This window comes from Clostridium sp. HGF2, assembly GCF_964240115.1.
Classification (GTDB): Bacteria; Bacillota_I; Bacilli_A; order Erysipelotrichales; family Erysipelotrichaceae; genus Clostridium_AQ; species Clostridium_AQ innocuum.
Window position 1 is genome coordinate 537,170 of sequence record NZ_CAXSSO010000001.1, and the last position, 228,710, is coordinate 765,879.

The window sequence follows — 228,710 nt, forward strand, 5'->3', positions numbered from 1 at the left end:
CTCCACCGACAATGGCGATCCGCTTTCCGGTGGATTTTGCACAGGGCTCTGGCGGCACATAGCCGGCATGATCGACAGCATAGCGCTTGATACCGCGGATATTGATGGAATCATCCAGCATGTTTCTCCTGCATCGCGCTTCACACGGATGCTCACAGATATAGGCACAGACGGCAGGGAAGGGATTATCCTTCCGTATCAGTCGGACAGCATCGGCATTTCTTCCTTCCTTCACCAATGCGATATAGCCGGGAATATCCACACCGGCCGGACACATGGAAACACAGGGAACCGGCTGATTGAGACTGGCCGTACAGCGTCCGTGCAGGATATGCTCCTCATAATCATCCCGAAATCCCTGCACACCCTTCAGCACCATGTCGGCAGCCTCCTGTCCGATTGCACAGTCCGCACTCCATGAGATATTCTGTGCAGTCTTTTCAATCAGATCGATAGTGGAAAGCTCCGCTCTTCCCTCCAGTACATCCTCCAGCAGCATCTGCAGCTGTGCCAGACCGACACGGCAGGGTACGCATTTCCCGCATGTCTGTGCATGACACAGCTTCAGAAAAGCACTTGCCATATCAACCGGACAAAGGCCCGGCGGACTGGCGATGATTCTTCGTTCCAGATCCTTGTAGAGATCTTCTATGACCCGCTGCGCATTGGTAGCGGTCATAATCGTTAATCTGCTCATAGCATTCCTCCATAACTTGTTAACGGTTACATCTCCTTCAGTATAAAACAAAACGGGAACTTTTCCAACTGCTTTTGAAAGAATTCCCGTTTCTATGTCTGGTGTTATCAATTGCTGTTACATACTGCCGCTGTTATATGACCTCCACATCCTGTGTCAGTACCTCCAGTGTCCGTACGATACCATCACCTTCATTGCTGTGCGTAAGGAAGGCGGCATCCTTTCTCACCTCATCCTCTGCATTCGCCATAACGCTTACACAGCCTGCATACGGTGCCATCGCCTTGTCATTGGTACTGTCCGCAATCAACAGCACATCCTCCTTCTGAATGTCCATATCCTGCATAATACACTGTAATGCGGTTCCCTTATCCACATCGGCATGGACAATGCTGCACATATTTCTGCCGCTGCGAATCAGCTTGATTTCTTCCTCCAGGGTTTTCGGCATCCAGCTGATAAAGCCGTTTAAGGCGCTGCTTTCTCCGGTAACATAGAGCTTCAATACCGTATCACTGATGTCCTCAAATGCCTCCCAGGGACACAGCCGCATATCGTTCAGTAAAGCCTCCAGCTGTACATAAGGGTCAATGCCACTCGCATACAGACAGCCGTTTTCCACAATCGACAGTGTGACATCCTGTCCTTCGGCAAGTGCCTTGATTCTATCCACCAGCTTCAGCGAAACCTCTTTCTTCCGCAGTACGCGTTCACTGCCCATTTCCTGCAGAAAGGCTCCGTGACAGGCGGCGATATAACCCTTATACGTATTCATCTGCAGCTTTTCTGCGATCTTTTTCAGATTTTGCGGAGAACGGCGTGAGATCAGAGCCAGACGTGCACCGGCCTGCTGGGCCTGCAGCAGTGCTTCCTTTGTATCCTCGCTCAGTGTGTGATTGTTGGTTAGCAGTGTATCATCGACACTGCAGACGATCAGTTTATACATAAGATTGTCCTCCTTTTGACATATGCAGTGTAACGCAGAAACTCCTATCCTGTAAACAGACAAGGGAACGGTTGAAAAAAGGTTGACACGGTTTCGCTGTGGAAAACGGAAAATATGAAAAAAAATTGTCAAAGCACGAAAGAGGAATGACAAAGTTTTGTCATACCGCTATAATGAAGAGGAAAGGACGGATGTGTATGCATATACGGGAAACCTTACAGAATACCCGCAGCTGGAGTGCGAACGAGCAGGCCCTGTGTGATTATATTCTAAAAAACAGCATAGAGGTCATACGTATGAACGGCACACAGCTGGCACAGGCAGCTGCAGTCAGTACCTCCTGTGTCTATCGCTTCTGCCATAAGCTCGGCTTTGAGGGCTTTTCCGCCTTTCGCATTCAGCTGGCAAGTGAGCTGAACGAGAAGCTGAGCAGTCCCAGTGAGGTGAATTACGATTACCCCTTTACGGAAAAGGAATCCACCGCACAGCTGATTCAGACACTGGGCAGTCTGTATAAAACCTCGATTGATGAAACCATACGGCTGCTTGATATCACACAGCTGGAAACGTTCGCAGAGCATATTTATCAGGCACGCTTCACCTATATTCTTACGACGAATACCAATCTGCAGGCAGCGGAGAATTTTGCACGCAAGATGGAGGAAATCGGCATGCATATCCATGTCGCGGGGGAATTGCTGCAGCAGCGTCTGTACTGTGCCTCCGCCAAGCAGGGGGATGTGGCAATCATCCTTTCCTACGCGGGAATCTCCGATCATGTGCAGGAATGTGTAAAGCAGCTGTATGAGAATAAGGTAACCGTCCTGCTGTTATCCAGCAGACACGATAAGACACTGCATTATTTTGCCACCTGCCGTCTGTATCTTTGCGGCTTTGAATCTTCCTATCAGAAAATAACAACCTTTTCCTCTCATGTATCTGCACAATATCTGCTTGATCTTGTTTATTCCGTTATCTACCAGAAGAATTATGAGAAAAATATCGAGCATAGAGACCGTGCCTATCATGTATGCCGGCTGAAGGCGAAGGAGGAATCTGGGATGAAGCGTATGGAAACGAATAAAGGAGAGGAAACATGACATTTGAAACAATGAATGATGCATCCTATAGGCAGGAGGATGGAACGATTATCCTGCATGCCAGCGCGAAAAGCGACTTTGTAGTGGGTCCGATTACTGGAAAGGCTCATGCCAGTGCAGCCTTTCTGTTTCAGCGGGTGAAAGGGGATTTTGTCCTGCAGGCAAAGGTGTCCCAGCGCTTTCTTTCCACCTATGATGCACCGGCTCTTATGGCAATGGAGTCTGAAACACGCTGGGTGAAGGCCTGCTTTGAGTATACCGATCTGCATACCAGAGCTGTTGTATCTGTTATAACGGATACAACCTCAGATGACTGCAATGGAGTGGAAACAGACAGCGATTCCATATGGCTGCAGCTATGCCGCAAAGATCATATATTTGCGATTCATTATTCTCTGGATGGGTTGCACTGGAGGATGCATCGCATATTACGCATGGAAATGGAAGAAGAATTAAAGGTCGGTCTGGTGGCGCAGAGCCCGCTGGGAGACGGCGGAGATTTTATCTTTGAAAAGGTATCACTGAAGCCGGAGCGAAAAGCGGATATACGAGGTGGAAACTGATTCCATACAGAACGGCTGAATACTGCAGGGAAAACGTGAGGTCAATAGGGCTGCACGTTTTCTTTTCTTGGCGCAAGCAGTGAAACATGTGCACATTCCACGGCTATGTGTGACATTTGTAGCCGGTATTCTCCCCTTCGGACAGGAAAAAGACTTCCACAGGATACGTTCCCGCAAAAGTCTATCGCTATCGTATTCTATTGTGCACTGAATGCCAGCTCATCATCGAGAGCATCCAGCATATTCAGGGAATTAAACTTCTCAATCAGCTTTTCCACTGTCAGCTGTTTCTTTTCCTCTTTTGGTATATCCATAATAATTTCCCCCTTGTGAAACATCAGCAGACGATCCCCGTAGGTGATGGCATGCTTCAGGTTGTGGGTGATCATGATGGTAGTCATTTTCTTTTCTTCCACAATTTTCTTGGTCAGCTGGATAATCAGATCGCTTGTTTTCGGATCAAGGGCAGCCGTATGCTCATCCAGCAGCAGAAGCTGCGGTGTAATCAGGGTTGCCATCAATAACGATAATGCCTGCCTTTGTCCGCCGGACAGGGAACCGACACTGACATGCAGCTTGTTTTCCAGCCCCAGCTGCATATCTGCAAGCTCTCTTTCAAACAGTGGAATCAAAGCCTTATCCACTCCCTTAGTAAGACCAAAGCTTTTTCCCTTATGATAGGCCATTGCCATATTCTGCAATATTGTCAGAGAAGGGGAGGTTCCCTTCTGCGGGTCCTGAAATACACGTCCTATAAACTGGGAGCGTTTATGCTCAGGAAGACGGGAAACATCCTTTCCGTTAAAGGAGACACTTCCTGCATCCTGTCGGATATTTCCGCTGATAACATTGAAAAACGTTGATTTTCCACTGCCGTTGGAACCGATAATCGTGACAAATTCACCGTCGTGGATTTCCACATTCAAATCCCTGTACAGGATGACCTCATTGGCACTGCCCTTGTTGAAGGTCTTTTTTACATGTTCTAGTTTCAGCATACTCTCACCTCACGATTCCTGAACCTTGCGATGGAAGAATTTCCCCATCACACCATTGCCGAGAACAAGCACCGCGATAAAGATGACAGCCATGATCAGCTTCAGATAGCTTGGCGGCAGACCCACCTTTAAGGTAGCCGCAATCGTCAGCCGATAGGTGATGGCACCGAGAATTACACTTGTTGTGAAGCCGATGAATGTAAAGCGTTTGAACAGCGTCAGCCCCATGATGACAGAAGCCAGTCCCATAACGATCATTCCGGTACCCAGCGTGATATCAAAATATTTCAGAAACTGAGAAACCACTGCACCGGACACAGCGGCATAGCCGTTGGAGATGGCAAGACCGTTCATTTTGATATGTCCGATATCCTTTCCCAGTGTCGCAATCAACTGCGGATTGTCTCCTGCAATACGCATAAGAAAGCCGTATTTCGTATCCAGAAACCAGTCCATCAGCAGCTTCAGGAATAAAACGAGAACCAGCAGGATGAAAATCGGCCACAGCTTCACGATCCAGGTGCCCAGTGATCCTCCTGCGGAATTGCCAAGCAGCGCCCCGTAGGAGAAAATCGTGTCATAGGTAAACAATGGAATGTTGCTCATATCTCCCGCTACAATCAGATTGATTGAATACAGCCCTGTCATGACGAGAATACCGCTTAAAAGGCTGGAGATACCGAATTTAACATGCAGGAAGCCGGTCGCATAACCGGCCGCAAGTCCTGCAATAAATGCCACAATTAGGGAAAGAAACGGATTGATGCCATGCATTACACACATGGCACCCGCAGCAGCACCGAGAGGAAAGCTGCCCTCAACGGTCAGATCTGCATAGTCCAGAACCTGATAGGTCAGCAGGACTCCGATGGCGAGGATACTGTAAGCCAGACCCTGCGCCGTAACGTCTAATATAAAATCCATACGTATTCACACCTTACTTTATTCTTCTACAAACGTTGCACGTTCTGCCAGTGAATCCGGGATTTTAATACCCAGCTGCTCTGCGACCTTTTTGTTGATATACAGAGTGGTATCCTTTGCGGTTTCCACAGGGATATCGCCTGCTTTTTTACCATTGACAAGAATATCGTAGGCAACACTGCCTGCCTGCTCTCCAAGCTTTTCATAGCTGATGGAATCACTTGCCAGCAGCCCGGCCTTCATCTGCCCGTCCTCAGCCGCAAATACCGGAATATTCTTTGCATTTGCCTTATCTGTAATGGAGGCAGTAGCGGAAACGACCATATTGTCGGTAATATTATAAATACAATCAACATCGCCTGCCAGCTGTTCTGCAGCGGTTGCGATTTCTGTAGTAGCACTGACGCCTTTCTTGACGATTTTAAAGTTATATTTTGAAGCCAGCTTTTCCACCTGTTTCACCTGAAGCTTACCGTTTACTTCTCCGATATTGTAGATCATACCGATCTTCTTTGCTTCGGGCAGGAATTCACGAATCATCTCCAGCTGCTTTTCCAGCGGTGCGGCATCGCTGACGCCGGTAACATTGCCACCAGGCTTTTCATTGCTGGTGACCAGCTTTGCTTCCACACCATCCGTTACTGCATTGAATACAACCGGAATATCTGTTCCACCGGTCGCATTTACGGCAGCCTGTGATGCGTTGGTCGCAATGGAATAAATCAGATCCACATCATCGGAAACAAACTGCTTGGCAATCGTATCTGCCGTTCCGTTGTCCCCCTGTGCATTTTTTACCGTAATCTCAAACTTCGCATCGCTCTTACCCTTCAGATATTTCTCCAGTCCCTCTCTGGCACTGTCGAGCGCAGGATGCTCCATCTGCTGGATGATGCCGATTTTATATGTCTTCTTTCCATCATCCGTTTTTTCTTTGTCGCTGTCGCCACTGTTTCCACATCCTGCAAGAAGCAGTGCCAGTGCAAGTCCTCCCAATAATTTTTTCTTCATAAGACTAACCTCTCTTTTCTATATGATATTATGATGATACCTTGTTTTGTACATAAAATCAATATTTTCATGAAAAACTTTCACATTTTTACCACGAAGTTTCACAAATTTGCATTTATAGCTGAAACCGTTACACAATATGCACACCTATGGTATAATAGCGGATGAAATGGCATAAGGAGGATGTACGGATGCTGCATATATACAGTGGAAACGGAAAGGGAAAGACGACTGCCGGCTTCGGCCTGGTTCTGCGTCAGGCGGGATATGAAAGGCGTGTTGCGGTAGCGCAGTTTTTAAAAGATGGCACAAGCGGGGAGCTGCGTGCTTTGCAGGCTTTATCCTGTGTAAAGGTGCGTGCGACACGAATGCCGCAGGGGTTTTATTTTCAAATGCAGGAGCAGGAGCAGCTGGCAACCAGACAGGGCATACAGGAGCTGTTCGCATGGGTAAAGGACAGGGCAAAGGAATGCACATGCATCTTTCTGGATGAGGTTCTGGATGCTGTACAGCTGGGACTGCTGAAGGAGGAAGAACTCCTGCACTTTTTACAGGAGCATTGGGATTTGGAAGTCATCCTCACCGGCCGCAATCCCTCGCAGGAGCTGCTGGATATATGTGACTATCATACGGAGATGGTGGAACACAGGCATCCTTATCAAAAAGGCATAGCTGCACGCAAGGGCGTGGAGTATTAGAAAATCAGGAGGATAAGAAAATGGCAATGGAACAGGCAAGAGCATACCTGAAGCAGTATCATAAGGAACAGGACATCCTGGTGCTGAACGCATCCAGTGCGACCGTGGAACAGGCGGCACAGGCCCTTGGAACACAGCCGGAGCGCATCGCAAAATTGCTTTCCTTTATGGTGAGGGAGCATGCTGTTATCGTGGTAGCTGCCGGTGATTGCAGGGTGGACAATCATGCATATAAGGAAACCTTCGGCTGTAAGGCGAAAATGCTGAAGGGGGATGAGGTGGAAGCCTATACGAATCATGCCATCGGCGGTGTATGCCCGTTTGGTGTACCTGCGGATATCCGCATATATCTGGATGTTTCGTTAAAGCGGTTTGATTTTGTATATCCTGCCTGCGGTACACCGAATTCCGCAATCAGGCTGACCATTGCGGAGCTGGAGACACTGCTTCCGCAGGCAGCGTGGGTGGATGTGTGCAGGATAGCTTAGGATGAAGGCAGATCGTCTGTACGCGATAACCCTGTATCTCTTGAATCACAAACGGGCAAGCGGACGCTGTCTTGCGGATACCTTTGAGGTGTCCCTGCGCTGTATTCAGCGGGATATGGATACCCTGTCCATGGCAGGTGTCCCCATCATTGCGTATAGCGGCGTGAATGGAGGCTATGAGCTGCAGGAGGGATACAAGCTGCCTGTGGCTCTGGTAAAGGAACAGGATCACGCTATCATTGCGGCATCCCTGGACAGTATGGAGAGTGCCGGTCTGCATAAGGAGGTACAAACCGCGAAGCTGCTTTTTCCAAAGCATGAGGAAGACACCTTGGGGGTGCAGCTTGATTTTTCCGTTGCGAATGAAACGGCTATCGAACAGCGCAGGCTATTACAGTCTGTGATTGCCGCAAGGCACAGCGTTACTTTTCAATATACGGACGCTCAGGGGAAGCAGACAAAACGCTTCTGCGAGGCGGTGGCACTGATTTTTCGCTGGTATGCCTGGTATCTGGTCGGCTGGGATGTGGATAAGCAGGCCTATCGGATGTATAAGCTGGTACGGATGGAACAGCTACAGGAAGCTGAACATACAAATCGTAAGCATCCCTGTCTGCGTGAAATTCTGAAGCAGCTGGATGAAACGGATACGCAGGTTATCTGGACGATCAAGCTGCACTGTCAACCGGAGGCCAGAGGCAGAGTGCTGGAATATTTTCAGGGAACAATCATGGAGGTATATGCGGACACATCCTTTCTGTATTGCATGCAGGTACCAAAGCAGGAGCATTTCTGGTATGCAAGCTTACTCGGCATGGGAAATACTGTACGGGTGCTGGAGCCGGAGGAGCTGGTGGAACGCATAAAAGCAGACTGCAGGGCAATGCTGAAGCAGTATGAGAAATAAACAGGAAACTATGACATAGTGCTGTCGTAGTTTTTTTGGTATGATAAAGCAGGAAATGAGGTGCTTTATGAGAGAGGATAGAGGAATGGCATACTGCGGTCTTGCCTGCTGTGTGTGCTCGGAATCAGATTGCCCAGGCTGTCATGCGAGGGGCTGTGAGCATAAGGATATGTGCGGTATTTTGGCCTGCTGCCTGAGAAAAGGAATGGACGGCTGTTATGTGTGTGACGAGTTTCCCTGCGATGAGGATATGCTGAAGAAAAGAAGAGTGCGTGTTTTTAATCAATGCCTGCAAAAAAGCGGACCGGCAGAAATCATGCGTTGTTTAAAACGCAATGAAGAGGCGGGGATACGGTATCATCATACAGGGCAGTTGATTGGCGACTATGATCTGGAAAATGATCGTGACATTGAGGAGCTGTTGATGAAAGGCGGTGTGCATAGCAGAGGGTGATGGAACCAAAGGAAACACCTCGCGACTAAGCCACGAGGTGTTCCATAGAAATTCACATGTATTTCTACAGGAGCGTACGTTAGATACAATGAAGCTTTTCATCATGATTCTCTTGGATGCAGCTTAATACGCAATAAGGAAGCAGATATAAAGTATCATTATGCAGGACGAGAAGACTGATTCACTGCGAGATGGAATATGACACATTCATCAAAAATTTGAAAGATGTTATGATACATCAGAAACCACAGAAGAGCATTGCCGTTTGGATTATCCAGGTCTGTCGGGAAAGAGGAAAGGCGAATGCAGTAGGAGCGAGGGTTTCCCCTTGAGTGGTTTCCTGTACAAAGTAATTTATATACCCCTATCAACAATAATGGCAAGGAATTCTATAGACCGTTGACAGCGGGCCTTGGCGCAGAATTAGCATTTCACTAAGTGTATATTTTCAGAGTGATCCGGGACACTGTAACACGATTGCATTGGAAAAAGATCACGCCTGTATTTATACCGGATGAAGGGAACTGGGCGACTGCGTAAATGATTTGGATATCCATGTGTTTGAATGGGAGACAAGGATATCCAGAGTTCAGGTAGATTATAAAAACGGGTATGAAAATGAGGAAGATGATGAGCTGTCACATATGTCAGTACAGCTGCCGGTTTATGCATATACAGATAATGAGTTACCCTTTTCGTAGGAAATTATCCCTGCTTTTTTTCAAACAATTTGACATCAAAGAGGTGAATGGTTAGACTTTCTTTAAATAAGTACCGATTTTAGCTTTATTCCGTTAGATACTGTAGCTATTAAGAATAGTATACCATAAAAAGTTGAATAATGTAATTCTATATTTTAAAAATTATTTTGATATGATATAGGTGAAAGAAGTACTATTTAAAGGAGGCGAATCATATGAAAAAAATAGCAGCTATCATCGTATCATTATGTCTTTGTGTTGGAGTGTTAGGAGATGTAAAGTATACTGTTAGTTCAAAAGAAATACCGGAAAAGTACATTGTAGAAACAGGCTCATACAGCCAAAATCAAAAAGAGCAGCTTGAAAACGCAAATTATGTATTCTCAGAGAAGGAATTGAAAGACACTCCTTTTGAGGGTCAAAAAGTTGAAGTAATTAAAGGTGAATTATATGTAAATGGAAGAATCATTTGGACCATTAAAATTTGGATTTTATTTAAAGGTATTCCAATTTTAATAGGATGGATGGCAGCAGGTGGTGTGGTAAAACAGGCTACAAACAAAATAATAAAAGCAGAGTTAATAAATAAAGTTAAGTTTGCATGGAACAAATACAGCAACATGACTGATGCTTATGCAGATGAACAGCAGAATTTACAGTCTGTAAAACTTTCTAATGGCAACCAATGTGTTTTAGCCCCAAGTGGTAAATACTTTAATTGTATGTATTCCGCTTAACTTGTAAGTGAGAAATAAAATCAAAAAACAAGTGCCTGATAGAAATAAGCCATTAGTTGAGAAAGAAGAGCTGGAGAATCTTATTAAAGAAATGATGACTGATAAAGAGGTAGAAGATCTGCTGAAGGAAGGCTTTACCCGAGAACAAATTGCATATGTGGCCAATGAAAAGAAGAAATGTGATGAGCAAGGTAGGGTTATAGGTAAAATCATAGATATCCTAACATGGATATTTCCGGATTTTAAATAACCTCAATTAAGCCGAGTTTGGCAAGAAAAATAAGAAAAGAGAATGAAATCCTACGCGTTATTCGTAGTTTAAATTCTCTTTTTTGCTTATATTATACCAGGAGGTCTCTTTTATACACTGAAGCTATGAACGTAACGCCTTATACATGTAAAAACGGACGATATTTTAAGCTCAGCTGCTCGTATTGAACGAATGCTTCTTCACCTATCACAGATTTTCACCATTTGAATCAATCACACTTCGATACCAGTCGTAGCTGTCTTTTTTTAGCCGACGCTTTGTTCCGTTTCCATAATCATCCTGATCGACATAAATGAATCCGTAACGCTTACTCATCTCGGAGGAGGAACAGCTGATGATATCTATGGGACCCCATGGATAATAGCCGATGACCTCTACTCCATCCATGATCGCTTCCTTCATGTTTCGGATATGTTCCCGAAGGTAAGCAATTCTACGCTCATCATGAATGCATCCGTCCGAACTGATTTCATCAAAGGTCCCAAATCCATTTTCTGCAATGATAATCGGCTTTTGATAACGATCATAATAATAATTCAACACCGTTCGCAGACCAAGCGGATCGATTCCCCAGCCCCATTCACTAGCCTCTATATAAGGATTGGATACCGCCCCATCATCATTTACATCAGCACAGGAATTGCTTTCGCTGGAAGATGCACACGTGTAATAATAGGAAATCGCCAGAAAATCTGCAGGGTTTTCCTTTAACATGCGCTCATCCTCCTCCCGGATATCCAGCCGTATATCGTGCTCCTGAAAATAGCGAAGCATATATCCCGGATACTCTCCGCGCAGCAGAAGATCAGAGAAGAAATATTCACGCTGATTACGCTGCATATTCGCAAATACATCCTCCGGTTTACATGTCAGCGGTTCGCTTAGACCATCGTATACCATCATCCCAATCTGAAAATCCGGATTTATTTCATGTCCTATTTTTGTTACGATAGCACTTGCTGTGCATTCATTGTGTATTCCCTGATATTTCGCTTCCATAAGGTTAGAAACGCGATCACTGGGGATTCCCAGATGATTGAAGGATTCGTGATGAATCAGGTTGATCTGATTGACGACAATCCAGTACTTTACCTTATCTTTATATCTTCGCATAACCGTATCAGCATATTTTACAAAGAAATCGATGGTTTTGCGATGATTCCATCCATTATAAGCAGTTGCCAGATGCAGCGGCATTTCATAATGTGATAAGGTAATCAATGGCTCCATGCCGTTTTTAATAATTTCATCGATCAGATTATCATAAAAGCGTAGACCTTCTTCGTTTGGAATAGTCTCATCTCCGTTAGGAAAGATTCTTGACCAGCTGATCGAGGTGCGGAAGGAGTTCATTCCGATGCCTGCCAGCAGCTTTAGATCTTCCTTGTAGGTGTGATAAAAATCAATTCCATAGCGCTTAGGATAATAACCTTTTGTATCCTGCAGAGCAGCTTCGATATCCTTCATGGATGTCTCCTTGTTTGATTTCTTTTTAAGATCACCCTTATCCTGCACCTTGAGAATATCCGCAACACTCCATCCTCTCCCGCCTTCCAGAAAAGCACCTTCTGCCTGATTCGCTGCAATGGCACCTCCCCATAAAAAATCTGCTGGAAATCCTTTTTTTAATTGCTTCATATATCTGTCTGATTCTGCGTTTCTTGCAGAATTTCTCCTTTCCATTTATAATAAAGGGATGCATACGGCATCCCTTTTTGCTTTACAGTTCTTCACCGTTTGTTTGAATTACATGCTGATACCAGGTAAAGGAATCCTTTCGAATTCGTGCATTGCTGCCGTTACCGCGATCATCACGATTCACGTAAATATAGCCATAGCGCTTGCTCATTTCTCCCTGTGAGCAGCTGACGATATCGATTGGTCCCCAGGATGCATACCCAAATACCTGAACCCCGTCGAGGATGGCTTCCCTCATGGCCTTGATATGCTCACGCAGATAAGCAATACGGTACTCATCATGAATGTGTCCGTCAATGACCGTATCAATCGCACCAAGTCCGTTCTCCGCAATGAAGATAGGAACATGATAACGGTCCCAGTACTGATTCAAAGAGTTTCGGAATCCGAGAGGATCGGTAGCCCAGCCCCAGATAGAGGTTTCCAAATACGGATTTTCTTTAGGCTGAGGCTGCGACGCATCTACGATTCGGGTGAAGTAATAAGAGAAGGAGAGAAAATCTGCAGGGTGTTCCTTTAACAGCTTCAGTTCTTCCTCCTTTGCATGGATCTGTATCTGATGATCCTTGAAATAACGAAGAGCATAACCGGGATATTCCCCGCGCAGTAAAACATCACTGTAGAAATAGATGCTCATCTGCATCCGCTGCGTATTAGCAAAAACATCCTCCGGGCGACAGGTGGCAGGATATAATGCATCATCTCCCAGCATCATACCAATCTGCATTCCCGCATCGATTTCATGCGCCAGCTTTGTGGCTTTTGCACATGCGACAAACTGATGATGCGTAGCCTGATATTTTGCGCTCTCCCAATCCTCATATCCGTCTTCCACCATACCCAGACTGGCGAATTCTCCCCAGCCGCCAAGGGAATTGATCTGATTCAATAGTATCCAGTATTTTACTTTTTTATGATACCGTTTAAACAGTATCTCACAGAAGCGGACAAAGAAATCAATCATTTCAGGCGCATACCAGCCCTTGTATTTTGTAATAAGATGAACCGGCATTTCATAATGAGAAACGGTCATGACAGGCTCAATCCCGTTTTTCAACATTTCATCAAGGAGTGCATCGTAATATCTCAGTCCTTCTTCATTCGGCAGATCCTCATCCCCGTTTGGGAAAATGCGGGTCCAGTTGAAGGATGTACGAAAGCAGCTGAATCCCATTTCCTTCATCAGTGCAAGATCTTCCTTATAGGTATGATAGAAATCAATGCCGTGCCTTCTTGGATAATAGCCATCCTTATCCTGCAGTGCTTCTTCGATTTGCTGAGCGGTATGTGTAAATCCAACGACATGCTTGCGGTCATAGTGTTCCGGAAGAATTTCAATATCAGCCATGGACGGCCCTTTTCCATCGATATTCCATGCGCCCTCCGCCTGATTTGCGGCAATAGCACCACCCCATAAAAAGCCCTTCGGAAATCCGGTTGCTGTTTTCCACATATTATTTCTTCAGCTTTCTATACAGACGTATCATATTCTGTGTTAAGTTGACCTCGCTGTTGATGGTCATCAGTGTATCCTGTGCATGTGTGAAAAGCAATGTTGTTTGCAGTTCATCCTCATTGATGGAGCTTTGTATCATTTCGGTCTGAATCACATGAGCCTTCGTTATTTCTTTTTTTGCAGCGGTTATTTTAGCCTTTATATCCTCCTCACTTTTATCTTCCAGGAGGGCATTGACTGCCTCATTCAACAGATTGCGACAATCACCTGCATGTAAGATGATTTGCATAGCGGCACTGTTAAGCTGTTCGATCGTAGTTTTTTTCATAACACCCTTCCTTTCTATGCTTCTTCTGTACGCTCACGCATTGCTTTGCGCTTTGCCAGCTGATCCTTTTTCTTTTCATCCTCTTCTTCCTTTTGCATACACTGTCTGTCATATACCTTGAAGAACGGATAATAAATAATCCAGGATAAGACGAATATGAAGAAGGTAAACAACAGACCGATCATGCCGCCAACTGCATAGGAGCAGATTGGTCCAGGCAGATACCAGAAGGAGAATAAGGTCGTTATTTTCGGCAGGATATCAAAGTATAAGGCAAGCCAGGTCAATGCAGGGGCAAGCAATCCGACTATCCACATAGGAACCATTAGAATCGGATTAAATGCGATTGGTGCACCAAATACAAGGGGTTCATTGATATTGCATAAATTCGGTACCAGGGAAGCCTTGCCAATGACCTTGCATTTCTTTGATTTTGCCATAAACAGCATCATGAGTCCAAGCGCCAAGGTACAGCCGCCTCCGCCGAGGGTGAAATAATAGGAAACTCCGTCTGCATTTATGACAGATGCTGCGTTTCCGGCAGCGACAGCCGCCTGATTTGCGGCAATCCCCTGTAAAATCAAAGCTGATTCAATTGGATAGATGACCCATGTGGAAATACCGAAGGTGTACAGAAAGGTATAGCCGAAGAAATACAGTACCACAAAGCCGAGAAAGCTGTCACCCGCACTCAAGATCGGAGAGAATAAGGTATAGATACAGTCAAAGATATTGATGTGCAGCTGGAAGATAAACAGCCATCCGACGAACAGGATAATGAGAATCGGAATCAGTGTATCAAACCAGACTGTGATGAAATCCGGAATAGCGCTGTCTTCTTTAAAGAAGGAATGTGTAGAGAATGCGTTCATCACAAAGCCTACAAACAAGCCTGCCATTAAGGCCGCAATCATACCGCCGTTACCAAGCGTGGAGCTTTGAAACAGAATGTTACCCGCTTCATCAAAGGTGGGACCTACTAGCATCAGGAAAAAACCGATACCTGCCAGACCTGCTTCCTTCTTTGTCTTATTGTGCCGTTTCTTTTCCATAAGCAGGTAAGGCACCAGATAGGCAAGGTACAGGGACAGCAGACCCAAAGAGAAGGTTGACAATGGACTGAAATCCGGGAACCCGTCAATCAGACCTCCAAAGGCTGTTAGTATTGTTGTAAATGATCCGATAAAGATCATTGGCATTGCAGTTAGGATTGCTTCCTGTACAGACGCAATCCAGGGATTACGCGCAAGCTTGTTCATTTTCGGAGCAAATTTGTTCGTCATCCAATCCATGAATTTTTTCATATGTTTCTCCTCATTTTTTCATTTTGTTTAAGTTACTTTAAAAGCGAAAGCTTTTGATGCATTAGTCTTCAAGGAAGGGTAATGCGAAATCAAGAACGGCATCCCCGTCTAACTCGCCGTAGGCATCCTTCGGTATGATTTGTACAGCTACGCCATGGGGCTCTGCGATGTCCTCCAGATCCTGCAGCATATAGCTCAGATGCGGACCTACCAGCAGCAGGTCGATATCCTCGATGTAGTCCTCTACAACAGAATCACTTCGTGCCTTTACTCCGATTTTGATGTTGCGTGCTTTTGCGGCCTGTCGGATGTTCTTCGCCATAAAGCCGCTACTGGCTCCTGTACCGCAAACTAATAAAATGTTTTTCATAATGATCTCCTTTGTGTCCGTAAGCTTCTTAACATTCTACGGACTTTTTTTAATAATGAATGAAATTTTTCTGGATTGGTGTTAGAATATAGAAGAGATGTATCAAAGTATTCCCGTACTTGGCTGAAGCGATTCAGCGTGTGATATGTCTCTTTTTCTTATACCAATCAGTGTGACTGCCCTCCTTTCTTATCGACACCCTCAGTATAACGAATGCAGCCGAAACAGACAAATTTTAAAAGTTCCTAGCGCACGGAACTTTTTTAAGTTGAGCGGATTTTCGAATTCACGTATACTTATCATGTAATACTATCATTGTTTACAGGGGGATAAGGCAGGAGAGTGATTGAACATGAAAGATAATATATCGACATTGCTGGATTATTTATGGCATCACTATGAAAGCTGGATTTCCGCAGCTGAGCTTTCCCAACTGCTTCACGTTTCCACCCGCCAGATTCGCAAATACATCAGTATCCTGAATGAAGAGCATGTCGAAGAACCACTGGTCATTTCCACAAACAAGGGCTATAAGCTAAGCAGCACGGAGCAGTATCTGCGTTATCGGGAGAGCGGAAAGCATAATCTGGAAACCCCGCAGACACGGCAGAATCTGATAATACAGAAGCTGATTTCCTCCAAGAACGGCATTGATATCTTTGATCTGGCACAGGAGCTTTATGTCAGTGAATCTACAGTGGATAACGATATCCGCAGTATTCGCAAAATGATATCCGCCTATCAGATCGGTATTCGCAAGGAAAAGGATATGCTATTTATCGATGGCAGTGAAAAAGAAAAGCGCCAGCTGATGAGCCGGCTGATTACCAGTGATTCCTATGATAATTTTGTTTTAAAGGATGAAGTGCGGCTGCTGACCTATCATTATCACTTCTGGGATTTCCGGAAGAATCTTTCCGATATTTTTTCACGCAACAATCTGTTTGCGAATGACTATACGCTGAACAATACAGCCCTGCATTTGATTGTGATGATTGATCGCATCCGCAGCAGCTGTATCCTGCATGAGCAGGTGGACCTCACACCGTTTTTCGAAACGCCGCAGTATACGGTGGCAAGAGAAATCCGGGAATATATTGAAGAGGCATATGCGATACAGATCAATGATGCGGAATTATATAATCTTACCCTGATTATTATGAATAACACCACGATGATCGATTATTCCTTCATTAACGGCTCCAACATTTCCTCCTTCATTGAACAGAGGTATATAGATATCGCCCATACCGTTATACACAATGTGGAGGAATGCTATCTTCTGGACCCCTTTGATGAGGAATTTATCGCAAAGTTTACGATTCATGTCAAGAATCTGTTTAATCGCGTAGAGCATAATTACTATGCTAAAAATCCGCTGACGGCAAAGATAAAATCGACCTATCCCCTGATCTATGATATTGCCGTTTATATCGCACAGCAGTTTAAGGATATGTATGACATCATTTTGAATGAGGATGAAATTGCTTTTATCTCCTTCCATATCGGCAGCTATTTTGAAAATAATGTACAATCAAAAAATAAGCTGACCGTATTGTTTCTCTATGCGGATTACTATAGTCTTCATCAAAACACGCTGGAAAAGATCAGTCGCCGCTTTGAGGACAAGGTGACGATCAAGTATGCGATGTCCATCCATTCATATCAGCCGAGTCTTCTGCATGCGGATTTGATTATATCGACTGTAGAAACACCATTCCCTCAGCCATCCATCATCATTCATCCCTTTTTAATTGAAAAGGACATGAATCAGCTTGAAAACACAATTACCAAAATGCTGGCTGAAAAAAATAAGAATAAGCTGAAGGAGTTTTTATTTGATCTGTTTGATCCCAGACTGTTTTATACAAATATGAACATGGATCGCACCCAGCTGATTCAGACGCTGTGCAATGATGCCATCCGTCTAGACTATGCCGATGCTTCTTTTACAACGGATGTCTTTGCGCGTGAGCATATGTCTTCGACAGCTTTTGAGGATGCCGCCGTACCGCATTCACTGGCAAGCAATGCAAAGAAAAGCTTTATCAGTGTGGTTTTGTGTCCGCAGGGTATGGAATGGGGAACGCATGAGGTTCATATTGTCACACTGCTGGGGGTACATGATGATTCCAGAAAGCTGTTTGCGCAGATATTCGATCATCTGATTGAGATTTTAAGTGAGCCCTCCTTTCTCAATGAGCTGGTAACCTGTCAGGATTATGATTCCTTTATTCAGAAGCTGACACATTATATGGATGCAGTCGATGTATGAAGCAGACTGCATCTTTTCAACGGTAAGCTGACAAACTGTTCGCGAGGCGCAAAAGCAGACAGTTGTGTAGAAGGCTGCTGTGCTTTTATGATGAAAGGAAGCATAGCGGATGTAGTCTGCCTGTTTTTATATGGAAGCAAAGAATCCTGCAATGCCTATGCACAGTTGAGGACATTTTTCAATTTGTTCATGAGAATAGGGATGCCGCAAAGTCGAAGACATATGGCAGCCAGTGAAAAAAACAGCATCTGTCAAAACAGCGCTGTTTGCTTTTACGTGTTATGTTTTTACCAGAATCTGTATGGTCTCTATGCAGGATTTTTTGTATGCATTCTAAGGTAATCTCCCTGTATATTGGCGAAAGTGCACAAATTCCGTACGAATTCATTCTGATATGTGCCAATGCGAATTCCTCCCTCTAGATCCTATGGTCAATTCTCAAGGAAGCAAGTCAGCTGGTTGCTGTGCTGGTATCATCCTCTGTGTTTGAGGCAGTATCTGAACCTGTCACCTCCTTTTTAAGCCCTTGTATGCCAGATTGATTTTTTATCGGCAGGAATCGGTCATACCAGGGAATGGCATCCTTATCGAACAAAGACAGGATACACTGATACATGGTCACCATATATAAGACAGCCAGAATGAGTACAGCTCCTCCGTACATCCAGTACGCTGCAGCGCTTTGCGTTAGAAAGGCCAGCACACAATGAAAAATATAAAACGGTGCAGGCAGGATGAGACCGTAAAGAATCATAAAATGAAGCAGATACTGATACCAGTGCGGTGGGTGCCCATCCAGGGTCACAAGCTTGATTTTCACAGTGCCTTACCCAGCGTTCTGCCATGCATAAGTATCGGAAGAATGAACAGATACAGAAATACGACTGCCAGATATAAAAGACAGATGCGTATGGCAGGGCTTGTCAGCAGGAATTCATCACGTAATAACAGAATCAGTGCAGTGATGATGGCTGTTGTCAACAGGATGATGAGGTTATCAAAGAAAAATGCCAGTGCTCTGCGCAGTGGGGATACGCTTCTACCGCGGTCATATGCTTTTTCATCCATACGGCTTCGTGAAACGAGAAAATGAGCAAATACCGGTGTGATTGCATATCCCAGCATGCCGCCCAGTGTATTGGTAATCAGATCGTCAACATCAAACAGACGGTAAGGGCGTGGATAGTAACCGAACAGTGCACTCAGCTGCAGACATTCGAAGGATAAGGTCAGAAGAAAGGTAAACAGCAGAGTCTTTTTCCAGCTGCATTGAAAATAGTAGCGAAGATAAACACCGAAGGGAACGGTAAGCAGAATGTTGAAGATGATCAGATACAGACTCGGCTCATTCAATGCTGTCAGATAGGTGGCGGGATCATTCCAGATTAGGGAGCTGTTCATGGTGAACTCTTTTAAAGAGGCAAATGGAATCAGCTGCATAATCGGCTTTGTATAGCTAGCTACTTCTTCCATTGGCGGCAGGGGAAGCAGAACGAGAAAATATGCACACAGCAGATAAAATATAAAGGAATACACGATCAGAACACGAATCGGTAGTATCGATCCGTATTTTCGATATTGAATAATGATATAAGGCAGCGTGATAATTGCCGCAAGAAATGGAAACAGCAGCAGTGCTGACTGCAGGGGAATCAGATATACAGACATGAGAACATACCTCCTGTTCTATTATAGCACGATGAAAGAATAAATTAGAAAAGGTGACAGAAGTGATAGTTTATCAAATGGTAAAAAAGCGATGCTTTCATCGCTTTTCTGGACACCATATACTGAATGACTCCTAAATGTAATACATATAATCACCTGTATCAACGGGTGCTTCCTTTTGAGGCTGCGGCTTTTCGATAGGGCTGTGTACAGCCTTCCGCTCGTTAATCTGCTTTTCATAATCCTTCCAGCTTTTGAAATACTTGCCTCTTGGCGGCCTGCCCGGCTTGAGAAGGACGGTGCTTTGTTTGATTTCGTCACTGTCTTCAATATCCCTGCCAAGCTTATTCGCCATGGTCATTCTCGGCTCACAGCCATCCTGAAACAATACAGCAGTGAGAAGCTGGTAATTGAACTGTACCTGATCTTCACAGTAATAGCTGATTTCGGTGAGTAGATTTTCCAGAAATTCTATTAAGAGCTTCTTTGTCAGATTATCCTTGAAAATGATAAAGGTTTCCTTATGGAGGGAGAATATTCTTGTGGCCTGACAGGTCGTAAAGTTGCCTTCAATCTGCTCGTACAGCTTTTCTCTGGTATCCTGCAGCCAGATACCGCGCTGTTCATCCTGTGAAAGAAAGCCCATGTCCTCATAGCTGACATGAAGCACCTGAACCTTTTTACAATGCTTATATAAATTAGGTAAAAACCTGGTTCGCAATACCGGATATTTCATGTGTGTCTCCTTTTTTTTCAATGTTATTTTATATGTATAAGTATAACACGATGGAAAAGGTTTTGCGACATACAATCATATATCACTAAAATTCTAGGATTTCAATTTTCACATAAGTATGGTATACTTGTACGGGTATTTCCATTCTAAACACGCCGATAACGTGTTTTTATTTGGGCTTTTCAGCGAATGAGGCGATGGATGCGGGGTACGATAAGAAGAAAGGAAGTGAATGCGTGAATTTCATTCAGGAACTATTAGGAAATCTAAACACATTTTTATACAGTAATATATTGATCATTCTGCTGGTCGCAGCAGGACTGTATTTCAGTATACGGACAGGCTTTGTACAGTTTCGCATGCTGGGGGAGGCACTTCGTCTGCTTGGGGAGAAGGCACATCACCATGACGGTGTATCCTCTTTTCAGGCACTTATGATATCAACGGCCTCCCGTGTAGGAACCGGTAATATCGCCGGTGTCGCAACCGCTCTAGCTGCAGGAGGAGCAGGCTCTATCTTCTGGATGTGGGTGATTGCACTCATTGGAGGTGCCAGTGCCTTAGTGGAATCCACGCTGGCACAGATCTACAAGGAGCGTGATGGTGATCAGTTTCGCGGAGGTCCTGCATATTATATAGAGAAGGCATTGCATAAGAGATGGCTCGGTATTCTGTTTGCGGTATTGCTGATTGCCTGCTTCATCTTCGGTTTTAACGGATTGCAGGCATATAATGTAAGCAGTGCTCTGGAGTATTATGTAACGGATACACAGACTGCCTCTATGCTGGTAGGTCTTGTTCTTGCGGGTGCTACCGCAGCGGTCATCTTCGGAGGTGTTCATCGCATCGGTATCATCAGCTCTACGATTGTTCCCATCATGGCAGTGTTGTATATTCTGCTGGGACTTTACATAACGATAGCCAATATCAGCGGACTGCCGGCAATATTTGCACAGATATTTCAGGAAGCCTTTGATCTGCAGGCTATCTTCGGAGGCTTTGCAGGCTCCTGTGTTATGTATGGCATCAAGCGCGGACTGTTTTCCAATGAAGCGGGTATGGGGTCTGCACCAAATGCCGGAGCAACAGCAGATGTGTCCCATCCGGTTAAACAGGGGCTTGTACAGACAATATCCGTTTTTATAGATACGATCCTCATCTGCTCGACAACAGCGTTCATGCTGCTGAATTTCGGTATTCGGGACGGACTGACGGGAATGCCGTATGTGCAGACAGCGGTTTCCGCAGAGGTAGGAACCTGGGGTATTCATTTCATAACGATTTCCATTATCCTGTTTGCCTTTTCCTCCCTGATTGGCAATTACTGCTATGCGGAAAGCAATTTGAAATTTATCATCAACGATAAGAAGGCACTTCTTGTATTCCGATTGCTTACGGTTGCCGTAATCTTTTTCGGGGCACAGGCGGATTTTTCCACCATATGGGATTTGGCCGATGTTTTGATGGGCTTTATGGCGATAGAAAACATCCTGGTGATTCTTCTGCTGGGCAATGTTGCTTTCCTTGCTTTGAAGGATTACACGAAGCAGAAAAAGCAGGGGAAGGACCCGTTGTTTGAACCGCAAAAGCTGGGAATCCGGCATGCGGAATGCTGGGAGGGCATCGACGAGGAATATAAAGAATCCTGAGGGTATTTATAGCTGGAGGTTCCTTACATAAGAAAATCATGGAAACACCCTGCTTCTGCGTATGCAAATGCAGGGGTTTTAATATATAGGAAAGGTCGTGATGCTAATTCTATAAGATGCTGCTTCAAATAATAGGATAGTAAAAATGACAGAGCCATCATTAAATATTTTGACTGGGAACGCGGATGCCTTTTGTACCGATAAGAATCAGCTGATAAAGAGTATAGTTCCAATTGTCATGGAATATGGTCTTTATGATAAGGAAGGGCAAAGATGGAGTTAGCATTTCCTTTCAGCATTACGAGGAGGATGGTTTTGTATTTGAAAGTTTCGCATCCTGGTGTTATACTAACAGACGTTGGGAATACTGCAAAGGAACAGGAAAGAAGGTTATTGGAATGACGAAAATCGATATTATCTCCGGCTTTCTGGGAGCTGGAAAAACAACGCTGATCAAGAAGCTGATCAAGGATGTATTACATAAGGAAAAGATTGTTCTGATTGAAAATGAATTTGGTGAAATCGGTATTGACGGTGGTTTTCTGGAGGATGCAGGAATAGAAATCCGGGAAATGAATTCCGGTTGTATCTGCTGTTCTCTGGTTGGTGATTTTTCCGAGGCATTGAAGAAGGTGCTTGCGGAATATCATCCGGAAAGGATCATCATAGAGCCTAGCGGTGTCGGCAAGCTGTCGGATGTAATAAAAGCGGTACAGGGAGTGGCGGAAGAAGCCGAAATTTGTATGAACAGCTTTACGACGGTTGCGGATGCACAGAAATGTCGCATGTATATGAAAAACTTCGGTGAGTTTTTCAACAATCAAATTGAATATGCCAATACGATTATTTTAAGCCGTACGCAGAATCTGAGTGAGGAAAAGCTGCAAAGTGTAATCCATGATATAAGAGGGCATAATGCACATGCGACCATGATAACGACACCATGGGATGAGCTGAACGGAGAACAGATTCTGGAGGCAATGGAGCAAAAGAAATCACTGGAAAAGGAGTTGCTGGAGGAAGCGGACATCTGTCCGACATGCCATCAGCACCATGACCACCATCATGAGCATGGTGAGGAATGCAGTCACGACCATGGCCATCATCACGAGCATGGGGAAAGCTGCAGCTGTGGGCATCATCATGATCATCACCATCATCATGCGGATGAGGTGTTTACCAGCTGGGGAATGGAAACCGTACGCACCTATGGGGAAGAGGAGCTTCGCCAAATTCTGGAGAAACTCTCCAATAGTGAGGAATACGGTATCATCCTGCGTGCTAAGGGAATGCTGAAAACTGAAAGTAAGGAATGGCTGTATTTTGATCTGGTTCCGGAAGAATATGAAATTCGAAAAGGGCAGCCAACCTATACCGGAAGATTTTGTGTCATCGGCTCCAAGCTTGAAGAAGATAAGCTGAAAGAGCTGTTTCATGCGGAATAGGAGAAGGCTATGACAGTACCTGTATATCTGTTTACCGGATTTCTGGAAAGCGGTAAAACAACACTGATTAAGGAAACACTGCTTGATACAGGATTCAATACTGGAGAGCGCACACTGCTGCTCGCCTGTGAAGAAGGTATGGAAGACTACGATGATGATTTTCTGACAAAAACAAATACCGCACTGGTTACTGTGGATAATGAAGCGGCGATGAGCTATGAGTTTTTAAAGAAATGTGACAGTCTGATTGAACCTGACCGAGTGATGATTGAATTTAACGGAACCTGGAATTTAAATAGCTTTATGGATGTAGAATATCCCTTTGACTGGCTGCTGGTTCAAATTCTTTCTACTGTGGATGCCTCCACGTTTGAAGTTTATCTGAATAATATGCGCTCCCTGATTTACGATCAGCTGCTGCATTCGGAAACGATTATCTTTAATCGTTGTGATGAAACAACGAAAAAGCTGTATCTGAGAAACAATATAAAAGCAATCAATAAGGGTGCGCAGCTGATTTATGAGACAAGAGATGGGCAGATCGTGGAGCTTGGCGATGACGAAATGCCGTTTAATCTACATGCGGATGTAATACGCATAGCGGACGGCGATTACGGTCTGTGGTATATGGACGCTCTCGAGCATCCCCGTAAATATGAGGGAAAAAGCGTAGAGCTGAAAGGAAAGGTCATCGCAACGCATGTGGATGGAATACCGAATGCATTTGTCTTTGGACGCTATGCCATGGTCTGTTGCGCAGATGATACCTCACTGATCGGGCTGCTGTGTCATTATGAGCATGCAAGTAATCTGATACCGAAGGACTGGGTCAGCATTACGGCGCAGATTGCGGTCGAATTTGATGAGGAATATCAGGGAGATGTCCCGGTTCTATATGTAAAACAGCTGACCGAGGTGCTGCCGCTGGATGACGAACTCGTTTACTTTAATTAAGTGGTTATCGGAAATTGTCTTACCTGTGGTCATATAAGCAAAACAGTGTAATGAAAAGGTCGAGGGTATCGTGTTTAAAAAATGATAGGCTTGACCTTTTTTTCTATATCTTTACGGAATAGAAACTGCTTTTACGATACCTTCACGGAAAAGGTATCTGCAGCAAGCTTTGAGTTTAGGCATGAAATATAAAATGTGCTGCGCCCGGGTGATATTGCCGGACGAATCGGTGGGGAGGAGTTCAGCATATATCTGAACGGGATACAGGATGAGGCACAGCTGCAGCATGTTATAGATACCCTGCTCGAGCGTATTCGCACCATCCGCCTGCCACAGCTGCAGAAAACGCTGACCATAAGCATAGGCTGCTGTCTCGTTGAACATGCACAGGTCTGCTTTCATGATGTGTATGAACGAAGTGAACAGGCACTTTACAGGGCAAGGAAAAAGGTAGAAATCAGGCTGTTGTTTGTACGGCAGCCTACTTCAAAACTTGCAAGCCGGCTATATGTATTGCATGTAAAAGCATAAAATACAGTCGGTTTTTTGTTATTCCCTCTTAACTTGTGGTATAGTATACCTGTTGAGAAAAGAAGGGAGCAGCTATGCGTAAAACAAATTATCACATGCATACCCGGCGCTGTATGCATGCCTCAGGCAGGGATGAGGAATATGTAATAAGTGCCATAAAAAACGGTTATGAGGAAATTGGATTTTCCGATCATTCCCCATGGAAATATGACAGCGATTTTGTGGCGAATATGCGGATGCCGTTGTCGAAGTTCGATGACTACTATGCCTCCGTTTCATCTTTAAAAGAGAAATATAAGGATCGCATATCCATTAAAATCGGTTTGGAATGCGAATATTTCCCCAAATATATCGATTGGCTGAAGCAGTTTCTGATCGACAAAAAGCTTGACTATATCATTTTCGGAAATCATTATTTTAAGACGGATGAGGAACGCGTGTACTTTGGGACCGCATGTGAGGAGGAGGCATGGCTGATCGCCTATGTGGATGAAGCCATCGCCGGGATGAAGACCAATCTATATTCCTACCTGTGTCATCCGGATCTGTTCATGCGGGGCCGTCGTGTGTTTGATGAAGTCGCAAAGCGCGAATCGATACGTCTGTGTCAGGCTGCAAAGGAATTACATATACCACTGGAATACAATCTGGCAGGTGCTGCCTATAATGACATCATGCATACCATGCAGTATCCGCATATTGATTTCTGGAAGACTGCGGCAGAGGTTGGCAATACGGCGATCATCGGAGTTGATGCCCATGAGCCGGCTGCACTGGAGACAGATACATATCGTGAGGAAGGCATTGCGCTGCTTTCGGGCCTTGGCATGAAGATAACCGACACACTGCCCTTAAAGGACTTTACAAAGCTGTGAGTGAAGAACATATATTGATTGTGGAGGATGACGAAACCATCCACAATATGATCGATGAATATTTGGAAAAGGACTATATCTGTGTGGACGCATATTCCGGAACAGAGGCACGTCTGATTTTGCAGCACACCGAAGTATCGCTTGTACTGCTTGATTTGATGCTGCCGGGAGTCAGTGGAGAACAGCTTCTCAGAGAGCTGAAGCAAAAGCAGCTTCCGGTTATCGTGCTATCCGCAAAGGATGGAATCGACGACCGCGTGGCTCTGCTGAATGAGGGTGCCGATGATTATTTGTGCAAGCCGTTTGATTTAAAGGAGCTGAAGGCCAGAATTCAGGTTCAGCTGCGCAAACGAATGCCGAAGCAGGAGCATGCCATTGCTGTAGACGGTGTTGTTCTTCTGCCGGATTTCTGTCATCTGGAAATTCAGGGGATGAAAATTCGTCTGACAAGACATGAATACAGGATTCTGGAGCTGCTGATGCGGGATGTAAAACGGGCACGTACGAAAAAGGAAATCTATGAATATGCATGGGAAGATGATTATCTGGGAGATGACAAGACCATCAATGTTCACATCAGTAATATCCGAAGCAAGCTGCATGCAGTTTCGAAACAGGAATATATTGAAACGATATGGGGCATCGGATTCAAATGGAAGGACTAAGGTCCTTTTCTTTATTCTTTCTTAACCTTTTCCAGACAGTTTCTGAAACTTCATTTGCTATAATCTTCATGTACAAGGAAGGAATGATAATATGAAGGAATGGATCGTAGAAACGAAGGCCCTGACAAAGAAATTTCATAATTTCACAGCAGTAGATCAGGTATCTTTTCATATGAAAAAAGGATCGATTACCGGTCTGATCGGACCAAACGGTGCAGGAAAGTCCACGCTTATGAAGCTGATGAGCGGTTTGCTGCATGAAACACAGGGGGAATTGAAGCTGTTTGGCAAGCATCCCGGTGAGGATCCGTTTGTATTCCGGCGTGTAGGGACGCTGATAGAACATGCGGGACTGTATCCGGCGTTGAATGCGTATGATAATCTGAAAATGAAGGCACTTATGCTTGGGTGCTGCAGCCATGAGCTGATAACAGAGCTTTTAAAGCTTTGCTCACTCTCGACTACAGGAAAGAAAAAGGCAGGCGATTTCTCAATGGGAATGAAGCAGCGTCTGGGAATTGCGATGGCATTGCTGGGGGATCCCGAGCTGCTGATTCTGGATGAGCCGACAAACGGCCTCGATCCGCAGGGAATCTGCGATATGCGTGATCTGCTGAAGCGTCTGCAGGAGGAACGCGGCATGAGTATCCTGATCAGCTCCCATATGCTGGCGGAGCTGGATAAGGTTGCTACGGATTTCGTTGTGATTCGTTCTGGTAAAATTATTGAGCAGTTCACAAAAGAGGAATTGCTGGAACGCTGCAGGGACTGCTTTCAGCTGCGGGTGGATGATGTGAAAAAGGCAAGTGTTATCCTGGAGGAAACATGCTTTGTTCAAACCTATGAGGTGCTGCCAAAGGGGATTCTGCGTCTGTATGATCATTATGAGGACCCCTCCCATATCGCACGACAGCTGGTACTGCATGATGTGGCACTTTATGGCATGGAGGATCATCATCAGGATTTGGAAGCCTATTTCCTGAAGGAGGGAGAAGAACATGTGGAATAATCTGAAAATGGATTTATATCGTATGGTGCGGCAGAAGTCCTTTTATATTTCGATGACCGTTATGCTGCTGTTGTATTTATGGCTGACAACTGCTGTGGGGTTGCAGAACAATACACCGTTTGCGACCTTTCATCAGGGGAAGGATACACTTGTTGATTTTCTTTATTACTTTCCTAAAAGCTCTTTTTATCAGATAGCGGTACTGATTTTTCTGTCTCTGTTTTTCTGTGAGGAATATGCCAGCGGCTTCGTGAAGAATATCTATCCGATGATGCACCGTAAGGAGCTGCTGTTGCTGGAACGCTTTGTGTTTTCATTTATCACCGCGTTTATATACTGGGCTGTGATCATTGTCATGGTTGTAGTGGAAAATCTGTGGCAGCAGGATTCCTTTGCCTCCTTCTCCATCCTGCAGTTTATATGCTATTCCCTGATGCAGATGCTGATACTGACTGTAATTGCATCCTTTCTGAATCTGCTCATTCATGCGACTGGAAGCAAGGTGCTTGCTATTCTGGTGGCAGTAGGCTATGGCAGTATGACGATATTCATGCTGCATGCCGGGGTTATGGCGTTACTGAAGGTGGAGTATACAGATTATATTCTGTATGCGATATCCGGTCAGCTTCCGTATTCCTGGGATGCACTATTCTACAGCCGGGCTGCTATGGTGGCAATTACAAGTGCAATCCTGTATAATGTAGGCAGCTATATACTGCTGCGGAAAAAAGATTTGAAATAAGAAAGGGAGGGAACAGTATGCTGGAAATTATCGTGCTTGTATTAGGCATTCTGTGTCTGTTCCTTTTGCTGCTTCTCTTACTCCAGCATAAAAATGTCCGCTGCATCAGAGAACAGCTAACCTATACCAACCGGGAGCATAGTACCTTCCGGTTTTATTCAGCATCTATGGATCCGCAGATGAAGGCGCTTTGCGAGGAGATGCAGAAGCTGCGGGAGTATTATATGCAGGAGAGTGTGCGGGCAATGCGGATGGATCATAATTTTAAACATATGATAACCAATATATCACATGATATCCGCACTCCACTGACAAGTATCAGCGGCTACCTGCAAATGCTGGAAACGGCAGAGGGCGAAGAGGAACGGCAGCATTGCTTTCAGGTGATCCGGGCACGTATGACATATTTGCAGGATTTACTGGAGGAGCTGTTTTTGTATACGCGTCTGAGCAGTTCCAGCATTGAGTTTCATCCGGAGCCGATTCGTATTCATGATATGCTGAGTGAAGTGCTGCTGCATTATTATGAGGATTTCAAACAGCAGGAGCTGGAGGTTCAGCTGGAGGTGGATCCTATGACAATACTGACAGGTGATCCGGTATATCTGAAGCGAATGCTGCATAATCTGTGTGTCAATGTACTGCGTCACGGCTTTGGGACCTTTGTTATCTCTGCAAAACGAACAGACAACACATGCGAGCTTGTGTTTGAGAATGACCTTGTGGATGATGTAGATGCAAAGGCGATTTTTGAACGCTTTTATACAAAGGACAATGGTGGTAGCGGCAGAGATACAGGTCTTGGGCTTGCTATTGTAAAGGAGCTGTGCGAGGGAATGCAGGGTACCGTGTTTGCGCAAAAGGAAGCGCATCGGCTGGCCATTCATACGATTTTCCCGCTTGCTTGATTATTTTAGAATGATAGCCTGCATTAGGTGAGAACACCAGCAGGAATTACTGTTATGAGGTGAATAATGAAAAACATATGAACGGCGTTTATAATTGGCTGCTTGGAAATAGGGATCCTATATGTTGTTTTGTATATTGCAAAAGTGGCAGGTGTTGATCTGCGTGTTTTATCCATATCATCAGTAATTACACAAATGATAGCGGTGATGCTGCTCCCGATTATCTGCTTACTTGTATTTCGAAAGGATACAGGTTCGCTTTTCAGAATCAAACATACGTATCTGTTATTGTTATTATGCATTATGTATTGTGTTTTTTTTTGTTGTACATCAGCAATTTAACATGCCTGGCTTCTATCTGTTTATACAGGATTTAATCATCATCGGGTTTTCAGAGGAGTATTTGTATCGGGGTGTGATGTATTCCATAATGAAAAAAGAGAATACAGCTTTGGCAATTGTATTGAGCAGTTTATTCTGGGGAATCACACATGCCGTATATCCAACGGTAGTGGTTGGTGGTGATCTGTCTGTATTTCTGACAGATTGCATATCGAATATAGGATTTGGTTTGTTTATCGGATATGGCTTTATCTATGTATTTGAGGAATCTAAAACGTTATGGATTCCTATCTTACTCCATGCTGTATATGACTATAGTATGGGGTATGGCTGGATTATATTTGTTGGAACTGTTATGTATTTGTATATCGTAAATAAAGTAGGACATACCAGACAAAAGTAGCTGTATGATAAGCACCCTTGTTCATACTCTTCTATCTTAATAAGGCGCAAACATTCCTTAGCTGGCATCATGGCGAAATCTTTTTGTGTAAAACAGGGGACGTGGTATAATAAAAACAAGGAGCTGATGATCATGAAGCGCTTGCCGATAGGAATCGAGGACTTTAAAGAACTGATAGAAAAAGAGTATTACTATGTGGATAAAACAATGTTTATCAAAAATGTTCTGGAGGAAAAGGTGGTCCTATATACAAGACCGCGCCGGTTTGGTTAGACACTGAATATGAGTAGGCGCTGCCCGCCCATGGCGCGATGTACCCTTGCAAAGTGCCTATCTGCATGGCTACTATGATCAAATGGTGGAATTTTTAAGAAATGTTTTCAGTGCTGCATTAAAAACAAACGATGCCCTGGAAAAAGGGGTATTAACAGGCTGTCTGAGGATTGCAAAAGAATCGATTTTTACAGGTCTTAATAATTTTAATGTCTATTCTGTTTTTGACAAACAGTCCAGTTCAGATTTTGGCTTTACACCTGAAGAAGTGATGTGTCTACTGAATGACTATGAGCTTAGAAAGTTTGAACGTACTGTGAAGGAATGGTAGGCGCTGCCCGCCCGTGGCGCGATGGTTATCGATGTGGTAATCAGGATATTTACACTACTAGTGGGCAGAGCCTAATCCCTGGAGTGTATTGATGTATGTAAAAAAATCATTCAGAAGGATGATGAACCTGAATCCTTCTGGGCAAATACGAGTGGTAATGATGTGATGTATCGTTTCATGCAGCAGGGGAATGCGGAAATGAAACAGGATTTTGACATCTTGTCCAGCGGCGGCATGATTAAAAAAATAATCAAACCGGAGCTGACGTATCGGGAACTGGATGATACAGACAATCTATACAGCTTTCTGTTGTTTACCGGTTATCTGAAGGCTATAAGCAAAACGGACACAAACACCTATCAGCTTATGATTCCCAATAAAGAAATACAGTACATCTACACAACCATTTTTGAAGAATGGTTTAAGCAGCAGATCAGAAGCTACCAGGCATCGTTTCTGGAAGCACTTCTGCAGGAGCATGTGGAAGAAGCGAATGAAATTCTGAATACCGTATTATTTCAATCTATGAGCTATTTTGACTATGATGAGTGTATTATCATGGATTTCTAAACGGCATGCTGCAGGGGAAGGGCAGCTATCGCATTGTTTCCAATCAGGAATCGGGATTTGGAAGGTGCGCACTGCGCGCCACGAGGCGCGACCTTGCAGTTCTACCGGCGTATAACAAGAACAGAGGACTGCTGTTTGAATTAAAGGTGGCAAAGCGTGAAGAGGATGTGGAAAAGAGTGCAGAGCTGGCAATACAGCAGATAAAAGAAAAGCAGTATATCGAGGGTCTGCACAGAAAGGGCTATACCGACATTCTCGGGTACGGCATCGCCTTCTACAAGAAAACCTGTGTAATAAAAAAGATGGAATAGAAAGCCGTTAAGCATAAAACAACTGGTTGTCCAGAAAAAGAAATTACAAATGAAAAAGAGAATTCAAAGATACCTTACGTAAAATTTGAATTCTCTTCTTTTTTGTAGTGCTGTGCAAAACAGGCTGTATCGTTTTGACTAATTCGCATGCAATCGGAAGGTACTGGTTTTTACATACTGTCGTATGAAGCCGATTCCGGCCGCAAGCAGTGCGCAGCCAAGACCGGTATAGAAGGACTTGATACATACATCCGGCCAAAGATGCGATGCACGCAGGGCAATACCAAAGCTCATCATACAGATCATGATAATATAGGATTTTGCATCAAAGAAGCGCAGGATATGCATACGATCTTCTGTATTGGCAAGAATGCGCTCTGTATGCTTATGAATCAGCTTTTTAAAAATCATATGGTAGAAAATCAGGAAGGTGATAACCGCGGTAGCAGCAGTTGCTATGCTCATATAGCTGGTACTCAGCCATCCGATCCTGACAATATTGAAGCCTGCGGCTGCCCATACAATGCCTGCTGTCAGAAGCAGATATTTCTTCGCTACGTGCATTATTCCTTCACCTTCTCCTTCAGCATTAGGAAGAGGAGAATCATACCGATACCAACCAGAATGTGTCCAATACCTGCAAAGCCGGAAATTATACCGTTTGCCGCAGAAGTCAGTGTGCTGCCATTTACCTGAAGAACACCACGGACCGCCAGCATCAGGGAGGTCAGAAGAACACCGATATTATATACGATGATAAACGCCCTGTACTTCTTTGATTCCTGAATGGCAAACAGCTTGATACAAAAGGTGACAATCAGAAACATAACCATTCCCAGCAGAAACAAATGGGTGTGCACAAAGGATAATGCCGTGCGTCCATCAAAGCCGCTCAGCTTTGTAAATTCTCGATAAAAGACTCCGCCAATCATGGCGAGAATCGCATATAAAAATGCAAGATTGATTGTTTTTTTCATAAATAATTCAGCTCCTTTTTCATCAGTTGATATCCCATCCATACAACCCATACATAGGCGAGTGTCTTGGGAATCATCAGCATTCCAATCATTGGCAGGGTATCAGCCCATAAGACGACCGGAATGTAAAACAGAAAACTCAGTGTGATGGCAAGCCACATGTATTTGAAAACGAAATCCTCCTTCTGCTTTGCCTGCTGATAAAACAGCACGATGATCCAAAGTCCCATCAATGCAAACGGCACATTTCTAAGGATACCCCAGCTAAGCGGTGCATTCGGACTTGTCCATGCATTCTGCGGAAAGAAGCAGAGTGCCATGCGGAGCAAGGCAAGCAGATACATGCCTGTGCGAAGCAGGGGACGGTGTCTGTTATAACGCAGCTCCCATATGCGAAACAGCAGCAGGTAGAAAATGGTCATTGTAATGGATGTGATAAATTTTCCGATTCCCAATGCTGCCGTGTGAGCCGCAAGTCCGTCAGTGCATAATGCATAGGCTCTGGGGATAAGATGAAAGGCGTCTCCCAGCCCGAGGGTTACCGCCATGATGCCAAATAAGAAAAGCATACGGTTTCCTCTTGCCTTTCGTATCATGGTGATTCCCAGTATACATACGGTGCATAAATATAAAATATCAAAAGCAGTTTCCATAACAGCCTGCATGTGTCTTCCTCCTTATTATATGAACATGGTTTATTTTGTGCCGTGAGTAGTTGTTCCGTGCGTTACCTGAAGCAGCCGGCAGATAAGCTCCTTTGTAAAGGTACAGCTCCTTCTTTGGTGCGATAAATCATTCATCATATGCTCCATCAGAAAATCGATGAAGGCAGCCTTTGTGAAGGTAGCATTCCAGATATGCTCAGGGATATCGCAATCCTGCTGCAGGGCATAAAGGAAACCCTCGCGGATATGCTGCTGATAACGTTCCTCCATCAGCTTTCCACGCTCTTTTTCAGTATTGCGTAATATATCCAGCTGACCCAGCAGTACGGAAAAGAAATCCTCCATATGCTCTGCAAGCCGATGATATACAACCTCATAGAAATCCGCAAAGGGAAGTGTTTCACTGAGAATGCAGATATCCTTGTGAAAAATTCCTTTCCAGAAGCTTTCCACAATGGCAAGCAGCAGGTCGGACTTTGACGGGAAGTAGTTGTAAACAGCACCAACGGAAATATTCAGTTTTTTAGCAAGTACCCGGATACTGAGCTGATCAATGCCTTCTTGAAATACAATCTGTCTGGCAGTATCCAGAAGCTCCTCTTTTGAGGTAACAACCTTGTTCATAAACCACCTCCAACTTGAACACCGTTCATTATGAACTTCTCCGATACAGATGTCAAGCGATTTGAATCTTGAAAAATAAGCGGCGGTTATTCATAAAATGTATATGTTTTTTTAAACAATGTGATATTGTGTGATATAATAATTTACATGAATAGCTTTTTTGCTGTTTGAAAGGGGAATGAAATGGAATTGTTAAAAAAGTATGCAACAAGAAAATATCTGATGTATGGTAGTATTGCGGGAGGTATTCTGGCAGTAATTATGCTGATTATTTACCTCACAGCGGGACAGGGACTGGACAGCTTATCCGGATTATCAAGTGCATTGTCTTCCTTACGCAGTCTGTGTGTGCTGTATTACATCGATTTTGTCATCCTTGTAATACTGGTTGGAGGATATGCGTTTCGAATCGGTTATCTGAAGGATGCTTCATTTATGGGAAAGCTTTTGCTTGGCTGCAATGGTGCTGCATTGCTGATGGGGCTTTTCTGCTTTTCGGCAATACGGGCTGTACATGCTTTGGCAAGTGGTGATTTCACAGCCGCGATGGCGTATTCCGGCAGTATGGATAACAAGGGAATCATGCTCGTCATCATGGTGCTTGCACAAATTGCAGCAGCAGGAATCAGTATCTATATCCTGTTTGTGAAAAGGAATGAGCAGGTAGAAGCCGAGGAGGCAATGAAGGATTTAAGTGAGGGCGCAAAAGCTGCCGGAGAGGCTGTATCAAAGGCATCTGCAGCAGCCCAGGATCATGCTCTTAAGCTTTCTGAGAAATGCAAGGCATATTACAAGACGGAAAAAGGCAGACGGAATACAATCATAGGCGGTATTGCGGCGGCAGTCGTTATCGTTTGTATTGCTGGATTCAGTATTTATCAGAGTGTAAAGAAGACACCGATTGATTTGACCTCTGCTTGTACCGTTACCTTTGAAGGCGTATCCGGTGAAGGAACGGCGGATATCAATTGTAATCCGGATTATGATCATACAAACGAGGATATCCGTATGTTTATGAGCGATGTTACCTATAAGGTGGAAAAGGATGGCGAACTGAAAAACGGCGATGATGCAGTTTTGAAAGCTGAATACAGTCAGGCTACCGCAGACAGCTGTAAAGTAAAGGTGGAAAATCCAGAGAAGAAGGTAAAGGTAGAGGGATTGGAAATCGTATATAAAACCTTCGCAGAGATTCCAAAGGCAAGCTCTGATAAATTCGAGGCAGCGGCAAAAGCAGCATTGGAAGCCTATATAAAAGACAGAAGCACATCTTTTTTCTCTTCAACCAAGGTAACTGTTGAACATGTCGCGCTGATCGCTGTGTATTATGAATATCGTTCCTATGATCATACCGGTACAGCACATTATGTTTATCGCACAAAGGTTACAGAGGATAGTAAGTATTCCACAGAAAAGAATACAGATTATTACGATGTGAAGATCACCGGTATCAGCTCTGCAAAGGAAACGGATCTGTCTGAGGAATCTGATATGATAAATGTTGATTCAATTTACCTTTATGAGGATGAAAAGACGGATGCGATGGCACTTGAGAAATTCAAGCAGTATAAAACAAATCTGGAAACTATCAAGGAACAGGCAGAAAAAACGGTTTTTAAAGATGAAAGAAAAAGCAAATAACATGATGTAAAGGTTCTTTCTAACATTAGGGTGTATGCAAAAGGGAGATTTCAACTACTATTGACAAATACAATAATGTTGAATCTCCTGTTTTGAGTTTATCCATAATCGAGAAAGGAACTATGAAATTCATACTGTAAAAAATCCCTTATTCACAGGCAGTCGGATGAAACAAATCTATTGTTTGAAATAAGGGTTTTTTTTATCCCAAGGCACAGAGAATACTGCCATAAAGCGAAAATAAACGATGCATTTTTGCTTCTGCATGTATTCTGTTAGTGCTTAGCTGAAAAATCATTACGACAGGGCAGAGAAGCCGCCGGTTTACGTGAGCTGAAGAAGGTGGCTGGTATAGGAGGTACATCTGTAGAAGTGGTGAAGCGTTCGTTGCAATCGGTACAAAAAAAGGACGCATTGTCCCTTTCTAGGCATGTGCCGCATCCGCAAGTGTTTTCACAAAGCTGCCGATCTCTTCCAGCGTGATTTCCTGCTTCGCCAGTCGCCCGATCTGCCGCACAATGGCACTGCCGACAATCACACCGTCCGCATAGGACTTCATCTCGGTAATCTGCTGTGGAGTGGAAATACCGAAGCCAAGTGCCTTTGGCGTATTGCTGTAAGCGGAAAGCTCGTTTAGAAATGCCTTCAAATCCGCCTGAAATTCCGTTCGCTCGCCGGTTACACCAAGGGATGTCACGCAATACAGAAAGCCTTCACTTTGTTCTGCAATGCTTTTCTTACGGACACTGGAAACAGGTGTTACCAGGGAAATCAGCTGTATATGATGTGCATCCGCAAGCGGCTTTAATTCCTCACGGTGCTCCATGGGAAGATCGGGTATGATCAGCGCATCAATACCGGCAGCTTCGCTTTCTCTGAGAAACCGGTTTGCCCCATATTTGAAGATTTGGTTGTAATACAGGAGGAAAACAAGAGGAATCTGGGAGAACTCGCGAATGTTCGACACCATACGCATAACAGTCTCTGTTGTGATATCATTCTGTAAGGCGCGAAGACTTGCCTCCTGAATGACAGGTCCCTCCGCAATCGGATCGGAAAAGGGGATTCCGATTTCAATGATATCACAGCCGTTTTGTTCCAGCTGCTTCACACATTCCATACATGTGGGAATATCCGGATCACCTGCTGTCAGAAAGCCGATGAAGGCCGTTTTTTGTTCCTGCTTCAATCTCTTGAATACTGCATCGATTCTATTCATGAATGTCCACCTCCAGATATTCCGCAATACTTTTTACATCCTTGTCACCACGTCCGGACAGGGTGACTGCGAGTATGCTGTCCTTTGACATGGTCGGGGCAAGCTTCATGGCATAGGCCAGCGCATGACTGCTTTCAATTGCCGGTATGATGCCCTCTGTTTTTGTCAGATACAGAAAAGCCGCAACCGCTTCATCATCTGTGACTGGCACATATTGCACGCGCCCGCTTTGGGCAAGGTCGGCATGCTCCGGTCCGATTCCGGGATAATCCAGTCCTGCGGAAATGGAATACACCGGCATGATCTGACCGTCATCATCCTGTAGAAACAGTGATTTCATGCCATGCAGGACACCGACACTGCCGCGTGCAATGGTTGCGGCATGCTGTTCGGTATGGATCCCTTTTCCCGCCGCCTCACATCCGATCAGGGCAACATCCTCATCCTTCAGAAAATCATAAAAGGTACCGATAGCATTGCTGCCGCCGCCCACACAGGCGATGACCGCATCCGGCAGACGACCTTCCTTTTCCAGACACTGTTCCTTCATTTCCTCTGAAATGATTTTCTGAAAATCACGGACAATCATCGGATACGGATGAGGTCCGACAGCGGAGCCCAGAACATAAAAGGTATCATCACAGCGGGAAGCCCATGCACGCATGGCCTCATTGCAGGCATCCTTCAAGGTGCCAGTGCCGCTGGATACCCCGGTAACCGTTGCCCCCAGCAGCTCCATCTTGAATACATTCAGCGACTGTCTGCGCATGTCCTCAACCCCCATGAACACCTCACATTCCATACCGAAAAGAGCCGCCGCTGTTGCGGAGGCAACCCCATGCTGCCCGGCACCCGTCTCCGCAATGATTTTCGTTTTTCCCATTCGTTTTGCCAGCAATGCCTGCCCCAGCACATTATTGATCTTGTGCGCACCGGTATGATTCAGATCCTCCCGCTTCAAATATATCTTTGCACCGCCCAGTTCCTCGCTCATCTTCCTTGCATAATACAGCAGAGAAGGACGGTTCGCATATTCCCTTAAATAAAACTGAAGCTCCTGCTGGAAATCCGCATCATCCTTTACCTGCTCATAGGCATTCTCCAGCTCCTCCAGAGCAATCATGAGTGTTTCCGGCGCATATTGTCCGCCAAACGCTCCATACATTCCTTTTGTCATACTGCCTCCCATCTCCCGCTTTTTACGGGCATCTATCTTGTAAAATGCACGCCATTGCAGTATTCCTTTACAGTGCTTGGTCTGCTTCTGTTCAACCCTTCAGCTGCTTCATAAACGTGCGCACTTTTTCCTTATCCTTTTTGCCATTGGTCTCCAGTGCACTGGAGACATCAATGCCGTAAGGCTGCAATGCCAGAATTTCCTTTACGTTATCCCTGCAGATTCCACCGGCAATGATGAGTCTGGACACGTCCAGCTTCTGTAACAATTCCATAGCGATCCGCTTTCCGCTTCCTCCGCGCAGGCCCTGTACATAGCTGTCCACAAGCAGACGATCCGCATGCGGAAACGCTGCAGCATCCATATCCTTGATTTGACCGATACGCAGAGCCTTCCATATTTCACAATTGCAGCTTTTTTTCAGCTGCCGGATATCCGCATCGCTTTCATCTCCGTGCAGCTGAATAACATCCAGACCTGTCTGCTTGGCAATTTTAGCTATGACGGCAGGCTGTTCATTCACAAAAACACCGACAAGCCTGCTGTATCGGATGATATTTGAAAGCCTGCAGGCGGAGGCTGCGGATATCTGGTGCTTTCCGGGAGCGAATACAAAGCCGACATAGTCCGGCTTCACCTCATTCATCAGTGCCGCATCCTCTTCGCTTTTAATACCGCACAGCTTTACAACTGCCATACTTCAGCTCCTGCAGGTGGGTACGGATATCCAGACAGCGCATGAAGCTCTCTCCGATTAAAACAGCATCTGCACCTGCTTTTCTTACATACTCCATATCCTCATGGGTGAAAATTCCACTTTCGGAAACGATGCTGATATCCGCAGGAATTCTGGAAGCTAGACGCTTTGTTGTTTCCAGAGATACTGCAAAGGTATGCAGGTCGCGGTTATTGATACCGATGATTTCCGGCTGCAGCTGCAATGCCCGCTCCAGCTCCTTTTCATTGTGTACCTCCACGATACACTCCAGATCGAGAAAGCGTGCCAGCTGATAGAATTCACGCAGGGTTGCATCCTCCAGCATAGCCACAATCAGCAGCATCATGTTTGCGCCAATACGCTTTGTCTGCACAACCTCGCGGGCATCCATAATGAAATCCTTGCGCAGAATAGGAAGATCGCTCACGGAACGGGCAATTTCTATATTTTCCAAGCCGCCCTGAAAGAAATTGCGTTCTGTCAGTATGGAGATGGCATTGATACCTGCCTCATCATACGCATTCGCAAAGCGCGCAGCGCTGAAATCCTCTACAATGACACCCTTGCTGGGACTTGCTTTTTTTATTTCTCCGATAACGAATAATGAATCATACAGCTTCATCTGCTTGGCGATCTTACCCTGTTCTCTTGGAAGCATCCGCATCAGCTCCTCCTCCAGTGTAGTTTTTTTCTTTTCTATGATCGTATCCAGTATCATGCACCTACCTCCTGTGACAGCTGTTGAAACATCCTGAATTTCGCCAGCGCCTGTCCGCTGTCGATACTCTGCTCAGCCAGCCTGATTCCGTCTTCCATGGTGTCAGCACGTCCACTGATATACAGGGCAAGGCCGCTGTTCAGTAAAACGGCATCCCGTTTGGCACTGTGCTCTCCCTGTAAAATATCCATGAGAATTTTGGCGTTTTCCACACTGTCTCCGCCGACAAGCTCCTGCAGCTGACAGCGCTTTCTGCCGAATTGCTCCGGAGAAATCGTATACGTACAAATCTGATTGTCCTTTAACTCATGTACAAGGGTATCTCCGGTCATGGAAACCTCATCCATACCGCAGTTCCCATGCACAACCACTGCCTGTTTAACACCCATTTCCTGATAGACATGAATCATGACATCTGCCATTTCCTCATTGTAGGCACCGATGACATAGGTATCGGGATGTGCCGGATTCGTCAGGGGTCCGAGAATATTAAACATTGTCTTTAATCCAAGCTGTCTGCGGATCGGGCCGACATGCCGCATGCTTTCATGATAGGTCTGGGCAAACAGAAAGGTGATGCCGACCTTCTCCAGCAGATAGGCTGCTTCCTTTGGCGGAAGGGTGATGTTGACATGCAGTGCCTCCAGGGTATCCGCACTTCCGCTTTTACTCGATACGCCGCGGTTTCCATGCTTGGCAACTGCCAGTCCTGCACCGCACAATACAAAGGAGGAGGTGGTGGAAATATTAAAGGTATTCAGACAGTCACCACCGGTGCCTACGATATCGACAATACCTTTCACATCGGTTGGAAGCGGTGTCGCCTTGCTTACCATGACCCTGGACGCTGCTGCGATTTCCGCAGGACTTTCCTTTTTCATCTTCATTGCGATCAGAAATGCGCTGACCTGTTCACTGCTTGCTCTGCCATCCATAATGATATTCATAGCAGTTTTCATTTCCTCTGTTGTCAGATCATGGTGTTCACTGACCTTTTTAATATATTCCTTTAACATACATAGCTCCTCGCTTTCGTTATAAAATTCTCAATAATTCGCATACCGTCCGGTGTCAGAATCGATTCCGGATGAAACTGAATGCCGTATACAGGATAGCGGTGATGCTGAATCGCCATGATTTCCTTTGTGCTGCTTTCAGCAGTTACGATGAGCTCCTCACCCGGCTGTTCAACAACCAGAGAATGATAGCGGGCTGCCAAAAATGTGGTGGAAAGACCATCGAACAGCGCGCAGGGTGCTGTTTGCGTGATTGCATCGCACTCACCGTGCCGAATCACTCTTGCATAGGTGATTCTGGAAGAAAACACCTCAGCTATGGCCTGATGCCCCAGACAGATTCCCAGCATGGGAATATCCCTGTAACACTGCTGAATGATAGATTCCATATTTCCGGCAGCATGGGGATGACCTGCCCCCGGTGAAAACACGAGAGCAGTCGGCTTCAGCTTTTGCAGCATAGAGGCATCAACAGCATCATTTCGCAATACGATGACATCTTGCGCATATACGGCAACTGCCTGATAGAGATTGTAGGTAAAGGAATCATAGTTATCGATGATTACAATCATACCGTCACCTCACCGTGTACTGCACGAAGCATGGCTTTAGCTTTATGCAGCGTTTCCTCATATTCCTTTTCCGGTACGGAATCCTTTACGATTCCGGCTCCTGCCTGTAAATAGACCTTATGTTTATGAAAGACAAAGGTACGGATGGTGATACAGGCATCAAATTGTTTATTGTAGCCTAAGAAGCCGATAGCCCCACCGTAAATTTCCCGTTTTACCGGCTCCAGCTGTTCAATGATATTCATTGCACTGATTTTCGGCGCACCGGACAGAGTTCCTGCCGGTAGGACACTGGCGAGTGCGTCATAGATATCACAACTTTCCTTCAGCCGCCCGTGTACCTCGCTCGTCATATGCATGACATGGGAATAACGCTGCACCTGCTTCATATGCCGAACCTGAACACTGCCGATATCCGATACCCTGCCGATATCGTTCCGTCCTAAATCAATGAGCATGCTGTGCTCTGCATTCTCCTTGGGATCCTCCAGCAGGGATTGTGCTGCTTTCAGATCCTCCTGTTCATCAGCTCCTCTGGGACGGGTGCCGGCAATCGGCATCGTCATAATGGAACGTCCGCGACCCTTTAACAGCAGCTCCGGTGAAACACCGGCAATGACATATTCATCAAAATCAAGATAATACATATAGGGGCTTTTCCCCAGTGAACGAAGCTGAACATACGCATCCAATGGATCCTCTGTATACGAAGCCTCCATACGCTGACTCAGTACAACCTGAAAGATATCGCCTTCCTGTATGTGCTTCTGCGCCTGTTCCACGTTAGCCATGAATTGCTGCTTATTCATGGAGCTTGTGACGGTTCGCCTTGCAAGTGGCTTTCCACTATACGGCTTTCTGTGTGACAGGAAAGCCCGCAGCTCGTAAATACGTTGAACCGCTTTGTCATAGGCGTTGTCCAGACATCCGTTTTGTGTCTGCATATTCACAATGACATACAGCCGGTGCTGTTCATGATCAAGCACCAGCAGCTCTTCCACAAATGCAAACTGCATCAGGGGAAGCTTTAGAGAGGGAAGCCGGTTATCCTGAATGGCTTCAAATAAGCGAATCATATCATAATTGAAATGACCGATTGCTCCTCCTGTAAATACAGGCAGCTCCGGATAGATGGGAGCACATTCCTGCATTTCTTTCTTTAGGATGTCCAGTGGATTTCCATCCAGCTGTATTGTTTCATCGTATTGAATGAGAGCTGTAGTTCCACCTCTGCTTACCAGGCGTTGCCTACAGGGTAAAGCGATGATGGAATAGCGGCCATACGAGTTCAGAACACCGCTTTCCAGAAAAAATGAATAGGGTCCCCGCAGCGCTGCATACAGATCAAGCATATCGTCTGCTTCATAATCCAGTGCTGTGTAAACGGGAATTCGTGTATATGTGTCTGCGTAAATACGCACAGTTTGTAAATCGGGATAGATCATAGGGTTCCTCCTGTCCTCTGCATAGGCGGCTGTTAAAAGCTGCGCCATCGTCTGCTGTGACAGTAGAGAATTGCTTCTGTATTTTCCATTCTATTTTCCTTTCCTGCTACTGTATAAGAGTGAGAATAAAAATAAAAACCTCCGCCCTGTATCATAGGACGAAGGATCTTCGTTTAGCCACCTATACGTTTTGCGAAAAGACAAATGCAAAACACTCTTATACAAACACCAACATGTCTGCTTCCTCAGATAACGCGGGAATTGCGTCATCAGCTACTCATCACTTTTCGCCGATGCTTCTCTTCAGGGCCATTCACAAGATCTCTTCACGCTGAATTTCCACCGTCATCAGCTCTCTTTGGATCCGAGGGTTCTGTTACTCTTCCTGAATCAATCGAATTTATAGTCTTGATTATAAAGCTGATTTACATGATTTGTCAATAGGTTTTCAAATTTATTTCATTTTCTTTCAATATAAATGAAAATAATGCTGATAAAGAACATGTAACAAATGAATATTAAGTGCCGCGAACATCTGTTTCTATTTATGCAGGCTTTATACCTTGATAAAAATAGCAGACACCAATTATTTTCTATATGCAACTGTCGAAAAACTGTTTTTATGAATTTGGGTTCTTTCTCGAATGTGGGTAAACTCAAAACAGGGAGACTTTAACTTCTATTGATAAATACAATAGTGGAAGTCTCTTGTTGCATACACCCTGAAGTAAGAAGGAACCTGAATTTGAAACAGTCTTTTTGTGTACTTTATATGTATTATTTGTGAACAGCAGGCTGATTTTTCAGTTTTTGTAAGGTATCACAGGTGAATAATAAATTGGATACAAGATCGAGCTGTTCCATTGATAAAGAGCATAGCCATGTTGAGCAGTCTTGATGATATTTACTTTTCATTAGTCGATTTAAAAGCAATCTTTCACCTCTTTTTTCTCTGTTCAACGCCTTGTTTAATTCCCTGTTCAACACCATCTTCAAAACTATCCAAAATAGCATTTTTTTCGCGCTGCTCCTGTATCTGCGTTGCCATCCCTATCGACCGGAGATCTTCTGCATCATGAAATTTTCTGTACGTTTCCACTTGGTGTCTTTTGGGTATAACCTTCTTCACCAGCCTTTCCTCTGTTTTTAATATACCATCTTCATCATTGTTTTTAAACAGGTACCCGAAGGGTAGAACCTAGCATAATTGTTCAAAGTCATTCAGCTTCCCGAATCCCTTGCGCTTAACAATTTCATTTATCTCCGGGAGATAAATGTAAATCCTCCTCATCAGGCTTCGCTTACTTTCCACCTCGCCTTCCTCATTTCTCATCTGATAGGCATCAATCCATTTTCTAGTGTGTTCGGCATAGGAATTGAGAAAGATAATTTGATAAACAGGAAGAAGAACGATAAATATAAAGTTCATATGCTTTCAGACTGTTTCCATATCGTGGAGGTTATCTGCATTTGTAGGGTATATGGAAACAATACGGATAGGAAAGGGAGGGGACGCATAAAGACCTGTTAACAGAGAAAGCTTTCTGTGGTTGGTGTTGCATGAAAAGGACTTGGTGGTGTTCCTGGTTAGGCAGGGCAGACTAAGAAAAAGCAGGCAGTGCTGTGAACCAAGGATAAATTGCATAGGGGAATCAATTACGCCGGCAAACCGGATTTCATGAAATCCATACCGTGTGGTACACTATAAGCAGGAGGTGTTTTTATGATACAAATCTTAAATGCACGCATACTCACTATGAAGGACAGACAAACAGCATCCTGTATGTGCATCGAACAGGGGAGTATTGTTTACATCGGTGATCACATACCGGAAGAATATAAAGCCGCAGATTGTGTGGATATGGGCGGCAGAGTCATCATCCCGGGAATCATAGATGCTCACAGCCATCTGGTATCCTGTGCGAATACATTCCGTCAGGCGGATGTAAGCAATGCAAGAAGCTTTGCGGATATTCAGCACATACTTACTGATTTCATACAGCAGCATCATTTGAAGGAGCAGGACTGGGTGAGTGGTGTCGGCTATGATCATACACTGCTTAAGGAGCGCCGGCATCCGGATGCCGATGTCCTAAAGGCTGTCGGCAGGCGGCCAATCGTGATTACTCATGCATCCTCCCATATGGGTGTTGCATCATATACAGCAATGCAGCTGGCCAATATCCCCCCTGATGCACCCGATCCGGATGGCGGCAGATATGGACGAAATACGGATGGTATGCTGAACGGCTATATGGAGGAAAATGCCTTTACATCATTTCTGCATCATGTGCCGATGCCATCCATGGAGGAGATGATGCGGCTGCTGGAGGATGCTTTGCAGCTATATGCCAGCTATGGAATTACCACCATACAGGACGGGATGATGAATGCGGCGGTATATGCCATATTGAAAGAGGCCGCAGCTCGTAATATATTGAAACAGGATGTGGTCGGCTATGTGGGAATCCGGGACAGTGAGGCACTGCGAAAGGAAAGCAAGCCAAAGGGAGTGCAGTATCATAAGCATTTTCGCATCGGCGGATATAAGATGTTTCTTGACGGCTCTCCACAGGGACGAACTGCATGGATGCAAACACCTTATCAGGGGGATGCCAACTATTACGGATATGGAACGATGAGTGATGAGGAAGTGGCTGCCTGTATTCGCAAAAGTCTGCTGGAGCATCAGCAGCTTCTCGCACACTGCAATGGTGATGCAGCAGCTGAGCAGTATCTGACACAGTTTGAAAAGGTTGTAAGAGAGCTGGATGCTAAGGATACCTTACGTCCTGTCATGATTCACGCACAGCTAGTGCAAAAGGAACAGCTGGAACGGATGAAGCCGCTGCAAATGATTCCTTCCTTCTTTGCGGCACATGTATGGCACTGGGGAGATGTGCATATTGAAAACTTCGGAGTACAGCGGGCTTCGCTGATTTCTCCATTGCGGGATGCGTTGCAGCTTGGACTTGTGTTCACCCTGCATACCGATACTCCCGTTATCGCACCGAATCTGATGGAATCCGTATGGTGTGCCGCTGTTCGCCGTACAAAAAACGGAGTGCTTCTCGGGGAAAAGGAACGTATTGATGTTTATGAGGCCCTGCGTGCGATCACGCAGTATGCGGCTTGGCAGTACCATGAGGAGGATCAAAAGGGAACGCTGGAAGCAGGTAAGCTGGCGGACTTTGCCGTCCTTGATCAAAATCCGCTGGAAATTCCGGTGGAGGAGATACGAAATATTCAGGTGCTGGAAACCTGGAAGGAGGGGACCTGTATTTATAAGCGGCAGGTGCAGGAATCGCAGAATATATAATTTTACATTTTCTTTCAATACTTTCTGAGGTATTTCATTGAGATACCGCATTCTTACATTTTCTTACAAAATGCATTGACATTTCATTTTTCATCCCGTATACTGTAACTACAGTACAAGCGATGAAAAGAAATAGTACACATGTCCAGGCATGAAAGAGAGTTCCCGTTTGCTGAGAAGGGAATCATGAGTTGGCTGTGGAACACGTCTTGGAGCTGCAGATGCGAAACAACAGTAGTGTCTGCCGGTTGATTCCGTTACCGATCAAAGTGATGCTTCCATGACGATGAGCATGATCATCACTTACTGAGGTCAGTTTCCGCAAGGAGCTGATAAATTGAGGTGGAACCACGTAAGCAACAGCTTTCGTCCTCTGGACAAAATCCGGAGGATGGAAGCTTTTTTTCATCAGACGCTTGAAATTGAGGAGGAAAAACGTATGAAAAGGATAGCTTTAACAATGCTCGCACTGCTGTGCACACTCACTTTAACTGCCTGTGGATCAGATGCAGCAAAGGGGGATGACAAGGAGGTACTGACCATTGGTATAGATGATACCTTTGCGCCAATGGGATTTAAAAAGGATGGAAAGCTGGTCGGCTTTGATGTGGAGCTGGCAGAAGCCGTTTCAAAGAAAATCGGTAAGAAGGTTGAGTTTCAAAACATTGACTGGGATTTAAAGGAAACAGAGCTGGAGTCCGGGAATATCGATTTGATCTGGAACGGATATTCCATCACGGAGGAGCGTAAAAAGCAGGTGCTGTTCTCTGATCCATATATGGAAAACCGTCAGATAATTATCACAACGGATAAGACGGGAATCAAGACAAAGGCGGACATTAAGGATAAAACCTTGTCGGTTCAGAAAAATTCCAGTGCGTATGATGCGGTCATGAAGGATAAGGACTTTGTCGCAGGCTTAAAGGATGGCAAGCCGACCCAGTTTGATACCAACAATGACTGTTTCATGGATTTGGAATCCGGAAGAAGCGATGCCATCGTTGTAGATGAGACTCTGGCGCGTTACTATATGAAGCAGCAGGATAACGGAGTGAACTATGTGGTACTGGATGAAAACTTCGGTACAGAGGAATATGCAATCGGAATGCGCAAGGATGATACAGAGCTGTGCAAACATATCAACAAGGCAATGCAGGAATTAAAGGACGATGGAACCTTCGATAACATCAAGGATACCTGGTTTAAATAAGCTATGGACTTCTTTATACAGCTGCTTCCGGCCTTTGTAGAAGGGCTGAAGATCACCCTGTTCTTCTGGGTGGTAACGCTGGTCGGCTCCTTTGTTCTGGCACTTCCCATGGTCTATGTCAGACTGTCAAGGAATGCGGTTGTCTCTACCATCGTTCGTTTCTATATTTATATCATGAGAGGTACACCGCTACTTCTGCAGCTGATGTTCGTCTATTTCGGTCTTCCTTATCTGGGCATCCGTCTGGATCGGACAACAGCAGCTATACTGGCATTTCTTCTGAACTATACCGCATATTTCACAGAAATTCTGCGTGGTGGCATACAATCCATTGATGAGGGACAAAAGGAGGCAGCCAAGCTTCTCGGCTATTCCAACTCCTATACGTTTCTGCATATCCTGCTTCCACAGGCGCTGCGCAACTGTATTCCTTCCTTTATCAATGAGAGCCTGACGCTGTTGAAGGATACCTGTCTGGTTTCCATTCTGGGAATCGACGAGCTGCTGCGTTATGCCAAAATCGCAGCCGGTACCTATGCGACAGGACTTCCTTTCATTTATGTTGGTATGATTTATCTGGTCTTGAATATGCCGATTTCCCGCGGATTGAATTATCTGGAAAAACGGCTGAACTATTATAAGTAGAGGTGGCCGTATGAGTATACAAATTCAAAATCTATGCAAATCCTTTCACGATAATCAGGTGCTTCGCAATGTCGATCTGGATGTGAAGGAAAGGGAAATCGTTGTTTTAATGGGATTGAGTGGAAGTGGAAAGACAACTCTGCTACGCTGTCTCTGTGATCTGGAAACCGCTGACAGCGGAGAAATTCTCATCAATGACAGCTACCTTCTGAAAGAGGAAAACGGAAGGAGTGTCTACGCGGATAAGGAAACAAAAAAGGCGCTGCGCAAGGAGGTCGGCATGGTGTTTCAGAACTACCAGCTGTTTCCGCATCGCAATGTACTTCAGAATCTGATTGAGGCACCCGTTTATCATAAGCTGATGAGTAAAGAGGATGCGGTTCAAAAGGCAGAGAAATTACTGGAACGGCTGCAGATCAGTGATAAGCTGCATGCCTATCCCTCTACTCTGAGCGGTGGACAGAAACAGCGGGTGGCGATAGCCCGTGCCTGCATGCTGCAGCCCTCTGTTCTGTGCTTTGATGAACCAACCAGTGCGCTGGATGTGGAATCCATTGCTTCCGTGACCTCCATTATCAAAGACTTAAGCAAAGAAATGGCGATTCTCATCATTACACATGATGAAGGCTTTGCCCAGCGTGTTGGTACGCGTGTTGTGAAAATTACGGATATCAATCGATAAGCTGGTGCTGATAGCGGCTATGTAGCATAAGGAAAATCAGTATATATAGGGTATCGTAAGGTATCCTTTTTATTTGGAAAATTTAATATATACATGATTCTACATACAAAGTCTTTTGAGATAAAGAAGGTTGGTATCAAATTTACATGCTTTTATGATAAGTATCATATACTGTATTTCTCAGTTTTTGAGAATAATGTGCTTATTTAATAAAAGGGTGTAAGCCTTATGTCGAACATAACTGCATCAAAGAAAAAACGCATAACTGCAATTGCAGAAATGCATTTATATGAAACTAGGCTATCTTTCATCTTCCTGCTCATTTAAAACCAGAAGATCCTCTTTTTGATATACGTGCGGTCCCGGTATGGCTTTTCGATGATTCCAGCACATGATAGATTCCTTTAAAGAACGCCCCGGATTATCCGCAAAGAAGGCTCGAATATATGTGTTGTATTCAAACTGCGGACTGATAACAGTTTTTTTATGCTTCTTCTGTTCCTGTATGGCATACCATGCATCCACGGCATCCTGATATGTCTGTCCTGCGTGGGTTTTCAGCCAGTCCTGAAATTCCACATGGAAGGAAAACTTACTGCCAATCACAGATTTGAAAAATGCTCTGTGCTTCTGTGAACAAACAAGATCTTTCTCAATGATGGAATCGGGACACAGCGTGTCTGTGCGGTTGTTTTTTACTTTTCTTTGCTTTACGGCAGAACATATCGCATTTCCATGTAATATCTGAAGGATACGTTCGTTTAAATCAGCCTTGCTGCCGGATGCAGATACACCGCATGCCTTTAAAAACGCCTGCAGCTCCTCCTTTAGATAATAGTTTTCCTGAAACTGTTCCGGTGTTAAGGCTCTTGATAATTCCGGTCGCTTCATAAATACCTCCCATCTTCTTTTTCAAGCATTCGTTTTCCCTTTGTCCATGTATTTCAATCGTCGGGGACATAGAGGGAGCTGATGAAATTCTCTTATTGCTCAATTCGCAGTAGGGATAGCATCTGTATCGCTCTACAGCTTCAGCTGTCCCTGCTGAACCTGCTGCTTTTTATAGCCCCGGATTATATCATTCATACGGTAGCGGATACCGTATTTCCGACACTCTGTCTGAAACAGCTTATACAGCTTTGCGGCATGTGGAGAATCACAGCTGTAAACATTATGATAGCGCTGTTCATACAGTCTGCGTTTTCCCGGGAAATAATGATCCAGCTGATAGTAGTAATAATCCCTCTGATTATCCCGCAGAGTCATGCCAAATGCAGGGTAGATAAATTTCGCATGATGCTTTGCCGCAAGCTCGACGATACCGGTGATGTTTTCCGGTGTGTCATTGATGAAGGGAAGAATGGGCATCATCAAAATCCCCGCATAGATACCGGCCCTGTGCAATTCCTCCAAAGCCAGAAAGCGTTCACTTGAGCTTGGGGCATACGGTTCAATCATCTTTCCCAGAGCATCATCCGCACAGGTGATTGTCAGCTTGATAATAACAGGATTATGTGAGGCAATGCGTGCCAGCAAATCCAGATCACGGAGCACCAGGGTGCTTTTGGTATCGATTCCCACACCGTAGCCATAGCGGTCGATCAGCTGTAATGCACCTCTTGTAATTTCCTGCTGCTTTTCAAAAGGGTTATAGGTATCCGACATGGCTCCGATGCCTATCACTCCTTTTTTCCGTTTACCCTTTAACTGACGCTCCAGAATAAGCAGCTCATTCTTCTTTTTCCGTACACGGTCAAATTCCTGTACCTGATAGCAGCTGCTTCTGGAATCGCAATAGATACAGCCGTGATTGCAGCCCTTATACAGATTCATATTAAAATCCATACCAAACCAGGAAAACTGCCCGATGGTATTTCCGCCCCCCTGTAAAATTGTCTTCGCCTCAATCTCCTCCATGGGCTTGCATGCATTTCCTGCGAGTGGAATATATAGCTCAATAACCGAAGCGTCCTGACGGTAGTGAAACCGCTCATCATACTTTTCGAAATAAACAAGCGCTCCCTTTGCAGGTGTCAGCTGTCTGTCCTTCAGCTCCTGCTTGAATATTCTATCGATGGTTTCCGGAAGCTTTGCCATATCACCATGATGCTCCACGCACAGATACTCCCCTTTGGGAATACGGTAAATCTGAAAGTGATCCGGATACAGCTGAGCACTGGGAACAGCACATGCATAGGTCAGACCCTGTGATCCGCGCCGGGTAAGGGCATATTTCACAAACTGCTTTCCCTGCTTCACATGATACATTTTCAGCTGTTCATTAAACCTTTTCCAGAATGCCATGGAAATGCCGGCATTTCTGCTCAGGGATGTTCCCAGTTTTGTTTCACAGCCTACCAGGAAGATATCATCCAGCCTGCACAGTCTTGCTTCCATAGGTTTTCCAAAGCTTTTCAGCCTTTTTCTCCGACTGGATTTCATTTGTCAGATACGTATTTCCATAAAACAGCGCATAGCCGCTCACCGGTCCCGGACAGCTCTGGGCAGCTTCCCGTGTGGTTATATGATGAACAACACAGGACTGTTCCCAGTTGTTCATCCATTCCGCGAATTTGAGCGCATACTGACTGGCAAACGGACATTGATCGGTATAATACAATACAAAGGTGTTTTCCGGATGCTGAGGTCGCAATACACCATCCGCAAAGCGCGGCTTCTCTCCACCCGCATGAAACGGCAGATGCATCAAAACATACTCACCTGCTTCATCAGCAGGGATGAAGCCTTTATATTTCAGATACGAGGGATCGCTCAAATAGGGCAGCTTCTTTTTTCCTGATAAAATCGTAAGACCATGCATTCCCTTCGCTTTGGCATCCGCAATGCAGTGCTCCAGCAGCTCATCGGAATAGCCGCAGCCCTTAAAGCTTCCGGAAACCCACAGACAGTTGATGTGCATCCAGTTGTCTGCCTGAATAGGGAACCATGCGGCTTGAGCAGGTATATATTCAATAAAAACCTTACCGCGTACATCGGCCTTATAAAATACAAGCCCCTCCTCCATGCGTTCCTTCAGCCAAGCCTTTTTATCCGTGACGCTGTGATCCCCTTTTTTCTCTGTCATACTGCAGCAGATATGCTCCTTCTGTAAATTTTCCTGTGTCAGCTGTATATATTCCATGCTCTTTTTCTCCTTTACGGATGGTTTCCGTTATCGTTTTCTTACCGGTATGCGCAATACCGTTTTCAGATTTTCCGGCTTGCACTTTCTCGGATCTCCCAGATAGATTTCGTGATGCTTTCTAAGCTGTCCGCTGGCTGCAGTTGAGCCGATATCCACACAGCAGCCGTTTTCTTCAATAAAGGTATGCAGCTTCTTTAGGGATGCCGGTTCCTCATCATAGGAGCCCTTGTGCAGTATTTGTGCGCAGAGCCCCTCCTCATACCATTCCATACGTACGCGGTTGATATCTGCCTCCGGGTGCTTTTTATGAAACTCCTCACATGCCCATGCGAACACATCCTCCGTTACATATTCTGGAAGGCGGAGCATGGATGTCCACAGGAAATCCTCCTTACGGGAATAATCCATTCCCTTGATTCCCTTCATTTCCCACAGTCCCTCCAGCGGCGGCACCACATAATCGTGATAGCCCTCCAGAGCCTTAGTCCCCTTTCTGCTCATTTTGATCGTGAAGGTGATACCGTAAAGCAACTGCATCGCCTTGCTGTAATCACCATCCTCCTCATTCGGATTTCCTTTTCCATCCACCATCAGAAAGGGAATTGCCGCTATATCGATCAGCATACCCGTGGTTTTCGGCTGATAGAGGTCCTTATACTTTTTCTTATAGTCAAGCTTTATATTCTTTTCCATCGCTTCCATCTCCTTTTTCTATATCCTATCACACCATATAGGACATCAGTATGTCATATTACTCATACTGCTTGACTGCATGTCGCATTCTATTGATAACCTCATCCCGTATATCCACAGGCTCCAGGATGCGTAGGGAATCTCCAAAGGACATGAGATACCCGTATATCCATTCGCTTTTTGGAAAATCAATGGTAACAAGAAAGCTTCCATCCTCTCTTCGCCGGAAGCAGGAGGAATCATATTCATCGAAGATGCGATAGGCGACATTTTCCTTCATTTCCAGAACCAGATGGATCAAATCCTTCTTATATTCATTCTGATCATGCGGCAGACTGGATGTATCCAGCTCCCGCTCAAAATGTTCCTTTGTGTTATACAGGTTCTCCATGCGGTTCAGCTTGAAATAACGCTGTGCCTGTTTTCCTGTACAGTAGCCGATCAGATACCATGCGGACCCCTTAAACAGCAGCTGCAATGGTTCAACCGTTCTTGTAGTGCTGGCGCCATAGGAGGAATGGTAGGAAAACTGTATCCTCTGTTTATCAAGAATCGCATCCTTCAACAGAAGGAATTTGCGATTGGCACTGTGGTCGGATCCCCAGTCCACAAAGTCAACATCAATCCAGTTGGTCAGCTTTGCGGAAAAGGTGGAGCTTAATTTTGTAAGCAGGGAATCCACATCCTGCGGGTCTGCAATATGATAGCTTTGCAATGCAGCCATCAGCTTTTGCTGTTCCTCTTCACTGAACATGGAACGGTGGAGTACATAATCCTCCATCAAAAATATACCACCCTGATGTCCCTTATTGGTGTACAGCGGTATTCCCGCCATGGAAAGTGCGTCAAGATCACGGTAAATCGTACGCGTGCTGACTTCAAAATGCTCTGCGAGCTCCTTGGCAGTTACTCTTCGTTTCTGTAAAAGGATATAGACGATTTCAAACATTCTCTGTATCTGCATGCGATCCCTCCTTTCTGACTCCATTGTATCAGACATAATATGACAATGCTATGTCATATTTGAGGTATACGCATAAAAATAAAATCATCGCATATACTGAAGCGAGAATAAAAGGATTTCAGGCATATATCTTGTACTTTCCATCACGCAGGACTAGAATACAGATATAGAAAGAAGGCAGCTTATGAAAAAAATAAAAATTGCAGCTGTGGTTGGTTCTCTTCGCAAAGCATCCCTGAACCGTCAGCTGGCAGAATCAGCCGCAGCTCTTTGCGGTGACGAGCTTGTATTTGAAATACTCGATTATCAGGATCTACCTTTTATGAATGAAGATATTGAGTTTCCGGCACCTGCTGCTGTACAGCACCTGCGTGCGCAGCTTCAGGAGGCGGATGGCATATGGTTCTTTTCACCGGAATACAATCATGGCATTTCCGGGGTATTAAAAAATTTTCTGGATTGGATGTCTCGTCCGGATGAAGCACAGAAGCGGGTTTTTAATGGAAAGCCGGCAGCCGTAAGCGGTATTACACCCGGCATGTCCGGTACGCTGATTGCACAGGATCAGCTGGTCACCCTGTTGAGCTTTCTCAATATGAGGGTTATGAATGTGCCGCGGCTTACGATACCAAATGCACTGGAACAGGTGACAGATGGGAAACTGGTTTTAAAAGAAAGCGAGCCCTTTCTGGCAGAGCAGTGCAGGGCATTTATAAATTTCATTGAAAATAACGAATTCTTTAAATAAGAAAATGTTCAGCTGTAAAAAATAATGAAAGGCGATTTCCTTCTCTTGATGCAATGGGAAATCGCTTTTTCATATACGGTGTAAATCGTGCATTCTCTGACAAGAAGCATACAATCGTGGTGTGATTTCAAACACAATTACCTTATATGCTTATACTGTAAGGAAATGTGCATGCTTTTCCCATTGATGAAACATATTGAAAACAGCTGCCCTCAATGAGTGGATAGCTTTTATCGAATGCAAACAAATCCATCTCTTATGCTAATAAAACTGTTATCTTTTATTTTCATAAAACTGTTCATTTTTCAATATACAGTTTAATGGTAGAATGTATACAATTTCATAGAGAGGAGAGCTTGTATGCAGCATGAAAAGACAAAGGAGCTGGCAATGACAGCACTTATGACAGCTTTGATATTTACCGCAACCTATATTATAAAGATACCCAATCCGGCAACCGGAGGGTACACGCATATGGGGGACTGTATGATTTTTCTGGGGGTGATGGTTCTGGGGAGAAAACAGGGGGCGTTGGCCGGCGGCCTTGGTGGTGCTTTATCCGATTTGCTGAGCGGTGCCGCTGTCTGGGTGCTGCCAACCTTTATTATAAAATATGCCATGGGCTGGATCATGGGACTTTTACTGGAGAAATCACGATTAAAAAACAGACTGATCGCAGCGGGAACGGGAGGCGTTTTTCAGATTATTGCTTATACACTTGTTAAAATACCCCTGACCGGGGTTGTACCTGCAATCGCCTCTGTTGCGAGAATCTGTATGCAGACAGTCATCGGACTCGTCCTTTTTACGGTACTATCTGCGATGCTGTCCCGCACGGAGATGCTTTCATTTTTTGAGGAGAAACGTATATGAAAAAAATAGATGCACATGCGCATATCGGTGAAATCGGCGGCTGGGCAAATGTAGCGGCGACTCCACAACAGCTTCTCGAGCTGATGGATATGTATGAGATTGAGAAAACGGTTATCTGTTCCCAGAATAATGAGGCCGTATACCGGGCAATCAGCGAATGGCCGGATCGTTTTGCTGGTGCTGTGTATGTTAACCCGCTCAAGGAAAACTGCACACAGCTGCTGATGCAGTATCTGGAGAAAGGCTTTCAGGCAGTAAAGCTGAATCCGCTCAGGCATGCCTTTGTGGCGGACGATGTATGTGTTGATCCTATCATGGAGATGGCAGAGCACTATCAGGTTCCTGTCTGTATTCACTGCGGACATCCACCCTATTCCCTTCCCTGGAGTATTGCGCTTCTCGCAGAGCGCTTTCCCAATGTCAAGGTGATGATGATTCATATGGGACACGGACACGGTGTGTATATCGACGCAAGCCTGAAAATGGCTCGTCGCTATGCGAATCTGTATCTGGAAATGAGCGGTATGCCGATGCATACAAAAATCAAAGAGGCATACGAGAGTGTCGGTGCAGATCGTATCCTGTTCGGCACTGATGGCCCGTTTCATCATCCGTCAGTGGAAATGCAGAAGGTGATCGTCAGCGGTCTGGATGAAGAAGCACTTCAAAAGGTATTCTATGACAATGCCAAAGCCTTTTTTCAAATTTCCTAAATGTTCAAGAAAGTTTCAAGCCATCCGGTTTTCCATGTTTTGTCATTCACTTTTCTGATACAATATACAATAAGAATGACATGGAGGATGGATCATGAGTAAGATTCTTATCATTGATGATGATAAAGATGTACTGTTTGCTGCAGAGCAGTATCTGCAGAAGAACAATGAGGATGTATTTACTGCCACCGGCGGTTCACAGGGTCTTCGGGTGCTGAAACAGGAAACGATAGACTGTATCGTTCTGGATGTGCTTCTTAAGGGGGAAAGCGGGTTTAATCTGTGTCGGAAAATACGCAGCTTCAGCTCTGTGCCCATCGTGTTTTTGACGAATCTTTCCTCACAGGAGGATTTGAAGAATGGATTTCTGATGGGAGCGGATGATTATATTACCAAACCGTTTTCTCTGGAAGAGCTGTATCTTCGCATACAGGCAAGGATACGGCAGTATTATCAAATACCCTCCAGACAGAAGATTTTGAATTTTTTCCCACTCCGGATCAATCTGGATGCCAGAACCATACAGATTCAGGATAACAGGGTTCCGTTAACCATGTCGGAATTTGATATCCTGGTACTGCTGGCACAGACACCGGAGCATGTGTATACCATATCGGAAATCTACCAGCGGGTATGGAAGATGCCGGATATGAATTCCACACATACAGTGCAGGTACATATCGCCAATCTTCGTAAAAAGCTGGAGGAGGCCTGGGCGGATCATATGTTTATTCAGACCGTCTGGGGCAAGGGCTATAAGTTCGTGGAACCACCTGTTTCAGGATGAAAAAACATCGTGTACGTTTCAGAAACAAACACGATGTTTTAATTTGGCTGTGGATATCTACTGTGGTCTTGATATGGAAACAAAGCACTGTGCTTATATCAAATATTCATAAACATCGTGTCTTTTACGAGCTTTGATTGCTACGCTGTATGTACTAGCCTCAGGCTGATACGTGATGACGGCTTACGTTTTACGATAGGCAGGGCAGTCGCTTTATGACTTCATGTCAGCTGTTGTTTCCGATAGATAATCCTGTCTGCTTAACGATTATGAGCCGGGTCATGGTTAAGCAGAACAGGAAGCTTGTACCTGAAGATTTCCCTGCAGCACGGCGCCGCATTCCACCTCCAGACACTGCGTCTGAATGTCACCGGAAATCGCAGAGGACGCCAGAAACTGGGATTTCCCCTCGATTCGGGTATCCCCGATGATCTGACCGCCGCAGAGTATTTGCTTGGCGTTCACATTGCCGTGGACACAGGAGCCCTGACTGATTTCAAGATGTGTATCACACACGATATCCCCTTCTATTTTGGCCTGCTGTATAACAGCATTCTTACAGCTTATATTTCCCTTCACGCTGCCGCTGATCGTCAGATCGCCGCCACAGCTGATATTTCCAATGAAAACACCATGTATGGTGATATTGTCTTCCGTATTCATATCTCCCTGTAAGGTTGTGTGCTCCTGAATAACCGTGGTTTCTTTGCTTTTAAAACTCTCTGCCTCATCGTTTTTTCCGGTTTGCAGCTGCTCGTTTTGACTCTTTAAAGACTCCTGCACAGCAGCCGATAAAGCTGCATGGTCGACTGCGTCGTTCCCCCTTATAGATGCACGGTCCCCAAAAGGGGTGTTTTTTTGTTCCTCCTGATTCTGTGTATACAGCTTTTTCTGCTTTTCGTACCATTTCATATGCGTTCATTCCTTTCTGTGTATTGTAATCATTCTTCAAACGTTGACTTTATTATAACAGAAAAGTCACACATACCCAGTCTCTGCCTTATGGTTTGACAGATTCTTGAAGGTTGCTGTAGGCAAGCGGAAGCAGGATATGAAAGGCAGAGCCGTGCTCACCGTCAGACTCCACCCAGATGGAGCCGTTATGCTCGGCAATTATACTTTTGGTGATGTAAAGACCAAGACCGCGCTCTGTGGAATCCTCCCGCAGAGATACACCCTTGTGGAAAATCTGTTCCTGTCTGTCCGGTGCAATTCCACAGCCGGTATCCTCCACAACGATATGCGCATTGCTGTCCTCTGTGGAAAGGGACAGGGTGATGGTTCCTTCCATCTCCGTGAAGGATAAGGCATTGTACAGCAGGTTTTCAAGCGAACGCGTTAGCTGCTTCTCATCCGCAAATACAGGACAGGGCTCCCTGGCAGAGAGATACAGAAAGTAGATTCCCGCCGCATCACAATCTGCCTTGTTAAAATCATGAAACTGCTTCAGAAACTGTGTCAGATCGAGAACATGCTTATCCTGACTCCCCTTATCCATAGAGGAGAATTTCTGTAGGACGGTCATTCGATTTTGTAATTCAGCTCCCTTTCGTTCCAGTATTTTTAAATACCCATCAACCTCATCATCAATCAGGGTATCCTGCATACGGATCAGCTCGATAAAGGATTGCATACTGCTGAGGGGAGCTTTCAGATCATGGGCAAATTCTGCCAGCATGGCCTTTCTTTCACTTAACAGTGTGTGCAGCTGTTCCGTTCGCTGTTCTACGGTTTCCTGTAAATGAATTGTCAGCCGTTCGTTTTCCCTTGCCATCTGTTCACTGCGCTGAATCATGAGGGCTGCCAGAGACAGTACAATGAAAAAGGAAAAATAGTCATTCGGCCATCCATAGCAAAGGGGTTCAAAGAGATTTGCGCCAAGCAGCGTGTAGAGAATACCGAAAATATAAAAGGTATTCGCTCCCAGCAGCCATAGCTCCATGCGTCGGTATCGGCTTCCATACAGCGTGGTATACAAAATATAAAGCACACTGATGTATTTAAAGCCGTCTACGATCCAGCCATATGCAAGCAGGGCATCCGCATTTTTGCCGAGCATAAACAGGTTGGCAAAGGGCAGGATACACATACCGATGGAAAGCAGTCGCATTCCTCTGGTAATCAGATTTTTCTTCGATAAAGGAGAAAGCAGGGTATTGATTTCCAGAATCTTATACATCATAAGAAAATAAGCCGCGTCCATGAAGGCATAAAATATGGTCACATGAGAGATTCCAGACATACGGAGAAGCTCTCTGGATGCAAACAGAGAAAAGGCAAGGGTGGCTGTCGCAAAGCAACGGGAAACGCTGTCTCTGCGGTTTCTGATCCATAAATTCAGGGAATACAATCCAATGCTTAAAGAGGAAAATACAAGGAATCCGTAAAATAAGACTTTTCGCAGAATCATGCTCTGTATCCCCTGCGGGGTGGATAATATGCATGGATAATACATACCGCTGTAATAATGCGTGTCGTTTGCCGCAATGACATAAAGGGTATGTGTTTTTTCTGTGGAAAAGGTAATGACGGTATTTTGTATGCGGGCCTTGATGGGAGCTGTTTTCACATTGCCATTGGAAGCAACCAGTGTATCATCCAGCCATATTTCAGAGGCAATATCGATTTCAGGAAAATAGATGGATATCGTCTGTCCGCTTTCTGTCGCCGGAATGCTCAGCTGATAGCTGGATACACCGTAAGGGGAGCGTGAAGCATCACGCATGGAGAAATCCGGGTACTGGCCAAGGTAGGTATAGACACCTCTGGCATCCTGATTGGTTGTTGCATTGCGGTAGATGTGTGGATAAAACAGCCAGTTATCCACCAGAGAATACAGTGCATTATCCTCCAGCCTCAGCTGATTGCTTAAAAGCTGTCCGTTTTTTACTGGAGCCTGTACATTGTAATATTTGTTATCATAGCGGTTGATAAAGGAAAGGAAGAATGAGGAGCTCAGGATGATGAGAACAATCATAAAAAAGGGGCGTATCCTGCTCATAATCGTAGTTTTCACCGGGAATGCTGTTTCCGGCGGTCCCGTTTGTAAAAGAGAAGCGCCTCATGCGGTGCATGTGGTGAATACAGGGTATAGATGTATGGTTTAGGATACGTGCGTAGCTGTTTTTTCATGATAATCATCCTTTTCTTTATTTTAACATTCCTGCGTAATTATACAAATATAAATCGTTTTTTTATGCGTTCGCTGCTTTGGCTTTACGTGTGGAAAGCCATGTTGCACACGGCATGTTTAGCTGGCATTGTGGAATAAAAGCTCCTGCGGAAGCCTTTGCTACGCGAGCGTATAGGGAAAGTCACAGTATTGTTTGATGCGCTTGTGCAGAATCACGACTTGCCATTTTTCCATCATACGTTTATAATTCAGAAGGAAAAGAACTCCGATAAGCTTTATCACGCAAGACGGCTTCTTCGCTGTACAGAACAGCCGGAAGCTCGTTCGACAGTCGATTAAATGACAGAAAACAAAAGATTACAGGAGGCAGGTATGCAGATAGATACGTGGATAAAAAAAGAGCAGAAGTCTTTGATTGCACTTCGCCGCTGGTTTCATATGCATCCGGAGCCAAGCATGAAGGAATATGAGACAGCCGCAAAAATAGAGGAGGAGCTGACGCGGATTGGCGTTGCACACCGCCGAATCAGAGAAACCGGGGTTTTTGCCAGCATAAGCGGAGAAAAAGGAAGTGGAAAGGTTCTTGTTTTGCGTGCGGATATGGACGCTTTGTCCATGGAGGATTTGCTGGATAAAAGCTATCGCAGTGTGAATTCCGGGTATGCACATGCGTGCGGCCATGATGCCCATACAGCGGTACTGCTGCATGCGGTGAAGCTGCTGCAGGAGCGAAGGCATGAATTCGCCGGTGAAATCCGTTTCTTTTTTCAGCCGGGAGAGGAAATCGGCCAGGGGGCACGCACCTTTATCGGGGAAGGATGTCTGGATGGGGCAGATCGTATCTTTGGAGCCCATATGTGCAGCAGTCTGGATGTCGGGACAATCTCTCTGACACCGGGACCAATCAATGCAAGCTGTGATTATTTCCGTATCGTTGTGCAGGGAAAAGGGGCACATGTGTCCACTCCGCAAAAGGGCGTTGATGCGCTGTATATCGCATCACAAATCGTGATAAATCTGCAGTCCATCGTATCGCGTTCCCTGTCTCCGCTGGATACTGCGGTTGTCGGAATCGGTACGCTGCATGCCGGAACGCAGTATAATATTGTGGCAAAGGAAGCGCTGCTGGAGGGGACAACACGCAGCTTCTCATCCCGGACAAGAGCCAATATCAATCAGCGGGTATGTGAGATTGCACAGCAGACAGCTTCCTTATACGGTGGTAGTGCTCAGGTGGAATTCCGGGATTTTGCGGCACCCCTGATCAATGACTATCAGGTAGTTGAAGAACTCACACCGGTTGCACAGGCAGTGGTTGGTAAGGATAGGGTAATTCATAATCAGGAGAAAATGATGCAGGCGGATGATTTTGCCGATTATCTGGCACATGTGCCGGGCTGTTATGCGTTTATCGGCTCCAGAAATTCTCAATCGTGTCATACCGGAATGCCGCATCATCATGCACAGTTTGATATTGATGAGGATGCCATGCTGCTGTCACTGGCTGTCTTTGTGGGATATGCATTGCAGTATCTGGCATAAGCAGAGATCATAAGATAACAGAAACTAAGGAAAGAGGGAAGCGTTTATGAATGAAGCAGTGAAGAAGGAACAGCTGCGCAGCTATGCGGAAGGGATTTTGAAGCCGGAGACTGTGGAGAGCATCATGTATGTGGAAAGCTTTGCGGATGAAGCGGGCGATAGCGAGGTATGGCTTCTGGAGAGTGATACAGGGAATGAATACTGGCTGATCGAGGGGGCATACCCGGCGAATATCATCCGAAAGAGCGGTATCTATCAGTCTGCTGAACGAGCCTTTGCGGCATATGTGGAAATGCTGCAGGAAGCACATGAGGCAGAAGAGCTGCCGGATCGGTTTCATCAGAATATAAGGTTAGATAATAAATCATAGAATGCGACGGGAATTTCCCGTTTTTTTTGCAGACTTTTGCTTTTTGAAAAGAAAAATAGTGTAGATTGCTTCCTGTTAAAGCACACACATGAAGAAGATATGTGTTCCTCTGTTTTCTTTATGTGTCCTTTACCTGTATTATGATTACACAGTAATTACGGATGATAAAATGTATGCAAAAATAACAGTACTTTCACGACCACACATTCCATTTTTGTGTAAAAGCTGAGCAGTTTGACAGCGGAAAAGGAGATGATTAAACTATGAGTGTAGCAGATGTAATCGCTTTCTTGATCGGACGCTTGCTATCTTGCATCGTGCTATAGAACACATAGGAATATACAAAGTAATTGATTACTTTAGTCAGGAGGAAGCATGGTTGGATTTTTAATTGCAACCCATGGAGGCTTTGCCAGAGGAATTCTTGACAGCATTGAGCTGATTGCGGGAAAACAGGAACGTATTGATACGATTTCCATTCTGCACGAAACCAGCATCGATGTCTTCGGAAAAGAACTCACTGATAAAATCGTCGAGCTGGATGATGGTGACGGTGTGGTCGTATTCTGTGATCTGCTGCTGGCAAGTCCTTATAACCAGGCGACAATGAGCTATCGCGCTCTGCAGGGAAAACATGAATACCGAATTATGTCAGGCGCTAATCTGCCAATGATTCTGGAAGCCTTAAGCGGACGCATGCAGGACCTTGGTCTTGATGCAATCAGTCGTATGGCACAGAATGCCGGAAAGGAAGGAATTCAGGAGTTTTTCGAAGAATTCGCCAAGGTTTCTAATACTGATATGATTCAGTAAAAGGAGAAGCGTTATGAGCAATATTCTATTGGCACGAATTGATGACAGACTGATTCACGGCCAGGTGATGACATCCTGGGTACGCTTTGTAAAATCAAAAAATATTCTGATTATCGATGATGAAACCTATCACGACACCTTCATCCGTTCCTTTATCACTATGGTGGTACCAAGAGGTATTCAGATACAGGTGCTGGATACAAAAGCAGGAATTGCATATCTACGAGATTATGACGGTGCCGGACTTGTTTTACTGGCAAAATATCCGCAAACCTTTTATCTGTTGCTGGAGGGAGGCATCGAGCTTCATGAAATCATCATCGGCGGTATGGGGGCAAGGGAAAACCGAAAGGTACTATACAAGAATATATGTGCATCGGATGAAGAACTGGAAGTATTAAAAAAGCTTTGTCACAGCGGTATATCGGTAAAAATACAGATTGTTCCGGAAGAAAAAGAGATTCCTCTGGACACGCTGCTGTAAGTCAATCGTGGGAATGGAAGAATTCGCACAACGTAAAGGAGAAGAATTATGAAACAAATTGTATTTGCAAGAATTGATGACCGTCTGATACACGGACAGGTCATGACTGCCTGGCTGAAGCAGTGTGATGCCAATGAGGTTGTTATTATCGACAACGAGCTTTGCAAGGATACCTTTGTGGTCATGATGATGAAATCACTAATACCATCAACGATTTCCCTGAAGGTATTCAATGATACAGATGCTGCAGCCTATCTAAAGGAGGATGGAAAAGGGGAGAAAATTCTGATTCTGGTCAAAACACCGCAGGTAATTCTGACTTTGCTGAACAACGGCGTAAAGCTGGAATATCTCAATGTCGGGGGTATGGGGATGAAAGCCGGAAGAAGCAAGCTTTATAAAAATATTGCCGCTTCTGATGAGGAACGTGAGGTTTTTCGAGAGCTTCGAAAGATGGAGCTGATGATGAAGGTACAGGTCGTTCCTACGGAAAAGGCTGAGGATTTAGGGAAATATCTTTAATACAATAAATTATTTGAAACGAAAGGAGAAACGGCTGTATACTGTATAGCTAACAGCCGTAAGGAATACGTATGCATATAAATGTAATTCAGGCGATTCTGATTGGGTTTTTATACTTCCTGTGTCAGAGTGGTACGCCATGGCTGACAGCATTCATGGGGAATTATGTCCGTCAGCCGCTGGTAAACGGGGCGATTGTCGGTTTGATTATGGGGGATCCTGTGCAGGGCTTGATCATCGGTTCTGCTATCAATCTTCCGTTTATCGGCGTGATCATGGTCGGCAGTACGATGCCGACTGACTCTGCGCTTGCAGGTATCGTGGGCACAGCTCTGGCTCTTGCCAGTGGTGCTTCTCCGGAGGTTGCAGTATCCATGGCGGTACCGATAGGTCTTTTGGGAAATCTGCTTTGGACGGTACACATGACGAAAAACTGTATCTTTGTTCACATGATGGATAAGGCAGCAGAAACCGGTGATGTGAAACGGATGAACTTTCTGCATGTATGGCCGCCACAGATTACGACTGCGTTTTTGATGACCATTCCGGTGGCACTGGTCGTATACTTTGGTGCAGATGTTGCAAAAACCGCAATTGATTCACTATCCGGTATGCCACTTCATATGCTGGAGGTCATCGGGGGTGTGCTGCCTGCTGTTGGTATCGGGATGACATTGCGTATGCTGATGTCCAAGAAATCGGTTATTCTATTCTTTCTGCTGGGTTTCCTGATGGTGACCTATCAGGGATTCTCAATGATCGTTGTAGCATTGTTTGCAATCATCATTGCCTATTTCTATACGGATCTATCTTCAAAAAGGACAGGTGAATAATCATGGAAGAAATAAGGAATGAAGTAAAACAGGAAAAGAGAATTACCAATAAAGACCTCATGAAGGTCTGGTGGAGATGGGTGTTTTTTCAGGAAGCGAGTGTCAGCTATGAGCGGCTGCAGGCTCCCGGTTTCTTCTATGCCATATCTCCGGTGCTGGTGAAGCTGTATGGGGATAATCCGGAAGAGCTGACAGCTGCCTGTAAGCGGCATATGCAATTTTATAACTCTGAGCCTTATTGCGGTCTTGCGATTCACGGTATTACACTGGCGCTGGAGGAGGAGCGTGCCAATGGAGCACCTATCAGCGATGAAGCAATCAATTCTTTAAAAACAGGTCTGATGGGACCGCTGGCAGGCTTGGGAGATTCCGTTCGTGCCGGTACCATTGCGCCAATCGTTACTGCCTTTTGTATCAGTATCGGTCAGACAGGTAATCTGATTGCGCCTTTCCTTTTAGAGGGTATTCTGGTAGCGATCGTTTGGCCGTTTGCCATCTGGCTCCTTAAGAAATCTTATCATACAGGAAAAGAAGGTATTCAGGAAATTTTCTCCAGTGGTAAGCTGAACTGGATTACAACTATGACCTCCACATTGGGTGGAATTACACTTGGGGCACTGGCTGCCAGCTATGTTACGCTGAGCTCACCGCTTGAATTTGTTCTGGGGAAGGGAAGCAAGATTGCCTTGCAGGCGGATGTGCTGGATGTGATATTAAAAAACATACTGCCATTGAGTATGGTTCTGCTCTCTGTATATCTTCTTAACAAAAAGGTATCCGCAGTAAAAATCATACTGATTCTGGCTGCTGTATGTGCGCTCGGTGTACTGATTGGAATATTCTAATGTAATTTGGGTCTATGCACAGCATTGATCCATTTTTTCAAAAAGGCGAAGGAAAGGAGAGGTATGAGGCGTATCTTACATGCTTCATACGTGAACAATATATGAAGGTATTACCTTATCGCACCTATGCAGAGGTGAATCTGCAACAGCTGAAAGAAAATACAAGAAAAGTAAGAGCTCTGCTTTCAAAGGATACCAAGCTGTTAGCTGTGCTGAAGGCTGATGGCTATGGACACGGGGCAGTCCGTATCGCAAAAGCAATCGAGGATATGAGTGACTGGTTTGCGGTAGCATCCTTTTATGAGGCCAGAGAGCTGCGTGATCAGGGCATCACAACTCCCATTCTGGTATTCGGCTTTCTTGATGACAGCAATATAGAGGAGGCAGCACAGAAGAATATCACCTGCAGTGCTCTATCCTATTCATATGCTCTGCATATTGCAGAGCTGTGTGAACAGAAAAAGCTTCGCCTGTCTATGCATATCAAGCTGGATACCGGCTTTCATCGCTTGGGGATCGCATGCGAGGAGGAGCGTATTACAGAGGCCTACAAAGAAGTGCGGACATTATATGAACTGCCACAGCTACAGATTACCGGCATTTACACACATTTTTCAACTGCCGGCAGTAAAGCATTGCAGGATGAAGCCTTTCTTGCTCGGCAGTATCAGCTGTTCTGTGATATGTTGCATCGTCTTGAAGAAGATCATATAGATCCCGGTATTCGTCACTGCTGCAATTCCAAGGCAACGCTCACCAATCCGGAAATGCATCTGGATATGGTGCGGGTGGGACTGTATCTGTATGGACTGGGATCGGATGCGGATATCGAATATCTGAAGCTGGAACCGATTGTCAACTGGAAAGCACGCATCTATGCAATACGTGATGTAAAGCAGGGAGAAGGCATCGGCTATGGCAGAACCTTTATCACCCCACAGCCAATGCGCATCGCTGTTGTATCACTGGGCTTTGCGGACGGATATTCCCGGTGTCTGTATGCTTCGGATCAGGTGTATGTATTAGTACACGGTAAACGCACACGTATTCTTGGTAAAATTTGTATGGATGTTATGATGGTCGATATCACTGATATTCCAGATGTTAGGGTGAATGATACCATTACAGTGTTGGGCAGTGAGGGAACACAGCGCATCAGTGCCAATTTGCTTGGACGGGAAACCGGTGGAACGGCGGTGGAGGTTACCTGTGGAATGGGGAAACGCGTTCAACGGGTTTATGTACATGACGAAGGAAACTGTTAAGGATATCCTGCAGGTTTTGCTGGGTTCAGTATTGTTTGCAATATCGTTGAATATATTTTTGATACCTGTACAGGTGTATAGTGCGGGTTTCATGGGGATTGCTCAGCTGCTCAGAGATTTCATAACGGTATGCAGCGGTATGCAGTTTCCCTTTGATATTGCCGGTATCATCAATTTTCTTTTAAATATTCTCATTTTTTTGTTTGCCTTTCATTATGTATCCAGGCGCTTTGCCGTAATGACGCTGCTGACGATTGCTGTGCAGAGCCTGATGCTATCTTTGATACCTGTGCAGCGTGAGCTGCTCCTGCAGGATCCGCTGGTTGCTGTCATTGTGGGCTCTGTCTTATGTGCGATTGGTACAGTGATGACCTTTAATGGAAAGGGAAGCGGAGGAGGCATTGACGTGATTGGTATTTATCTTTCCCAGAGCAACAAGGGAAGCGTTGGCAGTATTTATATGTTGGTGAATACATCCGTCTATCTGCTCTGTTTACTATTTTATGATTTCCAAACAGCTGTGTATTCTATGATCCACTCTACACTGCTGTCGTTTGCCGTGGATCGTATCCATAAAAGAAATATTGAGGTTGAGCTGATGATTTTTACAGAGAACAGTGCTCTTTTGCGTCAGCGTCTGCTTGCTTACAGTGAGCGTGGGATCACCTGCTGGAACGGCTTTGGTGCATATACAAAGGCCGAGAAGGAAATCCTTCTCAGTGTCGTGACAAGGGATCAGATGCAGAATATGGTGAAGCTGATTCAGACAACAGATCCGGAAGCGTTTGTAATCGTCAGCTCACAAATTCAGGTATATGGAAACTTTCGGAAACAGATTGTATAAAAAGGAGGAAGTATGGAGCATATAAAAGAAATACAAAGCTTTATGCGGCTTGCGGAGGCGCAACTGCACGAGGCGGTGAAAGCATATGATATGAAGCAGCTGGAAATGGCTGGAAATCTCATTCAGGAAGCGGAACAGAAAGGCTGTCGTATTCATGTGACGGGAATCGGAAAGCCTGCGCATCTTGCAGGCTATGCTGCATCTCTGCTCTCGTCAACCGGCACACCGGCTTATTTTCTGGATGGGACAGAGGCGGTTCATGGAAGTGCCGGTCAGGTGGCCGAGCAGGATGTGGTCATCGTCATCAGCAATTCCGGGAATACTGCGGAACTGAAGCAGACGGTAACGACGCTGAAGCAAAATCGTGCCGTAATCATTGCAGTCTGTGGAAATACTGATTCCTGGCTGTATGCAAACAGTGATGCACAGCTGTATGCTCATGTGGAGCAGGAAGGCGATCGTCTTAATAAACCGCCGAGAGCCAGTATTTTGGTAGAGCTGCTTGTGCTGCAGAGTCTCAGCGTTCTGCTGCAATATCGTAAAAATATCACCGGAAAGGATTATTTAAAATGGCATCCGGGAGGAAGTCTTGGTGAACGCACACGAAGGGAGGAACAGCAATGACAGTTAAAGGATTGATAACTGCAATGGTCACACCGATGAGAAATGGCAGTATTGATGAGGAAGCGGTACGCGGGCTGGTGGAACGTCTCATTCAAAAGGGGGTTAATGGAATATTTATATTGGGAACAAACGGTGAATTTCATGTTTTAAGCAGAGAAGAGAAAGTAAAGCTAGCCGCAATGGTGGTAGAATATGCTGATTGCAGAGTTCCTGTGTATGCAGGAAGCGGCGGCAATTCCACACAGGAGGTTATCGAGCTATCGCAGGCTTTGCAACAGACGGGTATTACTGCACTCAGTGTAATTACACCGTTTCTTGTACCGCTGAGCCAGCAGGAGCTATTACAGCATTATGAAGCGGTCGCAGATGCTGTTAACATACCGATTATACTTTATAATATTCCTAAAAATACAGGAAACAATATCGAACCGCAAACCGCAGCAGCACTTGCCTGTCATGATAATATTGTCGGAATTAAGGACAGCAGTGGTAATATCGAACAGATTAAACAGTATATAGAGCTTACAAGGGAGATGGAATTTGCCGTCCTCAGTGGGAGTGATTCCCTGATACTAAAGGCATTGAAGCTGGGGGCACAGGGGGCAGTGGCGGCTACCAGTAATCTGCTAACCGATATTGATGTGGCTATCATTAGATATTTTGAACAAGGAAAGCTGGCAGAGGCGCAGATGATGCAGGAAAAGATCGAGCCTTTGCGTAAGGTGTTGAAGCTGGGGAGTATACCGTCGGTATTAAAGGCTACTATGAATATGGCTGGAATAGCGGCTGGAGAATGCAGAAAACCAATCATTATGCCGAATGAGGCTGTATTGGCTGAAATTCGGGAAATGCTGCAGTACTATGTGCAGGAAGGAGAGATGTAATATGTTTAAAGCAGATATAGTGAACCGTATGGAGGCATGCGGTGCTATGGCAATCGTTCGTACAGAGAGTATTGAACGGGGAAAGGAAATTGCAAGAGGCTGTTTGCAGGGTGGTGTTGATGTGATGGAAATCAGCTATACACTCCCCAATGCAGGAGATGTCATTGCGGCACTGAATTATGAATTTGGAAAGACTATGCTAGTCGGAGCCGGAACAATACTGGATGCGGAAACCTGCCGTATGGCAATTCTGGCAGGAGCGAAATTCGTCATTGCTCCGAATTTCAGCAGGGAGGTCGCGCGTATGTGCAATCGCTATCAGATACCATACGCACCAGGCTGTACGACCATTACAGAGATGCTGGAGGCGTTAGAGGTTGGTGCCTCCTATATCAAAGCCTTTCCGATTTCCAATTTCTATGGGCCGCAGCTTGCGAAAATCATTCAAACACCGATTCCGGAAATGCCGTTAATGGCAAGTGGCGGTGCAAGTCTTGATAATTTAGAGGAGTGGCTGGAAAACGGGATTTCCTGTGTAGGCTTCGGTGGCTTGCTTACAAAAGGGACACAAGCGGAAATCGCGAATAATGCAGCGGAAATACGCCGCATTATTGATATTTATAGAAAATGAAAACAGGGTGCAGAGATGCATCCTGTTTTCCATGTAGTACCTGCGTTTGATTAAGCTGCATTGATTTTAAAAAATATGCTGCCTATACGGTATTAAGGTTAAGAATCAAGCAGAAGCGGTCTGCAGTACCTGCAATAAGGAAACATTTATCATGTGTTGGTAGTAATAAAAAACGTATTTAAAACGTGATGATACGAACAGAAATAGAAGATAAAAGGCTGACTTTTCAGGATCAGCCTTTTACTGGTGCTTATCAGGAATCGCCTTAGAATGATCTATGATAGTTGATATCGAAACAATAAGTGCATTGCGATATGAGATGATTATGATGGCTTTGTCTGGTATCAATCAATGCCTGTCCTACATTCCTCCTGTTCACAACCATTGATAAGATCAACAAAAATTTCAGAAAGTCGTGCAATTTCACTGGATGGAATGCTGATACCGAATACATCATTCACCAGCTCCATGTTGCGGTCAATGGAAGTATAAACCTCACGGTTTGTGGAAATGATACTGTTTGTATTTTTATAGATCAACGGTTCTCTACGAATTACACGCTCAATCATAAACGCACTGTGAAAAATAAAACGGATGGATATTTCATCAGTATAATTTAGTCCGAGATCCTCATAAATTTTCATCAATACTCGAAACAATGCCATTGTAGCTTTCATCGGATTCAGGAATACAAGAGATTCTGATAGAATTTTGTCCGCTACATCATCCAGCGTTTTCTGTATCTCAATACCATAGCCTGTCGAATCGCTCTGCGGTATCTGCAGGGTGGTTCCATAGTCATAATTCCGTATATCCTCCAGCTGTATAGATGGATTGTTCACCATATTCATCACCTGAATCAGAAGCGGCAGTGAGGTTGGGGAAAGCGTTACCGTTTCGATATCTGTCCTGCTGCGAATTTCGGAATCAAAATCAAGCAGAGGATTAAAATCGGTAATGATGACAACACCGCTTCCCTCATCAATTTCCCTTACCTTATCCACAACGGTACTGAGAAAGGCTGTCAGATTTCTTGTGGATGCTGTACCAGTTTCATCGATGTACCGGCATTTCACCTGATACTTCATAGTATTTACATGGGTGGCATATTTTTCAGCAATTCCCTCACCCTGACAGGCAACCAAAACAGCGATGCTGCCCTTTATGTGATGCTCTCTGGAATACAACAGATAACAATACATGAACAACTGCTCCATATCCGGAAGCTTTCTATCAAAGGTTTGTTTTAATGCTTCACATATTTCCTCACAAAGCAATTGTATAGCAGTATCCTGCATATCCATATCGGGGACGAACGCGGTGGAATAGGAGTGATGCTTCAATATGGAAAATAGATTGTTTATACGTATGCACAGCTTATCCAGCTGCTTTTCCTGTATTGTGAAGGCATGTTTATCCAAAACCTGCTGTATGCAGTCCCGTATCTTCTGTAATGACAGTGAATACAGCTGATTGATTTCCAGCTTTGCGGCATTGCGCAGCTCCTGCTTACAGTATTCGGACAGTCTTGGCTCCCGGTGTGTGAATGCCTGCAGGATACCATCCTCCTGAATACAGCTGTGCAGCAGCTTTTGCAGGGGAATACATTCTGTCTCCGGAATCAGAAAGTGATTTTTTTCCTGCAGTGTGGAGGTAATGCTTTCTATGATGGGAAGTATATCGGATACATTGCGGATACTGGCAAGCAGTTCATCTGAGAGATGCTGATAATCAATAGTGATAAAGGTTTCCTGCTGTTGTGAGGATTGTATGTATGCATAGGAAAGGGCGTGTCGCAGTTCCTGCATCAGATTCTGTAGATTCCCCGGATAGCATGCAGTCGCAAAGCAATTTAGAATGGAGGAGGATAGAGAAATCGTCTTACCGATTGCATCTGCTTCATTTTGCATAAAATACAACACAAACTCATACTTTTCCTTTAATGTTCTGCTATTCAAATCAGGGAGCTCATATACCTTCTGAAACAGCTTTTGCAGCTGTAGAAAGTGTTCATTCATTGCAGTCACGGCAAGAAATAGCAGGTTCAGCTCATTGCTCTCTGCCATTCGCTGATAAAAGCGGAGCAAGGTTTCCATCGTCGTAATGCTTGCAGGGAGTTCCGTGAGTGCATCCAGGTTTTCAAACAGGATGATGTTGCTTTTTTCCTGATCAAGGCTTGTATCGATTCGCTGCATAATGTCAGAAATTGTCAGCTTTCCTAACGCGATTGCTGCGCAGTCAATATGAAGTAGCTGTTCTGTGTCAATTTTCAGATATTGCATGATACAGCGTAATAGATGATGCTTTCCGCTTTTGTGCGGACCGCAGATCATGATGGAGCGCATGGTCTGTGGATAGGTGAGAAAGACCTTGATGTCCTCAATGATGGGATACATACTCTCCCGAATGGAATGCCCAATGCAACTGGTAAATGCTTCCTTCGCTGTTTCCTGAGAGAGTACAAGCGAGTGCTCCAGATAAGTGGCAAGCTCTTCATTTTTAGGTATGAGCGCTGGTATATAGGAATTGGGATAGCGCTTCAGCAGTGTTTTACGGTGCAGATAAAAGGTGGGGCGTCCCTGTATTTTGATAAGAATATTTTCCCGCCACAGATCATTCAGCATACGACTGACATTAGCACGGTCAAGATTCAGATCGAGACTGATGGTAAAGGCGTCGGTATTGATACCAGTATATTCTTTATTCGCAATAGCGATGGATGTGATTTCTGCAATATGCTGCAGAAGCTGACTTCTTCTTGATTTTTTCATAAACCCTCCTGATGGAAAAAAGGAAGAAACATTGCTTCGTTTCTTCCCCGTAGTGATTACATACTTACAGTTTACCACATTTCTCTTCAATTAGGGATTTGTAGAGCATTTGGATTTTTTTGGTTATTTCACCGCGTGCACCATTCCCGATAATGATATCATTGACTTTGATAACAGGAACAATTTCACTGTTGGTATCGGTTACCATGACCTCATCCGCATGCAGCAGCTCTTCCTCGCTAAATTCCTTTTCCCATACCGGAATATTGTGCTGATGGAGAAGCTCGATGATCAGCTGTTTCGTAATACCCGGAAGAATTTTTCCGCCATTGGGATGAGTAAGAACTATGCCATCCTTTACGATGAAGATATTGCCGGACTTTTCCTCTGTAACGATATTGTCACGCACCATGATTGCCTTACTGACACCTTTTTTCTGTGCTGCATGCTTGGCCAGACAGTTTGGCAGCAGATTCAGTGACTTCACATTACACATAAGAGAACGGCGATCCTCCACTGTTATCGCATCAGCCCCCTTGACCATCTTTTCTTCACTGCGTGTACTGCTTTGCGCAAAACCGCAGAATACCGGCTGCTGCTCCTCATACATGGAGAATCCATGATTGCGCAGCGTTCCATCACCACGTGTTACCTGCAGGTAAATATACCCGTTTTCAATGTGATTCTGTTCTACAAGTCCTCTACAGAATGCAGCAATTTCATCCTTTGTATGCCGTAAATTTAATTCGATAAAGGCAGCGCTGTTTATCAATCTGTCGATATGCTCATCCAGTGCAAATAGCACGCCATTGTAAACATGTGTTACCTCGTAGATGCCATCTCCAAACTGATACCCGCGATCATGCAGATCGATGTGGATATCCTCCTTGTCCACAAAGGAACCCTTCCATAAATATTTCATGTTGCTTCACTATCAGATATATAAGGAATATCTGTACTCCTTTCTACCACAGATAATAAAACGCTTTGATCGAACGTGATTGCTATCTCACGTACATATCATAAGACAAGCGAGAGTGATTGTCAAAATGACAGAAAAATACACAGTGGTCATGAGTGTGCAGTAGAACAAGCTGCAGGAAAAGACGATAACAGAAGAATTCGCCAAAGTGTGTATGTATGAAAGCAGTAAAGTACACAGAAGAATTGTGTCGAAACAAATGAACAGCATTCGGTGTGTGATAATTTCTTATAGAAACTACACGATTTCATGAAATATTTAGTTAAGAAGCTTATATGCTTTCTCTTTCACAGACCAAAACAAACTTTAATTTTCATTTCCGAGTAATTTGGTGTAAAATAGGAGTGTGTTATGAATAAGTAAGTTTATGAAAGAGGTGTCAGGATATGAAAACAGCAATATTAACGGACAGCGGAAGTGCTATGACGATTCAGCAGGCACAGGAGCATGGGATATTCCTTCTACCATTACAGGTAATTGATGAGGAACACTCATATCAGGATGGTGTGGATATCAGTACGGAAGAATTATATGAAGCTTTGCGTAAACAGCATACTCCGAAAACGAGTATGCCGGTGGGCAGTGTTATCGAGGCTACACTACGTACAATCAAGGAACAGGGCTATGAAGAAATCGTATCGGTTCCCTTATCATCCGGTCTTTCATCGACCTTCAACACCATTCAGGTAATGGCAAGAGAGATTGGTATACCAGTCATTCATATTGAGGATTTTACAACCTGTGATCTGCAGGGACATGAAGCACTGCTGGCAAAACGATATGCAGATGAAGGAAAAAGCGGTGCCGAAATTAGTGAGCTTTTGAGTAAGCTGATCAGGACGAGCGGAACATTGATTCTGCCGAATGATATTCAGCATCTGAAACGGGGAGGCCGTTTGACACCGCTGGCAGCCGCAGCAGCTAGTCTTTTGAAAATCAAGCCTGTGCTTATTATCGATCCTTCCACGCAGGGAAAAATCGACGTATTGGAAAAGGTGCGTACAGAGAAAAAGGCAGCTGCTCATGCTGTGGATACGATTAGTGAAAAGCTGGCAGGCAGGGAAGGCTATGTGTATGTGATTCACTCCGGCTGTCTGGAAAAAGCGGAGGATATCCGCAGACAGCTGTTGGAGAGAAACAGCCGCCTAGAAATCAGAATCAATACCATCAGTGCCGTAATTGCGGCGCATACGGGTCTGGACTGTATCGCAATACAGTATATTGAAAAATAGTATGAAGCTGAAGCAGGATATTCAGGATTGTCTGTGGAAAACGGATACGCATACGTATCTGTTGCCGCACCCCCTGCTGCGACCATATATTGCACACTATACGATTTGTCACAGCCACTACATGATAACCGAGCAGCTGCATCTGGTTCCGGATATCAGCGGCTGTATTGTCATGAATATGAAGCAGGATAGCAGTCTGGATTTGGAATACTGGGGACCGACAACCAGAATGGTGACCGTCTGGAAAAAGGAGGGTGAGGATCAGGTTCAGTATTTTGTGGAATTTCGTCCCTCAGGCTCCCATGCGTTATTCTTGGCAGACCAATATCCGTATCGTGATATGCGCATCGAGCTGAAGCAGGTGAATCACCGATGTCATGCATTGATTATGGAAGCCTATGACAAGGCGGAAGGGGAAGCGTCCTTTTTTCAGCAGCTCGATACCATTTTTCTCTCCATGATGAACAAACAGGATGATGCAATGGCAGCTCTTATGCAGGGACTTTCCGGTAAGGCGCGTATCGCCGATGTAATGGATAGCTTCGGCTACAGCCGCCGGCATCTGCAGCGTCTGGTGCAGCAGCGCCTTGGCTGCAGTATGAAAACCATACAGAAAATACAGCGCATCAATCAGGCTGTCAGTCTTTTGAAGGAACAAAAGCTTACTTTGACTGCCATTGCCCAGCAGTGCGGCTTTTATGATCAGGCACATTTCATTCATGATTTTCGTGAAATCTGTAATGTGACCCCACAGCAATATCAAAAGCAGCTGCAGGATTACTATAATGAGAGCTTCAAGTTTTAAACAATTCTCAAACAGATGATGACATGCAAATGCCGGTTGGAAGCTGAGCGCGAGCATGAAAAAAGTGCTTATGGAATGCGCATTTGAACATCGGTGTGTTCCTTCTTCTCTTTCTTCAATGCCTTATCTTGAACAATATTTGCAGTCACAGCGTAGGAAAGCAAACATGAGGTGTCTTATTATCTTATAGGAACAGCAAAGCAAGCACTCTGATTATGAACCCTTGCTTAAAGACGGAAAAGATACAGCTCATGCATAGCAAAAAGGATCAGATTCATCGTTTTCTTTTCATAAAAGCGATGGAATTGATCCTTTTATGTAATCTTTATGATAACCAAATGGATAAGTCTCTTGTGACTATTGTATGTCTTTCAACACTCTGAAAGATACCTTATGCATTGCATAAGAAGAGCAGGCGCCGTATGCTATGTATACAGCTTTCCGTTTTTACTGTTTTGTTCTTATCAAAAGGCTTGGCTTCATTTCTTCTGTTCTCGACAATCACAGGACTTCTGCGTACAGAATACTCAGGCATCGAAGTGCTTTTTTGCTTTTAATTTCGGCAGCGGGCTGTCATGCTCACTGTCCAGTCCGTATTTGTCCATGTACTGCTCAATCATTTGACTGAAGCCTTCCAGCTGGTGTTCATCGAGCTGATCGAGAAACTGATAAAATTCCTCCTCACTCATACCTGCCAGCGTATTCAGCATTTCAAAGTCGTGGTGCAGGTCCTCCTCCATCATGAGCTTTTGTGCCTCACTCATAAAGTCTTCAATACGCAGCTTTATTGATAAATCCTCACATAGTCCGCTGAGCATCTGTGCCATATTATCATTATTAACGATGAGTGTGGTAATCCTTCCATACTCTTCCATAAATCCGCAGAGTAAGGATACGACACTTCTGCTCATCTCCTCAAAACCGCGATAGCTCTCATCATCCAGCGGTATTTTCAGCTGATAATCTTCATTTTCAAGAGTCAGATACAGGGGCAGGCGGATATCTGCTACTGTTTCTAACAAATCCGCAATCAGATCGACCTGCAGCTCCCTGATCGTTTTTTTCTTCCTGTTCAGCAGAGCAGCCTGATCCGGTTGCAAATGCAGTGTGATGTTTTCATTCAGCATTCGGATTTCCGGATAACTGATATCCAGCGTGCCATCCTTTTTCCATATACCCGACAGCATTCGCCCCTCGTTGTAATCCGGCAGGTTGCGGTGGCCGCAGGACTGCAGGATATCCAGAAAATCGTGCAGGTCATTCGCAATTTCATAAGCCGCCTCATCATCCGGATCCATAGGAAGATAGCCTGTCTGCATGATTTTGACAATACAGGTTCCATCCTCGCTTACCCAGCCATCTCCCCTTTGAAAGCCCTGATCCAGACAGATGATGCTTACACCGTTGGCATACAGATTATAGCCGGGCAGCTCAGGTGTACTTTCCACGCCGCGCATATAATCCGTCTCATTCTCGTACAGCTGCATATTATAACCTTCCTCATACTGAGCGATTACAAGCACCTTTTTTGTTTCCTGATCATCTGCTGTTATCAAACTCATACCGCAAAGCTCCATCTTGTCCAGCTGGTTGATGAATGCGGCAAGTGCTTCATTAAGAACCATTCCGGCTTCCGGACTCAATGTGAAATACATATCCTCCTGCGTGATGGAGGCAAGATCCTCCCTCACCATTTCCTCATCAAAGGGAATATGCTGCATTTCCAGCCAGTTTTTCATTTTCTCATGCTCTTCGTTTGTTTCATCTGCCGCTTTCGCAACGATTTCCTGATAGCCGTCCACATTTCCGGCATCCTCCGCAAGATTATCCTGCTTCCATTTCAGAAGCTTTATCTGGGACAGTGCCTCCTCATTCTGCTTTTCAACCAGAATGACATGTTCCCAGTTATCTCCATAATCGTAGGTATATACAAGCTTCATCTTTTCTTTCAGATAGGTATGCAGCGGGGTATCCATATCTTTAAAAACCGTATCTCTTTCAAATTCAAAGGCTTCTCCATCATCGCACAGGATCTTCACATGCTCCCGGGCAATTTCAAAATCGTATAAATGATAATCCATCCATCCAAATAAATATTGAATCGCCTCATGCAGATTTCGGAATGTCATATCTGCCGGAATCCAGATACGGCGCCACACGGGAGGCGATGTACCCTTCAGGGTGATTTTCAGCTGATAGCCTTTCATACAATACCACCTTCCTTTAAATTATTGTATCATGTTTCTTATAGGTTTTATGCAATTTGCGCACTTTTTTACATATGCTGATGAAAAAATATACAGGATATACATAGGAAGTCCAAAAGAAACATATTTTCTGCAAAATAGAGTCCTGAACACTGCTGAACTGCCGGGTTTTCCACACGTGTAAAAGGAAGGAGACGGCGTCCGTGCGGAAAATCCAGGCAGTAGGTCATGACCTGTATATAGTATAAAAAAAGCAGGAGGAATAAGCAACTGCGCATATTTGCCATATACTTTTTAGAAGAAAGCAGCTGACAGCGGTACAGCTAACATAAAACAGCACAATACACAAAAAAAGGCAGATAGTGGAATGCTATGAGCAATTTTATAGCAGTTATGAGGCGGCAGTCACGCAGAAAACAGGAAGGTGTTTTCGTTTACGGACAGCTGCATCCTATAGTATAATGCAGTTTGAAAAGATGAGGAGTGATGCAGATGTTAAAGGTTTATGTAGCAGGGTCGCTGTTTAATGAGGCAGAGGTTGCCCAGCGTAAAGCGGAAGGGGTCATGTTACGAAGAGAATTTCCAGAGCTGGATATTTTCAATCCGATCGATCAGCCGTTTAACGAAAACAAGCAATCCCTGCCGACACCGGAAATGATTTATGAGGGAGATACACAGGCTGTGGAAGCGTGTGATATCTTCATAGCGGATTTGACAAATGAGGATGCCGGTGTCATGGTGGAGCTGGGAATCGCAATCAAATCGGATACGAAAATTATTATCGGTATCAACAGTGATATCCGTCTGCAGTCTGCCAACTGCTATGCGGTACCGACGATGGGGATGAATCATTATGTTCTGGGTGCAATCCTGAAGCACGGATATTTTGTGCGTAGCTTTGCGGAGGCTGTGGAAAAGCTGAAAGAGCTATTAAAGGAAGCGTAAGAAAATCAGACTGTAAGCAAAAAAATAGGAAATCCCTTTCCATGCCGTATAAAGGCTGGCTTGAGATTTCCTTTTTCTTCAGATGAACAGCAATTCTGCTGTTTTTTCAAAAGCTTATGTAATTATGTGCACAGATTGTCCGGCTTCCTGCGCTGCTGGCTTCCGGCAGGCACAGTGTCAGATCGAGGAGATAAGTCATTCTGCATTCATAATAAGGGCATAGGCAGCTTGTTTACAATTCCTCCCGAATAAACAGGCAATCCTGTGGAAATGTCTGCTTCCCAAGCTGTTTTACCATCATACAGGTTTCCGGCTTCCTGCGGCCCTCCACCTGTGCCTCTGTATCCAGATCGACATAAACCGTTTTTTCTTCCTGTGCCAAATACCGCATCATATGCTGCAGGGCTTCCTCATCCGCATAGATGCACTCACGAATATGGAGCTCCTGTGCTGATTCCTCCTGTACGATGTATCCCCTTGGCTGGTTATCCTCCCAATAGACGAGGATTTTCTGATTCCAGATTGCCGCATTGGGAAGAAACTGATTCTTATAATATGCCAGATCACGTCGCCGCCAGCCGTTTTTCTGTTCACAGAAGTGCAGATACATGGTTAAGAGATCCTGTGCATCCTCTACCTGCTTCCATGTGCCGCCGTCGGCAGCGTCACTCTGTTTTTTCAGCTTCCAGCGAACCCGTTGATACTGCTCAATAAATCCGAAGCTCTTGTACAAATCCCAGTTATAAGCCTGCAGTAATACAAACGGAGCCTTCCCTTGTACCGTCTTTAAGGCATACCGCAGCAGCATCCCCATATAGCCGCAGCCTTCATACTCCGGATTGGTGGCGACTCCTACAATAAACGGTACACGGACATCCTTTCCATCCAGAACGATTGTCATGGGGCGAAGCTGCAGCATGCAGATCAGCTCCTCCTCACTGACCAGCAGAAGGCAGTTTTCCTCACGGTAGAGGCGCTCAAAATAAAACTGGGTGCTTTCTGCCGTTTCCTCCTGAAACTGCTGTTCCCACAGGGAGCGGATTTTCCTTGTCCAGGCAGCATCTGCCTGCTGGATTTTCAGCGCCTGATGTACGCTTCCGAATTTCTGAATTTTACATACCGGCTGCATATCCGTCTTTGCCTTTCGCAGCTTGGGCAGTCCCATATCATCCTCGCGGTTGACATACACGATGTCCTCCTCCAGTGTTTCCAGATACAGCTTTAGAATTGCGATATACAGACCGCGAATTTCACGATTCGCTTTTTCCACATGAATCTGAATCATATCCTTCGACAGCCGTGATGCAATGTTAAATGCTTCCAGTCTGCCGTCAATATAGATACAGCCGCCCTCGATCGGAAGCTCCTTTATATGCTCCAGCAAAAGATGAATTCCGGTATCCTCGGCGGATATGCTGTCATCCACATCCTTGAAGGACTGCCAGTAGCGCAGAAAGGCATAGACATCCTCTCTGGTGCTTTCATCAAGCTGCCGGTAAACAAAGCGTCCTTCATACTGCTTTAAAAAGGCGTGGAAGTGATTTCTGCGCTTTTGCATTTTTTTACCGGACAATGTTTCCTGCTGCCTGCGGTCATATACATAATCTCTTGCGTCATAGCAGTCCCATATAAGGAATTCCATCGGATAGGTATCCACCAGCCAGTTTTTAAATTCCTTGGTCATGGAATGAATTTCAAAGGCGATTCCATGCTTCTGAGAATAGGTGCGGATCGCATGAACAGCCTCAAAACGATGATCCCTTGTGCAATATGGCATCAGCCAGACCGGTTCACGGTGCGGCATGCAGGTATAGGCGATGGCATAGTTGGGATAAGTTTCAAAATAGACCTCATACATGCTGGTCCACATCAGCATTGTCATGGTATTGGAATTGTATTCATGATAATCGGCAAGTGCAATATACGGCTGCAGCTCCTGCCAGTTTTCCAGTGTTAGTTTTTTCATAGAACCTCGCTTTTCCTGTACATTATAGGACCAGAACACTAAATTTTCAAGATGTTTGCACAAGGAATGTTTACCTGTCTGTTCTTCGGTGATACAGCCGCACGGCAATGATTCGAAAGAATCCATCTCTTCTTATGATGAAGCGGATTTTTCAGGATATGCATGCAGACGTACTTTATATTGGCAAAACGTGACTTCTATGTGATAAATTGTTCAAGATTTGTTCAAGAAAGGGCGTGCCGTATCGCTATTATTCTTCTGAGATATTATGATATATATAGAATTTTATCAGGGTATGTAGCATTTAAACATTCACATGGGGAACTGTGATGTCAAAAGCGTCATTGTTTTTCTAAGAGAGGAGAAACCATGTATGAGGGCTTTTATGAAAAGAGTAGCGGATATGCGATGGCGGCCGATATGCTGCTGAGTACGATGTCACTGCTTCATGCAAATGACAATCCGCTAGGCGGATGAGGGGGGCAAAAGGCACAACGTAGGAACAGGAGCATTCAGGGTACTCTAAAGGCGGAAGAAGACATGAGCGCAAGGCATCCATCCGGGTGGAAAATGATAAAAGGGCTGTGACACCAAATGAAAAAACGAATGCCGCTGCACCGAATACAGCAGCTGCGACTTCCGCAGGAATGCTGCTTTGCGCATTTACGATTTCCGCTGCCGGTATTGCAGTTCTATATAAATAAAGAAGAGCGCTGAGCAGACCGTAGCTTCATACAACACCTGATACGGAAAACAGATGCGATCAGACAGCGAGTAGCTGTCGGAAAGGACAAGGATATGAAAAGAAGATTGTTGGAAAGAACAGGAGCATCCTGTATGGCGCTGGCCATGCTGTTCATGATGAGCGGGGGTGTAAGCATCCATGCGGATGAAGTGAGTGCCGAAACACCACTTACAGCACAGGAGAAAGCAGCACCTGCGGCATCACTGGACACAACGGCATTAAAAAATGCGGACGCAGCCTTAAAGACAGAAACCGATGGTAAGCTTACCCTGACTGTCAGGGCGAAGGACGGATATTACTTTACGGACAGTCCGCTTGCTCGTAGCGATAACAGCAACGTAACAATACGAAGGGAAAGTGATAGTACCGCCATGGTTTATAACTATGACGTCTCTATATACGGCGATGTCACTGATTCCTACACGATTTCAGTGAAGGGGGAAGCAGTCGTACTGACTTCTTCCAAATTGATTCTGAATACTGATAACTTAAAAAATGCAACTGCCACGTTGGAAAAAAATGAAGGTGTCACCCCACTGGATAATGTAATTCTTACGCTGAATGCAGATGAGAAAACAGCATTTGAATCCGTGCCGTATGCTGTCATCGATGGTGAAAAGCGTATCATGAGATCATTTGCCGATGAGAAAACGATGTATACTCTCAGTATCATGAATATTCATAAAGACACCACGATTGAGGTTTATGGTACAGCAGCTTCTACCGAGGCAAGAGGAACGCTGGATAGGATCAAAGTTACCGGTTATGTAAATGAAGAAATTGCAAGCTACAGCACGATTACGTTGACAAATGCAGCCTTCCATAAACTGGCAAAGGGCAGCGATATTTCCTCCTGGTTTTACTCTTTACCAAAAGGAATGCGGGTGATTGCAGCGGATGGAGTAGCAAAAGGTGATACGAGAATGCAAATAAAATTCTGTGGAAAACCGACGGAATTGAGCAATGCTTCCATTGATATCATGATAGAAGATCAATACATCACCAATTCCAATAACGGAATCCTGAAGGTTGATCCTGCCGGCAGTACATGGCTTATCCAAGCTAGAACGAAAACACCTGTGATCACGAAAGGAAACCAAACCTATATCATGGGAAGCAATAAGCCCCTGGAGCTGATCTGTTCCGGAGAGCTGAGAGATCTGTATGGTATTTTTATCAACGGCAGTGCACTCAGTAGTGATTACTATACACTCACATCCGGAAGCACGGTGTTAACCCTGAAGCCGGAGTATCTGAATACGCTGGAAAAGGGAAGCTACACGGTACGTTTTACGTATCATGACGGAAATTATGCAGAAACAAAGTTTACCGTAGGTGATAAGAAGCAGGAAGCATCCACGCAAAAGAATCAGGAGGAAGCGCCGAATACAGCGGATGCGACTTCCACGGGTCTGCTGCTGGTTACCTTATTGACATCCGGTGCAGGTATGGCGGCAGTATCCGCAAAAAGAAAAAGAGCACGACAGTAGATACTCATGCAAAATGAAAATTTGTAGAAAAGTGCTTTGCAAATGACACACCATATGATATGGAAATGATCATACATGCATACACTCTTTCAGGAACTGAAAGCAGGTATACAGTGCTACCGGCAAAATGCTTATGTTTGCAGAGGGCTCTGCCTACACAGCCCTTTAAAAACCTGGCAACAGAAAAATGATCCGGTGTCAGCTGATCTGCGCTGCTTCCATTTATGAAAGCAAAGAGTAAGCTTCACGTTCACTGTACAAAGAATCGCACTATCTAAAAAGCTGAATCCGATACAGGACTCAGCTTTTTCATATGGACATTATGCAGACGTTGTATTCGTAAGCCTGGCTTTTACAGCATCCTACGTATCGAATTCCAGAAGATAGACTGCCGCATCCTCCATCTGCAATTCTGTATGAAAAGGGGTAAACTCCTAAAATGTTATGGTTTTTATGAACTTTTTCTTTTTTAAAGGATACCTCTATGATGAAAGGAAGAAATATCGCCTGTCTGTGTCAATAAAAGAGCGATCACCGTGCGGCTCTGTTCAGGGGATTCACTGAAAAACAACCGGGAATTCATCGATAACTGCATATAAAAACACCTGCAAAAAAATGCAGATGTTTACGTATAGCCAAACAAGTTCCTATGCCGGAACAACCTCCAGCCAGTAGTCATCCGGATCATGAATAAAATAAATTCCCATCTCTTTGTTCTCAAAGCAGATACAGCCCATCTCCTCATGCAGTCTGTGTGCTGCTTCAAAATCATCTGTTGCAAAAGCGATATGACTCTCATTCTCGCCCAGCTCATAGGGCTGCGGATGATCTTTGAGCCAGGTCAGCTCAATCTGAAAGCTGCCGGTATCATCCTGCAAATAACAAAGCGTGAAGCTTCCATCCTCCGCCTCCAGCTTTCTGGCAACCTGCAGTCCCAGTGCCTGCTCATAAAAGGCGATGCTTCTGTTCAAATCCGTTACATTGATATTACAGTGTACAATGCGAAATGCCATATTTCCACCTCCGTCTACCTCTGTATTATACCGTGTTCTTTCAGGAATGAACAGAGTAGTGCCAAAAAACAATGCTGTAGTCATAAGCTTCTGCAAGTACAAAAAGGTATCCGGTCAACACCGGATACCTTACACGTACTATTTAACCTCGTTTAAAATACTCTGCACCTTCGGTATGACATAATGGCTTTCACCAATATCCTTGGTATCATCAATCATAACGGTAACCGCTATGTTATCATTGACTGCACTCAGCCAGCCGATTTCCTGTTCCCCGTGATTCACCTGTGCAGTACCGGTTTTCCCGGCTGCTTTGGTAGGGTTATCACCATATCCGGACATGGAAGCCTGCAGGTCTTCAAACACTGTTTTCGCAGTAGCTGCGCTGTACGCGTTCTTCACCATGGTTTTTGCTTTTCCATCTTCATATACCAGATATGGCTGCAGGATGCTGCCGTCATTGACATAGGCGGTATACAGGGCCGTCAGATGAAGCGGGGATACCAGCAGATCACCCTGTCCATAGCCGGTTGCCGCAAGCTTCTGTGCATTCTCCAGTTCATCCCCATACGTGGACTTCGCAACTGTGAACGGAAAATCCATCTGCTTGCGGAATCCGATTTTATCGAGATAGCTGGTGTATGTCTCTGCACCGATCTTATCCGCTACCTGTGCAAAGAAGATATTATCGGAATAGATATAGGCGTTTTTCAGATTGCTTGGCTCTGCATAGGACTGCGTCGTCGTTACATAATTCTTTCCCCAGCTGGAATCCTTCTGCCATTTGTCTGTTTTTATAAAGGTGGTTTCCGCTGTGATCGTCTTGGAATCCAGAGCGATGGCTCCGGTAATCGCCTTAAAGGTAGAACCCGGACAATAGGTGGAAACAAAGCGATTCAACAGCGGCTTCTGCTTGTTGCTGTTCAGGGAGTCCCATGTTTTGCTATCCATGCCCATTGCGAAATCATTGGGATCATAAGCCGGTGTACTGACCATTGCCAGAACCTCACCGGTATGGGAATTTATGATTACCGCACTTCCTGCATCCTTCTTCAGTTGATTGTATGCGGAGCGCTGTGCTTCGATATCAATGGTCGTACGAATATCCTGACCGTTTCTGGCCTTCTGTTCGGCAACGGTATCCTTCAGATCTCCATTTTCATCCACAATAATGATCTTACAGCCGCTGACTGCCCTCAGCTTGCTTTCATAAATACTTTCCAGACCGCTCTTACCGATGATACTGGTTGCGGTATAGCCTTCCTTCTTATGCTTTTCCAAATCCTCAGCGGTGACATTCTGCACATATCCGGTGATATGCGCTGTCATTTCGCCATACGGATACACGCGTCCGGTGGTTTCCTGTACAAAGGCACCGTCAATTTTTCGAAGCTCCTCAATGATTTCCGCACGCTTCGCTGTTGTGACGGTTTTGATTGGTACAAACATATCATCCTGTACCCAGGAGGCTGACAGTGCTTTTTTGATACTGTCCTCACTGACATCCAGAACTCTGGCCATGGCAGAAACCGTGTCCGCCTCATTTCCCAGCTTTCCTGCTATCAGGCCAACCTGAAATACACTTCCCTGCTGTGCCAGTGCTTTTCCGTTCCGGTCAAGAATCGATCCTCTTTCCCCCTCGGTAACGGACACATTCACCTTATCCGAATCATGCAGCTGCGGAAATATCTGCGTGCTGTCCCATACAATACGGTAATCACCGTCTTCCTTAACCACCGTCGCCTTATTGTCAAAATCAATGGTTCCGGCTGCACTCTTCATACGAACATGATAGCTGATTTCGCTTCCGTCATCCCCTGTATCCGAACTGTCTTTGATTTCCATCGAGAAATCAGATGCGTCGATCCCCTCATAAATATTTTTGTTTCGCGTAATAAAATCTTCTTCCTTCCATTTCTTTTTCGCGTCGCTGCTGATCAGGGAATACATTTCCTTGTATTTGCCTTCTTTCAAAAGATCAGTATAGGAAAGCAATACGGACTCCGGCTTTGAACCGCCGCTGAATAAGAAATACGCCGCAACCGCAACGATTGCAACTGCCGCAACGATACCGGCGATCCCCCAGAGTTTCTTTTTATCTGTCATAAAGCAAGCACCTCCTCATTTTATGTTTCTATTTTACCATGGTCAGGTAAGCATTTCCATGCCGGTTTTAACTTTACAAAGAACCTTCCATAAATTGTAAGAAATTAAGTGAGGCTCCTTCTCTGCCGGATTTCTTTCTAGTATATGGCAGAAATCTCAGTTTTTGATTTGTTTCGTCATCTTTTTGTTGTACAATGAAAGAAGAAACAAAAAGGTGGTGACGTCTATGCAAAGCAAAGGCAAGGCAAACAGTAAGGCGGACATACAGCATGATCATCTCACTGCTCTGTGGAATAAGGAGGCAGGGGAGGAGCTGCTGGATTCCTGTATCCGTACAGCCAAAGCGCAGAGTACCTCCTTTCTTGCGGTCCTTCTGGATATCAATGATCTGGATACCGTAAACAAACGCTGTGGACATCAGGAGGGGGATCGGATCCTGCAAAGGGTAGCGGAAAAAATTCGCAGCAGTCTGCAGACCGGGGATTTCGCAATCCGTCTGGGCGGTGATGAGTTTCTCCTTGTTTTTCAACAGCTTTCCAAAAAAGAGGTACGCAACCTGCTGGATCAAATTCTGAATGAACTGGAGGAAGAAAGCAGGGAGTTTCCCTATACCATGGGCTTCTGCTTCGGAATTACACAGATCATGGCGGATATGGAGCTATCAGTGAAAAAAATCATTATGCGTGCAGATGATGAAATGTATCTGTCAAAACGCCGCTATCATCTGGAGCAGTCAAGAAAAGCCTTTGCGCTGCGCCCTTACCATGAAAGTGAGGAGGTGCGCCAGTTTTCCTATGATAAGGATCTGCTGCTGAGTGCCCTGATGCAGAGCAGCGATGATTATATCTATGTATGCAATATGAAGGAGGACCCTTCCTGCTTCCGATATTCCCGTGCCATGGTTGAGGAATTTGATCTCCCATCGGAAATCGTGCATGATGCTGCCAATGTATGGGGCGCAAGAATTCATGAGGCAGACCAGAAGATATTTCTGGAAGGGAATCAGGAAATTGCCGATGGCCGTGTGGATTTTCACAATGTGGAGTATCGTGCCAGAAACCGCAGAGGCGAGTGGGTGTGGCTCAGATGCCGCGGTCATGTGGAGCGGGATGAGGATGGACAGCCGGTTTTGTTTGCCGGCATTATCACCAATCTGGGACGTAAGAATAAAATCGATTATCTGAGCGGTCAGTTTAACAAATATGAGCTGGAGGATACGCTGCAGATGATGGTTGCCAAGGAGGAGCATTTCTTCATGATGATCCTGGATCTGGATGGTTTTTCCAGCATCAACAAGCTGTACAATCACCAGTTTGGAGATGAGGTGCTGGCCAAGACGGCGCAGATCATCCAGTCTGTTCTTCCGGAATATGCAAGGCTGTACCGCAATGATGGTGATGAATTTATCGTTCTGCTCAGGAGCTGTACCGATTCCAACGAGATTGCCGGCTTTTATCACAGGCTCCAGCAGGAGCTGGGGCATCAGCGCATTCTGAACGGAAAGAAATACCACTGCACGGTTTCTGCCGGCTGTGCCTGCTTTCCAAAGGATGGCGATGATATGATGTCACTGACGAAGAACGTCGGTTATGCACTGGAGGCAAGCAAGCGCAATGGTAAGAACAGACTGACGTTCTATGAGAAGAAAATGTCGGAAACAGAGCTGCAGGAGCTGGATATGCTGGAACAGCTGCGTTACAGCATGGAACATGATTTCGAAGGCTTTTCCCTGCAGTATCAGCCGCAGGTGGAGGCAGACAGCGGCCGTATAATCGCTGCGGAGGCACTGGCCAGATGGCACAGCAGCATGTATGGCAATGTATCGCCTGTGGTGTTCATTCCCTTGCTGGAAAAGAGCGGGATGATACTCACCATCGGTAAATGGATATTTGAAACAGCCCTCAGGCAATGTGCAGCATGGCTGAAAAAGTGTCCGGATTTCTGTGTCAGTGTGAATTTATCCTACCTGCAGCTGTATGAGGAAGGATTCATCACATTCATGAAGGAAACGCTGAAGAAGTGCCATGTTCCCAGCCGCAATATCATTGTGGAAATGACGGAGAGCTATATGGTGAAAAGCAGTGAGGAGCTGCAGGCGATCTTTCAGGAGATACGAAGCATCGGTGTGCGTATCGCCATGGATGATTTTGGAACCGGATACTCCTCTCTCGGTGTTTTGAAAAATTCCCCTGCGGATATTGTGAAAATCGACCGGATTTTCATTAAGGATATTTTAAACAGTGAATTTGATGCGACCTTTATTCAGTTTGTTGTCAGACTATGCCATGATGTGAACATTCGTGTTCTGCTGGAGGGTGTGGAGACAAAGGCGGAATATGAGAAGGTAAAAACCATGGGACTGGACGATATTCAGGGCTATTATTTTGGAAAACCGATGCATCCCGAGAAACTGGAGGAGCTTTTGCGGTAGATGCCATGCTGCCTCCAGCTTTTATGGAAATCAGATAAAAAAACAGGAAGTCATGTGAACATCCGGGTACGGAACATATCCGTTCAGGATGAAGCAGACTTCCTGTTTGCCATTTATAAAAGCATCTCCGCATGTCCAAAGAACGATAACAGGGCAAGGGGCGAAATACGTTTCATCAGGCATCGGCTTTCCTTTCTGACGCCATCCGCTTTATGATACCGTGTTCCAGTGGGTGGGTATGTGCAGGTGATTGGGGAGCCTTGTAAAGCTGTCACCGATGGCGGTGTTGAGCTGCATCTGGGTCAGAAAGAAACAATTACGCAAATCACTGCCGGCAATGCGGCAGTCCCGCATATCACTTCCCAGAAAACAGGAGCCCTGCAGGTCGCAGCCTGACAAATCAGCGGCAAGCAGAGACTTCATACTGAAATCCGTGCTTCGCAGTCTTTTATTGGTGAACCGCTTTCCCATTGGATGCTTATGAGGATAAGGATGCCGAAGCTGCTTTTGCTGCATCGTCTTTTTTAACAGGCGGTTGGTCTGTTCATGCAGGGAGTCGATATCAGCGGTAAGTACCTTTCTCCAGGGCTGTCTGCGTACCGTGTCCAGTGTTTGAATCAGCACCTGCAATTCCCCATGGAAGGAAGCAGTTTCCTTCTGCAGCAGTGCTTCCCCGAGATACCAGAGCATCTGATGCAGGGAAAACAGCTTTCTGTATACTGCAAACATATCCTGGTCCGCAGGTACATTCTTTTGAACGGCAAATTGTCCCGCTCCCAGGCAGTCGTAGCCAAGACAGCCCTTCATGCCCTTCTGCTTCAGCTCATGATGAATATTGCAGGTATGATCGCTGCATAAATAGCTGCAGGATACACCGCAAGGCTTATCCTGCGGAAAACCATCCAGCTTTGAAAAATAAAGTGCTCTGCAGCAAAGTCCCCTGCATAGAGAACAGTCTGCATATAGGGCCAGTTCTTCCAGAATCATGAAGCCACATCCTTACAGCTGCAGAACGCAAGAGCCAGATACAGCAGATAGGAGCTGAAGCAAAACAGTACAAACAGCCATATCGGAATTCGCAGCACGATGATATTCTGAAACAGCAGCATACAGCCAACACTGATGCATAATGTAAACAGCCACAGGAGCAGCAACCGCCGTTTTACTGTCTTATCGTCATTTTCAAAGCTGCTGCGGCAAATCCACTGCACAATGCAAACGGCGCTTATGCCCAGCAGGATATCCAGCAGCAGTGTTGATAAGGAAAGCGGATAGGTGCTTTGTATATCGAGCTGCAGTAATGCATGAAGGCCGTCCTTTGAAAGAAACAGATTGATAACGCCCAGAATGGCAATCAGGAGAAAGACAATCTGCAAACGCTCCCGCAGCTTTTCCAGCTGTGAGCGCGGTGGCAGCTCTTTGATAACCGTGTCACAGAATGCCTTGTAATCCTCGGGAAACACCTCATCCAGAGGTGCATTGCGCTGCTGTGCCTCCAGCAGCATCAGTGTCAAATCATAGCGGACCTTTTCCTGCTGCAGCTCACTGATATCGGCACCTCGCAGATAACATACGATATCCGTCATAAGCTTTTGGTAATCTTCACATAAAGTCTTATCCAGACGATTATTTTCGTTGTGCAGCATTCGCATGTTACGATTCATATGCATATCCTCCCATCACAGCGGCAACACCCTGCTGCAATTCCTTCCAATGCTTCATAAAATCCTGTATTTCCAGATGACCGGCTTTTGTAATGGTATAGTATTTTCGATTGGGGCCGTAAGCCGATTTGCGAAATTCACTGTTGATACATCCGTTTTTCTCCAGTCGAAGAAGCAGCGGATAAATCGTACCCTCCGATATATCGGAAAATCCGTAGCTCTTCAGCTTTTGCGAAATATCATACCCATAGGTATCCTCCTGTGCAATCACGATCAGGATACAGTTATCCAGAATACCCTTCATCATCTGACTTGGCAGCATGGCGTCACCTCCTCACTATCTTGTTATACAAGTTACAGCTATATTGTAAAACAAGATAGTGCATCCGTCAAGACCCTATTCTCTGTTTTCAGCGTTGTTATACGGCGGGAACGTGTCTCTTTCATCTGCATGATCGCTGCACTTTACCACACCGCATCATCCTTCTGCCTTTCCTCGCACTTGTCCATCAGGTGCCCTTTGGGGATGAATGTATCATCAGCGAAAACTTTGCATCAGCTTTTATGGAAAATGGCTGTCTTCTCCGATATATTTCTAGTATAATATAGAAAAGCACAGAAAGAAGGAACCGGTATGAGCGCTTATATTGAATTTCAGAATGTGAAAAAGATATATAAAATGGGGGAAGTGGAAATCCAGGCACTTGCCGGTGTGGATTTTACCATTGATAAAGGGGAGTTTGTAGTAATTGCAGGAGCCAGCGGTGCCGGTAAAAGCACAATACTGAATATTCTTGGCGGCATGGACTCCTCAACAAGCGGCAATATTTTTGTGGATGGAACCGAAATCAGTAAATTTAATGCCAAGCAGCTGACAACGTACCGGCGCTATGATATTGGGTTTGTTTTTCAGTTCTATAATCTTGTGCAGAATCTGACTGTAAAGGAAAATGTGGAGCTGGCAACTCAGATTTGTAAGCAGCCGCTGGATATCGATGAAACAATTGAAGCTGTCGGACTGAAGGAGCGTGCCTCCAATTTCCCGGCACAGCTGTCCGGTGGAGAACAGCAGCGTGTGGCAATTGCCCGCGCACTTGCCAAAAATCCGAAGCTTTTGCTGTGTGATGAGCCGACAGGGGCACTGGATTACAATACCGGAAAACAGATTTTGAAGCTTTTGCAGGATACCTGCCGGCAGCGCGGAGTCAGTGTTGTAGTGATTACACACAATCTGGCATTGACTGCCATGGGAGATAAGGTAATCAAGGTACGAAACGGAAAAATTGACAGCATCACGATCAATGAGCATCCTTTACCGGTAGAAAGGATTGAATACTGATATGAAAAAGAAAGCCCTTCTGAAAGATACCCTGCGGGAAATCCGCAAATCCTTCGGTCGCTTCTTTTCCATCTTTGCCATCGTCGGCATCGGAGTCGCCTTCTTCGCCGGAGTACGGGACAGTGTACCGGTGATGAAAAATACTGCGGATACTTATTTTGATGACTATAATTTCATGGATCTGAAGATTATGTCGACCATCGGCATGACAAAGGAGGATGTTTCCGCTATCCGGCAGGTGGATGGAGTGGCCGGCGTGTATGGCAGCTACAGCATGGATGTACTCAATACGCATAAAAATCAGCAGCGTGTCTACAAGCTGCTGTCTTATCCGATGAATGCGAAGGCAGAGGATGAAAACTATATCAATCAGATGCGGTTGATCAAGGGGCGGCTTCCTCAGAAAGCAGATGAATGCGTCATCGAATACACCAATATCAAGGGAGCGGATTCCAGAATCGGAGAAACGATAACCTTTGCGAGCGGTACGGACGAAAAACTGGATGCGTCATTAAAGCGCTCAACCTATAAAATCGTCGGAGAGGTAACGATGCCGTATTATCTGTCCTATGAAAAGGGCAGCTCTGCCATCGGCAGCGGCAGTATTGATAATTATGCGGTGATTCCGGATACCAACTTCAAATCCTCTTACTATACGGAGGTGTATGTGACGGTTGACGGCGCAAAGAAGCCCAACTCCTATGCGGATGCTTATTTCGATATCATCGATCCCAAGAAGACCACAATCACTGCACTGGGAGAGGAGCGTGCACAGGAACGCTTTGACGATATCAAAAAGGAAGCCCTTGCCAAGGTTGAAGCTGGTCGTAAGGAATATGAGAAGAATAAAAAGAAATATGAGACAGAAATAAAAAATGCCAAGGACAAGCTGGAGAATGCAAAAGATGAACTGCTTGTTGGACAGGCCACCCTGAATGCAGAGAAAAGCAGTGCGGAAAGAACCATACAGGAAAAGGAAGCACAGCTGCAGCAGAGTGAACAGACCCTGTCCCAGCTGAAATCTCAGTACTCCAGTGCGAAAAGCTATCTGGACGCGCAGCAGAAAAAGCTGGATGACAATCTGCCGCAGATACAAAAGCAGATAGCGGAAGCCAAAGAAAAGCTGTCCTCACTGGATGAGGAACTTGCCAAAGTGGATACGCAGCTGCAGGATCCGAATCTAACAGAGCTGGAAAAACAGCTGCTGCAGGAGAAAAAGGCGGCACTGGAAACCTCGCGGCAGGTTGCTTCTCCTGCATTAACGATGCTGGAAGCACAGATATCAACAATGCAGGAAATGGTAACCATGGCAGCCTCTCAGCTGCATGCACTCGAAACCCAGATTGCGACTGCCCAGCAGCAGATTGAGACGGGAAAGCAGCAGCTGGCATCCGCCAGAGTGAGCGCACAGCAGGAAAGTGCGGCCGCACAAGATAAGATAACAAACGGACAAAAGGAAATCGCGCTGGGAAAGCTGGAGCTTGAGAAGCAGGAAAGGGACGGTGCTGCCAAGCTGCAGGAGGCCAAGGAAAAGCTGGATCGGTCAGAGGAAGACATCAACAGCATGGAAACGCCGAAATGGTATGTACTGGACCGCCATTCGCATTACTCCTATATGGATTATGGAAGTGCTGCGGACCGCATGGGAGCGATTGCCAAGGTGTTTCCGCTGTTCTTCTTCCTTGTTGCGGCTCTGGTATGTCTGACGACGATGACCCGTATGGTCGATGAAGAGCGTCAGGAAATCGGTACCCTGAAGGCACTGGGATATTCCAAGCCGGATATCGCGATGAAATTTGTAGCCTATGCGGCGATCGCCAGTATCCTTGGTGGAATCTGCGGGGCAGTAATTGGCATGATTGTCTTCCCGACAGTGATTTTCAATGCCTGGGGAATTATGTATACACTGCCGGATGTTCAGCTGCAGGCGGATATCGGACTGGCGGCCCTTGCCATCGGGCTTGCCTCCATGATAACGGTAGCTGCAGCACTTGCGGCCTGTTATAAGGAGCTGGTTGAAACGCCGGCCCTCCTCATGCGTCCCAAGGCTCCGAAAAACGGTAAGAAGATTTTACTGGAGCGTATTCCATTTATATGGAAGCGATTCAATTTTATTTACAAGGTGACCGCGCGGAATATCTTTCGCTATAAAAAGCGTTTCCTCATGACGGTGATTGGAATCAGCGGCTGCAGTGCCCTGCTGGTAGCCGGCTTTGGTATTCAGGATTCCATCGGGGAAATTGCGGTGAAGCAGTATGGGGATATCTTCAAATTTGATGTCACCATGACATATAAAGGTGAGGATACGCTCAGCCAGAAGGAACAGGATTTGAACGAGCTGCAAAAGGACTCCCGTGTGAAGTCTGCCACTGCTATGGCGGTATATCACGGCTTCTATGCGGATGAGGGAGAGGATAAGGGAATCGACCTGTATGTTCCTCAGGATGTGGAAAGCCTGCATACGTATATCTCCCTGCGTCAGCGCGGCTCCAATGAAGCGATCAGCTTAAACAATGACGGAGCAGTTATCACAGAGAAAATCGCCAAGGATAAACATCTGAAGGTCGGCGATACCTTCCCAATCGACAATGGGGACGGTGTAAAGAAGGATGTGAAAATTGCGGCTATTACAGAGAACTATGTGGGGCATATCGTATATATGACACCCTCCTATTATAAGAGTGTCTATCACAAGACACCGCAAAATACCGGCATGTTTGCCATCATGCGGGACAGCAGTGAAAAGGATGAACAGGCGCTGGGAAATGCCTTTATGAAAAAGGATACCATTGATTCTGTATCCTTCTATTCCGGAATTGCAGCATCCTTCCAGGATACGATTGCATCCCTTTCCTTCATTGTTGTTGTATTGATTATCTCAGCCGGACTGCTGGCATTTGTCGTACTTTACAATCTGACGAATGTCAATATATCGGAGAGACTGCGTGAGATTGCGACCATTAAGGTACTGGGCTTTTATGACAAGGAGGTCAGTGCCTATGTATACAGAGAGAATATTTTCCTGACACTGATCGGTGCGCTGGCAGGGCTGGTGTTGGGAATCGTCCTGCACTCCTTGATTATGTCGCTGGCAGAGCTGGATACGGTGATGTTTGGAAGAAATATCGAAAAGCTTTCCTTCCTGTATTCCGTGGCAATCACGATGGTGTTCGCCATCATTGTGAATCTGGTAATGTATCGCAAGCTGAAAAAAATACCGATGGTGGAATCCCTGAAATCGGTAGAATAGAAGCTGAAAAACAGACATTGGCAGAGCAGGAAAACGAATATACAATCGATGGAAGAGGTGTTTGATATATCCGTAACCTCATGTTTTGGATACTGCTGCATGCGTCCCAGAGCAGTGCATAAGCAGGATACCGGACAGACCTGGTCCACATAGGATGACATTTGAAAAATAGTTATGTGCAGCATTTCACAGCAGTTCCCATCCTTTTGAAGGGAGCTGCTGTTTTTCTTTTCTGCGATACACTAAAGTCATGGATATTTTACCTCGCTTATAGTAAAATAAAGGAACGAATGTTTGAAAGGTGGGCTTGCATGTCCTTATTTGAGAAAATGGATCCATCCTTCTTTACCATACTGGTATCGAAGAACCGGGATATTTATGTGGATCTGCTTCTGCAGATTCATGACTGCATTTATCGCAATCAGACCATGAGCATGGAGCGTGCCCTGCTTCAGGATTTACTGGAAGATTATGTGCAGGATAAAAAATATGAAATCGACTTTCAGGAGGAAGCGGAATACAGCGATATCGAGAATGAGCTGCGCAGTGAGAAGGATGTTTATGACCGGGATATCCAGTTTCTGTTACGGCTGTTTGAGAAGCATACCTGGATCAATGTCGATCTGCATATGGATACGATGAAAAAAATGGTGTCTCTGCCCTATCACAGCCGGGTGTTCATCTCCTTTGTGAATGATATTATCAAGGAGCGGGAACAGATCGGCTATCTGATTCGCATCCATGCCTCCCTAAAGGATATGGATGATCCCGTGAAAATAGAAGACAGCTATCAGCATATCCGCAATGCCTATGCCGATTTCAAGGAGCTGATTCTGACACTGGAACAGACCAATGCCAGAATACGGGATTATTATGCGATTCAGGTGAAAAAGGCATCGACGAAAATCTATCATGATTTCTTTGATGTTTATTATGGTGATATTGTGGAGGGCTATGTTTTTCCAACTCTTGTGGAGGACAGCTTAAAACGGTTTAAAAACCCGGTCGCAGGTATTTTGGAAACCCTTCTGCAGGAGGAAGCAGTCAAGGAGAAAATTGTAGACAGTGCGGTAAGTCACTATCGTGTTGCCAGCCGTGATACGGCAAAAAAGCATATCGAGGAAATGCTGTATGCCATGTACAATGATTTGAATATCGTGGAAACGCTGACTGCCCAGCTGGTGGACAGCGACGCGGGTTACCGCAGACTGGCAAAGCAGAAAATTATGTATCTGTGCAACAGTGATCAGGGGTTAAAGGGAAAGCTGGTGGAACTGATCCATCATATGAAGGAAGAGCCGCAGAGAGTGTGTGAGCAGATCAGTGAATCCATCAATATCCAGCAGACCCGCTACATGGAGCGTGATGAGGTGTACACCTTTGAACGACGCAGGCGTAGGGATGAGCGGGAAGTGATGACCTTCACCTTTGAAGAGAGCACCCAGAATCAGGAGGAGCTTGAAAAGCGCATTGGCTTTGACCGCTATGCCCGCTTTACCCGTGAAAGCATATCGGCTTACTATGCAGAGAAGCTGCATGGGGAAGCGGTAGGAAAGCTGAAGGATATCGGGGTAAAGGATATGGATGACTATATCCGCTCCATTCTGGTGTATGTATATGGAAGAGACCGCAAAATGGATGTGCAGGCAACCCTGATTCCGAATCAGACGGAAGGGATTACAGAAGGGGATTTCCATTACCCCAATCTGTTGATTAAAAGGAAGGTAACAAAATGAAGGTAGAACAACTGGATCTGAAGGACCGCGAGGAATTCGGACGGATCGTCAATATATTACTGGCAGAAAACTGCATTTACCAGTATGCGAAAATCAGGCAGTTTGAGAAAAAGGAACGAAATGCAGACTATGTGTTTATCCATGATCACTGGGACTGCTTCGAGGAATATCTCCGCTATGCGGGATGGCTGCTGTGCAGGGAGCGTTCATCTTATATGGGGATGATTTATCTGGTCAATGAGCGGGAGGACTGCAGCTGCCGCTATCGTCTGACAAAGCTGGAAACGCAGCTTCTGCTGATTCTGCGTAATTATTATGAGGAGAAAATGCTGGAGCTGGATGCATCTCTCACCATACGTATTTCTGTCAATGAGCTGCTGCAGCTGCTGGTTGATGTGCATGCGATGGTAAGCGTAAGGCCTTCGATGCAATACATCCATGCGGCATTACAGTCCCTGCAAAGACTGAATATTCTTCAGAAATACACACAGGGGGATGAGGAGCTGATCTGGGTACTGCCTTATATCACCTGTGTTCTCACACCGAAGCGGGTGGAGGAAATTCTGAGGAAGCTGCGTAATGAGGAAGGAGAGGAAGACGATGAAGCTGAAGAAAATGCTGCTGGTCAACTGGCTGTATTACGAGAAGACGATCCTGAGCTTTGAGGATATCGTCTTTCTGAGCGGTAAAACCGGTGAGGGGAAGTCAGCGCTGATTGATGCCATGCAGCTGGTCATTCTCGGTCGAACCGACAATTCCATTTTCAATAAATCCGCAAATGATAAAACAACCCGTGATCTGATGGGATATCTGAAGGGCAAATACAAGGATGGTACCTTTAAGCGTGATAAAGGGATGTTCAGCTCACATCTGTGTATGGAATTTGAGGATGAACAGCATAGGATTTACTGCTTTGGTATCGTATTTGACGTAAACGGGCCTACGCGGGGGGACATGGAGCATTGCTACTATATGATGAATCAGCCGATTCCCGAGCATTGCTTTACGGATGAGGGAACGGTATTCAATATCCGTCGTATGAAGAAGCTGCTGGCCAGCTTTCAGGATCGCAGCTGCCGTTCCTTTACCACACATATGGATTACAAAAACTATTTCCGTCAGCGCATGCTGATCAAGGACCAGCGGTTTTTCGATGTCTTTAAAATGGCAGTTGCTTACACACCGATGATGAATATTTCTGAATTCATCGTAAAAAATATCTGTCAGGAGGAAGAAGACCTGAATCTCGAAGAGATGCAGGAGGAAATTCAGGATTACCGGCAGATGAAGGAACAGCTGGAAACCGTACAGCAGAAAAAGGCTCAGCTTTCCCTGATCCATGAACAGTATACGGATATCTGCGGGGAACAGGAGCGTGTTGCGAACTTGCGTGTGGAGCAAAAGGCAGCTGTATATCACGGTATGCTGGTGGAACATGATGAGGCAGCCGCACAATATGAGGTATATACAAGGAACTATCAGAAGCTGACAAAGGAATCAAGGGAAACCGAGGAGCAGCGGGCACTGCTGGAACAGAACATGGAAGCCTTACGGGATGCACGCAGGGATAATGCGGCAGATATTCTGGAACGAAAGATACAGGCGCATCTGGAGCAGAGAAACACCCTGCAAAGAGATACGACCGCCGTTCAGCAGCAGCTGGTTACGAAGGGAGAATTTCTGAAGGAACAGATAGAGCAGCTGGAGGAAATCGAGGATTATGACGGCTTGCAGCTGGAGGACTTCGATTTGTCCGCAATCAAGCTGTCTATACAAAGGTCCGTGCATGCGGCACAGCGGCTGGCTGCGTTTGATCTGGATGCCTATATGGATATTCAGCGACAGATGAGAGACATCGAGAATACCCTGTCCACGGTGCGCCAAACCATGCAAAACAGCCTGCAGACATGCAGGGAGGAACAGGAGGTGCTTGCGGCAAATCGCCGTGCGCTGGAAGCCGGGAAAAAGACATATCCGAAAAAGCTGCTCGTTTTAAAGCAGGAGCTGGAGGAACGGCTTTATCAGCAGGTGGGAAAACCGGTAGAGGTATGCATACTCGCAGACCTGTTCAGTATTCAGGAGGAGGCGTGGACAAATGCGATCGAAGGCTACATCCATAACCAGAAGCTGAATCTGGTGGTTGAGGCAGAATATTTCATGGATGCCTATCGCATTTACCGCTCCATTAAGGAAGAAAAAAAGATTCATACCTATTCCATTGTGGATATCGCAAAGGCAAAGCCGGGGAAACGTCCCGATGCAAAAACACTGTATGACTGCGTGCAGGTGGAACGCGAGGATGTGCGCCCCTATGTGGAATATCTGCTGGGCAGAGTCGTGTGCTGTGAAGCGGAGGAGACACTGCGAAGCTATCCGGTAAGCATCACCAGCGACTGTATGCTGTACAGCGGCTATGCAGTGTCGCATATGAATCCGGAATTGTATAAGGTACCCTTTATCGGTGCCGATTCCATAGAAAAGCAGCTGCAGGAGCTGATTATCCGCCAGCAAAAGCTCACCTCCACCTGCCGCAAGCTGGAAACAGTCACAAGGACATTGCAGGCGGTACAGCTGCAAACCGTTATCAGTGATGACTTTATCCGTCAGCTGGAGGATGGACTGTGCAAGGCCAAAGAGGTGGAGCAGCTGGAACAAAAGATCAAAGAGCTGCGTGCCGCTCAGACACCGGAATCCCTGCAGGAACTTCTGCTGCTGGATCAAAAACTGGATGAGGCAAAGAAAAAGAGAAACGAACTGTATATGCTGCAGGTGGAACAGGAAAGCCGGCGCCGTCAGCTGGAAGAGGATATGAAGCTTTGCAATGCACGTATACAGGAGCTTCAGCAGCAGGTTAAGGAAGCGAAAAAGCCCGAGCAAGGCATACCGGACACAATCGGGGCAATCACCACGGCAGACGGTATCCGCAGGAAACAGAAACAGCTGGAGGAAGCACTGCGGGAGCTGAACAGCCGTGTTGAAATTTCCAAGCAGGAGCTGATAACGAAAAAAACTCATTACAATGATACCTTCCGCATTGCCCTCAACCCGAATTTTTTATGCGATGATTATGAGCGGGAATATGAAAAGCATTCGGATAATATTGTTGAGGACTATATCGATAAATGCCGCCTCGCACAGCAGAAGGCATATGAGTGCTTCCAGAATAATTTCTTTAGTGCGCTCAATAGTAAAATTGAAAATGTGCGAATGCAGATTGACCGGTTGAACCGCTCTATCCGCAGGCATAAATTCGGTCGCTCCAGCTATGAATTTGTGTGTACCTGCAATGAGGATTACCGTGAGTATTACAATCTGATCACCAACAAGGAATTAAACGGTCACAATCTGTTGAACACGAAGGTGTATGAGGAAAATGAGGAGCTGATTCATGAGCTGTTTAATAAAATTTCTTCCTTATCCTCCATGCAGGACCCCAAAAAGTATCAGGAGCTGCAAAAAGAGGTTCAGCTGCTTTCCCGCTTCACCACCTATCTGAAATTTGATATTCTGGAAAACGGAAACTCGCTGCGTGCCACGATCGGCTCCAGCTCCGGTGGAGAAACACAGACACCGTTTTATGTCGCTGTACTGGTATCGCTGTTCAGCGTATATGATGCAGGAAACGACGGTCTGCAGCTGGCAATCTTTGATGAGGCCTTCGATAAAATGGATAATGAGCGAATCGAGGAATGCATTTACCTGTTGAAATCACTCGGCTTTCAGGCAATTATCGTAACACCGACGGATAAGATATCCAATCTGAGCAAGGTTGCGGATGCGACGCTGATTGCGACAACGGATGAGAAAAACGGCCAGCGGGTTTCCACCGTTCAGAGATGGAGTCAGAAAGAAAACATAGCCATTCCCGACTCGGAAATGAAACAGGAAGAAGTATAAAAAAAACAGCACAAAAGCCATCTGTAAATAGATGTTTAGGAAGCCGGATTCGGCAGAGGGATTCCTTTCTGCAAAATAGAAATTCGGCTTCCTTTTTTTCTATACCTTATGAAGAAAGAGCGGACCAGTCTTGTATGGAAGTAAGCATTGCGTGTGAACCATATATATGTAGAAACAGTTTGTTTCTATTTTCAATAAAAATGAAATTCATGATGGAAAACACATTGATGCGCACAGCTTGCTTTCCTATAGTATAATAAAACCAGAAAGGCAGGTATCTATATGTATCGGAATTATGATCATGTTTGCTGTCCATCGTGCGGCAGCAGGAATCTACGCATCATCGAGGAGCGAAACAATGAAAGCTACAATCTGCCAAGCGGCATTCTTGGGGCTATCTGTTTTGGTCCGATCGGGATGCTGTGCGGACTGTGCTGTGCCGATGGCGAGCGCAGAAGAACCATCTGTATCTGCAATAACTGCGGTACCAGATTTAATCGATGAATCCGGATGACATCTGGCTCTCCCTGATGCATCTGTTTTCCCGTTCCTGCCATCAGAAAGCAGAGCGCAGCTTCTTTATTCACGGCTATCAGTGTCCCGTATGTGCAAGATGCAGCGGACTGTATCTCGGGTATGGCTTTGGCATTCTGCTATGGATGTTTTCTGTAACGCTGCCGCTTGCTGTCTACGGTCTGTTTATGCTGAGTATGCTGATTGACTGGGGACTTCAGGCGGCAGATGTTCTTCCATCGACGAATGTGCGAAGATTTGTGAGCGGGGTTTTGTGCGGTATTGCCGTGATTGGTATTTTTCATGCACTTCTGCAGGCTATTTTCTGAAAACTGCTTACGATGATTGTGCAGACTGAAATAAAGTAAAAAGGCTAATCGTATAGAAGGAAAAGGAGTGGTGCTATGAAAAAGAAACAGGAGGATCTGCGTACAAAGAAGCGTTCGGATATTCGGCTGATGCTGGGAGGCTGGTATTATACGTGGTGCAGATATATTGGATGGTATACATCAAAACGGCAGTTTGCCAGCGGACATGGAAGTGAGGACTATCCCAATGTCTGCTTTCAGCATAAAAGTCTGCTGAAGCGAAATCTGACAAAGGAAGAGGAGGTTTATCAGGAGAATAAAATTGTGAACCTTCGCCTAGCGGTGGAGAAGCTGGACGGTATCATCGTCTATCCGCAGGAAACGCTGAGCTATTGGAAAACAATAGGGAAACCGTCGGCATCCAAGGGCTATAAGAAAGGCATAATGCTGAAGGATGGAACAATTGTATACGGAATTGGCGGCGGGCTGTGCCAGCTGTCCAACCTGCTGTTCTGGATTACGATACATACACCGCTACAGGTTGTGGAGCGCCACCGTCATGGGTATGATGTGTTCCCGGATGCCAATCGCACACAGCCCTTCGGCAGCGGGGCCACCTGCTTTTATCCCTATGGTGACCTGATGATTAGCAATCCGACAGATCAGCCCTTTCAGCTGCGGCTTCATGTGGGAAAGACTCATCTGCATGGAGAATGGAGAATGCTGCATCCTCTGCAGGTACGCTATGAAATTGTTGAGCGCAATCATGAAATGCGTAGGGAATGGTGGGGCGGCTACAGTCGTCATAATCAGCTCTACCGTATGATGCTGTCAAAGGAGGGGACGCTTCTGGAGGAGCAGCTGGTTGCAGAAAACCACGCAATGATGATGTATCAGCCGCTGCTGGACGCACAAGTAAAGGAAAACAACGTCTGAAGGAGAACACACTTTGAAATATTTGTAGTGTGATGTCCTGTTCATGGAAATGAATAATGTGAAACCAGAGGAGGATATTATATGAAGGATTTCTATGAAGCCCTTGCAAGCAGCGAAAGAAACGCAGCAATTCCCAAGGAGGATGATTTCTTCGGAATGCTGATTGGCAGCTGGTATATCGATTACATGGACAATGCAACAGGCGCAGTGCGAAAAGGGGAATGGCATTTTTCCCGGGTGCTGGAAGGAATGGCAGTGCAGGATGTGATTGTATTGCCGCACTTTGAATACGGGACAACGCTTCGCATGTATAATCCGGCTACCCGTACATGGGAAATTGCCTATGGCTATACCGGAAGAATCATGCGCTTTGAGGCGAGAAAGCAGGAAGACAGGATCGTTCTTTCCAGTCTCGAAGACGAGCACAGAAAGTGGGTGTTTGCAAAGATTGCAGAAAATCACTTCCACTGGCAGGATATTATGGTACAGCAAGACGGGGAGTGGCAGGTCAATTATGATTTATATGCAAAAAGGATGGAATGAATGCTGCACGCAGCAGAGAAAAAAGCTTCCTGATAATGAAGTCTCAGGTTGTTTACGAGACTGTAAGCCGGTATGCTTGAGGACAGGGCAGGATTTCCGGATTTCCTGTCAGGAGGACGCTGTCATACAAAAAAATTAGAAAGTATTGCAACGATCAGCCATTGAGGCTGTATGAGGAGATTACACGTATGATATATACATTCACAGAAAACCTATACAGACAGGGAAACCGGTATTTTATAAGGATCCCCTTCAATGTCTGGGAGACATGTAATCAAAAGGGGATGCTCCCTGTAAGGGTAACGGTGGAAGATACTGTGTTTGAATGCAAGCTGATTTCCAAAGGAGCAGGCACTTATTTTATACCGATATCGAAGGCTGTTGTACAGCAGCTTAACAGCGATGGTGAGATACCTGTTTCGTTTGAAATCATCCGTGAATTAACCAGAATTAACAAGAACAGTCCCTATACAACAGACCATCCCGTACGAAAAATAGATCACATACAGGAGGTGGTATATCCGAAACCGGGATATTGCGGGCAAATCTGTATCGCTATGCTCAGCGGTCTTCCTATAGAAGATGTTATCGACTTCATGCAGACGAAGCCATGGCAGTGTTCCTTATCGAGAGTGATGGAGGCATTGCATTATTTTGGTATATCTCATGAGGATAGGATGACCTACACAAGAGGAAAGGCCTTTGCATTTCCCAAATGCTGTATCGTTACGGTACGGGATAAACCAAAGAACCATCTTGCTTTATATTATAACGGAAGATTTTTTGAAGCAAGACATATTGAATTTGAGGATATTATCGGCTATCTGACTGTCCATACGGAGTAACGCGGTACCTGAAATACACATGTGCTGCTGATGCAAGCTGTATGAAATAAGCTTAGGATATAAATGTCTTTACAAAGGCTAAAGGAGAAGGCGAATGGAAAAATACAGATACATGATGATGCTTAAAAAAAACAAGACCTACAACAGAATGACAAAGAAGGCAGTTACGGAGCATGTGGAAAACATAAGAGGACTGGATGATGCGGGAAAATTGGAAATCTGCGGTGTGTTCAAGGGATATCCGGGAATGGCTGGCATGTATATTCTGAAAACAGACAGTCGTGAGGAAGCGGAAGCGCTATGCGAACAGGAGCCGCTGGTTATCCAGGGATATGCCACCTATCAGCTGGTTACCTTGCAAATTGCGGATCGTGAGAATAATTATTTATTATAATCATATGGTGATATGTGTTCCATGTAAATAAAGAAATGGCATGGACTGCATGGATCTCAATAAGCTGGATTATGAAATAGAACAGGGGCTGGTACATCGTTCAAACGGTGAATCTGGGCCCTTTTTTTATGTAAGAAGCAACCATACCGGCATCGCATACTTTTCCACTGTTTACAGGCGCTATTAACTGCCTCCAGGCAAGCGTATAAACACTGATAAAGGGAAAATCCATTAGATAAATTACAAAGATGGCTTGCTGTATTACAATTATGAAAGGTGAATGTAAGGGACATCCATGGCACACTTCTGTGAAATTTTCTATAATTTCTGTAGAGATGAGGTGCTGCTATGAAATTTTCAAAATTGGCTTTACGAAATGTAAAGAAAAGCTATAAGGATTATTTTGTCTACTTTATGACACTGATGTTTTCCGTATGTCTGTTTTACACCTTCAATTCCTTTTCCTCTCAGGAGCAGGTATTGAATCTGAGTACGTCGCAGTCAACCGTACTGAAGACGGTCGGACAGTTTATGAATGTACTGTCTGTGTTTGTCGCAATCGTTTTGGCTTTTTTGATTCTGTATGCGAATAACTTTCTGATTCGCAGAAGGAAGCAGGAGTTTGGGATTTATATGCTGCTGGGAATGCCGAAACGGGATATCTCCAGAATTCTTGTATATGAAACAATGGCAGTCGGATTTCTTTCTCTGCTGAGCGGTCTGTTGCTGGGCGCGCTATGCTCCCAGCTGCTGGGAATCTTCAGCGCTGGAATGCTGCAGGTATCGATGAGCTTTCGTGTAATATTTTCCATACCGAGTGCAATAACAACAAGTATATCCTTTACGGTGATATTCGTTATTATCATGCTGTTGAATACCAGAGTGATCGCAAAGGTGAAGCTAATTGATCTGCTGCAATCAAAAAAGAAGATGGAAAAGGCAAGAATCCGCAGACCATGGATGTCCGTGCTTGTTCTGCTGATTTCTCTGACACTGCTTGCAACGGCCTATTATCTGGCAACATCCTCGCTGCAGACATTTGCTGTCATGCTTGTACCAATTCTGGTGATTGGCGGTATCGGGACAATCCTGTTCTTTATGTCTCTGTCCGGCTTTCTGTTACAGTTTATCCGTCTCAGCAAGCGTACCTATTACCGCAATCTGCATATGGTTGTTTTGCGGCAGATCAATGCGAAAATCAGCTCTGCAAGTACCTCTATGGGAATCGTCTGTCTCATGCTGCTGCTTGCTATCGGTGCATTGTCCTGCGGCTTTTCACTGCATCACAGCCTGGTTGACAGTGTGGATCAGACGACACCGTATATGTATACGTACATGCAGGACGAAAATATAAGCGAAGAAAATATGAAGCAGCTGCTGAACGTGCAAAAGGCCAAACGCTGGAACAGGGTGAATGTGTATACCGACAGGGATACACTGAAGGCGATTCTTCCGCTTATGGAAGACTATGATACCGGTAAGCTGTATGCCGGTGCACCTTTGGAATATATATCCGTGAGCGACTACAATAAAGCTATGGAATCACAGGGAAATAAGCCCGTATCCATTCATAACAAAGAAGCATTCTTCATTAGCGCAAAGGAAGATATTCTGGATGCTCTCACTGCCGTCGGTGATGCGCATAAGACGATATCCGTATATGGTCACAAGCTCAAGCTGGTAAACGCCCGGGAAACCTCCAGCTTTCTCTGCACCAGTCCCATGCCGGAAATCATGCTGGCAGTCGTTGTACCGGATGCGGTTGTACAATCCAAAGCACCCGTCAGGACCTACTGGAATATCGATCTTGCCAGGGAGGCGCAGGTTTCCGCATATCAAGCACGGGTTGAAAAAAATATCACGGATTATGCCAAGCAGACAGGAATGCAGGATTACCGGTATTCCGGAATCACACGAGATGAGGTCAGGGAAAGCTCTCTCGGCTCCGGTATGCTCTTTGTTTACATCGGCCTGTATCTGGGCATTGTATTCCTTGTCTCCAGTGCAGCTGTTCTGGCACTTCAGCAGCTGAGTGATGCAGATGACAGCAAATCGAACTACGACATCCTGCGTAAAATCGGTACACCGCAAAGGATGATAGATCATTCCATTCTGGGACAGATTGCCATATATTTTATGCTGCCGCTCAGCCTTGCCATTGTGCATGCCATGGTCGGAGTTCCGGTGGTATCCGGTGCCTTCTCCTTCCTGTTTGGACTGCAGAATATGTGGAAAACAAATCTGATGACTGCGGGTATCGTCCTGCTGATTTATGGCACATATTTCCTGATTACGTATTACGGATACCGCATGGCGGTGCAGGGTCCAAGACACAAGCAGAAGAAGCAGTAAGCTTAGCGGAGCAGCTCTCAGTCCTTTATCTGATTTGACGGATACAGCATCCGATTATTAAGCGCAATACGCTGATTCATGCGATATCTTTCATGCTGCTCTTGAACGCTCTGCTCATGTGTGGAATTCGGAGAATACCTTAGAAGGCGGATCCTCTATTCGGTTGCAGTACGATGAAATTTATAAAAAATTTCGGATTTAGGTAACTTTGCTAAGAGGAAGGTCTTAGGTGAGGAAAGATTATAAGGCGGGGTATCGCCGGGTGGAGAGGTTTTTGAGGGAATACACAGATACAGAGGACAGTAAAAGGATAGCCGCAATGTATGTGACAGATGCCTCCTATTGTGGAATACTCAATACTGTTGGATAATCTGGAAGAAGAGGCGTTTACTGTAAAGTATATACTGGTATTATAAGGAATCAATTTCATTCAAATGAAGTCGATTCCTTTTTACCATGCTTATCAGGACAACCAAAGCATGCACTCTATTGAATATTCACCTTTATAGCCTCGTGTCTGAAAGGATATTCAGCATCCTCCTGAATGGTGCTATTGGACACCGAAATAACCTGAACATCATATGGCCCTTTGATATGGGGCTTTCATTTTTATTTGAGAAAGTCCTTTCAAAAAGGAAAACAAAAGGAAAGGGGAAAATGTTATGAGTGGTGATGATTTGTACTGTGCATGTGCATCAAGGGCAATCTTAGTGACGGTTTGAGGAATGTTTTCCTTTTGAAGTGGTGATTGCGCGTGTAAGCTGTATGATGGAGCTTATCCTACAGGATATACGGCTATGCAACCATCGCAATCGGGACCTCTTTCTGATATTTTATGAGGTAAGCCATCCGGAAACAGGTACATAAAAGAAGCGGAGGCGGAGAATCCTGAGCTGATAAGAAAAGGTCATTGCACACAGCTGCGCTATCAAAGAAGAATACTCTTAATGGAGAATGTTAGAGGAATAGCCAGTTGGTATTTTATAGTGATTGAAAATCAACATTGGATGAAAAAGGATACCTGTGTGCAGCATGCAGGGGGATAAAGGCATGTAAGGCAACCTGCAATTTTAGCTCGTGCCATTTGTAAAACAGAGATAAGACTTATTGACAGATGATCGTTTGGGCAGTATAGTTAGGTTGCTAATAATTAGGATGCTAATTATGGAGGTGGCATTATGAAAACTGCATTTCACTTTATGATGTTTAAAACATTTCATGCACAGAGAAACAGAATCCGTCAAAATATGCAGGCATTCGGATTATCTCCCGGACAGCCAAAGGTTTTGCGCTATGTGGCAGCGAATCGCAACTGCATGCTGAAGGATATTGCTGCAGCCTGTGATGTGGAATGTGCGACTGTATCTCGGATTCTCAATAATCTGGAGGAACAGAACATGCTGAAGCGCCATGTGGTGGAAACAAATAAACGGGCTTTATCTATGCAGATTCTGCCAAAGGGGGAACAGGCACTTGCCGCTTGGGAAAGACACTGCCGACAGGTGGAAGCCGAGTCCTTACAGGGCTTCAGTGAACAGGAAAAGGAACAGTTCCGGGAATATCTGGGTAGAATGTATCATAATCTGACTGGAAAACAGCTGGATTGATTATGAAGGAATAAAAGAAGGAGGAAAACAGATGTTGAAACGAATGTGGCCCTATATGAGCCGATATAAAAAATATCTGGCAATCAGCTGCTTCTGCGTTGTGGCAGAAACAGTATTTGAATTGATTATACCAATCATCATGGCGGATATCATTGATATCGGTGTTGCGAATGCAGATAAGGAGTACATCCTTATCAAGGGAGCGCAGATGATTGCCTGTGCATTGATTGCACTGGTGCTTGGAATACTGTATGCCCGCTATGCCGCAACTGCGGGACAGGGCTTTGGTGCTGAGCTGAGAAAGGATGAATTTGCGAAGGTACAGAGCTTTTCCTTTGCGAATACGGATCACTTTTCCACATCCTCGCTGATAACCAGACTGACAAGTGATGTGACGATTTTACAAACTGCAATCAGCAACGGTGTTCGTCCGATTGTACGATCTCCTGTTATGCTGCTGACCGCACTGGTGCTGACCTTTACTATCAATGCACAGCTCGCCATCGTCTTTTTGATAGCGATTCCCGTTTTAGGAATAGCATTGTTTGTAATCGTACGAAGGGTGGGACCGCTGTATCGTCTGATGCAGGCATCCATCGATAAAGTGAACACCATCGTACAGGAAAATCTGAATGCGATCCGCGTTGTGAAATCCTATGTTCGCGGGACCTATGAGGAAGAGAAATTCGATGAGGTCAATGACAATCTGCGCTCTGCAAGTGAGCGGGCATTTCGTACCTCTGTATGGAATCTGCCGCTGTTTCAGCTGGTTATGTATACCACCGTTGTCTGCATTATCTGGTTTGGCGGGAATATGATCTTCGCCGGTACGATGAAGGTGGGAGAGCTGACCGGATTTCTGAGCTATGTATTGCAGATTCTGAATTCTCTGATGATGATCAGCAATGTTTTTTTGATGCTGACAAGATCCATCGCCAGCGGTGAGCGTATTCTTGAGGTGCTGGATGAGGAGGTGGATATCCGTGATCTGCCGCAGGCGGAGGCATCCGTGAGCTGCGGTGATATCGTGTTTGATCATGTATATTTCAAATACAAGGCGGAGGCAGAGGAATTTGTGCTGCGTGATATAACGCTGCACATCGAAAAGGGCAGCACGGTTGGCATTCTGGGAGGAACAGGTTCTGCGAAAACTACACTTGTGCAGCTGATTCCAAGGCTTTATGATGTCAGTGACGGAGAAATTCGTATTGATGGAAAAAATGTACGCGAGTATCCGGTGGAGCATCTGCGTGATGCCGTGGGGATGGTGTTGCAGAAGAATACGCTGTTTAGCGGGACAATACGTGAAAATCTGTTATGGGGTGACGCCCATGCCAGTGATGCAGATATTGCATGGGCATGTCATATTGCATGCGTGGATGAGTTTATCAGCAGCTTTCCCAAGGGGTATGATACCGATCTCGGACAGGGAGGCGTCAATGTTTCCGGCGGACAGAAGCAGCGTCTTTGCATTGCACGGGCATTACTGAAGCGTCCCAGAGTGCTGATTTTTGATGATTCCACCAGTGCAGTTGATACCGCCACGGAGGCGAGTATCCGCGAAGGTCTGGCATCCCTGAAGGATACAACGAAAATCATTATCGCACAGCGTGTTACCTCTGTTCAGCACGCTGATCAGATTGTTATTCTGGACGATGGGAAAATACATGCGATCGGTACGCATGACACCCTGCTTGCGTCGGATCCGATCTATCAGGATATTTACTATTCCCAACAGGAAGGAGCTGGTTTATAATGGCAAGACAGATTACAGGCAAAAAGCCGAAGGATATGAAGAAAACCATACGAACCTTTCTGCGTTATCTGGGCAATCATAAATTTGCACTGCTGCTTGTGGGTGTACTGGTCATTGCCAGTGCCGGGGCAAACCTGTACGGCACCTATCTGCTGAATCCATTGATTGATAATTACATTCTTCCTCATGACTATGACGGACTTGTGCGGGCGGTTCTGTTCATGGGACTTATGTATGCAGGAGGAGTTTTATGCACAGCGGTATACAAACAGCTGATGACACATACGGCGCAGAGCATTGTTAAGGAAATTCGGGAGGATTTGTTTTCCAAGATGCAAAAGCTCCCCCTTCGCTTTTTCGATGCCAACACACACGGGGATGTCATGAGTCATTTTACCAATGATCTGGATACGGTACAGGATGCCTTGAACAACTGCTTTGATAATCTGATTCAAAGCTTTGTCATGATTACCGGAACACTGCTTGCCATCCTTCTGCTGAACTGGAAGCTGTCACTGATTGTGATGTTCTTCATGGTTATCATGTATCTGATGATTCAATATTTCAGTAAAAAGAGCAAATACTATTTTTCACATCAGCAGGCCGCCATGGGAAAGCTGAACGGCTTTATTGAAGAGATGGTTGACGGTGTCAAGGTGGTTAAGGTATTTAACCATGAACAGAAAAATTATGAGGAATTTGAACGTCGCAATGAACGTCTGCGCAGGGCGAGTACAGAGGCCTTGACATATTCCGGCAGAACGATTCCAACGGTTGTCAGCATTTCCTATTTCAATTATGCCATTGTCGCATGTATCGGTGGATTCTTTGCGATTGGTGGAGAAATCGGACTGGGGGCACTTGCTTCCTATCTGGTGTATGTACGCCAGACAGCGCTGCCCATCAATCAGTTTACGCAGCAGCTGAACTTCATATTGGCCGCAATGGCTGGTGCGGAGCGTATCTTTGATATGATGGAGGAATGTGAAGAGGTGGATGAGGGGCGTGTTACCCTGACCCGTGTTCGGAAGCTGGAAACCGGCAGACTGCAGGAATGTCAGGAATATACCGGGCACTGGGCATGGCGGCATCCGCATGAGGACGGCAGTGTAGAGCTTGTGGAGCTGCGCGGGGATGTGCGCTTTCATGATGTCGTTTTCGGCTATGAACCAGGGGTCACAATTCTGAAGGGAATCAATCTGTATGCAAAGCCGGGGCAGAAGATTGCATTTGTCGGCAGTACCGGTGCAGGAAAAACGACAATCACCAATCTGATTAATCGGTTTTACGACATCGAAAGCGGCAGCATCACCTATGACGGTATCGATGTCAAGCTGATACACAAGGATGATCTGCGTCGTTCCATTTCCATCGTATTGCAGGATACACATTTATTTACCGGTACGATATCGGATAATATTCGCTATGGTAATTTGCATGCGGATATGGATGATGTGATCAACGCGGCAAAGCTTGCCAATGCACACAGCTTCATTAAGCGTCTTCCAAACGGCTATGACACGATGCTGAGCGGGGATGGAGCCAATCTTTCTCAGGGACAGCGGCAGCTGCTTGCTATCGCAAGAGCGGCAATCGCTAATCCGCCGGTTCTGATTCTGGATGAGGCAACCAGCTCGATCGATACACGTACAGAGAAGCTGATTGAAAAGGGGATGGACCGGCTGATGGAAAATCGAACGGTTTTTGTGATTGCACACCGCCTGTCCACTGTGCGTAATTCCAATGCAATTATGGTTCTGGATCATGGAGAAATCATTGAGCGTGGAAGTCATGATGAACTGCTGGAGGATAAGGGAAGGTATTATCAGTTATACACAGGACAGTTTGAATTGGATTGATTTAGAAAAATCAGGTATCTCATGAAAACGGGATACCTTTTTTTTGAAGGCTTTACGGTATTGCGAAAACAATAGTATAGTTATTTAAACTAGATTGTACAATTACTTTAATTATGTTATACTGTAAATGTAATCCGAATGCTTAGTTTTATTCTTTAGAAAACGGAGGTAACCCTATGAACAAAGAAAAAATTGCTGTCCTCGTCGATACCTGCTGTGATGTCCCGCAGACATTTGTAGAGCAGTACCATATGTATGTCATCCCGTTAAAGGTAGTATATAAGGATGCGGAATACCTCGATGGTGTTGATATTACACCGGAGCAGGTATATCAGGGCTTGGAAAGGGAGGTTCCGAAGACCTCACTGCCAAGCGGAGAGCGTATAACAGAGATTTTTGACCAGATTCGTGCGGACGGCTTTCAAAAGGTAATTGCAATCACACTGTCCAGCGGTCTGAGCGGAACGAATAATATGATTCATCTGATTGCGGATCAGCTGGAGGATATGGAAGTATTCATCATGGATACGAAAAACATATCGATTGGCGGCGGATTTCATGCCATTCAGGCAGCCCGCTATATTGAGGACGGATTGTCCTTTGATGAAATAAAGGCCAAGCTGATGCGCGGTATTGATCAATGCAAAGTTTTCTTTGTAGTGAAGACTCTGGAATACCTGCAAAAGGGTGGAAGAATCGGTCTGGTCGCATCGCTGTTTGGAAATGCCTTGAATCTGAAGCCGATCATCTCCTGTAATGATGAGGGAATTTATTATACGGTCGCAAAGGTTCGCGGAAGAAAGCAGTCAATCACCAAGACAAAGGAGCTTGCTTTGGATTTTGCGCAGGGACATAAGCGATACAATGTTGCTATTATGCACGGGGATGCACAGGAGATGGCAGAGGAGATTCGTGACTGCATTATGAAAAAGCTTCCGGGTACTGATGTATTTATCATGAAACAGGTATCTCCTGTACTGGGCGTGCATACCGGTCCGGGTACGCTGGGAATCTGTGTGCAGATACTGGATGAGGCTTAATTAACATAAGAAACAGAAGAACGCTAACTTAGGTGGGCTTCTGTTTTTTTATCAGGAATATCGCAGCTTTACAAAGATCGGCAACGGTGTATAACCACATGAGTAAATACAATGATTTCTTTCTTTGAAGGAAATAGCTTTAGGATAAGAAAAAAAGACTGAAGAACTCAGGGATTTGTCAATCTGCGAAACGTATGAAAAAGACGATTAAGTATATTGGAGAATACACAGCTTTGAATATTACTATTCTAAGTAATTGTCAAAATGTAGAAAGCTAGCATTGGCTGTCATTTTCTATGCTTGCTGGATTGGATTTATGATAGGCATAGCATTGTTTTGATAACTCCATTTACATTTCGCAGTACAGGATGGATTTTTTGATAAAAAAGAAAAATAAATGTTGACTTACAGCCGGTTTGAATATAAACTATTAGTTAGGCACTTATGCCCTTGTAGCCCCGGAAACTACATAGGAGGATATCAACATGCGCCAAACAACATTTGCAAAACCTGCTGAAGTTGAACGTACTTGGTACGTTGTTGACGGAACAGGTAAGACATTAGGTCGTTTAGCTACAGAAGTAGCATCAGTATTAAGAGGAAAACACAAACCTACTTACACACCAAACGTGGACTGTGGTGATTTCGTTATCGTAACAAACGCTGACAAAATCGAGCTTACAGGAAACAAGCTGGACACTAAAAAATACTACAACCACTCTGGTTATGCAGGAGGACTTCGTACACGTACTGCACGTGTCATGAAGGACAACTATACGGTTGAATGGGTCGAAAGAGCTATTTACGGTATGTTACCTCACACAAAACTGGGTGACAAAATGCGTAGACACCTGTTTGTTTACGAAGGTAGTGAACATCCACACACAGCTCAGAAACCAGTAGAGCTGAAAATCAAAGGTTAGGAGGAATAAGAAATGGCAGCTAAGAAAAATACAGTAACTTACAATGGTACAGGACGCCGTAAAACTTCTGTTGCTCGTGTCTTTATGACTCCGGGTAGTGGTAACATCTCTGTTAATGGGAAAACATTAGACGAGTATTTGCCACTGGAAACTTTACGTATGGTTGTTCGTTCACCACTTGAATTAACAGAAACTTTAGGTCAGTTTGATATTAAAATCAACGTTCAAGGTGGAGGTTATACAGGTCAGGCTGGTGCAATGCGTCACGGTATCACACGTGCTTTAATGGAAGCTAGTGCTGATTATCGTCCTGCACTGAAAGCAGCAGGATTTGTAACACGTGATTCCCGTATGAAAGAGCGTAAGAAATACGGTCTGAAAGCGGCACGTCGTGCTCCTCAGTTCTCAAAACGTTAGTAATAATCGTTGTGAGAAGATTAGAGAAGTATTTAGACTTTGTAAGAAGTTTAGATGCTTCTTTTTTTTATGAAATACATGAGATATAAAATTTATTCAAGTATTATGGTATCTATAGATTTTATGAATTTTGTTTTTGATGAAATAAGAGGAAGTTAATGATATAATGGCTTAATCAATAAAATTATAAATAAAGAAGGTAACATTATGAACGATACAGTAGAAAGAAATGAAGTTGTTCAATTTAAGGATGGAGAATTAGTATTAGATGTTACTGTTTCACCTGATAATGAAACAGTATGGCTAAATCAAAAGCAAATAGCCAGTTTGTTTGGGATTGATAGAAGGTGTCGTTACGAGACATATTAAAATATTTTTAAATCAGGTGAACTAGTTGAAAATAGCATGTGTGCAAATTCTGCACATATGGGAAAACTTGGTGTTCAAGAATATAATGTAAAATACTATAATTTGGACGTTATTTAGCTGTTGGCTATAGAACAAATTCAACTAAAGATATTCTTTTAAGAAAATGGGCGAATACTAAATTAAAACAATACTTATTAAAAGGGTATGTTATTCTGATAGACACTTTCAAGATATTAAATATGTTACAAAAATGTTGGAGCAATACAAAGAAGCTGGTGGTCAATTGCAAACAAGTGATTCTATATTAGAATTTTTAAAAGCTTATCAAAGAGGATTTAAAAATTCAAGACTGGAAGATAAAAATATCATGATGCAGCTAATTAAGACAATTATTAAATAAGACTAATACTTTTTCGTGTTTTTATGACATAAAATCTGGTGTAAGTTTTTGTGTATAATATAGGATGTTTTCATAGGAAATATTTGGTGTTCGATTTGAACATATAGTTAATCGGATAGAAATAAGTATTAACAAACGAATATATCTGTAGAAGTATGTGAAAGATTATAGGTAATGAAAGTGAAGATAGCATATGGTATAATATCGATAAAGGTTTGATAAATTTAAGAGGATGGTGAGAAAAGATGGAATTCAGATTAATGAATAAAGATACAGCGGTCTTGGATTTTTTATATGATGAAGAAACGCATAATATAGATAAAGTAACTAATTTGATCCATCCGGAATATGCACCTTTAGGTATTATAGACTATAAGACTGTAATCTCAAGAAAGTCTTTCAATAACTGGTGGAGAGATAGAGCTATTCCTGCGTCACGAAGCAAATTTAAAGACGTGATGGAAGAGTTAAATATCACCAATTCGATTGAGTTATTAGAGAGATGTTTTGGCTTGAGTTTAAGTGATCAATATTGGATAAAAGAGAAGGGGTCATCTGCAACATGGAAAAAAGTGAATTTCTTTACCAATGATTTCAGTGAAGATATGGGAAAATTTTTGATGGGTGAAATAGAATATACTGATAGCATTGATATGTTCAGTCCAGATAATTCAAGTGATGGAAATCTAAGAAAGAAATGGGAAATAATCAATGGCAAGAGATGTCTGGTTAAGAGCGGAAACACACTAAACAATCAGGAACCTTATAACGAAGTCATTGCAACCAAACTGTATGAGAGAATTTTAAACGAAGATGAGTTTGTACCTTATTGGTTAATAGAAGAAAATGGAATCGCTTATTGCTGTTGTGAAACGATGGTCAGTGAAAACGAAGAATTAGTACCCGCCTTTTATATTGATGCCACAAAGAAATTACGAGGAAGTGAATCTTTGTATGAGCATTATATAAATGTATGCTGTGAACTTGGAATCCCTAATGTAAGAACAAAAGTCAATAAGATGCTGGTATGTGATTATATACTTGGAAACTATGATCGCCATTATCGTAATTTTGGCGCAATCAGAAATGTCCTTGATTTAAAATGGGAAAGAATAGCGCCCATATATGATAGTGGTAGTTCATTATGGGCTACTACACCCACACAGTTGATAGGAACAACATATAAGAGTAAGCCATTCAAAGCAAAGGCAGAAGAACAGCTGCATTTGGTAGATGATTTGTCTTGGCTGAATAAAGATAAATTATGTGGTTTTGATAAATCTGTTTATGAGATACTCGATAAAAATCCTTTCTTAGATGAAGAAAGAAAATCAGCAATTTCTATTCAGGTGAGAGGTAGAATCGAAAAAGTTATCGATAGGCAATCAATACTGAAAAATGATAAAGGAATATCAAAAATAAAGATATTCAAGGAAGATGATGTGTGAACTACCGCCAGCTAAAGAGCAGTACATCTTTTTTTGAAAGTCTTCATTCATGCATTCTCTTGTTTTAAAATAAATTTCTTTTTAAAGCAGGGGTCAAACAGATGTTTTTAGAGAGTTTAAATAATCAGCTTGCTTCAATCTTTGCACTTGGTGAAAATAAGAACAATTGCCAGCGATCATACTGTTATCATTTTCATATAATCTTTTCTCAATGTTAAGAAACATCAGGTTTCGGCGCTTACGTACAATCATGTATATTCATGAAAGCCCCATTCTATGGATTTTTTGTTGTTTGCATGTGTGTGTGCGTGATATGGAGGTTCTAGTTAGATAGCATGCCTGTGCAGAGTTTTGCGTATCCGGTGGTATAAGATTCAATTATGCTGTAGTCTCATCATTAGCTCGTTCCATATTAAAAAACGCAGTTGCTAATCATCACAAATCAAGGAATACCTTTAAACGAAGAATAGCATAAAATATCATGCATAAAAATAAGAATACTGCTAAACTGTTCCTATAAGAAAGTTCTGAAAAGGAAGGGATTCTATGAAGTATACAAAAGCAACAGCACGCACCTTATATCTAACCGGTTCAAGCTATGAAATCGGATATCGTCTTGGAGACGTAATTTCTAAAGACACTGTTTGGCGGAGAAAGTGTGTATCTCACAATAACAAAATGAATCAGAATAGATTAGAAAAAATAAATAGTCTATTGGATATCTGGTGTCCGGGATTATGTGATGAATTGAAAGGAATTGCAGATGCACTTCATGTTGAGCCCAAGGATCTATATTTCTATCATATGACACATCTGGTACCGAATTGTTCACAAATCGCGGTATGTTCCTCAATCACAAAGGAAAAAAAGCCTCTACTTGCACGCAATTTTGAGTTCTCCGATGAAATCGAGGATTTCACTTTGATAAAAACCTCTGTTACGGGAAAACACACGCATATGGGAACCTCTATTCTGGGCGCCGGGCGAGATGATGGCATAAATGAATATGGTCTTGCTGTCACCATGACCTCCTGTGGAATACCAGTTGTGGATTTACCATATATGAAAACGCCCTGTATAGAGGGACTGCAATACTGGATCGTTGTTAGAGCTCTTTTGGAAAACTGCCGTAATGTGCAGGAAGCATTATCGTATATTAAGGATATGCCAATTGCCTTTCACATGAATATGATTATTTTTGACAAGGAAGAACACGCCGCTCTGATTCAAACCTATGCCGGTAAGAAGGCGATTCGCTGCATCACGACTGAGGAAGCACTGCTATTCACAACAAATCATGCGGTTTTAGACGATGATAAGCATTTGGAATCTGGTGCCTTTAAGCACAGCGTGCAACGGTATCAATATATCGAAGAGAAATTATCCAATAAAACGGATATCACACGAAATACCTTAAAGGAAATGCTGTTATCCGATTATCCTGAGGGGTTGTGCTTTCATCACTACAGGGAAAGCTTTGGCACAACTAAAAGTATGATCTTGTCCCCTTTTGACAATACTATCGAATTATGCTGGGGTGGTCTTGCAAGAAATACTTGGAGATGCTATTCTTTAGATAATATACAGGAGGAGCAAAGGGACATTGCTCTTGCTGTTGAAACAGATAAGAAGGATATATTGGAATGGATTCCTCTGTAAAGGAGCAGCTTATGGACTATAAAAAAGTGCTGGAGCAGGCAGTGATTTATATAGAGCAGCATTTAAATGAAGCGTTGAGTGTAGAAGAGGTCTCTAAGATTACCGGTTATTCTTATTATCATTTGAATCGTCAGTTTATTGCGGTATTAGGAGAGAGTATAGGGAATTATATTAAGAAGCGCAGATTGGCAAATGCTGCGCAAAAGCTTCTTTACACAGATGAAAAGATTATTACGATTGCGCTTGATAATAATTTTGAATCAGCTGAAGCTTTCAGCCGTGCATTTAAAAGTGTATATAAAGTGAATCCATCAACATATCGAAGCAATCGTATTCATACATTTGCCTCAGGAAAGCAGCGTCTGAATGATGAAAAAATAACACATCTGATGGAGCATATAAATGTTCATCCAAAACTTGTTGAGCTTCCTGAAATTGAAATTGCAGGTATCCGTAACGAAGTATCACTGCATCAGGATGAGCTGAAGGAGCATTGGGAAGCATTTTACAAGCTGCTTCCGGAGCAATACAGAAATCGCAGAAGATTTGGCGTTTATGAATCCTGTGACAATCTGACCCATTACATGATTCATGAGGATATGCAGTTTCATGAGGTATTGGGGTTCGAGATGAATGCCGCAGACATGATTTCGGACACTTTTGTGCGCCGTAAGATTCAAAAAGGACGTTATGCAGTATTTACCCATCATGGTGGTTTACAAACGCTGTCACAGACAATTAATTATATCTGGGGAACATGGATTCTTTCAACAAAAGAGGTGCTTGCTTCCAGAGATTCTTTTGAGCTGTATGATGAGCGGTTTCACGGTTATGCTGATGCGGATACAGAAATTGATATTTATGTGGCGATACAATGAAAGCAGTTATATAGGGGAATGGATTCACACATATAAAAATGTGCTTTTCGCATATGCCTGTCTGTGAATGGTGTGGTAATTATAAGAAGGGAGGACTCTTATGCTTTACAAAGCGACTTATTTTTCACCCGTTGGAAAAATAACATTGGCTTCAGATGGTGATAACATAATTGGTTTATGGTTAGAGGGTCAGAAATATTATGGCGGCACACTGACTGAAAAATGCTTCACGAGGGAGAATATTCCTATTTTCCTATCCGCTAAAGCTTGGCTGGATAAATATTTTGCGGGTGAAAGACCTTTGATTGAGAATCTTCCGCTTTTACCAAAAGGTGGAGAATTTCGACAGAATGTGTGGAAGCTTTTATGTCAGATTCCGTACGGAGAGGTGGTGACCTATGGGGATATTGCAAGAAAAATGGCAGTTGTCACAGGTAAGCCGAAGATGTCTGCACAGGCAGTCGGCGGTGCTGTTGGTCATAACCCGATATCCATTATCATCCCATGTCATCGTGTAGTTGGCACAAACGGCAGCTTAACTGGCTATGCAGGAGGAATTGATGTGAAAATCAAATTGCTTACACTGGAGGGGGCAGATATGAAGAGGCTGTTTATTCCGAAAAAAGGTACAGCTCTGTGATTGATAGATTTCCTCTGGAGACTGCGAAATGACAGTGTAGCTGGATTATATACTACCAATGCTGTATGCCCTTATAGAACTTACAGTAGGTTCACCTAAAGTAACTGCTTTGGTGAGATAAACTATGCTATGGTCTAACTGGCTGCTACTGCTTTAAGCCTGCACACATGTGTTTATGTATGCGTAAGGTTCAGGAAAGCTTTCTGTATATAGATGAGGTGATGACGGATACAATCAAGCATTTATTAATAAAGCTATTGTTATATTGGGAGTAAGCTTACAAGCATGCTGTATACATGAATTGCAGAAACAATATGTGGCTTTATGAGTAGTGCAGTAGTAATACAGACGCCTGCATGATTGGGTTTTCTGCGCAGAAAAAAAGGATTATATACGGTCTAATAATGATTCGCATATAGTCCTTTTCGTTTATTTTTCGCTTTGCGGATAATAGCATTTTAAGAAAGCTTCCTTGAATTCCGCAAACCGATCCTCCAGAATTGCCTGCCTTGTATTCTCTGTAAGGCGAATAATAAAGCGTAGATTATGAAGAGTAGCAAGGTTGAAATATTTGTGCTTACCCTCTGTGCTTCCGGATTTCCACAATGCACGAAGCTCTCCGCGCGTCCATCCTGCTTGACAGGTTGGGCAGTCACAGTTCTCATCCAGCAGAAGCGGACTGTCTGTAAATTTTGACAGCTTGATAGGGCCATGCTTTGTATACAGCTTTCCATGCCTTGCTTCACGGGTTGGCGCAACACAATCAAAGGTATCTGCACCCATTTCTGTACCAATCAGAATATCGTCAGGATGGGAAAGACCAAGCAGATGCCGCGGCTTGGTTTCCGGAAGCTCTTCACAGCACCAGCGCAATATGTCACCAAGGCTTTCCTTTAGAAAAGCACCGCCAAGACCATAGCCATCAAAATCCATCTCGGCAAATCTTTTAGCGGTTGAGCGGCGCAGGTCCTCCCAGCGTCCACCCTGTAGAACACCATAAAGTGACTGATGATATCCAAGATCATCACAGTGCTTTTTGTGTTCATTTATACTACGGATTGCCCAGCGCTCTGTACGGGCCAAAGCCTCAACATTATATTCATAACTGTCCGCAAGGGATGTCAGCTCATCGTAGGCCATATGAATATCAGCACCGATTCGGCATTGAATTTGCATGGATTCCTCAGGTCCGATAAAATCCTCCTGATCTGTAAACGGGTCATGGAATCTGACACCATCCTCTGTAACATGTGCGAGTCGATCTTTGGGATCTGTATTTATGACATCATTTTCCCGCTTCATACTGACTACTTTTCCCATACCGGATCCCAGAGACATAACCTGAAAACCTCCGGAATCTGTCAGTGTAGGTCCGTTCCAGCCGGACCATGACGCAAGTCCGCCGTTTTCAGCAATTTCAAAGGAGGCATTACGCAAGTGGTATCCGTTACTCAGCATAGCCTGCGCCTGTATCAGGTACAAATCCTCCATAGATACAAATTTCACTTCACCCTTTGTACCAACACTCATAAATGCCGGTGTCTTGATATCCCCATGGGGTGTATGAATAATACCGGCACGGCCAAGCTTGCCTGGTATCCGCTTTATTATTTCAAAGCTGAATGTATTGTTATTTTTATATTTTGTCATCTGTCATCTTACCTCTTAATAATTTTGCTATGAATGCTTCTATCGGTGAGAATACAATTTCAAAGCCGATTCCCAGAATATAGGCGAATACTGCCTGTGCAAGAAATTCCTGAAAAGTAAGGACACCGATAAATGCAATTGTCTCAAATATGACACAATCAATAATATGCGCAAAGGCTGAAGAGCCCAGCGCACGCGCGATAAAGCTGGAAGCGAAAAATCCGTTTCCGTTTTTTAATCTTGTGAATATATAATTGTTCAGGAAATTTGAACAAACATATGCTGTCAGCGAACCGATAATAATGCGGGGAGTAAATCCCAAAACACTTGCCATAGCAGCTTGCATTGTCCATCCTTCATAAGGAGGAAGCGCGATTACTATATAAAACACGATAATCGCAAGTATATTAATAAAGAAACCAGCTAGAATAATATTTTTGGCAATCTTTTTTCCATAAAATTCAACAATCAAATCTCCGATAATATAAGTGATCGGAAATACTACGACACCTCCATCAACTGCAATACCAAAAAAATTCCATAGCTTTACTGCTGCTAAATTTGAAATTAACAGCGTACTCGCAGAAATCGTTGCGAAATAGATTAAAAGCCTGAGTTTAAAATTTGACATGGAAGTATTATAACATAATTTTTTTAGAATGCGAACTATTGAATACAGATCGATATGGTTAGATTACTATCGTTTCATGTTAGTGATGTAGAATTAGAATTGAAAAAATGAAGGGACCTTACAGGGATGCTATCTGTGGAAGTTCGCAGGAGCACGTAAGTTTTCATGCCAATGTGTGTGTTCTCATTACAACGGTTAATTTATATGCAGAACAATGACTTTGGCCTTATTTGATAAGTGGCGGGTTCTATATATGGTGAGGTATTCTTATAGAAGAAGCCTGACAGAATAATTAGATTTTTAAACTTAGAAAATGACATTCGCAAAGGAAGCATGTATAATGAAGGTATACATAGGAAAGAGGGTATTGTTATGAAACAAGAATTGATGGATGCTATCACAGAAAAAACAAAGGAGCTTATGAATTCTGTTACTTGCAGTGCAGAAGCAAGGGCTGCGGCTCAGACATGGCTTGATGCGGTAGGCACACAGCGCATTGAGGAGGTAACTCAGGCGTATATGAAAGAACTGGAGGAAGATATTGTCACTATTCAGGATTTGATTGCGCTGGCAGAATCAAATCAGGGAAAGCAGATATTTGGTGAAGAGAAGGCAGTTCAGGTAGCGGAGCATGCAAAGGAAATCAAACAGCAGGGAGCGCAATACTGCGATTGTCCTGCATGTACAGCGGCTGCCTATATTCTGGAGAAAAAGGATGAGCTTCTCAAAGCAGTGAGAGATAAGTAAAGAGCAGCAATTTGATTTGTCTGAAACCATAAGTAGGGCAGGAAAAAGGTTTCTGATCTATTGAAAACACAATAGAACAGGAACCTTTTCCTGTGTGAAAGATTCTGACTTTTTCATCCTTTTTCATAATTGCTGAATAAGTAAAATGAAAATTCTGAAGCCGGTGAAATAAATTGATGAAAGACTGTCACAATAAAAGAAATTTACCGTCTAATAAGATGTAGGAAAATAAGGAGGATGTATGGACAAATTTTTTATAACCTGTATGTTAGGTATTGCAGTCGGGGCAGTAGATATTCTGCCCATGGTGAAAATGAAGCTGGATAAGTATTCAATAGCATCGGCATTTGTATTTTATTTCACCTTGCCGTTTATCATATTGAATACAGAGTTGTTTCATGTGGTATGGTGGATAAAGGGAGGGCTGATTGGCGGAATACTGGCTCTTCCCATGATTATCATCGTATCCAAGGAGGACAAGAAATCTGGACTACCCATGCTGATTATGTCAACCATGCTGGGCGAGGTTATCGCGATTTTGGCACACCTGTTTTCATTGTAAATTTATTTACTGTATAAATACTCCCGGACTGCTGTCAACATGCACAGTATCCGGGAGTTTTATAATAGAAATGAATTCGGTAAAGCTACTGTATCTGTAATATACTGAAGACACCAGATGGAGAGTTTGCAAGCAGTGAAGATGTATAAAGGAAAGAGACCTGAACATCTGCACTAATCAGCGTATTTACAAGAAATGTTCCGCTGACACTAACTGTTGGTGCCGTTAATGTAGCGTTGGCACTTGTCGCAAAGCCTGTTTGGGAAACACCGTTTAGCTGAGGTGTAACACCGATTGCACCTGCTACAGTTACAGATGCTTTTACCAAAAAAGAAACCTGATAGACATGTCCGGCACTCAGATTGATTGCAGTTGTACTTGCTGCTGAAATAGTTGTTCCGTTGATAAATGCAGTAGAAAATGTAATGAGAGAGTTGCTGGATATGGACGATGCATTGACAGAAAATTGTCCATTTTGCGCTGTTGCGGTCGCTCCCGTGCTACCGGTTGCTCCTGTTGGTCCGGTAATTCCATTGGCTCCGGTTACACCGGTATTACCCTGTGGTCCGGTTGCGCCTGTGACTCCGTTAGTACCAGTTGCCCCGGTATTACCGATAGAGCCTGTAGCTCCCGTTGGACCAGTCGGTCCCGTGCTTCCATTGGTTCCTGTATTACCGGTCGCTCCTGTGGCACCCTGTATGCCGGAAAGTCCTGTAGCTCCCGTGCTGCCGGTTGCACCTGTCGGTCCTGTAATGCCGTTCGCGCCTGTGCTGCCTGTGGCCCCGGTAGGACCTGTAGCTCCGTCTGCGCCTGTTATACCACTTATCCCGGTCGCTCCGGTTATTCCAGTTGCTCCGGTTGAACCTGTGGGCCCGATGGGACCTGTAGCTCCCTGTATGCCATCAGCTCCTGTATTTCCGGTCGCTCCGGTTGCTCCAGTATTTCCATCATTGCCAGTCGCTCCGGTATTTCCCGTAGGACCTGTATCCCCGGTGGCACCCGTAACTCCGGTATTGCCAGCAGGACCTGTCGGTCCTGCTTCTCCGTTTTGTCCGGTTGCTCCAATCGGTCCTGTAACACCAATGGCCCCAGTAGGACCTGTATTGCCGGTTGCCCCTGTGGGCCCGCTAACGCCATCCGCGCCCGTTGCGCCTGTCGCGCCTGTGCTGCCTGCTGCCCCGGTTTCCCCGGTTGCCCCTGTCGCTCCATCACTTCCAGTCGGTCCTGTGTTTCCGGTTGCACCTGTAGGTCCGCTCGCTCCTGGTAAACCAGGTTCACCACTTGCCCCTGTAGCCCCCGTTGCTCCATTCTCTCCCGTAGCTCCGGTAGCTCCCTGTATACCGGTATTTCCAGTTGCTCCTGTTGGTCCTGTATTGCCTCTGGAACCTGTTGGTCCTGCTGTTCCGTTCGCGCCAGTAGGCCCCGTCGCACCGCTGATTCCTGTCGCTCCTGTTAACCCTGTCGCACCGGTTGTGCCTTTCGGTCCTGTTTCGCCCGTTGCACCATTTGGTCCTGTTGCACCTCGTGCTCCGGTAGGACCTGTACTTCCATTAGCACCAGTAGGCCCCGTCGCACCACTGATACCTGTAGCGCCGTTTGCTCCTGTGCTTCCTGTAATACCTCGCGGACCTGTCGGTCCAGTGGGACCTGTAGGCCCGGTAGGACCTGTAATCCCAGTATCCTCCAGCATCTTCAGCATATTCTTCACCTCCAGTCTATGTTATGTCGCTTTTCTTAAGTATCATAGGTATTCTGCTTGGTTACCAAGAGGTTTCTCCATGCTTATGGCTGTTTGTATGTAATCAATGCAAAAGGGGTTTCTGAAAAAGAAGATTGTTTTCTCTATTTTACCGTGTTTGACGCTTACTCTTGCTTTGTACAATCGAAAGGCTATTGCTGTGTTACTCCATAACAGGATTTTCTTAAATAGTGTGCAGTTATAGTGTCAGCCTGTTCAAGCATTTGCTTTGGTGTCCCCATGAAAACAACCTCTCCACCTGCAGTACCGCCATCCGGTCCGATATCTATGATATAATCTGCCTGCTTCATCACATCCAGATTATGCTCGATAATGATAACTGTATTACCTCGTTCTACAAAGCCTTCCAGCAGTTTCATGATACTTTTGATATCGGATGCATGAAGACCAGTAGTTGGCTCATCCAGTATAAAAATATTTCCTTTATTTTTAAGATGCTTTGCAAGCTTAATTCTCTGACGCTCACCACCGGAAAGTGTTGAAAGTGGTTGTCCGAGTGACAGATAGGATAAACCTACCTCGTGCAGGGTGAGCAGTTTTCTGAAAATCTTTGGCTTGTCATTGAAGAATTCCAATGCATCTTCAACGGTTAATTCCATAATGTCGGCTATGTTATGTCCACGGTACTCATAAGATAATGCCTCCTCGCTGTAGCGTTTTCCTTCGCACATTTCGCATACGGTTGTTACAGGGTCCATAAATACGAGCTCTGTAACAACAATTCCCTTTCCATGGCAATGCGGACATGCTCCTTTGCTGTTGAAGGAAAACATACCGACATCAATGTGATGTTCATTTGCCATCAGCTTTCTGATATCATTACTGAAATCCAGGAAGGTTGCAGGTGTAGACCGGCCGGTTGCAGTTATTGGCGTCTGATCCACGAGGACTACACGGTCTTCGTATTGCTTTGCAAAGACATCACGGATAAGAGAGCTTTTTCCTGAACCTGCCACGCCGCTCACCACTGTAAGAATATGCAGAGGAATATCCACAGAGACATGCTTCAGATTGTGTAGTGATGCGTTATTTATGGAAAGATATTCAGTTGGGATTCTGGGCTGATTTTTTATCCTGATTTGCTCACGCATTGCATGACCGGTTCGTGTATCTGAACATAAAAGCTGCTCATAGCTTCCCTGAAACATAATCCTCCCGCCATTTCTTCCTGCCAGTGGGCCTACATCTATTATTTCATCTGCTATTCTGATGACATCCTTATCGTGTTCTACTACCAGAACTGTATTTCCTCTGTCTCTCAGCTTGCGAAGCAAATCTGTCATTCTGTATACATCTCTTGGATGCATGCCTGTGCTTGGTTCATCAAATATATAGGTTAAACCTGTCAAGGAGCTCCCCATATAACGGACCAGCTTCAGTCTCTGTGCTTCACCCCCTGATAGTGTGGAGGATTCTCTGTTCATGCTCAGATACGGAAGCCCGATATCAATCATACGGCTCAGAGATGCTGTTAGAGCCTCTATAATTGTGGTTACTCTTGCATCCTTTATTCCACTGATAACATCCCGTAACTTCAGAAACTCCATGTCACAAAGATCAGCAATTGTAAATCCGTTGATTTTACAGGACAAACCATGCTCATTTAATCGCTTACCATGACAAAGTGGGCATTCTTTTTCCTGTATCATCTCTTCTAAACGTTTTTTTGAAACCTCAGAGGAGCCCGAATGGTCCCGGTTGATAAGAAGTCTTGAAAAATGATTGTGAATACCTTCAACACGTTTATTCAACCGTTTGTCTCCACGTTTGTAGGCTCCGTATAAAAGAAGATTGTATTCCTGTTCGCTATAATTTTTAAGCGGCTTTTCAAGATCAAACAAACCGGATTCTGTGTACTGTCGATAATACCAGTTACCAGGATGGAAGGCAGGAAGATCGACCATTCCCTCCTTCCATGATTTCTCGGGATCTAGTGCTTTACATATATCCAGTTCAATAACTTTTCCAAGCCCTGAGCACTCCGGACACATTCCACTTGGATCGTTGAAGGAGAAACAGGAGGCGCTTCCTATATAGGGGGAGCCTATTCGCGAGAATAGCAGTCGCATAGCAGAGTAAAGATCACTGATGGTGCCAACGGTTGATCTGGCATTCCCCTGTAGTCTGCTTTGATCGATAATAACTGAGGCACTCAAATGATCGATGTGATCTACTTTAGGCTTTTCGAATTTAGGAAGGCGTCCTCGTATGAAAGCAGTATAAGTCTCGTTCATCTGGCGTTGACTCTCTGCAGCAATTGTATCAAATACAATGCTGGATTTTCCAGAGCCGGATACTCCCGTGAATACAACAATTTTGTCTTTAGGTATGGTAAGAGATACATGCTTCAGGTTATTTTGATTCAGTCCTCGAATCACTATGCTGTCTTGTTTTTTCATTTATAACTCCTTTGCTAGTTCATGATAAATATCAATACTCATTATATAGTCTCCCCTAATGGTAGAGTCAATAGGGTTATTCTGTTTTTGAAGCAGATAACATCTTATAGCATGATTTCATATAGCTGTGCCTTCTCGTAATTTTAAGACGATATCATCTGTGGCTTGATGATTTACTATGAGACAAGTTGCTTAACCGTATTACATTGATGTTCATTTACGGATAATGACAAATGAAGATGCAAGACATCATTTACATATTGCTTTTATATGAAACTGTCTGATTTTTATAATGAGACTGGAATACCTGTTCGATCAGCATATCTTGTGAAAATAGATAGGGCCAATGTTTTTTACAGAAGATTCATTGACTTTGTGAAAACGCTATCTTACAATATATAAAGAAATGAATTGCCATAGAAAAGGATGGTGGTAACATGGCAAAGGTTTTAATTAGCCCTGGAAAATATGTACAGGGTGCTGGTGAAATGAAAAAACTGGGAGTATACGCAGAAGGGTATGGAACGAAAGCACTGATTTTGATCAGTGAGGGCGGATATCGCAGAATTGGAAAGGATATTGAAAATAGCTTTGCTGGAACAGGCTGTACGTTTATTTTTGATTATTTTCATGGAGAATGTTCAAAACATGAAATAGAGCGGTTACGTGGAGTTATGAAGAAAAACACATGTAATCTTGTGATAGGTATCGGTGGAGGAAAAATCTTTGATACAGCCAAGGCGGTTGCACATTATGAAAAAACTGCTGTTTTGATTTGTCCAACCATAGCGTCAACAGATGCTCCATGCAGTGCCCTTTCCGTAATCTATACAGATGAAGGGGTTTTTGAAGAATATCTCTTTTTACCTGCTAATCCGAATCTGGTCCTGATGGATACAGATATCATTGCAAAATCTCCTGTAAGACTTACTGTAGCTGGGATGGGTGATGCTCTTGCAACCTATTTTGAAGCGCGGGCATGTGAGCAGAGTGATGCGGTGAGCTGCGCAGGCGGTAAGGTTACCGGAGCTGCTATGGCACTTGCAAAGCTGTGCTTTGAAACTTTAATGGAGGAAGGTGTGAAGGCGAAGCTTGCTTTGGAAGCGGGCGTGTGTACTCCTGCTGTTGAAAAGATTATAGAGGCTAATACGCTGCTTAGCGGCATTGGCTTCGAGAGCGCTGGTCTTGCAGGAGCTCATGCGATTCATAATGGTCTGACTGTATTGGAGGAATGCCACCATATGTATCATGGCGAGAAGGTTGCATTTGGCACCATTGCACAGCTGGTTTTAGAAAATGTTGAAGCTGCTGAGCTGCAGGAAATCATAGAATTCTGTATTGAGCTTGGATTACCTGTTACACTGGAGGAGCTTGGTGCTGCTGAAATCACAAAAGAGAAAATAATGGCAGTAGCGAAGGCAGCATGTGCGGAAAATGATACACTGCATAACATGCCGTTTGAGGTCACTCCGGATAAGGTGTATGCGGCTATTATCGCGGCAGATGCTTATGGACATTATTTCCTTAATGAAAGCTGATACACACCAAGTGAATGTGTGAATTACATTACAGATTATAGCAAACAGATAGAGTGGATGATGACGCCATTCTGTCTGTTTTTGCTTTTCTGTATATTCAGAAACGACATCCTGAAGTGCAGCTGTAGCAAATCGCTGGCATTGTAATGCACTCTTTTCCATTACGAGGCAGCTATTGGATAAACATATCTCTTGTATAATTGATTATCAAAAGGGCATACTCCTGTTACAGAATGATAGTATTATGTTATGCTGATGCAAAGGAGAAGAGATACTATGAGAAATGTAACCTTGTTTATAGCGATGAGTCTTGATGGATATATAGCAAAAAAGGATGGATCTGTTGACTGGCTGCAGGGACAGGAAACTGAACAGGATGATATGGTGTCTTATCAGGAATTCATACAGGATGTGGATACCGTGATAATGGGCTGGAATACCTATCATCAAATAATTACGGAGCTTTCACCAGAACGTTGGCTTTATGAACATTTGGAAAGCTATATATTTACACATAGGAAATTGATTGGTAAGAAAAATATCCATTTCATTCAGGGAGACATATGTGAAAGTATACTGCATATGAAAAGGCAGGAAGGAAAAGATATTTGGATATGCGGTGGCGCAGATATTATTCAGCCCTTAATTGAACAGAATATAATTGATACTTATCATATCTCTGTGATTCCGATTATATTAGGCAGCGGTATACCATTATTTCAAGGGCGAAAAACAATTTTGAAATTAAAGCTTGCTGCCTCTAAATCGTATAACGGCATTACAGATTTGATATATAAACGAAGATAAGGCAGAAAAAACCACACTGCCTTAAGAATGCATTGAAATACTTTTCAATCAGGCGATATCAGAGCGGCTGTAAAGAACTTTTCCAATAATTTTTACAGGGAGATCTCTCACTTCCTCCTGCGTAAAGTAGCGGGCAGGCACAGTGGGATTGGCTGCCTCCAGAATGAGGAAAGGTTCTTTTTTTATAATGCGTTTTACGGTCACCTCTGTATTTCCAATCAGGATAACAGCGATAGTACCACTTTTTACATCATCACACTGCTTTACATAGATAAGATCCTGATCATGTATATGAGCACCTGTCATGGAGTCACCGCAGACGCGAAGAAAATAATCGCCCCGATAGTAATCGCTCTTTGATACCTCCTCATAGCCTGCCAAATTTTCTTCTGCAAATAATCCATATCCGGCCTTTGCTGTTCCAAGCAGCGGCTTTTCAAATCTGTCAGAATTCTTTAATAAGGATTCTACATCCGTACCCAGCAGATAAGAAAGCTTTTCAATAACAGCAGGCTTCATGACCTTAGTCTCACCCTTCATCCACCGTGAAACCGTTGATTTATTGACGCCGACATGCTCTGCTATATAGTCATTGGTAACACTCATCCGGCATTTATATTCATTTAATAAATCTTTTAGCTGCATAATGACTCACCTCTTTTCATCATTATAAATTAGAATAACAAAAGTTGCAATATATTTCATTAAATTCTTAAAAAATAAAAAATTTGCATTAAAAAGTTGCATTTGATATTGATAAATGCAACTTATGGTAGTATAATCGCAGATGAAGAAGAGGTGGAGATATGATGAAGGCTTATCTATGCATTGATTTAAAAACATTCTTTGCTTCTGTTGAATGTGTGGAGCGCAAGCTCGATCCGTTTGCAGTTAATCTGGTTGTCGCAGACCCCTCTAGAGGTAAAGGTGCGCTCTGTCTGGCAGTATCACCGAAAATGAAAGAACAGGGAGTTCATAACCGGTGCAGAATTTTTAAAATACCGGATAATATCTCCTATATCACTGCCATGCCGCGAATGAATTTGTATATGCAGTATTCTGCTGATATTTATGGGATATACTTAAAATATATATCTAGAGAGGATATTCATGTGTATTCTATAGATGAAGCATTTCTGGATGTTAGCGAATATCTGCAGATGTACAGTGTCAGTGCAAAGGAGCTTGCCCGTATGATATTGCAGGATATCTACACAACAACCGGTATTACGGCAACAGTAGGTATTGGTACAAATCTTTACCTTGCTAAAATTGCATTGGATATAACTGCTAAGCATGCGAAGGATAACATGGGGATACTTGACGAGCAATTGTATAGAGAGACGCTTTGGCATCATAAGCCTGTATCTGACTTTTGGCAGGTTGGACGTGGAATTTCCAAGAGGCTGGAAAAGTACAGTGTGGCTGATATGTATGATATTGCACATATGGATGAGCGAATTCTCTATCGGGAGTTTGGTGTGAATGCAGAATATCTGATCGATCATGCATGGGGCAGGGAACCGACGACCATCAAGGAAATAAAGGCATATAAATCAAAAAGCAACTCATTGTCAAACAGTCAGATTTTATTTGAGGATTATAATTATGAAGAGGCATTGCTGGTCCTGAAGGAGATGGTTGAGCTAAATGTACAGAATCTTGTGGAATCTCACCGGGTAACGGATCATATCGGTCTGTATATCGGTTACTCAGCAAGAAATGTAAAGGCAACCGGAGGCTCCAGAAAATTATCCAATGTAACTAACTCGTATGCATATCTGCGTAATGCATTTATTGAACTGTATAGGGAAACAGTAAATCGTCAGGAGCTGGTACATATGCTGTCTATCAGCTTTGGAAATGTAGTTGATGAGATGTATGAGACATATGATTTATTCACAGATTTCAATGCTCTGGAAAAAGAGAAGAAACTACAGCTTACTTTACTTAATATCAAACACAAATTCGGAAAAAATGCTGTGATAAAGGGGATGAATCTCCTGAATAAGGCAACTGCAATATCTCGCAATAAGCTTGTAGGTGGTCACAATGCAGAATAAACAGAATCATACGAGTCGTGCGAAATTATTCTTGCCCTTTGATTCTTTGAAAGGCTTTCGTGATTACTTGAAATGTAAGGAACGCGTGGTAGTTGACAAAAAGCAGCTTTCTTCGGATGCCTGTGAGGTATTGGATCGTAAATTACAGCAGATTCAAAAGGGGCAAATGGTTAAAATTGTTTATTATGATCAGCAGGAATATGTAGAAGTGGAAGGGTTGGTGTCTAAATTTGATCCTGAATATTTGCACATTATTCAGATTGTGGATAAGGTGATACACTTTCGTGATATCATTGAAATTCAGGCGGAGAATCTAAAAAATATCAGTTGGGACTAAGGGGATTACTCAACGGTAAGAAATAAAGGATAATTCAACTCTAATGCATCAATGAATTTGAAACATCCACTTTGCCACCCAGAAGTAAGAAAGAACTGAAATGGCAGCTGCTGTTTTAAAAAGAAATCACGTTGAGCTGTTTCTAAAAGATAAATGAGCGGTTTCAGACATGCTTATATAATCTCTTTTCAGCAAACATGTGCAGAGGCAGGAACTTTATACACTGAAGCACAAATAATCTCTGCAGCAGATTCTTATTTCTTCTGCTTTTCCTTCACAGATTGAGCATATATCGGTTGAGAGTGCAAATTCATCATAATGGTTATCGAGCAGGAATTTTTGATTAAATTCTAATAACAGGCAATTGCAGGGATATCATAAGCCTGCAAAGGAGCCTATAAAATTTCAGAAAATTTCTAGGAATCAAGAGGTGTTGAGGAGTCTGCAAAGTAAGTCTTGATAAATATCTCCATAGTTTTTTTATATGAGTGTTTGTAAGAATGATATCATTACTCACCTGCGAACGGAGTCATAAACATATATTCATTTTTTAAAATTCGTATCCTTGTAACTGAAGGAGCTGCAAGGTATACATGCCGAGTGCTAAACAGCTGATTTTTTCATAAAAGCATTTGTTGCAAGGTAAATGGTGTGATAAGATAGGGATGAATAAGCGTTAAGGAGGATGATTGGATGAAAGAAGAAATGAGTCTGCATGAGTGGATCTATAATTATATTGAAGAAGCAATCCGCTTTGGGATTTTCCGTCAGGGAGAAAAGCTCCCAACTATTTCACAGTTTGCTGAACGATTTCAGGTTTCCAGGCGTCCCGTCATTCATGCCTTTAAGCTCCTGGAGGAACATCACTACATAGAGATGTCACGTGGTAGGCATTCACGTCTTACACTGGGACTTAACGAAGAAGAGTGTAGAGAGAACTGCATTCAGTTTTTTCTGGAAAGAAAATATGCAGTACAGGATTTGTGTGAGATACGCAATATTTTGCTTCCTGATTTGTTTACCCAGGCTTTGTGTTTGCTTAAAGAGGAACAATATGCCGCAATTCATAAAAGTATTGATCAGATGCAGGGTGAGCGTACAGTCGTGGCGTTTGTGGAAACGGTCCTCTCTGTATTTGGAAATCCGCTGGTTTGCTGTCTTTATATGGAGGTCGCAATATTTGGAAGACTGTCTTTTTATGAAAAAATAAAGGATTCTATGGTGTTGCAGGGAATTCGTGCGCATAGTGATACTACGAAGGTACACGCATTTATTGATGCAATACATCAAAAGCAGCTGACTCATCAGGATATATATGAAATAACGAAAAAATACTTTGTGGATGATTCCAGAAAAACACAGGAGTGCTATGCTAAGCTTCCACAGCGAAAACCTGAGCGTAAGGTAAGCTTTCGCTGGAATATATATCGTGGACGGCCACGGCAGATTTATAATATTGCAAGCAGTTTATTGAAGGATATCATTTACCAGATATATCCGGTAGAGAGTCGCCTTCCACGGGTTTTGGATCTTTGCGAGATTTATCAGGTGAGTGAACCGACTCTGCGACGGGCTATGTCAATTCTTCAGGCGACCGGTGTTATACAGCCTATTGGCGGTAAGGGAATGAAAGTAATTCAATGTGAGGAAAACAGAATTCATGAGATGCTGGAAGACAACGGTGTCAGAGAACGTGTGATTGAAGGTATGCAGTGTCTTCAGATTTTACAGTTAACTTGCCAGACATTTACCACTATGTCTTTTACAAGTATGGTGCAGCGCCATGAACAACTCCAAAAAGCATTATCGAATACAGAAATCACAAGTATAAATTGGGGGAGACTAATTTGTGAGTATTGTGATTCTATCATGGATGTAAATAAGCAGGAAAGCCTAAAGAGCATTTTTGAAGAGCTAAAACAGCATATTCTATGGATTTATCCGTTTATTTGCCATTTGGATAAAGAGAGATATCAGTCGATATTTTGTCATACCTTTGATGTGCTTCGATATGCCATGAAAACAAGGGATGAGCAGTTATATGTGAGTGAGATGAAATATCTGTTCTATCTTGTACTGGAAGAGGTTCGCAGTCAGCTGGAATATGCTGGAGTAAAAGAGGCAAAGGATTTGAAAATGATTTCATTCAGAATGGATATATAAACAATTATTCAATGAAAAGGTTTCCTGATTACAAATGCATAAGTGGAAATAAAAAAATTTAGCGTGGATACAGGTAGAAAAAAGACTGTACACAGAAATCAGAATTGATTTGGTGCGGGCAGTCTTTTGTACGTATCGAAAATAACAAACTATAAACGATGTCAGAAGCAACTCCAATGTCTCAAAGCTATTCAGGCTACTGATATTCCTTGATGTCAGATGCTGCGTGCTGTTTCATAGCCATCATGAATAGCATCCTTGATGGTCCCTGTATGATTTGCATCTCCAATCATGTGATAGGTCATACCGCATTCCTCTAACAGAAGCTTCAAGGTTGGATCACTATGGTAGCCAACTGCAAAAATCAGTGTATCAGCATCATCTATGCATTCCGTCCTACCGTTTTTTGTATAATAAATTTTATCCTTTTCAACCTTTTCCACCGTGGCTTCACAAATCAGATTTACATGCTTTTTCAGCATACGCTGTACGAGCAGACTGCGGCCGGGACCGGACTCAGCTGCCATGATATCTTTCGTCATTTCCAAAACAGTTATCACCCGATCTCTTGGATAGCGGTCATAAACTAGGGGAGCAAGATAATCAGCGGTTTCACATCCTACAGAGCCGCCTCCCAGGATGACAATGTTTTTACCGGGGAATGCGTTTCCTGCCAGAATATCATCGGCGGTAGCCCACTGCTTGAACCCGGTAAAGGCTTTTATAATTGATGGAACGGCACCATTGGAGGCAATCACCTCATAATCAGCAAATTCTCCTTGCAGCATTGCTTTCTCAACTTTGCAATTCAGGCGTACTTCGACACCTGCCTGCATAAGGCGGCGTGCCATATATTTAATAACTCTGCTGAGATCCTGCTTGGCAATAGGTACTGCTGCCAGCTTCATCAATCCTCCCAGCGCATCACTTTGTTCACACAGAATGACATGATGACCTTTTCTTTTCGCCACAAAAGCTGCCTCCATACCAGCAGGCCCTCCGCCAATGACCAGAATTTTTTTCTTAACCTCGGCAGGCTTAAGCGTGTCTTCATTTTCCAGCTCAAAGGATGGATTTACCGTACAGGCTACCCGTTTGCCAAACATAATTCCATTTAAACAGCGCAGACAGCCAATGCACGGACGGATATCATCGTCCTTTCCGCATTTTGCTTTATTGGCAAAATCAGGATCACACAGGTTGGCACGACCGATCATGCATATATCTGCTTTTCCATTGGCTATGAGCTCATCCGCAATCCAGGGTTCTGTAATCCGACCTACTGTTGCGACTGGAATATTTACGTGTTTTTTTATTTCCTGAGACAGATGAGCATGCGCTCCAGGCTTTGTCCCTGCCGCAGGAATTGCACTGCCGCGCTTAATGGTAGTACCGCCGGATACATGCAGCATATCTGCCCCATGTGTCTCCAGCTGCTTGGAAACATAAATCATATCATCGAGGTTCAATCCGCCATCACTATATTCATCTCCCGAGATTCTCACATCGATGATGAAATCAGGGCCGCATACACTCCGAACTTCTTCAACAACCTCCAGTGTAAGCTTCAATCTTCCATTGATATCTCCCCCATATTCATCACAGCGTTTGTTGTAAAGCGGTGTCAGAAAACCGCCAAGAAGACCATGAGCATGTGCAGCGTGAATTTCCACACCGTCACCCCCTGCCTGCTTAACACGAAGGGCTGCTTCTCCAAATTGGCGTATGATAACCTTCAGCTCTTCAATTGTAACCGGACGGGGAGCTTCTTTTGCATAGGAAGGTCCCACATTGGAAGGGGCAATCAGACGTGGTGTGCCTGGAATAGGGAATGCCATATAGGCAGGGTGAAACAGCTGTGGAAGGATCTTGGCACCATACTGATGCACTGCATTTGTAAGCTTCTTCCACCCGGGGATAAAGGAATCATCGTGAATCGACATATCCCCGGGCAGATAGATGTAGGTAGGCTCCACAGTTGTCACCTCGGTAACAATCAGGCCGACACCTCCCTTGGCTCTGGCCTCATAATGCTGTATAAGCTCATCCGTAATATAGCCCTTATCTGCCAGATTTGTAGAAATCGGAGGCATAAACACACGATTTTTGATGGTTGTATGCCCTACTTTAATTGGTGAAAATAAATGATGATAGGTGTTCATTTTAACATCTCCTTTACTGATATTTTATCACGAATCAGAATAGTAATCGCTGCCATGCATTGATGATATCCGGCATATTTTGTTGTGTTTTTACATTTGATGAGTTAGAAAAAGACAAAAAAAGGAGGCTGCTGGAAAGCTATTTGCGAATAAACTCCATTACAAGCTCCTCATCTGTCTGTGTTATTGTTGTTTTTGTAATCAGCTCATGCTGAATTCGGCATTGGATATGACCTTCCTGCTGCGTGATTTTTATACCGTCATTTTCATATAAAACCTCCTGTGTATCTGCTATAAGATGCTCCAGTAGTTCTTTTTGTTCAATATCAAAGCTCATACTCTGTTCTTTATGATTTTCATTCATTTTAATGTTTTGTGTGAATTTCTTGCGATAGTCACTTGGTACAATGCCGTATAATTCACGGAATGCGGCAGTATAGGATTTGGAATTCGGCATTCCGCAGTCAGCCGCGATCTGCTCTATGGAATCCTTACCCTCCAGCAAGGCCTCCAAAGAAGCCCGGATTCTGACATATGCGAGATATTTGACAAAGGAGATACCGGTATATTTTTTAAACAGCTTTGATGTGTAGGAAACACTGAAGGACAGTGTTTTAGCGACATCCTCCAAATGCAGTTCACTTGAAAAATGGCAGTCAATGTATTGAATCGCCTTCATATAGTTTTCATGATGGACAGATTGCAGAGGAAGCCGCTCTACCGGATACTGCCGATGATTGCTGGCAATGTAGACAAGCTCCATCATGATGGCGTTCATCTGAAACATACTGCTTTCTCCCCGTAGCAGCATCCGGACCAGTTCTCCTATTTTGTTTCGAAGTCTGCACAGCAGCCGGTAATTTTTCGATCGTGTACAGATCATGGATTCAAAGGCTTCCTCTATGTTTCCGCACATGCCTGCAGAGAATCGGGAAAAATCAATATGCAAAGTAAGGATAACGCTTTTATCATTATCCATCTGTCGGATCATGTGAATATCGTTTGGCGCAACAATCACCAGTTCATGTTCCTTAATACCTGCAGTAAAATGCTCTGTAACAGCTTCGTAGGCACCCTTTAATACATACGAAATTTCCAGACTCGATTGTCTGGAGAAAACCTGTCGCTTAAAACTGTTAATGCTCAAGCTCAGAGGATATCCGAATTTCTGTCCGGAAAAATCATAATAATGCTGCATATTCTGCATACTGCCGCCTCCCTTGTATCTACACTCTATCTTAGTGTTTTTTCTACCAGGAAACAAGACCTATTCACTTTCCTATGCAAATGTTGAAAGATGCAGCTATTTTTTGTTGCATTTACCTGTGATGCATTTGCCAATGTGTGCTGTTTCTGCGATAATACATACGGATGAAAAACTGAAATGAAATCGGAGGAAACTATATGATCAAGGAAATTGTGAAGGATACATTTTTGCTCAGCCGTCGTTGTGAGGCTGCTACGCTGGATGATCTGCAGACGGTTCAGGATCTGCAGGATACATTGCAGGCACATGCGGATCATTGTGTCGGGATGGCAGCAAATATGATAGGTGTTCTGAAACGTATCATCGTATTTCAGGATGGCGGAAGCTATGTATCAATGCTGAATCCTGTGATAATAAAAACCGGAGATAAGCGCTATACTGCCGAGGAAGGATGTCTCTGCCATAGTACACAGAAGAAAACCTTACGATATGAGAAAATCAAGGTATCCTACATGGATTGCTGTGGGAAAAAGAAAATTAAAACCTATGAGGGCTTTTGTGCACAGATTATTCAGCACGAGCTGGATCATTGTGACGGTATACTGATATAATGAATTGAAAAAAACCTTGCCTTTTGCTGTAATTTATTCTGAATGGGCAGTATTTGTTTTTCAAATAAGTGATGATCAGTATGATGCTGTCATACCTGCTTGTTCCCAAGGGACATCCGTAAGCGCTGAATAGTCTGCAGGTTCCCTGAGTGCTTTCAGGTATCACACGAAAATAAAGGGGGCAAAGATTTGGCTTCATCCGTCCTTTTACCTTTCCTGATGCTATATATGGACATTCTCGAATACGGTTGACCCTGTGGTGATAAGGATTCCATTATTTTATAAAAGTTTACCTTTGTAATATGGAGACGGATATAGGGAAAATGTGTATAATAAAGATAACCAAATAAAGAAGGATGATATTATGAATAATACAGCGGATGCAAAGCAGTTCTGCCATCATCTCTGGCACCAGTATCTGGAGGAACGCTCCTATGAGATACCCGGCGGATATTTCAGTCCGCAAATCAGTGTGATAGGAACCGGTAAGCACGAGGTTTCACACTCGTTACAGGAATTTGCTGTATTACTGGAGAGAGAAGAAAAACAGTGGAACGGTACCTTTGTCATCGAGCAGGAAGCATACCAGGCCAGACAGTTAAGTGACAATGTATATATGGTATACGGAGAACTCGATGTGAATGAGGATGCAAGAGATCGAATCAATTATGAGCTGCACTTTCGTTTTACGATTATTTTGCAGTATACGCCGTCCGGCTGGGAGCTTCTCCATGTACATCAGTCTGTACCGGATATCAACCAGTGCAGCGATGAATTTTTTCCTAAGCGCCTGATTGAACAGAGCAATGAGCAGCTGCGCGAGAAAATCGCACAGAAAACAAGAGAATTGCAGGAAAGCAACAAGGCAGTCCTATATTACTCCCATCATGATTATTTAACGAAGCTTACAAATCGCTATTACTGTGAAAAACAGATTGAAGAACAACTGCGTAACGGTAAGCAGGGAACAATTCTAATGATGGATGTTGACCACTTTAAATTTTATAATGACACATATGGTCATCCTGTGGGAGACCGGATTCTAATTACGCTTGCACAGGCTTTGCAAAAAACCTTTTCAAAGGATATCGTGTCAAGGATTGGCGGGGATGAATTTCTTGTTTACTGCCCCCGACATTTGGATAACTGCATGCTGGAACACATTCTCGCACAATTTCGTGAGCACTGGGAGGATGAACAAAGGCAGTTTCCCTTTACACAGCGCATCACGCTCAGCATTGGTGTCACTTATTTTCCGGAGCACGGCAGTACCTATCAGGAACTGTTTCAAAAGGTCGACACCTCCATGTATAACTCCAAAAAGGGCATGCATAGTTACAGGATTTACGCTGATGAGGAATAGATGAAATCGCATCTCTTAAACAGGGATGTTTTTTCTTACCTGCCGAATCCTCAGGCAGCTGACAGATATGACAACAATGGGAAGATGGAAAGCAGTATTTACTATAGACAGAAGAACGCGTTGCCTTTATAATTAAGAGCGAATGAATGAAAAAAAGCATAACAGGTGTATGAAAATACCGAACAAGGAATGGAAGCGAACATCTTCAGCTGCCCCAGCAACCGTGATATGGACGAAATTCAGAAACCATTGTACCAATCTGGTATGAGAAGGTGAAGAGTAGGATGAAATTAAGCCGGGAGACTTGCCTGTTATGCAAACAGAGTTTTCTGCTGGGTGTGGAGAATATAGTTTTTTTATATGTTTTCTGCCCGCTGTCGTTAAGGAAGTGAGGGTGAAAAAATGAGTGTTGAATATTGTGCATATCCTTTTCTGAAGGAAAAAAGTCACCTGTGCGATTATGAGATAGCAACGGATCGTCTGGCATCCATGCTATCCGTGGCAAGACGCCACATCCGTCATATTCCGCAGGAGGACCTCCTTCAACTGATGGAAATGATCTATCACGCCAATGGATCCATCCGGGGAGCGTGTGCCATAGGGGAGGCTGAACTGAAAAAGCTGAATACCTTCTATGCCCGTTACCATATTGAGATGGATCGTTTTGTCCTGCCCGACGGCTGTATTGGTGCCAGCCATCTGCATGTGCTGCGTGCAGAAGTCAAGGCTGTTATCCGCATCATGCATCAGATTCAGTGTGAGGGAAAGCCGGTAGAAGCCATCCTGTTTGATTTTATGAATCTGCTATCCAATACCTTTTTCATGATGTGCCTGTATGAGAATGCACAGGACGGTATAAGGGAAAGAGAATTTATTAGCAGGTCCTATGTATGAAGGCAAGAGAGCTTTGCTTCATAGCCGTTATCGCTTCGATTGAAGCTGTCGTGTTTACATCATTTTCATTCATTCTATATCTGGAATGCATTACATTTACCATTTTGGTATTTGCGATGACATTTCAGACAAGGCAGGCTGTTCTGGGAGCAGTGGTGTTTACCATACTCAATCTGAGTACCCAGGGGGTAGCCCCATGGTCGATGATGTACTGTCTGATTTATCCGCTGTACAGTCTGTTTATCGGCTGCAGCAGGAAATTCCTGAACAGACATTTCCTCGCACTGGTATTCACCTGCGGCTTTCTGTCATTTCTGACAGGCCAGCTGGTACAGCTGCCCTTTATGCTGATTTCGGAAAAAATAACAGTGATATATGTTCTTATGGGATTAAAGACCTCTTTGATCCAGGGCTTTATGTCCATGGCGCTTTGTGCCATCTGTTATAAACCGATAGCAGCGGTTTTAAACCATATGGAAAGGAGATTGCAAAATGGGAAAGCTATGTAAAATTTTATTGGTATCTGCCATGCTGCTTGTTGGCGGATGCTCTTCAAAGGAAAGTGAAAAGAAGGAGCCTGTAAGTGACAACACGGAAAAAACAACGCTGAAAATCACGATTCAGGACGAGGTTAACAAAAAGGAGCTGTTTAACGGAAATGTAAGTGTAGAGGGAAAGGTGGAAACACTTGCGGACTTTCTGGAGAAGGCGAAGGATCTGGATGTGAAAATGGAAGACGGTCAATATGGAAAAACCATTATGGCTATGAAGGGTGTGGAAACCAAGGACTTTAATAAGGGGCCATGGTGGCTGTATGAATCCGAGAATAACGAATCCTGCAAGGCTGCCGGAAGCTGTGATGCTGCAAGCAGTCTGAAAATTAAGGATGGAGATGACTTTACCTTTACGTATACTGCATCCTATTAACCAGCAATTGCTCTTTCATAAAAACCGTAACTGACAGTATTACAACGTTCATAATTGCTTTGCAAGAAAAAGGCGGTATGGAGAAAGACAATTATACAGCATCCTACATGAAAAAGCCGTATCCTTGGTCATCTGTAAAGGCCGTACTGGATACGGCTTTTCATGTGCTCTTTTATTTGAAGAATACCTGCAGAATCTGGAAGATATTGTGAAATTTCAGCCTCTGTGGATGATATTGACGGTTTGCATATACTGTTTCCTGGAATTAAGTGAAATGTAAGGAAGTCTTTCCACAGGCTCTGGTATAATGTGTGTGAAGGATTGCGGAAAGCATCATGCATGGATAACGCAAGCAGTATGATTGACAGATGAAGTACAGGAGGAATGGACATGAATATACTGGTAGTGGATGATGAAAAGGAAATTGCCGGGCTTGTGGAAATTTATTTAAAAAATGAAAATTATAAGGTGGATGTATGCTATACAGGGACACAGGCTCTGCAGAATATACGGACACGTTCCTACGATCTGGCCATATTGGATGTCATGCTTCCGGATATGGATGGCTTTAGCATTTGTAGGACCATTCGTCAGAACTACACATGGCCCATTATCATGCTGACAGCGAAGGAGCAGGATATTGATAAAATCAATGGATTGATGATCGGGGCTGATGATTATATGACCAAGCCGTTTCAGCCGCTGGAGCTGATTGCCCGCGTCAAGGCGCAGCTTAGAAGATACAAGCGCTATAATGTTCAGCAGAAGGCAAAGGAGCTAAGTTATCTGGGGCTTGTCATGAATCAGGAACAGCATATATGCAGGTTGAATGAGAAAGACCTGAATCTTACACCGATTGAATTTCGTCTTTTATGGTATCTGTGTGAGCGTCAGGGAAAGGTTGTCAGTGCAAGGGAGTTGTACACCGCAATCTGGCAGGAGGAATATCTCTCATCCAGCAACAATACCCTGATGGTACATATCCGGCATATCCGTGAAAAGATGAAGGATCGCGGAGAACACCCGCGCTATATACAAAATGTCTGGGGTGTGGGCTATAAGCTGGGAGAAACACTATGAAACGCACTGTATGGATACTGCTTGCAGCAATCGCAGTGGTCGCTGGAGTTTATCTCGCTGCGGATCTGCTGGGCAACGGTATGCTGCGGGAATTTTTGTCCGAACAGTTTTTCTATATGGAAGAATATACGGATACGACAGGTATCCTGCATCAGTATCTTTCTCCCAACTGGTATCGAATCAAGCAGCTGCTTTTTTTGCTGACGGCACTGGTTGTTGTAATTTGTATTGTCTGCGTGCGGACACAAAGCAGCCGTGTCGCTATGAAGCACAGGGCTGAGATAGAAAAGGCGATGGAAACGGCCCTGCATCAGTTTTTGGAGGATCGCGATTTTTATCTTCCGGAGGGCTTTGGTAATATAGAGGCACTTCTGCTGCAGATTCGAGCAAAGGAGCAGAAGCAGCTGGCAATGCTGGAGAAGCAGACACGTCAGAAGCATGATTTGATATCGTATCTGGCCCATGACATGAAGACACCGCTGGCTTCAGTCATCGGGTATCTGAACCTATTGAACGATGTATCGGATGTTCCAAAAGCACAGCGGGATACCTACATCCGTATCACCCTTGATAAGGCGGAACGACTGGAACAGCTGATTGATGAATTTTTTGATATAACGCGCTTTAATCTTCATGATATCGTTGTTTCAAGAGGGAGGATTGCGTTGAATTTTCTGCTGGAACAGCTAAAGGAGCAGTTCTATCCGACTCTGCTTGCACAGCATAAGGAGCTGAAGCTGGATATTGCAGAGGGCTCTGTTTGTTACGGTGATGCGGATAAGCTTGCCAGAGCTTTCAATAATGTATTGAAAAACGCTATTTCCTATAGCTATCCCAATACCGTGATACGGGTAGCAGTCAAACAGGAAGCAGAGCATATCCTGCTGGAATTCCACAATCAGGGGGATGAAATTCCAGAACAGAAGCTGGAGATGATTTTCGAAAAATTCTTCCGACTGGATAAAGCCAGATCCACAGCATCCGGTGGAGCCGGTCTTGGTCTTGCAATCGCAAAGGAAATCGTCGAGGCCCACGGAGGCAGCATCTATGCGGACAGTAATATGGAGGAAACAGTTTTCTATATAAAGCTTCCCATGCCCGCAACGGATACAGAGCTGCAGTCAGCATGATTGATGTGCTGCATCTGGAGGCAGAGAATGTACAAGGCTACAAACTGTAACCAATGCTCTTGGTTTATGATGAAAGCACCTGCGGGTGTTTTTTTTCTTCGACGAGAAAGCTGTTATGCAGTGAATGCGTTTTTGCTGCGGATAAGATTGGCGAAGACTATTTGATAAACGAAACAGAATTCGCTGGCTGATTATGCTGTTTCAATTTACGGAAAACATGGATTTCAGACTGAAAAAGGAGTCCGCTGTGTGTGGGTGATGCGATGTTTATGTTTACCGCGCTTGTAATTTTTTTATATGGAAGTACTTGCTTTTGACCTCATTCTAATCAACTTCAGCATGTGCCTTTTCTTGAAGCCTTTCGGCGTATGCAAAGTGAACAAACAAGCAACGCAAGGAGTTAAGTGATAATTAAGTAAGTGCTAAGTCTGTGTTTTCAACTATCTGTGCAATTCATGGTTCAATAGAGTCATGAAGGAGCTGATACGATGAAACGATTTAAAAAACTGCTGCTGGCTGGTGTACTGCTTACAGGTCTTGTCTGTTATTTACGACCGATGATTTCCAAGGAGGATAAGGTGAATCTCCAAATCAGAAACACAGAAGAGCAGCCGATCAAGATAAGCAGCGAATTATACAGTAAGAATTATATCCTTATCCGGCAAAAGGATAACAAGGTGATGCTGAAGGAAAGGGAAGAAGAAGCGATTGCTCCGGCATCCTTAACCAAGCTTATGACAGTATATACGGCATTACAGCATATTGATGATTTGCAGAAAACCGTACGTATTCCAGCCTCCATATTCCCGCAGCTGGAAAAGGAGCAGGCGTCAATGGCCGGTTTTTTACCGGATGAGGAGGTAACCTATGAGGATTTGATTTATGGAGCATTACTGCCAAGCGGCGCTGATGCATCTATGACCCTGGCCATTTCGCTGTATGGCAGTGAGGACGCATTTGTTGCCGAAATGAATGCGCAGGCTGAAAAACTGAAGCTGAAGCAAACCAGATTTCAAAACTGTACAGGACTTGATGAAGCCGGGCATGTGAGCAGCGTCCGTGATATTGCATGGATACTGGACGAGGCATTAAAGCTTCCTAAATTTGCAGAGGCTTTTCATGCAACCAACTACGTTATGGCTCCCAGCAATATGCATCCGGAAGGAATGACCATCTATTCCACTATGCGGATGACCATGGATCAAAACGAGTTGTCACAGGATGATATTTTGGGCGGGAAGACCGGATATACAAAGAAAGCCGGTCTATGTCTTGCCACACAGGCACGTATCCATGAGGAAACGTGGTTGTTTGTCAGCGCTCATGCGGCTGGTTCTGCTACAACAAAGCCATATCACATTCTGGATGCGATAAACGTGTATGAAGCTCTCGCAAGGCTTTATGCATAAGCCTGAATCCGGAGGTGGAAATAAGAGGCAATCGCCCGGCACAGCTTGTCTGACTACAGGCAGATTCATCTCAGGAAAAACAAGGCAGACATACAGCTTAAGACTGTGTTCGCGGCATTGTCTATGATTCACTGCTAAAGGTGGTATCCTCTGTGCTGCAACATATCCGGTTAAAGATTCAGGAAAATGCAAAGACAGACCATATGCGGTGTATACTGTATGTGGTCTGTCTTTTCTACATATCAGGCATGCACGCAGCATTTCTCTATCATAGTGTCCCTCGGATCCCTTTTTTTATGGTGTTGCTTTTTCTAATCATACAAAAGATAAAAAAGCACACGATCGGTAGAATACACTGAGCCATGGATTATCAGATGGAAGCACGGATGATGGAATGTTGGTTGGAAGTGATACATACATAAAGGGTATCGTACTGGTAATGAGGCTTACTGTTATCGCGGGTCTATGAGATATGCACCCCATAAAAGCAATTCCTATAGATATCGGAGTAAAATACCTCAGTTTTTCCGGCATATGCACTGATTTAAAACATGCAATACAACAAATCACCCGTTTTTCAGCTGATTTGTTGTTGCAATCTTTTTACCGTTTTCTCTGACCATCTGAAGCAGGTGGAACCTCAAGCTTATATCCTCTGTTTTATCTACGGTGTAGATAGCTTCTATTATCAAAATGTGAGGATAGCCTAACTTAAAGTTTTTATGATAAACAGTATATAACAGTTGACAACAGTTATATACTGTTATATACTGTTTGTGAACAGAGGAGGTATCTTATGAAAATCATTATTAACAACTCTTCTATGACTCCGATTTATGAACAGGTAGTAGAGCAAATAAAGGCTATGATCCTGAGCGAGGAGCTGGAGGAAGGCGATATTCTGCCATCTGTTCGTTCTCTATCCAAGGAACTGAAAATATCCGCTCTGACAGTCAAGAAAGCGTACGATAATCTGGAGGCTGAAGGATTTGCGGTTACTGTTCATGGCAAGGGCACCTATGTAGCCGGACTGAACAGGGCCCTGGTGATGGAGGAACATAAGAAGGAAATCGAAGCCGATTTGGACAAGGCCATTCAAAAAGGCAGAAGCTGCGGGATGGAGGACAGCGACCTGCTGGAACTGTTCCATCTGCTATTGGAGGAATGAATATGCTGAAACTGCAAAATGTTGTGAAAAACTACGGTGCCTTTTCTCTGCACTGCTCGTTGGAGCTGAAAAGCGGACAGATCAGTGCGCTGATCGGGCAAAATGGTGCTGGTAAAAGCACAACCTTTAAAGCCATTCTGGGATTGATTTCTATTGATGGCGGGGAAATTGAGGTATTGGGAAAGCCTGTACAGGAGCTGACACCGGAGGAAAAAGAATATGTGGGTGTCGTATTATCTGATTCCGGCTTCAGTGGATATCTGAATATCAAGGATATCCTTCCCGTAATGGACAATATGTACACGAAATTTGAAAAAGCGGAATTTCTGCGACAGTGCCAGAGATTTGCGTTGCCGATGGATAAACAGATTCGGGATTTTTCAACCGGAATGAAGGCCAAGCTGAAGGCATTGATTGCTCTTTCCCATCATGCGAAGGTGCTTATTCTTGATGAACCGACAGCCGGTCTGGATGTGGTCGCAAGGGATGAACTGCTGGATTTGCTTCGGGAGTATATGGAACAGCATGAGGATGCCTGTATGCTGGTTAGCTCCCATATCTCTTCCGATTTGGAGGGACTGTGTGATGATCTGTATATGATTCATGAGGGAAAGATTGTTATGCATGAGGATACAGATGTGTTGCTGAGTGATTACGCTTTGCTGAAGATGGATGAACGCCAGTATGCGGATTTGGATAAGCGCTATTTGCTTCGCCGGCGCAAGGAACCCTATGGCTATGCTGTACTGACCAGCCAAAAACAGTTTTATATGGAAAACTATCCGCAGCTTGCTGTGGAAAAAGGGTCCATTGATGATGTGATTATGATGATGATACGAGGTGAACAGATATGAAAGGTTTATTGATTAAGGACTTCAAGCTGATGAAAAATCAGAAGAATTTCTTCTTTATCATGATATTTATAGCGGCAGCCATGTTGTTTGCTGAATTTGAATCAACCTTCGTTGTCAGCTATTTCACAATGATCGCTTCTATGTTTGTGCTGAGTACGATCAGCTATGACGAATATGACAACGGCTATGCCTTTCTGTTTTCCATGCCTTTTTCCAGAACGTCCTATGTGAAGGAAAAATATGTATTCTCTATTTTAGTTGGAGGCGGTGCATGGCTGCTTTCGGTGGTACTGTCGGGAATTCTCATTACTATTCGCAATCCGCAGATAAGCGTCATGGACTGGCTGCCGATTGATCTGCTATATATTTGCATCGTCCTTCTGTTTGCGGCTGTCATGATCCCTGTACAGCTGAAATTCGGCGGAGAACGGGGGAGAGTAGCATTGCTGCTTACTGTTGGTGTTGCCGTGCTGGGAAGTATGGGAGTCATAAAGCTTCTTGAAATACTGCAGGTAGATCTGGATGCTGTTCTGGCATCTATGAGTACAATGAATATGATGCAGATCGGAGGTGCTGCAGGGATATTCTCGGTAGTGCTGCTTGCGATATCCTACCGCATCAGCTGTCGTGTTATGAAAAACAAAGAATTCTAAAGCAATCATAAAACGATATATAGGGATAGCCGACACCGGGCTGTCTCTTTTCTTTTGGAAAGGCTTCTAGAAAAAAGGACTCTCAAAGTGTAAAGGGGGGTGACGCAGTCAAGGGTAATTGACAGGGCTGTAATAGCAAGGCGGAAGCAGTCGGATCATAGGAATTTACTACTTCCGGTTTTTCAGCTTTTTATATGCGTACCCTGATCTGCGTAAGAGGCATGGTAAAATCATACGTGTAGTATTCTGTAAATACCTTTCACGTACATGAAAGGTTAAATCAGCTCATGTATCGCTTCATCTCCTCTGCTTCAGCTTTTTCATAATTTCGATACAGGTCACTCAGTACGGACATGGAGGTTTGTGTTCTGCGATTTTTAGCAGTGTGCAATTACTGGTATGATACGATATACACATCTTTAGCTTTCTTCATGCAGTATTTCTTTAAAGGCTGCCTGCTGTATCCGGAACAATTTAAAAATACAGTGATTGCTTTAGAATTACGGGAAAGCCATTCCTTTTACGGGAATGGCTTTGTCAACCTACGATTGCTGCATAGGTTTCATAGATGGAATTCCATGTATAACGTCCGACGAGCCCATCTACGGCCAGACCGAATTCCCGCTGATAGGCACGTACGGCGCGATCCAGTCCTGGTCCGAAGCGGCTGTCAACGGTTACAGATGGAATGGATGGATAGCTTTCTGAGATAATGGAAAGGAAATACTGCAGCTGTTGCACTTCGATGCCGACATCCCCCTGACGCAGCACCTTTCCGGTCCATAAACCAGTAAAATAACCTTCCAATCTGCCAAGACTTCCCAGCTCCGCCAGCTTGCGGACTGCGACATAAATTCGGGAAATCTGATACCAGGTGGACTGCCCGACAATCCCATCTACGGTAAGGTCAAACTGCCGCTGAAAGGCTCTTACCGCACTCTCTGTTTGCGGTCCGAAAACAGCATCGGGTGGATAGATTAACGGAATGTTGGGATAATTGACAGCGATTCCGTTCAACAGCTCCTGAATGATAAACACCGGCTGACCGCTGCTTCCAAGCCGCAGGGCATAGCCGGGATAGGAAGGAGTGTATGGCTGCCAGTTATCTGTTTCCAGAAATTGCATTTGATCACCGTAATAATATCGGATGATGCCATAGGAATCATATCCGCGATTTGCCAGATCAAGTGTTCCCCACTGCTTCAGCCCCGGACACTGAGCTCTTTTTCCATCGCAATATTCCGCATAATACGGCTCCCTGTAAAACGGCTTTTTCAGATAATCTCCCATAACCTCATCCACAACCGCAGCGATATTATCATAGATATTACGACCGGGAACAAATGCCTGATCAAAGGCTGTGGAATTGGTGATATCAAAGGAATACCCTCTGCTTCGATACCATTCCGTGTAAATACGGTTTAGGGCAAGGGACATCTGACACCAGATATTTGCCCGCAAAGCTTCATACGGCCATGTCGGATAGATTTCACTGGATGCGACATTCTTGATATAATCGACAAAGCCAATGGTAACATTCTGTGCACTGGCTGTCGGTCTTCCCAGATGAACGGTAATCGTCGTGGGAAGGATGATTTCTTCTAGCATGAGCGACATCCTCCTCCCTCAAAAAGCTGATGCTCACCGATATCAAGGGAATTGCCAGCACCCCGGACTCCGGAATTTTGCATGACAACGCTCAGCGTTGAATCGGTTTCTGCAAATATCTGTACACCGTTGCGAACTTCTGTATCGTAGCCTTCTTTGGCAACGTGAATATCATACTGACCATACGGGCGAGTCAGTGAGTGAATGTCTGTTGAATGCGAGCTATCCGGAGCATTCAATTCAATACGTTGTGTTTTACCGAATTCATCTGTACTGCATTCCATGATAAATATAGATCCGCGCTCATCCCGTCGAAAGACACTGATCTGCGCATTGGGAATGGGCTGTGCGGTTTCCTCCATGGTTTCAACCATGACATATCCTGTAGTGATAGTATCACCTCCTTTACAGCGTATGCCGCAAATGTCCGTGGTATCGGGTCAATCGCCTTTCTGTGCCGGCGCGAATTACAGAAATATTTCACTACTGTGATATTTTTGTGATTAACATTACATATACTTGAAAAGGTGAAGATGATGAAAAGAAAAAAATACCTACTGGGTGCAGGACTGCTGTGTACCATACTGGCAGCATCCTTCTGTCTGTCGCACATTACCTCCGTTTCTGCCAAACGTGCCTTCCATGCACTGGATGGTGTGGAAATCGTATTGGATCCCGGACATGGGGGAAAGGATGACGGTGCCCGCAGCAACGAAGCGAAGGAACAGGAAATCAATCTGAAAATTGCACAGAAGTTGAAGAAGCTGTTGGAGGAAGGCGGTGCCCATGTGACGATGACCCGTGACGGTGCCTATGATCTGGCAAGCGAAGGTGCTTCGAACCGCAAACGCGAGGATATGAAAAAGCGTATCGAGCTGATCAATCAGGACAAGACGGATCTGTTCATGAGCATCCATTTGAATTCCTATCCTAACACAAGTGTAAAGGGGGCTCAGGCCTTTTATGCTCCAAAGAATGAGGTATCCAAGGTATTTGCGGATATTGTGCAGAAGCATTTCCGCGCACTGACGCAGACGAAGATGACAAGCAAGCCGGGAGATTATTATATTCTGAATAATGCGCAGAAGATCGGTTCTCTTGTAGAGTGCGGATTTCTATCGAATGCAGAGGATCGTGCGAAGCTTATTACCGATGAATATCAGCAAAAGGTGGCGCAGACGCTGTATGACAGTATACTGGAATATTTCAATTTCCTGTCGTGAGAATACCGATAACCGAATGAGAATGTGATTTAAAAGCTGCTGTATAGGCGGGTGTACAGCATGGCGAATAGAATGACTGCTTCATAGCAGCCGTAATAATCTGTAGGACAGGGCAAAGGAGCGCCGTATGTGCTGCTGTAGGATGCGTTTATAGCCGACTTTGCCTTGATTACAGCCTGTACAGAAAACTCTGCATGCTTATCCTATGAAACATACAGAATGAGCTGCTGAACCTTGGATGAGCTCCTGATAGGGATGTTCCCGTTGTGAATGCTATCGGTTATATCTTTGTTATTCAACCGGATTTGTATGGCATAGTTCTTCTGATCTGCATAAAGGTGAAAGGTTCTTCGCTTTCCTTTAAAGAGTGCATATCGTTCACTGCTGTTTCGATGGTGCGCTTTGCCGTCGAATAGAGTACCGCTGCCTCGTACTTCAATCTGCAGCAGACAACGCTCCTGTCTGCCCTGCGGTTCCATGAAAACTGTAATGGCAGAGCAAAGACCCTGTGTTTGCCGCATGAATAGGCAATGCATCACAATCAGAAATAGTCCTGTACAAAGGATAATTTTGGTCAGATAAAAAAATGTTTTTCTCATGTGCTTCCTTTCCTGTGCAAAAATCAAGATACACATCGTGAACAGAAAAGCCCTGTACCACATAATATGTATTATGTAGTACAGGACATTGTTAGTGCGCAGGAGGCAGGACTGCAATCAAAGGCAGGGAAACGGTCAGCTGGGCAAATGATCTGTTTAAGAAAAAAAGATGAATAGCTGATGATATCTTCCTCAGTTATGTAAGAATATATGGTAAAATATACCTGTAAGCAGAATATGAGTGCTACCACATAATACATATTATGTGGTATTTTTCAACAGAGGCGTACCAGATCCATGCGGGACAGTGTCTTCTCATATTCCTGAAAGCTGGTCATCGTATACACCCTGGTGGTCTCAATGGAGGAGTGCCCGAGGATATCCGCCAGTCGAACCACATCCTTTTCCATACTGTAGAAGGTGAAGGCGAACAAATGCCGCAGATTATGCGGAAAAACCTTATTGCTGCTGACATTGGCATGGAGACACAGCTTTTTCATCGCTTTCCAGATATTGCTGCGATCCAGCGGTCTTCCGGAATTCGTGACGAAAACACTGCCGGATGTTATCTTTTTTCTTTTACAGTATGCCAGCAGCTGTTTACGCAGTCTGGATGGAAAGAATATATAGCGGAGCTTACCTTTATTCTGCACGGCTGCCTTTCTGCTTTTTACAGCTTCCACAGTAATGAATCGATGCTCGGATACACGGATTCCGGTCGCGCATATGGTTTGAAGCAGCAGATACATACGCTCATTATGGGTATCCTGCGCTGCTTTTAAAAGTCTGGCATAGTCTTTCTTAGTCAGCTCTCTCTCTTTCTCAATACAGGTTCTTTTCTGTATTTTCAATAGCTTTACCCGATATCCGGGCTGATTGATAAAGGTGAAAAAACAGTTAATTGCAACAAGCATGCTGTTGATGCTTACCGAGGTATAGGATTTCATCAGCTCCTCCTTATACTTTATAATACACTGCTTCGTCAGAGTCTTTTCGGAAGAAAGGTAGGCAAAGAGTCTGGTAATATCCCGGATGTATTTTTGTACGGTCAATGTACTTTTTTCTTCCTCGATTAAATGGATTCTGAAAATATCAATCTGCTCAAATGCTTCTGTATAGTCCATGCTGGTTCCTCCTGTAATCATTGTTATGTACCATATCATAGCACAAATCCGGCTTTGATCTCACCGATGTGGCTTGTGGAAAACAGAGAGCACTCCGGCTTGACGGCTTTTTGTGATAAAAAAATTAAAAATATGTTGACATCATGTTTTGCTTGTGGTATTATTTACAGGCATTCGATGGAAATGGGCCTGTAGCTCAGGTGGTTAGAGCGCACCCCTGATAAGGGTGAGGTCGTTGGTTCAAGTCCATTCAGGCCCACCATCGAATTTCAATATACATGGGGTGTTAGCTCAGCTGGGAGAGCACCTGCCTTGCACGCAGGGGGTCATCGGTTCGATCCCGATACGCTCCACCATATAACATGATCAGGTTATTTACATTTCGCCGAACGGTTAAAAAAGACCTTAATTAAAGGCTTTGAGAGATGTATAACCTGTTTTTTATTTTATTCTGATTTTCGTGTTATCCGTGTTTACATTTCGTGTTTCAGGCATATACTGTTCACTGCGTTGACCAAAGCTCATAAAAAGATTTTAAAATACTAATTGAAATGAATAATATGAAGCATAGCAAAGCGTGATGACCAGCTTTTGCTTCCTTCCAGGCTTGATTTGTTGTACGAAAATGACAGTCAGGCAGGTGATATCGGTATCGCAGGTTTACGTTAGAAAGGTCAGTTCTCTGTTAGGATAAACTGGAAGATACATGGTTGGATCTTTTATGAGTGTTTGACTGATTACAGGAATACAAACCGACTTTTTGCGTTTCTGAATGATCGTATGGCGTTGTGAAAACAATGCATGCTATAATACAGTTGGTAAAAGGGTGTGATCAAATGGATAAAAGCTATCACTGGATCAACGATTCAGTCAAAATTGATTTTGCCTTGCCTTCCATGATTCAGGAGCTGGTGGATGAGCTGGAGGAAATGGATCGGAAGGAAGACTGGTCATACTTTGACAGATGTGGATTCATTGAGAATATTACAAAAGAATTTGTTATCAATAAAGAAATGACCAGCAAACAGAGGGATATCCTATGTCAAAGATATCGTGGAGGATAAACACATGTATTTGATTGATTTTAACAAGTGTCAGGAAAATAACAAAGCCTATGGTGGGATGGCTGGCAGTAAGCTTGGAATCATTTATCAGGGGGAGGACTGGATTCTGAAATTTCCTAAATCTACAAAGGGAATGAGAAAAACGGAAATTGCTTATACAACCTCTCCGTTATCTGAGTATATAGGCAGTCATATTTATCAGATTCTCGGCTATCCTGTACATGAAACCAAATTAGGGACAAAGGATAACAAACTGGTTGTTGCATGTAAAGATTTTACGGATTCACATGTTCGATTACAGGAATTCAGAGAAATCAAAAACTATTACAATAAAGAACTGGAGGCAATTCTGGAAGATACAGTAACAGATAGCAACAGTGTTGGCAGTACAAGTCTTCACGCGGTAAAGGCACATCTGAACTATAATTCCCTATTGTATATGATTGATGGAATGTCAGAGAGGTTCTGGGATTGTGTCATGATCGACGGGCTGATAAATAATAATGATCGCAATAGCGGAAACTGGGGTATCCTGCGATATTCCGATGGCAGTATATCGCTGGCGCCTGTATTTGATAACGGTGCTTCTTTTTCCACGAAGATTTCCGATGAGAAAATAAACGACATGTTGAAGAATGAAGATAGGATTCTCAGCAGTGCAATCAGCACAGTCACCGGATATAATATCGACGGAAAGGCACTGCAGTTCGGTGCGCTATTGAAGCTTGAAGATAAAGATATTCATAATGCAGTAAAGCGTGTCGTTCCACAGATACAGAGGCATATGGATGCGATAACTGCTTTCATTTATGCTATTCCCAATGCAGATAACGGTATAGAAATCATCAGTGAAATACGTAAAGAGTTTTATATAAAGGGAATGGAGCTTCGATTGCAAAAGCTCCTGTTGCCGGCATACGAATATACCATGCGAGCAGTGCTGTAACAGGTAAGTTTTTCACTTCACGTGCGTTGAATTATCATGTTTGAGAAATCGAGATAATTCAGAAAGAGGAAATATGAGTGTGTTCAGACTTTACGTATTGATCCGGCTACCCTGTGCTGTTAATGTTTTATCGCAGATCTTTAGACGCAGTTTGTGATACAGACATAAAAAACAATAACCGAGAGTATACATAATGATATTCATATAGTGAAGTCGTATAAGAACTTGCGGCTTCGTAAAATTATCAGCTTTGTGTCTTTACCATATAAAATCTCTTAATAGCTTGCGAAAAAATGATAAAAACCTTGTTGACACACGAAAAAAGTAGTGGTATTATATATGAGCATTCGATGGAAACGGGCCTGTAGCTCAGGTGGTTAGAGCGCACCCCTGATAAGGGTGAGGTCGTTGGTTCAAGTCCATTCAGGCCCACCATCGAATTTCAATATACATGGGGTGTTAGCTCAGCTGGGAGAGCACCTGCTTTGCACGCAGGGGGTCATCGGTTCGATCCCGATACGCTCCACCATGATAACATATTGAAGGATTCCAATCCTAACGGTCGGAATCCTTTTTTATTATACACGGCATGCTTGTATCTGAATGAGGATGCCTATACGATGCAGATTGCTTGTTCTCAGGTCTTTTTCACGGTAAACAATAACTGCGCTTTTGTTGTATTCGGCTCCCGAAAGATGTCCTGCGGCTTTATATTTACATCATCACAAAGATACCAGTACCAGTATTCTGCTGGATTATTCGCAAAACAGATGCACATATCGTCAAGCTGCATATCCGCTATGCGCTGTCCGTCCATGCGAATCAAATGGCTGTAGGTGACGGCATGTTCGCTGTCATCCTGCCTTGTCAGCGTATAGCTTTTTCCTAATGCATCATAGCTTATCAGAAAATCCTGCGTGGAATCCCTGGCATCCTTTATGCGTATCGTTGATAAAGAAACAGTATCCAGTCCCTTTAAAAAGGATATCCAGCCACTTCCGTCTACGAGATCATTGGTATCATGCAACGTAAGATCCGGGCACCTTCTGGCGATATCCGGGTAGGCAGTCTCTACTGCTGTCTGTTGAAAAAGATAGCCGCCCATGGAATTTAAAAGCATATAAAATATGAGGAACATAGATTTCATGATCTTCGCCTCCTTCTATCCGGTATACGATAAAGTAAGGGAAAATATTTCAACTGTATTTCTTTTTGTCTGAAAATAGTGTACCATAAGGCATGGTGATGAAAAATGAAATATGTGAACAGCAGGGATCTGATGATGTTTTTGCCGCAGCCAATCACAAAGCTGGGTGTATTTGAAGCGGAAACCGTGGATGCTGCACTGACTATGTGTGCGGATGCGTTTCCTAAAATCGAGCAGGAATTTAAAGTGACGGTAGATTTTGCCACATTTAAATTTCAGCTGTTGAAAACAATGGGGGAATTTTTATATAAATGTGCCGAATGTCCGCATGAATGCCTGAAAAATCCGCGCAAGCATGTGGAGGAGGAACGCTATATCAGAAATCATATCAAGCTTCCTCTGTGGCCGAAGCGTATGCAGAAGAACAATGCAGAAAACTTTTTTCTTATGGAATATATTCTGACCTATGCAGATATCCTGTTCCGCTATCTCCTCGATGCGGGTATACCGCAGGAACAAGCCAATCTTATAGCGACCAATGCGCTGGATCAGCTGGCACTGTGGGTGGATGAGAACTGTATTCGCAAATGCGGGTATGCATGTATCCGTCGTAGCGAATCATCCGGATATTGTACGCTTTGCTCCTATATGATTCAGCCGTTAGCCTGTCCAAACAAAAAGGAAGTCACTCTGCGTCAGCTGGGAATGCAGGAGGAAGACCTTGTGTGCATGCGTCGGGAATTCAAATAGCTTTAACTTTGCAGCCGGAACCTGATGGAAATGCCTTGGCTGCTTTTTTTTCGTTAAATCCCTGAAGCAGGGGTCAGTGAAAGTGCAATCTTCATAAAAAGTTAAGAAATCTTTTGTTGACCTAAAGTGCACATCATTGTATACAATAAAGGTAGTTATGTGTTTTTAATAGGTAAAAGCAGGATGGCTGAATACTTGAAGGGAGAACGGATGAGAACGAGTGAACGAATATTACAGGAAGTGAAAAAGGCAGTGATCGGAAAGGATGAGCTGCTGGAAAAAATCCTGATGGCAATACTGGCCAATGGTCATATTCTGATGGAGGATATGCCGGGGGTGGGGAAAACAACAATCGCACGGGCGTTTGCGGATGCGATGCAGCTGGATTGCCGGAGAATGCAATTTACAGTGGATGTATTACCGGCAGATGTTACCGGCTTTAGTGTGATTGATCCGCAGACGGGTAAGACACAGATACGCAAGGGGGCAGTTTTTACCAATCTGTTTCTCGCTGATGAAATCAATCGTACCTCCTCCCGTACACAGGCAGCCTTACTGGAGGTAATGGAAGAGGGCAGTGTCAGCGTTGACGGGATAACCATGACGCTGGAACAGCCGTTTCTGGTGATTGCGACACAAAATCCTTACGGCTCTGCAGGAACACAGCAGCTCCCGGAGAGTCAGCTGGACCGTTTCATGATCCGCCTGGAAATCGGTTATCCGCAGGAGCATGATGAAATTGAAATCCTCAAGCGTAAGCAGAATCCGCAAAGCTACCGTGTGCAGTGTGTCGCGCAGCGCACCCAGATTCTGGAAATGCAGAAGGCCTGCAGGGAGGTGTTTGTACACGATTCCCTTTATCATTACATCATTCAGCTGCTGCAGGCGACAAGAAACAATCAGCGCATTTATCGGGGAGCGAGTCCAAGAGCAGGGGTAGCTCTGCTTGACATGTCCAAGGCCTGTGCTCTTTTGCAGGGGCGTGATTATGTGGTACCGGAGGATATTCAGAATGTCTTTGTGGATACCATCGCCCATCGTATTCTCATGCAGCCATCACACAGCATAGATGCCGCAACGGCAAAGGATGCGCTGACACAGCTCCTGCACCATATACAGCCACCGCACACAAGAAGGAAGGGGCTATGATCCGTTCCTGGCTCGCCTATCTGCTTCTGCTGCTTCTGGATGCTCTGGCATGGATAAGCATTGACGGGTATCTGTATTATCTCCTGCTGCGTGTGCTGCTTATGCTTCCTCTACTCAGCCTGCTTCTGTTTATCGCCGGAAACCGGTTCCTGAAGCTGCAGCTGAAAACGAGTAAAAAGGGCTGTGTAATTCATATGCCAACCAGTCTTCCCCTGCTTGTATGCAGTGGTATTCGAATACAGGGATCGTGGAAGAATTGCTTTTATGAAAGCAGCGAAACGATTTCTCTGGAAGTGAAGCACAGGGAACAGAAATTGCAAATACCGAAGCTGGGGAGCGGAAAGTATGAGCTGCAGCTGACCTCCATCCAGACCAGGGATCTTCTCGGACTATTTCGCAAAACCCAATCATGGGACAAGGAGGTAACGACCTTTTGTTTCCCACAGCCCTGTACGGTTACGCAAGTGCAGTATACAAACCTTCTGCAGGAAGCTCGCCAGAGTCTCACCGGTGTTTTCAGCAGTGATTATGAGCTGAAGGAGCACCATGAGGGAGAGCCTGTGCGCCGGATTCACTATAAAGCAAGCTATCGGTTGCAGAAAACGATGGTACGTGAATTTCAGAAGGAGGAATCTGCCGTTGTACTGCTTCATCTTTGTTTTCCACAGGAGCAAGAAATCTGTGAGCGCCTTCTGGCAATCGCCTGTGGAATCTGTCGGAAAGCAAGTCCGCAGGATCTTGTTCGTATTCGCTGGCGGACAGCAGGAGGAAGACAGACGGCAGAGCTGCAAGGTCCTCAGGATATGGAAGGCTTTTTACGAAAACTGCTATCCATGCCGCGCTTTTGTGAAGTATCCCGCGATTCGCAGGATGCCCTGTATCTGGACGAGGCATTTGCGGCTCTTTTCGAACAGGAGGCCGGTATATGAAAAAACAAGTGATACCCGCGCTGTTGCTTTTGATGGGAATGCTTTCCTCTCTCGGTGTATTTCTGTTCGCATTTCCTTTTTGGGATGCAGTTCTCTGGATGCTGTACATACCGGTACTGATTTTTGCTGTAGTTGTGTATAACCGTCTGCTGCTTCGCCGCAGGAAAAAGGTGATACTGATACTGGCAGGAGGCATGCTTCTGCTTGGGGTACTCAGCTTTTCACTGCTGCAGGAGGGGGCTCATATCGCCTATAATATTATTACTGAGGTGTATCACGATGCCAGCGGCTATGTGTTCTATCCCTACGATGTAACCGATACTGCCATGCTGTACCGGCTTTCGCTGACCTGGCTGCTGCTGTATGCGAGCATATGGCTGTTTTGCGGTATGCTGACCTTCTGGAATACGCGTCGTTATTTTGCGTTATTTATGCTCTCCTTTCTCCCGGTGTTTTTTACACTGCTTTATCAGACACCGATTCCCTGGCTGTTTGCCGTTTCGCTTATCATATTCTGGTTTATGCTGCTTCTCTCGCGCAAAGGAGTGACAGACGGACATGGGGGATATGTACGGCTGAGTGCTTTCGGATTAAGTGTAATCTGCGTGCTGCTTACCTTTTTTACTTCGCTGCCGGATACCTATGAAATGCGAAGCACCAGCGGTTCGCTTCGTGAGCGGCTGCTGCAGCGTGTGGATGAGCTTGCCTATTTCCTAACCCATGCCGGGGAAGATGAGGGAGAGGTGGATCTGGGGAAGGCGTCAAATCGGTATTACACCGGTGCAACGCAGCTGGTTGTGCGATCTGAGGATGCACGCGGTACCATCTACCTGAAAAGCTACAGCGGCGCGCTGTATGAGGATAATCGCTGGCAGTCGCTGCCGGAATCCAGCTATGCAGCTCTGAAATCCTATGACTGGAAGGATGTGGATATGTGGCTTGATAAGAAAAATCCCGCCTTTACACAGATTTTGCAAAAAACAGGGGCTTTGATGCATCTGGAGATAGAGGATCATCGCGCATCCAAACGCTATGCTCTGACACCGTATCTTATGAAAGATGCTTTGCCGGAAACAACACCGTGGTATGACGCTTATCGTCTGGAGCATGATGATACCATGCGTTATACTGCCTATGCATTATCCAGTACGACCATAAATGGTGATTCCACTGTGAAAGCAGATGCATATCCCGCCTTTGTCAAGGAGCACTATCTCCAGATTCCTGCCAATCTAAAAAGGCTGTTTGATGAACGTAAGCCTTTTAAAAAGCTGACCTCCCTAACGGGTGAACATCTGACATATGATATTCAGACAACCATTCAGGAATACTTAAGAGAAACGACCAGCTATACACTGAAGCCTGGAAGAACCCCGGATGACCGGGATTTTGTAGAATTTTTTCTGACTGAGAATAAGAAGGGCTATTGCGTGCATTATGCAACCACGGCAGTTATGCTGTTTCGTTATATGGGGATACCTGCACGTTATGCGGAAGGCTTTTCCTTTCAGGCCCAAGCTATGAGTGGCGGCAGTATGGAGGTACCGGATGAAAGTGCACATGCATGGGTGGAAATCTTCGATTCGGAAAAAGGGTGGATTCCGGTTGAGGTGACACCGGGCTTTGAGAGTGAAAGCAAGCCGTCCTCCCAAACAACTGTGCAGGGACAGGAGCAGGGTGGTACGACGACAGCAAAGACGGAAACACCAAAAGAGCAGACAGACAGGAAGACGGGGAACGCTGCAAAGAATCAACAAATCGAAAAAGAGCAAGGCGATACGCCTGCAGGCTTTGCCAAGGCCGGTCTTGCAGCCTTACTGATAGCTTTGCCGGTGTTGATTTGTGTGCTTCAACGACGACTGCGTATTGCCTACAGAGAAAGACAGTGTCTGCAGCGGGATGCAAAAAAGGCGGTTTATTACAGCTATCGTTATCTGCTCAGCTTTATGGAGGATGAAAGCCTGCCGCAGACGATACACGCCCTGTGTGAAAAAGCCTTATATTCTCCGCATGTGATGACAAGGCAGGAGGCAGAGCTTGTTTACGGCTACGCGCAAAAGCAGGCAGGAAAGCTGCTGCATTCATCTCCTCTCAGGAAACGGTGGAAGCTTCTCTATCTTAGAGCAATTGGCTGATACAGACTTGTATGTGCACTGAGGCATGCAGGAAGAAATTGTCCGGCGTTTACTGACGATAAGCGAAAGCCCAAAACAGTGCCTTCAAAATCATCTGCATTCGCTTATTCATACATGTACATATGGTTCTGTATCCCGTTCACAGGGTTTGCTGTTCAGGAAGGGGCTGCCTGTGTCAATACCATCATCACAACGGCAGGCAGATATAGAAAAAGCAGCTGCTTTAACGGGGGTCCTCCTTACGTTAGGGGGTATGCAAAAGGGAGACTTCAACTTCTATTGATGAATACAATCGAGTTGAAGTCTCCCTGTTTTAAGCTTACCCACAAACGGGAAAGAATCTTGAACGGCGGCTGCACATGTATTTATGAATTCTCCAGCTTGCTTAGCGCCTTTGCTTCAAAGGCTTCTTTTTTTACTATGAAGCGATCGTGGTCTGCTGTACCGATCAAATCCCTCTCATCTCTAGCAATGATGTGAAAGGAAACCTTTTTGCGGTCTACAGCTGTGATTTCCACTTCAGCCGTTACCGTCATACCAGCAGGAGTTGCTACATCGTGAGTTGTCCGCATCATAACGCCGACGCTGGTTTCTCCTTCCTCCAGAAACTGATTCAGACAGGCTGCAGCGGTATTCTCCATAAGCGCAATCATCATCGGTGTCGCATAGACATCTACAATTCCGCTGCCAACATGGGAGGCCAGCATGCTTTCTTCCACTGTGATCTTTTTGGTTAGCTTTGTATGCAATTTGATTTCTTTCATAAACGTACCTTCCTTTTTATGCTTCATATTATAGCATAAAACAGGGAAAAGCTTCCATACTAACGGTAGAAATTGGAGGTATGCATATGTTTATTTATGATACAAAACTGCCCTTTGAGGTGCGGATTACGCGACCGGATATGAAATACTACCTTTTGCTGGATCGCCAGCTGAAGGGCTGCAGCAGCGGTTTGAAGCAGGCGGCAGTCTATATACGACAGAGCTTCATGATCAACAATCCGACCTTCCATGATATTTTTATGCGACTGGGTGCACGACAGATCAGTGATATGGAGGTACTCAGCTGTATTATTCATCAAATGCATGGGGAGGATGATCGTTATTATGATGAATCAAACGATGATACACCTGTTTTTGAATTTATCAAGCCGTGCCATACGCAGGAGGATCACTGTAGCTGTCAGCCGGAATCAGAAGAGGAACAGCACCATGTGAACAATGATTTAACTGCTGCAGTGATGCGGGATATGCAGTATGAGGAAGAACAGATTCATATATATGAGGAGCTGATTCGCTATATTCAGGATGATGGTGCGGATGAAGCCTTTTCCTATCTGCTGGACAGTGCGAAAAAAGCGATGGATACCTTACGGAATCTGCTGCATATTCTAACGACACACACGGAAATGAAGGATTTTGGAGAAGGGGACACCCATAATGCCTGGGATCTGGATACATCCAATTATTTTGACAAACCGAATCCAACCTTTGTGAATCCTTCGGATATCGAGGACTTCCCGTTTAAAAAATAAGCTCTTACGATACAAAAATACGTTTACGAAATCTGGCTATATGTTGAAAACAAACAGCAGGTGCATCCCGATTGCTTTGCAGGGATATCCTGCTTTTTTTATATTTTGAAAGATTACACAAAAGGTTATATTGGTATAGATGACAGCAGCCTTTTCATCCCTTTAGAGCTTGTGTACAGCACATTGCTTACGTGCTGTGCAAATGATATGCTTTTCCTGTATAATAAGGACAGGTGATGATATCGATGAGAGAAGAAAATCTGCGGGAACGTAAAAAGCGGCGCAGAGCCTGTGTTCGCCGTCTGCGAATGCTACTGGTGCTGTTTTCTATATTTTTAATTGCTTATATGGTGTTTTCCTATTTTCTGCTGAAGCTGATGCTGGAGGATGTTCATATAGCTTTTCTGCGCAATTTCCTGTTTCACAGTGTCGCTTTGCTGGTATGGCTTGCGGTGATTCGTATGCTGTGGAGCTGTCGCAGGCTGGGGAGGCTGTTATTTCAGATGCTGTCTCTTGTAAATCTCTATACGCTGTATGAGCTGCCTGCGCTGTTTCGAATTGATATCGCAAAGGAAAATTCCCTTCTGCGAATCGTATTTATTCTTATGGTGGCGGGGAAAGCAGCTTTGGCATTGTATATGTCGTGGAGCCTGCAAAGAAATCCGCAGATAATCTACATATGGAAACCGCATAGCACGGAAGCGGACAATGAAATGCAGGGAAAAGCGATGAGCCCGGTCAATTTTTCACAGAAGGAGCATATACAGCATGATCACCGGCTGGATATACGGGCAAGAAACCGCATCCGCGCCTGCTCTGTTGCCTTGCTGCTATATCAGTATGGTATGCTGGTTCTGCTGTATCTTCTCATGTTTGTTTTCCGATATTACAGCAGCGATCATGAAGGGATGCAGTTTATGCAGCGAACCTTGCTGCTGGCTTCCCTGTTTTCCGCCTTGATCTGGTCTCTTCCGGCGGTATCACTGTTTCTCTATAAGCCATGGAGCCGATGGATTATACCCGTTATGTGGGGGACGGAGCTGCTGCGGTTGCTTTTCACCCTTCCACAGCTTGCCGATGTGTTTCAGACGCAGAACTATCAGCTGCTTTCCTGGGGAATCCTTATTGTAACGGAGCTGCTGCGCTACCTTTTGCTGTATCGTCTGCTGCAGTATTTTCTGAAGGACCCCTTTGTTCGCGTCTATTGGATGCGCAGATATCATGAAGGCATTCAGGAAGACCAGGAATTGTAACTAGTGATGAAGAGAAATGAACTTCATATTCTATGGGTTCCATGATATACTAAAAGTACATTGGAAAGATAATGCAGGAGGTTATTTTATGGAAATGAACAAGTATATCGATCATACACTGCTGAAAGCAGATGCTACGTATGACAAAATTGAAACACTGTGTGCAGAAGCGAAGGAATATGATTTTGCAAGCGTATGTGTTAACAGCTACTGGGTATCAGCATGTGCAGAGCTGCTGAAGGGAACAGACGTTAAGGTTTGTACCGTGGTAGGCTTCCCGCTGGGAGCTATGAGTACCAAAGCCAAGGCTTTTGAAACAGCTGCTGCTATTGCAGACGGTGCTAAGGAAATCGATATGGTTTTGAATATCGGAGAAATGAAGGCCGGACATTACGATGCGGTACGCGCTGATGTAAAAGCTGTTGTGGAAGTAGCTGAAGGTAACTGTGTCAAGGTCATTCTGGAAAACTGTCTGCTGACAAAGGAAGAAATCGTAAAAGCATGCGAGCTTTGTGTGGAAGCCGGTGCTGCATTTGTTAAAACATCAACCGGATTCTCAACAAGCGGAGCTACACCTGAGGATGTCAAGCTGATGAAGGATACCGTGAAGGGGCGTTGTCTGGTGAAAGCAGCCGGAGGAGTACGCTGCTATGAGGATATGGAGAAAATGGTGGAAGCCGGAGCAGATCGTATCGGTACAAGTGCCGGCGTGAAGCTGATGCAGAAAGAAACCAGTGACGGAGGATATTAACAGCGGGAAACCGCTGTTTTTTGCTATTTGAAGAACGCTGAATCCTTTGGAAGCTACTTCTCTAAATTGCTTTTCATAGGAGGATGCGGATACAGTAGCCGGAATCATTCGGTTATAAATATAATCTAAATTCAGGATAACTTGCCATGGCAGGGCTTCCGCTTTCATCCGCATGGCTGTGGACAGAAATAAAATCCTAAAAAATCCTAAAAAAATCCTAAAAAATTTGCTATTTTTTCTTGCCAAACACAAAATCTTATGATATTATATTTAAGCACTTAAGAAACGCCTTAATAGCTCAGTTGGTAGAGCATCCGGCTGTTAACCGGCAGGTCACAGGTTCAAGTCCTGTTTAAGGCGCCATGATAACAGGTAACCCCGTAGATATCGGGGTTTTTTTATTTTCAGGAACATGCTGACGTTCGTTTTGACGTACGATATGCAGCGGATGTGTTATACTAAGAGCTTGGAAAATTAATCAACGAATAGACAGTATCGCCGCGGATTACCATGCAGTTGACGCTGTTCGATGGATGAAGCAACACGTTACGTGCAATGCATTCTATGTGATTTGTTTCATTGGCGCTGAGCGGTGTTTTACTGTGAGCGCTTGCGATTTGCGTTCTCCTTCTGTATAATGAACGCAAGAGGTGATGTGAAGTGAGCAAATAATCCAGACGGTTTTTTGAATCAGACATACAGATGTACGCCTGTTCACCAATGGATTACAGACTCTTTTTCACATGATGTTGCCAAAATTTTTTCCATAGCTTTTTTAGTGTGAATTCATAGAGCCTTCGAATCCTGTTTGAACAGGTGCAGAAGGTTTTTTTATAGGAGGACTGTATATGAAAGCAGCAGTTTGTTTATACGACGGTTTTTGTAATTTCGAATTTAGCGTTTTGCTGGAATCCCTTGCTTTGGCCGATTGTCAGATCGACTACATAGCCAAGACATTGAAACCGGTGCGTGCGGAGGAGGGCTTCCTCGCTCTTGGCGAGTATACCTGGGGGACGATTTGTGCAGATGATTATGATGTGCTGGTTTTAACCGGTATCGGAGCAAAGGATGACAGCAGTGACTGGATTCTGGCAGACGAGGAGCTGTTATCCCTGATTCGCTCCTTTGATAAAGCAGGGAAGCTGATTGCGGCGATTTCCTGTGCTCCCATTATATTAGTGAATGCCGGTATTATGAATGAACGGCGCTATGTTGCTTCCGTTGATCGGGAATGCTTCATGGCGGGCGGTGCCTGTACCTCGGTGGAGCTCAGTGCTGGGCAGATGAAGGGATTGCTTGATATGAAGGAGCAGAAAAAGCATCCCGAGCTTCACGGCTATGTGCAGGACGGGAATGTTATAACCGCGAACGGCTGGTGGTTCCGGGAATGGGCGATGGCTGTCTGCAAGGCTCTGCAGCTGCCTTTCTATCCGAAATCATTTGGTCTGGAGACAGAAGAAGCTGAAGAAGAATAGGAGTTCCGGATGAACTCTTTCGCATTCTCTGCTATAATAGGGAATAGAAAAGAGGATGAGAATACGATATGAAACAAATTGATAGAATCAGAAAATTTTCGGATGCCTTTGGACCCAGCGGTTTTGAAGATGCTGTAGTTGCGTATGCGCAGGAAGAGGTACGTGAAATCTGTACATGTAAAGAGGACCATATGCGCAATCTGTATATGAATTTGAAGGGAAACAGTCAGGGTGGTGTAAACATCATGCTGGATGCGCACAGTGATGAGGTAGGGTTCATCGTTCAGGCGGTGAAAAGCAACGGGCTCCTGCGGTTTCTGCCGCTGGGCGGCTGGGATGTGAAGAACATCATTGCGAATAAGGTGCTCATTAAAAACAGAGACGGCAAACTGATTCCGGGGATTGTCTGCAGCAAGCCGGTACACTTTATGAATGCTTCCGAGCAGGGAAAGGCTCTGGATTTTGCCGATGTATTGATTGATGTCGGTGCGACGAGTGCACAGGAGGTACAGGAATCCTTCCGCATCGGTATTGGTGCACCGATCGTTCCTGATGTTACCTGTACCTATGACGAAGAGCATCAAACGTTTATGGGAAAGGCATTTGATAATCGTATCGGATGTGCCGCCGTTGTGGAAACACTCTGTCGACTGCATGGACGTACACTCACGAATACCGTCAGTGCAACCCTGTCCTCCCAGGAGGAGGTTGGCGAACGCGGTATGACCTGTGTGATGAACAACGTGAAGCCGGATGTTGTGATTTGTTTTGAAGGATGCCCTGCAGATGACAGCTTCGAAGAGGAATATATGATTCAAAGTGCCTTGAAAAAGGGACCGATGCTGCGGCATTTCGACCGTTCCATGATTACATCCCCAAGATTTCAACGCTTTGCTTTAGAGCTTGCCCATGCAAATGACATTCCGGTTCAGGAGAGTGTACGAAAAGGGGGAGGTACCAATGGCGGTATTACACATACGGCACAATTCGGCATTCCAACAATCGTCATCGGTGTACCGGTTCGCTATGCACATTCCTCCTATGGGATTCTGGCTTATCAGGACTATGAGCATGCTGTTGAACTGGCAGTTCAGATTGTTGAAGGGCTGAGTAAAGATATCGCAGAGAGCTTTTGATTCCTTCCGCCGTGCCTGCAGAAAAGGACAAGCCTGTGTTCAGGTATTCCGGATTTATAAAAAATTTACAATTCCATCTGGTGCTGGCTCTTTACATATGCCACAACCTCTGATACAATAGCAATCAAATTCATAACAGAAAAGGAGAGATATTATTTTATGGACGCAGACCCCGCGCAATCTTCCATTACACTGCAGCTGCTGCTGATTGTCATACTGACACTGATCAACGCCTATTTCGCGGCGAGTGAAATGGCCATCGTATCCGTTAACAAAAACAGGATTCATCGCAAGGTGGAGGAGGGAAACCGCAAGGCAATGCTTGTGGAAAAGCTTCTTCAGGAGCCTACCAGCTTCTTATCCACCATTCAGGTGGCAATCACTCTTGCCGGCTTCTTCAACTCCGCCAGTGCCGCAACCGGTATATCCGTACGCCTTGGTGCTGTTCTGGAGGCCTGGGCCATCCCTTATGGAGAAACGATCTCCATGGTGGTGGTTACCATCCTGTTATCCTTCGTGACATTGATTTTCGGAGAGCTTGTTCCCAAGCGGATCGCTCTGCAGAATGCGGAAGCCTATTCCATGTTCTGCGCAAAGCCGATTCTCATTATTTCAAAAATCGCATCGCCCTTCATCAAAATTTTATCCTGGTCAACACGGTTTGTACTCCGTCTGTTCGGCATGAAGGATGAAAATGTTGAAGAATCTCTTTCCCGTGAGGAAATTCGTTCCATGGTGGAAAGCGGGCAGGAGAGCGGTGTCTTCGATGAGGATGAAGCTGATATGATCGACAGCGTATTCGCCTTCGACGATATTCTGGCAGAAGAGGTGATGACTCCGAGACCGGATGTATTCTGTATCGATATTGATGATCCTCAGAGTGAATATCTGGATGAGCTGATGGAAATGCGCTACAGCCGTATTCCGGTTTACCGGGATTCCATCGACAATATCATCGGCATCCTGAACATCAAGGATTTTGTAGTCGAGGCAAGGAAAAACGGTTTCGAGCACGTGGATATATCGCGCATTCTGCGCAAGCCGTTCTTTGTGCTGGAAAGCAAAAACATTGACGATCTGTTTCGGGAGATGCAGAGCAAGCATCAGCATATCGCCATTTTGATTGATGAATATGGAGGCTTCAGCGGTATCGTAACCATGGAGGACCTTGTTGAGGAAATTATGGGAGATATCGAGGATGAGTACGATGAGGATGATGAACCGCAGATTGAAAAGCTTGATGAGCATACGTACGTGCTGGACGGCAGCATGCCGATAGATGATATCAATGAAGAGCTTGGACTGCAGCTTGAAAATGACAATCATGAAACCATATCCGGATTTCTGCTGGATCTGATAGGACAGATACCAGAGGACGGAGAGGAACGTGAGGTTATCTGGAACAATATCAAATTCCAGGTAAAGGAAGTAAAGTACAAGCGAATCCATAAAGTACAGCTGGTTCTTATGCAGGAAGAAGGAAACAGCAAGGAAGTATAAATAGCGGATTCTCTGCCGATTAGGGTGGGGAATCCGTTTTTCATAGACACTGAACAGCGTGCGCAGGCATTGAGAATCTGCAGAAAAAAAGCCTGTATTCGTACAGGCAGATCCTTTCGGATGAGACAGGAAGGGAATGCTTTATGGCTTCAAACCTTCTTCTTACCAGATAATCTGAGTTGGAGCTGCATATCGGCTTCCTATTTTTTTAATAATGATTTCGTATTGATATCATACGTGTTACGTGACAGAATCAGCAGCATTTCCTCAAAGGTAGCTAAGTAGGAACAGGCGATTACCAGTGCAACCGGAATTAGCGGTAGACTTTTGGTTACCACGCAAAGCGGAACGAGCAGAAACAACAGCAACCCGGTCAGCTTATTGCCTATGGTGTGCATACTCGCCCAGATATGATGCTTCCATCTTGTCAGCAGCAGCGCCGCAAGCTTCAGTACGAAGACACACAGCACCAGCATGGAAATCAGATTCATGATTTTCAAATTCATCTGAAAGAAAACGATGTATAGTGAAATGCAGTAGAATGCCAGATCACCGATAGAATCAAGACGGGCACCCAGCTCACTCTGCACATGCAGGGACCTGGCGAGCCCTCCGTCCAGGACATCGCTGATTCCTATGATGAGATAGACAATCAGAAACAAGGTTGTATTCTTTGTCAGAGCCAGCAGCAGAAATGACAGTATGATCCTGACTGCGGACAGTATATTCGGTATTTGCTTCATAATGTTTCGCACCTTCCCAACAGCATGTACATTATATCATATTCAATTGTATTCCACTATCACAAAAATGTAAGGCTTTATGTAATCATTCGAATGCGGCTTTAATTTCACCCGTATGTGAGAAGCTACAGACTTGGAAGAAGGGAATTTGATGGGCTGTATTTGATAGCAAGGGGACGACATGAAAAAAGCATACCAAATCGTATGCTTTCTCAGTTTTTCTGTCTATATCATAACACAAATGGACCGTTTTTTCCAGTCTTGTATGCAAACAGTGTCCGTGATATATCTATTAGACACGGATAAGGAGGTATGCATAATGAGTTGGCAGAACATACTGGAGGTATTACAGGAAGGGGAAAGCGGTCTCAGAAGGGAGCTTGCCTGCATCGGACTAGAGCTGCGTAAGGAGCAGATGCAGGAATTGTATCAGACACAGCAGCAGGCATTGCGACGGTATCGATGGGTGGAAACAAAAGAGGACCGTCTGTTCGACATACTGGGGCCGTTTTTAAAATCTCCCTACATGGCACTTCCAACATATATGCTGCACTTAAAGCAGTCGATCTGGCTGTATTACCATGTACGCAGTCATATAAGCTGGCAGGTATCGGATGAGGCGCTGTGTGAGATACTGTATGAAGAGTATCTTCTTTATCACGGTGAAATCAACCGGCAGCTCGCTTTGCGTATTTTACAGCGAGTGAAAAGGTCACAGGAGGAATAGCATATGGGATATACCGTTGGAAAACAGCGTGTTTGCGATTCGCTGTATGTCTTGCTGCAGCATGCACAGGAGGCAGGGGAAATCACAAAAAAGCGTAGGGAATATCTGTTAAAGCAGTGCGAACATATGGCGCAGGAGCTTGTCCTTTTGCTCAACCATAAGCAGAGCACCTCTTTGAGCATGGCGGATCATAAACGTATTTTAAACACCATCAGCTATGTGGTTTTACAGGGACTGGAGAAGATGGAAGAACGGTCTTTGCAGGAACTGGAAATAGATGCATGCTTTGAACGCGGTCTGCTTGTTTTACAGGATAAGGAGCAGCAGACAAGAAACCTGTTGAATCAGCTGCGCAGAAACCGTCTGCCGTTTTGCAATGAGCGCTACAACAGTGTGATGGATGAACAGATACCGCACTATCTCGGGCAGCTGAGCACCTATGAGGGGATTTTATACTACAGTCACACCACAGAGGATCTGGACTATCCACTGGTGGATGGGATTCCTCTGTTTCATGATATGTATCACCTCGATGGGATGGATCTTGTCCTGTATTATATGGAACGCTTTGCACTGGAGCATACCTTTTGCGAATACTTTCGTGAAGAGCTGCCGGAATTTCTCCGACGCTATGAACAGCAAAAGGGAGTGACTGTGGAATATTTAGGCTTGAATCTTTGTGAGCTGCTCTGGTATCAGTGCTTTGCATCCCTCATGCTGTTTCAGAAGCCCTCACTTTTGCTGGCAGAACAGGATGTAAAGCGTCTGCGGGCGCTGCTGAGGCATTGTTCACTGAAGGAGGCTGTTCAGAAGGTCAATCATGCAATCGCTGCCAGCATGGGGAAAAGCGTGGCAGACTATCTCACACTGTTTGAAGAACAGCTGCAGGCGCAGCTACAGGTCTTTGTCCGGGATGCTTATGCCCTGCTTGTGTATGAGGAAGCAGTAGATGACCGTTTTGTCATCGACCTGACACAGGGAGAAGATGAGGAAACGTTTCTGACGCTGCTGGAGGAGGTGGAGAAATATGCCTGCCTGCAGGACAAAATTCAGCATTTGCGCTCCCAGAAGATCAGTGCCTATGACCTGATCGATCTGTTGGAAAATGCTGTTTTCATGAATGAGGAGTACGATGCGTATTATGAACAGCTGTCGCTGGAGGAAATCGCTGTACTGTTAAAGCTGTTACATCCTGCAGGTGGTAATTTTCATGAGGCATGGAAGCTGGATGATGCCGATTTGAGGGAGATTGAGCAGGAGCAGGAATGGCAGTACCGGTTTATCAATCATATCCGTCAGCGGTCACAAAAGGAGCGTGAAAAGCTGTGTGAGCTGTTAAATAAATTAAGGATACGCAGCTGAAGGAAGCCGTAGACTCTGCTTCGGCTTCCCATAGAATGAAGCTGCTGTTTGAAAAGCATTACGGTTTTGGCAGAGGTTTCGCCGAATAAGGAAACCGTCGCAGTTTTACCTTGCATGGCGGGAAGACGCCTTTTCGTTTCGTTTTTGCATAGAAAAAGCCGATGTCTACAGGATAGCTTCGCATTCCTGTGAGCATTGGCTCTTTTTCATATATGCTCTTTTATTTTGCCAGCCGCTTTAAAAAAGCCTGCAGGATATCCTCACCGTCATCCTTCTCGTAGCCGTATTCTCCCATTCGAATTTTCGGCTTCATCTTCCCATGAAAATCACTGCCGCAGGTCATCAGGACACCATGCCGGCGGCAATAGGTATCATAATAGCGGTTATGCTTTGCTTCATGATAATTGCTGTAGGCCTCGATTCCATCGATTCCCTCATCCAGTGCTTTTTGCAGACGTTCCTCCTTTTGATAGAAGTTCAGCCATGGGTGTGCCAGTACGGCAATACCCCCGGCATCGTGAATGCGCTGTACGGTGTCCTTCAGGGATGGATATTCCACACGGACATAGCAGGGCTTTCCGGCACTGCACATATCCCAGTAGAAATTCACCGGCTGAGGCTCACAGCGTCTGCCTCCGGGCTGATAATCCGCAAACTCTTTCTTATCCTTATACTGTTCCATGATATGGTGCACAATTGCAGGAAACGGATTTTTACCTGCATATCGCTTTAAAAGCGCAACGGGATCGATATCCAGGTCGAAGACCTCTCTGATTTTTTCTACACGCTTTATCTGCACGGCTTGTTTTCGTTCACTCAAAGAATCGAAAAGGCTTTGAAAATAAGGCTGCTCATAGTCGATACCGTAGCCGAGCACGTGTACCTCCAGCTCCTCAAACAGCGTATCAAATTCCATAGCGGGAATTACGCGGATGCCCTTTGCCTCTCCCAGACGAACCATATCGGCAATTCCTTTCGGCGTGTTGTGATCACTCAGTGCAATCGTTGTTAAATGGGCTGCATCAGCCATATGAATCAGCTCCTGTGGTGTAAATTCACCATCGTTGCTGTAACAGGAATGCATATGTAAGTCAAAAGAATTCATGCGATTTCCTCCTTTAAACCAAGAGTATTATAGCACAGTCAACAAAAAAGAATATGTTTCAAATACCTAAAACCAAAACTTTGCGATTTTTCGCAGTATTTCGTCTTAAAACCAATTTTTTATGCTTCTTTTTTTGGAAAACTGCGAAATCAGATTGACGATAGGCTAAGAAAAACGTACACTAACCATGTGCAAAGGTGGTGAAGCGACATGTCGAAAGCAAGTGAAGCCAGACGGAATGCGCTGTATCAGAGAGTTCTGGGAGAAGGCAGAGTGCGGGTTGGAGAGCTGGCCCGGCAGCTGGATGTGACAACGGAAACGATACGTAAGGATCTCAAGGTGCTGGAGGAACGCGGCGTGCTGACGAAAAAGCATGGGAGCGCTGTCGTTCGCAATGCCTATTATCAGCTGCCCTTTGATGTCAAGCTGCAGGAGCATACGCTGGAAAAACAGCTGATTGCGCGTAAGGCACTGGAATTTATCGAGGATGATGCCATTGTCTACATGGATCCAGGCAGCACCTGTCTGCAGCTGGCGAAGCTGCTGCGTCTGAAGAAGAACATCACGGTACTGACCAATTCCCTGCCGATTGCGGATATCATCTGTGACAGCGGGCTGGATCTGATTATGACCGGGGGAAAGCTTCAGAAAAAAGGACGTGCGCTTGTCGGATATTACGCCACCAATGTCATTGATACGGTTCGTATTGACATTGCGTTTATGGGATGCGACGGCTTTATGGATATGGATGGTCCGATGACCTTTTCCATGGAGCATGCGGAGGTAAACCGTCATATTCTGGCGCATTCCAGAAAGAACATCCTGCTTTGTGATTCCAGTAAATTCACAAAGACAGCCACCTATCAGTTCGCCAAGTTTTCAGACTATGATGTCATGATTACCAACGAGCTGCAGGAAGGGCAGCAGGACTGCGTGAGTGAGGTCAAACAACTGATTATGGTAAAGGAGAACTAGGATTATGAAATTACAGCTGGCATTGGATACACTGACACTGGAGGAATGCATGACCCTGCTGCAGGAAACAAGAGGCAGCGTTGATATTGCAGAGGTGGGAACACCGTTTATCATCGAGGAGGGCATGCGTCCGGTAAGAGAGTTTAAACAGCATTTCCCGGAAATCGAAATTCTGGCGGATGCGAAAATTATGGATGCAGGAGAACTGGAAGCGGAAACAGCATTTAAAGCCGGAGCGGATATCGTTACCGTTTTGGGAGCGAGCAACAATGAAACCATTCTGGGCGCTGTGAAGGCCGCAAAGAAATACAATGGAAAAATCATGATCGACATGATCGCGGTAAAGGATTTGGAAGCTAGAGCAAAGGAAATCGACGCCATGGGTGTGGATTATATATGTGTGCATACGGCATTTGATGTACAGCAGACCGGAAAGAATCCGCTGGATGAGCTGATGATCGTCAACCGTGTTATCACACATGCGAAATCTGCCGTTGCCGGCGGGGTGAAGCTTGCGACCATTGATGCGATTGCATCCGAGGGGGCTGCGGTTGTCGTTGTCGGCGGTGCCATCTGCAATGCAAAGGATCGTGCAGCTGCCGCAAAAGAAATGAAGCAGCATCTGAAATAGGAGGAAGCAGGGAATGAACAATAAGGAATATGCAGGGATCGTTCTGCAGGAGCTTACACACACACTGAGCTCCATTGATGAGGTACAGGCGGAGAAATTCGTTCAGCTGATTGATGAGGCAGACGAGGTGTTCTGTGCGGGTGCAGGAAGAAGCGGCTTTCAGGTGAAGGGCTTTGCCATGCGCCTGATGCATATGGGTGTGGCGTCCTATGTCGTTGGGGAAACATGTACACCGAATATCAAGGAAGGCGGCGTACTGGTGGTGTGCAGCGGAAGCGGAGAAACAAAATCGCTTGTCAACCATGCCGCAAAAGCAAAGGAAATGGGAGCACGGGTAGCACTCATCACCATCAATCCTAATTCCAGCATCGCCAATATGGCGGATGTCGTCATTGAAATCAGCGCACCTTCACCGAAAAGTGCGAAGCAGGGGGACATCAAATCCATTCAGCCGATGGGATCTCTGTTTGAACAAAGCGAGGGAATCTTCATGGATATCGCTGTTATGATGCTGATGGAGCGCAGAGGCAAGGATTCCGATACGATGTTCGGAAGACACGCCAATATGGAATAATATAATCATTGAACCATGAAAGCCTGTACAGGGAACTGACCATTCCTGAGCGCTTGGGCTGTCGTCCGCCGCAAAGCACAGGTACAGGATAAGAAAATATCTGATGGGAAAACGCCATCAATGCGGGCTGGCGGATGCAAATTCGCCGGTCCTTTTCTATAAAAGGGAGAATAACTATGCGAAGTCAAAAGAAAAACGTGGCCATGCTGTGCCTGTTCTACTTTCTGTCCTATGTCGCTTTTGTATTGCCTTACGGCTATATGCAGACCTTTCTGGAATATGTCGGCTATGATGTTGTGGAGCGCGGCATCATACTGTCCGGTACGGCTGTTGTAGCTATCATCACGCAGTTTTTTATCGGTTATCTATGCGATAAGTATAAAACGGATAAGAAGTTCTTTAACCTCTGTCTGATCATATTTGTCCTTTCCACGCTGGTGATGTATCAGGTGACACAGCGCAATTTCTTTCTGCATCTGATTTTTATATCCCTGGTTGGCGGTATGTTTCGTACCACGCTGGCGGTGCAGGATACCTGGACATTGGAAACGAGTGAAACCTGCCGCAATAATTTTGGTCCGATACGTGCATTCGGTGCGATTGGCTGGATGATCGGCAGTCCGATCGGTGCTCTGGTTGTCGAGCATTACGGCTATCCCGCACTGGGCTATGTGTTTGCGGGTCTTGCGGTTTTAAACATCCTTTTAACGATGTTCATGCAGGATGCGGTTAAGGTGGAAAAAAGCGGCGGGATTCATGCCTCGGATTTAAAGGAGCTGCTGCTGGATAAAAAATATGTTGTCGTTGTTCTGATTTTCCTGTTTATCAACGTGATTGCGACTGCGGATATATACACGACGGTGGATAAAATGATGGCACTGGGCGCGAAGGAGGGCATGGTCGGTGCCAGATGGAGCATCCAGGCATTTACCGAGCTGCCGCTGTTTTTTGCAGGAACGTGGCTGTTGAAGAAATTCGGTGATTATAAGCTGATGATGTTTGGTACCTTTATGTATATCATCCGCTTTCTGGGCTATGCCGTTGTACAGAGTCCGGAAATGATGATCGTGGTCACGCTGATGCAGTGCATCACCTATCCGCTGATCATGATCACCAGCAAAACACTGGTGGACGATACAACACCGATTCATCTGCGAAGCAGCGGGCAGACGATCGCCTCCGCCTTTTATGTGGGACTTTCTCTGCTGGTCACCCCGGTGATAGCCGGAGCGATGGTATCCTCCCTGGGGGCCGATTTAACACTGGCGCTGATCGGCCTGAGCGGATTTGTACCGCTGGGACTTGGTATATTATACAAACGTCTGGATTAACAAATGTAACCGGTTATCACCTGCTCCTTAATTTCTGTGAGAAAATAGTGTATAATACGAATTAGAAATGTGAGGAGAGTTCGTATGAGTAAATTTGATACAATGGATTATATTATCTGTGCAGCAGTTCTGTGCTACGGTATTTATCTGACCGTACAGAATGTGCGCCTGTTTCTTGCCAATGAGAAGGTGAGAAAGGAATATCTGAATAAGCATAAGGACGGCTATACCATGGTAAATCAGTATCTGCCGTATATGATTTTTTTCCTGGGCTTTTCTGTGATTGGCATCATCGGTATCTTTGTGATGGAAAAGAATACGAAGGATGAGCTGTATGTCTGCTTTGCGCTTGCATTGATGGCGATTATCAGTGCGGGTATGGCACTTGACTCCATCGTGAAGCGGCGGGCAATCGTGGATGATGACGGCTTTGTATATGAAAAAGCGCATTATCGCTTTCGCTCCATTCTGTCGATGGATCCCATGAAATCCATTATCAAGAATATCGATATTCTGACAACGGAGCGCCAGCACGTAGTGGTATCCAAAAAGATGGGTGTCTATCTGCATGAGTGCTTTCTGGCGTGGAAGAAACGCAAGAAAAATAAAAATAAATAAAGAAATCTGGAGGAGGAAGCTATGATTAAACTAGCGGTATTTGATGTTGACGGAACTCTGGTAACGAAAGGGAACCGCAGGGTTCCTGCATCGTGTGTCCATGCTCTGAATGAGCTTTCAAGGAAGGGAGTGAAGTTGGCAATCGCCAGTGGCAGACCTCCTTTTGCTATGGAGCAGAGTCTGCTGGAGCAGGTGAGCTTTGATTACTTCGTCTGCAGCAACGGTGCATTTGTGCGCAATGCACAGCATGAGGTGCTCTATCATTACAGCTTTACCATGGAGGAAACACGAAGCCTGATCCATGCCTTTAAAAAGACGGATAATGCATTGATGTTTCAGTGTCAGGATGCGGCACACTGCTATCACGGCTATAAGCGGATTGCCAATATGCTGCAGAATTTTCTGGGACGACTGGATATTCTGGTGGATGAGCGGGAATCCGAGGGTTATCTGCAGGATACCATGCCCCTGGCAGCTGTCGCTAAAATAGAGGATGCTGATCTGGAAATGATGAAACAGCGCTTCCCGCAGTTTTTGTTTACACCGTTTGATACCTGCTTTTACGATATCAACGGTGCCCATGACAAGGCAACGGGCGTATCGCATATATGTGAAGCGATGGGCTGGAGCATGCAGGATGTGATCAGCTTCGGGGATGATTACAACGATCTGGAAATGATAAAAGCATGTGGCATCGGCGTTGCGATGGGGGATGCCAGAGAGGCTGTGAAGGAAGCAGCGGATTATGTGAGCGGGCTGTGCAGCAGAAACGGAATTGCACAGGCACTTTTACATTATGGATTGATTGACAGGGTGTGTGATGATGAAGCTGTTTCTGAGTGATCTGGATGGAACGCTGATCGATGTACATGGCAACATACAACAGCAGGATGTGCAGGCGATTCATACGCTGGCAGAGCGCGGCATTGCTTTTGGTATTGTAACCGGGCGGGATTACGGCTTCTGTCAGAAGCTGATCAGCCGTTATAGACTTGCTGCGGATATGATTATCGGAAATAACGGTGGATCTATCTGGATTCATGATGAGAAGGTCATGGAGGAGCACATTGAAGCCGGGGATGCAGTACGCATTATGGAGTTTTTAAAGGATCATGTGGATGAGATCAATCCCTTTGTCTGCAATGAGCAAAGCACCTTCTTCTTTATGAGGGAGCAGTATGCACCGGAGCACTGGAACGAGGTAAGAGAGCAGCTTGCCTACCTCGGTGATATTGCTGATCGGGATCTGTTGCGATATTTGAAGGAGAAGCAGGAGCCGGTGGTGAAAATCAGTATCCATACGTATACACAGGAACGCCGGGATACCTGGCTGCCGATTCTGCGCAGGCAATTTCAGGATGCCTATGAAATCCTGCCGACATCCTTTGATTACATTGAAATCACCCGTAAGGGAATCGATAAGGGAAAATCCTTTTTACAGGCACTGGAGTATTGGAAGCTGTCACAGGAGGAGGTCGCATTCATCGGGGATGGTGCCAACGATATTCCACTGTTTCATGAGGTGGAAGCCAGCTTCTGTATGGCTTCGGCAGCACAGGAAGTGCGCAGGGAAGCTGCACATGTTGTAAAAAGTGTTGCAGAAGCTGTGACTTTTGTTATAGAATAGAGTACAAACAACATAGTAAATAACTTAAAGGAGTGTTTTTATGGCCAAGAAAAAAACAACAACAGGGCAGACATCGGCGAGGATGGTTATGGATGTTCTGAAAAAGCATTACGCGTTCACACCGGATACGGCCGTTGGATACGATGCATTTAAAAATCTACGACTGTCCACCTCGGTGATTGCATACACCATTGCCAATCTGATGGAGACCGATGTCATTATGAAAACCGATGATGACCGGTATTATTTCGTAGAGAAAAACTGGAACAAGGTCGTGCATAAGGTGAATTTCGCCTATGTCATTCTGCTGGGACTTCCTATCATAATCCTGCTTATTTTCTTAGGCATTCAGATGCTGATGAGTTGATGATAAAAGAAACCCGCTTCTGAAAAGGGCGGGTTTTATCTGTGCTTTTGTATACTTAAATTTTCTTATAAAAAAACCTGTTCCTCAAGGCAGCTTGCTCTGCGTAAGGAAAACAGGTTTTTTTTCGGCATCAGGTATTATCGGACAATGTAACCCAGTCCTGCATGCGTTTCATACTCTCGAGTGTTTCATTATAATCGGTCTCTGCTTCCAGCGATACGGCATTCTCATATCCGTATTTTCGCAGATTGGAAAAAATCATCATGAAGTCGATGTCTCCCATGTCGAAGGCAACATGCTGAAACGGCTTTTCCAGTGCGGCATTGTATGCATAATCCTTAATATGGATGTGATCGATCCAAGGATAGATATAATGCAGCTCCTCCTCGAGTGAAAAGGTCAGATACTCCGCAGGGACATTTTCCTTATAGGCACGGTAGCTGTTTGCCGGATCCCATAGCAGCTTGAGATAGTCACTTTTTATGGCCTTCACGATCTGAATGCTCATATGGCCCTTAGGAAGGTGGGAATACGGACAGTTTTCCAGCACCAGCGTCACATGCTCCTCCTCCGCAATCTGCACAGCCTGTCGGACATTTTTCATAATCAGAGCGATATGCTCCTGTGTGCCATAGGCAGGCGGCCGGTTATCCGGAAAGCGGAAAGGAAAGATGCGTACCCTTGGACAGTTCAGCTTTTTAGCAATGCGGCATGCATTTTTCAAATAGCGAAGATGTGTAGGGACATCCCCTTCAATCGCATGAAATGCCGGATTAAACAGACTTACTTTATCGTTCTCCATCAGCGGACACAGAAAGAAGACGGTACTGGCGATACAGGAAACCTTGAGTTCGTAGGTATTCAGCAAGGTGCGAATGGTGTTGATTTCCTTCAGGCTGCATTCTTCAATACTTTTTCCAAACACATTATGCAGCTCCACGTGCGTATAACCATAAAGCCTGGCTATGCGTAAGGCGGTTTCCAGATCCTCATCGATCTGGTCAGTAATTACAGATGCGTACATAAGCTCACCCCTCTGCAATTATTATAACAATATAACAATATACTTGCAATCGGTTTCAAATAAAATCTTAAAAATATGTTATAATGTAATTACAATGAGTTGCTTTTCGGCTGGTTCCATTGTATAATCAGTTTGAAAAAGGAAGAAGGAAAGAGGTAGATAGTATGTATCCTATGAAGCTGAAGCCTGTATATGATAAGACCATATGGGCAAACGACCGTCTGACAACCATGCGCGGTATGGAAGAAAAAGGGCTGGGCACCTGCTGGGAGATCAGTGCCCATCCGCATGCAAAAAACGTTATACTGAATGGAGAATATGCAGGGAAAACGCTGGATGAGCTGATTCAGGCGGATCCGCAATCCATACTGGGAGAAAAACAGCTGCATCAGATGCTTCGCCTTGCATATCTGGATGCCAGAGAGGATTTATCCATTCAGGTACATCCGTATGACGAATATGCAAGAGCGCATGAAAACGATGAAGGGAAAACAGAATCCTGGTATATTCTGGAAGCAGATAAGGGAGCTACGCTGGTGGCCGGAACGACTGCGTCGGATGCAGCGGTGATCAAAGCAGCTGTCGAAAATGATCAGGTCGAGGATTATGTGCGCAAGGTCGAGGTGGAGGCCGGTGATTTCGTATGCATTGATGCCGGTATGCTGCATGCACTGGGAAAAGGCATTCTCGCACTCGAGATTGGACAGAATTCCAATACGACCTATCGGTTTTATGATTATCATCGTCAGGATGCGAATGGCAGGGAGCGAGAGCTGCATATCGATAAAAGCTTTGATGTCGCAGATTTCGGACTGCACTGTAATAAAGTGGCAACACCTTTTACGGATGCGGATACCACGCAGGAGAAGCTGCTGGTTGACCGGAGGGAATTCAGTGTGCGCCTGGTGGATGTTGCGGGAAGCTACGTGCTGCCGCAGGATGAAAAGCGCTTTTACTGTCTGAGCAATGTTTCCGCAGACTGTGTCCTTCGCTATCAGGGAGAAGAGCTTCCATTTGCATTTACTGAGAATATTTTCGTACCGGCGGGCTGTGCGGACATTGAAATCTGTGGGAAGGCACGTATTCTGGTAAGTTTTGTAAGATAAATTTTTCACACAATATTCACATAAAAACGTGTATACTGCTAAAAATAGCTGTAAATATGCGTTTTTTTCTATTTCAGATAGGACATTTTGGTTAAAATGTGTGATTACATTTGTAATTATGTGAGAAAAATTTATCAAAACAGTTGAAATTACGAGGAACGTGGTGTAAGATTACAATGTAAATAGCGGAGGTAAGCGATTACATTTCAACGAAAGCTGGTCACTTCGAAATGTGAAAGCTGCCATAACACAGACAGAGCTGGTATGGTCTGGTGTTTCAAAACGTATACCTTATGAGACATGCTGAAAAATCCCTGTTTTCTATGCAAAAGCATAAAAAAACAGATGATTTTCCACGATTATCATCTGTACTGTTAAGTATAGGTAAATGCATAAGGCAGGTAAGAAAAAGGATTTGGTAGGGAAGCCAAAATATTTTTTTGGCCTTTCACACCGTAGTTTTGTTCTGTGTCCGTGAAAAAAAGGAGGACGACAAATGAAATACGTGATTATGGTAAGTCATGGTGAATTTGCACCGGGATTGCATTCCGCTGTCAAAATGATGACAGGGGAACGTGACGATGTCCTGAGTACAAGTCTGAAGGCAGATATGAGTGCTGATGAATTTGCAGCTAACTTCAGAACACTGGTTGAGCCGCTGAATGCAGACGACAGTGTTATTCTGCTGGCAGACATTCTGAGTGGATCTCCATTCACCAACGCACTGGCTGTTCTTGATGAAAAAGGCCTGATGCCAAACACATTAGTGATTGCAGGTATGAATATGCCGCTGGCAATCACCGCCGTATTGATGAAAGATAATTTTGACGATGCAGAGCTGTTGAAAGAAACACTGCTGAGCGAGGGTCATGCCGGTCTTACTGAATTCAAGGTAGAGAGCGATGACGCGGAAGACGATATTTAAACATCGGAATTTAATCTAAGGAGGACATAAATCATGATTAGTTTTGTACGAGTTGACGATCGTATCATTCACGGTCAGATCATCACACGCTGGTCCAAGGAATATCCTTGTGACGGTATTATCGCAGTAAACGACAAGGCTGCTACCACACCTGTTCTTAAACAGTCATTCGTAGCATCCACAGACAAAAAAGTATTTGTATGGACAAAGGAACACTTCCTTGAGAAGGCACAGACGGTGCTTGACAGCAACAAGCGATACTTCCTGATTACGAAGAATCCGGTTGACATGAAAGAGCTGCTGGTTGACAACAAGTTTGTACCAAGTGATGTAAAACGTGTTGTTATCGGACCTTGCAACGACCGTCCGGGCGCTACCAAGCTGGGACAGAACCAGTCCATCACACAGGAAGAAGCAGAAGCATGCGAAGCGATGACAAACGCTGGTTACGATGTATTCTTTGCACTGCTGGAAGAAACTGCTATCGGTTCCTGGCCAAAATTCAGATCTAAATTCGGATACTAATAAATTGGGAGATTTGTGTTCGAATTAGATTAGATAAATTCAAAAAGGAAAAGGAGATGAATTTATGATTTCTTGGGTACAGGCTGCTTTACTCGGTCTTATGAGTTGTTGTGCGGCCTCCACAATTGCATGTTTAGGTACTACAGTTGGTAACTACACATTGAACAGACCATTGATCGCATCCGTATTTGTAGGGTTGATCCTTGGTGACGTTAAGGGATGTATTCAGATTGCAGTCCCTATGCAGATTATTTATATCGCGCTGGTAACTCCAGGTGGTACCGTAGCAGCGGATTTACGTGCCGTTTCTTACATTGGTATCCCTCTGGCTTGGGCTCTTGCAAAATCCCAGGGTCTTGACCTTGGTGGTGCAGAAGCAAGCAGTCTTGCAGGTGCTTTAGGTGCCATGGTTGGTACTGTAGGTACTGTACAGTTCTATGGAACTGCGATGATGAACCTTGTTTGGCAGCACATTGGATGGGCTCGTCTGGACAAGAAAGATTTCAGTATTATCGGTAAGGTTGAAGTTATTTTCCCTCTTATCTCTCACTTACTGATTTCCTTCATCCCAGTTATGCTGATTGTTTTCTATGGTGCAAGTGCTGTTGACCAGTTCAAGGAAGCACTGCCTATGGATTCCTGGTATATGAAATCCCTGTTTACATTGGGTAGCTTGCTGCCTGCAGTCGGAATCGCAATCCTGCTGAAATCCGTTGTAAACAAGGCAACTGACCTGATCTTCTTCTTATTTGGTTTCACACTGGCAGGTTCTATGGGCCTGACACTGATCGCTGCAACTGCAGTTGGTGCTGTATTTGCATTGATTAACTACCAGATGACGATGATTAAAAACAGAGCTGCAGCAGGTCCTGCAGGAATTGACGATGAGGAGGACATTTAATTATGAAAAAGGTATCGAAAAAGTCATTAAATAGTTCTTTCTGGCGTTGGTTCTATGGTAACCTGACTTGCTTCTCTCATGAGCACATGCAGACATTCGGTTACATGTGGTCCATGTTACCAATTATCCAGGAATTATATGAAACAAAAGATGAGCAGGCTGAAAAGCTGCAGACATATTATCCATTCTTCAACACAGAGCCTCAGATTGGTTCTATCGTAGTTGGTATTACCGCTGGTCTTGAAGAAGCTCGTGCAAACGGTGCTGAAGAAATCGATGATGAAATGATCAATGGTATTCGTGCAGGTCTGATGGGTCCTCTGGCTGGTATCGGTGACTCTCTGATCGTTGGTACGTATATTCCAGTATTATTAGGTATTGCATTAGGTCTTGCGGAAGGCGGATCCATTATTGGTCCTCTGTTCTATATCGTTGTATGGAACGTGACTAGTATCTTCTTCCAGAAATGGATCTATAACAAAGGTTATGAACTTGGTGGTTCTGCTGTAGAAGTTATCGTTGGTGAGCAGGCAACTGCATTACGTGAATCTGTAATCGTTATGGGTCAGGTAATCGTTGGTGCTATGGCTGGTACTTGGGTATCTATTACTACTTCTGTACAGCTGACAACTTCTATTCAGGATAAGAAAGAACTTGTTATCGAAGGTTCCAAAGTAATCGAAAAGGTTACAGGAACTCAGGAAGTACCTGTATTACTGCAGGAAAAACTGGATGGCGCATTCCCTGGCGTATTGACTCTGCTGTTCGTACTGGGCTGCTGGTGGTTAATGGCTAAGAAAGCTGTTAGTCCAATCAAAATTATGCTGCTGATGGTTGTTGTAGCTATCGTCGGTGTTCTTGTTGGATTCTTCGATCCAGGTCTGTCTTACTAATTAACAAAAAAATAGAAATATCATCCCTGCCTCCCAAGTGGGGATGATTTCTTTATAACAGGAGGTATAAGTGATGAAGAAATCAGAGAAGGATGCATTGAAACAGAAAATACAGTCTGAAAATATACTGGTACGACGGCTCGGAAGCTGGGTCAAGGTTGGAGGGATTATTTTCCTTGTGACTGCAGGCCTTTGTGTCTGGGGATTTACCGGCATGAAAGATCCTATTTTACCGGATATCAGTGATACAGTCCGAAATGTAGTTAAATGGATTGCTCTGGTTGGTGCAATTCTATCTGGTGGATTCACCATTATGTCCTTCATGAGCTTCCGTAATGGGAAGAAGCATGTTTTAGCAATGATTGATGAATTGAAAGGGTTTTAAGAATATCCCTTTTCTAATTCTGATGTATGAAAACTTCCTATGGGAAGTTTTTTCGTGTTTATAGCGTGTATAAATGTGTATGAAAATATTGACATACACATCTAAGCGTATTTAAAGACGAAGGAAAATCATATGATGGGATGACTTCAAAGCAGATGATGAAACTGCTTAAACAGGGCACTTTTATTGAGATACAACAGGTAGGTTACCGTAGAATATTGCATAATCCTGTGACCAATAAAAGCGTTGCTGTTCCTTTTCCTGCAAAAGATTTATCCAGCGTTATTTGAAAAAGAAGATAGTCGCTATACTGTTACGTTTCCGGATTTGCCAGAAGCTATCACGTGTGGAGACACATCAGAGCAGGCGATTGAGACGGCCAAAGAGTGTTAGGTCTTTGTTTGGATGTGAGAAAAAGAAAACAAAGAAGAAATTCCTGTAATGAGTGATTCATTTACGATCAACTATGCAAATGGCGTGTTTATTAGGATGATTGAGCTTACTTCCAATAAACTTAATAAACGTTATAACAAAAGAGTGATAAGTAAAAGGTTACAATTCCAGCCTGGCTAAATGAATTAGATGAAATGCTTATGTTTCATGCAGCATCCATACAGCAATCCTGTATTCATACAAAAAAAGGTAAGTGCTTCCGTTTGTACTAGGTATAAGCGTTATCATGCTTCAAAAGTATTTTGGTATTCTGCCTTTTAAACATTCACAAGCCGAAAGAAAGCTGCTCTTTATGATATCGGATCATGTTTCCAATATATGCTATACAATAGGCGGCAAAAGGAATACTATGACTGAATCACCTTAGAAAGTGATATTCATTTACGATAAAAAAGAATAACCGATGATCAGTTATTCTTCCGTTTCTAAATTGGCATTATATATATCGAAATATTTTTCATATAGAGTGAAATCTTCATCAACGAGAATAGCACCCGCAAACAGTGCCTTCGGATATCGGTCAATCGCCTCCTGCGTTGTTGGGCGTGTGTTTTGACTGCGTTCCCATTTTCCGTTTCCTACAACACGATAATCATTATTTACATGCTCAACACATTTATTTCCAAACTTATCCAGCATCATAGGGATATACATTTCCTCGGCATACCAGGATAATTTGAATGTCGTGGAGCAATAGTCAAAATTATCTGCAAGGATCTGTGCACTGGTATGCGTCAGCATAAACCAGGGACTGCCAATTTGAATGACATCATCCAGAGTTCTGCGGATGTGCAAAGCATACAGTAAGCTTCCAAAGCCTCTGGTAATTGCACGTGTTGCTTTTCCTCTGGGAAAGGCCAGAAGATTTGTGAAGGGATAATACTTTAAAGTCTTTTTACGCAGCGCAGGCTCCTCTTTCTCAGAGGTTTCCACATAATAGAAATCCTTACCATTCTGTTCTTCCAGAAATGCGGTAATTTCCTCCCTCGTTTTTATCGGCATCATACCATCATTCAAATTGATATAATAATCAAAGCCTATCTGAACAGCTTCCTTCATTTGAATCAGTGTACCCCTTGCCATTGACATATCGCCTTCCTGAGCGAATTCCTGTGTGTGGGAAATATGTACTCTGGAATAATCCATGTACACAAATTGAACCTGCTCTCTGAGATCATCATCATTTATCATGATAAAAACGTGATCCCCTTGTTTGGTAAGCTGATTGATCGTTTCTACAACCTCATCGTATTTCCGGTCTGAATGCATCAGATATGCTATTTTCATAATCATTCCTCCATATACTACCAGTCTATTATATCATTTTCAGATGAAAATTGTAGTGATAATCGTCATTAGAAACTGGAAGGTAGGAAGAAAAGGTATAGCAGGCAGTGATTTGCTGTAATTAAGCATAAAGCTGTTCAATTTCGAAAGGGAAAATGCTGATCTATTGATTTTATTAGGTTGAATTAGATCATACGAAAACGGATAATATAGTATCTATATATAGACATCAAGCTGGTTTATAGAAAAAATGTTATCTATTTATTTCCGCCTAAAGAGTGTGAAGGGGATTATGGAATCAACGCTTTGATCGTATGGAAAAAAAGGCAATCTGATAAGATTACCTATGCGGTTCGTAAGTGCACTCTTTGGTATATTCTGATTTGACGGATTATATTTCTATGTATGCTGATAAAAAATATCCTGTCACCAATAACAGGATATTCTTTTTCGTGTTATTTCAGCCAGCCGAAATCCTTCAGACAGGCATCCACATTTTCTTCAAAGGTACCAAAATCAATTCCATGTGCTTTCAGCTTTTGAGTATCCAGACGATAATCCCGGAAGCGATCTGCATACCGCTCATGATTTGGAAGGATGCAGGCATCGATCTGTTCCTGTGTGAATCCCAGCTTCTGTGCTACGATTTTAGCGGACTCATAGGTGTTATGCGTGTTGGTATCGGATACATGATAGATACCGGAAGGCAGTTCGATAATTTTATCAAATACATCCGCCAGCTTTTGTGCATACGTCATTCCTCGAATCTCGTTCACCGTAAATTTAGCAGGTGTCTGATAGAACATGGCATTCATAACGTTACGGATAATGTTCGGTGATGCCTTGATTCCCGGACGACTCATGCCAAGCATCCAGGAAAAGCGCAGTATGATGTAGTCCTCCAGCACGGAGGTTATAAAGTCTTCGCATTCCACCTTGTGATTGCCGTATGCCGTAACCGAGCATAACGGTGTATCCTCTGTGAACGGTCCTTCCTCAGTTTTGCCATTGAAACATTGCTCGGTACTGATAAAAATCAAGCGGGCATTCTTCTCTTTACAGGCCTTGGCGATTTCCTTTGTACCGTCCACATTGATGCGGTGTGTCAGCTCCGGATGATTTTCACAGTCCGCTGTCTGTGCCATAGCTCCGGTATGAAAAACATAATCGTAATCATGGGTGTTAAACCAGCTGCGAACAGCAGCAGTATCCCCTAAATCCAGCTCTTTTCTTGTAAGTGGGATGATCTCCATGGAGCTTTGCATAGCCTCTTTTACCAGAGATGCGATAAATCCGTTACCTCCTGTAATCACCATTGTTTTCATTTCTGCTGACCTCTTTCGTTTCGGAAGCCTTCCAGAATAGCAATGGAGCTGCTGGTACCGATTCGTTCAGCACCTGCCTCAATCATAGCCTTGCAGGTTACCCAGTCACGCACACCTCCGGCAGCCTTGACCTTTACATCATCCCCGACTGTTTCCTTCATCAAACGAACATCCTCCAGCGTAGCTCCGCCGGTTCCAAAGCCTGTACTTGTTTTGATATAATCCGGCTTCACCTTTTTTGCGATTTCCGCCAGCTTTTTAATTTCTTCCTTTTCCAGATAGCAGTTTTCAAAGATGACCTTACTGATTACCTTATGCGCACGACAGATTTCTGTAATCTGACGCATTTCCTCTTCAATATAGTCCCAGTGTCCCATCTTTGCTTCACCGATATTGATGACATAATCAATTTCATCAGCTCCATCCTGTATTGCTTTTTTTGTTTCCTCCACCTTGATTTCCAAAACAGTCTGTCCCAGCGGGAAGGAAATTGCAGCACCCACATGCACATCGCATCCCTTCAGCAGCTCTTTGCAAACGCATACCTGTGCGGAGTTGATTGCGACCATTGCAGTACCCAGCTCCCTAGCTTCTTTACATAGCTTTTCAAAGTCTGCTCTTGTCGCATATGCCTTTAAAAAGGTGTGATCGAAATATTTGGCGAGTGATTTTTCTGTTAGTGTATTGATGATATCCATATAATACCCTCCTTTAATGTAATTACATTATAACATTACGAACTTAAGTTGTCAAACAGAAGTCAATCCGTTATAATTAAGATATTGTGAAAAGGAGTCGGACAATTATGGATGAGCGAATCGCAAAACAGTTTACAATCAGTAAGGCATCACCGGTGCCCTTATATTTTCAGCTGAAGACACAGCTGGTGGAGCTGCTGAAGCAGGGGATTTTTCAGGCCGGGGACAAGCTGCCGACCGAAGCGGAGTTCTGTGAGCTGCTGGATATTTCGCGTCCAACTGTGCGACAGGCCTTTTCCGAACTGATCAATGAAGGCTACATCACACGGCATAAAGCAAAGGGGACCTTTGTGTCACGTCCGAAAATTGAAGGCTACTTCTTTCAGAAGCTGGGAAGCTTTGATGAGGAAATGCGCAGTCTTCATCTGACCCCATCCACCAGAGTGATTGTCAGTGAGGTGATTGAGCTGCCGGAGGAGTGTGTGGAGATTTATCCGAAAAGCAAACGGGTATTTCACCTCCAGCGCCTTCGTTATGCAGATCATGAGGAGATGGTTCTGGTCAATACCTTCGTACCGTATGAGCACTTTTTGGATATCGAGCTGGAGGATTTCGAACAGTCTTCCTTATATGATATCTTCTCACAGAAATATCAGACTGAGGTTGCCTATGTCGATCGTACTGTAGAGGCAAGAAAAGCGGGTCAGCGGGAGCGTACGATTCTGAATATGGAGGAGGACGGCGTCCTGATGCATGTGGAAACGGTTGCCTATACACAGCAGGATGAGCCAGTGGAATATTCGATTGCGGAGTACCGCGGAGATCGTAATAAGTTTAAGATGCGATTGATTCGCAGAGAGAATTAACTGTCATTCAGGTGACGGTTTTTTCTTTTCAGATGAATTGTGAGCAGTATGCAAAGGGATGCATATTTTGCCTGTTTTTTTCTTTTTAGCGGTTGACAGAAGAAGGGAAACAGGATACAATACAGGTGTAAATGACATAATGATATAACAACTAGGAGGTGGTTATATGGAATTCTATCCTGGCTTTGATATTGAAAGCAGAGAGAAGGATATGGAATTTGTCTATGGACCGGACGTGTTTGGTCCGAAGCCGGAAAAAAGAACGCTGGAAGCAATCCGCTCCTCCCTGCAGGATCCATCCTGTACAGGTCCTGAAATTCTTTACAGCATTGTTATGGATGTAGGAAGAAAGCAGGATCACACAGCGATTACAGAACGCAATCTGCTGTATGGTGCTGTGACCTATGCAAAGGGAACCCTTGGAAAGGAACCGGTACGTTCCCAGGGGCATATTCACGCAATATCCCCGTCCTGCCAGTCCTCAACCTGTGAGGTGTATGAGATATGGGACGGTGAAGCCTTTATCTATATGCAGGAATATGGAAAGGACGATGCGGGAAACTGTTACGCAGTCCATGCGAAAGCAGGGGAAGTTGTCATCGTTCCACCGGGCTGGGTGCATGCGACCATTAACGCTAATGTGGAAAAGCCGCTGACCTTCGGTGCATGGTGTGTTCGGGATTTCGGCTTTGATTATGAGGAAGTGCGTGCCCATCATGGAATTGCCTATTTTCCGGTCGTAGAGGCTGGTAATATTACCTGGGAAATAAATCCTGCCTACAAAAATGCAAAGCTGCACGTGATAGCTGCACACGACTATCCGCAATTTGATCTGGAGCCGGGCAAGCCGATCTATACGCAGTTTATTGAAGACCCGGATCGCTTTCTGTTTGTATCAAGACCGCAGCTGAAGGAAAAGGAATGGGAGGAATTTCATAAATGAACGTCATTGAACCAAAAGTCATTCATGATTTTCAGGATGTAATCAGAGGCAGTGAGGTAAACACCTCCGTCAAGCTGTATCAGGATGCGAAAGGCTTCTATCGTACAGAATCTGCACTTGCGGATGATACGCTGATGTATGAGGTATATCACTATACGCAGGGGGATGACAAACGCGCAGGCAATCTGAACTGGGGGCTGACTGTATTGTATCCCGTACTGGTAAACGGCGAATGCAATATGACCCGCGGACACTGGCATGAAAACCGGGAATGTGTGGAATTTTATTTCTGCATTGCCGGAGAAGGATTGCTGATGCTGATGGATGAGGATGGGACAACCTGGGCAGAAAAAACCTATCCCGGCTCTCTTCACCATATTGACGGACATCTTGCACACCGGCTGATCAATACCGGTGAGGAGCCGATGAAAATCGGTGCCTGCTGGCCATGTGATGCAGGCCATGATTATGCCGCAGTTGAACGTCAGCCGTTTGGATATCGTATATATAAAGAAGAAGGAACCCTTCGTTTTGAGAAAGTAGAGGACTAGAGATGAAAAGCAATTACAACAAATTTCCATCAACAAAAATCAAAGGACATGAGCACGCTGCTGTTGTCGGCTACAACAATATTCTGGATACGTTGAAAAAGGAAATCCCATCCGGAAAGTATGTCATCACATGTGATGTGTATCCGGGGGTACGGGATGAGGAAATCCTTACAGAGCTGAAAAAGCTGGAGCCTTCCGTGCTGATCAATATGATAGATGTATTCAAGGAAGAAAAAACAATTACAGAGCAGCTGAAGTATATCCTTACCGATGACCGCGTATTCGGCAAGATGTATTATGGAGAGGTTTCTGATTTTATTGATATGGAGAAGCTGGAGGCCGCGAAACAGCAGGTGGAAAAAGCCGATGGTCTCGTAATCGTGTACGGCTTTGGAGCATCACTGGTACATCCTGGCAATAAGCTGGTGTATTTCGATATGGCACGCTGGGAAATTCAGATGCGTTATCGTGCGGGTATGGGAAATTATAAGTGTAGCAATTATGACGAAGACCCGCTGCGTAAGAATAAGCGCGGATTCTTCATTGAATGGCGGATTGCCGATAAGCACAAGATGTCAGTGTTTGAGGATATCGACTGGCTGATTGATACCAATAAGGCAAATGATCCGAAAATGATTCCTGGTACTGCACTGCGCGATGCATTGAAGCAGATTGCACAGCAGCCGTTCCGTACCGTTCCGTATTTCGACCCGGGTGTATGGGGTGGACAGTGGATGAAGGAGGTCTGTGATCTTGACCGTGAAAAATCCAATTTCGCATGGAGCTTTGACGGTGTACCGGAGGAAAACTCCCTGTACCTGGAATTTGCAGATGCTGTCGTGGAGATTCCGGCAATGGATCTGGTGCTGTATCAGCCAAAGCCGCTGCTTGGTGATCAGGTTTATGCACGCTTCGGTGCGGAATTCCCGATTCGTTTTGACTTCCTGGACACCATGGGCGGACAGAATCTGAGTCTGCAGGTACATCCGCTGACAGAATATATCAAAAAGCAGTTCGGTATGCAGTATACACAGGATGAAAGCTACTATATGCTGGATGCCGGAGAAAGTGCCTGTGTATATCTGGGTCTGAAGGACGGTGTGGATCAAAAGCAGATGATTGAGGATTTACGCCGTGCAAACAAAGGGGAAATTGAATTTGATGCAGAGAAATACATCAATAAGTTCCCTGCGAAGAAGCATGACCACTTCCTGATTCCTGCCGGTACCTGCCACTGCTCCGGTAGTGAGGCGATGGTGCTGGAAATCAGTGCAACTCCGTATATCTTTACCTTCAAGCTGTGGGACTGGGGACGCGTTGGTCTGGATGGCCGCCCGAGACCGGTACATGTGGAGCATGGTAAAGAGGTTATTCAGTGGGACCGTACGACAAAATGGTGTGAGGAAAACCTTGTAAATGCAATTCATGAGGTGAAACGCACAGAGGACTATGTGGAAGAACACACAGGTCTGCATGAGCTGGAATTCATCGAAACAAGAAGATACTGGACAGAAACCATCACCCATCATGATACCGCCGGTACCGTCAACATGCTGAATCTTGTGGAAGGAAGAGAAGCTGTTGTGGAAAGTGAAGAAGGAAAATTCGAACCGTTTGTTGTCCATTATGCGGAAACCTTCATTGTTCCGGCAAGCACCGGTAAATATACGATTCGTCCTTATGGAGAGTCTGTCGGCAGCAAAATCGGAATTATGAAGGCTTACGTAAGAAATAACTCCTAAAATATACGCATACATGATATAATAGTTACATGGAGGTGACTTCATGGAAAAGCTGGATTTTGGCAAGGGAGCCGTTCCGTTATATATACAGATAAAGAAGATCATCAAGGATAAGATTTTATCAAAGGAATATGCACCTGGTGATTCCTTACCGAGTGAAGCACAGCTGCAGGAAATCTTTCATGTATCCAGAATTACTGCGCGTCAGGCAATCGCACAGCTGGAGAGTGAAGGGCTCGTTGAGCGTGCCCGCGGCAAGGGAACCAGAGTTCTGTTTCAAAATAAAATTGAAGAGCAGCTTGCAGGTATCAAAAGCTTCACAAATGAAATGCTGGAGCGCGGTATACAGCCGGGGACACGCTGGGCACATATCGAGCTTGTAAAGGCAGACCGGCATGTGGCGGATATCTTCGGATGCAAAAAGGGTGATCTGGTGTATCGGCTGGATCGTGTGCGGACCGGGGATGATGTGCCGATTGTGTATTTTGTCAGTTATTTTTCCAGAGACAGAAATCTGCCGCTGGAGGATGAAAAATATACAGGGAGCATGTATGCGCTGCTGGATGAGCTGAATATCCGCAAGCCGGTGAAAACGCGTGAGAATTTCAAGGCGATAACGGCCCGAAAAGAAGAAGCGGAGAAGCTGGATATTAAAAAAGGCGATCCGCTGCTAATCAGAGAACGTGTATCCTATGATCATGAAGGCAACGTTCTGGAGTATACGATTTCCTATTATCCGGGAGAGCGTTATTCCTACTCTATTGAGCTTGGATAAGGGTGCGATTGCTTCGCATCCTTTTTTCAGGATAAGGGATGATAATTTGTAAAGCAGTCAATGCATAACGCAATACATGCGATAATCGTACGCATGCAGCGTATATGAATGGAGGAACCTATGACAACCTTAGATAAGCGTATTCCCTATTATCCGGTGCTGATGGTATTGACACAGCCACCGGTGATCACGGATATCCCACTGGCACAGGGGTATTCCTTTCACCCCTATGAGTCTTCCTATAAGGAGGCCTGGATTGCATTGCATGTATCGCTTGGTCAGCTGGATAGCATGGAGGCGGGCAGACGTTATTTTGAAGAAACCTTCGAAGCTCAACCAAAGGAGCTTCAGCAGAATATGATTCTGGTGGTTGATGAAAACGGACAGCTTGCAGGTACATCCTCCGTCTGGAAGGGATATCATTTCGGTGAGCGCCGTATGCGGGTGCACTGGGTTGGTGTTGATGAACGGCATCAGAGAAAGGGACTTGCGAAGTCATTGATGCTGAAAACGATTCAGCTGTACAGCAGTCTGCATTGTGAGCATCCTCTGTATCTGACGACACAGACGAACAGCTATGTAGCAATTTCCATGTATCAGCGTCTCGGCTTTACGGCGTATATGGGAAGTATGCCGGTGAATTTTCATGCGAATGCCGAAACCTTTGCAAAGGATAATGAGACTGCCTGGAGGATTATCGGGGAACAGCTGGACAAGCTGTAAGCAGGGAGACATACAGGTCAGCATTCTGACAAGTAAGAGTTGAATGCATTTCAATTAAATAAAAGGAAGCAGGGTCTGTACGCTTAGCGGCAGACATGTGCTTCCTTTTTACATTTCTGTGGTTTTCCTGTCTAAATGGATAAACCGTGAAATTACCCGACAATACTTATATGTGCAACTCTGTATATGTGATAGCATGAATCGATGCCGTTTCGTTCTTTGGATCATTGCGTATTGCCAGAATGTGCTTCAGCAGTGAATTACTCGATAATTTCATTTTCTTGGAAGAATTGATGAACAGAAACCGGTGGGGAGTAATAAAAGCCCTGAATCAGCGTGCAGTGCAGGTCTGTGAGAAACTGTACCTGCTCCTGTGTTTCCACACCTTCCGCAAGTATGGGGATGTGAAGCCTGTGCAGCATAGGGATGATGTGCTGTAAGAGTATCTGCTGGCGGCTGTTCCATGGACCGGCAAAAAAGGAATGATCCAGCTTTACCATATCCACATCGATCCAGCTCAGGACATGCAGGTTGCAGCGGGAGCTTCCAAAATCATCCAGGGAACAACGCAGTCCCGCCCCCTTCAGTCTTTGCACAAACATCTGTACCTGCTCTTTATGTTCAAAGGGAATATCCTCATGCAGCTCCAGCTCCAGCAAGGAAGGATCAACACCATAGCGTTTACAGATATCGAGGATTTCTCCAAGATAGTAGTGTCCGTCCTCAAAGGAAGCTTTGGATACGTTAATACTGATAGGAAGGAGCGGCTGTCCCTGTGCATGGCGCTGTGCAAGAAGCTGACAGACTCGTTCAAACATATAGGTGTCCAGCAGTCGGATGCAGGTATTCTGATCTGCGACAGGAAGAAAATCCTGCAGGGGTATACAGACGCCGTTATGAATCCAGCGAAGCAGTGCCTCTGCACCAACGACCTGCCGGGTCTTTGTATTGACTTTCGGCTGTAGAAACAGCTCGAATTCCTGTCGGTGCAGGGCGTTTAGAATTTTTTGTTCCAGCTGGTAACGGTGATGCAGCTGTTCCTTGGCCTGTCTGGAATAAAAGGCATAGGATGTGGAAAACCGCTCGCAGTCCCGATCATGAAGGCGGCAGTATTCCGCACACTGTATGGCATCCTCCAGAGTATCCAAGGTATACGGCAGGCAGATGCCGAACGATAAAGCAAGCCGTGCCGCATACAGCTGCTGCGCGATTGCATCACAGCAGTCATCCAGGTCATATACCAGACGCAGCGCATCCAGTCGTGTATAGGATGGTAGTAGAAAAAGCAGACGGTAATCTGAAAGCTGTGCAATCTGCGCTCTTTTGGGAAGCAGGTGCTGTGCCTGTTCAGAAAGCTGATTCATAAGCTGTATCACCCGCGTTTTTCCAAACAGCAGCACAAGCTGTTCTGCATGCTTGATTCCCATGGTCATGACACAGCAGTTCAAAGGCTGCTCCTGTGCATGGCCTGTATTTGTTTTTTTCATAGCGACACCTCTGCTGTAAAGTGTTGCCGCTTTTTCTTTTTTTATGTATGCTTTCTGTGTGTACTGCTTGGAATATGCAGAAGCTTACGATATTTGGTGACGGTTCTGCGTGATACGCTGATATCCATCGTCCTCAGCTTGATGACGAGCTGCTGATCGGAGAACGGATGTGAGGGATCCTCATGGCGCAGGATTTCTGTGATTGCCCGCTGTACCGCATCACTACTGTCACCCTGTGCAGTGGCTGTACACAGCAGGCTGCGGATGGGATAGCATTCCCCGTGAAAAAGGTAGTATTTGTGCTGTAAGGCTCGTGATACGGTTGAAACATGCAGACCGAGTTGATCTGCTAGCTGCTGCAGCGTGCAGGATTGCAGCTCATCCCCAAACAGAAAATGATGCTTCTGTATGCTAACAAGCTCATTCATGATCAGTAACAGCGTGGCATTTCTGCGATTCAGTGTTTCAAACAGCAGATTCGCCTCACGGAAATAGGCTTTCAGCTGCTCATTTTGTTCGATTGCCTGCACATACTGCTCCTGCACAAGCGTAGCGCCATAGCGCATGGGTACGATTTGAAGCTGCTGGTCCTGTACACAGATTTCCACCTCTGGCAATATCGTCTCCACGTGTTCTTTTGCGTACGCTGCACAGGGATCCGGATTACAGGTGCGCAGGGAAGCAATGACCTCCTTTACCTCCCTGACGCTCAGCTGCATCCCTCCTGCGATTGCCGCTAAATCACCCTCAACAAGCTCCTGTGCATATTCTGAAAGGATTTGTTCCCCCATGGTATTACGGGTTTTCCTGCATTGCAGAATCAGGGCTTCGCGAATACTGCGTGCCGCAACTCCACAGGGCTCAAAACCCTGCAGGATGCGAAGCTGACCCAGCAGTGTCTCCTCATCAATTTGCAGGTCCTCACAATATGCGGAAACAGAGCCGCTTAAAAAGCCGTGTTCATCCAGCGATTCAATCAGATAGGCGCAGATAGCTTCATCATAGGGCTCACGCAGCGTGTGCAGCTGCATATACAGATCCTCCTGTAAGGACGGTCGTTGTATCGCATTTTGCAAAAGATAATCGTCACCCTGTGCACTGTGATGGAAGTCAAGAAACGGATTTCGCTGTACACATTCGGAAATCAGCTCCAGCAATTCCCGGCTGTCCATCTTCAAAATCTTTAATGCCTGCTGATTCTTGTGTGTCAGGATGTGTGTCTGCTTCATGGTCTGATTCTGCTGCAGGAATTGTGTCATATCATCACCTCTATCACTCTTTTTTATAACCTAGCAAAAAGCGTGCCAACATTTGCACGTTTCCATAAGTTTCCACATTGACTTTCAAATCTTTGCCCTATACACTTATCATAAGGAAAGGGAGTCGGTAACAGTATGTTGGAAAAGGTATATGCCTATGTGGTGGAGGCTACAAAGCTTGAAATGAGCGATCAGGGGAACTCGCTGTATATCAGTGAACAGCTGCAGCTGAGCCGCAATATGGTTTCACAGTATCTCAATCAGCTGTTTGCCGAAGGACGCCTGCTTAAAATCAATACCAGGCCGGTCGTTTTTTATGACGGGGATACGATAGAGGATATGTATGGTGTTTCACTGCATCAGCGTGAATTCATTTCCCTTGAGGAATTTCAAAAAGCGCTGCAGCCGCATCAGCCGCAGGATTTTGAGAAGCTAATTGGCTATGATGAAAGTCTGGCTTCGCTGGTAAATCAGTGTAAGGCGACGATATCCTATCCGCCCTCCGGTCTTCCGCTTCTGCTGTATGGACCGACAGGAACCGGAAAAAGCTTTCTGGCGCAGCTTATGTATGAGTATGCAATAAATCAGGGACTGATAGCGGAGGATAGAAATTTTCTGATTGTAAACTGCAGTGAATATGCGAACAATCCGGAGCTGCTGACTGCCAACCTGTTTGGTCACAAAAAAGGGGCGTTTACCGGAGCTGACAGGGATAATCCCGGTTTGATCAAGCTGGCAGAGGGCGGTGTTCTGTTTTTGGATGAGGTGCATTGTCTGAAGGCGGAATGCCAGGAAAAGCTGTTTCTGTTTATGGATAAAGGCATCTATCATATGGTTGGCGATAATGAAAAATGGTATACATCCAGTGTCCGTCTGATATTTGCGACTACGGAGAAGCCGCAGGAGGTCCTTTTAAAAACACTGCTGCGAAGGATTCCAATGATTGTCACTGTCCCATCCCTTGCGGAGCGCGGCTCTCATGAGCGGCTGCAGCTGATTCATTCCATATTTCAGGATGAGGAAAAGCGTATTCATAAGTCGATTCATATATCATCGCTTGTATACCGTCTGCTGTTAAGCTGTGAATGCGAAGGGAACATCGGAGAATTAAAGAATGCGATACAGGCAAGCTGTGTAAATGCATTATTTGCATCTGATCAAAAAAGCAGTATTCTGGAAATCCGTGCGTTCAATCTTCCGGAGAAGCTGCGGGAAAGAAAGGATAGCGGGAAATCGGTGTCCAGAGAAAGTCAGCGTATGATTCCTGTTCATGAACTGAAAAGCTTTGTATTGAAGGAGCGCCCCATCATTCAGCTGTTGGAGCATATCCTTGCGGCATTTCAGGCCCCGCATGAGTTTCCTGTCTGTCTTGATGAAGCAGGGAAAGCGATGCATTCTTATCAGGAGGCCACGATGCTGCGAAGCAGTGCAGCATTATCGGGAAATGAGTATGTTCAGGGGATTGTTTCGAATATCTTCGATATGCTGTCTCTGCGCTATGGCTTCAAGTATGTGAACAATGACCTGATCGCCATTACGGCATGTATTGCGGATTGTATGCAGAATACACTGGAGCTTGGCAACTGGCAGGAGGCGAATCGCAAGCAGATGGCAGCCCTGCAGAAATTTCTGAAGCAGAAGCTTGCCAGAGAATATGCGATTGCCGGGGAAATCCGTGAGCATCTTGAAAATAATCTGGATTTGAAATTTGAGGATATGATTTCGGTGATTTTGTGTCTGCACCTGAAGCTGCTGAATCGTATGCAGGATTTGAACAAGCGGATCGGTATCATCATCGCACATGGCTTTTCTACCGCCAGTTCTCTTGCGGATGCCGTGAACAAATTTCTGGGGCGTTATGTCTTTGATTCCATCGATATGCCGTTGCATGTCACGACACAGGAAATCATTGAGCGTCTGAACCGATATCTTAGCAAAATCGGTCGTTTTGAGGAACTGTTTCTATTGGTGGACATGGGCTCTTTGGAGGACCTGTATAAGGGAATAGAAAATCAGAATGCCAATATCGGTATTATGAACAATGTGACAACCAAGCTGGCACTTGAGGTTGGAAACGGTATGATTCAGGGAGCCGGCATGCAGGAGATATTTGATGCCGTGCAGACCTACAGTGCATATCATTATCATATCGTAGAGCATCGCAGAAAGGAGCAGGTGATTTTATGCTCCTGTGCCAGCGGGATCAATACGGCAGAGAAGCTGAAAACAATTCTGACGGATTCCCTGCCGCATAACTTTCCGATTCAGGTTTTGACCTATGATTATAATACTTTGCTGGAGAAGCAGATGCACGACGCCTTTTTCGACGCGTATGAGGTTATTTGCATAGTAGGCACGCTGAATCCCAATATTGAGGGAATCCGTTTCATTCCGATTGAGGACCTGATTATCAATGATACAATGGATGCATTGAACATCTATTTCCGGGACTATATGCGGGAGGAGGAGATGAAGACCTTCCAGCAAAACATACTGAAGAATTTTTCTTTATCAAATATTATGAACAATCTGACGATTCTCAATCCAAACAAGCTTCTGGAGCATGTTGCGGATGCGATTGACAAGCTGCAGCTGGAGCTGGGACTGCGCTTTACCAACAATACCTGCTTCGGACTGTATGTGCATATATGCTGTCTGATTGAACGCCTAGTGACAAGAAGAGAAATTGAGATTTTTACAGATATCGAGGATTTTGCACAGCAGGAAGCTGCCTTCATTCAGTGTGTAAAGCATGCATTCAGTGTCGTGGAGGAGTATTACGGTGTGGAGATTCCAGTCGAGGAAATCGGGTATATCTTCAATTATGTAGACCATAACGATGGTTAACAAAAAGCCTTTACATCGGGAGAAAATCCCTGTGTTAAAGGCTTTCATTTTATATATGGGATGATATTCGAAAGCCAGAGCGCATAGTAGCCTGATAATACAGGAAAGCATGACATAGAAAGTACTCTTTATACGACGGCTTTCGATTTATAAATAATGAAATGTAGAAGAAGCTGCTTATGTGCATATTTCACAGAAGCATAGACGGTACTCACATGCACGATCGGTATCGAGCGTTTACAGTATCCGGGGTGGAAAGTGTGTTCATGATGGAGTTTTTTTATTTAACAGCACTTCCCTGTTGGATTAGCGTCGATAAAAAGCGGGATAGCGTCGATACATATACATTTTGAAAAGAAACTCATGTGCTATAGCTCACAAAAAGAATCATATTGAGAGAGTTTATAGGGGAGATTGGAAAGAAAAATTGCAGAAAGCGGCAGCTATTTTGTTTTTTTATATGGAGCAGGCTAAGTTGGCACGCTTTTTGCTACGTAAGAAAGTGAAGGGAGATGAGAGATATGGCAAACATAATTCTGGCATCACATGGTGAGCTGGCAAAGGGTATGTTGCATTCCGCATCCATGATCATTGGTGATCTTACAAAGGGTGTGGAAGTGTTCTGCCTGTATCCGGGTCAGAATCCGCAGGATTATGCAGATCAGCTTCGTTTGAAGATAGAAAACAGCAGGGATGCATGGATCATACTGGCTGATATTCTGGGAGGCAGTGTTCATACGGCTTTATCGCAGCTGACAGCCTTTGGCGATGTAACGATTCTGTCGGGTATGAATTTGAACCTGGTGCTGAGTGTATTGCTGGGCGATCATGATGATGTCAGTGAGAAGCGTATGGCACATATTATGGATGAGGCTAAAACAGGAATCACCTGTAGAAAAAGCATAGATAAACAGGAAGAAGAAGATTTTTAGGAAAGGAAGGAGAGAGAGACATGAAAAAAGAATTTCTGGCTACGGGATAATTGTGAAGCTTTACAAGATAGTTGCCTAAATATCATTGTAAAGGATGTTAAACTTATTATTCTGTAATAACACATGTAGCAACATAAAAGAACTTTAAAAGGAGGACAAATAAAATGAATAAAAATTTTTTAGAAGCTTTTAATTGGAAAAAACCTATTATCGGAATGTTACATCTTAAAGGAAATACAGATGAAGAAGTATTTGAAATAGCTAAGCAGGAAATCGATACGTATTACAACAATGGTGCTGATGCGGTATTAGTCGAAAACTATTTTGGAACCTATCATCATATGATTCCAGTTTTAGAATATCTTCAGGAAAACTACAAAGATCACATTTATGGAGTTAATTGCTTATACCAGAACACTTTGACATTTGAATTAGCTATTAAATATGAAGCACACTTTGTGCAGATTGATGCTATTGCAGGTAATTTAATTGAGCGTGAAGACATCAGCTTTGCAGAATTCATCAAATTATATCGTTCAAGATATCCCGGATATATAATCGGCGGTGTTCGTTTTAAACATACACCATACTTATCCGGAAAAAGCCTGGAAGAAGATTTGAAAACTGCTATGACACGCTGTGATGCAATTGCGGTTTCACAGGATGAAACCGGTCAGGAAACCAGCATGAAAAAAATTCAGGAATTCAGAGATATTATCGGCGATTTCCCGTTAATCGTAGGTGCCGGCTTGACAGCTGAAAACTGTACCAAGCAATTTGCAGTAGCAGATGGCGGTATTGTTGGAAGCTGGGTCAAAGATACTCATATTGCGACAGGAACTGTCGATGAAAAGAATGTACAGAAATTGATTGCTGTAAGAGATGCTTTAGTAAAGGGAGAATAAGATATGATTGTATTAGTTCGTGTAGACCATAGATTATTACATGGACAGGTTGTGTTTACCTGGACAAAAAGTATCAGTACTGACTGCATTTTAATTGCCAGTGATGCTGTTGTTAAAGATGAATTAAGAATGACAGCTTTAAGATTGTCAAAGCCTAATGGCGTGAAATTGGTCATGAAAAGCATAGATGACTCTATCAAAGCATTAAATGCCGGAGTTACAGACAAATATAATCTAATGATACTTTGTGAAAACATTGAAGATGTATCCAGATTAGCTTTTGGTTATGACAAAATTACTTCAATCAATCTGGGCGGCATTAAAAATGAAGCAGGAAAACGTCAGATTTCCAAAGCACTTTCTGTCAATGATGAAGAGATTGAATTGCTGAAAAAACTGAATGATAAAGGTATTGAGTTGGAAGTTCGTATGGTTCCGGATGATTCAAAGCAAGATGTAATGACACTTATTTAATGAAAGGAAAGGGTAAGAAAAGATGGATTTATTAGTACAAACATTATTGATTACATTGGTAGCTGCTTTTGGCTTCGCTCATGATGGAGTGGGCAGTACCATGTGGAACAGGCCGATCGTTATGGCTCCGCTAGTTGGTTTGGTTTTGGGGGATATCAGAACTGGAATCATGACAGGAGCTACCTTGGAGCTTATCTGGTTGGGAGCATTCCCGGTAGGAGCAAGCTGTCCTCCGGAAATGGTATCAGGTGCTATTATTGGGACAAGCTTCGTTATTAACAGTGGTGGAGAACCAAGTGCTGCGGTTGCTTTAGCAGTGCCAGTTGCTACTTTGGTACTGATGATTAAAACTGGGCTCAGAGTGCTTATTACTTCCCCTGTATTCTGTGGTCATGCAGATAAATGTGCTGCTGCAGGAGATGCTCGCGGTGTTGAAAGAACAGAGACGATTGGATGGATTTTTGAAATTGTTTCCTTATCTGCAATTATAGCTGTTTCTTACTACTTAGGTGCTCCGTTAATTAAAGATATCGTGGCTGCTATTCCGCCATTCATAAATCATGGATTGGAGATTGCTACGGGCATTATTCCTGCAATCGGGTTCGCCATGTTAGTTAGAATGATTATCAGTAAAGATGTCGCTGCTTTCTTCTTTGGTGGCTTCCTGTTATCGGCATATCTGGAAATACCGGTATTCGGCGTAGCATTGATGGCATGTGTTATTGTAGGTGTTATTTTGACGATTAAACAAACAAATAATAATAAGATTTCAGAGGAGGTATTAAGTGATGAAAACGAATTCTAGTGATGTTAAAAAATTAGATCGAAAAGATTTGATGGGAGTTTTCTGGAGGTCTTGGAGACAGGATGCTGTCTGGAATTTTGAGCGACAGCAAAACTTAGGGTCTGCCTATACGATGTCAAGAGTTGTAGGGAAACTGTATGCGGATGATCCGGAAAAACGTGCCCGCGCATTACAGAGACATGTGGAATTTATGGCGATTACTCCACATTTATCAACATTATTATATGGAATTCTAACAGCCATGGAAGAAGAAAATGCAAATAACCCTGACTTTGATGAAACCTCGATCAGTGCTGTTCGAGCCTCCTTGATGGGTCCTATAGCAGGTATCGGTGATTCTTTGATCTGGGGAACCTTACGTATCATCGCTGCAGGTATTGCTATTTCTTTCTCTGCTAATGGCAGTATTCTGGGTCCATTATTATTCCTTCTAATCGTTAATATACCAACCATTCCTTTAAGATATATATGCTTGTTTAAAGGATATGAGTTAGGTACTAATTTCTTTAAACAGTTTTTGAATTCAGGTATCATGGATAATGTTACTTATATTGCTTCTGCTGTAGGTCTGATGGTTATCGGATGTATGACAGCTTCACTGGTAAGCTTTCAACTTCCAATAATGGTAGGTAGTGGTAAATTTGCACAGCCGCTTCAGACTTATCTTGATCAGATAATGCCAGGCTTATTACCTTTGGCAATGTTCGGTATCATGTACTTCTTATTGGGAAAGAAAATAAAAACAACGACAATTCTACTTAGTGTATTTGCATTAAGTATAGCATTAGCATTCTTTGGAATCGTATAGGCTGTATTTCATAAAATCAAGGCTAAATTATGACGAATATCTCCCTTGAATTTTAAAATCAGAAGCTATATTTATGGACGATATAAGAATCAAGGCTCATTCAGGACAAAAGACAAGCTGAATTATGCGTATGAATTGAATGAGCTCGCCGTTTAAATGCTTAACAGGAATTAAAAAAGTCTGTGGTACTTGCGGATGCAAGGTGAAACCATCAAAGCAGGGATATTAGTATTAAGGTGAAGAATTGTATATATGATATAATGGACCAGTAGCGGCATACACAGGTAGTAAACATAAAGAGTATCTATCTCAATATGAAACAAGCACTGGTCCATGAAAGAAAAAAGCTGTGAGCTACCTTGCATTATCTAGGGATATAACGGGTAACCATGTGACGCATGTATATCCCAGGGACAGCGGCAGAACTGTGAGCTTATCCCATTAAAATTGCATTTATGTAATCTATTCCTAATTCTGTACACATAAGTATCGGTTGTACAGAATTATATTTATGAGGAATGCGCAACAAAGTATATAAGCATATTCCAGAATTTACCTTAGCCTTCTTCTGTATATTTTCTCTACTCTATAATACAATATAGCAAGGAGAGTGAGATATGGAAGAAGAAATCAAGATTGATGATGCATGGCATATGCTCATGCACTATCCAAATGTTTGGCTTGGCGATTATCCGGAAGAACTATATCAGGCTTTTCTGGAAATCGGAAGAGAAGAGCTGGTTTTTCACAGCAAAAAACAGAAGACCATTGAGGAAATTACAGAGTTGATGATCAGAGTAAAGCCGGGACTTCGCATTTTGCGTGATGAGGTGGTCAGCGCAGGAAGAATGGGAGAGCATATTCTCCTGTATGATGAAATGTTCGTGTCCGTATTCCGATTAAACAAGGCAGCTTTGTAAGCTCTCTGTTTGATATTTATTTTATAAATGAACCGAAGGTGATGATGCTTTCGGTTTTTCATTTCCTATCGTTTGACTATGGGATAGAGTTGTGCTAGTATTGCTTACGTAAAATTCCAACGAATGAATGACTGTAACCATGAGCCGTGCCAATGCCATGATAGCAGTTGCTTCATTATGGGATTGTGAGAGGTGATGGAATGAATAAAATATATTCCGGCTTTCATCAGCTGCCGCACGGGAATGCATCCACAATGGTACAGGAAGGCTGCATTGTTCTGGAGGGCGGTGCATTTCGCGGACTGTATGGTGAGGGTGTGTTGGATGCTCTTATGCTGGAAAACATCAATCTGCGCTGTACGATCGGTGTATCCGCAGGAGCCATGAATGGATTGAATTATGTATCCGGTCAGATTGGCAGATCGATCCGCATGAATTTAAAATACCGCCATGACAAGCGGTATGTGGGAAGAAAAGCACTGCAAAACGGGGAAGGTCTGATTGGCTTTGCATTTGCCTTTCATCAGGCAGATCAGGAATACCCGTTTGATAAGAAACGTTTTTTTCAATTTGACCGCCGCTTTATCGCTGTTGCGACCAACTGTGAAACAGCAGAGCCGGCATATTTTGAAAAGGATCACTGCCGCGATATCTTTCAGGCGGTGCAGGCATCAGCCTCTATGCCGTTTATTTCCAAAATGGTATGGATGGAGGGCTATCCGTATCTGGACGGTGGCTGCAGTGATAAAATACCCTTTGACTGGGCTTTGCGGGAGGGCTATAAAAAAATTATCGTCGTGCGGACGCGACCGCTGTCCTATCGTAAGAAAACGGACAGTATCACCCGAAAGCTGCCATTGGGAAAGACGATCTACAGACCGTACCCGAAATTTATGAAAGCGCTGGAGGAAATGGATGCCAATTATAATCGGCAATGCGAGGCGCTGGAAATTCTGCAGGAGCAAAAACGTGTCTATGTCATCGCACCTTCACAGCCTGTTACAGTGGGAAGACTGGAGCCGGATTTGGAGAAGCTGGGCAGTCTGTACTGGATGGGGTATTATGACACCAGACGGCAGATTCAGGACATCCGCCGCTATTTGCAGCAGGATGGAAGTATTTGAATCCTGCATGAAAAAGACCTGTATTCAATAGGGAAAATGCTTTCCATATCGTTACTTTTCTGCAGGCTGCAGCTGATCATCAGCTTCCTGATTGGAGGAGTGTTTACAGCACTTATTATCAAGCTGCCGGATCATTTCTCTATTTACACGATTGCTATACTCCATGGATTCTTCAATGTGCTGATCCTTGGTTTTACCACGTATATGCAGACCCTGTAACAGAGTTTCTCTCTTTGATAAAAAACAAAAATCAGAGCCTTCATTGACAGCTCTGATTTTCTTCATATATTGTCTTTGAATACAGATTTTCTATCCGCATTGTAGAATTGAAAATACAGTTCCCTCATCCTAATCAATCATGTGCAGCTCCTTGAGGGTATGATAAATTCCCGGCTCATTGCTGGGACCGATGACCAGATCAGCATACGGCTTCAAGGCATCCTTTCCATTTCCCATAACAATGCCATACGCTGCCTCCTGTATCATTTCCATATCGTTCAAAGAATCACCGAACGCCATGTAGGAATCATGTGGAAAACCCCAGAAATCCATCAGCTCCCGAATCCCGGTCGCTTTATTGATGCCGCATTGCATGAAGTCTACGCAGGTGTCATTGGGATGCTGCAGCTCAATACCTTCAATATCATCAAACATACTCCAGTCAAAGCCTTTTTTCTCATATGCGCTGATGGCGACCAGAGGCTCCTCGTGCCAGTCCCGTACCTCGGGAACCTCGCAGTGAAATTCCGCAAAGGTTTGCCGGGCATACGGATTCAGCGGCTTCGTCATGAATTCATACGTTCCATGCGACTGAATACAGATATCATACTGCCTGCCAAGCTCAAATATACGTGCCGTCTGTTCTCTGGTAAAGGCATGCTCGCTGATCAGCTCCATACGTTCGTTGTAGACACTTACTCCGGCACCGCCGACATAGCCATCCCATGCAGTCATTTGTAAAACACCCAGCTGCTCTGCCATTTCCTTGGCACGGCCGCTGCACAAACAGACCTTATAGCCGTTTTCTCTTAGCTTTTTTACGGCTGTCAGTGTTTCCGGAAGCACCATACCGCTCACATGATCGAAAAATGTACCGTCGATATCAAAAAATACAGCGTTTATTTTCATAGCCTGTGCCTCCTGTTTTAGTGAATGAGTCCGTAAGCCTGCAGGGTGTCATGGATAGCAGGTGTATCGCTGCTGCCGCAGATATGGTCGGCATAAGCCTTTACGGCATCCATGGCATTCCCCATGGCAACACCAACGGCAGCCTCCTGCAGCATTTCACAGTCATTCATACTGTCACCAAACGCCATATATGCTTCATTTTCCAGCCCCCAGTAAGCCATCAGCTGTTTGATGCCGGTCGCCTTGCAGGTATCTTTTTTCAAAATATCCATGATGTAGTCACAGGACGGCTGCATTCTGATGTTCTCCACCGTTTGAAACATACGGAAGTCATAATCACGGTTTTCAAAAATGCTCAGCACATCCACGCGTTCATGATTCCAGCTTCGTATTTCCGGTACGCCCAAATGAAACAGATCCAGAACAAATTCTTTCTTGGCAGGCAGTGGTCTTGTCAGAAAGGTTTTCTCCCCATTCACATACAAGGGGAGCTCGTGCTTCTCTGCAATCGCAAACAGCTTTTTCAGCTGGTCTTCTGTAAATGCATTTTCCCAAATCAGCTCTCTGTTTTCATCATACACACTAATACCGCTCCCACCGATGAATCCATCCCAGCAGAATTCATCGAATACCGGTAATTCAGCTGCCAGCTGCAGGGGTCTTCCACTGCATAGGGCGACCTTGATGCCCTGTTCCTTCAGCTTTCGTACTGCTTCCTTTGTGGATGGCAGCACACGATTGGTCGTATGGTCGTAAAAGGTACCGTCAATGTCAAAAAATACTGCTTTTATGTTCATATAAATCCTCCCAGCTATTCAACCTTTATTGTAAGGGATTTTTTTATAATGTCTAGTAAATTCACGAGGGACAGTCTAGAATACGAAATCCATTAAGTCTTATGCAACAGTCACAATGTAAGGAAAACAGATTCGAATGTTTGCATACACAAAGCATTCATATAACATAGTTTACAACATGTCCTGCGATCATCATGTTTCCCCTCAAGCAAACCCCTCTTCTTTCAGAAATGTCGAGATTCCTGTTTGCAATCCTAACCTGTTTCTCCTATAATTAAACTGTACGGAGGATGATTATGGTAAAAGGACTCGTATTGTACGATTATGACGGAACGCTGGTAGATGAAAGAGATGAAATCTATGTTCCTACGCAGTTGACAAAAGCTGCGATCAGCCGTCTGCAGGATTTGGGATACCTGTGTGTGCTGGCAACCGGAAGAGCATTGAGCTATATTCCAAACGGAGCGAAGGATCTGCATCTGGATGGCTATGTGACAAGCAATGGTGCGCATGTAACTGTGCATGGTAAGGTAATCCACAACGATGTTTTTTCCGATGAGGAACTGCTGTCTCTGCTTCAGTATATGGATAGCTTATCTATCAATTATATACTGGAGGGAACGAAATTCTGTTATGTAAAGGATCTGAAAGAGTCGGAATATCTGCATTTTATGGATAATTTTAAGATACCGGAAGATAACTTCGTCAAATACCGCGGCTTTGAGGATGTCAGAGGCAGGATTGGAAAAATCACACTGACATTCCCAAATCGAAAACAGCTGGAAACAAGCGGCGCAGAGCTGGAAAAAACGTATCTGTGTTCCTATCACCGCAATTGCAATACCTTTGACATCGCAAAGAAGACGATACACAAGGGAGTAGGAGCCAGAGCGATCATCGATTATTTTCACATTCCCATGGACGCGACGATCGCGTTTGGAGATGGGGATAACGATGTAGAGCTGCTCGCTGGTGTGGTGCACGGTGTCGCGATGCGAAAGCATGATCCAAAACTGGACGCAGTGGCAAGCATGGTCACCGGAACCGTAAAAGAAGAGGGGATTTATAAGGCCCTGAAGAAATTGGAGGTAATTTAGTATGGCATTGGTAAGACTGCTCCCTGCATTTAAGGATTATTTGTGGGGCGGAACGAAATTAAAGGAAAACTACAACAAGAAAACCGATCTTGATATTGTGGCGGAGAGCTGGGAGTTATCCACACACAAGGACGGACAGAGTATTGTGGACAGTGGAGAGTACAAGGGACTGACACTGAGTGAGTATGTGGAAAAGCTGGGAAAGGATGCACTTGGCACCAAAGGAAACGCATTTGAATTTTTCCCGATTCTGATTAAATTTATCGATGCAAAAGGCAATCTGTCCATACAGGTTCACCCGGACAATGATTATGCGCTGCGTGTGGAAAAGGAATATGGAAAAACAGAGATGTGGTATATTCTGGATGCCGAAGAGGGTGCCAGTCTGTATTATGGAACGAATAAGGAAATCACAAAGGATGAATTCCGTGCGCGGATTGAGGACAACACCATTCTGGATGTTTTGAAAAAGGTACCGGTACACAAGGGAGATGTGTTCTTCATTGAAGCTGGAACCATTCATGCGATCGGGGAAGGAATCGTAATCTGTGAAATTCAGCAGAATTCCAATACGACCTACCGCGTGTATGACTTCGGACGCGTAGGTAAGGATGGAAAGCCGAGAGAGCTGCACATTGAGAAGGCCATTGATGTTTCCAATCTGACACCGCTGGAAAGTGATTTCAAGCCGATTGGTGAAGAGAAGGATTACGGTACCTACAAGTGTGCCATGATGGCCACCTGCGAATATTTCACAACCTATGTGTATGATGTGAAAACAGAGTGCAGTGTGAAGGTGGATGAGGAAAGCTTTGCGTCCTTTGTCATTGTGGATGGTGAGGGCAGTATCGAAAGTGATGATACCATGCTGAGCATCCGCAAGGGAGATTCTGTATTCGCCAGTGCAAATACAGGCAAGGTGACCATCAAGGGAAGCTGCCGCTTCATCCTTTCCAAGGTATAAGCAGTAATCCGTAAAACAGAAAAAATATCGTGGGAAATGGTAAGCAAGGCAGATTCTCTCAACACAGGCGTTGATTGCGTTTCTTCCTTCTCGACTCATTCCCAAAAAGGCAATGTGAAAAAAAGTACCTATAGAGAGGTCTGACTTTGGCGGTCAGGTTGAAGCTATAGGTGCTTTCTTTATAGATGAATACAAGGCGTTTTGCGTGATTATGGGAATGGAAGAAGCTGTAATATGAAGAAATAAAGTCCCTGGCATCATAGGGAATTGCTTCTTTTTTCTGTCGTTACCTATACACCGACTGAGTGCGGATGCTGCCCCGGTCTATTCTTTTCAGCGTCATATTTCTACGTGTGCCAGAGATTACCGGATGTCTGTTGCGGGCTGCAGACAAGAAAACCTGCAGATATTTTCATAATCGGTCAAACATTCCTGCAATAATTTGACTGAATGTGATTGACAATGGCGATTATAGAACGTATACTAATAACAAAGAGGAGGAATGACGATGCTTGCTGAAGAACGCTTTGCGGCAATTCTGTCCATTCTGCAAAAGCAGAGAACTGTCACGGTTCTGGAACTGACACAGGCACTGTCCATCAGTGAATCCACCATACGGCGGGATCTGGTGGCACTGCATAAGATGGGAAAACTGAAAAAGGTACATGGCGGTGCAACGCTGCTGCATAAGGAATACGGGTTATATGAAACTGAGGTGGCTGCGCGCAGTGAGGAGCATGTGGAAGAGAAAAAGCGAATTGCACGCTATGCCGCATCGCTGATTCAGGCGCATGACTTTGTGTATATCGATGCCGGGAGCACAACCCTGCACATGGTGGAATATCTGAAGGAAGAGGAAGCAATTTATGTGACAAACGGACTGGAGCATGGAAGACGGCTGGCTGCGCAGGGCTTTCGTACCTTCCTGCTGGCCGGTGAGCTGAAAAGCAAAACGGAAGCGGTGGTAGGTCTCGGCGCTGTTTCCTCCCTGCAGAAATACAATTTCAACAAGGCATTTTTCGGAACCAACGGTATAACGGTGGACAGCGGCTTTACAACACCGGATACCAATGAGGCGTATGTCAAGATGGAGGCGATGAAGCATGCGCAGAAGTGCTATGTGCTTGCGGATTCCGGTAAATTCGGAACCTGTACCTCTATCACGACGGCGGATATCAGTGATGCGACGATCATCACAGGCAAGGGTGTGGAGAAGGAATATCTGGAGGAAGCGGATATTATCGAGGTAGAAGAATGATCTATACAGTGACATTAAATCCTTCAATTGACTATGTGGTTGAAGTAAACGAGCTGACAGCCGGTGAAATTATGCGCACCAAGGCGGAGGATCTGATCTTCGGGGGAAAGGGAATCAATGTATCCAGTATGCTGGCACAGCTTGGGATGAAATCTTGTGCATTGGGCTTTATCGCAGGCTTTACAGGGGATGCACTGGAACAGGGGGTTGCGGCCATGGGCATTCAGCCGGATTTTCTGAAGGTGGAGCAGGGCTTTACGAGAATCAACGTAAAGGTGCATGCGCAGGAGGAAAGTGAAATCAACGGACAGGGACCGCAGATTCGCTATACGCATCTGGAGCAGCTTATAAAAAAGCTGGATCGATTGAAAAAGGATGATATTCTGGTGCTGTCCGGGAATGTACCCGGCAGTATTCCACAGGATATCTATGCGGATATCATGCAGCATCTGCAGGGGAGCGGCATCCGTGTATGTGTGGATGCAAGGCAGGAAGCACTGATGTCCACGCTTGTCTATCATCCGTTTCTGATCAAGCCCAATCATAAGGAGCTTGCGGAAATGTTTGAGGTAGAGCTTTCCAGCAGGGAGGATCTGCTTGTCTATGCGAAGGAGCTGCAGGCGATGGGTGCACGCAATGTGCTGGTATCCATGGCGGAGCAGGGAGCTTTACTGCTCACTGAAACACAGGAGGTTTATCATGCACCGGCCTGCAGGGGAAAGGTTGTTAATTCCGTCGGTGCCGGTGATTCCATGGTTGCGGGCTTTCTATACGGTTATTTGCGTGAGCAGTCCTATGCTGCGGCACTGCGTTATGGAACAGCATGTGGCAGTGCCAGTGCATTTTCCAAGGGAATTGCCGACAGGAAAACGGTGGAAGAGCTGCTGGTGCAGCTGAAGGAACGGGAAGCCTGCTAAGGGCAGAGGGATACAAGCCCTGAGATACAGGAAAAGGAGATAAGAACATTATGAAAAAGCGTTGTGCACAAAAGGCCTTGGCATATATACAGGACGGCATGGTAATCGGCTTGGGAGGTGGATCAACTATCGCTCATCTTGCACGCTTTGTTAAGGAAAGCGGAAAGCAGGTGCAAATCGTAACGCCGTCTCTGGAAACGGAAACGCTTTGTATAAAGCTGGGACTGCCGCTTCTTCCACTGCGTCAGATATCCCATGTGGATATCGCCTTTGATGGCTGTGATGAAGCAGACCGTCAATTTTATGCGCTGAAAAGCGGAGGCGGAATTCATGTCCGGGAGAAGCTGATTGCCAATATGGCAGAGGAATATATGCTGCTGATTGATGAAAGCAAGCTTTCAGACACCCTGCAGTTTCATGTACCGGTTGTCATGGAGCTTTTGGAGGATGCAACAGCCTATGTGAAGCGCAGCGTGGAGGAGCTGCAAGGCCGCTTTGTCTGTAAGCATGGGGAAGGAAAGTACGGTGCTGTAATGAGTGATCATGGCAATGTACTGGCGGATGTATGGTTTGATAAGGTTGAGGATCCAAAGAAACTGAATCATGCATTGAAAAGCATTGCGGGGGTTGTTGATACATCCCTGCTGACAAGAGAGGTCACCGCGATTCTGGTTGTTAGCGATCAGGGCTTTGCGCTATTGAAAAAAAGCAGTGTCTGATAAGAAATAACAGATTGCATGTATTGCACAGCATGCTGCGGGTATTTAAAATGTGAACAGGAAAGGGATGAGAATATGAAAAAATGGAACTGGGGTATTCTTGGTCAGGGCGCAATTGCTGTACAGATGGCCGAGGCACTGATGAAGGAGCATGGTACGATTTATGCCGTCGCTGGACGTCACATGGAGAAGGTAACGGCATTTGCAAGTGCATATACGGTTGAGCACTGTTACGATATTGAAAGCCTGCTTGCAGATGAGCAGGTGGATATTATTTATATCGCAACACCGCATACCTACCATTATGACTATATAATGCGCGCTTTGCAGCATGGCAAGCATGTACTTTGCGAAAAGGCAATCACAGTAAACCACAGACAGCTGCAGGAAGCAATGGCACTGGCACAAAAGAAGCAGCTGATTCTGATGGAGGCAATGACAATTTTTCACATGCCGGTGTTTGCCAAAGCAAAAGAGCTGGTTGAGCAGGGCGCAATCGGTAAGCTGAAAATGATACAGGTTAATTTTGGGAGCTGTAAGGAATACGATGTCACGAACAGATTCTTTTCCCCGCAGCTTGCCGGAGGAGCCCTTTTGGATATCGGTACCTATGCGTTATCCTTTGTGCGCTGGTTTCTGCATGCACAGCCGGATACCGTTCTCACGAATATGATTCCCTTTGAAACAGGTGTGGATGAAATGAGCGGTATCATCCTGCGCAATTCACTGGATGAAATGGCTACGGTTACGTTAACCATGCGGGCCAAGCTGCCAAAGGTAGGTATTGTTGCCGGAGAAGAGGGATATCTGGAAATCCGTGAATATCCAAGAGCAGACAGCCTTCAGATTCGCTATACAAGAGATGGCTGGACAGAAACACTGGATGCGGGAACACGCAGTGATGCACTGGTATATGAGCTACGGGATATGGAGGCTGCCGTCAGCGCAACAGCGAACAACAGCACCCTGAAGCTATCCAGTGATGTAGTAGCCCTGATGGATGAAGTACGCAGACAGTGGGGAATGCGCTATCCGTTTGAAGACGAAGAGGCATAGGCATCAAAAAAGAGATGTATATAACAGACAATAAGCATTGTGCTTCAAGGCGTATGCAAAGAAGCAGGATGCTTTTTTTGTGAGGTTTCCTTACGTTCTGGTGTTTGAAAAAGGGGGTATTCAAATATCATTGATAGGTTACAGTGGTATTGCATTCCCTTTTTTGATCTTGCACACTGTCAGTAAAGAAATTTTTTTTGATGCTTTCGTATGCATGTCAAAACGAAAGAGCGGTGAATGCTCGAAAAAAAAATACCGTCGGGCAGGAAAGCGTGATGTATTCGAAAGAATTTTTCATCCTGTCCAGGCAGCTTGAATGATTCATACAGCACATGTACATCACCGTATCCATAAATATCAGATGAAAAGTCTGTATCGTACCATGCAGGAAGCGTCCGAAAGAGAGAACCGAAGCAGAAATTCATGGCTTTGCTTCAAGGTGAAAGCAGCAGCTGTCTTGTGATATACTATAAAGACATGCTATACTTAGCGGTGGAAAGAAGGGATGCATATGAAGACATTATCATTTCTGGTCAAGCCGGTATCCGCAGGCTGTCAGCTGAACTGCACCTATTGCTTCTATAAGGATATTGCAGAAAATCGAAGCTGTGCGAACTACGGGCGTATGCGCAATGAGGTGGCTGTGGCATTGCTGGAGAAGGTGTTTCAAGCTGCAGATGGGGATGCCGATATCACCTTCGCCTTTCAGGGCGGAGAGCCGCTGCTTGCCGGATTGCCCTTCTATGAGCAGTTTGCGGATGCCGTAAAACAGCTTCGCCAGCCAAAGCAGAATGTGCGGTATGCCATTCAGACCAACGGCTGTCTGCTGAATGCGGCATGGTGCTCCTTTTTTCATAAGCACAATGTTCTTGTCGGCGTATCTCTGGACGGATGGCGAAAGCAGCATGATTTGTATCGAAAACGCAAGAATGCCGGTACGTATGCGGACGTGATGCGTGCCATACAGCTGTTACGCAGACATCATGTAGACTTCAATATTCTGAGCGTTTTAAGCAGGCAGCTGGCCAGGGAGCCGAAGAAGCTGTTTGCCTTTTATAAGGAGCACGGCTTTTCCCATGTACAGCTGATTCCCTGCCTTGCCCCTTTGCAGGAAAAACAGAGTGCATATTCACTGACACCGGAGCTGTTCTATCAGTTTTATCGCAGCTATTTTGATCTCTGGATACAGGATGTGGAAAACAAGCAGTATCAAAGCGTTGCCCTGTTTGATAACCTGCTGCTGCTCCTGCAGGGAAAAACACCAGGTACCTGCGGAATACTGGGAGAGTGTCAGTTTCAGTATGTTGTGGAAAGCGACGGCTCTTTGTATCCCTGTGATTTTTATGTATTGGATGAATATCACTGCGGCAATGTTCTGGATACCGATCTGCTTGCGGCACGTGATTGCAGCCGTGCGAAGGCGTTTGCATACAGGGAAGAGCCGCAGCTGTGTGCTGCCTGTCCATTTCAGCCGATGTGCCATGGAAACTGCAAACGTCTGCGCAGTGTTTTTATGAATGAAACACAGTGCGGCTACCAACGGTTTCTTTTATACGCCTATCCGAAGCTGAAGGAAGTAGTCGACATAGGAGCTGGCAGGAAAAAACGCCAGGAGGTGACAGGATGAGAAGACTTCTTTTATGGGTCAGCACGCTGCTGTTTCTCTGCACTGCATTGCTTTTGGGAGGAGCTGTGACCCTGCGGCAGGTGAAGGAACAGGGAATGAGTGCGCTTGTCGTTTCCCATCTGGATATCAAAGAGCCGCTTAAGGATGCGCTGGAACAGGTGCCTGGCGGTTTTCTTCTGGAGCAGTCCATCCTGCAGCAGCTTGATACGCTGCAGGAGAATCTTCAGAAGCAAGCAGACTGGACATCCTTTCTGGATACTGCCGGACTTGCCTTTATACAATGTGTAGCGGATGAAACAGCACAGCTTCCGGATTTGGATGCACAGTTTTCAGATTTGCTTTCAAAGGAGCAAACGGCACTGTTTCAGAATATAAATCTAACTGCCTCCCAGCAAAAGCTGCTGCTTCAGATTCTAACCCGTCAGCTGCACCTGAACACCCGTCTGTCTGCACTGGCTGAGGATACACGAGCATCCCTCAGCGTACCCGCCCTTCTGGCTGTGCGCCTTGTGCAGTTCGGTATGCAAAATGATACGATCCGGCTTCTGTGCGGAGCTATGCTGGTATCCTTTGTAAGCATGCTGGTTTCTGCATCAGGGAGGTATCGTGCTTTTCGAAATGCAGCGCTCAGCTGCCTGTTTGCGGCCTTGCTGTTTTTGTGTATCAGCTATGTACTTCCTTTGCTTGTGCGGATATCCTATGTGCAGATGGAGGAGCTGCTGCATACAGCATTACAGCAGCTGCGTGTGCTGGCAGTCTGGTATCTGGGCGCATTTGCTTCGTTGGCACTGCTGTCATTCATAATGAAAAAAGTATGCGAAGCTGATTTTATTCATACGCGATGGTGAGTAAATTTAAAACAGGGATTTAACCCTATTGTATTTATCAATAGGGTTGCATTCTCCCTTTTGCAAACACCCTGAAGTAAGAACCCTGATACCCCGCAGGCTGTTTTATATACAGCATTCCAGAATTCCCAGCAGAATAATCATCCACGCAGCTGTATCTCTTGCATATTTATGAATTAAGTAAGCTATGCAGCTTTTTCCTGCGACCTGCGATACAGCGATAAACAGCAGCGAGCATAGAAAGGTAAACAGGCAGGTTACAGGAATCGGCAGCCCGGTGATGCTTCCGGATATCCCCAGTCCCATGTTATTGATCGTGAGTGCAAATGCCAGAACGACCGCTTCCTTCTGGTCGATTCTGCTGGATGCATCACGGTCATATGCCTTCAGACTTTTCTGCTGTGTCCTGTGATTTTGAAACAGAATCCAACAGCCGATCAGCATCAGCAGGACAGCTCCGATTCGGTTGGCAGTATCCGCTGAGCAGAGTGCTGCCAGCGGTTTTCCTGCAAGCATGGAGATCAGGGTACCCGCAGTGGATATCACCGCAATGATCAAATTGCTTCGGGCATCGATTTTTACAGACTGGATGCCATAGGACAGACCTATGGCAAGACAGTCGATATTCGCAGATACGGCAAACAGCAGGGCAGATAGTACATGCATCGTCATTCCCCCTTTAGCGTATACTATGCAGCAGCTGCAAGGGTGTTAGACATTGTGAAAGCAGTCGTGCCGCAGCTGTTTTACCACTGTATGACAGCGTAAAAAAAAAGAACTGCAATGAGTTCTATTTACAAATGATGAAATGCTGCGGCAGCTCCATATCCCGCATGGCCTCAAAGGCATTGATGTATACATCCTGAAAATCAGACAGCACAGCCCATGTACAAAGTGCCCGTATGGAAAGCTTGGAATCGTCAATCAGAAGATGGGAGGAGCGAGAGCGCTGCAGCACGGTGCTTTTCACTTCACTTATCGTGAAATCAATAGCCAGAACCTCCTGAGAATCCAGCTCAACACCGCTTGCACTGAAGAAGGCATGGTCAAAATGGAATTTACGTATATGCTCGGTTGTAAGGTAACCGACACTCATATCATAACGCATGTCGTATTTTCCGCCAATCAGAAAAAGCTCGCCGGGAAAGGAGGCAGGCAGCTTGCGTAATGCATAAATGCTGGAGGTGACAAGCTTGATGTTTTTACCTGCAATATATGGAATCAGATAGCTGGGGGTCGTACCGGAATCCACATACACACAATCCCCGTCCTTTACGATAGCTGCTGCCTGTGCGCAGATCATATCCTTTTGTGCACTGTGAATATGTTCTTTATCCATAACGGGCAGCTCCCGATAACTGCTGAGTGTCGCAGGCATTTCTTTTTTTATAGCACCGCCGCGCTCCCGTTGGATCAATCCCTGCTTTTCCAGCTCGATCAGATCGCGGTTGACTGTGGATTTGCTTGCGTTTAAAACCTCCATCAGCTCCTGTATTGTAATGAATGATTTATGATCGAGTAGCTCCAGTATGCGAAAGAAGCGCTCTTTTGTCAGCATAGGATCACCTCCTGTCAGTAAGACACTATCAGATATTTTTCCGGATGTCAATAGACTTCGCATAAGGCGGGGATCTGCGAGGTAGGTACAATAAAATCAGAGATAGAATTCGCTGTTCTCAAAACGGCAGGAAGATGCCTTTCGGTGAAATGCATGCAGATACATGAAATGCCGAAGGTAACCGCACGGATTACGGTGCTGCAAGACGAAAACACATGCACTGTCCTGTACATAGAGCATGATTGGATTTTCTTCTCCAATAATGAATCATGCGCTTCCTGCTGTATGCTTTGCTTGTTTTTAAAAGTAACTCAGTAACATCTGTTTTTTGTTATCGGACTTGTAAATAGCTGCGCTTTTTCAGGTCATCGTGGTATAATGATGAGCATACAGAAGGTATTGTATTATGTAAAAAAGGAGACTTTCCCATGGAAACAATGGATGAATTAAAGAAGCGCCTGAATTCCTCTTCTCAATATCTGCAAAGCAACGATATGCAGGTCGTGGAGGTGAAGGAAGGCTATGCGAAGGTTGAGATGATCATTGATGAACAGATTTTGAATGTACATGGCTTTGTACACGGTGGTGCACTCTATTCTCTCGCAGATACCGCAGCCGGGGCAGCGAGCTTTACCTCGGGTCGGGACAGCGTTACCTTGTCCGGTACGATCAATTATATCAAGCCGGGAAGAGGCGGCAAGCTGATCGGAATCGCACAGAAAATATCAGCCGGCAGAACGACCGGAGTTTACGAGGTTTTTATTTTCAATGACGAAGATGTTTTGCTGTCACGGGCAACCTTTACGATGTTCTTTCTCGATCAGGAACGATATCGCTAGGGAAGCAGGGAATAAAAGAAATATCTGCTGGAGATATCCGGCTTTTTGTATAGGAGGAGCGTATGCGTACAGAAACGATTCAGATACAGCTGCAGGGAAAAGCAACAGGAGCAGTCCTGCAGACGTATTTTATGGATGCATCAAAGGAGCTGTTGAACAGCACAAGGCGTCCGGCAGTGCTGCTGATGCCCGGCGGTGCATACCGCTATACCAGCGATCGGGAGGCGGAACCGCTTGCCATACGGTTAAATGCCCTGGGCTTGCAGGTAGCCGTGCTTCGTTATTCCTGTGCTCCGGCTGCCTATCCCCGGGCACTGCTTGAGGCTGCGGCGGCGTTTCAGCTGTTGAAGGATAACTGCACGGCTTGGAATATCCGTCAGGACCGTATCTTTCTTATGGGCTGCTCAGCAGGGGGACATCTTGCGGCGAGTCTTGGTATAAACTGGAATCAGCCGATAATCACACAATATATTCAGAGAACGGACCTGCGTCCGTTTGCCCAGATTCTATGCTATCCCGTTATCACTGCCGGTGCCTATGCACATGAGGAAAGCATACAAAATCTATTGCAGGAGCATGCGGAGGATGAGCAGCTGCGAAACCATGTATCACTGGAGCTGCAGGTACATAAGGATGTACCCAGAACCTTTCTGTGGCATACCTATACCGATCCAACGGTTTCCGTACAAAATTCTCTGCTGTTTGCCTCTGCCTTGGTAAAGAAGGGTGTGCTGTGTGAATTTCATATGTATGATAAAGGTGCACATGGCCTGTCTACAGCCGGCAGACTGAGTCAGCGAGCCGACGGAGAGAAGCTGCAGCCGGAATGCGAAGGCTGGATGAGCCTTCTGGAAACGTGGATAAATGCAATTCTGTAAAGATTTTTTTAAAAAAGTATCCTTTATGGAAAAAACGGTATACAATAGAACTGACACTATGAAAGCGGTATGCAGAAATGCCTGCACATGTAATAAGCGTATATACTGCTTGGAGGACGAAGATGCTGCTTAGATATCAAAACTCAACCATACGGGATGCTGTAGTGCAGGATGCCGGGCAGCTTGCACAATGGTGGAATGATGGCAGGGTGATGGCACATGCAGGATTTCCAAACGGTACAGGGGAAACGGTGCAGGAAATTGCGGAAACGATAAAAAACTGCGATACATCCCATCGCTTATTGATGATAGAAATGGACGATATCGCGATTGGCGAAATGAGTGTGCGATGGAAAGCTGATGCAACAGCTGCCATAGGCATTAAGCTATGCGATGCTTCCCGGCAGAACAAGGGAATCGGAAAAGTTCTGTTGAGTATGCTGATATCCTCCCTCTTTCATGAGCAAGGCTGTCACAGGATTATCCTGTTTGTGAATCTGAACAATACAAGAGCACAGCATGTGTATGAGCAGCTTGGCTTTACCAGAGTGCGGGTGAATGAAAATTCCTGGACAGATCAGTTGGGAAGACAGCAGTCCTCAGTTGATTATGTCCTGTATCAAAAGGATTTCATCAGCTACCTGAATGGATGATAGCATGGCCGCAGGGAAGCCTTTCGCAAAACGTTACAAGCATAGGAAGACTTCCGGTATATGGATTACATATGCGGATGTATGCTGTTTATAAAAAGCAAGGGATAGTAGAAAAAGGATGATACGATGAATACACAAATTTGGAAGGAAGATACGGAAAACCAGCTCGGTGCCATGCGCATCGGCGTGTGTAAATATCTTCTCAATGAAGAGTTTTCAACATTATGGGCAAATGATACGTTTTATACGATGTGCGGATACAGTGAAGAGGAATATCACATCCTGTTTCATGACAGCGCGACCTTGTTTTTTCAGCAGACTCCAAAGGATTTTGAAAAGCTGAAGGAAATTGTTGAGCATGCATATCGAAACAAAAGTCAGCAGTACGAATGCTTCTGCCGCCTTCCTGTAAAAGGAGGGAGCTGTCTGCGGATTCATATGACCGGTACCTTTGCGGAAGAACAGATCGACGGCATACCGGTCGTTTATGTCGTTTATACCGATGTTGAGGATATGATGAGGATTCGTCAGAATCTGGAACTGGAGCATGAGCGTCTGAATCTGGCTCTGCAGATGGAAATGAAAACCGTGTCCTGTATCCGTCTGATGTATATATCCAATGATATGCAGAGCTATATGGATCAGCTGTTGAAAGAAATCGGTGAATTCATGCATGCAGAGCGCGCCTATGTGTTTGAGCTGCAGAACGGATGTATGAACAACACCTATGAGTGGTGCAGCGATGGTGTGGAATCATCCATGGAATTCTGTCAGAATATGGATGTTGAGCTGCTCGCAATCTGGAAGGATTTTATCGAGCAGGGGAAAAATGTTTCCATACCGGATGTGGAACGTATACAGAAAAGCTTTCCACAGACCTATGAGGTGCTGCACGTACAGAATATACACAGCATTGCGCTTTCTCCGATCGTTCAGAATAATAAAAGCATCGGATTTATCGGTGTGGATAATCCGGCACCTGACTATATGCGGAATTTCTCCATGCTGGAAACCATCAGCTATTTCATGAGTGTGGCGATGGAGAAAAAGGATTTGAACGACCGCCTGCTGCATAACAGCTATTACGATGATTTAACCGGTGTGTATAATCGAAATCGCTACCTTCAGGATCTGAATCAGCTCAATGGCAGGCAGATTCCCCTTGGTATCGTCTATATGGATATCAACGGATTGAAGGATATCAACGACCATCTGGGACATACCTATGGAGATAAGGTGCTGACAGAAGGAGCATCCATATTGAAAAAGGTGTTTGACACCGGCGCCATCTATCGAATCGGCGGGGATGAATTCGTTGTGTTTGTTCAGGGAATGCAGGAACAGGAATTTCTGGAGCAGGTGGGAATTCTGAAGCAGGCAATCATCGGCAGTGCGAATTGCAAGGGGGCAATCGGACATATATGGACATCCACCTGTCAGGATATATCCTCCAGGATAACAGATGCAGATGAATACATGTATCAGGATAAAATGCAGTTCTATCGGAAAAATCCAAATTCCAACCGGTACCGCTGCTGTAACGATACGGTTTTGCAGCTTGCGGACCGCTCCGTCTTGATGCAGGCATTGGAACAGCAGCGCTTTGAGGTGTATCTGCAGCCGAAGGTGAATTTCAGAAAGGAGCTTATCGGAGGAGAGGCACTGATTCGTTATCACGATGAAACGGGTACCCTGATTATGCCCAATGAATTTATTCCATCTCTGGAGGAGGCACGCACGATCCGGTACGTGGATTTCTTTGCTTTTGAACAGGTATGCAGACTGCTCAGCCGCTGGCATGCGGAAGGCAGAAGACTTACACCGCTGAGTGTGAACTTTTCACGCTACACCTTACGTATGGCGGATTTTCTGGGAGAACTGGAACGCATCTGGGGAAACTACAATGTTCCCAAGCAGTATCTGGAGATTGAAATCATAGAAAATGACGAGAGTCTGGACAATGAATTTCTGATTATGATAATGGAGCGCATCAAACGGCAGGGATATTCCATATCCATTGATGATTTCGGCGCACGCTATTCCAATATGGCCTTATTTATCAATGCGCAGCTGGATACGCTGAAGCTGGATCGCAGTATGATGCAGGATTTGCAGAATAACCGCCGTTCACAGATGCTGATATCCTCCCTTGTTCAAATCTGTCACAATCTGCAGATGCAGCTGATTGTGGAGGGAGTCGAAACAAAGGAGCAATTTGATATTTTAAAGCAGCTGGACTGTGACGGTCTGCAGGGGTATTTAATCGACCGTCCGATTCCTGTCTCTGTGTTTGAACAGAAATATATTAAGCAGAAATAAGCAAAAGCAGATGCATTCCATTGGAAACCGGCATCTGTTTTTTATGTGCTTACGTAGTTTCTCAGTTGATTTTCCACCGTATTCATAGTAAGATTTGACATGTTGTAGAAAGTGGGAGCGATATATGAACAATTCATCCATGAAATCATTTCTGTCTAAATATCATTTGCAGCTGTTTTTCTTCGCAGTTGCTCTGGAGAGTCTGGCTGCTAATTTTGCACATCCGATTACGCCGACACTCATTCAGAATCTTCAGCTACCGGATTATTCCTTCGGTATGCTGTATGCCGGTATGGCATTCACCAATTTTCTGTTTTCTCCCTTCTGGGCAAAGCAGGTCACGCGTATGGGAAGCCGCCGGGTTCTGGGTATCTGCTGTGTGGGCTACGGCATCGGACAGCTGCTGTTTGCCATCATGAAAACACTCCCCACCATTATGCTTGCCCGCCTTTTATCGGGATTCTTTGTCGGTGGTATTATGGTCAGCTTTCTGACCTATATCATTCATACAAGCACAATGGAGAACAGGGGACGCTATCTGGCGTTATCCGCTACCTTCACGACCGTATTTGCGGCTTTCGGCTATCTGATCGGCGGGTTTGCCGGTGTCGTTTCCATTCCGTTGACCTTTGCATTGCAAAGCGGTGTCCTCATTCTGTGCGGTATGCTGTTTGCGATATGTCTGCGAGAGGATAGGGAGGTAACAGGCAGGTCTGTCAGCATATGGAAGGAAGCAAATCCGTTTCAGGCATTTCTGGATGCCCGTCGCTTTATGACGCTGACATTCGCTGTTTTATTCTTTGCGGTTTTTCTGACCTCAACGGCAACAACGGCATATGATCAGAATTTCAATTATTTTATTAAGGATCAATTTCATTTCAATTCCTCTTATAACGGTATGCTGAAGGCCGTGGTCGGCTTTATATCGCTGATTGCCAATACTACGATCTGTGTATGGATCATGAAGAGGACCAACGTTAAGAAATCTGTCATCTATGTGCTGGGAGGAGCCGGTGTCACGCTGATCGCCATAACGATGCTGGAGGATATTCTGCCGTTTATCCTTATCAATATCATCTTCTTTGCATTAAATGCTATTTATATCCCTTTACTGCAGGATCTTTGTGCTTCGGCATCCAGTGCTGAGCACAGCAGCATGGTCATGGGCTTTTACAATGCGATGAAAAGTCTGGGGATGATCGCCGGGGCATTGTTCGCAGGATTTATCTATGCAGCGGGACCACGGTTATCCTTTTTGTATGCGGGTATCTTCTTTCTGATTTCCATGCTGGCAGCTATATGGTATTACAGGCGCTCCGGGCGAAATCGTGAGAATGCATAATAGCAGAGGAATAATCAGGTTAAGGGAAAAAAGGCCATTACGGTCTTTATGAGAGAATGGAGAAAACAAATGGTGCTTTTGATTGTGGATACGCAGACAATGATTATGAATGAAGCATTATATGAATTTCAGCTTCTTGAAAGCCGCATAAAAACATTGATAGCGCAAGCCAGAAGGCATGGTGTCGAGGTGGTGTATGTTCGTCACGATGATGGTGCTGAAAATGCGTTGACAAAGGGTGCACAGGGCTTTGACATATACGATGAATTCAAGCCGCTTTGCGGAGAAAAAATAGTTGATAAGAATGTAAACAGCGCTTTTAAAGACACAGGACTGACGGAATATTTAAGAGATAAAGGAGAGGATACGATCATGATTGCAGGATTGCAGACAGAGTATTGTATCAATGCAACGATCATATGCGGATTTGAACATGGATTTCACATGATTGTTCCTGCTTACACAAACAGCACGGTGGATAACGATTATATGCCGGCAAAGAAAACCTATGATTATTACAATAATTTTATTTGGAAGAACCGATATGCATCATGCGTACCTTTTGAAAGGGCATTGGAAATGATCAAGCAGAATATGCTTTGCAGGTAGCAGGGAAGAAGTGGCGTCGATGAGGGCTTAAAACGCGAGGCGATGCAAGGGAAAGACAATCGTCTCAGGCCTGCCGTGATAAGGCGTTACCTGCCGGATGCTTGGACAAGTCCGTTTGTATATATCAAAGAAAGGGAAGCTGAAAATGAAAGAGAAAGTATTTTACAGAATCATAATGGCAGCCGCATTTGTATTAACTGTATGCAGTCTGCTTACACACAACGATTGGATTCTGCTTCTTACTGCCATATTCATGGCATGCTGTGTCATCATTACATTTATCAAAAAGTGATACGACTCTCAGTTGTTTAGGACTCAATTTCGTTTTGATGAAGAATACAGTATTTCAAATGGCAGAGATGGAAGGACAACATGCTGTATGTACGTTTTAGCTTAATGCTTGCAGCGGCAGTCTGCTTTGCTATGGATATGTCCGAGAGAAACCTCTGTACGTATACAGGTCTTTTACATAGCAGATCGTGTGTGGAATAATGAAGTGGAAACGTAGTTGCATATAGAAAAACAGAATGGCAGAGGTCATTCTGTTTTTGATTCGGGTTGTCCGGCATATGTATGCAGCAGTCTACACATGGTTGTAAGAATTTTCTGTGCATGCATTAGCTGTAACGTGTCTCCTGTGACATGACAGGCTAAGGTACAGGTATCCTTCCATGTAGAGACTGATATCTGAAAGGACGGGTATATGCGGGCTCTGCCCAGAAGATACAGCTGCGTAATCGTGCAGTCGTTAAAATAGATGGATGCCGCATCGATCTTTCCCAGATTTGTGTAGGAGATTTCCGGTGAGTGAAAGCCTGCTTTTGCGACAGCTTTTGTGACGGCAAGAGGAAGGTGCTTCATAATCGGATGTAACAGCTGTATGGTATGCAGATCAGAACAGCGTGCCTTTTCCTCCTGCATTTGTTGATGGACATCCGCAAGCAGCTCCCGCCAGTCGCGATGATCCAGACCATGCAGTGTTACCTGAAAATCTCCAACGAAATTTGCAATGGACCAGCTTGGCTTTTTCTGCAGATAGGAACGAAGATTTACCGGACAGGGAATTGTCACGGCATTCGCTGCGGAGATGCTGTGCAGTGTCTGGGCATAGGCACATAGCAGAACATCGTTCACTGTACACGCAGATGGACAAATTTGCTGTAACAGCTTTCGTGGAATGCTTTGATGCAGCTCGCTGGTATGCAGGGGATGGGGAGCAAAAGGAAGTGCGGCAGGAATTGTTTTTCTTCTTTTGGTTTTTATTTTTTTCAGCTTTATGATCGGAAGGGATTCGGGGGTTCGGCAGTTTTGAAAGGAGACAGTCTCCTGGCGATAACAGGCTGTCAGCAGGCGAAGGATTTGTGTAGCTCCATCTCCGTCACACAGAATATGACTGTATCCGATGCATACAAGGTCCTGCTGTTCTTTATGTATAATCTGTATGCAGAGCTGTGCATGGTGCTCAATGTCCCAGCTTGAAAAGTCAAAGTCTTCAACCTCCTGAATCATAGAAAAAGTATCGTCCTTCTGTTTCCTCCAGCAGTTATGCTTTTTATCATAGCGTAAAGCAAGCTCGGGCAGAAACGCTATACACTGACTAACTGCATCCTTTAATCTTTCCATACAGATATGGGGCTGTATCGTCAGCTTCAGAAATAAAACAGGCTGCTCGGGTAGCGTAAGTGCCTCCAGCAAATCCAGCATACCGGCAGAACATTTCATGACAGCACTTCCTTTCCATTTTTTTCTTTATCATAACATTGAGCTAAAATATGTCAAGAGAGGACGATCTGTATGAAAAAGGGAAATACATGGAGTGGCTCAACATATGCAGGGATAGCCTTCTTTTGTAGGATGCAAAAGTTTTATAGCAAGCAGCAGATACATTCTTGTGCAGCATAGGATGCTGAATCAAATAACCATAAACTTTCCTTCGATTTACAGCTCTTTACCGTTTGTCTTAATGACATGCTGATACCAATAGAAGGAATCCTTTTTCAATCGTTTCCCGCTTCCTTTACCATAATCATCCAGATCCACATAGCGAGACAGAAGGCTTCAGCCTTGCGTTTTCATTTTTTTCCTGTATTGTAGAGGGGAGCATCCCTTCTGCTTTTTAAACGCCCGTGAGAAATAGTTGGAGTCATTGAATCCGGACAGCTGCGAAATTTCCGAAACGGAATAAGAGCCGTTCATGAGAAAGCCGATACTTTTCTCAATTCGAAATTCCAGAATAAACTCAAACAGAGACTGATGCATATAGCTCTTAAAGATTCTGCAGCATTCGTTTTTACAGACATGAATCTGACCTGCAATATCATGCAGGGTGAGCTCGCGGTTGTAATTGTTTTCCACATACAGCAGAATGGTACGGATTCTATCGTAATTCAGCATATCAGAGGTTGAAAGCTTGCGTGCAGGATGCATATGGAGATGCAGTGTTTCTAATATCGTATAAAGCTCCATCAGGATTGCCAATTCATAGGCATCCGCTTTTTCCTCATCGTACAGAGCAATGTGCTGAATAGCGGCAGTAATAGCAGAATGCCATGGTGCACTGCCGTTAAAACAGAAGGAGGAAAGGGAGAGGTCATTCACAAGCGGCTTCACATATTTCCTGTGTATCAGACTCCCTTCAAATCCGGACAGAAGTCTGGAATCGAAGGTTACGGAAATATAGGTGCAATCCTGCTCATGATACATGGTTCCCGCATGCAGGGCATTTGCATTGCAGAACAATGCATCCCCTTTTTTGACATGGTATTCCTGATGATTGATTCTGTACAGCATTTCTCCGCCGGTGATCAGTGTCATTTCAATTTCCGGGTGCCAGTGCCAGAGAAAAGAACCGGAATCGTAAGCGGTTATTTTCTCATAGCTGACCAGCAAAGGGAATGTGTGACTTCCATGTGCCTTTATTTCTTTTTTTGTTTCATCCGTTATAATCTGCATATCTGCCTCCGGTATTGATTATGATTATAATCTATCATACTATAAAATCCTGTTTTTGGCGCATTTGATATCAAAAATAAGGGGATATTCTTAAAATAATGCTGTTTTTTATCAAGATAGTTAAGGTCTGTGCGGTTAGGAAAGCTTATGATGTATATGAGGAGTAACCGTTTTCATGCTTTTGCACAGCAGCAGGCGTAACAGATTTGACAAGGCGTTCATCTTTTGATGAAAGCTAAGGTCAGCGCATGTTGTCAAACAGGATACAATTCCGTTGTTGGCTGCAGAAGCATGGATATGCGCAAGCTGTTCACACTTCAAGAAAGGTGTGGTGCTGCGAGTCTCTCAGCAATAAAAAAGCACTATGCCTGCTCATAAAAGGCTGTATATCTGAGCAGGGACTTAATCAGGAGGATACTTCATGAAAAAACGATTGATTAAAGAATTTACAGATATATTCGAGGTACCGGGTGAGGCATTGTTCTTTTCCCCGGGACGTGTAAATCTGATTGGAGAGCATACTGACTATAACGGCGGCATGGTGTTTCCATGTGCCATCACGTTTGGTACCTATGCTGTTGTCTCAAAACGAACAGATTCGTGTATGCGTTTATTTTCCAATAATTTTAAAGAGAAAGGGATTATTGACGTTGCATTGCAAACGCTGCACTATGATAAAAAGGATGACTGGGCGAATTATGTAAAAGGCGTCCTGTACTTCCTGCAGCAGGAAGGCTTTGAAATTCCATGTGGTTTAAACATACTGATTGAAGGCAACATACCAAACGGGGCAGGGCTTTCCTCCAGTGCATCGCTGGAGGTGCTGACTGGAACAATTCTGAAAGAAACCTTTCAGCTTCCCATCAGTAAGCTGGATATTATCAAGCTGTCGCAAAAAGCAGAGAATCAGTTTGTCGGCATGAACTGTGGTATCATGGATCAGTTTATCATCGGAATGGGGAAAAAGGATCATGCGATCGCACTGGATACCGGCACATTGGAATATACCTATGCACCCGTTCAGCTAAAACAGGCTAGTATTATTATCATGAATACCAACAAGCAGCGCGGACTGACGGATTCCAAGTATAACGAACGACGTGCTGAGTGTGAGCATGCGCTTTCCCAAATCCAAACGGTTGTGAAGATTAAAAATTTATGTGATCTGAAGGAAACGGAATTTGAGAAGGTGCAGCACGTCATCACCAGTCCGGTGGAAAGAAAGCGTGCCCGTCATGCTGTGCTGGAAAACATACGTGTGAAAAAAGCGATAGCGGCATTGGAAAAAAACGATATTGAAGAATTTGGTGCTTTGATGAATGCCTCTCATATCTCCCTGCGTGATGATTATGAGGTTACCGGGATAGAACTGGATACGCTTGTGGAAAGTGCATGGAACCAGTCAGGGACAATCGGGGCACGGATGACAGGAGCAGGATTTGGAGGCTGTGCGATTGCAATTGTCAGAAATGATGATATTGAGGACTTCACAGCTGCAGTGCGCAGAGAGTATACACAGGCAATCGGATATGAACCGGATTTCTATATCGCATCCATTGGTGACGGTGCAGGGAAACTGGCGGAGCTGTGAAGGCTGAGATTACGTTTTGCTGAGGAATGGTACAGAATGCAATGTCATGTAAAACGGGGTGGAAAGTTTTTAGAAACATCTGACTGTATTCCTGGGGACATCCTTTGCTGCATGCATATATGGAAAATCATTTGAAACAGGTACTGAAGGCTGCGGGTCTATGAACTGTACGTTTGCTTCGATTGTGTAGGAAGGTGCAATGCAGCAATATGCACATGGATATCACTGCATTTGTCCTTTTATATTTGTGTCTGCGCAATATGCGAAAGAGAAATGGAGTAAATCATGAAAAAAAAGGTTGCAGAATTTTCACAAGGTGCTGTTTATGCATATACAATTCAGAATGAGGCTATACATATGACAGCTTTGAATTTCGGTGCTGTGATTACGGAGTTGAAAACCTCGGATCGAAGCGGCAATATGGAGAATGTGGTCGCTGCTTTTCCCGATATCATGGACTATGAGCGACAGCAGGGGCCGTATCTGAATGCAGTCGTCTCACCGGTGGCAGGAAGAATCGCCTATGGCAGCTATTCAATGGAGAACACCGTTCATCAGCTTTCAATCAATAACGGCTGTCATCATCTGCATGGTGGTACGGGTGGTATATCCAGACAGTTGTTTCATGTTGAAGAGGAGGAACAGGCACTGCATTTTCATCTGGAATGCCGTCATGACATGGACGGATTTCCACAGGGTACCTACCGCTATGATATATGGTATCGGCTCAGTGGAAACAATCTGATAATAGAATACCATGGAACACCTCCGCAGAAATCGCTGATGAATATGACTTCCCATATGTATTTCAATCTGTCGGGAAATTTGCGGGAATCCATATTGCAGCATGACCTGCGTATTGACAGTGTGGAAAAACTGAAAATTCATCCGGATGGACATCCGTTTGAAAAAGAGAAAATTGAAGCCGGAAGTGCCTTTGATTTCCGGAATCTGACACCGATACAAAAGCGCTATAAGCTTGGCCATCCCGAGTTTCAATATACCAGAGCATATGATACGCCGTTTTTGCTGGGGCCTAACGGCATCACCTTATATCATGCAGGAAGTGGAAGACGTCTGGATATGACTACTGATGCGCCTTCTCTGGTTTTGTATAGTGCAAATTATTTTGATGATGAGAATCTTGTATTGAATCATCATCGAAGGGGAGAGGCATTTATCGCTCTGGCGCTGGAAACACAGGACCTGCCAAACGGTGTAAATATCAGGAATGCCGAAGTGCATCCATTTTATGATGCACGGCATCCGTATAAGCAGAAAACGGTATATACCTTTTCTCATATGTAAAGCTGGTCAACCATCGGCATCAAAATTTGAAAGCAATAGAGATATCGTGTATCCTTCTTTAAAATATAGATAAAGAGGAAGGCATAGGGCTTTCTTTGAATGCAGATGCTCATACAGGCAGTACTGGCGAAGAAGAAAAACGTGCAGGAAACATAAGAATGCTTCAACAACTGGCTTTATCGCAATAAATATGGAACAGCTTGCATTCCACAGGCTGTTCTTTTGTACAGAATCTGTGAAACTGCATGATCTGTCAACTTCTTTGATGTCTTTTATTGAAATTTCTGAACATTAGGTAATTCATAAAAGAAAAGCAGACAGGTCTTCTTATATAAAAGACACGCAGAAACTGGAGAATAAGCGGCTATCGTATGGTGATTGCATTCGCAGGTTAAAAGGGTACTGGCGCTTAAAAGGTAATGAAGCATATAAAATCATCCGGTAAGATGATGCAGACAAGGGGGAGGCATCATAGTAAGGAAAAACGAAATGAAATTTCATAGGGAAAATATGTTTTTAAGGTAGACAAAATAAAGATTTTAGTGTATTATTGTAGGGCACTCAATCATGCAGGAGTGGTGGAACGGCAGACACGCTGTCTTCAGGCGGCAGTGCGAGCAATCGCGTGAGAGTTCAAATCTCTTCTCCTGCACCATTTGTTGAGTCAGACGCTCTATATCAGCGTCTTTTTTTGTTTTGAAAAATATATGTCCTGCCATGCACACATGGGATACCTGCAAGCATTTGCAATCATTGCAGGGAAAGTAAAGTAAAAAAATGATTTTTTTCCATTTAGGGGTAGACAAATCATTTTTTTCAGTGTATTATAATTGAGCATCATGAAACATGCAGGAGTGGTGGAACGGCAGACACGCTGTCTTCAGGCGGCAGTGCGAGCAATCGCGTGAGAGTTCAAATCTCT

General features: G+C 44.6%; 224 protein-coding genes, 6 tRNA genes, 1 pseudogene, 1 riboswitch and 1 other annotated feature (1 of these 233 cut by a window edge). Of the genes and pseudogenes, 161 read left to right on the forward strand and 70 right to left on the reverse strand.

The genetic code is table 11. The features are described from left to right. Together ACESPQ_RS02515 and ACESPQ_RS02520 are read right to left on the reverse strand one after the other, a co-directional pair. Window positions 1-697, reverse strand: the 5' end (the start) of a protein-coding gene (locus tag ACESPQ_RS02515) for an NAD(P)-binding protein (RefSeq protein ID WP_002605886.1). The gene continues 1,136 nt to the left of window position 1, outside the view; only the first 697 of its 1,833 coding nucleotides appear in the window; it begins with the start codon at window positions 695-697; its stop codon lies off the left edge, out of view. Between the two features lie 133 nt (window positions 698-830). Beyond that, window positions 831-1,643: an HAD hydrolase family protein gene (locus ACESPQ_RS02520; protein WP_002605885.1), complete on the reverse strand. Its 813-nt coding sequence runs from the start codon at window positions 1,641-1,643 to the stop codon at window positions 831-833. A gap of 197 nt (window positions 1,644-1,840) precedes the next feature. Between ACESPQ_RS02520 and ACESPQ_RS02525 the strand changes: the two genes are divergently transcribed. Both ACESPQ_RS02525 and ACESPQ_RS02530 read left to right on the forward strand, forming a co-directional pair. Further along, complete coding sequence (locus tag ACESPQ_RS02525; RefSeq protein WP_233105299.1) at window positions 1,841-2,743, forward strand: MurR/RpiR family transcriptional regulator; 903 nt, start codon at window positions 1,841-1,843, stop codon at window positions 2,741-2,743. After that, window positions 2,740-3,306: a DUF1349 domain-containing protein gene (locus tag ACESPQ_RS02530; protein ID WP_373143887.1), complete on the forward strand. Its 567-nt coding sequence runs from the start codon at window positions 2,740-2,742 to the stop codon at window positions 3,304-3,306. The genes ACESPQ_RS02525 and ACESPQ_RS02530 overlap by 4 nt, the downstream gene beginning before the upstream one ends. A 197-nt stretch (window positions 3,307-3,503) precedes the next feature. Here ACESPQ_RS02530 and ACESPQ_RS02535 read toward each other — a convergent pair whose 3' ends face one another. Genes ACESPQ_RS02535 through ACESPQ_RS02545 form a run of 3 tightly spaced genes read right to left on the reverse strand, consistent with a single transcriptional unit; the run spans window position 3,504 to window position 6,239 of the window. Beyond that, entirely contained in the window at window positions 3,504-4,304 is an 801-nt protein-coding gene (locus ACESPQ_RS02535; protein ID WP_002605882.1) for an ABC transporter ATP-binding protein, read from the reverse strand. Window positions 4,305-4,313: 9 nt separating this feature from the next. Continuing rightward, window positions 4,314-5,228, reverse strand: coding sequence for an ABC transporter permease (locus ACESPQ_RS02540; protein ID WP_373143890.1), 915 nt, complete (start codon window positions 5,226-5,228; stop codon window positions 4,314-4,316). Between the two features lie 18 nt (window positions 5,229-5,246). Continuing rightward, window positions 5,247-6,239: an ABC transporter substrate-binding protein gene (locus ACESPQ_RS02545; RefSeq protein ID WP_002605880.1), complete on the reverse strand. Its 993-nt coding sequence runs from the start codon at window positions 6,237-6,239 to the stop codon at window positions 5,247-5,249. A 191-nt stretch (window positions 6,240-6,430) separates the two neighbouring features. Between ACESPQ_RS02545 and ACESPQ_RS02550 the strand changes: the two genes are divergently transcribed. The 7 genes from ACESPQ_RS02550 (at window position 6,431) to ACESPQ_RS02580 (ending at window position 10,474) form a co-directional block, all read left to right on the forward strand. Beyond that, window positions 6,431-6,937, forward strand: coding sequence for a cob(I)yrinic acid a,c-diamide adenosyltransferase (locus tag ACESPQ_RS02550; protein WP_373143891.1), 507 nt, complete (start codon window positions 6,431-6,433; stop codon window positions 6,935-6,937). Window positions 6,938-6,957: 20 nt separating this feature from the next. Next, window positions 6,958-7,425, forward strand: a complete 468-nt coding sequence (locus ACESPQ_RS02555) for a YbaK/EbsC family protein (protein WP_373143892.1) — start codon at window positions 6,958-6,960, stop codon at window positions 7,423-7,425. A 1-nt stretch (window position 7,426) separates the two neighbouring features. Continuing rightward, the gene (locus ACESPQ_RS02560; protein WP_002605877.1) at window positions 7,427-8,332 is read left to right on the forward strand and encodes a helix-turn-helix transcriptional regulator; all 906 of its coding nucleotides are present in this window, start codon (window positions 7,427-7,429) and stop codon (window positions 8,330-8,332) included. A gap of 67 nt (window positions 8,333-8,399) precedes the next feature. Beyond that, on the forward strand, window positions 8,400-8,786 hold the full coding sequence (locus ACESPQ_RS02565) for a DUF3795 domain-containing protein (protein ID WP_008728371.1): 387 nt from the start codon (window positions 8,400-8,402) through the stop codon (window positions 8,784-8,786). A 557-nt stretch (window positions 8,787-9,343) separates the two neighbouring features. Further along, on the forward strand, window positions 9,344-9,487 hold the full coding sequence (locus tag ACESPQ_RS02570) for a hypothetical protein (protein WP_156346849.1): 144 nt from the start codon (window positions 9,344-9,346) through the stop codon (window positions 9,485-9,487). Window positions 9,488-9,702: 215 nt separating this feature from the next. Continuing rightward, the gene (locus ACESPQ_RS02575) at window positions 9,703-10,224 is read left to right on the forward strand and encodes a hypothetical protein (protein ID WP_373143894.1); all 522 of its coding nucleotides are present in this window, start codon (window positions 9,703-9,705) and stop codon (window positions 10,222-10,224) included. A gap of 7 nt (window positions 10,225-10,231) precedes the next feature. After that, the gene (locus ACESPQ_RS02580) at window positions 10,232-10,474 is read left to right on the forward strand and encodes a hypothetical protein (RefSeq protein WP_002605874.1); all 243 of its coding nucleotides are present in this window, start codon (window positions 10,232-10,234) and stop codon (window positions 10,472-10,474) included. 207 nt (window positions 10,475-10,681) lie between these two features. On the opposite strand, the gene ACESPQ_RS02585 is transcribed toward ACESPQ_RS02580, so the two are convergent. The 5 genes from ACESPQ_RS02585 to ACESPQ_RS02605 form a co-directional block, all read right to left on the reverse strand. Further along, a complete protein-coding gene (locus ACESPQ_RS02585) occupies window positions 10,682-12,133 on the reverse strand; it encodes a glycoside hydrolase family 1 protein (RefSeq protein WP_002605873.1) in 1,452 nt (483 codons plus the stop codon). 82 nt (window positions 12,134-12,215) lie between these two features. After that, window positions 12,216-13,646, reverse strand: a complete 1,431-nt coding sequence (locus ACESPQ_RS02590) for a glycoside hydrolase family 1 protein (protein WP_373143895.1) — start codon at window positions 13,644-13,646, stop codon at window positions 12,216-12,218. A 1-nt stretch (window position 13,647) separates the two neighbouring features. Further along, window positions 13,648-13,977: a PTS lactose/cellobiose transporter subunit IIA gene (locus tag ACESPQ_RS02595; protein WP_002605871.1), complete on the reverse strand. Its 330-nt coding sequence runs from the start codon at window positions 13,975-13,977 to the stop codon at window positions 13,648-13,650. Window positions 13,978-13,991: 14 nt separating this feature from the next. Next, a complete protein-coding gene (locus ACESPQ_RS02600; protein ID WP_002605870.1) occupies window positions 13,992-15,281 on the reverse strand; it encodes a PTS sugar transporter subunit IIC in 1,290 nt (429 codons plus the stop codon). A gap of 61 nt (window positions 15,282-15,342) precedes the next feature. Beyond that, window positions 15,343-15,651, reverse strand: coding sequence for a PTS sugar transporter subunit IIB (locus tag ACESPQ_RS02605; RefSeq protein ID WP_373143897.1), 309 nt, complete (start codon window positions 15,649-15,651; stop codon window positions 15,343-15,345). A 352-nt stretch (window positions 15,652-16,003) separates the two neighbouring features. Here ACESPQ_RS02605 and ACESPQ_RS02610 point away from each other — a divergent pair, with 352 nt between their 5' ends. Further along, window positions 16,004-17,926 (forward strand): BglG family transcription antiterminator, encoded by a 1,923-nt coding sequence (locus tag ACESPQ_RS02610; RefSeq protein ID WP_118002224.1) that lies wholly within the window; start codon window positions 16,004-16,006, stop codon window positions 17,924-17,926. 451 nt (window positions 17,927-18,377) lie between these two features. Here the strand turns inward: ACESPQ_RS02610 and ACESPQ_RS02615 are convergent, their stop codons facing one another. The 3 genes from ACESPQ_RS02615 to ACESPQ_RS02625 all read right to left on the reverse strand — a co-directional run bounded on the left by ACESPQ_RS02615 (window position 18,378) and on the right by ACESPQ_RS02625 (window position 20,330). After that, window positions 18,378-18,746, reverse strand: a complete 369-nt coding sequence (locus tag ACESPQ_RS02615; RefSeq protein ID WP_373143898.1) for a hypothetical protein — start codon at window positions 18,744-18,746, stop codon at window positions 18,378-18,380. Further along, window positions 18,743-19,594, reverse strand: a complete 852-nt coding sequence (locus ACESPQ_RS02620; protein ID WP_373143899.1) for a VanZ family protein — start codon at window positions 19,592-19,594, stop codon at window positions 18,743-18,745. Before ACESPQ_RS02620 ends, ACESPQ_RS02615 begins: the two co-directional genes overlap by 4 nt. A 133-nt stretch (window positions 19,595-19,727) precedes the next feature. Further along, window positions 19,728-20,330: a hypothetical protein gene (locus tag ACESPQ_RS02625; protein ID WP_373143900.1), complete on the reverse strand. Its 603-nt coding sequence runs from the start codon at window positions 20,328-20,330 to the stop codon at window positions 19,728-19,730. A gap of 197 nt (window positions 20,331-20,527) precedes the next feature. On the opposite strand from ACESPQ_RS02625, the gene ACESPQ_RS02630 reads away from it, so the two are divergent. The 14 genes from ACESPQ_RS02630 (at window position 20,528) to ACESPQ_RS02695 (ending at window position 31,338) form a co-directional block, all read left to right on the forward strand. Beyond that, window positions 20,528-21,979 (forward strand): alanine/glycine:cation symporter family protein, encoded by a 1,452-nt coding sequence (locus ACESPQ_RS02630; protein WP_373143947.1) that lies wholly within the window; start codon window positions 20,528-20,530, stop codon window positions 21,977-21,979. 398 nt (window positions 21,980-22,377) lie between these two features. Next, entirely contained in the window at window positions 22,378-23,424 is a 1,047-nt protein-coding gene (locus ACESPQ_RS02635; RefSeq protein ID WP_257376473.1) for a CobW family GTP-binding protein, read from the forward strand. Window positions 23,425-23,433: 9 nt separating this feature from the next. After that, entirely contained in the window at window positions 23,434-24,378 is a 945-nt protein-coding gene (locus tag ACESPQ_RS02640; RefSeq protein ID WP_257376472.1) for a GTP-binding protein, read from the forward strand. Window positions 24,379-24,573: 195 nt separating this feature from the next. Next, the gene (locus ACESPQ_RS02645) at window positions 24,574-24,909 is read left to right on the forward strand and encodes a diguanylate cyclase domain-containing protein (RefSeq protein WP_373143901.1); all 336 of its coding nucleotides are present in this window, start codon (window positions 24,574-24,576) and stop codon (window positions 24,907-24,909) included. A 74-nt stretch (window positions 24,910-24,983) separates the two neighbouring features. Beyond that, entirely contained in the window at window positions 24,984-25,784 is an 801-nt protein-coding gene (locus tag ACESPQ_RS02650; RefSeq protein WP_002605860.1) for a histidinol-phosphatase, read from the forward strand. Further along, window positions 25,781-26,449, forward strand: a complete 669-nt coding sequence (locus ACESPQ_RS02655; RefSeq protein WP_002605859.1) for a response regulator transcription factor — start codon at window positions 25,781-25,783, stop codon at window positions 26,447-26,449. Before ACESPQ_RS02650 ends, ACESPQ_RS02655 begins: the two co-directional genes overlap by 4 nt. A gap of 91 nt (window positions 26,450-26,540) precedes the next feature. Further along, window positions 26,541-27,458, forward strand: coding sequence for an ATP-binding cassette domain-containing protein (locus ACESPQ_RS02660; RefSeq protein WP_008816657.1), 918 nt, complete (start codon window positions 26,541-26,543; stop codon window positions 27,456-27,458). After that, window positions 27,448-28,200 (forward strand): ABC transporter permease, encoded by a 753-nt coding sequence (locus ACESPQ_RS02665; protein ID WP_373143902.1) that lies wholly within the window; start codon window positions 27,448-27,450, stop codon window positions 28,198-28,200. Before ACESPQ_RS02660 ends, ACESPQ_RS02665 begins: the two co-directional genes overlap by 11 nt. A gap of 17 nt (window positions 28,201-28,217) precedes the next feature. Next, entirely contained in the window at window positions 28,218-29,108 is an 891-nt protein-coding gene (locus ACESPQ_RS02670; RefSeq protein WP_373143903.1) for a sensor histidine kinase, read from the forward strand. 343 nt (window positions 29,109-29,451) lie between these two features. Then, a complete protein-coding gene (locus ACESPQ_RS02675) occupies window positions 29,452-29,853 on the forward strand; it encodes a CPBP family intramembrane glutamic endopeptidase (protein ID WP_233105297.1) in 402 nt (133 codons plus the stop codon). A gap of 69 nt (window positions 29,854-29,922) precedes the next feature. Continuing rightward, window positions 29,923-30,126, forward strand: a complete 204-nt coding sequence (locus ACESPQ_RS02680) for an AAA family ATPase (RefSeq protein ID WP_038274022.1) — start codon at window positions 29,923-29,925, stop codon at window positions 30,124-30,126. 46 nt (window positions 30,127-30,172) lie between these two features. Continuing rightward, a complete protein-coding gene (locus ACESPQ_RS02685; protein WP_009588826.1) occupies window positions 30,173-30,457 on the forward strand; it encodes an AAA family ATPase in 285 nt (94 codons plus the stop codon). A 198-nt stretch (window positions 30,458-30,655) separates the two neighbouring features. Further along, window positions 30,656-31,027: a hypothetical protein gene (locus ACESPQ_RS02690; protein WP_002605853.1), complete on the forward strand. Its 372-nt coding sequence runs from the start codon at window positions 30,656-30,658 to the stop codon at window positions 31,025-31,027. A 5-nt stretch (window positions 31,028-31,032) separates the two neighbouring features. Further along, entirely contained in the window at window positions 31,033-31,338 is a 306-nt protein-coding gene (locus ACESPQ_RS02695; protein WP_118002219.1) for a PD-(D/E)XK nuclease domain-containing protein, read from the forward strand. Window positions 31,339-31,476: 138 nt separating this feature from the next. Here the strand turns inward: ACESPQ_RS02695 and ACESPQ_RS02700 are convergent, their stop codons facing one another. The 4 genes from ACESPQ_RS02700 to ACESPQ_RS02715 are packed head-to-tail and all read right to left on the reverse strand — an operon-like array spanning window position 31,477 to window position 33,604. Further along, entirely contained in the window at window positions 31,477-31,902 is a 426-nt protein-coding gene (locus ACESPQ_RS02700; protein WP_002605851.1) for a hypothetical protein, read from the reverse strand. Next, a complete protein-coding gene (locus tag ACESPQ_RS02705; RefSeq protein ID WP_257327522.1) occupies window positions 31,902-32,315 on the reverse strand; it encodes a DUF2871 domain-containing protein in 414 nt (137 codons plus the stop codon). Before ACESPQ_RS02705 ends, ACESPQ_RS02700 begins: the two co-directional genes overlap by 1 nt. Beyond that, window positions 32,312-32,980, reverse strand: a complete 669-nt coding sequence (locus ACESPQ_RS02710; protein WP_002605849.1) for a hypothetical protein — start codon at window positions 32,978-32,980, stop codon at window positions 32,312-32,314. Before ACESPQ_RS02710 ends, ACESPQ_RS02705 begins: the two co-directional genes overlap by 4 nt. A 30-nt stretch (window positions 32,981-33,010) precedes the next feature. Next, window positions 33,011-33,604: a TetR/AcrR family transcriptional regulator gene (locus ACESPQ_RS02715; protein ID WP_002605848.1), complete on the reverse strand. Its 594-nt coding sequence runs from the start codon at window positions 33,602-33,604 to the stop codon at window positions 33,011-33,013. A 183-nt stretch (window positions 33,605-33,787) separates the two neighbouring features. On the opposite strand from ACESPQ_RS02715, the gene ACESPQ_RS02720 reads away from it, so the two are divergent. Continuing rightward, window positions 33,788-35,245 (forward strand): hypothetical protein, encoded by a 1,458-nt coding sequence (locus ACESPQ_RS02720; RefSeq protein WP_373143906.1) that lies wholly within the window; start codon window positions 33,788-33,790, stop codon window positions 35,243-35,245. Between the two features lie 424 nt (window positions 35,246-35,669). Here the strand turns inward: ACESPQ_RS02720 and trpA are convergent, their stop codons facing one another. From trpA to ACESPQ_RS02765, 9 genes are all read right to left on the reverse strand, one after another. Beyond that, the gene (trpA, locus tag ACESPQ_RS02725) at window positions 35,670-36,464 is read right to left on the reverse strand and encodes a tryptophan synthase subunit alpha (RefSeq protein WP_373143908.1); all 795 of its coding nucleotides are present in this window, start codon (window positions 36,462-36,464) and stop codon (window positions 35,670-35,672) included. Then, window positions 36,457-37,641 (reverse strand): tryptophan synthase subunit beta, encoded by a 1,185-nt coding sequence (trpB, locus tag ACESPQ_RS02730; RefSeq protein ID WP_002605845.1) that lies wholly within the window; start codon window positions 37,639-37,641, stop codon window positions 36,457-36,459. Before trpB ends, trpA begins: the two co-directional genes overlap by 8 nt. Window positions 37,642-37,732: 91 nt before the next feature. Then, window positions 37,733-38,338, reverse strand: a complete 606-nt coding sequence (locus ACESPQ_RS02735) for a phosphoribosylanthranilate isomerase (RefSeq protein ID WP_002605844.1) — start codon at window positions 38,336-38,338, stop codon at window positions 37,733-37,735. After that, window positions 38,310-39,077, reverse strand: coding sequence for an indole-3-glycerol phosphate synthase TrpC (trpC, locus tag ACESPQ_RS02740; RefSeq protein WP_373143909.1), 768 nt, complete (start codon window positions 39,075-39,077; stop codon window positions 38,310-38,312). The genes ACESPQ_RS02735 and trpC overlap by 29 nt, the downstream gene beginning before the upstream one ends. Next, complete coding sequence (gene trpD, locus ACESPQ_RS02745; protein ID WP_002605842.1) at window positions 39,074-40,093, reverse strand: anthranilate phosphoribosyltransferase; 1,020 nt, start codon at window positions 40,091-40,093, stop codon at window positions 39,074-39,076. The genes trpC and trpD overlap by 4 nt, the downstream gene beginning before the upstream one ends. Further along, window positions 40,087-40,665, reverse strand: coding sequence for an anthranilate synthase component II (locus ACESPQ_RS02750; protein ID WP_002605841.1), 579 nt, complete (start codon window positions 40,663-40,665; stop codon window positions 40,087-40,089). Before ACESPQ_RS02750 ends, trpD begins: the two co-directional genes overlap by 7 nt. Then, window positions 40,662-42,110: an anthranilate synthase component I family protein gene (locus ACESPQ_RS02755; protein WP_373143910.1), complete on the reverse strand. Its 1,449-nt coding sequence runs from the start codon at window positions 42,108-42,110 to the stop codon at window positions 40,662-40,664. Before ACESPQ_RS02755 ends, ACESPQ_RS02750 begins: the two co-directional genes overlap by 4 nt. A 937-nt stretch (window positions 42,111-43,047) precedes the next feature. Next, a complete protein-coding gene (locus ACESPQ_RS02760) occupies window positions 43,048-43,239 on the reverse strand; it encodes a hypothetical protein (protein WP_002605839.1) in 192 nt (63 codons plus the stop codon). Window positions 43,240-43,308: 69 nt separating this feature from the next. Continuing rightward, window positions 43,309-43,539 (reverse strand): hypothetical protein, encoded by a 231-nt coding sequence (locus ACESPQ_RS02765; RefSeq protein ID WP_118002214.1) that lies wholly within the window; start codon window positions 43,537-43,539, stop codon window positions 43,309-43,311. 294 nt (window positions 43,540-43,833) lie between these two features. On the opposite strand from ACESPQ_RS02765, the gene ACESPQ_RS02770 reads away from it, so the two are divergent. The 4 genes from ACESPQ_RS02770 (at window position 43,834) to ACESPQ_RS02785 (ending at window position 47,966) form a co-directional block, all read left to right on the forward strand. Then, the gene (locus tag ACESPQ_RS02770; protein ID WP_257327524.1) at window positions 43,834-45,429 is read left to right on the forward strand and encodes an amidohydrolase; all 1,596 of its coding nucleotides are present in this window, start codon (window positions 43,834-43,836) and stop codon (window positions 45,427-45,429) included. A 113-nt stretch (window positions 45,430-45,542) separates the two neighbouring features. Next, window positions 45,543-45,806, forward strand: a binding site (T-box leader). A 62-nt stretch (window positions 45,807-45,868) separates the two neighbouring features. Continuing rightward, on the forward strand, window positions 45,869-46,639 hold the full coding sequence (locus tag ACESPQ_RS02775) for an amino acid ABC transporter substrate-binding protein (RefSeq protein WP_044907829.1): 771 nt from the start codon (window positions 45,869-45,871) through the stop codon (window positions 46,637-46,639). Between the two features lie 3 nt (window positions 46,640-46,642). Next, window positions 46,643-47,284 (forward strand): amino acid ABC transporter permease, encoded by a 642-nt coding sequence (locus ACESPQ_RS02780; RefSeq protein WP_002605835.1) that lies wholly within the window; start codon window positions 46,643-46,645, stop codon window positions 47,282-47,284. A gap of 10 nt (window positions 47,285-47,294) precedes the next feature. Then, entirely contained in the window at window positions 47,295-47,966 is a 672-nt protein-coding gene (locus ACESPQ_RS02785; protein WP_002605834.1) for an amino acid ABC transporter ATP-binding protein, read from the forward strand. A gap of 300 nt (window positions 47,967-48,266) precedes the next feature. Here the strand turns inward: ACESPQ_RS02785 and ACESPQ_RS02790 are convergent, their stop codons facing one another. The 5 genes from ACESPQ_RS02790 to ACESPQ_RS02810 form a co-directional block, all read right to left on the reverse strand. Next, window positions 48,267-48,857, reverse strand: coding sequence for a DUF6434 domain-containing protein (locus ACESPQ_RS02790; protein ID WP_002605833.1), 591 nt, complete (start codon window positions 48,855-48,857; stop codon window positions 48,267-48,269). 132 nt (window positions 48,858-48,989) lie between these two features. Then, window positions 48,990-50,363: an effector binding domain-containing protein gene (locus tag ACESPQ_RS02795; protein ID WP_257327525.1), complete on the reverse strand. Its 1,374-nt coding sequence runs from the start codon at window positions 50,361-50,363 to the stop codon at window positions 48,990-48,992. Next, window positions 50,335-51,108, reverse strand: coding sequence for a GNAT family N-acetyltransferase (locus ACESPQ_RS02800; RefSeq protein ID WP_002605831.1), 774 nt, complete (start codon window positions 51,106-51,108; stop codon window positions 50,335-50,337). Before ACESPQ_RS02800 ends, ACESPQ_RS02795 begins: the two co-directional genes overlap by 29 nt. Window positions 51,109-51,138: 30 nt before the next feature. Then, window positions 51,139-51,804 (reverse strand): GyrI-like domain-containing protein, encoded by a 666-nt coding sequence (locus ACESPQ_RS02805; RefSeq protein ID WP_002605830.1) that lies wholly within the window; start codon window positions 51,802-51,804, stop codon window positions 51,139-51,141. Window positions 51,805-51,862: 58 nt separating this feature from the next. Then, a complete protein-coding gene (locus ACESPQ_RS02810; protein ID WP_002605829.1) occupies window positions 51,863-52,768 on the reverse strand; it encodes a helix-turn-helix transcriptional regulator in 906 nt (301 codons plus the stop codon). Window positions 52,769-52,952: 184 nt separating this feature from the next. Between ACESPQ_RS02810 and ACESPQ_RS02815 the strand changes: the two genes are divergently transcribed. From ACESPQ_RS02815 to ACESPQ_RS02830, 4 genes are all read left to right on the forward strand, one after another. Continuing rightward, window positions 52,953-53,516 (forward strand): NADPH-dependent FMN reductase, encoded by a 564-nt coding sequence (locus ACESPQ_RS02815; RefSeq protein ID WP_257379018.1) that lies wholly within the window; start codon window positions 52,953-52,955, stop codon window positions 53,514-53,516. A gap of 360 nt (window positions 53,517-53,876) precedes the next feature. Continuing rightward, a complete protein-coding gene (locus ACESPQ_RS02820; protein WP_002605827.1) occupies window positions 53,877-54,389 on the forward strand; it encodes an ECF transporter S component in 513 nt (170 codons plus the stop codon). Further along, a complete protein-coding gene (locus tag ACESPQ_RS02825; protein WP_002605826.1) occupies window positions 54,386-55,102 on the forward strand; it encodes an amidohydrolase family protein in 717 nt (238 codons plus the stop codon). Before ACESPQ_RS02820 ends, ACESPQ_RS02825 begins: the two co-directional genes overlap by 4 nt. Before the next feature lie 94 nt (window positions 55,103-55,196). Then, window positions 55,197-55,889, forward strand: coding sequence for a response regulator transcription factor (locus tag ACESPQ_RS02830; protein WP_257376466.1), 693 nt, complete (start codon window positions 55,197-55,199; stop codon window positions 55,887-55,889). A 285-nt stretch (window positions 55,890-56,174) separates the two neighbouring features. Here ACESPQ_RS02830 and ACESPQ_RS02835 read toward each other — a convergent pair whose 3' ends face one another. Both ACESPQ_RS02835 and ACESPQ_RS02840 read right to left on the reverse strand, forming a co-directional pair. Further along, window positions 56,175-56,801: a bactofilin family protein gene (locus ACESPQ_RS02835; RefSeq protein WP_002605824.1), complete on the reverse strand. Its 627-nt coding sequence runs from the start codon at window positions 56,799-56,801 to the stop codon at window positions 56,175-56,177. Between the two features lie 88 nt (window positions 56,802-56,889). Further along, window positions 56,890-58,890 carry a sensor histidine kinase gene (locus ACESPQ_RS02840; RefSeq protein ID WP_233108871.1) on the reverse strand — a complete coding sequence of 667 codons (2,001 nt, stop codon included), beginning with the start codon at window positions 58,888-58,890 and terminating at the stop codon, window positions 56,890-56,892. Between the two features lie 504 nt (window positions 58,891-59,394). Here ACESPQ_RS02840 and ACESPQ_RS02845 point away from each other — a divergent pair. The 12 genes from ACESPQ_RS02845 to ACESPQ_RS02900 all read left to right on the forward strand — a co-directional run bounded on the left by ACESPQ_RS02845 (window position 59,395) and on the right by ACESPQ_RS02900 (window position 68,679). Then, complete coding sequence (locus ACESPQ_RS02845; protein WP_002605822.1) at window positions 59,395-60,564, forward strand: M20 metallopeptidase family protein; 1,170 nt, start codon at window positions 59,395-59,397, stop codon at window positions 60,562-60,564. A gap of 46 nt (window positions 60,565-60,610) precedes the next feature. Then, window positions 60,611-60,934, forward strand: coding sequence for a hypothetical protein (locus ACESPQ_RS02850; RefSeq protein WP_373143912.1), 324 nt, complete (start codon window positions 60,611-60,613; stop codon window positions 60,932-60,934). 375 nt (window positions 60,935-61,309) lie between these two features. Further along, complete coding sequence (locus tag ACESPQ_RS02855; RefSeq protein ID WP_002605820.1) at window positions 61,310-61,747, forward strand: PTS sugar transporter subunit IIA; 438 nt, start codon at window positions 61,310-61,312, stop codon at window positions 61,745-61,747. A gap of 13 nt (window positions 61,748-61,760) precedes the next feature. Then, a complete protein-coding gene (locus ACESPQ_RS02860; protein WP_257376464.1) occupies window positions 61,761-62,231 on the forward strand; it encodes a PTS system mannose/fructose/N-acetylgalactosamine-transporter subunit IIB in 471 nt (156 codons plus the stop codon). 48 nt (window positions 62,232-62,279) lie between these two features. Beyond that, window positions 62,280-62,753, forward strand: a complete 474-nt coding sequence (locus ACESPQ_RS02865) for a PTS system mannose/fructose/N-acetylgalactosamine-transporter subunit IIB (RefSeq protein WP_002605818.1) — start codon at window positions 62,280-62,282, stop codon at window positions 62,751-62,753. A 71-nt stretch (window positions 62,754-62,824) separates the two neighbouring features. After that, the gene (locus ACESPQ_RS02870; protein ID WP_002605817.1) at window positions 62,825-63,586 is read left to right on the forward strand and encodes a PTS mannose/fructose/sorbose/N-acetylgalactosamine transporter subunit IIC; all 762 of its coding nucleotides are present in this window, start codon (window positions 62,825-62,827) and stop codon (window positions 63,584-63,586) included. Window positions 63,587-63,588: 2 nt separating this feature from the next. Continuing rightward, window positions 63,589-64,431, forward strand: coding sequence for a PTS system mannose/fructose/sorbose family transporter subunit IID (locus tag ACESPQ_RS02875; RefSeq protein WP_009270565.1), 843 nt, complete (start codon window positions 63,589-63,591; stop codon window positions 64,429-64,431). Between the two features lie 101 nt (window positions 64,432-64,532). Continuing rightward, on the forward strand, window positions 64,533-65,696 hold the full coding sequence (alr, locus tag ACESPQ_RS02880; RefSeq protein WP_224721005.1) for an alanine racemase: 1,164 nt from the start codon (window positions 64,533-64,535) through the stop codon (window positions 65,694-65,696). Further along, window positions 65,641-66,540, forward strand: a complete 900-nt coding sequence (locus tag ACESPQ_RS02885) for a YitT family protein (protein WP_002605814.1) — start codon at window positions 65,641-65,643, stop codon at window positions 66,538-66,540. Before alr ends, ACESPQ_RS02885 begins: the two co-directional genes overlap by 56 nt. A gap of 12 nt (window positions 66,541-66,552) precedes the next feature. Then, window positions 66,553-67,164, forward strand: a complete 612-nt coding sequence (locus ACESPQ_RS02890; RefSeq protein ID WP_002605813.1) for an SIS domain-containing protein — start codon at window positions 66,553-66,555, stop codon at window positions 67,162-67,164. Continuing rightward, on the forward strand, window positions 67,161-68,048 hold the full coding sequence (gene dapA, locus ACESPQ_RS02895) for a 4-hydroxy-tetrahydrodipicolinate synthase (RefSeq protein WP_002605812.1): 888 nt from the start codon (window positions 67,161-67,163) through the stop codon (window positions 68,046-68,048). Before ACESPQ_RS02890 ends, dapA begins: the two co-directional genes overlap by 4 nt. 1 nt (window position 68,049) lies before the next feature. Continuing rightward, window positions 68,050-68,679, forward strand: a complete 630-nt coding sequence (locus ACESPQ_RS02900) for a ketohydroxyglutarate aldolase (RefSeq protein WP_373143914.1) — start codon at window positions 68,050-68,052, stop codon at window positions 68,677-68,679. 344 nt (window positions 68,680-69,023) lie between these two features. Here ACESPQ_RS02900 and ACESPQ_RS02905 read toward each other — a convergent pair whose 3' ends face one another. Continuing rightward, complete coding sequence (locus tag ACESPQ_RS02905; protein ID WP_373143915.1) at window positions 69,024-71,450, reverse strand: PRD domain-containing protein; 2,427 nt, start codon at window positions 71,448-71,450, stop codon at window positions 69,024-69,026. Window positions 71,451-71,514: 64 nt separating this feature from the next. After that, window positions 71,515-72,372, reverse strand: a complete 858-nt coding sequence (gene dat / locus ACESPQ_RS02910) for a D-amino-acid transaminase (protein WP_002605809.1) — start codon at window positions 72,370-72,372, stop codon at window positions 71,515-71,517. A 446-nt stretch (window positions 72,373-72,818) separates the two neighbouring features. Between dat and ACESPQ_RS02915 the strand changes: the two genes are divergently transcribed. Together ACESPQ_RS02915 and ACESPQ_RS02920 are read left to right on the forward strand one after the other, a co-directional pair. Further along, a complete protein-coding gene (locus tag ACESPQ_RS02915) occupies window positions 72,819-73,664 on the forward strand; it encodes a DegV family protein (RefSeq protein ID WP_054343731.1) in 846 nt (281 codons plus the stop codon). A gap of 1 nt (window position 73,665) precedes the next feature. Beyond that, a complete protein-coding gene (locus ACESPQ_RS02920; RefSeq protein WP_002605807.1) occupies window positions 73,666-74,469 on the forward strand; it encodes a helix-turn-helix domain-containing protein in 804 nt (267 codons plus the stop codon). Between the two features lie 527 nt (window positions 74,470-74,996). Here ACESPQ_RS02920 and ACESPQ_RS02925 read toward each other — a convergent pair. Then, window positions 74,997-76,676 carry a plasmid pRiA4b ORF-3 family protein gene (locus ACESPQ_RS02925; protein WP_002605806.1) on the reverse strand — a complete coding sequence of 560 codons (1,680 nt, stop codon included), beginning with the start codon at window positions 76,674-76,676 and terminating at the stop codon, window positions 74,997-74,999. A 492-nt stretch (window positions 76,677-77,168) separates the two neighbouring features. On the opposite strand from ACESPQ_RS02925, the gene ACESPQ_RS02930 reads away from it, so the two are divergent. Continuing rightward, on the forward strand, window positions 77,169-77,621 hold the full coding sequence (locus ACESPQ_RS02930; protein ID WP_008816703.1) for a nucleoside 2-deoxyribosyltransferase: 453 nt from the start codon (window positions 77,169-77,171) through the stop codon (window positions 77,619-77,621). Window positions 77,622-77,853: 232 nt separating this feature from the next. Here ACESPQ_RS02930 and ACESPQ_RS02935 read toward each other — a convergent pair whose 3' ends face one another. Beyond that, window positions 77,854-79,587, reverse strand: a complete 1,734-nt coding sequence (locus tag ACESPQ_RS02935; protein WP_002605804.1) for a GNAT family N-acetyltransferase — start codon at window positions 79,585-79,587, stop codon at window positions 77,854-77,856. A 594-nt stretch (window positions 79,588-80,181) separates the two neighbouring features. Here ACESPQ_RS02935 and ACESPQ_RS02940 point away from each other — a divergent pair. Together ACESPQ_RS02940 and ACESPQ_RS02945 are read left to right on the forward strand one after the other, a co-directional pair. Beyond that, window positions 80,182-80,304, forward strand: a complete 123-nt coding sequence (locus ACESPQ_RS02940; RefSeq protein WP_257270545.1) for a hypothetical protein — start codon at window positions 80,182-80,184, stop codon at window positions 80,302-80,304. An 81-nt stretch (window positions 80,305-80,385) separates the two neighbouring features. Further along, complete coding sequence (locus ACESPQ_RS02945) at window positions 80,386-81,822, forward strand: hypothetical protein (protein WP_233105292.1); 1,437 nt, start codon at window positions 80,386-80,388, stop codon at window positions 81,820-81,822. Between the two features lie 647 nt (window positions 81,823-82,469). Here the strand turns inward: ACESPQ_RS02945 and ACESPQ_RS02950 are convergent. Beyond that, the gene (locus ACESPQ_RS02950) at window positions 82,470-82,835 is read right to left on the reverse strand and encodes a VOC family protein (protein ID WP_022300335.1); all 366 of its coding nucleotides are present in this window, start codon (window positions 82,833-82,835) and stop codon (window positions 82,470-82,472) included. A gap of 138 nt (window positions 82,836-82,973) precedes the next feature. Further along, a complete protein-coding gene (locus tag ACESPQ_RS02955) occupies window positions 82,974-84,941 on the reverse strand; it encodes a penicillin-binding transpeptidase domain-containing protein (RefSeq protein WP_022300336.1) in 1,968 nt (655 codons plus the stop codon). A 226-nt stretch (window positions 84,942-85,167) separates the two neighbouring features. Between ACESPQ_RS02955 and ACESPQ_RS02960 the strand changes: the two genes are divergently transcribed. Next, window positions 85,168-87,372 (forward strand): EAL domain-containing protein, encoded by a 2,205-nt coding sequence (locus ACESPQ_RS02960; protein ID WP_002605799.1) that lies wholly within the window; start codon window positions 85,168-85,170, stop codon window positions 87,370-87,372. 210 nt (window positions 87,373-87,582) lie between these two features. On the opposite strand, the gene ACESPQ_RS02965 is transcribed toward ACESPQ_RS02960, so the two are convergent. From ACESPQ_RS02965 to ACESPQ_RS02975, 3 genes are read right to left on the reverse strand one after another with little or no spacing between them, the layout of a single operon-like run. Continuing rightward, window positions 87,583-88,359, reverse strand: coding sequence for a pentapeptide repeat-containing protein (locus ACESPQ_RS02965; RefSeq protein ID WP_022300338.1), 777 nt, complete (start codon window positions 88,357-88,359; stop codon window positions 87,583-87,585). Next, window positions 88,356-89,036 carry a hypothetical protein gene (locus ACESPQ_RS02970; RefSeq protein ID WP_002605797.1) on the reverse strand — a complete coding sequence of 227 codons (681 nt, stop codon included), beginning with the start codon at window positions 89,034-89,036 and terminating at the stop codon, window positions 88,356-88,358. The genes ACESPQ_RS02965 and ACESPQ_RS02970 overlap by 4 nt, the downstream gene beginning before the upstream one ends. Further along, window positions 89,026-89,358, reverse strand: a complete 333-nt coding sequence (locus tag ACESPQ_RS02975) for a PadR family transcriptional regulator (RefSeq protein WP_022300339.1) — start codon at window positions 89,356-89,358, stop codon at window positions 89,026-89,028. The genes ACESPQ_RS02970 and ACESPQ_RS02975 overlap by 11 nt, the downstream gene beginning before the upstream one ends. A 312-nt stretch (window positions 89,359-89,670) precedes the next feature. Here ACESPQ_RS02975 and ACESPQ_RS02980 point away from each other — a divergent pair, with 312 nt between their 5' ends. From ACESPQ_RS02980 to ACESPQ_RS03100, 25 genes and pseudogenes are all read left to right on the forward strand, one after another. Beyond that, on the forward strand, window positions 89,671-90,375 hold the full coding sequence (locus tag ACESPQ_RS02980; RefSeq protein ID WP_002605795.1) for an ABC transporter ATP-binding protein: 705 nt from the start codon (window positions 89,671-89,673) through the stop codon (window positions 90,373-90,375). Between the two features lies 1 nt (window position 90,376). Next, complete coding sequence (locus ACESPQ_RS02985; protein ID WP_257333725.1) at window positions 90,377-93,625, forward strand: FtsX-like permease family protein; 3,249 nt, start codon at window positions 90,377-90,379, stop codon at window positions 93,623-93,625. 311 nt (window positions 93,626-93,936) lie between these two features. Then, complete coding sequence (locus tag ACESPQ_RS02990) at window positions 93,937-95,361, forward strand: Wadjet anti-phage system protein JetA family protein (RefSeq protein WP_002605793.1); 1,425 nt, start codon at window positions 93,937-93,939, stop codon at window positions 95,359-95,361. Next, window positions 95,358-96,026 (forward strand): DUF4194 domain-containing protein, encoded by a 669-nt coding sequence (locus ACESPQ_RS02995; RefSeq protein ID WP_002605792.1) that lies wholly within the window; start codon window positions 95,358-95,360, stop codon window positions 96,024-96,026. The genes ACESPQ_RS02990 and ACESPQ_RS02995 overlap by 4 nt, the downstream gene beginning before the upstream one ends. Next, a complete protein-coding gene (locus ACESPQ_RS03000; protein ID WP_373143917.1) occupies window positions 95,962-99,258 on the forward strand; it encodes an ATP-binding protein in 3,297 nt (1,098 codons plus the stop codon). The genes ACESPQ_RS02995 and ACESPQ_RS03000 overlap by 65 nt, the downstream gene beginning before the upstream one ends. A gap of 282 nt (window positions 99,259-99,540) precedes the next feature. After that, the gene (locus ACESPQ_RS03005) at window positions 99,541-99,762 is read left to right on the forward strand and encodes a hypothetical protein (RefSeq protein WP_002605790.1); all 222 of its coding nucleotides are present in this window, start codon (window positions 99,541-99,543) and stop codon (window positions 99,760-99,762) included. Continuing rightward, a complete protein-coding gene (locus ACESPQ_RS03010) occupies window positions 99,759-100,100 on the forward strand; it encodes a DUF2085 domain-containing protein (RefSeq protein ID WP_002605789.1) in 342 nt (113 codons plus the stop codon). The genes ACESPQ_RS03005 and ACESPQ_RS03010 overlap by 4 nt, the downstream gene beginning before the upstream one ends. Window positions 100,101-100,175: 75 nt before the next feature. Beyond that, a complete protein-coding gene (locus ACESPQ_RS03015; RefSeq protein WP_002605788.1) occupies window positions 100,176-101,015 on the forward strand; it encodes a VanW family protein in 840 nt (279 codons plus the stop codon). Window positions 101,016-101,096: 81 nt separating this feature from the next. Continuing rightward, window positions 101,097-101,558 (forward strand): hypothetical protein, encoded by a 462-nt coding sequence (locus ACESPQ_RS03020; protein ID WP_109769730.1) that lies wholly within the window; start codon window positions 101,097-101,099, stop codon window positions 101,556-101,558. Between the two features lie 188 nt (window positions 101,559-101,746). Further along, window positions 101,747-102,403, forward strand: coding sequence for a DUF1905 domain-containing protein (locus ACESPQ_RS03025; protein WP_257327538.1), 657 nt, complete (start codon window positions 101,747-101,749; stop codon window positions 102,401-102,403). Window positions 102,404-102,497: 94 nt separating this feature from the next. Further along, complete coding sequence (locus ACESPQ_RS03030; protein WP_257327539.1) at window positions 102,498-102,797, forward strand: YciI family protein; 300 nt, start codon at window positions 102,498-102,500, stop codon at window positions 102,795-102,797. Between the two features lie 348 nt (window positions 102,798-103,145). Next, the gene (locus ACESPQ_RS03035; RefSeq protein ID WP_044907699.1) at window positions 103,146-105,149 is read left to right on the forward strand and encodes an FtsX-like permease family protein; all 2,004 of its coding nucleotides are present in this window, start codon (window positions 103,146-103,148) and stop codon (window positions 105,147-105,149) included. Window positions 105,150-106,327: 1,178 nt separating this feature from the next. Beyond that, window positions 106,328-106,756, forward strand: a complete 429-nt coding sequence (locus ACESPQ_RS03040; RefSeq protein WP_257327541.1) for a MarR family winged helix-turn-helix transcriptional regulator — start codon at window positions 106,328-106,330, stop codon at window positions 106,754-106,756. 31 nt (window positions 106,757-106,787) lie between these two features. Further along, window positions 106,788-108,512 carry an ABC transporter ATP-binding protein gene (locus ACESPQ_RS03045; protein WP_257327542.1) on the forward strand — a complete coding sequence of 575 codons (1,725 nt, stop codon included), beginning with the start codon at window positions 106,788-106,790 and terminating at the stop codon, window positions 108,510-108,512. Then, window positions 108,512-110,371: an ABC transporter ATP-binding protein gene (locus tag ACESPQ_RS03050; RefSeq protein ID WP_257327543.1), complete on the forward strand. Its 1,860-nt coding sequence runs from the start codon at window positions 108,512-108,514 to the stop codon at window positions 110,369-110,371. Before ACESPQ_RS03045 ends, ACESPQ_RS03050 begins: the two co-directional genes overlap by 1 nt. Window positions 110,372-110,547: 176 nt before the next feature. Beyond that, complete coding sequence (locus ACESPQ_RS03055) at window positions 110,548-111,411, forward strand: DegV family protein (RefSeq protein ID WP_002605779.1); 864 nt, start codon at window positions 110,548-110,550, stop codon at window positions 111,409-111,411. Window positions 111,412-111,896: 485 nt separating this feature from the next. Next, the gene (rplM, locus tag ACESPQ_RS03060) at window positions 111,897-112,334 is read left to right on the forward strand and encodes a 50S ribosomal protein L13 (protein WP_002605778.1); all 438 of its coding nucleotides are present in this window, start codon (window positions 111,897-111,899) and stop codon (window positions 112,332-112,334) included. Between the two features lie 12 nt (window positions 112,335-112,346). Next, a complete protein-coding gene (rpsI, locus tag ACESPQ_RS03065; protein ID WP_002605777.1) occupies window positions 112,347-112,751 on the forward strand; it encodes a 30S ribosomal protein S9 in 405 nt (134 codons plus the stop codon). A gap of 207 nt (window positions 112,752-112,958) precedes the next feature. Further along, a complete protein-coding gene (locus ACESPQ_RS03070) occupies window positions 112,959-113,120 on the forward strand; it encodes a hypothetical protein (protein ID WP_257327545.1) in 162 nt (53 codons plus the stop codon). A 125-nt stretch (window positions 113,121-113,245) separates the two neighbouring features. Then, window positions 113,246-113,428: pseudogene (locus ACESPQ_RS03075) on the forward strand (hypothetical protein); the annotation flags it as partial. Continuing rightward, on the forward strand, window positions 113,371-113,520 hold the full coding sequence (locus tag ACESPQ_RS03080) for a hypothetical protein (RefSeq protein WP_257327546.1): 150 nt from the start codon (window positions 113,371-113,373) through the stop codon (window positions 113,518-113,520). The pseudogene ACESPQ_RS03075 and the gene ACESPQ_RS03080, both read left to right, overlap by 58 nt. 245 nt (window positions 113,521-113,765) lie before the next feature. Further along, window positions 113,766-114,968: an excisionase gene (locus tag ACESPQ_RS03085; RefSeq protein WP_373143918.1), complete on the forward strand. Its 1,203-nt coding sequence runs from the start codon at window positions 113,766-113,768 to the stop codon at window positions 114,966-114,968. A 546-nt stretch (window positions 114,969-115,514) separates the two neighbouring features. Next, entirely contained in the window at window positions 115,515-116,627 is a 1,113-nt protein-coding gene (locus ACESPQ_RS03090) for a C45 family autoproteolytic acyltransferase/hydolase (protein WP_373143919.1), read from the forward strand. Between the two features lie 11 nt (window positions 116,628-116,638). Continuing rightward, window positions 116,639-117,505, forward strand: coding sequence for an AraC family transcriptional regulator (locus ACESPQ_RS03095; RefSeq protein WP_373143920.1), 867 nt, complete (start codon window positions 116,639-116,641; stop codon window positions 117,503-117,505). A 100-nt stretch (window positions 117,506-117,605) separates the two neighbouring features. Beyond that, window positions 117,606-118,145, forward strand: coding sequence for a methylated-DNA--[protein]-cysteine S-methyltransferase (locus ACESPQ_RS03100; protein WP_002605774.1), 540 nt, complete (start codon window positions 117,606-117,608; stop codon window positions 118,143-118,145). A gap of 429 nt (window positions 118,146-118,574) precedes the next feature. On the opposite strand, the gene tgt is transcribed toward ACESPQ_RS03100, so the two are convergent. Both tgt and ACESPQ_RS03110 read right to left on the reverse strand, forming a co-directional pair. Continuing rightward, a complete protein-coding gene (gene tgt, locus ACESPQ_RS03105) occupies window positions 118,575-119,795 on the reverse strand; it encodes a tRNA guanosine(34) transglycosylase Tgt (RefSeq protein ID WP_257270553.1) in 1,221 nt (406 codons plus the stop codon). Beyond that, window positions 119,782-120,426, reverse strand: coding sequence for a queuosine precursor transporter (locus ACESPQ_RS03110; protein ID WP_257270554.1), 645 nt, complete (start codon window positions 120,424-120,426; stop codon window positions 119,782-119,784). The genes tgt and ACESPQ_RS03110 overlap by 14 nt, the downstream gene beginning before the upstream one ends. A 372-nt stretch (window positions 120,427-120,798) precedes the next feature. Between ACESPQ_RS03110 and ACESPQ_RS03115 the strand changes: the two genes are divergently transcribed. Beyond that, window positions 120,799-121,173 carry a molecular chaperone Hsp90 gene (locus tag ACESPQ_RS03115; RefSeq protein ID WP_373143921.1) on the forward strand — a complete coding sequence of 125 codons (375 nt, stop codon included), beginning with the start codon at window positions 120,799-120,801 and terminating at the stop codon, window positions 121,171-121,173. A 241-nt stretch (window positions 121,174-121,414) separates the two neighbouring features. After that, window positions 121,415-121,735: a hypothetical protein gene (locus ACESPQ_RS03120; RefSeq protein WP_008818645.1), complete on the forward strand. Its 321-nt coding sequence runs from the start codon at window positions 121,415-121,417 to the stop codon at window positions 121,733-121,735. A gap of 85 nt (window positions 121,736-121,820) precedes the next feature. Here ACESPQ_RS03120 and ACESPQ_RS03125 read toward each other — a convergent pair whose 3' ends face one another. Both ACESPQ_RS03125 and ACESPQ_RS03130 read right to left on the reverse strand, forming a co-directional pair. After that, window positions 121,821-123,434 carry a collagen-like protein gene (locus tag ACESPQ_RS03125; protein ID WP_002605769.1) on the reverse strand — a complete coding sequence of 538 codons (1,614 nt, stop codon included), beginning with the start codon at window positions 123,432-123,434 and terminating at the stop codon, window positions 121,821-121,823. Between the two features lie 191 nt (window positions 123,435-123,625). After that, window positions 123,626-125,893, reverse strand: coding sequence for an ATP-binding cassette domain-containing protein (locus tag ACESPQ_RS03130; protein WP_002605768.1), 2,268 nt, complete (start codon window positions 125,891-125,893; stop codon window positions 123,626-123,628). Window positions 125,894-126,330: 437 nt separating this feature from the next. On the opposite strand from ACESPQ_RS03130, the gene ACESPQ_RS03135 reads away from it, so the two are divergent. Next, window positions 126,331-127,431 (forward strand): glycerol dehydrogenase, encoded by a 1,101-nt coding sequence (locus tag ACESPQ_RS03135; protein ID WP_002605767.1) that lies wholly within the window; start codon window positions 126,331-126,333, stop codon window positions 127,429-127,431. A gap of 276 nt (window positions 127,432-127,707) precedes the next feature. Further along, window positions 127,708-128,238 carry a dihydrofolate reductase family protein gene (locus tag ACESPQ_RS03140; RefSeq protein WP_002605766.1) on the forward strand — a complete coding sequence of 177 codons (531 nt, stop codon included), beginning with the start codon at window positions 127,708-127,710 and terminating at the stop codon, window positions 128,236-128,238. A 48-nt stretch (window positions 128,239-128,286) separates the two neighbouring features. On the opposite strand, the gene ACESPQ_RS03145 is transcribed toward ACESPQ_RS03140, so the two are convergent. After that, on the reverse strand, window positions 128,287-128,883 hold the full coding sequence (locus ACESPQ_RS03145; protein ID WP_002605765.1) for a LexA family protein: 597 nt from the start codon (window positions 128,881-128,883) through the stop codon (window positions 128,287-128,289). A gap of 161 nt (window positions 128,884-129,044) precedes the next feature. Between ACESPQ_RS03145 and ACESPQ_RS03150 the strand changes: the two genes are divergently transcribed. The 3 genes from ACESPQ_RS03150 to ACESPQ_RS03160 all read left to right on the forward strand — a co-directional run bounded on the left by ACESPQ_RS03150 (window position 129,045) and on the right by ACESPQ_RS03160 (window position 132,801). Beyond that, the gene (locus ACESPQ_RS03150; RefSeq protein ID WP_257378999.1) at window positions 129,045-130,301 is read left to right on the forward strand and encodes a DNA repair protein; all 1,257 of its coding nucleotides are present in this window, start codon (window positions 129,045-129,047) and stop codon (window positions 130,299-130,301) included. Next, window positions 130,291-130,638 carry a YolD-like family protein gene (locus ACESPQ_RS03155; RefSeq protein WP_118002838.1) on the forward strand — a complete coding sequence of 116 codons (348 nt, stop codon included), beginning with the start codon at window positions 130,291-130,293 and terminating at the stop codon, window positions 130,636-130,638. The genes ACESPQ_RS03150 and ACESPQ_RS03155 overlap by 11 nt, the downstream gene beginning before the upstream one ends. A 693-nt stretch (window positions 130,639-131,331) precedes the next feature. Further along, complete coding sequence (locus ACESPQ_RS03160; RefSeq protein WP_109769723.1) at window positions 131,332-132,801, forward strand: GntR family transcriptional regulator; 1,470 nt, start codon at window positions 131,332-131,334, stop codon at window positions 132,799-132,801. 215 nt (window positions 132,802-133,016) lie between these two features. On the opposite strand, the gene ACESPQ_RS03165 is transcribed toward ACESPQ_RS03160, so the two are convergent. Together ACESPQ_RS03165 and ACESPQ_RS03170 are read right to left on the reverse strand one after the other, a co-directional pair. After that, on the reverse strand, window positions 133,017-134,963 hold the full coding sequence (locus tag ACESPQ_RS03165) for an FAD-dependent oxidoreductase (protein ID WP_257378998.1): 1,947 nt from the start codon (window positions 134,961-134,963) through the stop codon (window positions 133,017-133,019). 139 nt (window positions 134,964-135,102) lie between these two features. Further along, the gene (locus ACESPQ_RS03170) at window positions 135,103-136,170 is read right to left on the reverse strand and encodes a helix-turn-helix transcriptional regulator (protein WP_257327551.1); all 1,068 of its coding nucleotides are present in this window, start codon (window positions 136,168-136,170) and stop codon (window positions 135,103-135,105) included. Between the two features lie 197 nt (window positions 136,171-136,367). Between ACESPQ_RS03170 and ACESPQ_RS03175 the strand changes: the two genes are divergently transcribed. The 11 genes from ACESPQ_RS03175 (at window position 136,368) to ACESPQ_RS03225 (ending at window position 146,259) form a co-directional block, all read left to right on the forward strand. Further along, window positions 136,368-136,781: a peptide deformylase gene (locus tag ACESPQ_RS03175; RefSeq protein ID WP_002605759.1), complete on the forward strand. Its 414-nt coding sequence runs from the start codon at window positions 136,368-136,370 to the stop codon at window positions 136,779-136,781. A gap of 364 nt (window positions 136,782-137,145) precedes the next feature. Continuing rightward, window positions 137,146-138,144: a diguanylate cyclase domain-containing protein gene (locus ACESPQ_RS03180; RefSeq protein WP_002605758.1), complete on the forward strand. Its 999-nt coding sequence runs from the start codon at window positions 137,146-137,148 to the stop codon at window positions 138,142-138,144. Window positions 138,145-138,290: 146 nt separating this feature from the next. After that, a riboswitch (cobalamin riboswitch) is annotated at window positions 138,291-138,471 on the forward strand. 75 nt (window positions 138,472-138,546) lie between these two features. Continuing rightward, window positions 138,547-139,038, forward strand: coding sequence for an ATP:cob(I)alamin adenosyltransferase (locus ACESPQ_RS03185; RefSeq protein WP_002605757.1), 492 nt, complete (start codon window positions 138,547-138,549; stop codon window positions 139,036-139,038). After that, entirely contained in the window at window positions 139,035-139,547 is a 513-nt protein-coding gene (locus ACESPQ_RS03190; protein WP_373143922.1) for a cytochrome B, read from the forward strand. The genes ACESPQ_RS03185 and ACESPQ_RS03190 overlap by 4 nt, the downstream gene beginning before the upstream one ends. Next, entirely contained in the window at window positions 139,531-139,965 is a 435-nt protein-coding gene (locus ACESPQ_RS03195) for a DUF4430 domain-containing protein (RefSeq protein ID WP_002605755.1), read from the forward strand. Before ACESPQ_RS03190 ends, ACESPQ_RS03195 begins: the two co-directional genes overlap by 17 nt. 384 nt (window positions 139,966-140,349) lie before the next feature. Next, on the forward strand, window positions 140,350-141,045 hold the full coding sequence (gene vanR / locus ACESPQ_RS03200) for a VanR-ABDEGLN family response regulator transcription factor (protein WP_009588790.1): 696 nt from the start codon (window positions 140,350-140,352) through the stop codon (window positions 141,043-141,045). Next, window positions 141,042-142,175: a sensor histidine kinase gene (locus tag ACESPQ_RS03205; RefSeq protein WP_257376446.1), complete on the forward strand. Its 1,134-nt coding sequence runs from the start codon at window positions 141,042-141,044 to the stop codon at window positions 142,173-142,175. The genes vanR and ACESPQ_RS03205 overlap by 4 nt, the downstream gene beginning before the upstream one ends. A gap of 488 nt (window positions 142,176-142,663) precedes the next feature. Then, a complete protein-coding gene (locus tag ACESPQ_RS03210) occupies window positions 142,664-143,584 on the forward strand; it encodes a D-alanyl-D-alanine carboxypeptidase family protein (RefSeq protein ID WP_373143924.1) in 921 nt (306 codons plus the stop codon). 796 nt (window positions 143,585-144,380) lie between these two features. Further along, window positions 144,381-144,752 (forward strand): GntR family transcriptional regulator, encoded by a 372-nt coding sequence (locus tag ACESPQ_RS03215; protein WP_002605751.1) that lies wholly within the window; start codon window positions 144,381-144,383, stop codon window positions 144,750-144,752. Window positions 144,753-144,754: 2 nt separating this feature from the next. Beyond that, entirely contained in the window at window positions 144,755-145,606 is an 852-nt protein-coding gene (locus ACESPQ_RS03220; protein ID WP_065532141.1) for an ABC transporter ATP-binding protein, read from the forward strand. Beyond that, on the forward strand, window positions 145,603-146,259 hold the full coding sequence (locus tag ACESPQ_RS03225; protein ID WP_009270534.1) for an ABC-2 transporter permease: 657 nt from the start codon (window positions 145,603-145,605) through the stop codon (window positions 146,257-146,259). The genes ACESPQ_RS03220 and ACESPQ_RS03225 overlap by 4 nt, the downstream gene beginning before the upstream one ends. A 537-nt stretch (window positions 146,260-146,796) precedes the next feature. Here the strand turns inward: ACESPQ_RS03225 and ACESPQ_RS03230 are convergent. Together ACESPQ_RS03230 and ACESPQ_RS03235 are read right to left on the reverse strand one after the other, a co-directional pair. After that, window positions 146,797-147,867: a peptidoglycan-binding protein gene (locus ACESPQ_RS03230; protein WP_008818665.1), complete on the reverse strand. Its 1,071-nt coding sequence runs from the start codon at window positions 147,865-147,867 to the stop codon at window positions 146,797-146,799. Further along, on the reverse strand, window positions 147,861-148,241 hold the full coding sequence (locus ACESPQ_RS03235; RefSeq protein ID WP_109769719.1) for a carboxypeptidase-like regulatory domain-containing protein: 381 nt from the start codon (window positions 148,239-148,241) through the stop codon (window positions 147,861-147,863). The genes ACESPQ_RS03230 and ACESPQ_RS03235 overlap by 7 nt, the downstream gene beginning before the upstream one ends. Before the next feature lie 162 nt (window positions 148,242-148,403). Between ACESPQ_RS03235 and ACESPQ_RS03240 the strand changes: the two genes are divergently transcribed. Next, complete coding sequence (locus ACESPQ_RS03240; protein WP_233104468.1) at window positions 148,404-149,090, forward strand: N-acetylmuramoyl-L-alanine amidase; 687 nt, start codon at window positions 148,404-148,406, stop codon at window positions 149,088-149,090. Between the two features lie 203 nt (window positions 149,091-149,293). Here the strand turns inward: ACESPQ_RS03240 and ACESPQ_RS03245 are convergent, their stop codons facing one another. Further along, window positions 149,294-149,689: a hypothetical protein gene (locus ACESPQ_RS03245; protein WP_118002845.1), complete on the reverse strand. Its 396-nt coding sequence runs from the start codon at window positions 149,687-149,689 to the stop codon at window positions 149,294-149,296. A 275-nt stretch (window positions 149,690-149,964) separates the two neighbouring features. Continuing rightward, window positions 149,965-150,813 carry a tyrosine-type recombinase/integrase gene (locus tag ACESPQ_RS03250; protein WP_044908329.1) on the reverse strand — a complete coding sequence of 283 codons (849 nt, stop codon included), beginning with the start codon at window positions 150,811-150,813 and terminating at the stop codon, window positions 149,965-149,967. Between the two features lie 185 nt (window positions 150,814-150,998). On the opposite strand from ACESPQ_RS03250, the gene ACESPQ_RS03255 reads away from it, so the two are divergent. The 6 genes from ACESPQ_RS03255 (at window position 150,999) to ACESPQ_RS03280 (ending at window position 153,352) form a co-directional block, all read left to right on the forward strand. Then, window positions 150,999-151,075, forward strand: a tRNA-Ile gene (locus ACESPQ_RS03255). An 18-nt stretch (window positions 151,076-151,093) separates the two neighbouring features. Then, a tRNA-Ala gene (locus tag ACESPQ_RS03260) sits at window positions 151,094-151,169 on the forward strand. A gap of 480 nt (window positions 151,170-151,649) precedes the next feature. Next, window positions 151,650-151,877 (forward strand): hypothetical protein, encoded by a 228-nt coding sequence (locus tag ACESPQ_RS03265; protein WP_002605743.1) that lies wholly within the window; start codon window positions 151,650-151,652, stop codon window positions 151,875-151,877. A gap of 4 nt (window positions 151,878-151,881) precedes the next feature. Further along, the gene (locus ACESPQ_RS03270; RefSeq protein ID WP_109769717.1) at window positions 151,882-152,823 is read left to right on the forward strand and encodes a HipA domain-containing protein; all 942 of its coding nucleotides are present in this window, start codon (window positions 151,882-151,884) and stop codon (window positions 152,821-152,823) included. Window positions 152,824-153,181: 358 nt separating this feature from the next. Beyond that, window positions 153,182-153,258, forward strand: a tRNA-Ile gene (locus tag ACESPQ_RS03275). Window positions 153,259-153,276: 18 nt separating this feature from the next. Then, window positions 153,277-153,352 (forward strand) — tRNA-Ala (locus tag ACESPQ_RS03280). Window positions 153,353-153,460: 108 nt separating this feature from the next. Here the strand turns inward: ACESPQ_RS03280 and ACESPQ_RS03285 are convergent. Then, window positions 153,461-153,970 (reverse strand): hypothetical protein, encoded by a 510-nt coding sequence (locus tag ACESPQ_RS03285; protein WP_002611130.1) that lies wholly within the window; start codon window positions 153,968-153,970, stop codon window positions 153,461-153,463. A gap of 105 nt (window positions 153,971-154,075) precedes the next feature. On the opposite strand from ACESPQ_RS03285, the gene ACESPQ_RS03290 reads away from it, so the two are divergent. The 4 genes from ACESPQ_RS03290 (at window position 154,076) to ACESPQ_RS03305 (ending at window position 158,933) form a co-directional block, all read left to right on the forward strand. Beyond that, the gene (locus ACESPQ_RS03290) at window positions 154,076-154,720 is read left to right on the forward strand and encodes a hypothetical protein (protein WP_009588792.1); all 645 of its coding nucleotides are present in this window, start codon (window positions 154,076-154,078) and stop codon (window positions 154,718-154,720) included. A 183-nt stretch (window positions 154,721-154,903) separates the two neighbouring features. Next, entirely contained in the window at window positions 154,904-155,869 is a 966-nt protein-coding gene (locus ACESPQ_RS03295; RefSeq protein ID WP_373143928.1) for an AAA family ATPase, read from the forward strand. Beyond that, a complete protein-coding gene (locus ACESPQ_RS03300) occupies window positions 155,866-156,798 on the forward strand; it encodes a DUF58 domain-containing protein (protein WP_009588868.1) in 933 nt (310 codons plus the stop codon). The genes ACESPQ_RS03295 and ACESPQ_RS03300 overlap by 4 nt, the downstream gene beginning before the upstream one ends. Beyond that, a complete protein-coding gene (locus tag ACESPQ_RS03305; RefSeq protein ID WP_373143930.1) occupies window positions 156,795-158,933 on the forward strand; it encodes a transglutaminase domain-containing protein in 2,139 nt (712 codons plus the stop codon). The genes ACESPQ_RS03300 and ACESPQ_RS03305 overlap by 4 nt, the downstream gene beginning before the upstream one ends. 365 nt (window positions 158,934-159,298) lie before the next feature. On the opposite strand, the gene ACESPQ_RS03310 is transcribed toward ACESPQ_RS03305, so the two are convergent. Continuing rightward, a complete protein-coding gene (locus tag ACESPQ_RS03310) occupies window positions 159,299-159,697 on the reverse strand; it encodes a thioesterase family protein (RefSeq protein ID WP_373143932.1) in 399 nt (132 codons plus the stop codon). An 86-nt stretch (window positions 159,698-159,783) separates the two neighbouring features. On the opposite strand from ACESPQ_RS03310, the gene ACESPQ_RS03315 reads away from it, so the two are divergent. From ACESPQ_RS03315 to ACESPQ_RS03345, 7 genes are all read left to right on the forward strand, one after another. Beyond that, window positions 159,784-160,470 (forward strand): manganese catalase family protein, encoded by a 687-nt coding sequence (locus ACESPQ_RS03315; RefSeq protein ID WP_118002691.1) that lies wholly within the window; start codon window positions 159,784-159,786, stop codon window positions 160,468-160,470. A gap of 245 nt (window positions 160,471-160,715) precedes the next feature. Further along, complete coding sequence (locus tag ACESPQ_RS03320) at window positions 160,716-161,723, forward strand: hypothetical protein (protein ID WP_233105527.1); 1,008 nt, start codon at window positions 160,716-160,718, stop codon at window positions 161,721-161,723. Window positions 161,724-161,811: 88 nt separating this feature from the next. After that, entirely contained in the window at window positions 161,812-162,474 is a 663-nt protein-coding gene (deoC, locus tag ACESPQ_RS03325) for a deoxyribose-phosphate aldolase (protein ID WP_373143934.1), read from the forward strand. Window positions 162,475-162,761: 287 nt separating this feature from the next. After that, window positions 162,762-162,837 (forward strand) — tRNA-Asn (locus ACESPQ_RS03330). Window positions 162,838-163,322: 485 nt separating this feature from the next. Beyond that, the gene (locus ACESPQ_RS03335; protein ID WP_257333745.1) at window positions 163,323-163,949 is read left to right on the forward strand and encodes a DJ-1/PfpI family protein; all 627 of its coding nucleotides are present in this window, start codon (window positions 163,323-163,325) and stop codon (window positions 163,947-163,949) included. A gap of 68 nt (window positions 163,950-164,017) precedes the next feature. Continuing rightward, window positions 164,018-165,085 carry a M42 family metallopeptidase gene (locus ACESPQ_RS03340; RefSeq protein WP_002611108.1) on the forward strand — a complete coding sequence of 356 codons (1,068 nt, stop codon included), beginning with the start codon at window positions 164,018-164,020 and terminating at the stop codon, window positions 165,083-165,085. 159 nt (window positions 165,086-165,244) lie between these two features. Then, on the forward strand, window positions 165,245-166,585 hold the full coding sequence (locus ACESPQ_RS03345; RefSeq protein ID WP_002611106.1) for a hemolysin family protein: 1,341 nt from the start codon (window positions 165,245-165,247) through the stop codon (window positions 166,583-166,585). A 200-nt stretch (window positions 166,586-166,785) separates the two neighbouring features. Here ACESPQ_RS03345 and ACESPQ_RS03350 read toward each other — a convergent pair whose 3' ends face one another. Continuing rightward, the gene (locus ACESPQ_RS03350) at window positions 166,786-167,328 is read right to left on the reverse strand and encodes a CDP-alcohol phosphatidyltransferase family protein (RefSeq protein ID WP_002611105.1); all 543 of its coding nucleotides are present in this window, start codon (window positions 167,326-167,328) and stop codon (window positions 166,786-166,788) included. 319 nt (window positions 167,329-167,647) lie between these two features. Between ACESPQ_RS03350 and ACESPQ_RS03355 the strand changes: the two genes are divergently transcribed. Beyond that, window positions 167,648-168,055 (forward strand): DUF6323 family protein, encoded by a 408-nt coding sequence (locus ACESPQ_RS03355; RefSeq protein ID WP_002611103.1) that lies wholly within the window; start codon window positions 167,648-167,650, stop codon window positions 168,053-168,055. A 3-nt stretch (window positions 168,056-168,058) separates the two neighbouring features. Next, entirely contained in the window at window positions 168,059-169,417 is a 1,359-nt protein-coding gene (locus ACESPQ_RS03360; protein WP_257327564.1) for a DUF6179 domain-containing protein, read from the forward strand. A gap of 220 nt (window positions 169,418-169,637) precedes the next feature. Here the strand turns inward: ACESPQ_RS03360 and ACESPQ_RS03365 are convergent, their stop codons facing one another. Further along, entirely contained in the window at window positions 169,638-170,522 is an 885-nt protein-coding gene (locus ACESPQ_RS03365; protein ID WP_373143935.1) for a PHP domain-containing protein, read from the reverse strand. Window positions 170,523-170,732: 210 nt separating this feature from the next. Between ACESPQ_RS03365 and ACESPQ_RS03370 the strand changes: the two genes are divergently transcribed. The 8 genes from ACESPQ_RS03370 (at window position 170,733) to ACESPQ_RS03405 (ending at window position 176,645) form a co-directional block, all read left to right on the forward strand. Then, window positions 170,733-171,497 carry a DeoR/GlpR family DNA-binding transcription regulator gene (locus tag ACESPQ_RS03370; RefSeq protein WP_002611099.1) on the forward strand — a complete coding sequence of 255 codons (765 nt, stop codon included), beginning with the start codon at window positions 170,733-170,735 and terminating at the stop codon, window positions 171,495-171,497. A 4-nt stretch (window positions 171,498-171,501) separates the two neighbouring features. Beyond that, complete coding sequence (hxlA, locus tag ACESPQ_RS03375) at window positions 171,502-172,128, forward strand: 3-hexulose-6-phosphate synthase (RefSeq protein ID WP_373143936.1); 627 nt, start codon at window positions 171,502-171,504, stop codon at window positions 172,126-172,128. Between the two features lie 13 nt (window positions 172,129-172,141). Continuing rightward, the gene (hxlB, locus tag ACESPQ_RS03380) at window positions 172,142-172,702 is read left to right on the forward strand and encodes a 6-phospho-3-hexuloisomerase (RefSeq protein ID WP_002611097.1); all 561 of its coding nucleotides are present in this window, start codon (window positions 172,142-172,144) and stop codon (window positions 172,700-172,702) included. 176 nt (window positions 172,703-172,878) lie between these two features. Continuing rightward, window positions 172,879-174,033, forward strand: a complete 1,155-nt coding sequence (locus tag ACESPQ_RS03385) for an MFS transporter (protein WP_002611096.1) — start codon at window positions 172,879-172,881, stop codon at window positions 174,031-174,033. 84 nt (window positions 174,034-174,117) lie between these two features. Then, window positions 174,118-174,651: a hypothetical protein gene (locus ACESPQ_RS03390; protein WP_002611095.1), complete on the forward strand. Its 534-nt coding sequence runs from the start codon at window positions 174,118-174,120 to the stop codon at window positions 174,649-174,651. Window positions 174,652-174,672: 21 nt separating this feature from the next. Beyond that, entirely contained in the window at window positions 174,673-175,494 is an 822-nt protein-coding gene (locus ACESPQ_RS03395) for a Cof-type HAD-IIB family hydrolase (RefSeq protein ID WP_002611094.1), read from the forward strand. Next, window positions 175,472-176,278: a Cof-type HAD-IIB family hydrolase gene (locus ACESPQ_RS03400; RefSeq protein WP_233105071.1), complete on the forward strand. Its 807-nt coding sequence runs from the start codon at window positions 175,472-175,474 to the stop codon at window positions 176,276-176,278. Before ACESPQ_RS03395 ends, ACESPQ_RS03400 begins: the two co-directional genes overlap by 23 nt. Before the next feature lie 40 nt (window positions 176,279-176,318). After that, window positions 176,319-176,645: a hypothetical protein gene (locus ACESPQ_RS03405; protein ID WP_002611090.1), complete on the forward strand. Its 327-nt coding sequence runs from the start codon at window positions 176,319-176,321 to the stop codon at window positions 176,643-176,645. A gap of 130 nt (window positions 176,646-176,775) precedes the next feature. Here ACESPQ_RS03405 and ACESPQ_RS03410 read toward each other — a convergent pair whose 3' ends face one another. Further along, window positions 176,776-177,669, reverse strand: a complete 894-nt coding sequence (locus tag ACESPQ_RS03410) for a sugar phosphate isomerase/epimerase family protein (protein ID WP_002611088.1) — start codon at window positions 177,667-177,669, stop codon at window positions 176,776-176,778. Between the two features lie 164 nt (window positions 177,670-177,833). Between ACESPQ_RS03410 and ACESPQ_RS03415 the strand changes: the two genes are divergently transcribed. From ACESPQ_RS03415 to ACESPQ_RS03445, 7 genes are all read left to right on the forward strand, one after another. Then, a complete protein-coding gene (locus ACESPQ_RS03415; RefSeq protein ID WP_118002698.1) occupies window positions 177,834-178,775 on the forward strand; it encodes a type I phosphomannose isomerase catalytic subunit in 942 nt (313 codons plus the stop codon). Window positions 178,776-179,271: 496 nt separating this feature from the next. After that, complete coding sequence (locus tag ACESPQ_RS03420; RefSeq protein WP_002611084.1) at window positions 179,272-179,700, forward strand: PTS sugar transporter subunit IIA; 429 nt, start codon at window positions 179,272-179,274, stop codon at window positions 179,698-179,700. Window positions 179,701-179,733: 33 nt separating this feature from the next. Further along, window positions 179,734-180,225 (forward strand): PTS system mannose/fructose/N-acetylgalactosamine-transporter subunit IIB, encoded by a 492-nt coding sequence (locus ACESPQ_RS03425; protein ID WP_002611082.1) that lies wholly within the window; start codon window positions 179,734-179,736, stop codon window positions 180,223-180,225. A 64-nt stretch (window positions 180,226-180,289) separates the two neighbouring features. Further along, window positions 180,290-181,126, forward strand: coding sequence for a PTS mannose/fructose/sorbose/N-acetylgalactosamine transporter subunit IIC (locus ACESPQ_RS03430; protein ID WP_055200531.1), 837 nt, complete (start codon window positions 180,290-180,292; stop codon window positions 181,124-181,126). A gap of 2 nt (window positions 181,127-181,128) precedes the next feature. Further along, entirely contained in the window at window positions 181,129-182,019 is an 891-nt protein-coding gene (locus ACESPQ_RS03435) for a PTS system mannose/fructose/sorbose family transporter subunit IID (protein ID WP_055200528.1), read from the forward strand. 73 nt (window positions 182,020-182,092) lie between these two features. Next, window positions 182,093-182,404, forward strand: coding sequence for a hypothetical protein (locus tag ACESPQ_RS03440; RefSeq protein WP_002611076.1), 312 nt, complete (start codon window positions 182,093-182,095; stop codon window positions 182,402-182,404). A 327-nt stretch (window positions 182,405-182,731) separates the two neighbouring features. Beyond that, window positions 182,732-182,797, forward strand: a complete 66-nt coding sequence (locus ACESPQ_RS03445) for a hypothetical protein (RefSeq protein ID WP_257327586.1) — start codon at window positions 182,732-182,734, stop codon at window positions 182,795-182,797. A gap of 471 nt (window positions 182,798-183,268) precedes the next feature. Here ACESPQ_RS03445 and ACESPQ_RS03450 read toward each other — a convergent pair whose 3' ends face one another. The 3 genes from ACESPQ_RS03450 to deoC (ACESPQ_RS03460) form a co-directional block, all read right to left on the reverse strand. Continuing rightward, the gene (locus ACESPQ_RS03450) at window positions 183,269-184,144 is read right to left on the reverse strand and encodes a beta-1,6-N-acetylglucosaminyltransferase (RefSeq protein WP_257327571.1); all 876 of its coding nucleotides are present in this window, start codon (window positions 184,142-184,144) and stop codon (window positions 183,269-183,271) included. Between the two features lie 455 nt (window positions 184,145-184,599). After that, window positions 184,600-185,469, reverse strand: a complete 870-nt coding sequence (locus tag ACESPQ_RS03455) for a sugar nucleotide-binding protein (protein WP_257372265.1) — start codon at window positions 185,467-185,469, stop codon at window positions 184,600-184,602. Then, window positions 185,466-186,167, reverse strand: a complete 702-nt coding sequence (gene deoC, locus ACESPQ_RS03460; RefSeq protein WP_373143937.1) for a deoxyribose-phosphate aldolase — start codon at window positions 186,165-186,167, stop codon at window positions 185,466-185,468. Before deoC (ACESPQ_RS03460) ends, ACESPQ_RS03455 begins: the two co-directional genes overlap by 4 nt. 107 nt (window positions 186,168-186,274) lie before the next feature. Between deoC (ACESPQ_RS03460) and ACESPQ_RS03465 the strand changes: the two genes are divergently transcribed. From ACESPQ_RS03465 to ACESPQ_RS03490, 6 genes are all read left to right on the forward strand, one after another. Next, entirely contained in the window at window positions 186,275-187,033 is a 759-nt protein-coding gene (locus ACESPQ_RS03465; protein ID WP_008818691.1) for a GntR family transcriptional regulator, read from the forward strand. Window positions 187,034-187,199: 166 nt separating this feature from the next. Further along, window positions 187,200-187,976 carry a glucose-6-phosphate isomerase family protein gene (locus ACESPQ_RS03470; RefSeq protein WP_002607793.1) on the forward strand — a complete coding sequence of 259 codons (777 nt, stop codon included), beginning with the start codon at window positions 187,200-187,202 and terminating at the stop codon, window positions 187,974-187,976. Continuing rightward, window positions 187,973-188,527: a glucose-6-phosphate isomerase family protein gene (locus ACESPQ_RS03475; protein ID WP_065532107.1), complete on the forward strand. Its 555-nt coding sequence runs from the start codon at window positions 187,973-187,975 to the stop codon at window positions 188,525-188,527. The genes ACESPQ_RS03470 and ACESPQ_RS03475 overlap by 4 nt, the downstream gene beginning before the upstream one ends. A gap of 2 nt (window positions 188,528-188,529) precedes the next feature. After that, window positions 188,530-190,269, forward strand: a complete 1,740-nt coding sequence (locus ACESPQ_RS03480) for a class I mannose-6-phosphate isomerase (RefSeq protein ID WP_373143938.1) — start codon at window positions 188,530-188,532, stop codon at window positions 190,267-190,269. Window positions 190,270-190,312: 43 nt separating this feature from the next. After that, on the forward strand, window positions 190,313-191,044 hold the full coding sequence (locus tag ACESPQ_RS03485; RefSeq protein ID WP_008728976.1) for a GntR family transcriptional regulator: 732 nt from the start codon (window positions 190,313-190,315) through the stop codon (window positions 191,042-191,044). A 120-nt stretch (window positions 191,045-191,164) separates the two neighbouring features. Continuing rightward, window positions 191,165-191,767, forward strand: a complete 603-nt coding sequence (locus ACESPQ_RS03490) for a GNAT family N-acetyltransferase (protein ID WP_002607789.1) — start codon at window positions 191,165-191,167, stop codon at window positions 191,765-191,767. A 260-nt stretch (window positions 191,768-192,027) separates the two neighbouring features. Here ACESPQ_RS03490 and ACESPQ_RS03495 read toward each other — a convergent pair whose 3' ends face one another. Both ACESPQ_RS03495 and rpoN read right to left on the reverse strand, forming a co-directional pair. Beyond that, complete coding sequence (locus ACESPQ_RS03495; protein ID WP_065532103.1) at window positions 192,028-193,254, reverse strand: EAL domain-containing protein; 1,227 nt, start codon at window positions 193,252-193,254, stop codon at window positions 192,028-192,030. A 41-nt stretch (window positions 193,255-193,295) separates the two neighbouring features. Beyond that, entirely contained in the window at window positions 193,296-194,513 is a 1,218-nt protein-coding gene (gene rpoN, locus ACESPQ_RS03500) for an RNA polymerase factor sigma-54 (RefSeq protein WP_257378989.1), read from the reverse strand. A gap of 135 nt (window positions 194,514-194,648) precedes the next feature. Here rpoN and ACESPQ_RS03505 point away from each other — a divergent pair, with 135 nt between their 5' ends. The 8 genes from ACESPQ_RS03505 (at window position 194,649) to ACESPQ_RS03540 (ending at window position 203,328) form a co-directional block, all read left to right on the forward strand. Next, entirely contained in the window at window positions 194,649-197,360 is a 2,712-nt protein-coding gene (locus ACESPQ_RS03505; RefSeq protein ID WP_002607786.1) for a sigma 54-interacting transcriptional regulator, read from the forward strand. A gap of 521 nt (window positions 197,361-197,881) precedes the next feature. Then, window positions 197,882-198,292, forward strand: a complete 411-nt coding sequence (locus ACESPQ_RS03510; RefSeq protein ID WP_002607785.1) for a PTS sugar transporter subunit IIA — start codon at window positions 197,882-197,884, stop codon at window positions 198,290-198,292. Window positions 198,293-198,456: 164 nt separating this feature from the next. Then, window positions 198,457-199,197 (forward strand): BtpA/SgcQ family protein, encoded by a 741-nt coding sequence (locus ACESPQ_RS03515; RefSeq protein ID WP_008818701.1) that lies wholly within the window; start codon window positions 198,457-198,459, stop codon window positions 199,195-199,197. A 3-nt stretch (window positions 199,198-199,200) separates the two neighbouring features. Beyond that, window positions 199,201-199,671, forward strand: a complete 471-nt coding sequence (locus tag ACESPQ_RS03520) for a PTS sugar transporter subunit IIB (protein WP_002607783.1) — start codon at window positions 199,201-199,203, stop codon at window positions 199,669-199,671. Window positions 199,672-199,693: 22 nt separating this feature from the next. Beyond that, complete coding sequence (locus ACESPQ_RS03525) at window positions 199,694-200,476, forward strand: PTS mannose/fructose/sorbose/N-acetylgalactosamine transporter subunit IIC (RefSeq protein ID WP_002607782.1); 783 nt, start codon at window positions 199,694-199,696, stop codon at window positions 200,474-200,476. Further along, a complete protein-coding gene (locus tag ACESPQ_RS03530; protein ID WP_002607781.1) occupies window positions 200,460-201,284 on the forward strand; it encodes a PTS system mannose/fructose/sorbose family transporter subunit IID in 825 nt (274 codons plus the stop codon). The genes ACESPQ_RS03525 and ACESPQ_RS03530 overlap by 17 nt, the downstream gene beginning before the upstream one ends. 617 nt (window positions 201,285-201,901) lie before the next feature. Continuing rightward, window positions 201,902-202,204, forward strand: a complete 303-nt coding sequence (locus ACESPQ_RS03535; protein WP_002607780.1) for a hypothetical protein — start codon at window positions 201,902-201,904, stop codon at window positions 202,202-202,204. 200 nt (window positions 202,205-202,404) lie between these two features. Then, complete coding sequence (locus ACESPQ_RS03540) at window positions 202,405-203,328, forward strand: patatin-like phospholipase family protein (RefSeq protein ID WP_002607779.1); 924 nt, start codon at window positions 202,405-202,407, stop codon at window positions 203,326-203,328. A gap of 51 nt (window positions 203,329-203,379) precedes the next feature. On the opposite strand, the gene ACESPQ_RS03545 is transcribed toward ACESPQ_RS03540, so the two are convergent. The 3 genes from ACESPQ_RS03545 to ACESPQ_RS03555 all read right to left on the reverse strand — a co-directional run bounded on the left by ACESPQ_RS03545 (window position 203,380) and on the right by ACESPQ_RS03555 (window position 205,253). Further along, window positions 203,380-203,613: a hypothetical protein gene (locus ACESPQ_RS03545; protein WP_002607778.1), complete on the reverse strand. Its 234-nt coding sequence runs from the start codon at window positions 203,611-203,613 to the stop codon at window positions 203,380-203,382. A 63-nt stretch (window positions 203,614-203,676) separates the two neighbouring features. Next, entirely contained in the window at window positions 203,677-204,456 is a 780-nt protein-coding gene (locus ACESPQ_RS03550; RefSeq protein ID WP_002607777.1) for an HAD family hydrolase, read from the reverse strand. A gap of 17 nt (window positions 204,457-204,473) precedes the next feature. Beyond that, window positions 204,474-205,253, reverse strand: a complete 780-nt coding sequence (locus ACESPQ_RS03555; RefSeq protein ID WP_002607776.1) for an HAD family hydrolase — start codon at window positions 205,251-205,253, stop codon at window positions 204,474-204,476. 296 nt (window positions 205,254-205,549) lie between these two features. Here ACESPQ_RS03555 and ACESPQ_RS03560 point away from each other — a divergent pair, with 296 nt between their 5' ends. The 8 genes from ACESPQ_RS03560 (at window position 205,550) to ACESPQ_RS03595 (ending at window position 213,739) form a co-directional block, all read left to right on the forward strand. Continuing rightward, on the forward strand, window positions 205,550-206,350 hold the full coding sequence (locus ACESPQ_RS03560) for a Cof-type HAD-IIB family hydrolase (RefSeq protein WP_008818706.1): 801 nt from the start codon (window positions 205,550-205,552) through the stop codon (window positions 206,348-206,350). Between the two features lies 1 nt (window position 206,351). Beyond that, entirely contained in the window at window positions 206,352-207,314 is a 963-nt protein-coding gene (locus tag ACESPQ_RS03565; RefSeq protein WP_002607774.1) for a type I phosphomannose isomerase catalytic subunit, read from the forward strand. Between the two features lie 508 nt (window positions 207,315-207,822). Continuing rightward, complete coding sequence (locus ACESPQ_RS03570) at window positions 207,823-208,572, forward strand: DeoR/GlpR family DNA-binding transcription regulator (protein WP_002607767.1); 750 nt, start codon at window positions 207,823-207,825, stop codon at window positions 208,570-208,572. After that, on the forward strand, window positions 208,569-209,489 hold the full coding sequence (gene pfkB / locus ACESPQ_RS03575; RefSeq protein ID WP_002607766.1) for a 1-phosphofructokinase: 921 nt from the start codon (window positions 208,569-208,571) through the stop codon (window positions 209,487-209,489). The genes ACESPQ_RS03570 and pfkB overlap by 4 nt, the downstream gene beginning before the upstream one ends. Window positions 209,490-209,539: 50 nt before the next feature. Further along, complete coding sequence (rpiA, locus tag ACESPQ_RS03580) at window positions 209,540-210,208, forward strand: ribose 5-phosphate isomerase A (RefSeq protein WP_008728982.1); 669 nt, start codon at window positions 209,540-209,542, stop codon at window positions 210,206-210,208. Window positions 210,209-210,283: 75 nt separating this feature from the next. Beyond that, window positions 210,284-211,264 (forward strand): Gfo/Idh/MocA family protein, encoded by a 981-nt coding sequence (locus ACESPQ_RS03585; protein ID WP_002607764.1) that lies wholly within the window; start codon window positions 210,284-210,286, stop codon window positions 211,262-211,264. Window positions 211,265-211,775: 511 nt separating this feature from the next. After that, on the forward strand, window positions 211,776-212,891 hold the full coding sequence (locus ACESPQ_RS03590) for a radical SAM/SPASM domain-containing protein (protein WP_257378985.1): 1,116 nt from the start codon (window positions 211,776-211,778) through the stop codon (window positions 212,889-212,891). Then, window positions 212,888-213,739, forward strand: coding sequence for a hypothetical protein (locus ACESPQ_RS03595; RefSeq protein WP_257378983.1), 852 nt, complete (start codon window positions 212,888-212,890; stop codon window positions 213,737-213,739). The genes ACESPQ_RS03590 and ACESPQ_RS03595 overlap by 4 nt, the downstream gene beginning before the upstream one ends. 105 nt (window positions 213,740-213,844) lie before the next feature. On the opposite strand, the gene ACESPQ_RS03600 is transcribed toward ACESPQ_RS03595, so the two are convergent. Both ACESPQ_RS03600 and ACESPQ_RS03605 read right to left on the reverse strand, forming a co-directional pair. Next, complete coding sequence (locus tag ACESPQ_RS03600; protein WP_002607761.1) at window positions 213,845-214,405, reverse strand: manganese efflux pump; 561 nt, start codon at window positions 214,403-214,405, stop codon at window positions 213,845-213,847. A 124-nt stretch (window positions 214,406-214,529) separates the two neighbouring features. Continuing rightward, window positions 214,530-215,297 carry a DeoR/GlpR family DNA-binding transcription regulator gene (locus ACESPQ_RS03605; protein ID WP_002607760.1) on the reverse strand — a complete coding sequence of 256 codons (768 nt, stop codon included), beginning with the start codon at window positions 215,295-215,297 and terminating at the stop codon, window positions 214,530-214,532. 428 nt (window positions 215,298-215,725) lie between these two features. On the opposite strand from ACESPQ_RS03605, the gene ACESPQ_RS03610 reads away from it, so the two are divergent. The 7 genes from ACESPQ_RS03610 to ACESPQ_RS03640 all read left to right on the forward strand — a co-directional run bounded on the left by ACESPQ_RS03610 (window position 215,726) and on the right by ACESPQ_RS03640 (window position 222,229). Further along, window positions 215,726-216,136 (forward strand): PaaI family thioesterase, encoded by a 411-nt coding sequence (locus ACESPQ_RS03610; protein WP_002607759.1) that lies wholly within the window; start codon window positions 215,726-215,728, stop codon window positions 216,134-216,136. A 62-nt stretch (window positions 216,137-216,198) separates the two neighbouring features. Beyond that, window positions 216,199-217,014, forward strand: a complete 816-nt coding sequence (locus ACESPQ_RS03615) for an alpha/beta hydrolase (protein WP_257333768.1) — start codon at window positions 216,199-216,201, stop codon at window positions 217,012-217,014. A 122-nt stretch (window positions 217,015-217,136) separates the two neighbouring features. Then, window positions 217,137-217,667, forward strand: coding sequence for a GNAT family N-acetyltransferase (locus ACESPQ_RS03620; protein ID WP_002607757.1), 531 nt, complete (start codon window positions 217,137-217,139; stop codon window positions 217,665-217,667). Between the two features lie 126 nt (window positions 217,668-217,793). Further along, on the forward strand, window positions 217,794-219,986 hold the full coding sequence (locus ACESPQ_RS03625) for a sensor domain-containing phosphodiesterase (protein WP_002607756.1): 2,193 nt from the start codon (window positions 217,794-217,796) through the stop codon (window positions 219,984-219,986). 124 nt (window positions 219,987-220,110) lie between these two features. Next, window positions 220,111-221,328, forward strand: coding sequence for an MFS transporter (locus ACESPQ_RS03630; protein WP_002607755.1), 1,218 nt, complete (start codon window positions 220,111-220,113; stop codon window positions 221,326-221,328). A 69-nt stretch (window positions 221,329-221,397) separates the two neighbouring features. After that, window positions 221,398-221,937, forward strand: a complete 540-nt coding sequence (locus ACESPQ_RS03635) for a cysteine hydrolase family protein (protein ID WP_002607754.1) — start codon at window positions 221,398-221,400, stop codon at window positions 221,935-221,937. A gap of 145 nt (window positions 221,938-222,082) precedes the next feature. After that, the gene (locus ACESPQ_RS03640; protein ID WP_153903702.1) at window positions 222,083-222,229 is read left to right on the forward strand and encodes a hypothetical protein; all 147 of its coding nucleotides are present in this window, start codon (window positions 222,083-222,085) and stop codon (window positions 222,227-222,229) included. 245 nt (window positions 222,230-222,474) lie between these two features. Here the strand turns inward: ACESPQ_RS03640 and ACESPQ_RS03645 are convergent, their stop codons facing one another. Both ACESPQ_RS03645 and ACESPQ_RS03650 read right to left on the reverse strand, forming a co-directional pair. Continuing rightward, the gene (locus tag ACESPQ_RS03645; RefSeq protein ID WP_002607753.1) at window positions 222,475-223,659 is read right to left on the reverse strand and encodes a hypothetical protein; all 1,185 of its coding nucleotides are present in this window, start codon (window positions 223,657-223,659) and stop codon (window positions 222,475-222,477) included. A gap of 336 nt (window positions 223,660-223,995) precedes the next feature. Next, entirely contained in the window at window positions 223,996-224,889 is an 894-nt protein-coding gene (locus ACESPQ_RS03650) for a helix-turn-helix transcriptional regulator (RefSeq protein ID WP_002607752.1), read from the reverse strand. Window positions 224,890-225,310: 421 nt separating this feature from the next. Between ACESPQ_RS03650 and ACESPQ_RS03655 the strand changes: the two genes are divergently transcribed. The 3 genes from ACESPQ_RS03655 (at window position 225,311) to ACESPQ_RS03665 (ending at window position 228,443) form a co-directional block, all read left to right on the forward strand. Further along, window positions 225,311-226,480, forward strand: coding sequence for a galactokinase (locus ACESPQ_RS03655; protein ID WP_002607751.1), 1,170 nt, complete (start codon window positions 225,311-225,313; stop codon window positions 226,478-226,480). A gap of 357 nt (window positions 226,481-226,837) precedes the next feature. Further along, window positions 226,838-227,788, forward strand: coding sequence for an aldose 1-epimerase (locus tag ACESPQ_RS03660; RefSeq protein ID WP_008728985.1), 951 nt, complete (start codon window positions 226,838-226,840; stop codon window positions 227,786-227,788). A gap of 569 nt (window positions 227,789-228,357) precedes the next feature. After that, a tRNA-Leu gene (locus ACESPQ_RS03665) sits at window positions 228,358-228,443 on the forward strand. Window positions 228,444-228,710 lie beyond the last annotated feature (267 nt).

Coding starts and splice junctions, on each gene's coding strand:
- ACESPQ_RS02520 (WP_002605885.1), bottom strand. CDS start 1,643: ATGTATAAACTGATCGTCTGCAGTGTCGATGATACACTGCTAACCAAC.
- ACESPQ_RS02525 (WP_233105299.1), top strand. CDS start 1,841: ATGCATATACGGGAAACCTTACAGAATACCCGCAGCTGGAGTGCGAAC.
- ACESPQ_RS02530 (WP_373143887.1), top strand. CDS start 2,740: ATGACATTTGAAACAATGAATGATGCATCCTATAGGCAGGAGGATGGA.
- ACESPQ_RS02535 (WP_002605882.1), bottom strand. CDS start 4,304: ATGCTGAAACTAGAACATGTAAAAAAGACCTTCAACAAGGGCAGTGCC.
- ACESPQ_RS02540 (WP_373143890.1), bottom strand. CDS start 5,228: ATGGATTTTATATTAGACGTTACGGCGCAGGGTCTGGCTTACAGTATC.
- ACESPQ_RS02545 (WP_002605880.1), bottom strand. CDS start 6,239: ATGAAGAAAAAATTATTGGGAGGACTTGCACTGGCACTGCTTCTTGCA.
- ACESPQ_RS02550 (WP_373143891.1), top strand. CDS start 6,431: ATGCTGCATATATACAGTGGAAACGGAAAGGGAAAGACGACTGCCGGC.
- ACESPQ_RS02555 (WP_373143892.1), top strand. CDS start 6,958: ATGGCAATGGAACAGGCAAGAGCATACCTGAAGCAGTATCATAAGGAA.
- ACESPQ_RS02560 (WP_002605877.1), top strand. CDS start 7,427: ATGAAGGCAGATCGTCTGTACGCGATAACCCTGTATCTCTTGAATCAC.
- ACESPQ_RS02565 (WP_008728371.1), top strand. CDS start 8,400: ATGAGAGAGGATAGAGGAATGGCATACTGCGGTCTTGCCTGCTGTGTG.
- ACESPQ_RS02575 (WP_373143894.1), top strand. CDS start 9,703: ATGAAAAAAATAGCAGCTATCATCGTATCATTATGTCTTTGTGTTGGA.
- ACESPQ_RS02585 (WP_002605873.1), bottom strand. CDS start 12,133: ATGAAGCAATTAAAAAAAGGATTTCCAGCAGATTTTTTATGGGGAGGT.
- ACESPQ_RS02590 (WP_373143895.1), bottom strand. CDS start 13,646: ATGTGGAAAACAGCAACCGGATTTCCGAAGGGCTTTTTATGGGGTGGT.
- ACESPQ_RS02595 (WP_002605871.1), bottom strand. CDS start 13,977: ATGAAAAAAACTACGATCGAACAGCTTAACAGTGCCGCTATGCAAATC.
- ACESPQ_RS02600 (WP_002605870.1), bottom strand. CDS start 15,281: ATGAAAAAATTCATGGATTGGATGACGAACAAATTTGCTCCGAAAATG.
- ACESPQ_RS02605 (WP_373143897.1), bottom strand. CDS start 15,651: ATGAAAAACATTTTATTAGTTTGCGGTACAGGAGCCAGTAGCGGCTTT.
- ACESPQ_RS02610 (WP_118002224.1), top strand. CDS start 16,004: ATGAAAGATAATATATCGACATTGCTGGATTATTTATGGCATCACTAT.
- ACESPQ_RS02620 (WP_373143899.1), bottom strand. CDS start 19,594: ATGTCTGTATATCTGATTCCCCTGCAGTCAGCACTGCTGCTGTTTCCA.
- ACESPQ_RS02625 (WP_373143900.1), bottom strand. CDS start 20,330: ATGAAATATCCGGTATTGCGAACCAGGTTTTTACCTAATTTATATAAG.
- ACESPQ_RS02630 (WP_373143947.1), top strand. CDS start 20,528: ATGGATGCGGGGTACGATAAGAAGAAAGGAAGTGAATGCGTGAATTTC.
- ACESPQ_RS02635 (WP_257376473.1), top strand. CDS start 22,378: ATGACGAAAATCGATATTATCTCCGGCTTTCTGGGAGCTGGAAAAACA.
- ACESPQ_RS02640 (WP_257376472.1), top strand. CDS start 23,434: ATGACAGTACCTGTATATCTGTTTACCGGATTTCTGGAAAGCGGTAAA.
- ACESPQ_RS02650 (WP_002605860.1), top strand. CDS start 24,984: ATGCGTAAAACAAATTATCACATGCATACCCGGCGCTGTATGCATGCC.
- ACESPQ_RS02660 (WP_008816657.1), top strand. CDS start 26,541: ATGAAGGAATGGATCGTAGAAACGAAGGCCCTGACAAAGAAATTTCAT.
- ACESPQ_RS02665 (WP_373143902.1), top strand. CDS start 27,448: ATGTGGAATAATCTGAAAATGGATTTATATCGTATGGTGCGGCAGAAG.
- ACESPQ_RS02670 (WP_373143903.1), top strand. CDS start 28,218: ATGCTGGAAATTATCGTGCTTGTATTAGGCATTCTGTGTCTGTTCCTT.
- ACESPQ_RS02675 (WP_233105297.1), top strand. CDS start 29,452: ATGCCTGGCTTCTATCTGTTTATACAGGATTTAATCATCATCGGGTTT.
- ACESPQ_RS02680 (WP_038274022.1), top strand. CDS start 29,923: ATGGCGAAATCTTTTTGTGTAAAACAGGGGACGTGGTATAATAAAAAC.
- ACESPQ_RS02690 (WP_002605853.1), top strand. CDS start 30,656: ATGAAACAGGATTTTGACATCTTGTCCAGCGGCGGCATGATTAAAAAA.
- ACESPQ_RS02695 (WP_118002219.1), top strand. CDS start 31,033: ATGCTGCAGGGGAAGGGCAGCTATCGCATTGTTTCCAATCAGGAATCG.
- ACESPQ_RS02700 (WP_002605851.1), bottom strand. CDS start 31,902: ATGCACGTAGCGAAGAAATATCTGCTTCTGACAGCAGGCATTGTATGG.
- ACESPQ_RS02705 (WP_257327522.1), bottom strand. CDS start 32,315: ATGAAAAAAACAATCAATCTTGCATTTTTATATGCGATTCTCGCCATG.
- ACESPQ_RS02710 (WP_002605849.1), bottom strand. CDS start 32,980: ATGCAGGCTGTTATGGAAACTGCTTTTGATATTTTATATTTATGCACC.
- ACESPQ_RS02715 (WP_002605848.1), bottom strand. CDS start 33,604: ATGAACAAGGTTGTTACCTCAAAAGAGGAGCTTCTGGATACTGCCAGA.
- ACESPQ_RS02720 (WP_373143906.1), top strand. CDS start 33,788: ATGGAATTGTTAAAAAAGTATGCAACAAGAAAATATCTGATGTATGGT.
- trpA (WP_373143908.1), bottom strand. CDS start 36,464: ATGAATAGAATCGATGCAGTATTCAAGAGATTGAAGCAGGAACAAAAA.
- trpB (WP_002605845.1), bottom strand. CDS start 37,641: ATGACAAAAGGAATGTATGGAGCGTTTGGCGGACAATATGCGCCGGAA.
- ACESPQ_RS02735 (WP_002605844.1), bottom strand. CDS start 38,338: ATGGCAGTTGTAAAGCTGTGCGGTATTAAAAGCGAAGAGGATGCGGCA.
- trpC (WP_373143909.1), bottom strand. CDS start 39,077: ATGATACTGGATACGATCATAGAAAAGAAAAAAACTACACTGGAGGAG.
- trpD (WP_002605842.1), bottom strand. CDS start 40,093: ATGTTAAAGGAATATATTAAAAAGGTCAGTGAACACCATGATCTGACA.
- ACESPQ_RS02750 (WP_002605841.1), bottom strand. CDS start 40,665: ATGATTGTAATCATCGATAACTATGATTCCTTTACCTACAATCTCTAT.
- ACESPQ_RS02755 (WP_373143910.1), bottom strand. CDS start 42,110: ATGATCTATCCCGATTTACAAACTGTGCGTATTTACGCAGACACATAT.
- ACESPQ_RS02765 (WP_118002214.1), bottom strand. CDS start 43,539: ATGAACTTTATATTTATCGTTCTTCTTCCTGTTTATCAAATTATCTTT.
- ACESPQ_RS02770 (WP_257327524.1), top strand. CDS start 43,834: ATGATACAAATCTTAAATGCACGCATACTCACTATGAAGGACAGACAA.
- ACESPQ_RS02775 (WP_044907829.1), top strand. CDS start 45,869: ATGAAAAGGATAGCTTTAACAATGCTCGCACTGCTGTGCACACTCACT.
- ACESPQ_RS02780 (WP_002605835.1), top strand. CDS start 46,643: ATGGACTTCTTTATACAGCTGCTTCCGGCCTTTGTAGAAGGGCTGAAG.
- ACESPQ_RS02785 (WP_002605834.1), top strand. CDS start 47,295: ATGAGTATACAAATTCAAAATCTATGCAAATCCTTTCACGATAATCAG.
- ACESPQ_RS02790 (WP_002605833.1), bottom strand. CDS start 48,857: ATGAAGCGACCGGAATTATCAAGAGCCTTAACACCGGAACAGTTTCAG.
- ACESPQ_RS02795 (WP_257327525.1), bottom strand. CDS start 50,363: ATGGAAGCAAGACTGTGCAGGCTGGATGATATCTTCCTGGTAGGCTGT.
- ACESPQ_RS02800 (WP_002605831.1), bottom strand. CDS start 51,108: ATGGAATATATACAGCTGACACAGGAAAATTTACAGAAGGAGCATATC.
- ACESPQ_RS02805 (WP_002605830.1), bottom strand. CDS start 51,804: ATGGAAAAGAATATAAAGCTTGACTATAAGAAAAAGTATAAGGACCTC.
- ACESPQ_RS02810 (WP_002605829.1), bottom strand. CDS start 52,768: ATGCAGATACAGAGAATGTTTGAAATCGTCTATATCCTTTTACAGAAA.
- ACESPQ_RS02815 (WP_257379018.1), top strand. CDS start 52,953: ATGAAAAAAATAAAAATTGCAGCTGTGGTTGGTTCTCTTCGCAAAGCA.
- ACESPQ_RS02820 (WP_002605827.1), top strand. CDS start 53,877: ATGCAGCATGAAAAGACAAAGGAGCTGGCAATGACAGCACTTATGACA.
- ACESPQ_RS02825 (WP_002605826.1), top strand. CDS start 54,386: ATGAAAAAAATAGATGCACATGCGCATATCGGTGAAATCGGCGGCTGG.
- ACESPQ_RS02830 (WP_257376466.1), top strand. CDS start 55,197: ATGAGTAAGATTCTTATCATTGATGATGATAAAGATGTACTGTTTGCT.
- ACESPQ_RS02835 (WP_002605824.1), bottom strand. CDS start 56,801: ATGAAATGGTACGAAAAGCAGAAAAAGCTGTATACACAGAATCAGGAG.
- ACESPQ_RS02840 (WP_233108871.1), bottom strand. CDS start 58,890: ATGAGCAGGATACGCCCCTTTTTTATGATTGTTCTCATCATCCTGAGC.
- ACESPQ_RS02845 (WP_002605822.1), top strand. CDS start 59,395: ATGCAGATAGATACGTGGATAAAAAAAGAGCAGAAGTCTTTGATTGCA.
- ACESPQ_RS02850 (WP_373143912.1), top strand. CDS start 60,611: ATGAATGAAGCAGTGAAGAAGGAACAGCTGCGCAGCTATGCGGAAGGG.
- ACESPQ_RS02855 (WP_002605820.1), top strand. CDS start 61,310: ATGGTTGGATTTTTAATTGCAACCCATGGAGGCTTTGCCAGAGGAATT.
- ACESPQ_RS02860 (WP_257376464.1), top strand. CDS start 61,761: ATGAGCAATATTCTATTGGCACGAATTGATGACAGACTGATTCACGGC.
- ACESPQ_RS02865 (WP_002605818.1), top strand. CDS start 62,280: ATGAAACAAATTGTATTTGCAAGAATTGATGACCGTCTGATACACGGA.
- ACESPQ_RS02870 (WP_002605817.1), top strand. CDS start 62,825: ATGCATATAAATGTAATTCAGGCGATTCTGATTGGGTTTTTATACTTC.
- ACESPQ_RS02875 (WP_009270565.1), top strand. CDS start 63,589: ATGGAAGAAATAAGGAATGAAGTAAAACAGGAAAAGAGAATTACCAAT.
- alr (WP_224721005.1), top strand. CDS start 64,533: ATGAAGGTATTACCTTATCGCACCTATGCAGAGGTGAATCTGCAACAG.
- ACESPQ_RS02890 (WP_002605813.1), top strand. CDS start 66,553: ATGGAGCATATAAAAGAAATACAAAGCTTTATGCGGCTTGCGGAGGCG.
- dapA (WP_002605812.1), top strand. CDS start 67,161: ATGACAGTTAAAGGATTGATAACTGCAATGGTCACACCGATGAGAAAT.
- ACESPQ_RS02900 (WP_373143914.1), top strand. CDS start 68,050: ATGTTTAAAGCAGATATAGTGAACCGTATGGAGGCATGCGGTGCTATG.
- ACESPQ_RS02905 (WP_373143915.1), bottom strand. CDS start 71,450: ATGAAAAAATCAAGAAGAAGTCAGCTTCTGCAGCATATTGCAGAAATC.
- dat (WP_002605809.1), bottom strand. CDS start 72,372: ATGAAATATTTATGGAAGGGTTCCTTTGTGGACAAGGAGGATATCCAC.
- ACESPQ_RS02915 (WP_054343731.1), top strand. CDS start 72,819: ATGAAAACAGCAATATTAACGGACAGCGGAAGTGCTATGACGATTCAG.
- ACESPQ_RS02920 (WP_002605807.1), top strand. CDS start 73,666: ATGAAGCTGAAGCAGGATATTCAGGATTGTCTGTGGAAAACGGATACG.
- ACESPQ_RS02925 (WP_002605806.1), bottom strand. CDS start 76,676: ATGAAAGGCTATCAGCTGAAAATCACCCTGAAGGGTACATCGCCTCCC.
- ACESPQ_RS02930 (WP_008816703.1), top strand. CDS start 77,169: ATGTTAAAGGTTTATGTAGCAGGGTCGCTGTTTAATGAGGCAGAGGTT.
- ACESPQ_RS02935 (WP_002605804.1), bottom strand. CDS start 79,587: ATGAAAAAACTAACACTGGAAAACTGGCAGGAGCTGCAGCCGTATATT.
- ACESPQ_RS02940 (WP_257270545.1), top strand. CDS start 80,182: ATGAAAAAACGAATGCCGCTGCACCGAATACAGCAGCTGCGACTTCCG.
- ACESPQ_RS02945 (WP_233105292.1), top strand. CDS start 80,386: ATGAAAAGAAGATTGTTGGAAAGAACAGGAGCATCCTGTATGGCGCTG.
- ACESPQ_RS02950 (WP_022300335.1), bottom strand. CDS start 82,835: ATGGCATTTCGCATTGTACACTGTAATATCAATGTAACGGATTTGAAC.
- ACESPQ_RS02955 (WP_022300336.1), bottom strand. CDS start 84,941: ATGACAGATAAAAAGAAACTCTGGGGGATCGCCGGTATCGTTGCGGCA.
- ACESPQ_RS02960 (WP_002605799.1), top strand. CDS start 85,168: ATGCAAAGCAAAGGCAAGGCAAACAGTAAGGCGGACATACAGCATGAT.
- ACESPQ_RS02965 (WP_022300338.1), bottom strand. CDS start 88,359: ATGATTCTGGAAGAACTGGCCCTATATGCAGACTGTTCTCTATGCAGG.
- ACESPQ_RS02970 (WP_002605797.1), bottom strand. CDS start 89,036: ATGAATCGTAACATGCGAATGCTGCACAACGAAAATAATCGTCTGGAT.
- ACESPQ_RS02975 (WP_022300339.1), bottom strand. CDS start 89,358: ATGCTGCCAAGTCAGATGATGAAGGGTATTCTGGATAACTGTATCCTG.
- ACESPQ_RS02980 (WP_002605795.1), top strand. CDS start 89,671: ATGAGCGCTTATATTGAATTTCAGAATGTGAAAAAGATATATAAAATG.
- ACESPQ_RS02985 (WP_257333725.1), top strand. CDS start 90,377: ATGAAAAAGAAAGCCCTTCTGAAAGATACCCTGCGGGAAATCCGCAAA.
- ACESPQ_RS02990 (WP_002605793.1), top strand. CDS start 93,937: ATGTCCTTATTTGAGAAAATGGATCCATCCTTCTTTACCATACTGGTA.
- ACESPQ_RS02995 (WP_002605792.1), top strand. CDS start 95,358: ATGAAGGTAGAACAACTGGATCTGAAGGACCGCGAGGAATTCGGACGG.
- ACESPQ_RS03000 (WP_373143917.1), top strand. CDS start 95,962: ATGAAGCTGAAGAAAATGCTGCTGGTCAACTGGCTGTATTACGAGAAG.
- ACESPQ_RS03005 (WP_002605790.1), top strand. CDS start 99,541: ATGTATCGGAATTATGATCATGTTTGCTGTCCATCGTGCGGCAGCAGG.
- ACESPQ_RS03010 (WP_002605789.1), top strand. CDS start 99,759: ATGAATCCGGATGACATCTGGCTCTCCCTGATGCATCTGTTTTCCCGT.
- ACESPQ_RS03015 (WP_002605788.1), top strand. CDS start 100,176: ATGAAAAAGAAACAGGAGGATCTGCGTACAAAGAAGCGTTCGGATATT.
- ACESPQ_RS03020 (WP_109769730.1), top strand. CDS start 101,097: ATGAAGGATTTCTATGAAGCCCTTGCAAGCAGCGAAAGAAACGCAGCA.
- ACESPQ_RS03025 (WP_257327538.1), top strand. CDS start 101,747: ATGATATATACATTCACAGAAAACCTATACAGACAGGGAAACCGGTAT.
- ACESPQ_RS03030 (WP_257327539.1), top strand. CDS start 102,498: ATGGAAAAATACAGATACATGATGATGCTTAAAAAAAACAAGACCTAC.
- ACESPQ_RS03035 (WP_044907699.1), top strand. CDS start 103,146: ATGAAATTTTCAAAATTGGCTTTACGAAATGTAAAGAAAAGCTATAAG.
- ACESPQ_RS03040 (WP_257327541.1), top strand. CDS start 106,328: ATGAAAACTGCATTTCACTTTATGATGTTTAAAACATTTCATGCACAG.
- ACESPQ_RS03045 (WP_257327542.1), top strand. CDS start 106,788: ATGTTGAAACGAATGTGGCCCTATATGAGCCGATATAAAAAATATCTG.
- ACESPQ_RS03050 (WP_257327543.1), top strand. CDS start 108,512: ATGGCAAGACAGATTACAGGCAAAAAGCCGAAGGATATGAAGAAAACC.
- ACESPQ_RS03055 (WP_002605779.1), top strand. CDS start 110,548: ATGAACAAAGAAAAAATTGCTGTCCTCGTCGATACCTGCTGTGATGTC.
- rplM (WP_002605778.1), top strand. CDS start 111,897: ATGCGCCAAACAACATTTGCAAAACCTGCTGAAGTTGAACGTACTTGG.
- rpsI (WP_002605777.1), top strand. CDS start 112,347: ATGGCAGCTAAGAAAAATACAGTAACTTACAATGGTACAGGACGCCGT.
- ACESPQ_RS03070 (WP_257327545.1), top strand. CDS start 112,959: ATGAACGATACAGTAGAAAGAAATGAAGTTGTTCAATTTAAGGATGGA.
- ACESPQ_RS03080 (WP_257327546.1), top strand. CDS start 113,371: ATGTTGGAGCAATACAAAGAAGCTGGTGGTCAATTGCAAACAAGTGAT.
- ACESPQ_RS03085 (WP_373143918.1), top strand. CDS start 113,766: ATGGAATTCAGATTAATGAATAAAGATACAGCGGTCTTGGATTTTTTA.
- ACESPQ_RS03090 (WP_373143919.1), top strand. CDS start 115,515: ATGAAGTATACAAAAGCAACAGCACGCACCTTATATCTAACCGGTTCA.
- ACESPQ_RS03095 (WP_373143920.1), top strand. CDS start 116,639: ATGGACTATAAAAAAGTGCTGGAGCAGGCAGTGATTTATATAGAGCAG.
- ACESPQ_RS03100 (WP_002605774.1), top strand. CDS start 117,606: ATGCTTTACAAAGCGACTTATTTTTCACCCGTTGGAAAAATAACATTG.
- tgt (WP_257270553.1), bottom strand. CDS start 119,795: ATGACAAAATATAAAAATAACAATACATTCAGCTTTGAAATAATAAAG.
- ACESPQ_RS03110 (WP_257270554.1), bottom strand. CDS start 120,426: ATGTCAAATTTTAAACTCAGGCTTTTAATCTATTTCGCAACGATTTCT.
- ACESPQ_RS03115 (WP_373143921.1), top strand. CDS start 120,799: ATGAAACAAGAATTGATGGATGCTATCACAGAAAAAACAAAGGAGCTT.
- ACESPQ_RS03120 (WP_008818645.1), top strand. CDS start 121,415: ATGGACAAATTTTTTATAACCTGTATGTTAGGTATTGCAGTCGGGGCA.
- ACESPQ_RS03125 (WP_002605769.1), bottom strand. CDS start 123,434: ATGCTGAAGATGCTGGAGGATACTGGGATTACAGGTCCTACCGGGCCT.
- ACESPQ_RS03130 (WP_002605768.1), bottom strand. CDS start 125,893: ATGAAAAAACAAGACAGCATAGTGATTCGAGGACTGAATCAAAATAAC.
- ACESPQ_RS03135 (WP_002605767.1), top strand. CDS start 126,331: ATGGCAAAGGTTTTAATTAGCCCTGGAAAATATGTACAGGGTGCTGGT.
- ACESPQ_RS03140 (WP_002605766.1), top strand. CDS start 127,708: ATGAGAAATGTAACCTTGTTTATAGCGATGAGTCTTGATGGATATATA.
- ACESPQ_RS03145 (WP_002605765.1), bottom strand. CDS start 128,883: ATGCAGCTAAAAGATTTATTAAATGAATATAAATGCCGGATGAGTGTT.
- ACESPQ_RS03150 (WP_257378999.1), top strand. CDS start 129,045: ATGATGAAGGCTTATCTATGCATTGATTTAAAAACATTCTTTGCTTCT.
- ACESPQ_RS03155 (WP_118002838.1), top strand. CDS start 130,291: ATGCAGAATAAACAGAATCATACGAGTCGTGCGAAATTATTCTTGCCC.
- ACESPQ_RS03160 (WP_109769723.1), top strand. CDS start 131,332: ATGAAAGAAGAAATGAGTCTGCATGAGTGGATCTATAATTATATTGAA.
- ACESPQ_RS03165 (WP_257378998.1), bottom strand. CDS start 134,963: ATGAACACCTATCATCATTTATTTTCACCAATTAAAGTAGGGCATACA.
- ACESPQ_RS03170 (WP_257327551.1), bottom strand. CDS start 136,170: ATGCAGAATATGCAGCATTATTATGATTTTTCCGGACAGAAATTCGGA.
- ACESPQ_RS03175 (WP_002605759.1), top strand. CDS start 136,368: ATGATCAAGGAAATTGTGAAGGATACATTTTTGCTCAGCCGTCGTTGT.
- ACESPQ_RS03180 (WP_002605758.1), top strand. CDS start 137,146: ATGAATAATACAGCGGATGCAAAGCAGTTCTGCCATCATCTCTGGCAC.
- ACESPQ_RS03185 (WP_002605757.1), top strand. CDS start 138,547: ATGAGTGTTGAATATTGTGCATATCCTTTTCTGAAGGAAAAAAGTCAC.
- ACESPQ_RS03190 (WP_373143922.1), top strand. CDS start 139,035: ATGAAGGCAAGAGAGCTTTGCTTCATAGCCGTTATCGCTTCGATTGAA.
- ACESPQ_RS03195 (WP_002605755.1), top strand. CDS start 139,531: ATGGGAAAGCTATGTAAAATTTTATTGGTATCTGCCATGCTGCTTGTT.
- vanR (WP_009588790.1), top strand. CDS start 140,350: ATGGACATGAATATACTGGTAGTGGATGATGAAAAGGAAATTGCCGGG.
- ACESPQ_RS03205 (WP_257376446.1), top strand. CDS start 141,042: ATGAAACGCACTGTATGGATACTGCTTGCAGCAATCGCAGTGGTCGCT.
- ACESPQ_RS03210 (WP_373143924.1), top strand. CDS start 142,664: ATGAAACGATTTAAAAAACTGCTGCTGGCTGGTGTACTGCTTACAGGT.
- ACESPQ_RS03215 (WP_002605751.1), top strand. CDS start 144,381: ATGAAAATCATTATTAACAACTCTTCTATGACTCCGATTTATGAACAG.
- ACESPQ_RS03220 (WP_065532141.1), top strand. CDS start 144,755: ATGCTGAAACTGCAAAATGTTGTGAAAAACTACGGTGCCTTTTCTCTG.
- ACESPQ_RS03225 (WP_009270534.1), top strand. CDS start 145,603: ATGAAAGGTTTATTGATTAAGGACTTCAAGCTGATGAAAAATCAGAAG.
- ACESPQ_RS03230 (WP_008818665.1), bottom strand. CDS start 147,867: ATGCTAGAAGAAATCATCCTTCCCACGACGATTACCGTTCATCTGGGA.
- ACESPQ_RS03235 (WP_109769719.1), bottom strand. CDS start 148,241: ATGGTTGAAACCATGGAGGAAACCGCACAGCCCATTCCCAATGCGCAG.
- ACESPQ_RS03240 (WP_233104468.1), top strand. CDS start 148,404: ATGAAAAGAAAAAAATACCTACTGGGTGCAGGACTGCTGTGTACCATA.
- ACESPQ_RS03245 (WP_118002845.1), bottom strand. CDS start 149,689: ATGAGAAAAACATTTTTTTATCTGACCAAAATTATCCTTTGTACAGGA.
- ACESPQ_RS03250 (WP_044908329.1), bottom strand. CDS start 150,813: ATGGACTATACAGAAGCATTTGAGCAGATTGATATTTTCAGAATCCAT.
- ACESPQ_RS03265 (WP_002605743.1), top strand. CDS start 151,650: ATGGATAAAAGCTATCACTGGATCAACGATTCAGTCAAAATTGATTTT.
- ACESPQ_RS03270 (WP_109769717.1), top strand. CDS start 151,882: ATGTATTTGATTGATTTTAACAAGTGTCAGGAAAATAACAAAGCCTAT.
- ACESPQ_RS03285 (WP_002611130.1), bottom strand. CDS start 153,970: ATGAAATCTATGTTCCTCATATTTTATATGCTTTTAAATTCCATGGGC.
- ACESPQ_RS03290 (WP_009588792.1), top strand. CDS start 154,076: ATGAAATATGTGAACAGCAGGGATCTGATGATGTTTTTGCCGCAGCCA.
- ACESPQ_RS03295 (WP_373143928.1), top strand. CDS start 154,904: ATGGCTGAATACTTGAAGGGAGAACGGATGAGAACGAGTGAACGAATA.
- ACESPQ_RS03300 (WP_009588868.1), top strand. CDS start 155,866: ATGATCCGTTCCTGGCTCGCCTATCTGCTTCTGCTGCTTCTGGATGCT.
- ACESPQ_RS03305 (WP_373143930.1), top strand. CDS start 156,795: ATGAAAAAACAAGTGATACCCGCGCTGTTGCTTTTGATGGGAATGCTT.
- ACESPQ_RS03310 (WP_373143932.1), bottom strand. CDS start 159,697: ATGAAAGAAATCAAATTGCATACAAAGCTAACCAAAAAGATCACAGTG.
- ACESPQ_RS03315 (WP_118002691.1), top strand. CDS start 159,784: ATGTTTATTTATGATACAAAACTGCCCTTTGAGGTGCGGATTACGCGA.
- ACESPQ_RS03320 (WP_233105527.1), top strand. CDS start 160,716: ATGAGAGAAGAAAATCTGCGGGAACGTAAAAAGCGGCGCAGAGCCTGT.
- deoC (WP_373143934.1), top strand. CDS start 161,812: ATGGAAATGAACAAGTATATCGATCATACACTGCTGAAAGCAGATGCT.
- ACESPQ_RS03335 (WP_257333745.1), top strand. CDS start 163,323: ATGAAAGCAGCAGTTTGTTTATACGACGGTTTTTGTAATTTCGAATTT.
- ACESPQ_RS03340 (WP_002611108.1), top strand. CDS start 164,018: ATGAAACAAATTGATAGAATCAGAAAATTTTCGGATGCCTTTGGACCC.
- ACESPQ_RS03345 (WP_002611106.1), top strand. CDS start 165,245: ATGGACGCAGACCCCGCGCAATCTTCCATTACACTGCAGCTGCTGCTG.
- ACESPQ_RS03350 (WP_002611105.1), bottom strand. CDS start 167,328: ATGAAGCAAATACCGAATATACTGTCCGCAGTCAGGATCATACTGTCA.
- ACESPQ_RS03355 (WP_002611103.1), top strand. CDS start 167,648: ATGAGTTGGCAGAACATACTGGAGGTATTACAGGAAGGGGAAAGCGGT.
- ACESPQ_RS03360 (WP_257327564.1), top strand. CDS start 168,059: ATGGGATATACCGTTGGAAAACAGCGTGTTTGCGATTCGCTGTATGTC.
- ACESPQ_RS03365 (WP_373143935.1), bottom strand. CDS start 170,522: ATGAATTCTTTTGACTTACATATGCATTCCTGTTACAGCAACGATGGT.
- ACESPQ_RS03370 (WP_002611099.1), top strand. CDS start 170,733: ATGTCGAAAGCAAGTGAAGCCAGACGGAATGCGCTGTATCAGAGAGTT.
- hxlA (WP_373143936.1), top strand. CDS start 171,502: ATGAAATTACAGCTGGCATTGGATACACTGACACTGGAGGAATGCATG.
- hxlB (WP_002611097.1), top strand. CDS start 172,142: ATGAACAATAAGGAATATGCAGGGATCGTTCTGCAGGAGCTTACACAC.
- ACESPQ_RS03385 (WP_002611096.1), top strand. CDS start 172,879: ATGCGAAGTCAAAAGAAAAACGTGGCCATGCTGTGCCTGTTCTACTTT.
- ACESPQ_RS03390 (WP_002611095.1), top strand. CDS start 174,118: ATGAGTAAATTTGATACAATGGATTATATTATCTGTGCAGCAGTTCTG.
- ACESPQ_RS03395 (WP_002611094.1), top strand. CDS start 174,673: ATGATTAAACTAGCGGTATTTGATGTTGACGGAACTCTGGTAACGAAA.
- ACESPQ_RS03400 (WP_233105071.1), top strand. CDS start 175,472: ATGATGAAGCTGTTTCTGAGTGATCTGGATGGAACGCTGATCGATGTA.
- ACESPQ_RS03405 (WP_002611090.1), top strand. CDS start 176,319: ATGGCCAAGAAAAAAACAACAACAGGGCAGACATCGGCGAGGATGGTT.
- ACESPQ_RS03410 (WP_002611088.1), bottom strand. CDS start 177,669: ATGTACGCATCTGTAATTACTGACCAGATCGATGAGGATCTGGAAACC.
- ACESPQ_RS03415 (WP_118002698.1), top strand. CDS start 177,834: ATGTATCCTATGAAGCTGAAGCCTGTATATGATAAGACCATATGGGCA.
- ACESPQ_RS03420 (WP_002611084.1), top strand. CDS start 179,272: ATGAAATACGTGATTATGGTAAGTCATGGTGAATTTGCACCGGGATTG.
- ACESPQ_RS03425 (WP_002611082.1), top strand. CDS start 179,734: ATGATTAGTTTTGTACGAGTTGACGATCGTATCATTCACGGTCAGATC.
- ACESPQ_RS03430 (WP_055200531.1), top strand. CDS start 180,290: ATGATTTCTTGGGTACAGGCTGCTTTACTCGGTCTTATGAGTTGTTGT.
- ACESPQ_RS03435 (WP_055200528.1), top strand. CDS start 181,129: ATGAAAAAGGTATCGAAAAAGTCATTAAATAGTTCTTTCTGGCGTTGG.
- ACESPQ_RS03440 (WP_002611076.1), top strand. CDS start 182,093: ATGAAGAAATCAGAGAAGGATGCATTGAAACAGAAAATACAGTCTGAA.
- ACESPQ_RS03450 (WP_257327571.1), bottom strand. CDS start 184,144: ATGAAAATAGCATATCTGATGCATTCAGACCGGAAATACGATGAGGTT.
- ACESPQ_RS03455 (WP_257372265.1), bottom strand. CDS start 185,469: ATGAAAACAATGGTGATTACAGGAGGTAACGGATTTATCGCATCTCTG.
- deoC (WP_373143937.1), bottom strand. CDS start 186,167: ATGGATATCATCAATACACTAACAGAAAAATCACTCGCCAAATATTTC.
- ACESPQ_RS03465 (WP_008818691.1), top strand. CDS start 186,275: ATGGATGAGCGAATCGCAAAACAGTTTACAATCAGTAAGGCATCACCG.
- ACESPQ_RS03470 (WP_002607793.1), top strand. CDS start 187,200: ATGGAATTCTATCCTGGCTTTGATATTGAAAGCAGAGAGAAGGATATG.
- ACESPQ_RS03475 (WP_065532107.1), top strand. CDS start 187,973: ATGAACGTCATTGAACCAAAAGTCATTCATGATTTTCAGGATGTAATC.
- ACESPQ_RS03480 (WP_373143938.1), top strand. CDS start 188,530: ATGAAAAGCAATTACAACAAATTTCCATCAACAAAAATCAAAGGACAT.
- ACESPQ_RS03485 (WP_008728976.1), top strand. CDS start 190,313: ATGGAAAAGCTGGATTTTGGCAAGGGAGCCGTTCCGTTATATATACAG.
- ACESPQ_RS03490 (WP_002607789.1), top strand. CDS start 191,165: ATGACAACCTTAGATAAGCGTATTCCCTATTATCCGGTGCTGATGGTA.
- ACESPQ_RS03495 (WP_065532103.1), bottom strand. CDS start 193,254: ATGAAAAAAACAAATACAGGCCATGCACAGGAGCAGCCTTTGAACTGC.
- rpoN (WP_257378989.1), bottom strand. CDS start 194,513: ATGACACAATTCCTGCAGCAGAATCAGACCATGAAGCAGACACACATC.
- ACESPQ_RS03505 (WP_002607786.1), top strand. CDS start 194,649: ATGTTGGAAAAGGTATATGCCTATGTGGTGGAGGCTACAAAGCTTGAA.
- ACESPQ_RS03510 (WP_002607785.1), top strand. CDS start 197,882: ATGGCAAACATAATTCTGGCATCACATGGTGAGCTGGCAAAGGGTATG.
- ACESPQ_RS03515 (WP_008818701.1), top strand. CDS start 198,457: ATGAATAAAAATTTTTTAGAAGCTTTTAATTGGAAAAAACCTATTATC.
- ACESPQ_RS03520 (WP_002607783.1), top strand. CDS start 199,201: ATGATTGTATTAGTTCGTGTAGACCATAGATTATTACATGGACAGGTT.
- ACESPQ_RS03525 (WP_002607782.1), top strand. CDS start 199,694: ATGGATTTATTAGTACAAACATTATTGATTACATTGGTAGCTGCTTTT.
- ACESPQ_RS03530 (WP_002607781.1), top strand. CDS start 200,460: ATGAAAACGAATTCTAGTGATGTTAAAAAATTAGATCGAAAAGATTTG.
- ACESPQ_RS03535 (WP_002607780.1), top strand. CDS start 201,902: ATGGAAGAAGAAATCAAGATTGATGATGCATGGCATATGCTCATGCAC.
- ACESPQ_RS03540 (WP_002607779.1), top strand. CDS start 202,405: ATGAATAAAATATATTCCGGCTTTCATCAGCTGCCGCACGGGAATGCA.
- ACESPQ_RS03545 (WP_002607778.1), bottom strand. CDS start 203,613: ATGAAGAAAATCAGAGCTGTCAATGAAGGCTCTGATTTTTGTTTTTTA.
- ACESPQ_RS03550 (WP_002607777.1), bottom strand. CDS start 204,456: ATGAAAATAAACGCTGTATTTTTTGATATCGACGGTACATTTTTCGAT.
- ACESPQ_RS03555 (WP_002607776.1), bottom strand. CDS start 205,253: ATGAACATAAAAGCAGTATTTTTTGACATTGACGGTACCTTTTACGAC.
- ACESPQ_RS03560 (WP_008818706.1), top strand. CDS start 205,550: ATGGTAAAAGGACTCGTATTGTACGATTATGACGGAACGCTGGTAGAT.
- ACESPQ_RS03565 (WP_002607774.1), top strand. CDS start 206,352: ATGGCATTGGTAAGACTGCTCCCTGCATTTAAGGATTATTTGTGGGGC.
- ACESPQ_RS03570 (WP_002607767.1), top strand. CDS start 207,823: ATGCTTGCTGAAGAACGCTTTGCGGCAATTCTGTCCATTCTGCAAAAG.
- pfkB (WP_002607766.1), top strand. CDS start 208,569: ATGATCTATACAGTGACATTAAATCCTTCAATTGACTATGTGGTTGAA.
- rpiA (WP_008728982.1), top strand. CDS start 209,540: ATGAAAAAGCGTTGTGCACAAAAGGCCTTGGCATATATACAGGACGGC.
- ACESPQ_RS03585 (WP_002607764.1), top strand. CDS start 210,284: ATGAAAAAATGGAACTGGGGTATTCTTGGTCAGGGCGCAATTGCTGTA.
- ACESPQ_RS03590 (WP_257378985.1), top strand. CDS start 211,776: ATGAAGACATTATCATTTCTGGTCAAGCCGGTATCCGCAGGCTGTCAG.
- ACESPQ_RS03595 (WP_257378983.1), top strand. CDS start 212,888: ATGAGAAGACTTCTTTTATGGGTCAGCACGCTGCTGTTTCTCTGCACT.
- ACESPQ_RS03600 (WP_002607761.1), bottom strand. CDS start 214,405: ATGCATGTACTATCTGCCCTGCTGTTTGCCGTATCTGCGAATATCGAC.
- ACESPQ_RS03605 (WP_002607760.1), bottom strand. CDS start 215,297: ATGCTGACAAAAGAGCGCTTCTTTCGCATACTGGAGCTACTCGATCAT.
- ACESPQ_RS03610 (WP_002607759.1), top strand. CDS start 215,726: ATGGAAACAATGGATGAATTAAAGAAGCGCCTGAATTCCTCTTCTCAA.
- ACESPQ_RS03615 (WP_257333768.1), top strand. CDS start 216,199: ATGCGTACAGAAACGATTCAGATACAGCTGCAGGGAAAAGCAACAGGA.
- ACESPQ_RS03620 (WP_002607757.1), top strand. CDS start 217,137: ATGCTGCTTAGATATCAAAACTCAACCATACGGGATGCTGTAGTGCAG.
- ACESPQ_RS03625 (WP_002607756.1), top strand. CDS start 217,794: ATGAATACACAAATTTGGAAGGAAGATACGGAAAACCAGCTCGGTGCC.
- ACESPQ_RS03630 (WP_002607755.1), top strand. CDS start 220,111: ATGAACAATTCATCCATGAAATCATTTCTGTCTAAATATCATTTGCAG.
- ACESPQ_RS03635 (WP_002607754.1), top strand. CDS start 221,398: ATGGTGCTTTTGATTGTGGATACGCAGACAATGATTATGAATGAAGCA.
- ACESPQ_RS03640 (WP_153903702.1), top strand. CDS start 222,083: ATGAAAGAGAAAGTATTTTACAGAATCATAATGGCAGCCGCATTTGTA.
- ACESPQ_RS03645 (WP_002607753.1), bottom strand. CDS start 223,659: ATGAAATGTTCTGCCGGTATGCTGGATTTGCTGGAGGCACTTACGCTA.
- ACESPQ_RS03650 (WP_002607752.1), bottom strand. CDS start 224,889: ATGCAGATTATAACGGATGAAACAAAAAAAGAAATAAAGGCACATGGA.
- ACESPQ_RS03655 (WP_002607751.1), top strand. CDS start 225,311: ATGAAAAAACGATTGATTAAAGAATTTACAGATATATTCGAGGTACCG.
- ACESPQ_RS03660 (WP_008728985.1), top strand. CDS start 226,838: ATGACAGCTTTGAATTTCGGTGCTGTGATTACGGAGTTGAAAACCTCG.